The organism is Nonomuraea maritima (assembly GCF_900100395.1).
GTDB classification, from domain to species: Bacteria; Actinomycetota; Actinomycetes; order Streptosporangiales; family Streptosporangiaceae; genus Nonomuraea; species Nonomuraea maritima.
On the sequence record NZ_FNFB01000012.1, the window covers coordinates 1 to 196,266 of the forward strand.

At 70.8% G+C, this 196,266-nt stretch carries 168 protein-coding genes, 1 other RNA gene and 2 pseudogenes; 92 read left to right on the top strand and 79 right to left on the bottom strand.

The window, feature by feature from the left end:
- Positions 1 to 275: helix-turn-helix domain-containing protein (locus tag BLR04_RS42800; RefSeq protein ID WP_143022110.1), on the bottom strand; the 275-nt coding region annotated here is incomplete at its 3' end.
- 801 nt (positions 276 to 1,076) lie between these two features.
- Here BLR04_RS42800 and BLR04_RS20075 point away from each other — a divergent pair.
- Complete coding sequence (locus BLR04_RS20075) at positions 1,077 to 2,204, top strand: MFS transporter (protein WP_218129088.1); 1,128 nt, start codon at positions 1,077 to 1,079, stop codon at positions 2,202 to 2,204.
- 169 nt (positions 2,205 to 2,373) lie between these two features.
- On the opposite strand, the gene BLR04_RS20080 is transcribed toward BLR04_RS20075, so the two are convergent.
- Positions 2,374 to 3,009: a GNAT family N-acetyltransferase gene (locus BLR04_RS20080; protein ID WP_090767766.1), complete on the bottom strand. Its 636-nt coding sequence runs from the start codon at positions 3,007 to 3,009 to the stop codon at positions 2,374 to 2,376.
- Positions 3,010 to 3,468: 459 nt separating this feature from the next.
- Between BLR04_RS20080 and BLR04_RS39805 the strand changes: the two genes are divergently transcribed.
- A complete protein-coding gene (locus tag BLR04_RS39805) occupies positions 3,469 to 3,540 on the top strand; it encodes a hypothetical protein (protein ID WP_245740386.1) in 72 nt (23 codons plus the stop codon).
- Between the two features lie 104 nt (positions 3,541 to 3,644).
- On the opposite strand, the gene BLR04_RS20085 is transcribed toward BLR04_RS39805, so the two are convergent.
- Positions 3,645 to 4,295: a cysteine hydrolase family protein gene (locus tag BLR04_RS20085; RefSeq protein WP_090767365.1), complete on the bottom strand. Its 651-nt coding sequence runs from the start codon at positions 4,293 to 4,295 to the stop codon at positions 3,645 to 3,647.
- Between the two features lie 340 nt (positions 4,296 to 4,635).
- Positions 4,636 to 6,063 (bottom strand): FAD-dependent oxidoreductase, encoded by a 1,428-nt coding sequence (locus BLR04_RS20090; protein WP_245740357.1) that lies wholly within the window; start codon positions 6,061 to 6,063, stop codon positions 4,636 to 4,638.
- Positions 6,064 to 6,134: 71 nt separating this feature from the next.
- On the opposite strand from BLR04_RS20090, the gene BLR04_RS20095 reads away from it, so the two are divergent.
- The 3 genes from BLR04_RS20095 to BLR04_RS20105 all read left to right on the top strand — a co-directional run bounded on the left by BLR04_RS20095 (position 6,135) and on the right by BLR04_RS20105 (position 9,156).
- The gene (locus tag BLR04_RS20095) at positions 6,135 to 7,103 is read left to right on the top strand and encodes an AraC family transcriptional regulator (protein ID WP_090767372.1); all 969 of its coding nucleotides are present in this window, start codon (positions 6,135 to 6,137) and stop codon (positions 7,101 to 7,103) included.
- Between the two features lie 909 nt (positions 7,104 to 8,012).
- On the top strand, positions 8,013 to 8,213 hold the full coding sequence (locus tag BLR04_RS20100) for a hypothetical protein (protein ID WP_090767375.1): 201 nt from the start codon (positions 8,013 to 8,015) through the stop codon (positions 8,211 to 8,213).
- A gap of 481 nt (positions 8,214 to 8,694) precedes the next feature.
- Positions 8,695 to 9,156: an NUDIX domain-containing protein gene (locus BLR04_RS20105; RefSeq protein WP_090767379.1), complete on the top strand. Its 462-nt coding sequence runs from the start codon at positions 8,695 to 8,697 to the stop codon at positions 9,154 to 9,156.
- Positions 9,157 to 9,392: 236 nt separating this feature from the next.
- Here the strand turns inward: BLR04_RS20105 and BLR04_RS20110 are convergent, their stop codons facing one another.
- Complete coding sequence (locus BLR04_RS20110; protein ID WP_090767382.1) at positions 9,393 to 12,626, bottom strand: S8 family peptidase; 3,234 nt, start codon at positions 12,624 to 12,626, stop codon at positions 9,393 to 9,395.
- Between the two features lie 261 nt (positions 12,627 to 12,887).
- Positions 12,888 to 13,865: an aldo/keto reductase gene (locus BLR04_RS20115; protein ID WP_090767387.1), complete on the bottom strand. Its 978-nt coding sequence runs from the start codon at positions 13,863 to 13,865 to the stop codon at positions 12,888 to 12,890.
- 126 nt (positions 13,866 to 13,991) lie between these two features.
- Here BLR04_RS20115 and BLR04_RS20120 point away from each other — a divergent pair, with 126 nt between their 5' ends.
- Positions 13,992 to 14,468 carry a GNAT family N-acetyltransferase gene (locus tag BLR04_RS20120; RefSeq protein WP_090767390.1) on the top strand — a complete coding sequence of 159 codons (477 nt, stop codon included), beginning with the start codon at positions 13,992 to 13,994 and terminating at the stop codon, positions 14,466 to 14,468.
- Positions 14,469 to 14,542: 74 nt separating this feature from the next.
- Here BLR04_RS20120 and BLR04_RS20125 read toward each other — a convergent pair whose 3' ends face one another.
- Entirely contained in the window at positions 14,543 to 14,833 is a 291-nt protein-coding gene (locus tag BLR04_RS20125; protein WP_090767393.1) for a hypothetical protein, read from the bottom strand.
- Between the two features lie 202 nt (positions 14,834 to 15,035).
- Here BLR04_RS20125 and BLR04_RS20130 point away from each other — a divergent pair, with 202 nt between their 5' ends.
- The 5 genes from BLR04_RS20130 to nirD are packed head-to-tail and all read left to right on the top strand — an operon-like array spanning position 15,036 to position 22,554.
- Positions 15,036 to 16,340, top strand: coding sequence for an MFS transporter (locus BLR04_RS20130; protein WP_090767396.1), 1,305 nt, complete (start codon positions 15,036 to 15,038; stop codon positions 16,338 to 16,340).
- A 13-nt stretch (positions 16,341 to 16,353) separates the two neighbouring features.
- Positions 16,354 to 18,369, top strand: coding sequence for a molybdopterin oxidoreductase family protein (locus BLR04_RS20135; RefSeq protein WP_090767399.1), 2,016 nt, complete (start codon positions 16,354 to 16,356; stop codon positions 18,367 to 18,369).
- Positions 18,366 to 19,772 carry an FAD-dependent oxidoreductase gene (locus tag BLR04_RS20140; RefSeq protein ID WP_090767402.1) on the top strand — a complete coding sequence of 469 codons (1,407 nt, stop codon included), beginning with the start codon at positions 18,366 to 18,368 and terminating at the stop codon, positions 19,770 to 19,772. Before BLR04_RS20135 ends, BLR04_RS20140 begins: the two co-directional genes overlap by 4 nt.
- On the top strand, positions 19,769 to 22,198 hold the full coding sequence (gene nirB / locus BLR04_RS20145; RefSeq protein ID WP_090767405.1) for a nitrite reductase large subunit NirB: 2,430 nt from the start codon (positions 19,769 to 19,771) through the stop codon (positions 22,196 to 22,198). Before BLR04_RS20140 ends, nirB begins: the two co-directional genes overlap by 4 nt.
- Complete coding sequence (gene nirD, locus BLR04_RS20150; protein ID WP_090767408.1) at positions 22,195 to 22,554, top strand: nitrite reductase small subunit NirD; 360 nt, start codon at positions 22,195 to 22,197, stop codon at positions 22,552 to 22,554. The genes nirB and nirD overlap by 4 nt, the downstream gene beginning before the upstream one ends.
- Positions 22,555 to 22,578: 24 nt before the next feature.
- Here nirD and BLR04_RS40775 read toward each other — a convergent pair whose 3' ends face one another.
- On the bottom strand, positions 22,579 to 22,722 hold the full coding sequence (locus BLR04_RS40775; RefSeq protein ID WP_176903189.1) for a hypothetical protein: 144 nt from the start codon (positions 22,720 to 22,722) through the stop codon (positions 22,579 to 22,581).
- A 329-nt stretch (positions 22,723 to 23,051) separates the two neighbouring features.
- Between BLR04_RS40775 and BLR04_RS20155 the strand changes: the two genes are divergently transcribed.
- Positions 23,052 to 23,426, top strand: coding sequence for a YybH family protein (locus BLR04_RS20155; RefSeq protein WP_176903190.1), 375 nt, complete (start codon positions 23,052 to 23,054; stop codon positions 23,424 to 23,426).
- 155 nt (positions 23,427 to 23,581) lie between these two features.
- Positions 23,582 to 23,791: a TOBE domain-containing protein gene (locus tag BLR04_RS20160; protein ID WP_090767413.1), complete on the top strand. Its 210-nt coding sequence runs from the start codon at positions 23,582 to 23,584 to the stop codon at positions 23,789 to 23,791.
- Between the two features lie 117 nt (positions 23,792 to 23,908).
- Here the strand turns inward: BLR04_RS20160 and BLR04_RS20165 are convergent, their stop codons facing one another.
- Together BLR04_RS20165 and BLR04_RS20170 are read right to left on the bottom strand one after the other, a co-directional pair.
- A complete protein-coding gene (locus tag BLR04_RS20165) occupies positions 23,909 to 24,568 on the bottom strand; it encodes a FadR/GntR family transcriptional regulator (protein ID WP_090767416.1) in 660 nt (219 codons plus the stop codon).
- Positions 24,569 to 24,623: 55 nt separating this feature from the next.
- Complete coding sequence (locus tag BLR04_RS20170; RefSeq protein WP_090767419.1) at positions 24,624 to 25,715, bottom strand: ADP-ribosylglycohydrolase family protein; 1,092 nt, start codon at positions 25,713 to 25,715, stop codon at positions 24,624 to 24,626.
- A 74-nt stretch (positions 25,716 to 25,789) separates the two neighbouring features.
- On the opposite strand from BLR04_RS20170, the gene BLR04_RS20175 reads away from it, so the two are divergent.
- Positions 25,790 to 27,718: a Xaa-Pro dipeptidyl-peptidase gene (locus tag BLR04_RS20175; protein WP_245740358.1), complete on the top strand. Its 1,929-nt coding sequence runs from the start codon at positions 25,790 to 25,792 to the stop codon at positions 27,716 to 27,718.
- On the opposite strand, the gene BLR04_RS20180 is transcribed toward BLR04_RS20175, so the two are convergent.
- The 5 genes from BLR04_RS20180 to BLR04_RS20195 all read right to left on the bottom strand — a co-directional run bounded on the left by BLR04_RS20180 (position 27,715) and on the right by BLR04_RS20195 (position 33,061).
- The gene (locus BLR04_RS20180) at positions 27,715 to 29,040 is read right to left on the bottom strand and encodes an RNA polymerase sigma factor (RefSeq protein WP_090767426.1); all 1,326 of its coding nucleotides are present in this window, start codon (positions 29,038 to 29,040) and stop codon (positions 27,715 to 27,717) included. The two genes, BLR04_RS20175 and BLR04_RS20180, sit on opposite strands and share 4 nt — an antisense overlap.
- A gap of 63 nt (positions 29,041 to 29,103) precedes the next feature.
- Positions 29,104 to 30,315, bottom strand: a complete 1,212-nt coding sequence (locus tag BLR04_RS40780; protein WP_176903191.1) for an FAD-dependent oxidoreductase — start codon at positions 30,313 to 30,315, stop codon at positions 29,104 to 29,106.
- Positions 30,312 to 31,055 carry a maleate cis-trans isomerase family protein gene (locus tag BLR04_RS40785; protein WP_176903192.1) on the bottom strand — a complete coding sequence of 248 codons (744 nt, stop codon included), beginning with the start codon at positions 31,053 to 31,055 and terminating at the stop codon, positions 30,312 to 30,314. Before BLR04_RS40785 ends, BLR04_RS40780 begins: the two co-directional genes overlap by 4 nt.
- A 68-nt stretch (positions 31,056 to 31,123) precedes the next feature.
- Positions 31,124 to 31,603 (bottom strand): hypothetical protein, encoded by a 480-nt coding sequence (locus BLR04_RS39810; RefSeq protein ID WP_143022112.1) that lies wholly within the window; start codon positions 31,601 to 31,603, stop codon positions 31,124 to 31,126.
- Positions 31,604 to 32,227: 624 nt separating this feature from the next.
- Positions 32,228 to 33,061: a hypothetical protein gene (locus BLR04_RS20195; protein WP_090767432.1), complete on the bottom strand. Its 834-nt coding sequence runs from the start codon at positions 33,059 to 33,061 to the stop codon at positions 32,228 to 32,230.
- A 197-nt stretch (positions 33,062 to 33,258) separates the two neighbouring features.
- Here BLR04_RS20195 and BLR04_RS20200 point away from each other — a divergent pair, with 197 nt between their 5' ends.
- Both BLR04_RS20200 and BLR04_RS20205 read left to right on the top strand, forming a co-directional pair.
- On the top strand, positions 33,259 to 34,515 hold the full coding sequence (locus BLR04_RS20200) for a helix-turn-helix domain-containing protein (RefSeq protein WP_090767435.1): 1,257 nt from the start codon (positions 33,259 to 33,261) through the stop codon (positions 34,513 to 34,515).
- Between the two features lie 182 nt (positions 34,516 to 34,697).
- A complete protein-coding gene (locus BLR04_RS20205) occupies positions 34,698 to 35,528 on the top strand; it encodes an SAM-dependent methyltransferase (RefSeq protein WP_090767438.1) in 831 nt (276 codons plus the stop codon).
- A gap of 20 nt (positions 35,529 to 35,548) precedes the next feature.
- On the opposite strand, the gene BLR04_RS20210 is transcribed toward BLR04_RS20205, so the two are convergent.
- Positions 35,549 to 36,367 carry a DUF4253 domain-containing protein gene (locus BLR04_RS20210; RefSeq protein WP_090767442.1) on the bottom strand — a complete coding sequence of 273 codons (819 nt, stop codon included), beginning with the start codon at positions 36,365 to 36,367 and terminating at the stop codon, positions 35,549 to 35,551.
- Positions 36,368 to 36,621: 254 nt separating this feature from the next.
- Here BLR04_RS20210 and BLR04_RS20215 point away from each other — a divergent pair, with 254 nt between their 5' ends.
- Positions 36,622 to 37,209: an HAD family hydrolase gene (locus BLR04_RS20215; protein ID WP_090767445.1), complete on the top strand. Its 588-nt coding sequence runs from the start codon at positions 36,622 to 36,624 to the stop codon at positions 37,207 to 37,209.
- A 47-nt stretch (positions 37,210 to 37,256) separates the two neighbouring features.
- On the opposite strand, the gene BLR04_RS20220 is transcribed toward BLR04_RS20215, so the two are convergent.
- Together BLR04_RS20220 and BLR04_RS20225 are read right to left on the bottom strand one after the other, a co-directional pair.
- Positions 37,257 to 37,922, bottom strand: a complete 666-nt coding sequence (locus tag BLR04_RS20220) for a TenA family protein (RefSeq protein ID WP_090767447.1) — start codon at positions 37,920 to 37,922, stop codon at positions 37,257 to 37,259.
- Between the two features lie 168 nt (positions 37,923 to 38,090).
- Positions 38,091 to 39,203 (bottom strand): TIGR03118 family protein, encoded by a 1,113-nt coding sequence (locus tag BLR04_RS20225; RefSeq protein ID WP_090767450.1) that lies wholly within the window; start codon positions 39,201 to 39,203, stop codon positions 38,091 to 38,093.
- A 118-nt stretch (positions 39,204 to 39,321) separates the two neighbouring features.
- Here BLR04_RS20225 and ppgK point away from each other — a divergent pair, with 118 nt between their 5' ends.
- Complete coding sequence (ppgK, locus tag BLR04_RS20230) at positions 39,322 to 40,044, top strand: polyphosphate--glucose phosphotransferase (protein ID WP_090767452.1); 723 nt, start codon at positions 39,322 to 39,324, stop codon at positions 40,042 to 40,044.
- 82 nt (positions 40,045 to 40,126) lie between these two features.
- Positions 40,127 to 43,996, top strand: coding sequence for an ATP-dependent RNA helicase HrpA (gene hrpA, locus BLR04_RS20235; protein WP_090767455.1), 3,870 nt, complete (start codon positions 40,127 to 40,129; stop codon positions 43,994 to 43,996).
- On the opposite strand, the gene BLR04_RS20240 is transcribed toward hrpA, so the two are convergent.
- Complete coding sequence (locus BLR04_RS20240) at positions 43,986 to 44,585, bottom strand: Uma2 family endonuclease (RefSeq protein ID WP_090767458.1); 600 nt, start codon at positions 44,583 to 44,585, stop codon at positions 43,986 to 43,988. The genes hrpA and BLR04_RS20240 overlap by 11 nt on opposite strands.
- An 84-nt stretch (positions 44,586 to 44,669) precedes the next feature.
- Positions 44,670 to 45,212, bottom strand: a complete 543-nt coding sequence (locus BLR04_RS20245) for a CGNR zinc finger domain-containing protein (RefSeq protein WP_176903193.1) — start codon at positions 45,210 to 45,212, stop codon at positions 44,670 to 44,672.
- A 121-nt stretch (positions 45,213 to 45,333) separates the two neighbouring features.
- Between BLR04_RS20245 and BLR04_RS20250 the strand changes: the two genes are divergently transcribed.
- Both BLR04_RS20250 and BLR04_RS20255 read left to right on the top strand, forming a co-directional pair.
- Entirely contained in the window at positions 45,334 to 46,338 is a 1,005-nt protein-coding gene (locus BLR04_RS20250) for a zinc-dependent alcohol dehydrogenase family protein (RefSeq protein WP_090767463.1), read from the top strand.
- Positions 46,339 to 46,430: 92 nt separating this feature from the next.
- Entirely contained in the window at positions 46,431 to 47,084 is a 654-nt protein-coding gene (locus BLR04_RS20255; RefSeq protein WP_090767466.1) for an HAD family hydrolase, read from the top strand.
- On the opposite strand, the gene BLR04_RS20260 is transcribed toward BLR04_RS20255, so the two are convergent.
- From BLR04_RS20260 to BLR04_RS20275, 4 genes are all read right to left on the bottom strand, one after another.
- Positions 47,077 to 47,400: a DUF5709 domain-containing protein gene (locus BLR04_RS20260; RefSeq protein ID WP_245740359.1), complete on the bottom strand. Its 324-nt coding sequence runs from the start codon at positions 47,398 to 47,400 to the stop codon at positions 47,077 to 47,079. The two genes, BLR04_RS20255 and BLR04_RS20260, sit on opposite strands and share 8 nt — an antisense overlap.
- A gap of 60 nt (positions 47,401 to 47,460) precedes the next feature.
- Complete coding sequence (locus tag BLR04_RS20265; RefSeq protein ID WP_090767472.1) at positions 47,461 to 49,005, bottom strand: gamma-glutamyltransferase family protein; 1,545 nt, start codon at positions 49,003 to 49,005, stop codon at positions 47,461 to 47,463.
- Positions 49,006 to 49,100: 95 nt separating this feature from the next.
- Positions 49,101 to 50,369, bottom strand: a complete 1,269-nt coding sequence (locus BLR04_RS20270; RefSeq protein WP_090767475.1) for an MFS transporter — start codon at positions 50,367 to 50,369, stop codon at positions 49,101 to 49,103.
- A gap of 92 nt (positions 50,370 to 50,461) precedes the next feature.
- Positions 50,462 to 52,198 (bottom strand): ABC transporter ATP-binding protein, encoded by a 1,737-nt coding sequence (locus BLR04_RS20275; RefSeq protein WP_245740360.1) that lies wholly within the window; start codon positions 52,196 to 52,198, stop codon positions 50,462 to 50,464.
- Between the two features lie 70 nt (positions 52,199 to 52,268).
- Here BLR04_RS20275 and BLR04_RS20280 point away from each other — a divergent pair, with 70 nt between their 5' ends.
- On the top strand, positions 52,269 to 52,709 hold the full coding sequence (locus tag BLR04_RS20280; RefSeq protein WP_090767481.1) for a MarR family winged helix-turn-helix transcriptional regulator: 441 nt from the start codon (positions 52,269 to 52,271) through the stop codon (positions 52,707 to 52,709).
- On the opposite strand, the gene BLR04_RS20285 is transcribed toward BLR04_RS20280, so the two are convergent.
- Both BLR04_RS20285 and BLR04_RS20290 read right to left on the bottom strand, forming a co-directional pair.
- Positions 52,681 to 53,736 (bottom strand): amidohydrolase family protein, encoded by a 1,056-nt coding sequence (locus BLR04_RS20285; RefSeq protein WP_090767484.1) that lies wholly within the window; start codon positions 53,734 to 53,736, stop codon positions 52,681 to 52,683. The genes BLR04_RS20280 and BLR04_RS20285 overlap by 29 nt on opposite strands.
- A gap of 63 nt (positions 53,737 to 53,799) precedes the next feature.
- Positions 53,800 to 54,957 carry a PucR family transcriptional regulator gene (locus tag BLR04_RS20290; RefSeq protein WP_090767488.1) on the bottom strand — a complete coding sequence of 386 codons (1,158 nt, stop codon included), beginning with the start codon at positions 54,955 to 54,957 and terminating at the stop codon, positions 53,800 to 53,802.
- Between the two features lie 140 nt (positions 54,958 to 55,097).
- Here BLR04_RS20290 and BLR04_RS20295 point away from each other — a divergent pair, with 140 nt between their 5' ends.
- Both BLR04_RS20295 and BLR04_RS20300 read left to right on the top strand, forming a co-directional pair.
- On the top strand, positions 55,098 to 57,179 hold the full coding sequence (locus BLR04_RS20295) for a M6 family metalloprotease domain-containing protein (RefSeq protein WP_245740361.1): 2,082 nt from the start codon (positions 55,098 to 55,100) through the stop codon (positions 57,177 to 57,179).
- A gap of 69 nt (positions 57,180 to 57,248) precedes the next feature.
- Positions 57,249 to 59,762: an ATP-binding protein gene (locus tag BLR04_RS20300; RefSeq protein WP_090767490.1), complete on the top strand. Its 2,514-nt coding sequence runs from the start codon at positions 57,249 to 57,251 to the stop codon at positions 59,760 to 59,762.
- Positions 59,763 to 59,780: 18 nt separating this feature from the next.
- On the opposite strand, the gene BLR04_RS20305 is transcribed toward BLR04_RS20300, so the two are convergent.
- Positions 59,781 to 60,602, bottom strand: a complete 822-nt coding sequence (locus BLR04_RS20305; RefSeq protein WP_090767494.1) for a hypothetical protein — start codon at positions 60,600 to 60,602, stop codon at positions 59,781 to 59,783.
- Between the two features lie 283 nt (positions 60,603 to 60,885).
- On the opposite strand from BLR04_RS20305, the gene tnpA reads away from it, so the two are divergent.
- From tnpA to BLR04_RS20320, 4 genes are read left to right on the top strand one after another with little or no spacing between them, the layout of a single operon-like run.
- Positions 60,886 to 61,293, top strand: a complete 408-nt coding sequence (gene tnpA, locus BLR04_RS20310) for an IS200/IS605 family transposase (RefSeq protein WP_090767496.1) — start codon at positions 60,886 to 60,888, stop codon at positions 61,291 to 61,293.
- Positions 61,286 to 61,576 (top strand): helix-turn-helix domain-containing protein, encoded by a 291-nt coding sequence (locus tag BLR04_RS41860; protein ID WP_245740362.1) that lies wholly within the window; start codon positions 61,286 to 61,288, stop codon positions 61,574 to 61,576. Before tnpA ends, BLR04_RS41860 begins: the two co-directional genes overlap by 8 nt.
- Before the next feature lie 11 nt (positions 61,577 to 61,587).
- Positions 61,588 to 62,499: an RNA-guided endonuclease InsQ/TnpB family protein gene (locus BLR04_RS20315; protein WP_245740363.1), complete on the top strand. Its 912-nt coding sequence runs from the start codon at positions 61,588 to 61,590 to the stop codon at positions 62,497 to 62,499.
- 9 nt (positions 62,500 to 62,508) lie between these two features.
- Positions 62,509 to 63,309, top strand: coding sequence for a tyrosine-protein phosphatase (locus tag BLR04_RS20320; protein WP_090767499.1), 801 nt, complete (start codon positions 62,509 to 62,511; stop codon positions 63,307 to 63,309).
- Between the two features lie 22 nt (positions 63,310 to 63,331).
- On the opposite strand, the gene BLR04_RS20325 is transcribed toward BLR04_RS20320, so the two are convergent.
- Together BLR04_RS20325 and BLR04_RS20330 are read right to left on the bottom strand one after the other, a co-directional pair.
- On the bottom strand, positions 63,332 to 64,372 hold the full coding sequence (locus BLR04_RS20325) for a Gfo/Idh/MocA family oxidoreductase (protein ID WP_090767501.1): 1,041 nt from the start codon (positions 64,370 to 64,372) through the stop codon (positions 63,332 to 63,334).
- 60 nt (positions 64,373 to 64,432) lie between these two features.
- Positions 64,433 to 65,332, bottom strand: coding sequence for a proteasome assembly chaperone family protein (locus BLR04_RS20330; protein WP_176903195.1), 900 nt, complete (start codon positions 65,330 to 65,332; stop codon positions 64,433 to 64,435).
- A gap of 94 nt (positions 65,333 to 65,426) precedes the next feature.
- On the opposite strand from BLR04_RS20330, the gene BLR04_RS20335 reads away from it, so the two are divergent.
- The gene (locus BLR04_RS20335; protein ID WP_090767504.1) at positions 65,427 to 65,801 is read left to right on the top strand and encodes an ankyrin repeat domain-containing protein; all 375 of its coding nucleotides are present in this window, start codon (positions 65,427 to 65,429) and stop codon (positions 65,799 to 65,801) included.
- Positions 65,802 to 66,004: 203 nt separating this feature from the next.
- Positions 66,005 to 66,874, top strand: coding sequence for a terpene synthase family protein (locus BLR04_RS20340; protein WP_143022114.1), 870 nt, complete (start codon positions 66,005 to 66,007; stop codon positions 66,872 to 66,874).
- A gap of 19 nt (positions 66,875 to 66,893) precedes the next feature.
- Here BLR04_RS20340 and BLR04_RS20345 read toward each other — a convergent pair whose 3' ends face one another.
- Complete coding sequence (locus BLR04_RS20345) at positions 66,894 to 69,008, bottom strand: ATP-binding protein (RefSeq protein WP_245740364.1); 2,115 nt, start codon at positions 69,006 to 69,008, stop codon at positions 66,894 to 66,896.
- Between the two features lie 229 nt (positions 69,009 to 69,237).
- On the opposite strand from BLR04_RS20345, the gene BLR04_RS20350 reads away from it, so the two are divergent.
- The 5 genes from BLR04_RS20350 to BLR04_RS20370 all read left to right on the top strand — a co-directional run bounded on the left by BLR04_RS20350 (position 69,238) and on the right by BLR04_RS20370 (position 74,118).
- The gene (locus BLR04_RS20350) at positions 69,238 to 69,693 is read left to right on the top strand and encodes a GNAT family N-acetyltransferase (RefSeq protein WP_090767512.1); all 456 of its coding nucleotides are present in this window, start codon (positions 69,238 to 69,240) and stop codon (positions 69,691 to 69,693) included.
- Between the two features lie 112 nt (positions 69,694 to 69,805).
- Positions 69,806 to 70,618, top strand: a complete 813-nt coding sequence (locus BLR04_RS20355) for an MIP/aquaporin family protein (RefSeq protein WP_090767514.1) — start codon at positions 69,806 to 69,808, stop codon at positions 70,616 to 70,618.
- A 57-nt stretch (positions 70,619 to 70,675) separates the two neighbouring features.
- Complete coding sequence (glpK, locus tag BLR04_RS20360) at positions 70,676 to 72,187, top strand: glycerol kinase GlpK (protein ID WP_090767775.1); 1,512 nt, start codon at positions 70,676 to 70,678, stop codon at positions 72,185 to 72,187.
- 940 nt (positions 72,188 to 73,127) lie between these two features.
- A complete protein-coding gene (locus BLR04_RS20365; RefSeq protein WP_176903196.1) occupies positions 73,128 to 73,835 on the top strand; it encodes a DUF4241 domain-containing protein in 708 nt (235 codons plus the stop codon).
- Between the two features lie 58 nt (positions 73,836 to 73,893).
- Positions 73,894 to 74,118, top strand: a complete 225-nt coding sequence (locus BLR04_RS20370; RefSeq protein WP_218129089.1) for a hypothetical protein — start codon at positions 73,894 to 73,896, stop codon at positions 74,116 to 74,118.
- A 202-nt stretch (positions 74,119 to 74,320) separates the two neighbouring features.
- Here BLR04_RS20370 and BLR04_RS20375 read toward each other — a convergent pair whose 3' ends face one another.
- From BLR04_RS20375 to BLR04_RS20385, 3 genes are all read right to left on the bottom strand, one after another.
- Entirely contained in the window at positions 74,321 to 75,163 is an 843-nt protein-coding gene (locus BLR04_RS20375) for an ABC transporter permease (RefSeq protein WP_090767521.1), read from the bottom strand.
- On the bottom strand, positions 75,160 to 77,817 hold the full coding sequence (locus tag BLR04_RS20380; RefSeq protein ID WP_090767523.1) for an alpha/beta fold hydrolase: 2,658 nt from the start codon (positions 77,815 to 77,817) through the stop codon (positions 75,160 to 75,162). Before BLR04_RS20380 ends, BLR04_RS20375 begins: the two co-directional genes overlap by 4 nt.
- A 91-nt stretch (positions 77,818 to 77,908) precedes the next feature.
- Positions 77,909 to 78,346: a nuclear transport factor 2 family protein gene (locus tag BLR04_RS20385; protein ID WP_090767526.1), complete on the bottom strand. Its 438-nt coding sequence runs from the start codon at positions 78,344 to 78,346 to the stop codon at positions 77,909 to 77,911.
- Positions 78,347 to 78,570: 224 nt separating this feature from the next.
- Between BLR04_RS20385 and BLR04_RS20390 the strand changes: the two genes are divergently transcribed.
- Positions 78,571 to 79,917: a cytochrome P450 gene (locus BLR04_RS20390; RefSeq protein WP_090767530.1), complete on the top strand. Its 1,347-nt coding sequence runs from the start codon at positions 78,571 to 78,573 to the stop codon at positions 79,915 to 79,917.
- Here the strand turns inward: BLR04_RS20390 and BLR04_RS20395 are convergent.
- Positions 79,808 to 80,383, bottom strand: coding sequence for a GNAT family N-acetyltransferase (locus BLR04_RS20395; protein ID WP_143022115.1), 576 nt, complete (start codon positions 80,381 to 80,383; stop codon positions 79,808 to 79,810). The two genes, BLR04_RS20390 and BLR04_RS20395, sit on opposite strands and share 110 nt — an antisense overlap.
- 50 nt (positions 80,384 to 80,433) lie before the next feature.
- Here BLR04_RS20395 and BLR04_RS20400 point away from each other — a divergent pair, with 50 nt between their 5' ends.
- Complete coding sequence (locus BLR04_RS20400) at positions 80,434 to 81,627, top strand: hypothetical protein (protein WP_245740365.1); 1,194 nt, start codon at positions 80,434 to 80,436, stop codon at positions 81,625 to 81,627.
- 6 nt (positions 81,628 to 81,633) lie between these two features.
- On the opposite strand, the gene BLR04_RS20405 is transcribed toward BLR04_RS20400, so the two are convergent.
- Together BLR04_RS20405 and BLR04_RS20410 are read right to left on the bottom strand one after the other, a co-directional pair.
- Positions 81,634 to 82,665, bottom strand: a complete 1,032-nt coding sequence (locus BLR04_RS20405) for a copper resistance D family protein (RefSeq protein ID WP_090767536.1) — start codon at positions 82,663 to 82,665, stop codon at positions 81,634 to 81,636.
- Positions 82,662 to 83,252, bottom strand: a complete 591-nt coding sequence (locus BLR04_RS20410) for a copper resistance CopC family protein (RefSeq protein WP_176903197.1) — start codon at positions 83,250 to 83,252, stop codon at positions 82,662 to 82,664. The genes BLR04_RS20405 and BLR04_RS20410 overlap by 4 nt, the downstream gene beginning before the upstream one ends.
- 48 nt (positions 83,253 to 83,300) lie before the next feature.
- Between BLR04_RS20410 and BLR04_RS20415 the strand changes: the two genes are divergently transcribed.
- Positions 83,301 to 84,092: a class I SAM-dependent methyltransferase gene (locus BLR04_RS20415; protein WP_176903198.1), complete on the top strand. Its 792-nt coding sequence runs from the start codon at positions 83,301 to 83,303 to the stop codon at positions 84,090 to 84,092.
- Here the strand turns inward: BLR04_RS20415 and BLR04_RS20420 are convergent.
- Together BLR04_RS20420 and BLR04_RS20425 are read right to left on the bottom strand one after the other, a co-directional pair.
- On the bottom strand, positions 84,043 to 84,606 hold the full coding sequence (locus tag BLR04_RS20420; protein ID WP_245740366.1) for a TetR/AcrR family transcriptional regulator: 564 nt from the start codon (positions 84,604 to 84,606) through the stop codon (positions 84,043 to 84,045). The two genes, BLR04_RS20415 and BLR04_RS20420, sit on opposite strands and share 50 nt — an antisense overlap.
- Positions 84,607 to 84,787: 181 nt before the next feature.
- Positions 84,788 to 86,125, bottom strand: a complete 1,338-nt coding sequence (locus BLR04_RS20425; RefSeq protein ID WP_245740367.1) for a sensor histidine kinase — start codon at positions 86,123 to 86,125, stop codon at positions 84,788 to 84,790.
- A 148-nt stretch (positions 86,126 to 86,273) separates the two neighbouring features.
- Here BLR04_RS20425 and BLR04_RS20430 point away from each other — a divergent pair, with 148 nt between their 5' ends.
- Genes BLR04_RS20430 through BLR04_RS20440 form a run of 3 tightly spaced genes read left to right on the top strand, consistent with a single transcriptional unit; the run spans position 86,274 to position 89,955 of the window.
- The gene (locus tag BLR04_RS20430) at positions 86,274 to 87,440 is read left to right on the top strand and encodes an acyl-CoA dehydrogenase family protein (protein WP_245740368.1); all 1,167 of its coding nucleotides are present in this window, start codon (positions 86,274 to 86,276) and stop codon (positions 87,438 to 87,440) included.
- Positions 87,437 to 88,459, top strand: a complete 1,023-nt coding sequence (locus BLR04_RS20435; protein WP_090767549.1) for an acyl-CoA dehydrogenase family protein — start codon at positions 87,437 to 87,439, stop codon at positions 88,457 to 88,459. Before BLR04_RS20430 ends, BLR04_RS20435 begins: the two co-directional genes overlap by 4 nt.
- The gene (locus BLR04_RS20440) at positions 88,459 to 89,955 is read left to right on the top strand and encodes an AMP-binding protein (RefSeq protein WP_090767552.1); all 1,497 of its coding nucleotides are present in this window, start codon (positions 88,459 to 88,461) and stop codon (positions 89,953 to 89,955) included. Before BLR04_RS20435 ends, BLR04_RS20440 begins: the two co-directional genes overlap by 1 nt.
- Positions 89,956 to 89,958: 3 nt before the next feature.
- Here BLR04_RS20440 and BLR04_RS20445 read toward each other — a convergent pair whose 3' ends face one another.
- On the bottom strand, positions 89,959 to 90,915 hold the full coding sequence (locus BLR04_RS20445) for a helix-turn-helix transcriptional regulator (protein ID WP_090767555.1): 957 nt from the start codon (positions 90,913 to 90,915) through the stop codon (positions 89,959 to 89,961).
- Between the two features lie 82 nt (positions 90,916 to 90,997).
- Complete coding sequence (locus BLR04_RS20450; RefSeq protein WP_090767559.1) at positions 90,998 to 92,431, bottom strand: Nramp family divalent metal transporter; 1,434 nt, start codon at positions 92,429 to 92,431, stop codon at positions 90,998 to 91,000.
- A gap of 242 nt (positions 92,432 to 92,673) precedes the next feature.
- Here BLR04_RS20450 and BLR04_RS20455 point away from each other — a divergent pair, with 242 nt between their 5' ends.
- Positions 92,674 to 93,174, top strand: coding sequence for an SSI family serine proteinase inhibitor (locus BLR04_RS20455; RefSeq protein WP_090767562.1), 501 nt, complete (start codon positions 92,674 to 92,676; stop codon positions 93,172 to 93,174).
- Here the strand turns inward: BLR04_RS20455 and BLR04_RS20460 are convergent.
- Together BLR04_RS20460 and BLR04_RS20465 are read right to left on the bottom strand one after the other, a co-directional pair.
- Complete coding sequence (locus BLR04_RS20460) at positions 93,171 to 94,256, bottom strand: M20 family metallopeptidase (protein ID WP_245740369.1); 1,086 nt, start codon at positions 94,254 to 94,256, stop codon at positions 93,171 to 93,173. The two genes, BLR04_RS20455 and BLR04_RS20460, sit on opposite strands and share 4 nt — an antisense overlap.
- Entirely contained in the window at positions 94,253 to 95,281 is a 1,029-nt protein-coding gene (locus BLR04_RS20465) for a dipeptidase (RefSeq protein WP_090767565.1), read from the bottom strand. The genes BLR04_RS20460 and BLR04_RS20465 overlap by 4 nt, the downstream gene beginning before the upstream one ends.
- Before the next feature lie 62 nt (positions 95,282 to 95,343).
- Between BLR04_RS20465 and BLR04_RS40790 the strand changes: the two genes are divergently transcribed.
- From BLR04_RS40790 to rnpB, 5 genes are all read left to right on the top strand, one after another.
- Positions 95,344 to 95,493: a hypothetical protein gene (locus tag BLR04_RS40790; RefSeq protein ID WP_176903199.1), complete on the top strand. Its 150-nt coding sequence runs from the start codon at positions 95,344 to 95,346 to the stop codon at positions 95,491 to 95,493.
- Positions 95,490 to 96,290: a Nif3-like dinuclear metal center hexameric protein gene (locus tag BLR04_RS20470; protein WP_090767568.1), complete on the top strand. Its 801-nt coding sequence runs from the start codon at positions 95,490 to 95,492 to the stop codon at positions 96,288 to 96,290. The genes BLR04_RS40790 and BLR04_RS20470 overlap by 4 nt, the downstream gene beginning before the upstream one ends.
- A gap of 2 nt (positions 96,291 to 96,292) precedes the next feature.
- On the top strand, positions 96,293 to 97,033 hold the full coding sequence (locus BLR04_RS20475; RefSeq protein WP_090767570.1) for a zinc ribbon domain-containing protein: 741 nt from the start codon (positions 96,293 to 96,295) through the stop codon (positions 97,031 to 97,033).
- Complete coding sequence (locus BLR04_RS20480) at positions 97,030 to 98,331, top strand: bifunctional RNase H/acid phosphatase (RefSeq protein WP_090767573.1); 1,302 nt, start codon at positions 97,030 to 97,032, stop codon at positions 98,329 to 98,331. The genes BLR04_RS20475 and BLR04_RS20480 overlap by 4 nt, the downstream gene beginning before the upstream one ends.
- Positions 98,332 to 98,429: 98 nt before the next feature.
- Positions 98,430 to 98,817, top strand: an RNA gene (gene rnpB, locus BLR04_RS20485) — RNase P RNA component class A.
- Positions 98,818 to 98,851: 34 nt separating this feature from the next.
- On the opposite strand, the gene BLR04_RS20490 is transcribed toward rnpB, so the two are convergent.
- Positions 98,852 to 99,223 carry a tyrosine-type recombinase/integrase gene (locus BLR04_RS20490; protein ID WP_090767576.1) on the bottom strand — a complete coding sequence of 124 codons (372 nt, stop codon included), beginning with the start codon at positions 99,221 to 99,223 and terminating at the stop codon, positions 98,852 to 98,854.
- Positions 99,224 to 99,420: 197 nt separating this feature from the next.
- Between BLR04_RS20490 and BLR04_RS20495 the strand changes: the two genes are divergently transcribed.
- Both BLR04_RS20495 and BLR04_RS20500 read left to right on the top strand, forming a co-directional pair.
- Positions 99,421 to 100,869 carry an alkaline phosphatase PhoX gene (locus BLR04_RS20495; RefSeq protein WP_090767579.1) on the top strand — a complete coding sequence of 483 codons (1,449 nt, stop codon included), beginning with the start codon at positions 99,421 to 99,423 and terminating at the stop codon, positions 100,867 to 100,869.
- Between the two features lie 159 nt (positions 100,870 to 101,028).
- Entirely contained in the window at positions 101,029 to 101,757 is a 729-nt protein-coding gene (locus BLR04_RS20500) for a hypothetical protein (RefSeq protein ID WP_143022116.1), read from the top strand.
- Positions 101,758 to 102,503: 746 nt separating this feature from the next.
- On the opposite strand, the gene BLR04_RS20510 is transcribed toward BLR04_RS20500, so the two are convergent.
- The 3 genes and pseudogenes from BLR04_RS20510 to BLR04_RS20520 all read right to left on the bottom strand — a co-directional run.
- Entirely contained in the window at positions 102,504 to 103,160 is a 657-nt protein-coding gene (locus BLR04_RS20510; protein WP_090767589.1) for a YdcF family protein, read from the bottom strand.
- Between the two features lie 51 nt (positions 103,161 to 103,211).
- Complete coding sequence (locus BLR04_RS20515; protein ID WP_090767592.1) at positions 103,212 to 103,955, bottom strand: ABC transporter permease; 744 nt, start codon at positions 103,953 to 103,955, stop codon at positions 103,212 to 103,214.
- A 56-nt stretch (positions 103,956 to 104,011) separates the two neighbouring features.
- A pseudogene (locus tag BLR04_RS20520) lies at positions 104,012 to 104,656 on the bottom strand (ABC transporter ATP-binding protein); the annotation flags it as partial.
- 88 nt (positions 104,657 to 104,744) lie between these two features.
- Between BLR04_RS20520 and BLR04_RS20525 the strand changes: the two are divergent.
- Both BLR04_RS20525 and BLR04_RS20530 read left to right on the top strand, forming a co-directional pair.
- The gene (locus BLR04_RS20525; protein WP_143022117.1) at positions 104,745 to 105,848 is read left to right on the top strand and encodes a sensor histidine kinase; all 1,104 of its coding nucleotides are present in this window, start codon (positions 104,745 to 104,747) and stop codon (positions 105,846 to 105,848) included.
- Positions 105,845 to 106,468 (top strand): response regulator, encoded by a 624-nt coding sequence (locus BLR04_RS20530; protein WP_090767598.1) that lies wholly within the window; start codon positions 105,845 to 105,847, stop codon positions 106,466 to 106,468. The genes BLR04_RS20525 and BLR04_RS20530 overlap by 4 nt, the downstream gene beginning before the upstream one ends.
- Before the next feature lie 5 nt (positions 106,469 to 106,473).
- On the opposite strand, the gene BLR04_RS20535 is transcribed toward BLR04_RS20530, so the two are convergent.
- Positions 106,474 to 107,529, bottom strand: coding sequence for a DUF3533 domain-containing protein (locus tag BLR04_RS20535; RefSeq protein WP_090767790.1), 1,056 nt, complete (start codon positions 107,527 to 107,529; stop codon positions 106,474 to 106,476).
- Positions 107,530 to 107,636: 107 nt separating this feature from the next.
- The gene (locus tag BLR04_RS20540) at positions 107,637 to 108,434 is read right to left on the bottom strand and encodes an acetoacetate decarboxylase family protein (protein ID WP_090767793.1); all 798 of its coding nucleotides are present in this window, start codon (positions 108,432 to 108,434) and stop codon (positions 107,637 to 107,639) included.
- 109 nt (positions 108,435 to 108,543) lie between these two features.
- On the opposite strand from BLR04_RS20540, the gene BLR04_RS20545 reads away from it, so the two are divergent.
- Positions 108,544 to 109,140, top strand: coding sequence for a TetR/AcrR family transcriptional regulator (locus tag BLR04_RS20545; protein WP_090767601.1), 597 nt, complete (start codon positions 108,544 to 108,546; stop codon positions 109,138 to 109,140).
- Between the two features lie 548 nt (positions 109,141 to 109,688).
- Entirely contained in the window at positions 109,689 to 110,834 is a 1,146-nt protein-coding gene (locus tag BLR04_RS20550) for an aromatic ring-hydroxylating oxygenase subunit alpha (protein WP_218129091.1), read from the top strand.
- 155 nt (positions 110,835 to 110,989) lie between these two features.
- On the opposite strand, the gene BLR04_RS20555 is transcribed toward BLR04_RS20550, so the two are convergent.
- The 3 genes from BLR04_RS20555 to BLR04_RS20565 form a co-directional block, all read right to left on the bottom strand.
- On the bottom strand, positions 110,990 to 113,224 hold the full coding sequence (locus BLR04_RS20555) for a SulP family inorganic anion transporter (protein ID WP_090767607.1): 2,235 nt from the start codon (positions 113,222 to 113,224) through the stop codon (positions 110,990 to 110,992).
- Positions 113,225 to 113,301: 77 nt separating this feature from the next.
- Positions 113,302 to 114,840: a hypothetical protein gene (locus tag BLR04_RS20560; protein ID WP_090767610.1), complete on the bottom strand. Its 1,539-nt coding sequence runs from the start codon at positions 114,838 to 114,840 to the stop codon at positions 113,302 to 113,304.
- Positions 114,841 to 115,024: 184 nt separating this feature from the next.
- The gene (locus BLR04_RS20565; protein ID WP_245740370.1) at positions 115,025 to 115,543 is read right to left on the bottom strand and encodes a YbhB/YbcL family Raf kinase inhibitor-like protein; all 519 of its coding nucleotides are present in this window, start codon (positions 115,541 to 115,543) and stop codon (positions 115,025 to 115,027) included.
- Positions 115,544 to 115,934: 391 nt separating this feature from the next.
- Here BLR04_RS20565 and BLR04_RS20570 point away from each other — a divergent pair, with 391 nt between their 5' ends.
- On the top strand, positions 115,935 to 116,456 hold the full coding sequence (locus BLR04_RS20570; protein WP_245740371.1) for a PH domain-containing protein: 522 nt from the start codon (positions 115,935 to 115,937) through the stop codon (positions 116,454 to 116,456).
- Positions 116,457 to 116,635: 179 nt separating this feature from the next.
- A complete protein-coding gene (locus tag BLR04_RS20575; RefSeq protein WP_090767616.1) occupies positions 116,636 to 118,075 on the top strand; it encodes a PH domain-containing protein in 1,440 nt (479 codons plus the stop codon).
- A 132-nt stretch (positions 118,076 to 118,207) separates the two neighbouring features.
- Here BLR04_RS20575 and sepH read toward each other — a convergent pair whose 3' ends face one another.
- The 5 genes from sepH to BLR04_RS20600 form a co-directional block, all read right to left on the bottom strand.
- Positions 118,208 to 121,183 (bottom strand): septation protein SepH, encoded by a 2,976-nt coding sequence (gene sepH / locus BLR04_RS41865; RefSeq protein ID WP_245740372.1) that lies wholly within the window; start codon positions 121,181 to 121,183, stop codon positions 118,208 to 118,210.
- Between the two features lie 161 nt (positions 121,184 to 121,344).
- Complete coding sequence (locus BLR04_RS20585; RefSeq protein WP_143022119.1) at positions 121,345 to 122,292, bottom strand: protease inhibitor I9 family protein; 948 nt, start codon at positions 122,290 to 122,292, stop codon at positions 121,345 to 121,347.
- Positions 122,293 to 122,393: 101 nt separating this feature from the next.
- Complete coding sequence (locus tag BLR04_RS20590) at positions 122,394 to 123,674, bottom strand: D-arabinono-1,4-lactone oxidase (protein ID WP_090767799.1); 1,281 nt, start codon at positions 123,672 to 123,674, stop codon at positions 122,394 to 122,396.
- A 41-nt stretch (positions 123,675 to 123,715) separates the two neighbouring features.
- Complete coding sequence (locus tag BLR04_RS20595) at positions 123,716 to 124,420, bottom strand: polysaccharide deacetylase family protein (protein ID WP_245740373.1); 705 nt, start codon at positions 124,418 to 124,420, stop codon at positions 123,716 to 123,718.
- Positions 124,421 to 124,495: 75 nt separating this feature from the next.
- Positions 124,496 to 125,698 (bottom strand): MFS transporter, encoded by a 1,203-nt coding sequence (locus BLR04_RS20600; protein WP_090767625.1) that lies wholly within the window; start codon positions 125,696 to 125,698, stop codon positions 124,496 to 124,498.
- Between the two features lie 94 nt (positions 125,699 to 125,792).
- On the opposite strand from BLR04_RS20600, the gene BLR04_RS20605 reads away from it, so the two are divergent.
- Complete coding sequence (locus BLR04_RS20605; RefSeq protein WP_245740374.1) at positions 125,793 to 126,992, top strand: lytic transglycosylase domain-containing protein; 1,200 nt, start codon at positions 125,793 to 125,795, stop codon at positions 126,990 to 126,992.
- 19 nt (positions 126,993 to 127,011) lie between these two features.
- Here the strand turns inward: BLR04_RS20605 and BLR04_RS20610 are convergent, their stop codons facing one another.
- Positions 127,012 to 127,962 (bottom strand): ferrochelatase, encoded by a 951-nt coding sequence (locus BLR04_RS20610; RefSeq protein WP_090767628.1) that lies wholly within the window; start codon positions 127,960 to 127,962, stop codon positions 127,012 to 127,014.
- Positions 127,963 to 128,017: 55 nt separating this feature from the next.
- Between BLR04_RS20610 and BLR04_RS20615 the strand changes: the two genes are divergently transcribed.
- Both BLR04_RS20615 and BLR04_RS20620 read left to right on the top strand, forming a co-directional pair.
- A complete protein-coding gene (locus tag BLR04_RS20615; protein ID WP_245740375.1) occupies positions 128,018 to 129,991 on the top strand; it encodes a S9 family peptidase in 1,974 nt (657 codons plus the stop codon).
- A complete protein-coding gene (locus BLR04_RS20620; protein WP_090767634.1) occupies positions 129,991 to 130,779 on the top strand; it encodes an inositol monophosphatase family protein in 789 nt (262 codons plus the stop codon). Before BLR04_RS20615 ends, BLR04_RS20620 begins: the two co-directional genes overlap by 1 nt.
- Positions 130,780 to 130,825: 46 nt before the next feature.
- Here BLR04_RS20620 and BLR04_RS40795 read toward each other — a convergent pair whose 3' ends face one another.
- Positions 130,826 to 130,990, bottom strand: a complete 165-nt coding sequence (locus tag BLR04_RS40795; RefSeq protein ID WP_176903200.1) for a hypothetical protein — start codon at positions 130,988 to 130,990, stop codon at positions 130,826 to 130,828.
- A gap of 246 nt (positions 130,991 to 131,236) precedes the next feature.
- Here BLR04_RS40795 and BLR04_RS20625 point away from each other — a divergent pair, with 246 nt between their 5' ends.
- The 4 genes from BLR04_RS20625 to BLR04_RS20640 all read left to right on the top strand — a co-directional run bounded on the left by BLR04_RS20625 (position 131,237) and on the right by BLR04_RS20640 (position 134,783).
- Positions 131,237 to 131,890 carry a response regulator transcription factor gene (locus tag BLR04_RS20625; protein WP_090767637.1) on the top strand — a complete coding sequence of 218 codons (654 nt, stop codon included), beginning with the start codon at positions 131,237 to 131,239 and terminating at the stop codon, positions 131,888 to 131,890.
- 106 nt (positions 131,891 to 131,996) lie between these two features.
- On the top strand, positions 131,997 to 133,259 hold the full coding sequence (locus BLR04_RS20630) for a sensor histidine kinase (protein ID WP_090767804.1): 1,263 nt from the start codon (positions 131,997 to 131,999) through the stop codon (positions 133,257 to 133,259).
- A gap of 309 nt (positions 133,260 to 133,568) precedes the next feature.
- Positions 133,569 to 133,868: a DUF4193 domain-containing protein gene (locus tag BLR04_RS20635; RefSeq protein ID WP_049570503.1), complete on the top strand. Its 300-nt coding sequence runs from the start codon at positions 133,569 to 133,571 to the stop codon at positions 133,866 to 133,868.
- Between the two features lie 78 nt (positions 133,869 to 133,946).
- Positions 133,947 to 134,783, top strand: a complete 837-nt coding sequence (locus tag BLR04_RS20640; RefSeq protein ID WP_245740377.1) for a hypothetical protein — start codon at positions 133,947 to 133,949, stop codon at positions 134,781 to 134,783.
- Here BLR04_RS20640 and BLR04_RS20645 read toward each other — a convergent pair.
- Positions 134,780 to 135,382 (bottom strand): TetR/AcrR family transcriptional regulator, encoded by a 603-nt coding sequence (locus tag BLR04_RS20645; RefSeq protein WP_090767640.1) that lies wholly within the window; start codon positions 135,380 to 135,382, stop codon positions 134,780 to 134,782. The two genes, BLR04_RS20640 and BLR04_RS20645, sit on opposite strands and share 4 nt — an antisense overlap.
- 4 nt (positions 135,383 to 135,386) lie before the next feature.
- Positions 135,387 to 136,685: a phenylacetate--CoA ligase PaaK gene (gene paaK / locus BLR04_RS20650; RefSeq protein WP_090767643.1), complete on the bottom strand. Its 1,299-nt coding sequence runs from the start codon at positions 136,683 to 136,685 to the stop codon at positions 135,387 to 135,389.
- 135 nt (positions 136,686 to 136,820) lie between these two features.
- Here paaK and paaN point away from each other — a divergent pair, with 135 nt between their 5' ends.
- From paaN to BLR04_RS20665, 3 genes are read left to right on the top strand one after another with little or no spacing between them, the layout of a single operon-like run.
- The gene (gene paaN, locus BLR04_RS20655) at positions 136,821 to 138,467 is read left to right on the top strand and encodes a phenylacetic acid degradation protein PaaN (protein ID WP_090767807.1); all 1,647 of its coding nucleotides are present in this window, start codon (positions 136,821 to 136,823) and stop codon (positions 138,465 to 138,467) included.
- Between the two features lie 31 nt (positions 138,468 to 138,498).
- A complete protein-coding gene (locus tag BLR04_RS20660) occupies positions 138,499 to 140,046 on the top strand; it encodes an FAD-dependent oxidoreductase (protein ID WP_245740378.1) in 1,548 nt (515 codons plus the stop codon).
- A gap of 17 nt (positions 140,047 to 140,063) precedes the next feature.
- Positions 140,064 to 141,497 carry an alpha,alpha-trehalose-phosphate synthase (UDP-forming) gene (locus BLR04_RS20665; RefSeq protein ID WP_090767646.1) on the top strand — a complete coding sequence of 478 codons (1,434 nt, stop codon included), beginning with the start codon at positions 140,064 to 140,066 and terminating at the stop codon, positions 141,495 to 141,497.
- On the opposite strand, the gene BLR04_RS20670 is transcribed toward BLR04_RS20665, so the two are convergent.
- On the bottom strand, positions 141,430 to 141,714 hold the full coding sequence (locus BLR04_RS20670; protein ID WP_090767649.1) for a DUF4235 domain-containing protein: 285 nt from the start codon (positions 141,712 to 141,714) through the stop codon (positions 141,430 to 141,432). The genes BLR04_RS20665 and BLR04_RS20670 overlap by 68 nt on opposite strands.
- A 107-nt stretch (positions 141,715 to 141,821) precedes the next feature.
- Here BLR04_RS20670 and valS point away from each other — a divergent pair, with 107 nt between their 5' ends.
- On the top strand, positions 141,822 to 144,311 hold the full coding sequence (valS, locus tag BLR04_RS20675; RefSeq protein ID WP_090767652.1) for a valine--tRNA ligase: 2,490 nt from the start codon (positions 141,822 to 141,824) through the stop codon (positions 144,309 to 144,311).
- A 35-nt stretch (positions 144,312 to 144,346) separates the two neighbouring features.
- On the opposite strand, the gene BLR04_RS20680 is transcribed toward valS, so the two are convergent.
- Complete coding sequence (locus tag BLR04_RS20680; protein ID WP_090767655.1) at positions 144,347 to 144,856, bottom strand: ArsR/SmtB family transcription factor; 510 nt, start codon at positions 144,854 to 144,856, stop codon at positions 144,347 to 144,349.
- A gap of 57 nt (positions 144,857 to 144,913) precedes the next feature.
- Between BLR04_RS20680 and BLR04_RS20685 the strand changes: the two genes are divergently transcribed.
- Positions 144,914 to 146,146, top strand: a complete 1,233-nt coding sequence (locus BLR04_RS20685; protein ID WP_245740379.1) for an MFS transporter — start codon at positions 144,914 to 144,916, stop codon at positions 146,144 to 146,146.
- Here the strand turns inward: BLR04_RS20685 and BLR04_RS20690 are convergent.
- Entirely contained in the window at positions 146,140 to 148,296 is a 2,157-nt protein-coding gene (locus BLR04_RS20690) for a DUF6351 family protein (RefSeq protein WP_143022120.1), read from the bottom strand. The two genes, BLR04_RS20685 and BLR04_RS20690, sit on opposite strands and share 7 nt — an antisense overlap.
- A gap of 477 nt (positions 148,297 to 148,773) precedes the next feature.
- Here BLR04_RS20690 and BLR04_RS20695 point away from each other — a divergent pair, with 477 nt between their 5' ends.
- The 6 genes from BLR04_RS20695 to BLR04_RS20720 all read left to right on the top strand — a co-directional run bounded on the left by BLR04_RS20695 (position 148,774) and on the right by BLR04_RS20720 (position 153,249).
- Positions 148,774 to 150,222, top strand: a complete 1,449-nt coding sequence (locus tag BLR04_RS20695) for an AI-2E family transporter (RefSeq protein WP_245740380.1) — start codon at positions 148,774 to 148,776, stop codon at positions 150,220 to 150,222.
- A 216-nt stretch (positions 150,223 to 150,438) separates the two neighbouring features.
- Positions 150,439 to 151,029 carry a PaaI family thioesterase gene (locus BLR04_RS20700; protein ID WP_090767664.1) on the top strand — a complete coding sequence of 197 codons (591 nt, stop codon included), beginning with the start codon at positions 150,439 to 150,441 and terminating at the stop codon, positions 151,027 to 151,029.
- Positions 150,989 to 151,429, top strand: a complete 441-nt coding sequence (gene dut, locus BLR04_RS20705; protein ID WP_218129092.1) for a dUTP diphosphatase — start codon at positions 150,989 to 150,991, stop codon at positions 151,427 to 151,429. The genes BLR04_RS20700 and dut overlap by 41 nt, the downstream gene beginning before the upstream one ends.
- A 90-nt stretch (positions 151,430 to 151,519) precedes the next feature.
- Positions 151,520 to 152,158: a DUF3710 domain-containing protein gene (locus BLR04_RS20710; RefSeq protein WP_245740381.1), complete on the top strand. Its 639-nt coding sequence runs from the start codon at positions 151,520 to 151,522 to the stop codon at positions 152,156 to 152,158.
- Between the two features lie 28 nt (positions 152,159 to 152,186).
- Positions 152,187 to 152,573, top strand: a complete 387-nt coding sequence (locus tag BLR04_RS20715; RefSeq protein WP_090767672.1) for an OB-fold nucleic acid binding domain-containing protein — start codon at positions 152,187 to 152,189, stop codon at positions 152,571 to 152,573.
- Positions 152,574 to 152,577: 4 nt separating this feature from the next.
- Positions 152,578 to 153,249, top strand: coding sequence for a DUF3159 domain-containing protein (locus BLR04_RS20720; protein WP_245740382.1), 672 nt, complete (start codon positions 152,578 to 152,580; stop codon positions 153,247 to 153,249).
- Between the two features lie 117 nt (positions 153,250 to 153,366).
- Here BLR04_RS20720 and BLR04_RS20725 read toward each other — a convergent pair whose 3' ends face one another.
- Both BLR04_RS20725 and BLR04_RS20730 read right to left on the bottom strand, forming a co-directional pair.
- A complete protein-coding gene (locus BLR04_RS20725) occupies positions 153,367 to 153,948 on the bottom strand; it encodes a DUF1707 SHOCT-like domain-containing protein (RefSeq protein WP_090767675.1) in 582 nt (193 codons plus the stop codon).
- Positions 153,949 to 154,048: 100 nt separating this feature from the next.
- Positions 154,049 to 154,681, bottom strand: a complete 633-nt coding sequence (locus BLR04_RS20730; protein ID WP_245740383.1) for a TetR/AcrR family transcriptional regulator — start codon at positions 154,679 to 154,681, stop codon at positions 154,049 to 154,051.
- A 251-nt stretch (positions 154,682 to 154,932) separates the two neighbouring features.
- On the opposite strand from BLR04_RS20730, the gene BLR04_RS20735 reads away from it, so the two are divergent.
- Positions 154,933 to 155,118, top strand: coding sequence for a hypothetical protein (locus BLR04_RS20735; RefSeq protein ID WP_090767678.1), 186 nt, complete (start codon positions 154,933 to 154,935; stop codon positions 155,116 to 155,118).
- Positions 155,119 to 155,335: 217 nt separating this feature from the next.
- On the opposite strand, the gene BLR04_RS20740 is transcribed toward BLR04_RS20735, so the two are convergent.
- Complete coding sequence (locus BLR04_RS20740) at positions 155,336 to 155,995, bottom strand: potassium channel family protein (RefSeq protein ID WP_090767681.1); 660 nt, start codon at positions 155,993 to 155,995, stop codon at positions 155,336 to 155,338.
- Positions 155,995 to 156,660, bottom strand: a complete 666-nt coding sequence (locus tag BLR04_RS20745; protein ID WP_090767683.1) for a potassium channel family protein — start codon at positions 156,658 to 156,660, stop codon at positions 155,995 to 155,997. Before BLR04_RS20745 ends, BLR04_RS20740 begins: the two co-directional genes overlap by 1 nt.
- A gap of 103 nt (positions 156,661 to 156,763) precedes the next feature.
- Between BLR04_RS20745 and BLR04_RS20750 the strand changes: the two genes are divergently transcribed.
- Positions 156,764 to 158,809, top strand: a complete 2,046-nt coding sequence (locus BLR04_RS20750) for an APC family permease (RefSeq protein ID WP_090767686.1) — start codon at positions 156,764 to 156,766, stop codon at positions 158,807 to 158,809.
- Here BLR04_RS20750 and BLR04_RS20755 read toward each other — a convergent pair.
- Positions 158,796 to 160,433: an alpha/beta hydrolase gene (locus BLR04_RS20755; RefSeq protein ID WP_245740384.1), complete on the bottom strand. Its 1,638-nt coding sequence runs from the start codon at positions 160,431 to 160,433 to the stop codon at positions 158,796 to 158,798. The two genes, BLR04_RS20750 and BLR04_RS20755, sit on opposite strands and share 14 nt — an antisense overlap.
- A gap of 66 nt (positions 160,434 to 160,499) precedes the next feature.
- On the opposite strand from BLR04_RS20755, the gene BLR04_RS20760 reads away from it, so the two are divergent.
- Both BLR04_RS20760 and BLR04_RS20765 read left to right on the top strand, forming a co-directional pair.
- On the top strand, positions 160,500 to 161,750 hold the full coding sequence (locus BLR04_RS20760) for a class I SAM-dependent RNA methyltransferase (protein WP_090767692.1): 1,251 nt from the start codon (positions 160,500 to 160,502) through the stop codon (positions 161,748 to 161,750).
- 331 nt (positions 161,751 to 162,081) lie between these two features.
- Positions 162,082 to 163,020: a CAP domain-containing protein gene (locus BLR04_RS20765; protein WP_176903202.1), complete on the top strand. Its 939-nt coding sequence runs from the start codon at positions 162,082 to 162,084 to the stop codon at positions 163,018 to 163,020.
- On the opposite strand, the gene BLR04_RS20770 is transcribed toward BLR04_RS20765, so the two are convergent.
- The 4 genes from BLR04_RS20770 to BLR04_RS20785 form a co-directional block, all read right to left on the bottom strand.
- Positions 163,017 to 164,417 (bottom strand): sugar porter family MFS transporter, encoded by a 1,401-nt coding sequence (locus BLR04_RS20770; protein WP_090767697.1) that lies wholly within the window; start codon positions 164,415 to 164,417, stop codon positions 163,017 to 163,019. The genes BLR04_RS20765 and BLR04_RS20770 overlap by 4 nt on opposite strands.
- 42 nt (positions 164,418 to 164,459) lie before the next feature.
- Positions 164,460 to 166,919: a polynucleotide kinase-phosphatase gene (locus BLR04_RS20775; RefSeq protein ID WP_090767700.1), complete on the bottom strand. Its 2,460-nt coding sequence runs from the start codon at positions 166,917 to 166,919 to the stop codon at positions 164,460 to 164,462.
- Positions 166,903 to 168,498, bottom strand: coding sequence for a 3' terminal RNA ribose 2'-O-methyltransferase Hen1 (locus BLR04_RS20780; protein WP_090767819.1), 1,596 nt, complete (start codon positions 168,496 to 168,498; stop codon positions 166,903 to 166,905). The genes BLR04_RS20775 and BLR04_RS20780 overlap by 17 nt, the downstream gene beginning before the upstream one ends.
- Before the next feature lie 164 nt (positions 168,499 to 168,662).
- Positions 168,663 to 169,577 carry an LLM class F420-dependent oxidoreductase gene (locus tag BLR04_RS20785; protein ID WP_090767703.1) on the bottom strand — a complete coding sequence of 305 codons (915 nt, stop codon included), beginning with the start codon at positions 169,575 to 169,577 and terminating at the stop codon, positions 168,663 to 168,665.
- A gap of 146 nt (positions 169,578 to 169,723) precedes the next feature.
- Between BLR04_RS20785 and BLR04_RS20790 the strand changes: the two genes are divergently transcribed.
- The 10 genes from BLR04_RS20790 to BLR04_RS20835 all read left to right on the top strand — a co-directional run bounded on the left by BLR04_RS20790 (position 169,724) and on the right by BLR04_RS20835 (position 181,689).
- On the top strand, positions 169,724 to 170,680 hold the full coding sequence (locus BLR04_RS20790; RefSeq protein ID WP_090767705.1) for a glycoside hydrolase family 18 protein: 957 nt from the start codon (positions 169,724 to 169,726) through the stop codon (positions 170,678 to 170,680).
- A gap of 52 nt (positions 170,681 to 170,732) precedes the next feature.
- On the top strand, positions 170,733 to 171,851 hold the full coding sequence (locus BLR04_RS20795; RefSeq protein ID WP_090767708.1) for a sensor histidine kinase: 1,119 nt from the start codon (positions 170,733 to 170,735) through the stop codon (positions 171,849 to 171,851).
- Positions 171,848 to 172,939 (top strand): sensor histidine kinase, encoded by a 1,092-nt coding sequence (locus tag BLR04_RS20800; protein WP_090767711.1) that lies wholly within the window; start codon positions 171,848 to 171,850, stop codon positions 172,937 to 172,939. Before BLR04_RS20795 ends, BLR04_RS20800 begins: the two co-directional genes overlap by 4 nt.
- A complete protein-coding gene (locus BLR04_RS20805) occupies positions 172,936 to 173,535 on the top strand; it encodes a response regulator transcription factor (protein WP_090767714.1) in 600 nt (199 codons plus the stop codon). The genes BLR04_RS20800 and BLR04_RS20805 overlap by 4 nt, the downstream gene beginning before the upstream one ends.
- Before the next feature lie 260 nt (positions 173,536 to 173,795).
- Entirely contained in the window at positions 173,796 to 175,547 is a 1,752-nt protein-coding gene (locus tag BLR04_RS20810) for an ABC transporter substrate-binding protein (RefSeq protein ID WP_090767716.1), read from the top strand.
- Positions 175,548 to 175,617: 70 nt separating this feature from the next.
- On the top strand, positions 175,618 to 176,613 hold the full coding sequence (locus tag BLR04_RS20815; protein WP_090767719.1) for an ABC transporter permease: 996 nt from the start codon (positions 175,618 to 175,620) through the stop codon (positions 176,611 to 176,613).
- A complete protein-coding gene (locus BLR04_RS20820) occupies positions 176,610 to 177,494 on the top strand; it encodes an ABC transporter permease (protein ID WP_090767722.1) in 885 nt (294 codons plus the stop codon). Before BLR04_RS20815 ends, BLR04_RS20820 begins: the two co-directional genes overlap by 4 nt.
- Positions 177,491 to 178,432 carry an ABC transporter ATP-binding protein gene (locus BLR04_RS20825; RefSeq protein WP_090767726.1) on the top strand — a complete coding sequence of 314 codons (942 nt, stop codon included), beginning with the start codon at positions 177,491 to 177,493 and terminating at the stop codon, positions 178,430 to 178,432. The genes BLR04_RS20820 and BLR04_RS20825 overlap by 4 nt, the downstream gene beginning before the upstream one ends.
- Positions 178,432 to 179,310, top strand: a complete 879-nt coding sequence (locus BLR04_RS20830) for an ATP-binding cassette domain-containing protein (protein WP_090767729.1) — start codon at positions 178,432 to 178,434, stop codon at positions 179,308 to 179,310. The genes BLR04_RS20825 and BLR04_RS20830 overlap by 1 nt, the downstream gene beginning before the upstream one ends.
- Before the next feature lie 9 nt (positions 179,311 to 179,319).
- The gene (locus BLR04_RS20835) at positions 179,320 to 181,689 is read left to right on the top strand and encodes a glycoside hydrolase family 2 protein (RefSeq protein WP_090767733.1); all 2,370 of its coding nucleotides are present in this window, start codon (positions 179,320 to 179,322) and stop codon (positions 181,687 to 181,689) included.
- A 4-nt stretch (positions 181,690 to 181,693) separates the two neighbouring features.
- Here the strand turns inward: BLR04_RS20835 and BLR04_RS20840 are convergent, their stop codons facing one another.
- Entirely contained in the window at positions 181,694 to 182,602 is a 909-nt protein-coding gene (locus BLR04_RS20840) for an alpha/beta hydrolase family protein (RefSeq protein WP_090767736.1), read from the bottom strand.
- A gap of 132 nt (positions 182,603 to 182,734) precedes the next feature.
- Between BLR04_RS20840 and BLR04_RS20845 the strand changes: the two genes are divergently transcribed.
- Positions 182,735 to 183,388 (top strand): TetR/AcrR family transcriptional regulator, encoded by a 654-nt coding sequence (locus BLR04_RS20845; RefSeq protein ID WP_090767739.1) that lies wholly within the window; start codon positions 182,735 to 182,737, stop codon positions 183,386 to 183,388.
- A 58-nt stretch (positions 183,389 to 183,446) separates the two neighbouring features.
- On the opposite strand, the gene BLR04_RS42410 is transcribed toward BLR04_RS20845, so the two are convergent.
- The gene (locus BLR04_RS42410) at positions 183,447 to 184,010 is read right to left on the bottom strand and encodes a DUF1707 SHOCT-like domain-containing protein (protein WP_090767742.1); all 564 of its coding nucleotides are present in this window, start codon (positions 184,008 to 184,010) and stop codon (positions 183,447 to 183,449) included.
- Between the two features lie 149 nt (positions 184,011 to 184,159).
- Positions 184,160 to 184,918, bottom strand: coding sequence for a PadR family transcriptional regulator (locus BLR04_RS20855; RefSeq protein WP_090767745.1), 759 nt, complete (start codon positions 184,916 to 184,918; stop codon positions 184,160 to 184,162).
- Positions 184,919 to 185,356: 438 nt separating this feature from the next.
- Between BLR04_RS20855 and BLR04_RS20860 the strand changes: the two genes are divergently transcribed.
- Positions 185,357 to 186,088 carry a metal-dependent hydrolase gene (locus tag BLR04_RS20860; protein ID WP_090767747.1) on the top strand — a complete coding sequence of 244 codons (732 nt, stop codon included), beginning with the start codon at positions 185,357 to 185,359 and terminating at the stop codon, positions 186,086 to 186,088.
- 143 nt (positions 186,089 to 186,231) lie between these two features.
- A complete protein-coding gene (gene acnA, locus BLR04_RS20865; RefSeq protein ID WP_090767749.1) occupies positions 186,232 to 188,961 on the top strand; it encodes an aconitate hydratase AcnA in 2,730 nt (909 codons plus the stop codon).
- Positions 188,962 to 189,239: 278 nt separating this feature from the next.
- Here acnA and BLR04_RS20870 read toward each other — a convergent pair whose 3' ends face one another.
- Positions 189,240 to 189,572 (bottom strand): type II toxin-antitoxin system PemK/MazF family toxin, encoded by a 333-nt coding sequence (locus BLR04_RS20870; RefSeq protein WP_090767752.1) that lies wholly within the window; start codon positions 189,570 to 189,572, stop codon positions 189,240 to 189,242.
- Positions 189,553 to 189,873: a ribbon-helix-helix domain-containing protein gene (locus BLR04_RS20875; protein WP_090767755.1), complete on the bottom strand. Its 321-nt coding sequence runs from the start codon at positions 189,871 to 189,873 to the stop codon at positions 189,553 to 189,555. The genes BLR04_RS20870 and BLR04_RS20875 overlap by 20 nt, the downstream gene beginning before the upstream one ends.
- A 101-nt stretch (positions 189,874 to 189,974) precedes the next feature.
- Here BLR04_RS20875 and BLR04_RS20880 point away from each other — a divergent pair, with 101 nt between their 5' ends.
- Entirely contained in the window at positions 189,975 to 190,706 is a 732-nt protein-coding gene (locus tag BLR04_RS20880) for a sulfite exporter TauE/SafE family protein (protein ID WP_245740385.1), read from the top strand.
- Positions 190,707 to 190,721: 15 nt separating this feature from the next.
- Here BLR04_RS20880 and BLR04_RS20885 read toward each other — a convergent pair whose 3' ends face one another.
- Entirely contained in the window at positions 190,722 to 192,107 is a 1,386-nt protein-coding gene (locus tag BLR04_RS20885; protein WP_090767758.1) for a sensor histidine kinase, read from the bottom strand.
- Positions 192,108 to 192,282: 175 nt separating this feature from the next.
- The gene (aceE, locus tag BLR04_RS20890) at positions 192,283 to 194,736 is read right to left on the bottom strand and encodes a pyruvate dehydrogenase (acetyl-transferring), homodimeric type (RefSeq protein WP_090767762.1); all 2,454 of its coding nucleotides are present in this window, start codon (positions 194,734 to 194,736) and stop codon (positions 192,283 to 192,285) included.
- 363 nt (positions 194,737 to 195,099) lie between these two features.
- On the opposite strand from aceE, the pseudogene BLR04_RS20895 reads away from it, so the two are divergent.
- A pseudogene (locus tag BLR04_RS20895) lies at positions 195,100 to 196,266 on the top strand (DNA-directed RNA polymerase subunit beta); the annotation flags it as partial.

A 196,266-nucleotide genomic window follows, 5' to 3' on the forward strand; every position in this document is an offset into this window, starting at 1 on the left:
GCCAGCGGGCCCCGGTTGAGCTCGGTCTCCAGCCATGCCCACTGCGCCGGTGTCAGCTTTTCGCGTGAGACCGGCCCTTTCGAGCGCAGCGCCTCGGTGCCGCCCTCCCGCCAGGACTTGCGCCATCTGGCCACTGTCCGCTCATGGACTCGCAGCTCACGAGCGATCTGTCTGGTGCCGTGCCCGTCCTCGAACCAGTCGGCTGCCTGTAACCGCAGCCGTTCCCGTCGTTCCTGCTCTGCGGGGGTGTACCCGCCTCGTTGCCCGTAGCGCATACATCGGTCGTACACCTACAACGGCGGACCGTCACGACTCTCTGACTCTACGAATTCAGCCTGTGTAGCCTTGCTCGAACTCGATCGCCGAAGGGTTCGATGTGCGCACAGTTCTCGTGGCCATTGCCGCGATCTCGCTCTTGGGAGGTTGTGCGGCTTCGATCCGCGATCAGCCGGTTCCGGGTTCCGAGCTGGTGCCTCGCGGCTTGGTTGACCTGCCCGCAGTCAGCCGTCCCCTCGCAGACCTTGCGCAGGGGGTCGAAGAAAGGGTGCTCCTTCATCACGTCGATGGGGAGGGACGGAACACCACCTGGAGCACGAAGCTCAAGATGAGGACGTCATTTCGCCTCTACATGGACTGTGTGGAAGCAAGTGGCGTGATGACTGTCCTGGTTGATCAGTCTCGGTTGCCTTATCAATGCTCCAGCAGGCAGACCAACGTTCGGATCGGTACGATCCCGAACGGGCTGTTGGTCCGGAGCATCGAGGTTGAGGTGCCTAGGGGAGCCAAGTGGGCCATTCTCATCTCGGATTCACCTCCGAACTGACAGCAGGCTTTTGGACGCCTCCTGATCTATCTCGGTCGTGGATGGTACTTGCGGGCCAGGGCAAGAAACCAAGCCTTCCGGTTCATCGTCTGACGGTCACGAGATCGGACGGTCGCTTATTCGTTGGCGCTGGAGCGCGGTCGGTTCGTACGATCGAGCGGATGTCGCTGGACAAGAGCGGCGGGTCGGCCCGGTGAGGGACGTCCGCTCAGATCACGGGACCGTTTTCGTGCGGTGGGTCTGGTGCCGAGCGGTGCTGCATCGCGGTTGGTGGCTGGTGACCAGCGTCTACCTCGTCGTCGACGCGCGTCTGACGGCGTCGGAACTGGTGCTGATCGGCGTTGCGCAGGCCGTCGCGGCGCTGGTGTTCGAGGTTCCCGCCGGCGTCGTCGCCGACACCCTGAGCCGCAAGTGGTCACTGGTCGTCTCCCACGTGCTCATGGGCATCGCCATGGTCGCCACCGCCCTGGTCAGCGACTTCCCGGCGCTGATGGCCACCCAGATGCTTTGGGGAGTGTCGTGGACCTTCGCCAGCGGTGCGGATGTGGCGTGGATCAGCGACGAGCTCGACGATCCGGCGCGCGTCCCGGTGGTGCTGATCAGGGCGGAGCAGGCGCAGCTCATCGGGACCGTCGTCGGGCTGGCGGGTGTCGGCGGACTGGCCTGGCTGACCGAGCGCAGTACGGCGATGGTGCTTGCCGGAGCCGCCATGCTGCTCCTCGGCCTGTACGTCGTCGTCGGATTCCGCGAACAGCGCTTCGTTCCGGTATCCCGGAGACGGTGGTCGGCTGCCTGGGTGATCCTGGTACGCGGGTCACGCCTGGTACGCGACAGCCGTGTGCTCCTAGCGGTCTTCGCCGCGACGTTTCTGGTCACCGGCGTCGCCGACGCATTCGGCCGGCTGTATCCGCTGCGACTGGTCGTTCTCGCACCCGCCGTCGACCCGGTCGTCTGGTTCACCGGCCTGGGTGTGCTGATGTGCCTGGTGGGGGCAGTCGTCCTGCGTGTGGTGCAGCCTCGGATCAGCGGCCCGCACACCGCTCGGCGCGGTTATGCCGTCGCATGCGGCGTGGCCGCGGCCGGTTCCGGCTGCCTCGCCCTCGCGTACGAGGCGACCAGCGCGAGCCTCGCTGTGCTACTGGCCGCAGGAGCGTTGCCGCTGACCCGCAGCTTCGGCACCATCTGGGTCAACAGCCAGACGGTCGGTGCCGTCAGGGCGACCGTGCACTCGCTGCTCGCCCAGGCCGAGTACGCGGGGAAGATCGTCTGTGGACTGGCTGTGGCCGTGATCGCCGACCTCGCGGGGGCTGTCCCCGCGCTTATGGTGTGCGGCGCGCTCCTCGTGATCGCGATCATCATCGTCCAACGCTCCACTTGGTGATCGCGACGGGGTCGAAACGCATCGGGCACCGTGCTTCTCGTGATCGGCGACGGTGAGCAGTGCTGAGTGTTTTCATACTCGTTGCGTTCACGGGACTGGGTTCACGCATCGAAGCGGCCATCCGTGGCCGGTGAGCGTCGACTCAGCTTGGGCCTGCCATAAGCGTGTTTCATTCGAGGCGGAGGGCTGCGAAAGCGTCGAAACGGCGCGGGTGATCCGGTGCACAGCGACCGGCCTCGTCTCGCGGCCTCCGGGAAGACGAACGTCCCTGAGGGGAATCAAGCCTGCGCAGTGGGACCCAGTAACGACGCTTGTGTTCGGTGACGTCGAGCAACTGTCCACCGTTGGCTTCGATGACTTTTCGCGAGGCGGTATTGGTCTTGTCGCACATGACCAGGGCCTCGGAAATGCCCATGGACCTGGCGATCGGCAGCGCCGCCGCGAGCATGGCCGTCGCGTGACCCAGGCGGCGCGCGCTGGGGCGGACGTCGTAGCCGATGTGGCCGCCGCACTGTTCCAGTGCCGGAGTGAGACGGTGACGGATGGCCAGCCTTCCCAGGAACTGCTCGCCGTCGACCCACCACAGGGTGGTCATCGGCACGAGTCCGGGGCGCACACCTGATGCGGTCCGCTCGTTGACCACGCGCGCGGCGTAGGCCTCGAAGGCCGCCGGGTCCACAAGAGCCTGCGGATCGACGTCGTCAACGAACCAAGGCACCGGATAGTCATGGTCGGCGCGAAACTCGGCTACCGCGGCCAGAAAAGACGTCAGCAACCTGCCGACCGGGTCGATGAACTCCGGCATGGTGACCATGCTGCCTTCAGGGGCGAGTGGCGCCAAGCCGATTCGAGGGCGGGGCAGCGCTCGGGCGAGTCGGCGTCAGGGGCAACGGAGATCGCGAAGTCGTACCGGTTTCTGTCGGGCGGGCGTGGGCGAAGTCTGCGCACCTGCACTTCGCGGGTGCTGGGCGCCTCTGCCGGAGTTCCCTCAGCCGAGCGACTACGCGCAGCGCACCACCGATGAGGTGCTGCTCGTCGCATGACTACCGGTGCCTGCACTTCAGGGCAGGGTTCGAGCCTCATATGGTGGATTTCCAACGTCTTGTCGCAGATCAGAGCGGGATGGTCGTTCTGGCGGTCGGCCCCGTGACCGAGATCGACAGCGACGCGTTGGCATGCCGAGCCGGCGCTCAACCTCAGCAGCGTCCTCTACGCCCTCAAGCATCAGATTCCCGCGGAGATCGCCGCGTTCGCGGCGTTCCTGCTGAGTGACGGAGCCGGATTCAGCACGGGGGCCGCACTCGGGATCGATGGCGGGATGAGCGCGCGCCGGTAGACGGTGCACACGGACGGCTTCACCTGAGCGCTCACGACCCCACCCTCTCCGGCCACCGCCTCGCTCGTGCCGGCGTTCGGCCCACCCTGCCAGGACGTCTGGACTCAGTGGTGCATGCGATCGAGCACTTCCTCGGTCGAGGGCACCGCATGGGCGAGGAAGCGGTAGTTGACGATCGCCGCCTCGTAGCCGTCGCCCCACTCCGGATGCCGTGGGCCGGCGGTCGCATCCCTGACGACGGCCACTTCGAAGCCCTGCTCGAGAAACTCGCGCAGGTGGGATTCGACGCACATGTTCGCCAGCATGCCGCCGAGCACGATCCTGTCGACGCCCCGCTTGCGCAGTTGGAGGACCAGGTCGTTGGTCTGCGGCCCGAACACTTTGTGTGGGCTCGCGACGATCGTCCTGCCGTCCTCGATGTACGGCTTGAAGCGTTCCAGCCAGTCCGCTCCCGAGTCGCGGAAGCCGGTCAGATCCAGCGGGCCGCTTCGTGCGAACATGCCCGTTCGGGCTTCTTCGGTCTCCAGCGGCCCGTTGAACGTCCAACCGCTGTCGCTCGGATAGAAGTAGTGGGGGGATATGAAGACGTCATATCCCCGTTCCTTCGCGGCCTTGAAGATGCGCTCCATGTTCTCGACCGTGCCGTTCTCGGTGACACTCGCGCCGACTGCTGCCCAGCTCGATCCGTTCTCGCTCAGCACGTCGTTCTGCGGGTCGATGAACACCACCGCGGTGTCGGATCGCTGGAATTCCATTGCCCCGCCCCCTCTGCCGTCGCCTGATGGCCGGCTCACGTCCGACAGGACCGGCCCCTGGACGGCCAGACGAGGGCCATACCCCTTCTGAGCTGCGACAACCTTGGCCGGTACGGTTCTACGCGCGTTCGTTCACGCGCCGCGTCCCGGGTCATGCTCGGGCGGCTCTCGGGCGGTTCGGCCGCGGCCGAATCAGGGTTCCGCACGGTACGCGCGTCCAGTCGGAGCGTTCGTATCGCAACAGGTGCCACACGCTGTTTCGGTGCCAGGCGCCGTGCACGAGTACGAGGGTTACAGCATGTTCGTTCTCCAGGAGCACGGGGGTCGACTGTCTGGGCTGCTACGTGCTCATGAGTGCAGCGCCGGACGGAGACCGCACGTGCGCGACCGTGCCGAGAACTTCGTTGAGGACCTCGGTCGTGCTGGGGTGCGTGTAGATCGAGTTGCCGAGTTCACGGGCGGGAACGTCATGACGCATGGCCAGGGCGATCAGGTTGATGACTTCCTGGGAGTCGATGCTGACCAGTGCCGCGCCGAGGATGAGATCGGTGTCCGCGTCGATGACGAGCTTGATCAGGCCGCGGGTGTCGCCCATGATCCGCACACGCGGCGTGGCTGCGGTCTGAGCGACGAGCTTGCCGGCGATCCGCACGTTGTAGCCGCGTTCCCGGGCGGCGGTCTCGGTGAGGCCGACGGTGGAGAACGGCGGGGTGATGAACATCGTGTGCGGGACGGCCCGTCGGTCAGCCGTGGAACGGGTGCCGTCACCGAGAAGCCCGTCCGCGACGATGCGGTGGTCGTCGAGGGAGATGTAGGTGAACTGCGGTCCCCCGTTGACGTCCCCGATCGCGTAGATGTGCGGCCGGCTCGTACGCAGGTACTCGTCCACCTCGATGGCGCCACGTTCGGTGACGCGGATGCCCGCCCGGTCCAGGCCGAGTCCCTCGATGGCGGGGACGCGCCCGGTGGCGACGAGGATCTTGTCCGCTTCCAGGGTCCGCGGACGCCCGTCGATCTCGAAACGAATGACGGTGTCGGCGGAGCCGTCGCTGACCTCGGTGACCCTCGCGTCGGGTATGAGGGTGATTCCCTGGTCGCGGAGAATGTCGACGACGACTTCGGCGACGTCGTCGTCCTCGCGGCCCAGGAACTTGGGTGACGCCTCGAGAACCGACACCTCCGATCCGAACTGCCGGTACATGGCGGCGAACTCCAGGCCGAGATAACCGCCGCCGATCACCACGAGGTGTCGTGGCAGCTCCTTGGTGTGGAGCAGGTCGGTGCTCGTCGCCAGGTACGCGCTCGTACGCATTCCGCGGATGTCGGGGATCACGGGCACGGATCCGGTGTTGATCACGATGGTGTCGGCGTTGACAGTGAGGCGGTCGTCGCCCGCCGCTACCTCGACCGTCTTGGCGTCGAGGAACGAGGCCCTGCCGGTGACCACGGTGACGGTGTCGAGGGTGTCCAGCATCTGGAAGTTCCTGCCGCGCATCATCGTGGTCAGGTCGGTGACCGCGCCGATCGCGTCCTGGTACCAGCTCTGCGGGTCGTCGCCCGGGCGACGGACGTCGGCGTGGTGGACCAGCGCCTTGGTCGGTACGCAGCCGATGTTGATGCAGGTGCCTCCGTACATCTGATCGGACTGCTCCAGCATGACGACCTTCCGCCCCTCGCGGGCCATGGTCGCCGCGAGGGTCTTCCCGCCCTTGCCGAAACCGATGACCAGCACGTCGGCCGTGATGCCAATGCTCTCTGTTCCGCTCACACCTCCAACCATGTGACACTGGAAATGATCCGTATAGACGTTGGAGTCTCAATTTTTATCGCAGGAGGCTCATGGATACGCTCAGTCGGCTGGTCCGCCTCGCGCACCTGGAGGGCACCCTGGATACGAGGTGCCTGTTCACCGGGCGCACGGTCGTCGGACATCCGGATGCTCCCGCGCGTGAGGCGCCGTTCCACTTCGTGCTGGAAGGGGAATGCGCTCTCGAACTCGCGGACAGAACCGTCCGCCTCGTCGCGGGTGACATCGTGCTGCTCTCTCGCGGGCAAGCTCACACCGTCCACAGCGGGGCCGGCGCAGAGGCCGGCATCCTCCGGCAGAACGGCGCCGCATTCACGACCGCGCGGGCCACGGGTGACGGAGGACTGGTGGACCTGTTCTGCGGGCGCTACACGTTCCGCCCGGGGGCGGGCGACATCCTTTTCGCCACGCTGCCCGAGGTCGTACACGTCAACCTCGGCCCGCAGGCGAGCGAACACGCGCGGGCGTTGACCGCGCTGATGCGGGACGAGGCCGACAACGAAGGGCACGGGACCGCGGTCATCCTGTCCTCGCTCTGCGACGTCCTGCTCACCATGCTGCTCCGGCACACACCCCGCCGTCACCCCACGGACAGGACGCCGTGGACGGCGATCGAGGACGGGCGGATGCGGGCCGCGATCGACGCTGTGGTCCATGACCCCGGCCGCGAATGGACCATCGCCGAGCTGGCCGGGGTCGCCGCCATGTCTCGTGCGACCTTCATCCGTCATTTCACGCGCAGCACCGGCACGACCGTCGCCGTATTCCTGACCAAGATCAGGATGATGATCGCGGCTGAGCTTCTCAGCGACACCGACCAGTCGATCGGATCGGTCGCGGCCACGGTCGGCTTCAGTTCCGAGTCGTCATTCGGACGTGTCTTCCGCCTTACCACCGGCACGACTCCGGCCCGGTTCCGGCGCGGCACCACCCGGCGACATGAACCCCGAGGCGAGCGTCCTGACGACAGTGAAGCGCGCCTGGCGCCGGCAGGAGCCTGACACGCTCCGGCCAGGGTGGAGAGGCGATCTCCTCTCACCCGTTGGGACACCGGACGAAAGGTTGCAGGGCTTCCACCTCAAGGGGACCGGGGGTCGCCGCTGTTGCGGCGGGGCCTGCTCGGGGCGGTCATGTGTCCGCCCCGAGAGGCCTGATCCGGACGATGACCTGTACTTCCCCGGTCATCGACGCGGGTCAGATCGAAGGAACTATCTGCGCCGTTGTCAGTAGTCCCAGCGCCAACGACGACGACGGCGGCGGCGACGCCACCAGTACCGGTCGTCGCGGTGACGCCACCTGTCGCGGTCGCGAGGCCAGGGATCGCCGAACATAGTCGTCTCCTCTCTGGTACGCAGTCGTACGTGGCGGCTGCGCTTCTTCTCCATCGTCCACAGCGGTTGCGGAAGGTGTCGAGACAAGCGGCGCTTAAATGGGATGAATCGGGCATGTCTCGGCCTTGAAGGTGACGGGGCGCTTGCGGCCGCGTGAAGGGGGCGGCTCCCGGATTGCCGTCGGGAGGCGGGTGCACGACACGGGCTGGTGCTCGATTTGGGGAGATGATGGCCGGTGGTTCCGGCCGCCGAAGGACTAATCCGCTGCAGGTTCCTGCGGGGCGGATGGGGTCCTGTGGGCATTGTCCTGGCGGGGCGGGTGGTGGCTCTGACGCCGGTGTGTCGCGGTGGGGTCGTGTGTCTGTGGGGCGGCGTCCCGGTGCGGGGATGTGTCTGGTTCGGATGTTCTGGGGACGCTACTGGCTCTGCTCCCGTTATGGGGTCGGTTCGTTCTATGCCCGATTCTGATGTCAGAAAGTAGCATTTTGGTTACTTTAAGTGGTGAAACGCAAGGCAATGACCGCATGTGGATCTTTCGCCGTTCATCGCACTGGAGGCACGCCCATGTCCACTGTCCCGATGCGTCTCATCCTCGCTCCGGCCGCTGCCGCGCTGGCCACGGCCGCCATGCTGTCCGCCGGCGCGTCTCCGGCCGTCGCCGGCAGCCCTGACCTCGACCTGATCTACTCCAGCCCTTTCGCGACGAACACTTACTACGCAGGCGGTTTCATCTTCGACCGCCGCGTGCGCCTCATTGTCTGGGACGGCCACCACGGTTAGGCAGCAGCTCCTTGCAGCGGCCGAAGGAAGCCCCGTTCCGTCAAGCGCGGGGGAAGCGGGCGGAGCACGGGTCGACGCCGTAGACGCCCCCGCGTACGAAAGGGGCGCGCCGCCACCACGGCGCGCCCCTTTCGGGTCAGGTAAGGCCCTGCCCTCGCAGCCTACGAGCCCCCTCTTCCACGATCGGGAACGCGCGCCGAAAGCGGGGCGCGGGGCGTGACGTTGTGAGCGCCGCCATTTGCCACGGGACAGCTCCGGCTCGGCAGACAGGTCGACCGCGCGGCGCCGCCGGAAGGTGCTCGGTACGGGGGCGGTCAGCTCGACATGGGCTTGTCCCGTGCGGGGTCGGCTGGGTGACGTGGGCTCTGTCCCGGCCGGTGGGATGGCATGGCCTGTCCTCGTACGGGTGGGTCGGTAGGTCGATCCGGGTGGGGTTCGGGGTGGGTGGGCGCGTAGGGTCGGGGATGTGGGGGATCAGGGCATGCCGCCGTTCGCCCGGGCCGGGGCGGCCGCCGGGGCGTTGTTCTTCGACGCCGAGGGACGGGCGATGCTGGTGCAGCCGGTGTACAAGCGGGGGCTGGACATCCCGGGCGGAATCGTCGAGCCGGGGGAGACGCCGTACGAGGCGTGTGTGCGGGAAGTACGCGAGGAGCTCGACATCGAGCCGCCCATCGGACGTCTGCTCGTGGCCGACTGGGCGCCTCACCCCGAGCAGGGGGACAAGATCCTCTTCGTGTTCGACGGCGGTGAGCTGGATGAGGACACGCTGCGGCGGATCCGGTTCGCGGACAACGAGCTGAGCGCGTACCGCTTCTGTCCCGCCGACGAGCTGGAGGAGGTGCTGGCCGGACGGATGGCCCGCCGGATCAAGGCCGCCGTCGTCGCCAGGGAGCTCGGCGAGACGGTCTACCTGGAGCACGGACGCCCGATCGCCGCCGGGTGACGCCCTCGCCTCGACCGGCAGGAAGACCGCGGCGACGACGCCCGATCGGCAGGCCGCCGCCCCGACGAGGTCCCGATGGCGAAGGGTGCTTCACGGGTGGGCCGCCCCGCCCATGGAGGTCGCTCAGCGTGGAGGCGAGAACGAAGGCCGTGCCCGGGTGGTGGGCACGGCCTTCGTCGACTGTCACGTTGTGGCGGGCACGGTCTTCGGTGCCTGCCACAACGTGCTGGGCGTGGCTACTTGATCTCGTAGGCGCGGATCACCGTTGAGGTCACCGTGTTGCCGGACTGGTTCACCACGCGGCCGCGCAGCGACACGAAACCGCGCTCGCCCGGGTTCTTGACGCGGGCGCTCCACTCCGCGCCGTGCCGGGTGACCGGGGCGGTCTGCCAGGTGGCGCCGTCGTCGTAGGAGAAGTCGACCTCGAGCGTCTTTACGTCACTGGCCGGTCCCTGCTGGGTGAACGTCAGCGGGATGTGGATGGTCTGGTGCTTCTTGGCGGTGTTGTCGATGGTCAGGTTCGGCGCGAAGCCGACGGCGGTGAGCGACGGGCTCACGGAGTCGGCGGTGTGCTCCGAGGGGAACTCCAGCACGGTCGTACGCCGCGTCGACAGCCGCAGAGCGGGGCTCGTCACGTCGAGCTCCGCCCGGTACCGGCCAGGAGCGGGGTCGACGTAGATGCCCGCCAGCGCGTCGTCACGCTGCTCCACCAGCTTGCCGTCGCGGTACAGGGACAGGTGCTGGCCGCCGTAGTCGACGTCCGCGTTGCCGAAGTGGCCCGCGGCGTCGGCGAGCCCGCCGAGGCGGAGCACCAGCTCGTCGCTGCGCCGCTCCACCACCGGGTACAGCCCGAGCGACGGCTTCATCGTCAGGCCGAGCACGGCGCCGTTCCAGCGCTCGGTGGACGAGCTGCCCGGCTGGTAGGAGACCGCCTGCTTGGTGAACTGGGCGATCGGCACGGGCCAGCCGGGTCCCTCCGTGCCCTCGGTGAACACCGACTCCCAGGCGACGTCGCCCACGAAGTACTCGGTGCGCGTGGTCGGCAGGGGGACGGGCGGCAGCTCGTACCAGGTGGGGAAGGTGATGCCCGGGGTGGACGGTGTGTTGGTGCGCCAGCCCAGCGCGCCGGGGACGTTGACCGCGTACTCGGTGCTGACCTTCGCCACGTCCTTCTTGGTCACGTGGCGGGTGAACCCGGTGACGTACGAGCCGGGCACGCGCCAGCCGGCCTGGTAGACGTACGGGCTGCCGGTGAAGCCGCCGTCGCGGTTCGGCTTGGCGAACAGCGCGGTCACCTGCGTCGACAGCTTGGGCGTCGGCTGCGACGACTGGTCGGCGGTGTAGAGGGAGCCAGGGGAGTCACCGGCGAGGGCGGCGATCATTTCGCGGTACGTGCCGGGGTGCTCGGACTCGACCGTGACGGCCACGGGGGCGGCGGTCTTGTCCGGCATGGTGATGTCGAGAGGGCGGGCCTTGCGGCCGTCGAGGACAATGTCCTCCTGACCGTCGACGGTGTGGACCGCGTCGGTCACGACCGTGGTCGTGCCGTCCTCAGCGTCGATCACGGTGGCGACGAAGTACGTGCCGTGCGGCAGGCGGAGCGTCGCCTCGGGCTCCATGATGTAGTACGCCTGGAAGCTGGCGTGGTCGGCGATCATGGTGACCGACTGGGCGGCCGGCGCGCCGGTCCTGTCGAGCGCGCTCACCTTGATGTCCGCGCTCGGCTGCTCGCGGTGGACGCTGAACGGCGTCTGCACTTTGATCCCGTCGGCGCTCGCGACGACCCTGCCGGACAGGGAGCCGTACGCGCTGCCGGCCGCGGAGACCGCGGTGCGCAGCTCGACGGTGGACTCGCCGCGCGCCGGCACGGTCACCGAGTCGGTGCTCAGGTTGAACACCCCGGACGGCGCCGCGGTGTCCAGGGCCAGCCGCAGTGTGACCGGGGAGTCGGAGGTGTTGCGGTACGTCACGCCGCGCGTGATGGTCTCGTCGTTCTGCGGATATTTCAGGAAACCGACGTTGACCGTGGCCGGGGTGGCGCTGACCGCCTGGTCGAGCGCCCGCACGACGTCGAGCTCACCGGCGCCCTGGTCGAACACGCCGAAGTCGGGGTTCGGCCGGGCGGAGCCGACGAGGGCCGACTTGCGCTGCGCGGCCGTCCAGTCGGGGTGGGCCTGGGTGAGGATGGCCGCGGCGCCCGCCACGTGCGGGGTGGCCATCGACGTCCCGGTGAAGGAGACGTACGGCTCGGGGGCGCCTGCGCTGAACGAGCTGCGGGCGGCGACGATGTCGGTGCCGGGCGCGGTGATCTCCGGCTTGACGCCGTAGTCGTCGAGGCGCGGGCCGCGGCTGGAGTAGCTGTCGACCACGCCGGCCTTGGTGACGCCGCCGACCGCGAGGGCCGCGTCGGCGGAGGCCGGCGAGCCGATGGTCTGCTCGGCGCCGGAGTTGCCGGCGGCGATCACGAACAGGGTGCCGTACTCGCCGCTGAGGTCGTTGACGGCGGCCTCCAGCGGGTCGACGCCGGGGGTGTCGTCGGCGCCGAGGCTCAGGTTGACCACCTGGGCGCCCGACGTGGCGGCCCACTGCATGCCTTCGAGGATCGACGACTCGGGGCAGGCGCCGCGACCGTAGTAGTCGAAGCACACCTTGCCGTCGAGCAGCGTCGCGCCCGGGGCGACACCCTTGTGCGTCCCGCCGGAGGCGGCGCCGCTGCCGGCGACCGTGGAGGCGACGTGGGTGCCGTGGCCGTTGAGGTCGTTGTCGCCCTCGTAGTCGGTGACGAAGTTCTTGCGGGCGGAGACCTTGCCGGCGAGGTCGGGGTGGGTGTCGTCGACGCCGCTGTCCAGCACCGCGACGGTCACGCCGGTGCCGTCGAGCCCCCGGGACCAGGCGGTGGGGGCGCCCGTGCGCGGCACGCTGACGTCGAGGGAGAGCTCGCGCATGCCGTCCAGCCAGATCTTGCCGCTGGTGAGGGACGTCTTCAGGGTCTCCCAGCGCTGGGCGAGGTCGTCGGTCGCGACCTTGGCGGCGAACCCGTCGACGGCGGGAAGCTTCCGGCTCGCCGACAGGCCGCGCGCGGTGGAGTTGTCGGAGACGATCAGCGGCAGGCGGGGGAGCCGGTCGTAGTCGCTCGCCAGCAGCTCGGTCACGTCGAACAGGCGGCGGTCGAGCCGGTCGGCGCGGAGCAGGGGGATGGCGTCGGTGGGGAAGACGTACTGGTGCTTGCCGTCGGCGAAGCGGACGAACTGCACCCCCTTGCGAGGCCGTACGGTGATGCGGCCACCGGTGGAGGTGACCTGGTCGCCGGTGATGAGGGTGAGCGTCCTGGGTCGTGCGTCGGTGGCGCCGGTGGCCTGGTCCGCGGGGGTGGGCGGCGCGGGGTCTGCGGCGGCGACGCCGGGAGCGGCGGCCGCGAGTAACGCGGTGACGAGGACGAGCGCGCCGTGACGAGTACGGCGTAGTCGCATGAGGACTCCGGGGGGAACGGGACGGACGGCACGCCGTCCCGGATCCCCGGACGGCAGCCGACCGTCTGGTGGCTGCACAGAGGACCTCTTCGCTGCTGTTCGAGCGCTTTTGGGTCTTTCTGTCGCTATGGGAAGCAGCTGAAACCTATGGGCGGCCCACAACAGAACTAGTATCGGTTGGACCAAGATCGGATAACGGCCGTCCCAAACGACGAGGCCCCCGCGCCAGAGGGCGGCGGGGGCCTGCTGATCCAGCCGGGACTACCAGCGGTGGTGGACCTGCGGACGGATGAGCTCGTCGTAGACGGAGCGGACGGCGTCCTGGGTGGCCGCGTCGAGCGGCGGCAGCGCCGCGGCGGCGGCGTTGGCGGCGGCCTGGGCGGGGTTGCGGGCGCCGGGGATCACCACCGAGACGCCCTCCTGGTCGAGGATCCAGCGCAGTGCGAACTGGGCCGTCGTCGCGCCCTCCGGCACCAGCGGGACCAGGCGGCGGACCGCTTCAAGGCCGGTGGCGAAGTCGACGCCCGAGAACGTCTCGCCCACGTCGAACGCCTCGCCGTTGCGGTTGTAGGCCCGGTGGTCGTCGGCGGCGAACGTCGTGTGCTCGTCGTACTTGCCCGACAGCAAGCCGCTGGCCAGCGGGACGCGCGCGATGATGCCCACCCCGGCGGCGCGGGCGGCCGGGAGCACCTGCTCCAGCGGCTTGAGGCGGAACGCGTTGAGGATGATCTGCACGCTCGCCACGCCCGGGCGGGCGATCGCGGTGAGGGCCTCCTCGCAGGTCTCGACGCTGACGCCGTACGCGGCGATCTTCTTCTCCGACACCAGGGTGTCGAGGGCGTCGTAGACGGCGTCGGTCGAGTAGACCGGCGTGGGCGGGCAGTGCAGCTGGACGAGGTCGAGGGTGTCGACGTCGAGGTTGCGGCGGGAACGCTCGTTCCAGGCGCGGAAGTTGGACATCACGTAGTTGGACGGGATCTGCTCCAGCCTGCGTCCCATCTTGGTGGCCACGGTCAGCCCCGGGTGACGCTTGACGAAGCGGCCGACGATCTGCTCGCTGCGCCCGTCGCCGTAGACGTCGGCGGTGTCGATGAAGGTGACGCCCGCCTCCACCGCCGCCTCCAGTGTGGCGACGGCGTCGTCCTCCGTCACCTGGCCCCAGTCGGCGCCGAGCTGCCAGGCTCCGAGCCCGATCACGCTGACCTCGCGCCCGGTACGTCCCAACACGCGATGTTCCATGGTGTAAACCTTTCTGAAATGCGGGAACGCCAGAGCACCAGTGTCCAGGACGGAGGGACGTGCTCCGCGCCGGGGTGCCGGGTGCGGGACGAGATGGCACGGTAAGCGGCCAGTACGCTGAGGCTCATGATTCGTCCAGCCACGCCCGCCGACGTGCCCGAGATCCTGAACATGGTCCACGAGCTCGCCGCCTACGAGAAGGCCGCCCACGAGGTCCGGGTGACCGAGGAACAGCTCCGCGACACGCTCTTCCGCGACCACCCCGCCGCCTTCGCCCACGTCGCCGAGCAGGACGGCGAGACCGTCGGGTTCGCGCTGTGGTTCCTCACGTACTCGACCTGGCGCGGCGTGCACGGCGTCTACCTGGAGGACCTGTACGTACGCCCGCAGCACCGTGGCGGGGGTCACGGGTTCGCGCTGATGCGGCGGCTCGGGGAGATCTGCGCGGAACGCGGCTACCAGCGGCTGGAGTGGTCGGTGCTCGACTGGAACGAGCCGTCGATCCGCTTCTACGAGAAGCTGGGCGCGGTCAACCAGGACGACTGGCTGAGGTACCGGCTGACCGACGAGCCCCTGCGGCGCCTGGCCGGCCGCCGCGACTGAGGCATCAGAACACAGCGCAGAACACGGTCACGCGGGCCACGCACGAAGACGTGACCCGCGTGGCCGCGGACGGTTCAGATGCCGGCGGGCGTGGTGGCGCGCCTCGTCTGGGACTCGTCGAACATCCCCATCTCGCCCTCTTCGAGGTCGCGGTGGGTCTCCTCCATCCGCAGGGCGATCCCCATCGCCATGAAGGTGGGCGCCCACTCGCCGATGAAGATGCCCCAGCGGTCGGCCCGGTCGATGCCGGCCTGCTCGGCCTGCTTGGACATGACCCAGCTCGCGAACGACAGGCCGATCGAGGCGACGCTGGCCATGTACATATGGCTCGACCGGATGCCCATCTGATGAAGTTTCTTGATCATATTCCCCCCCTTGCTCTGTCCGTGTTACCCGAGAGCAGGTGGACTAACCGATCATTTCCAGCGTGTTTCCTGCGTGACGGTTGTGCGGCCATTGTTACCGCGGTGAATCACTCGTAACTCCCGCACGGACACGCACGGTCAGCGTGCGTAACGAGCGCTTCCTACTTTGGGTCCACCGGACAGCCGAGCTAGGGAGAGGTCGATGGCGCGCTGGACCACCGAATGGCACCCCGACGACCCGGTCTTCTGGGACAGCACAGGCAGGCGCGTCGCCCGCCGCAACCTCGTCGTCTCGATCGTGGCCGAGCACCTCGGCTTCACCGTGTGGACGCTGTGGAGCGTCGTGGCGACCAAGATGGGGTCGCACGAGTTCTCCACCGACCAGCTCTTCTGGCTAGTCGCGCTGCCGAACCTCGTCGGGTCGGTGCTGCGGGTGCCGTACACGTTCGGGCCTGCGCGGTTCGGCGGGCGCAACTTCACCGTGGTGAGCGCGCTGCTGCTGCTCGTGCCGGCCGTGCTGCTCGGGGTGGCCGTCGGCGACCCTGACACGCCGTACTGGATGTTCCTCGTGATCGCGGCGCTGGCCGGGGTCGGCGGCGGGAACTTCGCCTCCAGCATGGCGAACATCACCTACTTCTACCCCCGCCACAAGCAGGGCGTGGCGCTGGGGCTGAACGCGGCGGGCGGCAACATCGGCGTCAGCTCCGTCCAGCTCGTCATGCCGCTCGTGATCGGCTCCTTCGGGCTGGCCGCCGCCGGGTGGTTCTGGATCCCGTTCATCGTGGTGGCCGCCGCGTGCTCCTGGCTGTTCATGGACAACCTCACGAGCGCCAAGGCCGACCCCCGGCAGCAGCTCGCCGTGGCGGGCAAGGCCCAGACCTGGATCATGTCGTTGCTGTACATCGGCACGTTCGGCTCGTTCATCGGCTACTCGACGGCGTTCCCGCTGCTCAGCCAGAGCCTCTTCCCCGCGGCGCCGCACGCCGCCGTCGCCTTCGCAGGACCGCTGCTCGGGTCGCTGGTCCGGCCGGTCGGCGGCTGGCTGGCCGACAGGTTCGGCGGCGCGCCCGTCACGTTGTGGAACTTCGCCGTGATGGGCGGCGGTGTGCTGCTGGTCTGGCGGGCCGGCGCATCGGGCGACTTCTGGCTGTTCTTCCTCGCCTTCCAGGTGCTCTTCCTCGCCTCCGGCGTCGGCAACGGGTCGACGTACCGCATGATCCCCGCGATCTTCCAGGCCAGTGCGGTCGCCGAGCGCGGCGAGAGCGAGGAGGCGCTGCTGTACGGCAGGCAGCAGGCGTCGGCCGCCATCGGGATCGTCTCGGCCGTCGGAGCGGTCGGCGGGTTCCTCATCAACCGGGCGTTCGGCATGTCGTTCGCCGCCTCAGGCACCCCCGTACCGGCCTTCCTCGCCTTCGGCGTCTTCTACGCGGCCTGCTTCGCCGTCACCTGGTGGTGCTACGTCCGCAAGGTCAGCGTCGTGGCGGGCCTCGCCCATGCCCGGGTCTGAAGCGGAGGAGCCCATGGCGGTGAAGACGCACTGTCCGTACTGCGCTCTGCAGTGCGGCATGGAGATCGGCGCCGGCCTCGCGATCACGCCGAGGACCGACGTCCCGGCCAACGCCTCTGGCGCGCTGTGCCAGAAGGGGTGGACGGCAGGGGAGCTGCTCACCAACGGAACCCGGCTCACCACCCCGCTCCTGCACGGCGAGGCCGTCGCCTGGGACGTCGCACTCGACTACGTGGCCGACCGGCTGTCCGCCATCCGCGCGGAGCACGGCCCGGACGCCGTGGCGGTGTTCGGCGGCGGCGGCCTCACGAACGAGAAGGCGTACGCGCTCGGCAAGTTCGCCAGGGTCGCGCTCGGCACCAGCCAGATCGACTACAACGGCCGGTTCTGCATGTCCTCGGCCGCGGCCGCCTCGATCAGGGCGTTCGGGATGGACCGCGGCATGCCGTTCCCGGTCACCGACCTGGCGGAGGCCGACGTCGTGCTGCTGGCCGGCGGGAACGTCGCCGAGACCATGCCGCCGTTCGTCCGTCACCTGGAGGACGCGCGGCTCATCGTCATCGACCCCCGCCGCACCCAGACGGCCAGGCGGGCCTGGCTGCACCTGCAGCCCACCCCCGGCACCGACCTCGCCCTCGCGCTCGGCCTGCTGCACCTCGCCATCGCCGACGACCTGGTGGACGAGGAGTACGTCGCCGCCAGGACCACCGGCTTCGACGACGTCCGCACGTCGGCGAGCGCCTGGTGGCCAGAACGGGTCGAGCGGGTCACCGGGGTGCCCGTCCACCGGATGCGGCAGGCGGTCAGGGCGCTGGCCGCCGCGGGCAACGCCTACGTCCTCACCGGGCGCGGGGCCGAGCAGCACGCCAAGGGCACCGACACGGTCACCGCCTTCATCAACCTGGCCCTCGCGCTCGGCCTGCCCGGGACGCAGGGCTCCGGGTACGGCTGCCTCACCGGCCAGGGCAACGGGCAGGGCGGACGCGAGCACGGACAGAAGGCCGACCAGCTCCCCGGCTACCGCAAGATCGACGACCCGGCGGCGCGCGAGCACGTGGCGGGCGTCTGGGGGATCCCGGCCGACGACCTGCCGGGGCCCGGGCGGTCGGCGTACGAGCTGCTCGACGCCCTCGGCCGGCCGGACGGGCCGCGCGCGCTGCTGCTGTTCGGGTCGAACCCCATCGTCTCGGCCCCCGACTCGGAACGGGTGGCCGCCCGCATCGGCGACCTCGACCTGCTGGTCGCCTGCGACATCGTCATGTCGGAGACCGCCGTCCTGGCCGACGTGGTCCTCCCCGTCACCCAGTGGGCCGAGGAGACCGGCACGATGACGAACCTCGAGGGCCGCGTCCTGCTGCGCCGCCGGGCCGTCGCACCGCCGCCGCAGGTCCGCAGCGACCTGGACGTCATCGCCGGGCTGGCCGCTCGCCTCGGCCACCGCTTCGCCTCCGACCCGGCCGAGGTGTTCGACGAGCTGCGCCGCGCCAGCGCGGGCGGCCCGGCCGACTACTCCGGCATCACGTACGAGCGCATCGCGGCCGGGCCCGGCGTGTTCTGGCCGTGCCCGCAGGACGGACACCCCGGCACGCCGCGCCCGTTCCTCGACGCGTTCGCCACGCCCGACGGCCGTGCCAGGTTCGTTGCGGTGCAGCACCGGCCCCCGGCCGAGGAGCCCGACGACGACTACCCGGTCTACCTGAGCACCGGCCGGGTGCTCGCGCAGTACCAGAGCGGCGCGCAGACCCGCAGGATCGCGCCGCTCGTCGAGGCCGCCCCGGAGCCGTACGTGGAGCTCCACCCCGACCTGGCCGCACGGCTCGACATCGCCCCGGGCGACGTCGTGCGGGTCAGCAGCAGGAGGGGCGAGACCAAGGTCGTGGCCAGGATCAGCGACTCGATCAGGCGCGACACCGTGTTCATGCCCTTCCACTGGGAGGGCGCCAACCGGCTCACCAACCCGGCGCTCGACCCCACGTCGCGGATGCCGGAGTTCAAGGTCTGCGCGGTCAGGGTGGAGAGGATCTCATGAGACTCGTCGTCGTGGGCAACGGGATGGCCGGGTCGCGGCTGGTCAGCGAGGTGCGGGCGCGTGACCCGCAGATGCGGATCACCGTGTTCGGCGCCGAGACGCGCCGGCCGTACAACCGGGTGCTGCTGTCGAACGTGCTGGCCGGCAGTTCCCGCCCCGAGCAGGTACGCCTCCTCGACGCCGCCTGGTACGACGCGCACCGCGTCACCGCCGTCTTCGGCAGCACGGTCACCCACGTCGACCGCGAGACGCGGCACGTCGTCACCGCGGACGGGCGGCGCGAGCCGTACGACCTGCTGGTGCTGGCCACCGGCAGCGACGCGATCGTGCCGCCGATCCCCGGCGTCGAGCGGGCCATCCCGTTCCGCACGCTCGACGACTGCGAGCGCATCGTCCAGGCCGCCGCGAGCGCACGGCGGGCGGTGGTCGTCGGCGGCGGGCTGCTCGGCGTCGAGGCCGCCCGCGGCCTGGCCGGACGCGGCCTGCCCGTCACGCTGCTGCACCTGGCCGACCACCTGATGGAACGCCAGCTCGACGTCGAGGCGGGCGAGCTGCTCGGCGAGACGCTGGCCGGCCTGGGCGTCGAGACCCGCACCGGAGTGACCGCCTCCCGCGTGGACGACGACGGCGTCCGGCTCGCCGACGGCGAGCTGGTCGAGGCCGACCTCGTGGTGCTGGCCTGCGGCGTGCGGCCGGTCACCGGCCTCGCCGCCGAGGCGGGGCTGGAGGTGCGCCGCGGCGTCGTCGTGGACGACGAGCTGCGTACCGACGACCCGTCGATCTTCGCCGTCGGCGAGTGCGCCGAGCACGACGGCACCGTGTACGGCCTCGTCGCGCCCGCCTGGGAGCAGGCCGCCGTGGCGGCCGACGTCATCACCGGCGGCAAGGCGCTCTACCGCGGCTCCAGGACGGTCACCCGGCTCAAGGCGAGGAGCGTTGAGCTGGCCGCGATGGGCGAGACGCAGCTCGGCGAGGAGCACGCCGAGGTGGTGCGTTTCAGCCACCGCGCCCGCGGCACCTACCGCAAGCTCGTCATCCGCGACGGACGCCTGGTCGGCGTGATCCTGCTGGGCGAGAGCGACGCCGTGGGCACACTCACCCAGCTGTTCGACCGCGGGGCGCCCGTGCCGGGTGACCCGGCGGGCCTGCTGTTTCCCGGATCGGCGCAGGCACCCGCCGCAGGGAGCCCCACGCTGATGCCGGACGCGGCCACCGTCTGCCTGTGCAACAACGTCACCAAGGGCCAGATCAGGGCGTGCTGGGAGGCGGGCGCGAACGACGTCGCCGGGGTGGCCGCCGCCACGAGGGCGACGACCGGCTGCGGCACCTGCCGCGACGCGGTGGAGGGCATCGTCGGCTGGCTGTGCTCGCAGGAAGGGATCCAGGAAGGGGCTTCGGTATGAGCAGGATCGTCGTCGTGGGTCACGGGCCGGCGGCCCACCGGTTCGTCGAGCGGCTCACCGGCAACGGCTTCGCCGGGAGCGTCACCGTCATCGGGGAGGAGCCGCGCCCGGCCTACGACCGGGTGGCGCTGACGTCGTACCTGTCGGGGGTCAGCGCTGACGAGCTCACGTACGCGGTGCCGGAGGGCGTCGTGACGCGGACGGCCACCCGCGTCACGGCCGTCGACCGGCAGGCCAGGCACGTCGTCACCGCCGACGGCGGCCGCACGCCGTACGACGTGCTCGTGCTCGCCACCGGCTCGGCCCCGTTCGTGCCGCCGGTGCCCGGCGCCGAGCACGCCTTCGTCTACCGCACCATCGAGGACCTCGACGCGATCCGTACGGCGGCCAAGGACGCGGTGGCGGGCGTCGTGGTCGGCGGCGGGCTGCTCGGCCTTGAGGCCGCCGACGCGCTGCGGGCGCTCGGCCTGAAGACGCACATCGTCGAGATGAGCCCCTGGCTGATGCCCCGCCAGGTGGACGAGGGCGGCGGCTCGGTGTTGAAGGGGCACATCGAGCGCCTCGGGCTCGGCGTGCACGCCGGCTCGGGCGTCCAGGAGATCGTCACCGGCTCGGACGGCCGGGTCGCCGGGGTGCGCACGCCGGACGGCACGCTGCTGGAGGCCCAGGTCGTGGTGTTCTCGGCGGGCGTCAGGCCGCGGGACGAGCTGGCCAGGTCATGCGGCCTGGAGGTCGGCGCGCGGGGCGGCGTCGTGGTCGACTCCGCGATGCGCACCTCCGACCCGTCGATCTACGCCATCGGCGAGTGCGCGCTCGCCGGCGGCACGGTGTACGGGCTCGTCGGGCCGTGCAACACGATGGCCGAGGTGGCGGCCGACCGCGTCACGGGCGGCTCGGCGACGTTCGAGGGCGCCGACCTGTCCACGAAGCTCAAGCTGCTCGGCGTCGAGGTGGCGCAGTTCGGGGCCATGGACGGGGCGCTCGACGTCACCTACATGGACCCGGTGGCCGGCGTCTACAAGAAGCTGTTCGTCAGCGACGACGCCAGGACTCTGCTCGGCGGCATCTGCGTCGGCGACGCCTCGCCGTACGCGACGCTGCGGCCGTTCGTGGGCAAGGAGCTGCCGGCCGCCCCCGCCGACCTGCTGTTCAGCGGCGCGGGCGCCGCGCTCGACCTGCCCGACGAGGCGCAGGTCTGCTCGTGCAACAACGTGTGCGCGGGCGACATCCGCACCGCCATCGCCGAGCAGGGCGTCACCGACGTGCCCGGCGTCAAGGCGTGCACCCGCGCCGGCACCACCTGCGGCAGCTGTGTGCCGATGCTCAAGCAGCTGCTGGAGAAGTCGGGGGTCGAGCTCAGCAAGGCGCTGTGCGAGCACTTCGCGTACTCGCGCGCGGAGCTGTTCGACATCGTACGGGTGCGCGGCGTCACGACGTTCTCTGAGCTGGTGTCCGCCCACGGGCAGGGACGCGGGTGCGACATCTGCAAGCCGGCCGTGGCCTCGATCCTGGCCTCGCTGCACAACGGGCACGTGCTCGAGGGCGAACGCGCCGCCCTCCAGGACACCAACGACGCGTTCCTCGCCAACATCCAGAAGAACGGCACGTACTCGGTCGTCCCGCGGATCCCCGGCGGCGAGATCACGCCCGAGAAGCTCATCGTGATCGGTGAGGTGGCCCGCGACTTCGGCCTCTACACGAAGATCACCGGCGGGCAGCGCATCGACCTGTTCGGCGCCCGCGTCGAGCAGCTCCCTGAGATCTGGCGGCGGCTGGTCGACGCCGGGTTCGAGTCGGGCCACGCGTACGGCAAGGCGCTGCGCACCGTGAAGTCGTGCGTCGGCTCCACCTGGTGCCGCTACGGCGTGCAGGACTCCGTCGGCCTCGCCATCGCGCTGGAGCTGCGCTACCGCGGCCTGCGCTCGCCGCACAAGCTCAAGTCGGCGGTCTCCGGCTGCGCCCGCGAGTGCGCCGAGGCCCGCTCGAAGGACTTCGGCGTCATCGCCACCGAGCAGGGCTGGAACCTGTACGTCGGCGGCAACGGCGGCTTCACCCCGCGCCACGCCGACCTGCTCGCCACCGACCTGAGCACGGACGAGCTGCTGCGGACCATCGACCGCTTCCTGATGTTCTACATCCGCACCGCCGACCGGCTGCAACGGACGGCCGCCTGGCTGGAGTCGCTGGACGGCGGCCTCGACTACCTGCGAGAGGTGATCATGGAGGACTCGCTCGGCATCTGCGCCGACCTCGACGCGCAGATGGAGCAGCACGTCGCCACTTACGCGGACGAGTGGCGGGCCACGCTGGACGACCCGGGGAAGCTCAGCAGGTTCGTGAGCTTCGTCAACGCGCCGGGGATGCCCGACCCGTCGATCGTGTTCGCCAGCGAGCGCGGCCAGATCAGGCCGGTGATGGCCCGATGAGCTGGACCCCGATCTGCGCCTACGACGCGCTGCTGCCCGAGCGGGGTGTGTGCGCCCTCGTGGGCGGCGAGCAGGTCGCCGTCTTCCGCACCTACGACGGCGATCTGTACGCTCTGGACAACCTCGACCCCTTCAGCGGCGCGTACGTGCTCTCGCGCGGCATCGTCGGCACCAGGAAAGGGGAGCCGACGGTCGCCTCGCCGCTGCACAAGCAGGTGTTCTCGCTGGTCACCGGGCGTTGCCTGGACGAGGAGGGGGTGTCGGTGCCCGTCCACGCCGTCCGGGTGAACGGGGCGCGCGTGGAGGTGAGCCTGCGGCAGCGGGCCGGGGTAGGCGCCCTGGCGGGTCACGTCTAGCGGGTCACGTCTGGCGGATCACGTCTAGCGGGTCTCGTCGGGCGGGTAGACGTGCGGGCTGCGGTGGGTGACGGGTAGCACGCAACGCCGTCCCGATTCGACGCTCTCGCAGCGTTCGGCGTCCTCGCGGTTGGGGAGTGGTTCGGCATTCTGCTGGAGTCGCGGCACTGGATGGACGGTATAGGCACACCGGTGATCACCGGTCGCGATTCCGCAACGATCACAGCTCTTAACGGTCTCTCATGTATCAGCGAGCCGTGACGTTGAGTAGTGGGGAGTAAAGGCGTTGTGCGAAGTGCCTAAACCGGGCATTCGCCCCGGACGGGCGCGGGCATCAAGCGCGCATGAGCAAGCACTCTCAAGCCAGGACACTCCTGCTGGCCGCGATCTTTCCCGCCCTCCTCGTCACCGGTTGCTCCTCGGGGACCACTCAGGCGATGCAGGGTGCGGCGAGCCCGGCGCCGCCCATGGAATCGCCTGACATGTCCCCTTCGGACATGTCCCCCACCCAAGGCACCCCCACCGGCGGCGCCGAGGCCCGTTCGGTCGTCCAGAACTTCTTCGACGCCCTGAAGAGCGGCAACGTCGACAAGATCATCGAGAGCTTCAGCCGCGACGCGATCGTCGCCTGGGACGGCCAGGCCACGGCGGAGGGCACGGAAGCCATCCGCACGCTGTTCAAGGACCAGGTGAAGGACGCCGACAAGCAGGGCTCGCACGCCATCGACGAGGCGCGTGCGGCCGGCCCGGAGAACGCGATCGTCCGCGCGACCAGCAAGCAGGGCGAGGAGACCATGCGCGAGCTGTTCGTGCTGGCCCGCGAGGGCAACCAGTGGAAGATCTCGGAGTTGATGACCAACAAGACGTCCTGAGCTCGGGAGTCCGTCGCGGGACGTGCCCGCTTCGGACGGCCGGGGGCCGTCCCGTCCCGACGGGTGGAGGCGGAAGGCGAGCCGGCCTTCCGCCTCTTCGCCGGGCCGGTCGCGAGGAGAGTCGTCCCCCCATGGCGTGAATGAGAGGGACAGGCATGCGGTTGAGCGCGCGCAACAAGATTCCGGCTCGGGTGGTGGGCATCACCAAGGGCGAGGCGACGGCCAACGTCGAGCTGGACGCGGGCGGGGTGCGGCTGGTGGCGTCGATCACGGTGGAGGCGGCCGACGAACTCGCCCTGCGGGAGGGCAGCGAGGTGCTCGCCATGGTCAAGGCCTCCGACGTCATGCTGGGCCTCGAAACCTGACCGACGCCGCCACCCCGACGGAGAACACCGCCACCACCAGAGGCCGGCTGTCTCGGAGCAGGGGCGTTGCCGGTGACCCACCCCCCGAAAAAGGACGTAGGTGGGGTGTCGAGGGTGTCAGAGGTGGCGTTCTTGTTGGTCGAGGATGGCGATGGAGACGGCGACCGCGCGGGACGGGTCGCCGTCCTCGATCGCCTGGAGGAGCTCCTCGTGTGAGGTGTCGGGGTGGAGGGCCGCCTCCTCCTGGTCCCTGACGCTGTCGCGCAGGGCGTCGCTCATGCTGCGGTAGAGATCGCCGAGCAGGGCGTTGTGCGCGGCGCTCGCCACACTCAGGTGGAACGCCACGTCGGCGTCGGCGAACCCGTCGAGGTCGCCCGCCCGCCCGGCGGCGTCCCTGCGGGCGAGGTGGTCGCGGAGCGCGGTCAGGTCGTCGTCGGTGCGCCGGCTCGCCGCCAGCCGGGCCGCGACGAGGTCGAGGCCGCGGCGTACGTCGATGATGTCCATGGCGGCGGCCGTGTCGAGCCGGCGCCGCAGGGCCACCTGGGACTCGTCGGTCGCGGTCACGTAGGTGCCGTCGCCCTGCCGGGTGTGCAGCAGCCCCGCGTGGGCGAGGACGCGCACCGCCTCGCGTACGGACAGCCGGCTCATGCCGAGGCTCTCGGCCAGCTGGTTCTCGGACGGGATCTTCGTCCCGACCGGCCACGCCCCTTCGGCGATCTCTCGGCGGAGCTCCTGGATGGCGGAGTCCACGAGCGAGGTCCGGGCGACGTTCCGCATGCACTCACCCCTCATCGAGTAGTTCCACCCTACGAACCGCGGGCCTGCGGCGCGATCAGGAGCACAGCTCCGTGGCAAGACGCTCGATCGTCTCACGTCCTTCCAGCGGGCGCAGCCAGGGTGCGGGCAGGGCGGCGGCGCCGTGCCAGGCGCCCAGCAGGTTGCCGCAGACCGAGCCGGTCGAGTCGCTGTCGCCTGAGTGGTTGACCGACAGCAGCAGCGCCCGCTCCACGTCGGGCTCGGCCAGGGCGCAGTAGACCCCGATGGCCAGCGCCTCCTCGGCGATCCACGCGCCGCCCAGCGACTCCACCCGTTCCGCCGACGGCGTCCCGCTCGCGGCCAGCTCGAGGGCCGCGTCCAGCGCCGCCGTGGTCTCCTCGTGCGCGGGGCGGGCGGCGAGCAGGTCCATCGAGCGGCGGACGGACGGCTCCAGCGCCTCGCCGCTCATGAGGTACGCGACGATGGCCGCGAACGCTCCGGCGGCCAGGTAGCCGGTGGGGTGCCCGTGGGTGATCTGGGCGCACGCCGCCGACAGCTCGAACGCCTCCTCGGGGCCGGGCACCAGGGGCGAGTACGCGACGAGCCCGAACGGCGCCGAGCGCATCACCGTGCCGCAGCCCTTGGAGGCGGGGTTGACCGGGCCGGGCCGGCCCAGCGGCGAAGGGCCGGGGAAGGGGGTGCGCACGCCCGACAGGCAAGCGTTGCCGGGGGCGCGCCGGGAGTACAGCCAGCCCTCCTCACGCAGCCACCCGGTGCGGTGGGAGCGGTCCGGCGGCGGGGGAGCGCGGTGGTGCTGGGTGTCGTCCCACCGCAGGTAAGCCGCCCGCACGGCCCGCACCGCCGCCGCGTACCCCTCGAACCCACCGCCAGGTCCTTGTGGGACAGCACCTGGCTCTTGGGGTTCATGAAATCGGGGAGCGGGGGGCGTGGTGCGGAAGGCCGCGAGGGCTTCTGCGGTGAAGAGGGTCATCTGGGTGTCGTCCGTGACGAGGCCCTTTGCTCCGCGCCATGTCGCGACATATCCCTGAATACTGCCGCGATGTTCGCGAAGAATGTCCGCTAATGACTGGAATTCGATCGGAGCCCCGAGCGCGTCGCCGATCGCACCGCCCAGCAGGCAGCCGCGGACCCGTTCCTGAACGTCCATACTTCGATCTTGCCAGCTTCTGGTGCTTCTGGAAGATTTGCGTGTAATTTGATCAGAAGTCACGGAGGTCACGCGTGTCACATTTACGACCCGCCCTCTTCGCCGTAACCCTCACCGTCGCCATGGCCGTGGCCACCCCGGCCCAGGCCGCCCCCGCCCCCGCTCCCAAGATCACCGTCCAGGACGGGCACACCCAACCCGTCTTCTCCTACTCCGACGCCATTCGCGAGCACGTGTACGTCGAGTCGCCCGTCGACAGCGACTCCGACGGCAAGCTCGACAAGGTACGGGTGGACATCATCCGGCCGCGGGAGTCCGGCCCCGGGCTCAAGGTTCCCGTGATCATCGACGAGAGCCCGTACTACGACAACTCGGGCCGCGGCAACGAGGGCGAGCGCAAGGTCTACGACGCCGACGGCAACGTGACCAAGTTCCCGCTCTTCTACGACAACTACTTCGTGCCGCGCGGCTACGCCGTCCTCAACGTCGACATGATCGGCACCACCAAGTCCGACGGCTGCCCCGACATGGGCGGCGCCGCGGACGTGCTCGGCGGCAAGGCCGTCATCGACTGGCTGAACGGCCGCGCCAAGGCGTACAAGGCGGACGGCAGCCCGGCCGTCGCCGACTGGACGACCGGCAAGTCGGCGATGATCGGCAAGTCGTACGACGGCACGCTGGCCAACGCCGTCGCCGCCACCGGCGTCAAGGGCCTGGAGACGATCGTGCCGATCTCGGCGATCAGCTCCTGGTACAAGTACCAGCGCTCGAACGGCGTCATCTACAACTACGACTACATCTCGTACCTGACCAACGCCGTCGACACCGACCCCGACGAGAAGTGCCAGGCCGTCCGGGACGCGCTGAACGCCGCCGACGGCGACGAGACCGGCAACTACAACGCCCTGTGGGCCGAGCGCGACTACATCTCGGGCACGCTGGCCGACGTCCGCAAGGTCAAGGCGAGCGTCTTCGTCGTGCACACGGTCAACGACCTCAACGTCAAGCCGGACAACTTCTCCACCTGGTGGCAGGAGCTGGCCGAGCGGAACGTGCCGCGCAAGATCTGGGTCGGCCAGACCCAGCACGTGGACCCGTTCGACTTCGAGGGCCGGCGCGGGCTGTGGGTGGACACCCTGCACCGCTGGTTCGACTACTGGCTGCACGGCGTCCAGAACGGCATCATGAAGGAGCCGCGCGCCGACGTCGAGGTGGCCCCGGCGCAGTGGACCACCGAGCGCGACTGGCCGGCGCCGCACACGCGCAAGACCACGCTGCGCCCGTCCGCCGACGGCACCCTCGGCCTCGACCGTCCCGCCAAGGGCAGCACGGCCACGTTCACCGACACCCGGATGAACGAGAACGCCATGGTCGCCGACGTCGGCACGCCGAACCCGGGCCGGATCGCGTTCACCACGGAGGAACTGCCCGCCGACATGCGCCTGTCCGGCACGCCCACGGTCGATCTGCGGGTCAAGCTGGACCAGCCGACGTCCAACCTGACGGCGCTGCTCGTGGACTTCGGCGAGGACACCCGCGTCGACTGGCGGCGCGGGCAGGGCATCACCACCCTCACCGAGGAGGACTGCTACGGCGAGAGCACCGCGGACGACGACGCCTGCTACCGCAAGACCGTCACCAACGTCGCCACCCGGCCGCTGGAGGTCATCGCCCGCGGCTGGATCGACGTGCAGAACCGTGACTCGCTGAGCCAGTCGTCGCCGCTGCGCGTCGGCCAGTACGGCAAGGTCAAGTGGCAGACCCTGCCGCAGGACTACACCTTCAAGCAGGGCCACCGCATCGGCCTGGTGATCGCCGGCACCGACTCCAACTACGTCGGCGACCAGGCGACCGGGGCGAACGTCACCGTCGACCTCAGCAAGAGCAGCGTCGTCGTGCCGTTCGTGTCCGACATGCCGCACCTGCCGAAGGGCAAGGGCAAGTTCCACGGGCCCGAGCGGGTGCAGCTGCCGCAGCCCGACGCCGAGGCCAGCTTCTTCTAGCCTCCGGCGGCGAGCGTCCCGGGCTCCGCGGAGCCCGGGACCTCGTGCGCGGCAGCGGTGACCTCGGCCGCCCAGCGTGACGGGCCGTGCAGCAGCACGCTCGTCTGGGCGGCCGCTTTCGTGATCACGACCGGGTGCTCGCGCGCGTTCATGACGGCCCACACCAGGCCCGCCGCCAGCAGCACCACCCCCATGGCCAGGCCCAGCCTGGCCACCAGCCGCAGCGGCGCGCCGGTCTCGGCGTCGTCGTCCGGCGGCGGCTCCCGCCAGAAGTCCTCGTCCTCAGGACGGACGCCGCCCGCCGGCTCGATCCCGCCGTACCGGATGAGGGCGCGCGCCCCGTTGCTCTCGCCCACGGTGGTGACGGTGTAGACGAGCTTGTCGCCGTACGCCCCGCCACGGAAGGGCCTGGTACGGCTCGGCGGCGTGAACGGGTGTCGCCCGCGGACCGCGGGCGCGGCAGGAAGCTCCTGGTCGGCGGCGGCCGCGCCCGCCGCCGACCAGGGCTTTCCCGCGGTCGCCGTCGTGGGGTCGGCGACCGGGGCGGGCAGCATGGCATCGGCGCTCGGCGGGACCGGGGTTCCGGTATCCACCTGCAGGCGCGCCTGCACAGGGAAGCCGTCCGCCCGCCAGAGAGGCCCCTGTCCTGGCAGCGGCTGCGCCGACGCCAGCCGGTTGGGAAGCGTGCCGGGCGGTGCCGTGATCGGCAGGCGGCGCAGCAGCGCCCCGGCCGTCATCGTCCTGGGCGCGGCCCGGCAGGTCGCGCAGGACTGGATGTGCCGGCCGATCCGCGCCCTGGCCCGTCGCCCCGGCGCGGTGACCCATTCGGACACCCGCGCCGACAGGTCGGGGCAGCCGTCGCGGGAGCGCGCGGCCACGATCGCCGCGAACCACTCCTCCAGGCCGTTCGCGGCCCGGGTGACGACGGCGCGGACCTCGTCCTGGCGCAGGTCGAAGATGGCGGCGAGCTCCTGGTCGGCCAGGCCGTGCCGTACGGACAGGTCGAGCAGCTCGCGCTGCGGGCGGTCGAGGGACAGCAGCGCCTCGGGCAGCAGCTCGGACATCCGGCCGGGCCGTGACCACGAGCCGATGCTCGCGGGCCCGGCGACGACCGCGCGGTGCGCCCGTGCCACCGCGTACAGCCACGCCCGGCGCAGGGCCGGGTCCACGACGCGGTCCGCGTACAGGTGAGCTGTCAGCGCGGCTCCGGCGACCGCCTGCTCGGCGTCGGCCGTGGCGAGCTCGGTGCGGCAGTAGTCGTACAGGCGGGCGCCGTGCTTGTCGCACAGGTCGCGGACGGCCTGGCGCGCGTCGTCGGACATGGTCCGCCACATCGGCGTTCACCTCCTCTCTCTGTACGCGCTCTCTGTACGCGGTCGCGAGGTTCATGACCTCCCGACGGGGTTCGGCACGGCGCGGGACGCCGCCCATGACGCCGTGTGCGGCACGGTGTCCAGCAGCGATGCCTGCGCCAGGTACGCGCGGGTCGCGTCCGGATCGCCGGCGATGGCCCGCAACCCGGCCGTGGCCGCGTCGAGGCGCGCGCTGTCGTGCTCGCGCACCCCCATCCGCCGCGCCTCGCGGGGCGGCAGCACCCGTTGCAGCACCACCGAGCGCCGCCGCCAGGCCCAGGCCTCCAGCGCGGCCGCCGGTGCCTGCCCGCCGATCACGGCGGTGATCACGCCGGCCAGCTCGACGGCGTCGTGGATGCCGGCGTTCATGTTGAGCCCGCCGACCGTGGAGGTGAGGTGCGCGGCGTCGCCCACGAACAGCACCCGCCCGCACCGGTACGAGCTCAGCACCCCCCGCGACAGCCAGAACCGGTCGGCGCCGGTGATCCTGATCGGCCCGCCGAGGCCCGGGAGCGCCCGGCGGACCAGCAGCGACAGGTTCGAAGGCGACAGGGGTTCGTGCGCGTCGCACGGGATCTTGAAGATGATCCGCCAGTGGTCGGGCAGCCCGAACAGCGTGCACGACTGCTGCAGGTCGCGTACGTGGGTCAGCGGCGCGAGGCTCGGCAGCATCCGGTCCAGCGGCGAGTCGACGAACACCCGCAGCGCCTGCGCCTGGTGCGCCGAGCGCGGCAGGGGCAGCCCGAGCACGCCCCGCACGGTGCTCTGGGCGCCGTCGGCGGCGATCAGGTAGCGGCCCAGCGTCCAGGTGTGGCCGACGCGGACCCGGACGCCCGTGCCGCCCTCGGCGACGCCGTCGACGTGGGCGCCGAAGCGCACCTCCGCCTCCGGGCAGGCATTCAGGGCCTCCAGCAGCAGCGCCGTGAGCGACGCCTGGTCGAGGTGCATACGGAACGGATGCCGGGTCAGGCCGTCGAGCCGGTTCATCCCCATCTCGGCCAGCACCATCCCGGACCGGTCGCGCCACTGCACCCGGTCCACCACCCGCCCGGCGGCGACCAGCCGGGAGGCGACGCCGAGCTCGTCCAGCAGGTCGAGCGTGGCGGGGTGGAAGGTGCACGCGCGCGGCCGGCGGGGCAGCTCGTTCTCGCGCTCCAGGACGGTCACCCGGATCCCGGCCCTGGCCAGGACGAGCGCCGCGGCCAGCCCCGCGGGCCCGGCCCCGGCGACGACGACGCCGTTCATGCGGTGTGTCTCCTGGGCTCCTGTTCCTGCGTGTGACGGCGATGGGGCACCCGGCTGAGCGTGACGTGCCCGCCGGTGGCCCGGGACAGCGCCCACCAGGCCGTGCAGAGGTTGGACGTGAGCAGCGTCCGGTCGTTGCCGCGGGTGAGCCGAGCCAGTACGGGCAGCGTGGCCATGCCGGTGCCGGTGAACAGCAGCACCGCGTCGCCGGGCGGCTCGGCCAGTTCGACCTGGCTGATCAGTTCGGCGGGGGTGACCGCGTAGGAGGAGTAGCCGTGTTCTGCGCGTACCTGGACGACCTGGGTGACGTTGATGCCGGCCGACTTCCAGAACCGCTCGGCCAGCTCCGTCACCCACGGCTGGTACGGCGACACCAGCACGATGTCGCTCACCCTCGCGTGGTCGAGCGCCTCGCGGGTGGCCAGCGTGGAGGACGCGAACGGCACCCCGGTCGCCTCCGACAGGTCGGCGCACTGCTCGCGGTCCTCGTCGGGGCCGAGCAGGTAGCGGGGTTCGCTGCAGGCCATGACCATCGCGTTCAGGCGCAGGCCGCCGAACGCGTCCGTCATGGCGTACAGGGCCGCGTTGTAGCCTTCCAGCCGGTCGGCGTGCGACAGCCCGGGACGTACGGGGAAGCGGGCGACGTGCATGTCGGCGCGTGACCCGAGCAGCCGGGTCAGCTCCGGCTCGGCCGACGGGTTGGGAGGCGCCACGATCACGCCTACTCTGCCGCGGTTCACGGTGCATCCCGGCGTGCGGGGGCGGGGACGGTGCGCATGAGGGTTCTCCTGTGCGGGAAGGCGGGGGTTCAGGAGGCGCGGTGGCTCAGCGCCTGGTCGATCTCGGTGATGGCCTGGACGGACACCTGCCTGATGCGGCGCAGCCGGTGCACGGTGCGCGCCGGTCGCGCCCCTTCGTCGCGGTCCTCGCCGGGCCGTGCGCCCTTCGGGTGGACTTCGTGCGGCCGCGGCCTGCGCAGCTCCTCTGAGGTGGGCCCCGTGGTGAGCATGCTCGCTCCTGTCCTTAGCGGGTGGTCGATCCGATGGGGGATGGTTCGCGAGTTCCTGGCGGGCTCGGGCGCGCGTTCGAGCGCGCCGGCCGGTCGGTCGCCGAGCAGGCGGCGGCCGGCGAGGAGCCGGCACGGTGTTGCCGGCTCCTCTTCCGCCGCGCGATGGGGCCGGTGCCCGGCCCCACGTCCCGACGCCACGGCGACCCGCACCAGCGCTGTGGCGGCGAGCAGAACGGCGGCCGGCGGGGCCGCCACCGGGACGGAGGGCTTCCCGCACACGGCCCTCCATGGGAACCTCCCGCTGGGCGGCACCTGGGGTGGTCCGTGGACCGGCGTTCTGGCGCCCATCACGCCGATCGCCTCCCTGGCTCGGGTTCCCGTCCGGCGGCGCCGCCCTGGGGCGGGCCGCTGTGCATCCCGCCGGGCCCGGCGCGGGCGCGGCACGCCCCGCGCCCGGCCGGGCCGGCGGGAAGTGAACCGGACCCTGGTGCAACCCCTCCGCCTGGCCAGCACGCCAGCCGCTACCGCGCTGGTCAGCAACACCGCGCCGAATGGTTCGGGCACGTGCCGCACGGTGCTGGGGGGAAACGCCGGGTCCGGCGCCGATGACGCTGCCACCGATCTCATGCGAAGGGCAGCCGGAGCACACCGCGGACGCCCGACCAGGAGGGCGAACGGCACCCCGGCCGGTCGCTCGCCCGGTCGCGTGGCCCGCGATGTGGCCGCCGCCTGATGGCAACGCCGCAATGTGTGCGCGCTCGCGCGCGCTCGTCTTCCCGGCCGCCCTGACCGTGGGTGTGGTGGTTGTGGTGGTCGGGCGGCCGTGATCCTTGGGGGTGGTCAGGGGGCCGTGGTGGTGCCGGCCGTCCCTGGTGGTCGCGGCGGGTGCCGCGGTGCGGGGGTTCATGGTGTGATCACCGCGCTCACGTCGTCGGTGCCGCCGACGTCCACGTTGGGCACGCTGATGCACACCAGGCGTTCGGTCAGTCCGGCGCCGCGGCCGGAGACGTCCCTGGCCGTGCCGGAGGCCGGGTGGGCACGCCTGCGACCGGCGGGCATGGAGACGTCGCCGAGTCCGTCCGTCCAGAGGTCGCGTGCCGGGGCGTCCAGGAGGTACTGCGGCGCGCCTCCCGCCACCATCCGGGCGACCTTCCCGGCGAGCGCGAGATGCTCGCCGCAGCGCCGCGCGACCTTGGCCTCCAGCCCGGCCACCTGCGCGAGCCTGAGCCGCAGCGGCTCCAGCGAGGAGCGGCGTTCCAGCCCGCGGAGGTCGGACAGCCGCTCTGGCCAGCGCAGCTCGTCGCGGCAGCGCGCCTCGACCACGGCCGCCAGGTAGCCGGGCGGGCAGCCCTGGTGGCGCAGCCGGGTGGCGAGCATGACCGCCATGAACGCCGTACGGTCGAAGTGGGCGAGCCGCCCGCTCAGGGCGGCGCCCAGCATGCGGGCGCGGTGCCCGAGGAAGACGGCGCTCCAGCCGAGCAGCAACAGCCGGTCGGGTCCTGTCTCGGTATGCCATCCGGCCAGCCGCAGCTCGCGGGCCATCCGGTGGTGGACGTGCCAGCGCTGACGTGGAGCGTCGAGCCAGACCTGCACCCCGCCCAGCGGCAGGCTCGCGACCTGCACGTCGACGCCGGCCGCCGGTGCGGCCACCCGGGCGCAGATGCGCCGGACGGCCTGCTCCTGGCCGAGGGAGGTCGCCTCAAGGTGCGGCGAAGCGCCCGTGGAATCCATGGTCACCGTCGGCCACCTCCTCCGGCTGTTAAGCCTCAGTTACCAGACAGGCTGATAGTCTCCTTACGATCGCGGCTATGTCAACTGACAGTTTGCGCATAGGTTGATACCGGCCGGTGGGACAGAGCTGGCCCACATGGCAGGGGACACTGCGCCCGGCGTCCCTTACGCTTGAGACGTTCACGGGCGGTAGGAGGTGTGCAGTGGCCAACTTCGCCGAGCGGCTCGATCTCGCGCTGACCAAGCGCGGCTTCACGGGCGCGCAGGTGGCCTCCGCCCTGACGGAGGCCGGCATCCCGATCACGCGCGCCTACGTCAGCCAGCTGCGCACGGGCAAGCAGACCAACCCCACGTTGCAGGTGCTGCGCGCGCTCGCCTCCTGCCTGCAGGTGAGCGTCGGCTGGCTGGTCGGCGACGACTACCTCGAGTCGGGTTCCGTCGAGGACATCCAGATGCGCGCGGCCACCCTCGGTATCGCCGCCTCCGGCCTGTCGGAGAGTTCCCTCGTCGTCCTGCGCGGCGTGGTCGAGCTGGCCCGTAAGGCCGAAGGGCTGCCCGAGGAGCACGAGCCCGCCCCCGAGATCCCCGAGGCGGCGGCGCCGCTCGGCGACGCGCAGCGCCGGGCGCTCGGCAAGCGCCTGCACGGCCTGCGGGTGGCCGCGGGGCTGTCCGTCGAGCAGGTCGACACGGCCCTCGGCAGGGGCGCCGCCGCGATCCCCGCCGTCGAGGAAGGCCGCCTGGCCCCCGCGCCCATCACCGTCGAACGCCTGCTGACCGTCTACGGCGTCACCGCCCCGCCGATCCGCGAGTACGTGCTGATGCTCGCCAGGGGCGAACGCGAGCCCGCCTGGTACGACGCGCAGTCGGTGCCGGTCTGGCTCGCCGCCTCGTACGCGCTGGAGCAGCGCGCCACGGTGATCCGCACCTACCATCCGCAGTTCGTCCCGCCGCTGCTGCAGACCGACGACTACGCCAGGGCCGCGATCACCGTGGCCGGCCCGGCGACGCTCGGCCAGCAGACCGTCGACGAGGCGCTCGCCATCGTGCTGGCCCGCCAGGAGGCCATGGCCCGCGAGGGCGGCGCCGTGCTGTGGGCGGTCGTCGACGAGAGCGTGCTGACGCGCTCGATCGTCGGCCCGCACGGCCTGCTCCGCCAGCTCGACGCGCTGATCGAGCACGCCAAGCGGCCCAACGTCTCGCTGCACGTGGTGCCGATGGACGACCCGGCCTACCTGCCGCGTACGGGGCCGTTCACGCTCTGGCGCTTCGCCGAGCCCTTCGAGTCGGACGTCGCCTGCGCGCACGGCGTCGAGTCCGATGAGCTGATCACCGACACGACCGCGGTCGAGGCGTACCACCAGGCCTTCACGAAGCTGTCGGTGACCACGACGACGCGCGAGGAGACCGTGGAGCTGCTCAACGAGCATCGTGAAAGGCTTTCGCGTTCGCTCGGGAAATGACCTTTTTCCCGCATTCTTAGATCATTATGCGTGCCATAGGTTACGCACATATACCCGAAATCGATAGCTATTCCGGTTGTCTTCCGCTCCGAGGCGGGGATCATAAGTTCTGGGTCATCGAGTGGGGTCCGAAAGGACAACTTTTCCCGAGATTGTGGGCGAGGGGAAAGGGGCAACACTCAATGCATCAGCGTGCCATCCGAAATCTGGCGAAGCTGGAGCTGACCCGAGCGAGTACGACGCGCGTCCTCGACGCCGCCGCGGGTGGGAAGAACCATTTCACGGCGGACAGGGACGTCGTGCGCCGCTACGACGCGGCCGCCCCCGTCACGACGGCGGCGGCACGGGCGGTGCTGGCCTTCCTGTGCCGCGTGGTGCGGCACCTGGCGGCCGCCGGCGTCGACCAGTACGTGGTCGTCGGCAGCGGTGTGCCGAGCGGCTTGCCACCCGGCGGGCAGCTGCACGACGTCGCCCGCGACGCCCTGGGAGGCGCGGCCCCCCGCGTGGTGTACGTGGACGACGACCCCATGGTGCTCGCCGCCGCGAGGGCCACCATCGAGCCCGTCACCGACCTCGTACGCGTCGTCGAAGGCGGCGTCCGCGAGATCGACGACGTGCTCGACGACCGGGTGCTGCAGACGTTCCTCGACTGGGACCGTCCCATGGCGGTGCTCCTGGTGTCGACGCACCACATGAACGACGACGAGTACGTCCACTACGTGATCAAACGCCTGCGCCAGGTGGTGCCGGAGCGGAGCTACCTGTCGCTGCTGCAGACCACGTTCGACGCCGTGCCGGCCGAACTCCTGCCCGCCGTCCACGACCTCATGGCCATGACGCTGCCCGGCCACGCGATCCGTACGAGGGAGGAGGTGGCGGCGTTGCTCGACGGTCTGGTGCTGGAGGAGCCGGGGCTGGTGTGGGTGCCGGAATGGCGGCCGGGGCCCGGCGACGCCCGTCCGGAACACCCCGGCGCGTCCGGCACGTACGGCGCCGTGGCCCGCATCCCATGACGCCCGTCAGTCCCGCGCGCTCAGTCCCACCAGAACGACCAGGCGTGGCCACCGACGAGCTGCGCGGCGTACCCCTCCAGGTCGCCCGCGCCCTGCACCACGTTGTCCGGACAGAACGCCCAGTGCTCGGCGGCGACGTGCAGGGCGTGCTCCCGGTCGAGCGGCGGGGCCGCCACGCTGAGGTCGAGCGTGTTGAACCCGACGCTCACCACGCGCGCCCCGAACCGGTCCTCCCAGCTGCGCACCACGGCGGCCATCGGCACCATCCACTCGTTGTGGTGCAGCGCGCCCTGCCAGCCCATGACGGCGAGCGCGTCGGCGCCCCGGCTCGCGGCGACCAGGCCGAGCGGCATGCCCCTGGCCGCCAGCTCGCCCGCGAGCCAGTCGGCCACCGCCTCCGGCTCGGCCAGCGGCACGCCCCGCGGCGCAGGACCGGGGCAGATCGCCCCGTACGGCTCCAGCTCCTCCAGCGCGTCGGACGGCATCTGCGTCACCCACTCCTGCCACACCTCCGTCATGAAGCCCTCGGCGGTGAAGTGGTCGATATGGCGGTGGTCGTCCGGCACCACCTGGCCGATCGACCACGGCTGGGCCGACTCGTCGAGCAGCAGCGGCCACAGCCCGCTGTGCGGGTGGCACGCGCGCAGCCGCGCCCAGTCGGCCCCCGTCGCCGGCTCGTCGCTCATCCAGAACGCCGGACGTTCGGCGCGGCCCTGCCCGGTGTAGCCGGGGTCGGGCCAGACCACCTCGCCGGGCGGCAACGCCACGGGCAGCCGCCGGTCGCCACCGCCGTCGGCGAACAGCTCGCCCAGCTCACGTGGCAGCCGGTGATCGCTCATCGCTTCTCCTTGACGGCCGGAGACCACAGGATCGCACCTTTGAGCCGGAAATCAGCCGTTGCCGATAACGATGAGCCGCGGGTACCGCGCACCGCGTGAAGGCCCAAATCATCCGCGCTCTGGCGTGGGGGGGAAGTCAAGCCCTACCGTTCCGATCACCGCTGCCGAATCCTGTCTCGGAGATGGTAGTGCCGCCTGTGGCGCCGGCACCTTCGGCCGGGGCACCTGCCGGACTCACGGCAGAATAGGGAACCGTGCTTCCCTTCGACGCGGTTCTCACCGACTTCGACGGCGTGCTACGCCACTTCGACCACGCCGCGCAGGCGTCCATCGAGGCCCGCTACGGCCTTCCCCTCATGAAGACGGCCTTCGACCCCGCGTTCATCGGGCCCGCCACGATCGGCCGGGCCACCGAGGCGCAGTGGGCCGAGTCGGTCGCCGTGGCGCTCGGCGGCGACGAGCGTGCCCGGCAGGCGGTGGCCGAGTTCATGGACATCCGCTTCTGGGTCGACGACGAGGTCAGGGCGCTGCTGGCCAGGGCGCAGCAGTACGTGCCGGTGATCCTCGTGACCAACGCCATGGACACCCTGGAGGGTCACCTCGACCTGCTGGGGCTGACGTACTTCGCCGACGACGTGGTCAGCAGCCACCGGGTGGGCGTCGCCAAGCCCGACCCGCGCATCTACGCGATCGCCGCCGAGCGGGCCGGCGTGCCGCCGGAGCGGTGCCTGTTCGTGGACGACCGGCTCGCCAACGTGGAGGCCGCGCGGGAGCTCGGCATGACGGCCGTCCACTACTGCGCACTCGCCGACCTCGCCTCGGCACTCCACCTGCCCGACTAGCGAGCCTGCCTGGTTGGCGTGTCTGTCCGGCCGGCGCGCCTGCCCGGCTAGCGCGTCTGTCCGGCGGCCATGTCGAAGAACGCCCGCTCCAGCTCGACGGCCCGCCGGAACACGCCGAGCACCTGCTGCCGGCGTTCGTCGCCGCCCTCGGCGGGCAGGGCCGCGCCGAGGCGGTCGAGCTCGCCGCGCAGGAACGCCACCCAGGCGCGGAACTCGGCGCCCTCGTGCAGGTCGATCCACTCGCGGTGGACGAAGTTCTCAGGCAGCGGCTCGGTGGCCCGCGAGGCCCAGCCGAGGTAGCACCACTCGGCCACGCACAGCACGGCCGCGATCAGCAGGTAGTCCTGGCTTGCGCGGACGTCGTCCATCAGCTGCCGGAAGGCCGCCGTCACCGGCTCGGTCGGCGCGTCCGTACGCCCGCCCAGCTCGTCCAGCGCCCGGTGGAAGTACGTCTTCTCCTCGGTCGTCGCCACCTGCCCGAGGAACGTGCCGTACGGCACCCGCGCCTCGAACGTGTCGGCGGCGGCCACGGCGGCGCCCAGCAGCGCCGTGAACGAGTCGACGAACTGGAAGTCCTGCTCCAGGTAGCGCCGCATGTCCTCGTCGGCGACCGTGCCCGTGGTGATCGCCATGGCGAACGGGTGGGTGACCACGGCCGTCCAGTCAGGTTCGCACTCGCTTCGCAGCCACTCGCTGAAAGATCGTTCGCTCACGCCCCCGACTGTAACCGGTGGCGCTCGCGGCTGTTGCGCCCGGGAAGGGGTTTCCGGCGCGGCTCGCGCCGGCCGCGCCGGAAACGTCAGGTGACCGCCGCCCCCGGCCGTCGTAGCGGCGAGCTGCGCTCTCGCCTGGGCCGGGGACGACGGCGCAGGAGGTCCCGGTCAGTACCCGCCGTACGGGGCGCGGGAGGGACGAGCGGCAGGAAGGGTCGGCTGAGGAGCGGCAGCGCCGCTGGAACGGACCTTCGTGCCCTGCGGGGCGATGACGCCGATCAGGCCGTGCTTGGCGCCGTCGACGCCGGCGGAGAACCACAGCGCGCTCTCGCCGCCGACGGCCGCGGTGCCCGGCTGCAGGTCCCACAGGCCGCGCAGCACGATCGGCCGGCCGTTCGCCAGGCGCAGCGCGCCGAGGTGCCGTCCGCCCCGGTAGGCGTGCACGGTGCCGTCGCCGAAGTTGCCGACGAGCAGCGCCCCGGCGAACTGACGCCAGCCCTTCGGCGCGGGGCTCAGCCCCCACGGCGCGTTGAGCCCGGTCCTCGCGATGCGGCCGGTCAGCCGCCCGTCGGGGGTGAACCGGCTCACGAACCCCTTGCCCGCGCCGAGGACCGGCTTGCCGGTGGCCTTGTCGCGGACGGCGTAGGCGACCCAGACGTTGCCGTTCACGACGGCGACGTTGTACGCCTTGTAGGTCGAGGGGATCTTCGGGTCCCTGAACTGCCAGCGCCTCAGGGAGACGCGCCGGAAGTCCTCGTCGAAGGCGTGGACGCGTCCGCTCGCGAAGTCGGCGGCGAGCAGGAAGGCGCCGTCGCGGGTCCGTACGAGCTCCAGGCCCTTGTAGTCGGCGCCGCGGGTGAAGGCCGCGATGACCGCGTTGGCCGGGTCGACCTCGGCGTTCCAGCCGGTGATGGCGCCGCTCGGGCTGCTGAAGATGAACGTGGCGGGCTTGCCCTTGACGGTGAAGCCGTCGCCGGGGTTGAACACCTGGCCGGTCGGCGATCCGCCCGGGATCGCGACCTCCGTCTTCTCCTTCCTGCCGGTGCCGGAGTAGACGGTGGCGGTTCCGGTGCCGGTGTTCGAGACCCACAGCGTCCTGCCCATGGCCAGGCCCCACGGGTTGACGACCTTGGGGTCGGTGACAGGGGCTCTGCCCTTGACGTCCGACACAAGGTTGATGACGTCGAATCGAGTCCTGGTGGTAGCGGCGTGCGCGGGAGCGGTGAGCGTCGCCCCCAGCACGGCCGCGACAGCGCAGAGTGTGATGATGCGTGGCCGCATCCGGTGCCTCCTAATGAGCGCTTGTGACGCGAGATACGCGCTGCACGGGGAACGGGTTCAGCCGGGACCGGAAATATCGTGGGAGAGTGTTCCGCGTCGACCGGGGGAGAGGATCACCATGAACGTCCTGGGCATCGACATCGGCGGGTCCGGCATCAAGGGCGCGCCCGTCGACACGAAGACCGGCGAGCTGGTCGCCGACCGGCTGCGCATCGCGACACCTGAACCGTCCGAGCCCGACGCCGTGGCGGAGGTGGTGGCCGAGATCCTCCGCCACTTCTCGTGGGACGGCCCCGTGGGGATCACGTTCCCTGGCGTCGTGGTCGACGGCGTCGTCCGCTCGGCCGCGAACGTCGACCGCTCGTGGATCGGCACCGACGCGGCCCGGCTGTTCGACGGGGCGACCGTGCTCAACGACGCCGACGCGGCCGGCCTCGCCGAGATGCGCTTCGGCCGGGGCAAGGGGCAGCACGGGACGGTGCTGATGCTGACGTTCGGCACGGGCATCGGCAGCGCCCTGTTCACCGACGGGGTGCTCGTCCCCAACACCGAGCTCGGCCACCTGGAGCTCAACGGCAAGGACGCCGAGCACCGCGCCGCCGCCCGGGTCCGCGAGGAGCACGACCTGAGCTGGGAGAAGTGGTCGGAGCGGGTCGAGCGCTACCTGAAGCACGTCGAGATGCTGTTCTCGCCGTCGCTCATCGTGATCGGCGGCGGTGTGAGCAAGAAGGCCGACAAGTTCCTGCCCCGTATCCACCTCGACACCCCTGTGGTGCCGGCGGAGCTGCAGAACGAGGCGGGCATCATCGGCGCCGCCCACGCCGCGGAGGCCGCCCGATAATCGGATGCGGCTGACCGTCGCCATCGGGCACGATGGGCCGTTGGCTCCGAGGGATGCGGGCCTCAAATATCCTGAAAGCAGTATGGGAACGTCTTCCTTGTCCTCTCCACTCGCCGACCTCCAGTCCCGCCTGCCCGCCCTGATGCCGCGCGACGAGCGCCGGCTGCGGCGCAGGCTCGACGGCATGCGCCGGATCCGCTCCCGCGACGCCCGCGACAAGATCGTCACGGAGATCCTCGCCGACGTGGAACGCGCCGAGCAGCGCCTGTCGCGTCGCCGCGCCGCCGTGCCGGTGGTGACCTATCCAGAGAATCTGCCCGTCTCCCAGCGCAAGGACGACATCCTCGCCGCCATCCGCGACCACCAGGTCGTGATCATCGCGGGTGAGACGGGTTCCGGCAAGACCACGCAGATCCCCAAGATCTGCCTCGAACTGGGCCGTGGCGTCCGGGGCCTGATCGGCCACACCCAGCCGCGCCGGATCGCCGCCCGCACGGTCGCCGAGCGCATCGCCGAAGAGCTCGGCACCGGCCTCGGCGAGGCGGTCGGCTACAAGGTGCGCTTCACCGACCACGCGAGCGACCGCACCCTCGTCAAGCTGATGACCGACGGCATCCTGCTGGCCGAGCTGCAGCACGACCGCACGCTCGACCAGTACGACACCCTCATCATCGACGAGGCCCACGAGCGCAGCCTCAACATCGACTTCATCCTCGGCTACCTCAAGCAGCTCCTGCCGAAGCGGCCCGACCTCAAGGTCATCATCACCAGCGCCACGATCGATCCCGAGCGGTTCTCCCGCCACTTCGACGACGCCCCCATCATCGAGGTCTCCGGCCGTACCTACCCCGTCGAGGTCCGCTACCGGCCGCTCGACGAGGACGACGACCAGACGCAGGGCATCGTCGAGGCGTGCCGCGAGCTGGTCGGCGAGGGCCCGGGCGACGTCCTCGTGTTCCTGTCGGGCGAGCGCGAGATCCGCGACGCCGCCGACGCCCTGGCCAAGGCCGAGTTCCGCAACACCGAGATCCTGCCGCTGTACGCCCGGCTGAGCGCCGCCGAGCAGCACCGCGTCTTCCAGCGCCACACCGGCCGCCGCATCGTGCTGGCCACCAACGTCGCCGAGACGTCCCTCACCGTCCCCGGCATCAAGTACGTCGTCGACCCCGGCTACGCGCGCATCTCGCGCTACAGCCACCGCACCAAGGTGCAGCGCCTGCCGATCGAGGCGATCTCGCAGGCCAGCGCCAACCAGCGCAAGGGCCGCTCCGGCCGCACCTCCGACGGCGTCTGCATCCGCCTGTACGAGGAAGAGGACTTCCTCAACCGGCCCGAGTTCACCGACCCCGAGATCCTGCGCACCAACCTGGCGTCCGTCATCCTGCAGATGACCTCGATCGGGCTGGGCGACATCGAGGCGTTCCCGTTCGTCGAGCCGCCCGACCGCCGTCAGGTCAAGGACGGCGTCAACCTGCTGCACGAGCTGGGCGCGTTCGACGCCCACGGCCGGCTCACCCCGATCGGCCGCAAGCTCGCCACGCTGCCCGTCGACCCGCGTCTCGGCCGCATGGTGCTCGAGGCGGAGAAGAACGGCTGCCTGCGCGAGGTCATGGTGATCGCCGCCGCGCTGTCCATCCAGGACCCGCGCGAGCGTCCCGCCGACAAGCAGCAGCAGGCCGACGAGAAGCACCGGAGGTTCGCCGACCCCGAGTCCGACTTCATGGCGTACCTCAACCTGTGGAACTACCTGCGCGAGAAGCAGAAAGAGCTGTCCTCCAGCGCGTTCCGGCGGCTGTGCAAGGCCGAGTTCCTCAACTACCTGCGCGTACGCGAGTGGCAGGACATCTACAGCCAGCTGCGCCAGGCGCTCGGCGTCCAGCCGAACAGCAGCCCCGCGGGGCCCCAGCAGGTGCACGCGTCGCTGCTGGTCGGCCTGCTGTCGCACATCGGCGTCAAGGACGTCATGGAAAAGAGAGGCAACGACGGGCGGCGTCCGATCCAGGAGTACATCGGCGCCCGCAACGCCCGCTTCGCCATCTTCCCCGGTTCGGCGCTGGCCAAGAAGCAGCCGCAGTGGGTGATGTCGGCCGAGCTGGTCGAGACCTCCCGGCTGTGGGCCCGGGTGAACGCCAGGATCGAGCCCGACTGGGTCGAGCCGCTCGCCCAGCACCTCGTCAAGCGCACCTACTCCGAGCCCCACTGGGAGAAGAACCAGGGCGCCGTCATCGCCCTCGAGAAGGTCACGCTGTACGGCGTGCCGCTCGTGGTCGGCCGCAAGGTCAACTACGGCCGCATCGACCCCGACCTGTCGCGCGAGCTGTTCATCCGGCACGCGCTCGTCGAGGGCGACTGGGACACCCACCACCGCTTCCTGAAGGACAACCGCAAGCTGCTCGAAGAGGTCGAGGAGCTGGAGAACCGCGCCCGCCGCCGCGACATCATGGTCGACGACGAGGCCCTGTTCGACTTCTACGACCAGCGCGTCCCGGCCGACGTGGTCTCGGCCCGGCACTTCGACGCCTGGTGGAAGAAGGCCCGCCACGAGCAGCCCGACCTGCTCACGTTCTCGGCCGAGATGCTGGTCAACGAGGGCGCCGACGTCAGCACCCGCGACTACCCCGACACCTGGAAGCAGCTCGGTCAGCGGATGCGGCTGACCTACCAGTTCGAGCCGGGGGCCGACGCCGACGGCGTGACCGTCCACGTGCCGCTCCAGGTGCTCAACCAGGTCTCCTCCGACGGCTTCGACTGGCAGATCCCCGGCCTGCGCGAAGAGCTGATCACCGCGCTGATCCGGTCGTTGCCGAAGAACCTGCGGCGCAACTTCGTGCCCGCTCCCAACTACGCCAAGCAGGTGCTGGCCGGGGTGAAGCAGGGCGGTGAGCCGCTGCTCGCGGCGGTCGAGCGCGAGCTGCTGCGGCTGACCGGCGTACGCGTGCCGCGCGAGGCCTGGCAGCTCGACCAGGTGCCCGACCACCTGCGCATCACCTACCGGGTGATCGACGAACGCAAGCGCACGGTGGCCGAGGACAAAGACCTCGACGCGCTCAAACGCCGCCTCGCGCCGCGGCTGCGCCAGACGCTCTCCCAGGCGGGCGACGACCTCGAGCGGACGGGTCTGCGTACGTGGAGCTTCGGCACGCTGCCCGAGGTGTTCGAGCAAGGACGCATGAAGGGTTACCCGGCCCTGGTCGACGCGGGCTCGTCCGCGTCGATCAAGATTTTCGAGACCCAGGCCGAGCAGCGCCGCTCCCACTGGCCCGGGGTGCGCCGCCTGCTGCTGCTCAACGTCACCAACCCGGCCAAGTCGCTGCTCGGCGGCCTGTCCAACCAGTCGAAGCTGGCGCTGTCACGCAGCCCGCACGGCGGGGCGGTGGCCCTGTTCGACGACGTGGTCAGCGCCGCCGCCGACAAGCTCATGCTGGACGCCGGCGGCGCGGTGCGCGACCCCGCCGCCTTCGACCGCCTCCACCAGCACGTACGCGCCGAGCTGTACGACACGGCGGCCGACGTGCTCGCGAAGGTCGAGCAGATCCTCGCCGTCTGGCACGAGGCGGGGGCGCGCCTCGACGCGATGCGCGCGAGCGGCGCGACCGACGACATCCGCGACCAGCTGGGCAAGCTCGTCTACCCGGGCTTCGTGACGGCCACCGGCGACCGCCGCCTGTCCGACCTGCTGCGCTATCTGCGGGCGATCGACCGCCGCCTGGCCAAGCTGCCCGAGGACCCGTGGCGCGACGAAGAGTGGATGGCCCGCGTCCACAAGGTCGAGGACGACTACCACGACCTGCTCGACAAGCTGCACCCGGCGCGGCGCCGCGACCCCGACGTGGTGGAGATCCGCTGGATGATCGAGGAACTGCGGGTGAGCTTCTTCGCCCAGACCCTCGGCACGCCCACCCCGGTGTCGGAGAAGCGCATCACGAAGGCGATGGAGAAGCTCACGCCATGAAGATCGAGGTGTCGAGCTTGGTGTCGACGGGCGGCGGCAACGTGATCGGCGAACCCATGGCGACCCTGGTGGTCGTCTGGTAGGCGCCGTCCTTGATGTCGCTGAACACGGTGACGCCCGGCGTCTCTCCGATCGGGTCGACCAGCAGGTAGACGGGCACGCGGCCGACGGCGTACAGGCGCGGCTTGTCCTCCCGGTCGACCCGGACACTGCCAGGTGAGACGATCTCCGCGACCATGATCAGCCCGGACGACAGCAACTCACCCTCCCCCCAGCGGGGGCACGCGGGTGGCGTCAGCGTGTAGTCGGGCACCAGCGAGTCGCGGGGCCCGGCGATGCAGACATTCAGCAGGCCGGGAGCGCCGCGCCAGCCGCGTTCGTGGGCAAGCGGGCGGAGAGTGTCGTGCAGCGCCACGGCCATCCAGGCGTGCTCGGGGGAGCCCATGGGACTCACGATCAACTTCCCTTCGATGACCTCGGCCCGGAAACCGGGGAGGGGTGGCAGGGCATCGAACAGCTCGCGAGCGGTGCGTGGGGACTCCGGCGCGCTCGCGTCCATCTGAAGGTCTTCCTCGATCGTGGCGACCATGGAATCTTCCTTCCGTATCCGAACGGACACGAAGAGTATTCCAGAGCGCGAAGCCGCACGCCATGCCGACGGCCGGCTGACCCCTCAGCCTTGTCTGCGGGCTCGGTAGGCGGCGACGTTCAGGCGATTGCCGCACATCTCGTAGGAGTGCCAGCGCTGGGTGCGGCTGCGGGTGGTGTCGTAGAACACGTGCGCGCAGTCGTCGTTGGCGCAGGCGCGGATACGCGACCACGAGCCGGCGGCGATGAGGCTCGCCACCGCCAGGACGATCCCGCCCACCACCGGCTCGCCGGACACCTGCCGCAGCCGCACCTCGCCCGGCGCGGAGAAGGCGTGCCGGACGGTGACCGCCGACGTGTGCTCGCCGAGGTCGGCCCACGCCTGTGCGGCGCCGGGGTCGGCGACGACGGCCATGAGGTCGGTGCGCACGACGCGGACGTCGTCGAGCAGCTCGCGCGGCGGGGGTGAGCCTTCTGGCAGGCCGAACGGGCGCAGGATCGCCTGCGCCGTCTCGGGGTCGTCGAGGGTGTCGGGAAGCGCCGGGGTGGCGTGGGGCCGGGAGTTGAGCAGTTCGATGATCGCCGCCGCGGCCTCGGGGACCGCTCCTGATGCCTGCTTGCCTGCCACGCGCCCCAGCGTACTGCTCGACATGGTCTAACTGCAAAAGAGTTTTACGGACAGCCGGGGCGTGTGCTAAGACTGTAAGTGTCTTTTTGAAAAGCCCATTACATCCAGGAGTTGCATCACCATGAGCAAGTTGACGCTCACCGACATCGGCCCCGACCTCGACCGCACCGTCCGCCTCCACGACGGCACCGACGTGCGGCTCGGCGACCAGGACGTGCTCGTCGCGATCGAGGCCGCGCCGATCAACAACGCCGACGTGCTGTTCGCCGCCGGTTGGTTCGGGGTGCAGCCGCAGCTGCCGAACGAACTCGGCGCCGAGGGCGTGGGACGCGTGCTGCGCGCCGGTTCGCGGGTGGATCAATCGCTCGTCGGCCGGCGGGTCCTCGTGCTGCCCACGTTCCGGCACGGCACCTGGGCCGACGAGACCGTCGTGCCCGCCCGCCACGTCGTCCCCGTGACCGACCGGGCCGACGCGCTGCAGCTCGCCATGCTCCCCGTCAACCCGGCGACGGCCCGCGCCCTGCTGAACGACTACGTCGCCCTCGAGCCGGGCGACTGGGTCGGCCTGAACCTGGCGAACTCCGCCGTCGGCCAGTACGTCGTCGCCCTCGCCAAGAAGGCCGGCGTCAGGACGCTGGCCGTGGTGCGCAGCGAGGAGGCGGCCGAGCGCGTCAGGAAGCTCGGCGCCGACGTCGTCCTCGTCGACGGCGAGGGACTCGGCGAGCGGGCGGTCAAGGCCCTGGACGGCGCGCAGCTGCGCCTGCTCCTGGAGGGCACCGGCGACTCCGCCCAGGTCGCCGAGCTGGCGCCGGCCGTCGAGCCCGGCGGCAGCGTGGTCGTCTTCGCCGCGGCCACCGGCCGGTCGCCGGCCGTGCCGCTGCCGGACCTGATCTACCGCGGGATCTCGCTGCGCGCCTTCTTCATCCTCAACTGGCTGCGTGACACTCCGCGCGAGGAGCTGGAGCGGGTCTACGCCGAGCTCGCCGAGCTGGTCGCGCAGGGCGCGCTCAGGGCCGAGGTGGAGGCGACGTACGAGCTGGCGAGCTACCGGGAGGCCCTCGCCCACGCCCAGCGCACCGGACGCTCCGGCAAGATTCTCTTCGCGCCGGGCCGGAACGCCGCGTAACTTCAGTGGTGGGCCGTCTCGGCTTGGGTGGAGGCGGCCCGTCTGAAATGATCCCCCATAGCAAAATATGTCCGGTTGTGGTTGGGGGAGTGATGATCAAAGCTGTGGTGTTCGACGTCGGTGAGACGCTGATCAGCGAAGACCGCATCTGGACGGCCTGGGCCCGCAGGCTCGGAGTGAGCCCGTTCGTGCTGATGGGTCTCATCGGCGGCACGGCCGCGCTCGACCGCTCGCTCAACGACGCCTTCCTGCTCCTGCGTCCCGACCTCGACCGTGAGGCCGAGGAGCTGGCATGGGAACGCGACGACCCCGACGGGCTGCGCAACCATTTCGATGCCGACGACCTCTACCCGGACGTCCGCGAGGCCCTGGCCGCTCTGCGCGCCGCGGGCCTCCAGGTGATCATCGCCGGCAACCAGCCGGCGCGGGCGTACAACGCGCTCGTGGCCATGGACCTGCCGGTCGACTCCGTGCACACCTCCGACGGGTGGGGCGTGGCCAAGCCCGACCCCGGCTTCTTCGCGAAGGTGGCCGCGGTCTCGGGGCGCGAGCCCGGCGAGATCCTCTACGTCGGCGACCGGGTCGACAACGACGTGTTGCCGGCCGCCGCCGCGGGCATGCGCACCGCGCTGCTGCGCCGCGGCCCGTGGGGCTACCTGCACGCCGAACGTCAGGAGGCGGCGACCGCCGACATGATCGTCGACGATCTGCACGCCCTGCTGCCCGCCCTGCGGCAGATCACCTGAGGTCTTCCTCGGGGTCGATGCGCACCGCCCGCTCCTCGGCCGACAGGTCGTCGTCGTCCCTGCCCCAGTCGTTCGCCACTTCCTCGTCCTCGACGTCGGCGCCGGCCCCCGCGTCCGGCTGGGTCAGCCGGTGCTTGGGGCGGGGTTCGCGCAGGCGCTCGGGGGCCTCCCGCCGCAGGCGTTCGTCGAGGGTGTCGCGGTGCCGGGGGTCGTCCCCGACGATCTCGTGCCGCAGGCCGAGGTCGTCGGTCCACTCGTCGACCTCGATCTGCTGTTCGTCGCTCATGCCGTAGCGGTTCGGTGGTGTTTCGGTCATAGGCGCCCCCTACCCAGAAACGGCCCGCAAACCTGAGGGCCGTTTCTGGGGAGGCCGGCGTCAGCGTCCGATCGCGGACCCGACCTGGGAGCGCGGGTCGGCGGCGCCCGCCAGCAGGCCGTCGGCGCGCACGTCGATGAGGTGCGCGTGCCCGAACGAGCCCCCGTAGGGCAGGGCCGCCACCCGGTGGCCGAGCGCCGACAGGCCGTCGGCCCAGGTCGCGCCCTCCTCCAGGTCGACGACCGCGTCGTCGGGGGCCTCCCACGTGTCGAACCCGGTGCCGCCGCTGCCGAGCCTCCAGCGCGGCGCGGAGATCGCCTTGCCCGGCTCCTCGCCGTGCTTCAGCAGCCGGGTGATGACCTGGAGCAGGATCTGGGGCTGCGCGTCGCCGCCCATCGTGCCGACGACGGTCCGCAACGAGCCGTCGGGACGCGTGACGAGGGCGGGCGTGAGGGTGTGGGGCGGGCGCTTGCGAGGGCCGTACTCGGCGGGGTGGCCGGGCTTGAGCGAGAACCCGATGCCGCGGTTGTGGAGGTTGATCCCGGTACGGGGTTCGAACACCATGCTGCCGAACCCCGACGCGTTCGACTGGATGAGCGAGACGCCCATGCCGTCACCGTCGACCACACACAGGTACGTCGTGTCACCGTCGTGCTGGACCGGGCCGCGCAGCCGCACCCGCGCCAGCGGGTCGATCAGCGCCCGGCGGCGGGCGATCTCGGCGGGGTCGAGGAGATCCTTGGCGTCCTCGTGCAGCACGTCGAGCCGGTCGTACCCGGCCACCCTGGCGGCCTCGGCCAGCAGGTGGGCCCAGGCGGCGTGGTTCGGCGCCGGGGGCAGCTCGAGCCCGTCGGCGACGGCGAGCGACATGAGCAGCAGGTAGCCCTGGGAGTTGGGCGGGGCCGACCAGATGTCGTGGCCGAACGCGCGCACCTTGAGCGGCTCGACCCAGTCGGCGTTCGGCGCCGCGAGGTCGGCCTCGGCGTACTCGCCCGCGCCCAGCTCGACCAGCCCCTGCCCGAACTCGCCCAGGTAGAAGCCGTCGCGACCGTGCTCGGCCACCGCCTCCAGTGCGCGGGCCACGCCGGGCCTGGTCAGCCGGTCGCCCGCGGCGCGTACGGAGGCGAAGTCGGAGCCGCCCGGCCGCCGGGCCGCGTTCGCGGCGCCCGCCGTCATCAGCGGGGAGGCGGGGAACCCGCCGCGGGCCAGCCTGATCGCGGGCGAGAGCAGCTCAGCCATGGGCAGGCGGCCGTACCGGGCGTGCAGGGCGGACCAGCCGTCGACGCAGCCGGGCACCGGGACGGACCGGATGTCGTGAAGGTGGGGCATGCGGGTGTGGCCGTCGGCCCGCAGGCGGTCGGGGTCGGCGCCGGAACCGGCGCGTCCTGAGGCGTTCAGCGCGGTGACCTCGCCGTCGTGGACGAGGGCGAAGAGATCACCGCCCAGACCGCACAGATGGGGGGCGACGACGGAGAGCACGGCGTTCGCGGCGATGGCCGCGTCGGCGGCGGACCCGCCGCGCTCCAGCATGGTGAGCCCGGCGCCGGAGGCCAGGTGGTCGACGGTGCAGACCATGCCGGAGGGAGCGTATCTGGTGTTGTGCACGGGAAGAGCGTACGCCTCCCGCGGCGGCTCACTCCCGCTCGAGCAGCTCGCGGATGCGGGCCCTGGCCTGGCCGAGCTCCCAGTACGCCACCGCGTCAGGCGTTCTCCAGGGCCGGCTCCAGGCGACGTCCTGGTCGTACGGCCTGCGCCACCGTCCGTCCCGAGAGCCTGGCCAGCGTCACGGTCGCCAGCAGCGCGGCCGCCATGCACGCCACCCCGCCGATCTCCAGCGCCGCGCGCGGCCCCAGCGCGTCGCTGAACCCGCCGAGCAGCGGCCCGCCGAAGGCGCCCGCCCCCGAGCTGACGATGGACAGGGTCGCGATCACCCGGCCGCGCATCGGCTCGGGGCTGCCGAGCTGGGCCCGTGCGGAGACGGCGGTGTCGAGGACGACCGCGCCCGCGGCGATCGGCAGCATCGCGGCGCCGAACGTCCACAGCGACGGCATCAGCCCGCTCACGGCCTGCGTGAGCCCCGTCGCGAAGGTCACGGTCAACAGCAGCCGGAACGTGAGGTTCGGCCTGGAGGCCGCCAGGAATCCGCCCAACACCGTGCCGGCCGCGAAGACCGTGGACAGCAGGCCGTACCCGGCCGCCCCCGCGCCCAGCGGCCCGGCGCTCATGGCGGCCATGGTGACCTGGAAGTTGCGCCCGAGACTGCCCGAGACGAACCAGAGCCCGAGCAGCACGAGCAGCCAGGGCGTGCGCAGCACGTACCGCAGACCGTCGCGGACGGCGCCCGGCTGCCGCTCGGCGGCGGCCAGCACGTGGAACTCCCGGCGGCGCATGGCGGCCACGGCGGCGATCACCACGAAGAAGGTGACCGCGTTGATCGTGAACAGGCCGCCGTCGCCGATCACCGGCAGCAGCGCGCCCGCCAGGCTCATGCCGAGGATGCGGCCGGCGGAGTTGAGTACGGAACCGAGCGCCATCGCGTTCTGCAGGTCGCGGGGCGGTACCACCTCGGCGCCGAACCGGCCGAGCGCGGGCCCGCCGAGCGCGGTGACCACGCCGCCGGCCAGCGCCACACCGTAGATCGGCAGGACGGACCGCACGTCCGTGAACGCGATCACGGCCAGCGCGGCGGCGAGCGCCGCCTGCGCGAGCTGCGCGGCGATCACGACGGGACGGGTGGGCAGCCGGTCGGCCAGCGCGCCGCCCCACATGCCGAGCAGCAGCGTCGGCAGCGCCTGCATGACCAGGCTGAGCCCGACGCCGGCCGCCGACCCGGTCAGCGACAGGACGAGCCAGTTGACCCCGAGCACCTGCATCCACGTGCCGGTCACCGAGATGACGTCGGCGCCCGCCCAGAGCCGGTAGTTGTGATGACGCAGAGCCCTGAACGTAGGGGCTGACCTGGGGGACACGGATCTTCCTAGCCTTGACGACGCACCGGGAGGTGAACACGTCCGCTCCAATGCGCGATTTCCGTCACGACCGGAATGTGAGGCACTCCACGTCAGGCGGGGTCGAGCAGGGGATCGTCGCGGCTCACGAGCGCGGCGTAGTGGCCGCCGCCCGCCATCAGCTCGTCGTGGGTGCCGCGCTCGACGATCTTCCCGCGGTCGAGCACGACGATCTCGTCGGCGTCGCGGACGGTGGACAGGCGGTGCGCGATCGTGATCGTCGTACGCCCCCGCGCCAGCGCGTCGAGCGCCTCCTGCACGGCCCGCTCCGTCTGGGTGTCGAGGGCGCTCGTCGCCTCGTCGAGGATGAGCACCTTCGGGTCGCGCAGCAGCGTGCGCGCGATGGCCAGCCGCTGTTTCTCGCCGCCGGAGAAGCGGTAGCCGCGCTCGCCCACCAGGGTGTCGTAGCCGTCGGGCAGCGCGGCGATGTGGTCGTGGATGCGCGCCGCGCGCGCCGCCGCCACCAGCTCCTCGTCGGTGGCCGACGGCCGGGCGAAGCGCAGGTTGTCGGCGATCGAGGCGTGGAACAGGTACGTCTCCTGCGACACCACGCCGACCACCTCGCTCAGCGAATCGAACGTCAGCTCCCGCACGTCGACCCCGTCGATCGTGACCCGGCCGCCGGTGACGTCGTACAGGCGGGGCGGCAGGTAGCTGAGCGTGGTCTTGCCGGATCCGGTCTCGCCCACGACCGCCAGGTTGCCGCCGGCCGGCACGGTCAGGTCGATCCCGGAGAGCGTGGGGGCGTCGCCGTAGGCGAACTCGACGTTCTCGAACCGCACCTCGCCGCGTGCGTCCCGCAGCGAGCGGGTGCCGGGACGGATGTCGATCGGCAGGTCCAGGTACTCGAAGATGCGTCCGAACAGCGCCAGCGAGGTCTGCACCTCGACGCCGAGCCGCAGCAGCTGCACCAGCGGACGGAACATGCCGGTCTGCAGCGTCGTGAACGCCACGAGCGTGCCCACCGTGATCGCGCCGGTGTGGCCGACGGCCCAGTAGATCGCCGCCGGCATCGCCGCCATGACCAGCTGGACGGACGACTGCCGCCAGCGTCCGGCCATGCTGGTGCGCACGCCGAGGTCGGCCAGCTCGTCGGAGGCCCGGCTGAAGCGTTCGGTGAGCTCGGGGGAGCGGCCCATGGTGCGGCCCAGCAGGATGCCGCTGACCGACAGCGACTCCTGGACCATGGTGGCGATGACCGCGAGCTTGCGCTGGCGTTCCGAGGTGATGCGCTTGCGCTCGGAGCCGACCTTGCGGCTGATCCACACGAAGAACGGCATGAGCGCGAGGGAGATCGTCGTGAGCCGCCAGTCGAGGGCGACCATGGCGACGAACGTGGCGATCACGGTGGTGAGGGTGGAGACGAGAGAGGCGGTCGTCGAGGTGACGACCGCCTGCATGCCGCCGATGTCGTTGGCGATGCGCGACTGCACCTCGCCCGTCTTCGTACGGGTGAAGAACGCCAGCGACATGCGCTGCAGATGGTCGTAGACCGCGACGCGCAGGTCGTGCATGACGCGCTGGCCCACGGTCGTGGAGACCAGGGTCTGCAGCACGTCGAACACCGTCGTCGTGACGGCCACCGCGATCATCCCGAGCGCCAGCAGCGCGAGCAGCCCGGCGTCGTGCGACGGGATGGCCGTGTCGAGCACCTCGCGCAGCAGGAACGGGGACGCCAGCGACACCAGCGAGGACAGCAGGATGAAGGCGCCGACCACGGACAACCGGCCCCGGTAAGGGCCGAAGAGCCGGACGATGCGCCCGATCGGCGCGCGTGGTTCCTCCGTCAAGGCAAGCCTCCTTCCCGCTGCGCATTCAAACAGAGGTTAACTCATATTTAATCCCGCTAAACTTGCCGACATGGACGACAAGGAGCTCGCCGAGCTCTTGCATCTGGTCAGCAGACGGCTACGGCACCTCTACGTGCACCGGCTGGTGCCCCTCGGGCTCAACCCAGGCCAGGCGCGGGCGCTGCGCGCGCTCGACGGCGTGGAGCGTCCGCTGCGGATGGTGCAGCTCGCCGACCAGCTGCGCATCGTGCCGCGCTCACTGACCCCCGTGGTGGACGCGCTGGAGGAGGCCGGGCTGGTGAGCAGGGAGGTCGATCCGGCCGACCGCCGCTCGACCCTCGTGGTCATCACGCCGCGGGGCCACGCCATGGCCGAGGCCGCGCGTGGCGCGCGGCGGGAGGCGGGGGAGGAGCTGTTCGCGGTGCTGTCGGACGATCAGCGCGAGCACCTGCGCGAGCTGCTGACCGTGGTGGACGGCCAGTTCAGCGTGGGAACGCCGGATCGCGGATGACGCCGCCGACGACCGTGGCCAGGCAGGGCGGCTCCGCCAGCAGCAGGGCGTACGGGTAGCGGCCGCGGGCGTCGTAGACGGCGAAGTCGGCGCGCGCGCCGGGGCACAGCGCGCCGATCCGGCCGCGTCCGTCGTCCATGCCGAGGGCCGCGGCTCCGCCCAGGGTGGCCGCCTCGACCAGCCGGCGGTCCAGGTCGTGGGGGTGCGGGCCGTGCCCGCGGATCTCCCGCCGTACGGCCGCCGCCGGCGCGAGTGGCCCGCACCCACCCGTGTCCCGTGACGGGCGCCCGCCCGCCTCCAGCGCCGGGGGACAGCTGCCGAAGGCGACGGTGTTGCCCTCGTCCAGCAGGGCAAGCACGTCACCGGCGTGCAGCGCGGACGGGCAGATCGCCACCGCCGTCCGGCGCAGCCGCAGCAGCTTGCGCTCTCCCGGGTCCAAGGGTCGGGGGCACGTGACGTGGCACAGCGGCCCCAGCAGCCTGGCCTCGTCCAACGCGGCGGTCGGGTGCCGGCCCAGGTCGGCGAGCAGCCGCAGGCCGAACGTCCTGGCTTGCACGGCGAGGTCCTCCAGCACCAGGGGGTCGCCGGTGGCAGCCGCCAGCCCGACCACGCGCGGCCGCTCGACCTCGCGGACCGCCGTGATGACCCGGTCGCGCTCCCCGCCCTCCCACTCCTGCTCGTCGCCGGCCACCTCGACGTACGAGATGCCGGGCAACCCCAGGGACTCGGCCACGTCCGTGACCACGGTCGCCCGCGCGGTCACCCCCGGGGCGGGGGCCTGGACGGAGGAGCAGGCGTCCACGAGGCCGGCCACGATCATCCCCTGCCACCGGTGCTCCTCGGCCGCGGGGAAGGCCGAGCGGACGGCCGCCCGCGATCCGACGCGCAGCACGCGGTCGCCCCGGACGGCGAGCGCGCCGTCGCGGAGGGGACCGGCGCACATGGGCAGGACCAGCGCGGCAGAGTGGATCACCACAGGTACGGAGCCCTCGCCCTGGACCGGCCCGGCACGCGCCGCAGGCGGCATCTGGTCTCCCACAGGATCTCGGCCCTTATGTCAATTAAACGAGATATGCGAACAAAGGTGCAATCAAGCCGAATTATGGAGATCCCTGGGGGAGTAGCGTCCGGACAGTCGCGCCAGCTTGAGGCTGAGGTGCAGCGAGAGCCGCTCGCCGCCGTCCTTCAGGTCGGTGCGCGCGAGCTCCTCCACCCGCTGCAGCCGGTAGTACAGCGACGTACGGTGCAGCCGCAGCGCCCGCGACGTGGCGACCGCGCTGCCCGCCAGGTCCAGGTACGTCTCCAGCGTCTCCAGCAGCGGCAGGTGCTGGACGTCGGCCAGCAGTTCCTCAAGGCCCGGATGCAGCTCCTGGTCCGACAGCTGGGTGAGCATCCGGTAGACGCCGAGCCTCGCCCACTCGGCCGTCCGGCCGAGCGCCGGGACCCGCGCCGCGACCTCGGCCGCGTGCCGCGCCTCCCGGTAGGAGTCCGCCGCCTCCTCCAGCGCCGGACGGGTGCGCCCCAGCCCGACGACCACCGGCATCGGCATCGCCGCGTGCATCTCCTCGGCGGGCACCGGCGGGCCCGCCGTGATCAGGACCGCGTGGTCGTAGCGGACGAGGTGCAGCGCGTGGTGCCCGCTCAGCCGCCGGCGCAGCGCCAGCAGCCCCTGCTCCAGCGCCAGCCGCAGGGTGTCGTCCGGCTCGTCCTCGTACGGCCTCGCGACCGCGACGGTCACCGGCTGCGCCTGCGGGAACGAGCCCGCCTCGATGAGCTGCCTGGCCGCGTCCCGTTCGCCGAGCAGCAGGCCCGTGACCGCCTCCAGCTCACGGTGCGAGGCCAGGCCGGTGGCCAGGCTCTCGTGGAACAGCGCGAGGGCGATGGGCGGCGTGACGGCCACGGCCTCGTCCACCTGCTCATGCGACATGGGCGGGTCCGCGTCGATGAACCACAGGAAGCCGAGCAGGCTGTCGGCGTACCGTACGGGGACGCAGACCCGGGGTAACAGGCCGAGGTGCGGCGCGCCCGGGGTGCGCAGCGGTGAGGTGGCCCGGTGGATGCCGCTCGCGCGTAACCACTGCCTGACCTCCGGCACGGTGTGCCGGCGCAGGATCGAGTCGCGGCGCACGTCGTCCATGGTGCCGTTCTGCTCGCTGTACACCACCACGCGCTGCACCCGGTCCTCGAGCAGCAACGGTCGGCCGAGGCGTGCGGCGAGCTCGTCCACGGTCTTCTGCAGGTCCGCCACTGGCCCACCTGTTCACCTGGAGATTTCAACATATGTAGGAAATTTCGGTACAGCTCTTCCCTACATTCATCCGGTGATCTCCGTCAACAACATCGTTACCGTCATTCCGTGTGATAGCCCGAAAGAAGCTGTTAACCGGTGTGCTCACCGCCATCGCGCTCATCCCGATGAGCCTGGTCGCCACACCTGCTTCCGCCGCACCCTCCCCTGCCGACCCGGACACCCCCTGGCGGCAGGACCACTGGCCGCAGACCCAGCCCTGGCAGCTCGACAACCCCGCCGAGGCCCAGACCCTGCGGAAACGACCCGTCCCCGAGATCACGCCGCTCGATCCGCAGAACTGGAAGAACCCCGACCACATGACCTGGTCGGACTACAAGAAGCCCCCGGGCACCAAGTGGAACGACCCCGACCGCAAGGGCTCCACGCGCCAGTTCAAGGGCGCGCTCGTGCTGCTCGACTACCCGAACCAGCCGTTCGTGGTGACGCAGCCTGCGAACTCGACGGTCTTCGGCAACCCGAGCCCGTCGGCCGCCGACATCCCGCGTGACCAGGTCGCCACGTTCTACCAGGACTTCCTGAACACCCCGAACGACCTCAACCGGGGACACACCATCCACGAGTACTGGATGGAGGACTCCGGTGGCCGCATCGGCGTGGACCTGACCGGGTTCGGCCCGTACCAGATGCCGGGCAAGGACCACGAGTACGGCATGGAGTACCAGCGCAACCACTGCCCGGCCGGCGACAACTGCAACCGCAACCTGCGCACCGACGGCAACGCCGCCTGGCTCTCCGCCGTCGGCCAGGAGGTCGCCGACCAGTTCGACTTCGTCTTCTACCTGAGCGCCGGTCAGGACGAGTCGGGCACCTGGCAGGAATTCGGCATGATGAAGTTCCCCACCAAGGAGGACGTGCCGGACGAGTTCGGACCCGAGGGCGACGAGAACCTGCCCAACTGGTCCACCACCCGCTACGTCGACTGGACCTCGTGGCAGGCCGGCTCCAGCTTCTGGCCGAACGCCCGCTTCGGCGTCGACTCGGTGCAGACGGAGAGCTCCGGCATGGGCACCTACGCCCACGAGCTGAGCCACATCTTCGGCATCGGCGACAACTACAACAACCCGTACGGCGTTCCGCCGCGCCGGGCCTACACCGGTGTCTGGGAGATGCTCAGCCGCGGCAGCTTCAACGGCCCGGGCGGTCCGCACTCGCGCTGGATCATCCCGCCGGTCGCGGGCGCGTCCATGGGCGCCCAGCACATGCTCCGCAACAAGATCGACCTCGGCATGGTGGACGAGCAGAACGTCCTGCGCCTGTCGCGTGACGCGCTCGCCCAGTCGGGCGTGGTCACCGCCAAGGTGCTGGCCCGCGTCGCGCAGCCGAAGAAGGACCAGCTGTCGGGCATCAACATCTCGTTCGACACCGGCGATCACAACCCCGACTGCGACTGGCGTACCGACCCGCTCTGCGACGGCGGCAACTACGACAACTACACCGTCGAGGTCGTCGACCGCATGGGCGCCGACTCCTTCACTCCCGACTCCGGCGTCCTCCTGGCCAAGACCAAGAACCAGGACAGCGCCCCGTTCGAGTGGGTGGTCGACGCCAACCCGCAGGACATCAACATGACCGACTACGTCCTGCCCGACGGCACCCAGGTGCCGATCACGATCGGCGACTACCGGCAGCTGGCCGACGCCCTCTTCCACGCGGGCACCGACTCCGGCAGCCAGTACGAGTTCGTCGACGAGGACAACCGCCTGCACTTCTACGTCACCGACGTCGAGCGCGACCGTGAGGGCCTGCTGTCCTACACGGTGGCCATCCGTTCGCTCGACGGCTCGGGCCCGCAGAAGCGCGGCGTGAAGCTGCTGCACGGCTCCGGCGGCCACGGCGACAAGAACGTCTCCACCTGCCGCTTCCCGCTGTTCAACACCGGCAAGGCCGCCCCCGTCCAGGCCGGTCAGCACCCGGAGGACGTCAGCAAGTACCTCGACTCCGACGTCTACCGGCTCACGGCCACGGTCAAGGGTGACGGCTGGACCGCCCAGCTGCCCAACGCCCTGGCCAACGTCAAGTTCGGCGATCGGGAGACCGTGGAGGTCAACGCCGTCCACGCCGACAGCGCCGACCGCAAGGCGACGGTCCAGCTCACCGCCACCTCGGAGAGCGACCCGAGCAAGACGATGACCGCCACCTGCCAGGTGAACGGCCGCTAGGCAAAAGATGGGGTACGGCTGGCGCCGGCCGTACCCCATCGGCTTGAATCACCCCGAAGGGGGTGCTCGTTGTCGGGGAACTTACCGGAGCGGCGACGTCGGCGTCGCTGGACCGCGCGCGTCTCGACCGGCCTCGCGGCCGCCGCGGCGACCGCGCTCGCGGCCTCCGTCGAGTGGGAGATCCCACTGGAGGCCAAGATCGGCGTGACCATGGGCGCGGCCGTCCTCGTCGGTCTGACGACCTGGGCCACCACCGACACGCGGCCCAAGCCACAGCCCCCGCTGGGGCCCGGCCCGGTCGCCCCCGACCAGTGGCCGCCCGTGCCCGAGCACTTCACCGGGCGCGAGGAGCCGCTCGCCGAGCTGCGCGAGGTGCTCGGCCGCCGCAAGAAGGTCTCCGACCTCTCACCACCCCTCGTCATCTCCCTGTACGGCCGCGGCGGCGTCGGCAAGTCGGCGCTCATGACCAGGTTCGGGCAGGAGATCGCCGACCTGTACCCCGACGGACGCCTCTACGCCGACCTGCGCGGCGTGGACGCCCCCGTCGACCCGGAAGAGGTCCTGATCGGCTTCCTGCGCGCGCTCGGCGTCCGGCTCACCACCGATCCGGGCGGCCTGCAGGAGCTGCGCAGGCTCTGGCTGACCTGGACGAAGGGCCGCCGGATCCTCATCGGGCTGGACAACGCACACGACGCCGACCAGATCAAACCGCTGATCCCGGCCGAGACCGGGTGCGCGGTGCTCGTCACGTCCCGCGTGCCGCTGTTCCTCGGCGGCACCCACGACACCCAGCTCGGCGTCTTCACCGAGGCGCAGGGCATCCAGCTGCTGGCCCGGCTGGCCGGCGACGCCAGGGTCGCCTCCGACCTCGACGCCGCCAAGGAGATCGTCCGGCTCTGCGACCACCTGCCCCTCGCCATCAACCTCTGCGGTGGCCGGCTCGCCACCCGCGAGCAGTGGACGCTGCGCGAGATGGCAGGCCGGCTCGCCGACAAGCGCCGTCGCCTCGACCACCTCCAGGTCGCCCACACGGTGGACAAGAGCGTGCGCGCCTCCGTCCAGCTCAGCTACGACGCCTGCACCGGGATGCAGCGCCGCCTGCTGCGCCTGCTCGGCTCCCTGACCGCGCCCGACGTGCCCCAGTGGGTGGCCGGCGAGCTGCTCGACGTCTCCGTGCTCGACGGCGCCGACCAGCTCGAAGCGCTCATCGACGCGCAGCTCGCCGAGTGCTCCGGCACCGACCAGACCGGCGCCATGCGCTACCGGCTCCACGACCTCGTCCGCGTGTTCGCCGCCGAGCTGGGCGACGTCGACGGCGACCGGCGCCGTCCCGCCATCGAACGCGTCCTTTCCGGCTACCGCCGCCGCGCCGAGGAGGCCGCGCAGAACCGCTGGCCGCAGGACTGGAGCCGGGGCGGGCGGCGCTCCACCGACGACGGCGAGCTGCGGGCCGGTGACTGGCTCAACGCCGAGCGGCTCTCCCTGCTCGCCATGATCAGTCAGGCCCGCCAACTTCGGCACTGGGAGCTGACCGCGGGGCTGGCCAGGGCGTTCTGCTCGCTGTGTCATTCGCTGCGGGCGTACTGGTCCGACTGGGCGGCCGTGGCCGAGATCGGCCGCGAGGCGGCCGAGAAGTCCGGCGACGGGCGCGCGCTGGCCATCGCGCTGCTCGACGCCGCCGCCGTGCACGGCGGCCTCGGGCTGCGCCGGCAGGGGCAGGAGGAGGCCGAACGCGCGCTGGAGCTCTTCACCGACCTGGAGGAGCCGTGGTGGGCCGCGCGGGCGCAGCGCGCGATCGGGATGACGCTGTTCAGCGACGGTCACCTCGACCGGGCGCAGGGCTACCTCGTCAACGCGATCGACGGGTTCCGCGCCGAGGAGGACCTGTGGTGGATGGCCCGCACCCAGCGCAACCTCGCCGAACTGTGCCTGGCCGAGCAGCAGCCCGAGAAGGCGCGAGCCCTCCTCGAGGAGGCGCTCGAGACCTTCAAACGGGACGGCAACCGCTACTCGGAGGCCCAGACGCTGCGCGTGTACGGAGAGGTGCTGGCGGCCCAGGCGCGCGACGAGCACGACGCGGGCGAGCACCGGCGCGCCGCCAACCTGTTCGCCAGGGCCGGCGTCAGCCTCGACCGGGCGACGGAGATGTTCAGGAAGCGCGGCGAGCTGTGGGAGGAGGCCCGCTGCCTGCGCGCCGCCGGTGAGGTCGGCGACCCGGAGAACGGGCCGCGCGAACTCGACTACATCCGCCGGGCCGAGGACATCCTGGCCGCGCTCGGAGACGCGTGGGGCGTGGCCAGGACCGCCGTGTCGGCCGGGCGGACGCTGGCCGGCCTCGACCTCGTGGAAGAAGCCGAGCACGAGCTACGGCGCGCGGTCGCGGAGTTCGAGGAGCTCGGTGACCGGTGGTGGATGGCGCTGAGCCTGCGCTACCTGGGCGAGGCGCACCTGGACGCGCACGAGCCCGCGGCCGCCGTCGAACCGCTGGAGCAGGCCAGGGACATCTACCGCAGCCTCGGCGACGAGGCCGGCCTGCGCCGGACCATGAAGCTGCTGGAAGGCGCCCGTCCCGACGCGGGCTGACGGCCGCGGGCGTCGCGTTCAGGCGCCGTACCCGCTCGCCCGGCGGGTCGCGTCGCGCGGCCACTCGGGCGGGCGCGCGGGCGGGTCGGTGAACGGCGTGCTCAGCAGCTCACCGGCGGTCTGCCGGGCCTGCCCGATGCTCTCCTCGAACTGCCTGCGCACGTGCGCCGCCTGCTCCGACAGCTCCTTGATGTGCCGGCGCGCCAGGTCGTCGCGCACGGTGTCGGCGATGAGCTGCTGGTAGTCGGGCGTCCTCGCGGCCATCGCCTCCAGCCGGGCGTGCGTGTGGTAGACCGTGTCGGCCTTGATCACCTGTTTGGCGTACTTCTCCAGGTGACGTACGCGGCGGGTGAGCGACGTCCAGGCGGCGTCGAGCGCGGTCGTGTACGGCTTGAACGCCTCCTCCATGCCGGGCGGCAGATCCCGGGGGACGATCCTGCGGTGCTCGGCGTGCATGGCCGACAGCCGTCTCAGCCGATGGGCGATCTGCCAGATCTCCTCCGGCAGCGACACCTGGTTGTCGATGCTGTCGATCAGGCCCGCGCGGTGCACGTGGGAGCCGAGAATCGCCGCCACGGCGTTCTGCGCCCGGTGCAGCAGCATCTGGCACGGATGGTCGAGGTCCTCCGGCAGGACGTACCGGTCGGCGTGCGTCTGCGCCAGCTGCAGCCGGCGTCTGGTGGAGCGGTAGGTGTTGTCCGTCGCGATCCAGCGGAATAACACGATCACTCCCGCGCCGATCCCCGCCACGAACACCCACGGGCGGTCCGTGAGCACCGAGAGGCAGACGAGGGAGGCGGGCACGAGGAAGAGCAGCGCGGGGTGGGACGTGGTGCTCACGCGCTTTCCGGACCGTGTCTGGCGAAGTATGTGCGGACTCGACAGGAGTTCGGCCGAGGTCTCCGGGGGCAGCGAAGGATCGATCACCAGCCGTGGGGGCAGAGCTCGTGGATCCATCAGGTTCTCCCGAGGGGACCATCGCCTTCAGGCGACGGGGGAATCGGGAGCGGGAGGGCCGCCAAGGCCCGAGCGTGGAGTGACCTGCCTGGTCTGCGCATCAAAGATCTCCGTTCGTCGCGCATGAGATGGACAGCCCTGTTACAAGGATCGTGTGGCACGGCAAGTGCGCACTTCCCCCGGTGCGGCGTATGACCTCGGCTATCACGTGGTGTGGTGCCCGAAGTACCGCCCCCCGGGCCTGGGCGGCCGGGTGAAGGACCGCCTGGAGGAGATGATCCGTGCCAAGGCCGACGGGCACGGTTGGGAGATCGTGGCGGTTGAGGTGATGCCGGACCACGTGCACCTGTTCGTCAAGCCCCACCCGACGAACTCGCCCTCGTACGTGGCCAGCCAGTTCAAGGGCTTCACCTCCCACCACCTTCGCGCCGAGTTCGGCCACCTGCGTTCCCGACTGCCCACACTGTGGTCACGGTCCTTCTTCGTGGCCACGGTCGGCGCGGTGTCGGCCGAGGCGGTGCAGCGCTACATCGAGACTCGGTACGAGCGGCCCCAGGGCGGTGGCCGTGCGTAGATCGTTCAAGTTCCTGCTGCGCCCCACGAGCAAGCAGGCGGCGGCGCTGGCGGCGTGCCTGGAGGACCACCGTACGCTGTACAACGCCGCGCTGGAGCACCGCCGCACCGCCTACGCCACAGCGGGTGTGAGCGTCCGGTACGGCGAGCAGTCGGCCGAGTTGAAGCACATCCGTGCCGATGATGCCGGCGGGCAGGGCCGGTGGTCGTTCTCGTCCCAGCAGGCCACGCTGCGCCGCCTCGACAAGGCGTTTCGCGCGTTCTTCGACCGCGTCCGGACGTAGGACGCGGCGGGATGCTCGGGCTGGGAGTCCCACCGACAGCCGTCGCCGCGTCCTACGTCCGGTTGCAGGGCGTCGGGCACGTCCGCGTCCACCAGCACCGCCCGGTCAAAGGCCGGGTGAAGACGATCAGCGTGAAGCGGGAGGGCTCGCGCTGGTATGTGGTGCTGTCGTGTGATGACGTGCCGGCCGAGCCGCTGCCTGCCACGGGCGCGGTGGCCGGGGTCGATCTGGGCGTGGCCTCGCTGGTCACCACCTCCGACGGTGAGCGTCTGGCGAACCCTCGCCATCTGGCCGCGACTGCCGATCGTCTCGCCGCCGCGCAGCGCGACCTGGCCTGCAGGAAGCGCGGCTCCAAACGCCGCCGCAAGGCCGTGGCCCGTGTCGCTGCCCTGCATGCGAAGGTGCGGCGTCAGCGCCTCGACGGCGCTCACAAGGCTGCGCTCACTCTGGTCCGCGACTACGACGTGATCGTGCACGAGGAGCTGCGGATCGCGAACATGACCCGCTCGGCGTCCGGCACGATGGAAGCGCCCGGCCGCAACGTGGCGCAGAAGTCCGGGCTCAACCGTTCGATTCTGGATGCGGGTTGGGGGGTGTTCCTGACGGTCCTCGCGCACAAGGCTGAAAGCGCCGGTCGAGAGCTGATCGCGGTGAATCCCGCCGACACCTCCCGCACGTGCGCCCGGTGCGGGCACTGCGTGAAGGAGAACCGCGTCACCCAGGCCGAGTTCGCCTGTAGGGCGTGCGGGCATGCCGCGCACGCCGACGTGAACGCGGCGGTCAACATCCTCAGGGCAGGGCTTGCCCTTCGCCAGGCTGCGGGAGCGGCTTGGCGAGAAGCCGCTCCCTTCAGGGAGCGGAGGAGTCACAGGTTCATGCTGCTTCATACGGCAGGGATTTGCTCATGTTTGAGGGACATATAGGGTCTGACAATGAGGGAGATCACAAGGTGGATCGATCTTGAAGGCGCCGTCAACGCGCGCGACCTCGGCGGGCTGCCCACCCGCGACGGCGGACGGACCCGCTTCGGGCGCGTCTTCCGCGCCGACAACCTGCAAGGACTCACCCGCGCGGACGTACGGCTGCTCGTCGCCGACCTGAACCTGCGGCACGTCGTCGACCTGCGCTCGACGGCCGAGGTGCTGCTGGAAGGCCCGGGGCCGCTCGCCCGGGTGCCCGAGGTGCGTCACCACCACCTGACGCTGTTCCTCGAGGGCGGCCGGCGCACCGACGTCGACGCCGACGTCCCCGAGGGGGTCGACGGCGACCGGGTGCTGCCCGGGGTGGGGCGGGTCGCGGACGACGAGGTGCGGGTGAGCGGCTTCTACTACGGCTACCTGCGCGACCGGCCCGACGCCGTGGTGGGGGCGCTGCGCGCGATGGCGCTGGACGACGGGGCCGCGCTCGTGCACTGCGCGGCCGGCAAGGACCGTACGGGGGTGCTGTCGGCGCTGGCCCTGGAGATCACCGGGGTGACCCGGGAGGCGATCGTCGCGGACTACGTGGCGACCGGCGAACGCCTGGAGCAGATACTCAAGCGCCTCCGTCAGAGCGACGCATACCGCGACGACCTCGACTCCCGCCCCGCGGACTACCACGTCCCCCGGGCCGCCTACATGGAACGCTTCCTCACCATCCTCGACACCCGCTTCGGCGGCCCGATGGCCTGGCTCACCCACCATGGCTGGACCCCGGCCGACACCACCGCCATGAAGTCGCGCCTACGCGACTGAGCAAGGGTGGGTGCGGCCGTGGTCAGGTCAGCTGGACGACCGTTCGTTCGGCGGCCGAGCGGCGGGCCGCCTCCAGGACGGCCAGCACCTCGACCGCGCTCTCCGGGTCGACGGGCGGCGGGGCGCCCTCACGCAGCGCCGCCGCCACGCCCCGGTAGAAGTCGAGGTACGTGCCGGTGTCGGTGCGCACGAGCTGCTGGTCACCCGGCGTGCCGAGAAAGCCCCACCGGTCCTCCTCGTCGTCCCCGAACCCCGGCGAATCGGGCGTCATCCCGGCGCGCAGGCGCTCCTCCTGCACGTCCATGCCGTGCTTGACGAACGCCGCCGTCGAGCCGAGCACGCGGAAGCGGGGGCCGAGCCGGGCTGCGACCGAGCTGGCCCACAGGTGGGAACGCGCGCCGCTCTCGTGCGTGAGCGCGATGAACGTGTCGTCGTCCCCCGTCACCCCCGCCCGCCGTACGTCGCTCTCGCAGTAGACCTCGCGCACCGGCCCCAGCAACTGGACGGCCTGGTCGACGAGGTGGCTGCCCAGGTCGTAGAGCAAGCCGGGGACCTCCTCAGGTCCGCCGCGCTCGCGCCACCCGCCCTTGGGCACCGGCCGCCACCGCTCGAAGCGCGACTCCAGGCGGTGCACGTCGCCGAGCCGCCCCTCCGCCACCAGCCGTCGCAGCGTCCGGAAGTCCCCGTCCCAGCGGCGGTTGTGGAACACCGTCAGCATGAGCCCCCGCTCACGCGCCAGCCGGACGAGCTCGCGGCCCTCCGCGACGGTGCGGGCCAGCGGCTTGTCCACGACGACGGGAAGCCCGTGGGACAGCGCGGCGGTGGCCGTGCTCACGTGCGTGCGGTTCGGCGAGGCGACCACCACGAGGTCGCAACGCTCCCACAGGTCGCGGACGTCGGTCACGGCGGCGGCGCCGTACCTGCCGCCGACCTCGGCCTGGCGTTCGGGGTCGCGGGTCACCACGGCCGACAGCGTCAGGCCGGGGGTGGCCTGGATCAAAGGGGCGTGGAAGTACGCCCCGGCAACGCCGTAACCGACCAGACCGACGCGAATCTCCCTCATCGCGCCAGGCTATCCCGTCCCACCCGTTCACCCGCCCGCCTGACGAACCGGGCGCGGACCCTACTCCTCCTCGCGCTCGGCGAGGAACCGCTCGAACTGGGCGGCGAGCTCGTCGCCCGTGGGCATGGGCGTCGTCTCGGCCAGCAGGTTCTCCCGCTCCTCCCCGCCCGCGAAGGCGTCGTACTGCTGCTCCAGCCCCCGGATGGCGGTGGACAGCTCGCTGGAGGCGCTGATCTGCTCCTCGATCTCCGTCGTCGTACGGTCGGCCGCGTCGCGCAGCGCGTCCAGCGGGAAGACGAGCCCCGTCGACCTCGTCACGGCCTCCAGGGCGGTGACGGCCGCGGTCGGGTACTCGGCCTGCGACAGGTAGTGGGGGACGTGCACCGCGTACCCGACCACGTCGTGCCCCTTCGCGCCGAGCCGGAGCTCCACCAGCGCCGCCGCGCTGCCGGGCACCTGCACCCGTCCGAAGACGTTCGGCTGCGTGTTGATCAGCTCCGGCCGGGTGGCGTGCGCGGTGACGCCGAGCGGCCTCGTGTGGGGGACCGCCATGGGGATGCCGTGCAGCGTCACGAGCTTGCTCACCTTCAGCCTCTCGACCAGCTCGCCCACCGCCCGGGTGAACAGCTCCCACTCACGGTCCGGCTCGGGCCCGCTCAGCAGCAGGAACGGCGTGCCCGTCGCGTCTTTCGCGGCGTGGACGGACAGCTCGGGGGACTCGCACTCGACCCAGCGGTCGGTGTCGAACGTCATGACCGGCCGGCGGGACCGGTAGTCGAGCAGCCGGTCCACGTCGAACGTCGCCACAACTTGGTGCTCCAGCTCGGCCAGCAGGTGGCCCACCGCGAGACGTCCTGCGCCACCAGCGTCAACGAAACCCTCGAAGTGATACAGCAACACCGGATCAGTCAGCTCGGGCACCTCGTCGGCGAGCTCGTAGAGATCCATCGGGTCGAACACGTTGGACAGCCTTTCCGTAGGTACGCATCACCAGAACCCATGACGTACCGGAACGATTCCGTGCAGGGCACCCTATCGAGGCAGAATGTAAGACATGGACGAAGACCCGGAGGTCGTGGAGCTCGCCACCAGGGTGTTCAACCTGGCCCGGGAGGGCGAGACCGAGACGCTGCGCGCGTACGTGGAGGCGGGGGTGTCTGCCAACCTGGCCAACGACAAGGGCGACACCCTGCTGATGCTGGCGGCCTACCACGGCCACGCGGACACCGTACGCATGCTCACCGACCACGGCGCCGACCCCGACCGCCCGAACGACCGCGGCCAAACCCCGCTGGCCGGCGCAGTCTTCAAAAAGGAACCCACAGTCGTCCAAGCCCTACTGGCCGCCGGCGCCAACCCCCACGCAGGCCGGCCGTCCGCGATGGAAACCGCGAGGCTGTTCAATGTTCAGGAGTGGCTGGGCGCATAAGGACATGTCTTAAACGTAATAAAGAGGTTACATCACGCTATATAGCCAATATGGACTCAGGCGTCGACCATGCGTTTATGGGCATTACATCTGCGCGCCATCCCCTCCGTATTCCCGCATTACGCTGCCCCTTCGAAAGCCAAGTAAATCCGCATGTCACAGAGGCGAGCGAAGACAGTTTCCGATGGTTGCTGGAGTCCGGCATGCTGCAGGAGCCGGAGATACTCGACCGATACCGGAGCGCCCAGTTCGGCTGGCTCACCGCGCGAGCGTATCCGCTCGTGGACCGAGACATGCTCAAGCTCCTCATGGACTGGTGTATCTGGCTCTTCGCCTTCGACGACGGCTTCTGTGAGTCGGAGACGTTCAGCAAGCACACAGGCCTCATCGCCCGTGCCCTCCCGGAGATGTTCCGTGTCCTCCACGACATCGAGTCCGACGAGCCCGTCACGAACGTCTTCGCCAAGTCCCTCCAAGAGCTCAAGGGCCGCATCGAGGTACATGCCGAGCGCGATCAGCTCGACCGGTGGTGCACCGCGACGAAGGAGTACATCTTCGCCCAGGTGTGGGAGGCGGCGAACCGGGAGTCGGATGTGGTTCCCACTCCTGAGGACTACGTGTTCATGCGTCGGCGCACCGGCGCCATGTATCCGGTGTACGCCCTCATCGACATCGCGGGCCATCAGCGGCTAGGCCCCGAGGAATGGCACCACCCCGACATCCGGGCCCTCACCGAGCACGCCAACGACCTGGTCGTGTGGGACAACGACCTCTTTTCGTATGCCAAGGAACGGGAGCACGACAAAGCCCGCCACAACTTGGTGAACGTGCTGATGACCCATCGCGGCTACTCCCTGCAGGAGGCTCTCGACGAAGTGGCGCTGATGCACGACCACGCCGTCGCGGAGATGGTGAGGCTACGCGCCTCGGTCGAGACCTGGGGTTCACCTGCGGTGCTCGCCTACGTGCAAGGCCTCGAACACTGGGTGCGGGGCCACATCGAGTACTCGCTCGGCAGCGCGCGCTACATCAAGGCGTGGCCGACGAGCACCCAGTGGCTCCAAGCGTCCTGACCCTGCCCGCCCCTTGACCCTACGACGAGGCGTCCAGGTCGCCCAGTGCGAGCGTGGTCGCCTCGTCTAGGTCGAGTTCGGTGCCCAGCACGAAAGCCTGTTTGTAACCATCGACGCCCAGGCGCCGCTCACACTCCTTGACGCACTTCTCATGGTCGACCGTCAGGAACGGTGCCCCCAGCATCGGCAAGCCCGCCGAGCGCCAGTTCTGGTGCAGTGCGCCGAGCAGCATAGACGCGACATCCACTCGCTCCACCGCCGCGTAGATCCGCGCCACCGTCTCGAGCGTGATGAGGGTTCCGAGCGTGTCGTGGAAGTGCCGTTTGATTCGAAGGCTCTCTCGGGCGTTTCCCAGCGCCAGGTCTGTCCGCTTCGTGTGCAGCCTGGTCACGGACAGCGCCCAGTTCGCATAAGAACCGACCCACAGCTCGCCGCGTTCCACACAGACCTGTAGACAGTCCACCAGGAGGGACTCAGCCTCGTACAGCTCGCCCTGCGAGGTGAGCACGATCGCGAGCTCGACGACGGCGGGCAGCAGGCCGGGATTGAGCTCCTTGTTCTCGGTGTTGAATTCGATCGCCACGCCCAGCAGCGCGCTGGCCTTCTGGAGATCACCCTGGAGCAGCGCCGCCGTGCCCTGCATCTTGGAAGACAGGATCACCGCACGCGAGTCTCCGACCTTGACCGCTTCGGTGCTGCAATGCTCGGCCGCCGTGAGCGCTCCCACGCTGTCGCCTTGGCAGCTACGCACGTAGGAGAGCACCCAAAGGGCCTTGCACCGCTCCTTGCTCGCCTTGGGGTTGGCGACCAGCGCCCGCTCCAGATAGAGGCGGCCTTCGCGGGCGAATCCACAGCAAACCCACATGAACCAGAGCGACGACAGCAACGTCAACGCCAGTGGCTCCTTGCCAGGAGTCCGCAGTGCGTAATCGAGTGCGCTTCGGACATTGTCGTGCTCCTGGCGCATGCGAATGAACCAGTAGATCTGTCGCGGGCCTGACCAGGCCTCCTCGCCGCGCTGGGCGAGGCTCAGGTAGTACTCCAGGTGCCGCTGCTGCATCTGCTCGGACTGGCCGAGCTTCTCGAGCCACTCCTGGCCGTACTCGGCGAGGGTGTCGATCAGTTTGTAGCGCACGCCGGCGTGGTTGCTGCGGATCATCAGGATGGACTTCTCGACCAAGCCCCCGATGAGGTCGGTGATGCGCTCGGCGGACAGGCGGCTGTCGGAGCAGACGAAGCGGGCCGCGTCGAGTTCGAAGTCGCCGGCGAACACCGACAGCCGGGCCCACAGCAGCCGCTCCTCCGGCTCGCACAGCTCGTGGCTCCAGCCGATGGCCGCGCGCAGCGTCTGGTGGCGGGGCAGTGCCGTACGGCTCGCCCCGGCCAGCAGGCTGAAGCGGTCGGTCAGCAGCCCGAGTACCTGGTCGACCGACAGGGCGCGCAGACGTACGGCGGCCAGCTCGATCGCCAGCGGGATGCCGTCGAGGCGGCGGCACAGTTCGGCGATCGCGCCGATGTTGTCCTCGTCGAGCACGAATTCGGGCACGCTCGCCCCGGCCCGGTCGGCGAAGAGCTGGACGGACTCGTTGGTGAACAGGCTCTCGGTCGGGTCGTCGCCGGGCACCTGCAGCGGCGGCACCGGCACGACGTGCTCGTACGGCAGGTTGAGCGACTGGCGGCTGGTCGCCAGCACCTTCAGGTTGGGCGCGGCCTCGAGCAGCTCGTGCACCAGCTCGGCGCAGCCCTGGATGAGGTGTTCGCAGGTGTCGATGATGAGCAGCATGTCGCGCTCGCCGACCCACTCGGCGAGCGTCTCTGACTCGGCGCGCGAGGACTGGTCGGCGATGCCGAGCGCGGAGGCGATGGTGTGCTTGACCATGCCCGCGTCCTGCAGCCGGGCAAGGTCGGCGAACCAGACGCCGTCGGGGTAGCTCGCGCGCACCTGGTGGGCGAGGCGCAGCACCGTGCGGGACTTGCCCACGCCGCCGATGCCGGTCACGGTCACCAGACGTGACTCGCTGAGGTGCCGTTTGAGGTTGGCGAGGAGTCGGGTCCTGCCCACGAAGCTGGTGAGCTCCGCCGGTAGATTGCCTTCTCGCCGCCAGCCGGTCGGGGTGGCCATGCGCAGCCTCACGGGGGGTAGGCGACACCTGCCTTCGTATCGTACCGCCGTGATCCGGACCTGTCCCCGTAGCAAGGGAGACACCAGGTACCGGTTTGTACGCCCAGGTAGCATGTCATCCGTGGAAGATTTCCTACCCGAGCAGACGTCCGACGACCTCGACCTGGGGTGGGGTGACTGGTCGCGGGACGACCAGGACGCGTTCTACCTCGAGAACAGGCCGCCTCACTGGGGCTGAGCCTTGCCCGACCTCACCCGTTCCCTGCGCGCCGCCACTCCGGCCGACTACGACGCCATCACCGCCGTGGTCGACGAGTGGTGGGGGCGTCCGGTGTTGCCCGCTTTGCCGCGGCTCTTTCTTGACCATTTCCACCGGACCAGCCTGATCGCCGAACAGGGTGACGAGATGGTGGGGTTCCTCGTCGGGTTCATGTCGCCGTCCCTGCCGGGGGAGGCGTACATCCATTTCGTGGGCGTCGCGCCCGAGGTGCGCGCGAGCCACCTCGGCCGCGTCATGTACGAGCGCTTCTTCGACCTCGCCCGTGCCGATGGCAGGCACGTCGTACGGGCCATCACCTCGCCTGTCAACGCGGCCTCCGTCGCCTTCCATCGCCGCATGGGCTTCGCGGCCGGCGACCCCGTGGACGGTTATCACGGCCCAGGCCGCAGCATGGTCACCTTCGTCCGGGAGATCTGACCAAGCGATCTTTTCCACTTTCTGTGGAAATCTCTGACATGCCCGTATGCATTCGTCGAAATGCGGGAATGGATCAGGGCATTCGCGTTCGCCGGAGGAAGGGGAACGGGCGATGGCAGAACGCTTGAAACGCATGGGACTCGCGGGGGAATTGGTAGCCGAGTTCGCCGGCACGGCGGTGCTCATCCTGTTCGGTGTCGGAGTCGTCGCACAGGTCGTCGCCGGACAGCTCGGCGACCACGACAGCATCGCCTGGGCGTGGGGCATCGGTGTCGCGATGGGTGTGTACGTCGCCGGCCGCACGACCGGCGCGCACATCAACCCGGCCGTCACCCTGGCCTTCGCCCTCTTCCGTGGCTTCCCGTGGAAGAAGGTCGTGCCGTACGCGCTCGCGCAGACCGCAGGCGCGTTCGTCGCGGCGCTCATCGTGCGGTGGAACTACAACGAGGTCCTCACCATGGTGGACCCCGGGCACACGATCAAGACCCAGACGGTCTTCTCCACCCTTCCCGGCAACGGCACCCTCCCGGTGGGCATGTGGGGCGGCTTCCGCGACCAGATCATCGGCACCGCCATCCTGCTCTTCGTCATCTTCGCGCTGTCGGACCTCGACAACATGGCGCCGAGCGCGAACATGGGGCCGTTCGTCATCGGCCTGCTCATCGTCGGGATCGGCATGGCGTTCGGTACGAACGCCGGCTACGCGATCAACCCGGCGCGTGACTTCGGGCCGCGTCTGGCGAGCTTCCTCACCGGGTACGGCGGAGCCTGGCGAGATCAGTACGGCGACTTCTACTGGTGGGTGCCCATCGTGGCCCCCCTGATCGGCGCGGCCGTCGGCGCGGGCCTCTACCAGCTCGCGATCGCCCGGTTCCTGCCCATGGACGTGAACCGCGACGTGGTGAAGCCCTCCGACAACCCGTGAGCCGGCCACCCTGAGTGACGGGGGTCAAGCCTCGATCCAGCCCTTATGGAGGACGACATGCCCGAATTCGTGGGTGCCATCGATCAGGGCACCACGAGCACCCGCTTCATGATCTTCGATCACGAGGGTGCCGAGGTAGCCAAGTTCCAGCTCGAGCACGAGCAGATCCTGCCCAGGGCGGGCTGGGTCGAGCACAACCCCATAGAGATCTGGACCAGGGCCGCCGCCGTGATCCAGAGCACGCTCCAGCGCAGCAACCTGCAGGCGAGCGACCTCGCCGCGATGGGCATCACCAACCAGCGCGAGACCACGGTGGTGTGGAACCGGCGCACCGGCCGGCCGTACTACAACGCGATCGTCTGGCAGGACACCCGTACCGCGGGGATCGCCGCGGCGCTCGATCGCGACGACCGCGGCCAGATCATCCGCGACCGCACCGGACTGCGGCCCGAGGCGTACTTCTCCGGCGGCAAGATCCAGTGGATCCTGGAGAACGTCGAAGGCGTCCGCGAGGCCGCCGAGCGGGGCGAGGCCGTCTTCGGCAACACCGACACCTGGGTCGTGTGGAACCTCACCGGCGGCGTCGACGGCGGCGTCCACGTCACCGACGTGACCAACGCCAGCCGGACGATGCTCATGGACCTCGACACGCTCGACTGGGACGACGAACTGCTGTCGTTCTTCGGCATCCCGCGTCAGATGCTGCCCGAGATCCGCCCGTCGTCCGACCCCGCCGGGTACGGCGTCGCCTCCCAGGCCGTCAACGCCCCGGTGCCGATCACCGCCATCCTGGGCGACCAGCAGGCCGCCACCGTCGGACAGGTGTGCTTCGCGCCAGGCGAGGCCAAGAACACCTACGGCACCGGCAACTTCCTGCTGCTCAACACCGGCACGACGCCCGTACGCTCCAAGAGCGGCCTGCTCACCACCGTGGCGTACAAGTTCGGCGACCAGCCCGCGGTGTTCGCGCTGGAGGGCTCGATCGCGGTGACCGGCTCGGCCGTGCAGTGGCTGCGCGACCAGCTGCACGTCATCACCTCCGCCGAACAGGTCGAGACGCTGGCCCGGCAGGTCGAGGACAACGGCGGCATGTACTTCGTGCCGGCGTTCTCCGGGCTGTTCGCCCCGTACTGGCGGGCCGACGCGCGCGGCGCCATCGTGGGCCTGTCGCGCTACAACAACGACGCCCACCTGGCGCGCGCCACCCTCGAGTCGATCTGCTACCAGAGCCGCGACGTCGTCGAGGCCATGGAGCAGGACTCGGGCGTGGCGCTCGACGTGCTGAAGGTGGACGGCGGGGTCACCGCCAACGACCTGTGCATGCAACTCCAGTCGGACATCCTCGGCGTGCCGGTCAGCCGTCCGGTCGTCTCGGAGACGACGGCGCTCGGGGCCGCGTACGCCGCCGGCCTGGCCGTCGGCTTCTGGCGCGACACCGACGAACTACGCGCCCACTGGGCCGAGGACCGCCGCTGGGAACCCACCTGGACCGAGCAGGAACGCGAAAAGGGCTACACCGGCTGGAAAAAAGCCGTCACCAAGTCCTTCGACTGGACCGACCCCGACTGACGAACCTCACCTATCGCCCCGGGCCGGGACTACCAACCCCGGGCCTGGAGCATCGCCCTCTGCCCGGAACCATCGCCCCCAGGCGGCCCACGAGGCCGCCACCTCGTCGGGCCCGCCCGTCCGAGCCTGACAACGCCGCCACCTCGCTTCGACCCGTCCGGCCGTGCTCACAACGCCGCCACCCCGTTCGCCTGGCCACGCTGGGCGGCGGGGGTGGTTGGCGCGTGGGTGACGGCCGCGCGTGTGCACGGGCATCTCGCCGTCGCGCGGCCCGTCCTGGTTGGGTGCGCGGACGTTGCCGCCTCGTCATGACTGGCTGGGCTGCTGCCACGGTCGGCGCATGGGCGACGGCCACGGGAGTGCGCCGGCACCTCGCCGGCGCCGACACTCTGCTCCACCGGGCTGCGGCTCGAGGGCTCATCGCCCCGTCCAGGTCGGCCTGGACGGGGCGACGGCACTGTCAGCTCACCCCGCTCGCCTCGGGCGGGCTCGTGGACCCGGTCGGGTCATCGCGTTGGGGGCCGCAGACCCTCCCGACCCGCACCGCCCACGGCGCGTCCCAGCCGTGGGAGCCGCACCGACCCGACTTCGGTAAGGGGGCGTGGGACGGTGCTGCCGGCTGGGGGTCCTGTTCTTCTCGGGAGGGAGCGTAGGGGGGTCGAGCCGGCCGGACTTCACGCGGATCGATGCGTGGCTGATGGGCGCGCCCATCGACAGACGAGGACCTCGCACTTCGCGGCGCCGGCCGTGCAGGTACGAAATCCGAATTCTGATCTTGCACGGGAGTCGCTGTAGCGTTTGCCGGTCAGGTGGGCAGCACTTGAGGACTGATCGGGCCAGGCATGTCAGTGAGCAGTAGTCGCACGCAGAGGAACAAGCAACCATCCTTCGCGAGGTGGCCGGCCGGATGCCGGCGCATTCGGGGTGACAGGAGAACCTGGTGAGTCCGCAGCGCTCTGGCCCACTGTGCCCCGCATATCCCGATGCGTTCTTCGTGGGCGGCATCCGGTTCGTCGGCCCGACGGGCCAACTGGTCGTCACCGAGATCCACGACAAGGGGGAGTTGGTGCTGCCGACCGGCAGCCTCATCGCCGGCGATCCCACGGGACTGTTGTTTCCGCAGGACTTCACGGCCTTCACGCAGACGGTTCCCCCTGGGCGCTATCCGCTGCGGCTGTCGGTCGTACGGTTCTCCGACGACCCCGACCACGTTCGGGTCTGCGCGGCCGTGCTCGTCGTGCATGACGCGCCGACCGTCCACTGGGAGCAGGCGTTGCTTCCCGAACAGGACCTCAGCGAACTCGGCGACGAAGAGTTCTTCGGGTTCGGGGTCGACGGCGCAATGGGGTGCCTGTTCGACGCATCGCTGCTGAACCACTTCGCCACCGTGCTGGGCAGTGGCGAGGGCGGCACCGCCTGGATCGACCTGCTGTGCGGCAGCGGGCCCGAACCGCTCGTCGCGGGAACCCGGACCGTGACACTGACCGGGCCCGCCGGCGAGCCGGCCTTGACTGCCTGCGAGTCGGGTTTCGGCGACGGCGCCTACCCGGTGTGGTTCGGCCGCGACGACGACGGCCGGATCACCGCGGTGGTCGTCGACTTTCTCGTCCTGAACGAGTCCGAACCCCTCGACCCGCTCGGGCCGTGACTGCTCTCGACCGCGCGACCCAGTGCCACATCAGGCCCCGTCTCGTCATACTGCTCGGGTGATCGTCGGACTCGCGGCAGAGCACGACTTTCCCGGCTTTCTTGGCCTGGCAGCTCAAGTGGAGCACTGGTTCGGTCCGATGGTTGAGCAGCCGGGCCGCTGGCTTGTCGTCTCGGAGCAGGCGAGGGGGCAGGGGGTCGGCCGGGCACTGACAGCGGACGCCATGCGCCGCTTCGTGCGGGGTCCGGGCAGCATCGAGATGGTCACCTTCGGGGCGGTCTGAAAGGGGCCGCGCTGACCGAGCCTCGGGGCTGTTCGCCGGTGGACTGAGGTGGTGCTGGTCGGCTCAGGTCCGGTTCTTCTCGCAGGGGGCGTGGGAGTGCGCCGGCCGGGCTTCGGTGGTGTTCGCCTTGGTGGGGGAGTGGGGGCGGGTCGGTTGGACGCGGGCCCGCTCACACGTCGTGGAGGGAGCGGGCCCGGGTGGGTCAGCTGACGACGTCCTTGTGGCGGAAGCGGCGGAAGGCCACTGCGATGAGGATGGCGGCGTACGTGATGGACACTGATGCGCCCTTTGTCATACCGCTCCAGTCGAGCTCCGGTTGGAGGGCGTCCAGCCAGGCGTTGTTCCAGAACGTGGGCAGGAACTCGCGCAGTACGCCCAGCGCCTCCACGGCCTGCAGGATCGTGCACACGATCCACAGCCCGACGGCTCCGCCCACCGCGCCCAGCGGTGAGTCGGTCATGGTCGAGATGAGGAAGGCCAGTGCGGCGACCACGAGCTGGCTGACCAGGGCGTACCCGATCACGATGCCGAAGCGGGGAAGCACGTCGAGCGCCGGGATGACCTCGCCCGTGACGGGCACCTGGATGTCGTCCCAGCCGAACGCCAGAGTGCCCGCGAGCAGCGCCATCAGCGGCAGGCAGATCACGGCTGAGGCCGAGTAGGCGAGAGCCACGATCAACTTCTGCCGCAGCAGCCGATCACGCGGGACCGGAGCGGCCAGAAGGTAGCGCAACGACGACCAGTTGGCCTCGCTCGCCACGGTGTCGCCGCAGAACAGCGCGACCGCCACCACCAGCAGGAAGCTGGCCGACACCGACAGCGCGAACGCGGCGAAGTTGAGCCCGCTCTGGGTGGCCAGGTCGGAGATGCGCAGCGACTGCTCCTGGCCGCGCTGCGGCCCGATCTGGAACGCGATCACGAGCACCCAGGGCAGTGCCAGCAGCAGCCCGAACATCGCCAGCGTCCGCCGCCGCTTGAACTGCCGCACGAACTCCACCCGCAACGGCAGCGTGCGGTTGGGCGCGTAGCCCGTCGCGGTGGTCATCGCTTGTCTCCGATGAGGTCGAGGAACACGTCTTCGAGCCGAGGCCCGTGCCCGTTGGCGACGGCCGCCGAGCTGAGCAGCTGCGACACCGGACCGGTGGACACCAGCCGCCCGCGCTGCATGACCACGACGTGGCTGCAGGTCTGCTCGACCTCGGCCAGCATGTGGCTGGACACGATGACGGTACGGCCGTCGCGCGCGTAGCGCTTGAGTACCTCCCGCATCTCGCGGATCTGAGGTGGGTCGAGACCGTTGGTGGGTTCGTCGAGCACGAGCAGGTCGGGCAGCCCGAGCATCGCCTGGGCGATGGCCAGGCGCTGGCGCATGCCCTGGGAGTAGGTGCGTACGGCCCGGTCGAGCGCCTTGCCGAGACCGGCGATCTCGAGGGCCTCGTCGAAGTGGGCGTCGGCGGTCGGACGGCCGGTCGCCGCCCAGTAGAGGTCGATGTTGTCGCGCCCGGACAGGTGCGGCAGGAAGCCGGGCCCCTCGACGAACGAGCCGAGCCTGGACAGCACGGGAGCGCCGGGCGTCACGCGTTCGCCGAAGATGCGGATCTCGCCCTCGTCGGGCTGGATGAGGCCCATCATCATGCGCATCGTGGTCGTCTTGCCGGCGCCGTTCGGGCCGAGCAGCCCCAGGACCTGGCCCTGCTCGACGCGGAACGACAGCCCGTCGACGGCCCGCTCGCCGTTGCGGTAGGCCTTCGTCAGGCCCCTGATCTCCAACGGCACGTCGGGCCCGCCGTCCGCCGACGCGGAGGCCGCGGTCACCGTGGCCCCGTTCGGGCTGGTCGCCAGGTTGCCTTCGAGGGGCGACGCGCCGCGTGCCGGGCGGCGCCTGCGGCCGACGGCCAGCAGGACGGTCGCGACCACGACGGAGGCCAGCGGCATGGCCCAGACCCACCACGCGACGCCGGTCGGAGCCGCCGCCAGCGTGCGGACGGTCGGGACCGCGAGCACGGGGGAGGCCAGCGAGACCTGGTACGTGGCCGGCTGGGCGGGCGTCGCGAACCCCATGTCGGTCGTCGTCACCACCAGCCGCATCCGGTGGCCCACGGCGAAGCGGTGGTCGACGGCCGGGAGCTGGACCGTGGCCGTCACGCTGCCCGCGCCCTCGGGGATCGTGACCCGGAGGGGAGCGACCAGCCCGGCGGGCAGGACGGGCAGCTGGCTGCTGTCGGCGACGTCGTACAGCTTCGCGAACAGCGTCGCCGTGCCCTGGCCGCTCACCCTGATCGTGGCGGAGGGGCTGCCGGTGAGCTGGAGCGGGGTGGTGAGCGGCACGGACTCGAACGCGGCGCTCTGGCCGGGCATGTCGATCGAGACGCCGCCGGCCTGGCCGCCAAGCAGGCCGCCGATGCCGGGCACCGTCGAGATGGAGGCGGGCGAGCCGCCGGGCGGGTTGACGATGTTCTGCTCGGGGCCCTGCAGCTCGACGGTGGTGGTGTCGGTGCCGCCGAGCCCCGGGTAGGATCCGGTCTCCGGGTGCAGGAGGATGCGCTGGCGGGTGCCGGGGTCGCGCCCGCCGTCACGCGTCACCGTGAACGCGCTCACCGGCGGCGCCCCGGAGCCCTCGCCCTTGAGATAGCGGGCGAACCAGGCGCTGGACTGCTCGAACAGCCAGTCGGCCTCGCCGTTGCCGCCGTCGTGGCCGCCGTCGAACCAGCCCATGCTCACCGGCGTGCCGGCCGCGGCGATGGCGTTGGCGTTGGCGTCGGCGTGGCTCAGCGGGAACAGCGAGTCGCGCTGCCCCTGGAGGAGCAGGGTCGGCGCCTTGATGCGGTCGGCCACGGTGACGGGGCTGGACCTGCGCAGCAGCGCGACGGCCTCGGGCGTCGCGGTGCCGGTCTCGGCGACCTTCTGGTAGACGTCGCAGATCTCGGGCAGGAACCTGCCGCACCGCGCCTGCTCGGGGGTGAGCGGCCCGGCCGCGTCGCGCGGGCCCAGGAGCGACGTCGCGTCGAGCGAGACGCCCTGGCCGAAGAAGATGCCGGCCCACATGCGTTTGAAGACACCGCCGGCCTGCTCGGCCCCGCCACCGCTCGGGGCGGCGTCTCCCTCTTCGGCCGCCGAGCTCTGGCCGGCGGACGGGGCAGTCGCGGCGGCGTTGGGGAACAGCGCGTCGGCCAGGTCGGACCAGGTGATCTGGGGCACGATCGCGTCGACCCGCTGGTCGAAGGCCGCCGTCATCAGCGCTATCGCGCCGCCGTACGAGCCGCCCGCGATGCCGACCCGCGGGTCGCCCGCCGCGTCGAGCTGCACCTCGGGACGCTTGGCGAGCCAGTCGATCAGCTGCTGGACGTCCTTGACCTCGTAGTCGGGCGAGTTGAGCGCGATCTGACCGGTCGAGCGGCCGAAGCCGCGCGCCGACCAGGTGAGGACGGCGTAGCCCTCCTGGGCGAGGCGGACCGCCTGGTCACGCATGCTCTGCTTGCTGCCGCCGAACCCGTGGGCGAGCAGCACGACAGGCGCCTTCCCGCCGCCGGGCGGCGGGAAGAACGTGGTGTCGAGCTCCACCCGCTGGTCGCCGGCAGGTCCGTCGACGACGGTTATCTTCTGGTCCTGGCCCCGGACATCAGGAGCCGACGGCCACACGAGCCAGGTCGTCACCCCGATGAGGGCGAGTGCCACCACCAGTGCGGCCACACGCTTCATGCGGTGAGCCTACTTATCGCACCTGAGAGATCGCTGAGACGGCGCCCGCGCGCCGTGCCCGCGCGCGGCGCGGCGCCGCCGACCTGGGCGATCATGGAACCCGCCGGTCGGGACCGGTGTCGCCCGACAGCGCGCGGGCGACGGTGAGGCTGTCCTCGTAGATGTGGTAGCGCGTGATCAGGCCGCCCTCGACGGTGAGATGCAGGGCGAACGGGGACGTGTAGGACACATCGTTGATCTTGACGGTTTGCGCGATGGTGCCGAGCACGACCGCGTCGTCGCCGTCGACCAGGATGCGGGTGACCGTGGTGCGGTTCCGCTCGGGCGCGTGGTGCGCCCCCAGCGCGCCGAAGTGTTCGGCCACGTCGGCGCGGCTCGCCCGCGGCCGGATCCACGGCACCGACGGGTGCCCTTCGTCCGGCCAGCTGAACCGCCAGTCGCTCTGCTCGGCGAACAGCTCCGCGACGCCCTCGGGGTCGCTCTCGCCGATCCGGCGCAGCAGCTCATGAACGGTGTCGCGAGTGGTCATGATGAGTCCTTTCTGGCGTTTCGGGCGGGGGAAGTCTCCTGCGTGGTAGGTGGGCATGGCGATTACCCGCCAGGTAAGGCGGCCGCCTACGCCCTCGCCCGGCCCATGTTGCACGCCCGGCGCGGAGCCGAATCGCCGAGCGCGGCGAACTGTGGACAACGAGCCGTCGCCCGGGTTGCCTGTGGACAGCGGGCGTGTGGAAGCCCACGACGACAGGAGGCGGAATGCCGGCGAATCCCCCTGAAACCGGCGACGTGTTCCTGCCGTCCACGTACGCGACCGCCGTTCCCTACGGCCTGTTCGCCCGGCTACGGGAGGAGGACCCCGTCTGCTGGGTCCCCGAACCGGCCGTCGGGCCGTGGCGTGCGGGACCGGGCTACTGGGCGGTGTTCCGGCACGCCGACGTCAAGCACGTCCTGCGTACCCCGGAGGATTTCTCGTCCCACCTCGGCGCCACCCAGATCCGCGACCCCGACACCCCGGCTGACCTGCGCTTCGTCCAGGCCATGATGCTCAACATGGACCCGCCCGGCCACTCCAGGCTGCGCCGGATCGTGGCCGCGGCCTTCACCCCGCGCGCGGTCCGCGCGCTGGAGCGGGCGATCGCCGAGCGGGCCGCGGCGCTGTTCGCCGCGGGCGAGTGCGACTTCGTGGAGGTGGCCGCCGACCTGCCCGTGTGGACGCTGGCCCACGTCATGGGAGTGCCGCCGCGGGACAGCCGGCTGCTGTACGACTGGGCGTCCCGCGTCATCGGCTATCAGGACGACGACTACGCCGCCCTGTCGACGGCGGACGTCGCCTCCCTCAGCCCCATGGGCAGGCTCGCGGTGGCGGCCCGGCCGGAACCGCGCCCCGGCGTCAATCCCCGTTCGAGGGCCGCGCTCGCCGACATGTTCACCTACGCCCACGCCCTGGCGAAAACCCCTATAGACGATAAATCCGTCATGTCGGCCATGCGGAGAGGCGGTCTCACCGAGGAGGAGTTCGAGAACATGTTCTTCCTCTTCGCCGTCGCCGGGAACGAGACCCTGCGCAACGGCATCCCCGGCGGGCTGCTCACCCTCCTCGACCATCCCGGCGAGCTGGCCCGCCTGCGCGCCGACCCGTCGCTGCTCGGCTCCGCCGTCGAGGAGATGCTCCGCTTCTGGCCGCCCGTCGTGCACTTCCGGCGGACGGCCACCCGCGACCTCACGCTCGGCGGCCGGCGTATCAGGGCGGGCGACAAGGTCGTCGTCTATCACGCCTCCGCCAACCGCGATCCGGCCGTATTCCCCGACCCCGACCGCTTCGACGTCGCCCGCAGCCCGAACGACCACGTCAGCTTCGGCTTCGGCCCGCACGTCTGCCTCGGCGCCCACCTGGCCCGCGCCCAGTTCCGCGCGATATTCGGCGAGCTGCTGTCCTGGGACGTCGAGCCGGCCGGCGCTCCGATGCGCCTCACGTCCAACTTCCAGAACGGACTCAAGCACCTGCCCGTACGCCTGAAGAAGGGGGAAGCGCCATCCGGAGGTGGAGCTCCTCCAGCCGAACGCCGTCGTCCTCGTCCACCTTCGTACGGCCCGACGGCGTGAACCCGTACCGCTCGTAGAACCGCCGCCCGCGCGCGTTGTCCGTCAGCACCCACAGCCCGACCTCCGTGCCGCCCGCGGCAACCATGGCCGCGGTCGACGCATCCATCAGCGCACGTCCCATGCCGGTCGAGAAATCCTCGGGCAGGATGTAGATCGCGTACACCTCCATGCCGGGAATGTCGTCATCGCGGCTGTCGCCGTACAGGGTGAAGCCGCGGACCGCGCCGTCGCGCACGGCCACGTGGCCCTTCAGCCGTCCGTCCTTCATGGCGTTCGCGCGGGCCTCCACCAGCTGCGGACGCACCTCCATCCCGTCGAGCAACGCGTCCGGCAGCAGACCGCGGTAGGCGACGCGCCAGCCGGCGATACGGACTTCTTCAATCGATACTGAATCGTCCGGAAGTACAGAACGGATCGTTAACGACATGTCCGCATTATGGCGACGAGCAGAGAGCGGCCAGATCAACGACCCTGCCCCCTCTGTCGTCAACGCCGATCACCGTAAGATTCGGTCCTGTGAAGTCTCCAGCATCGTTCAAGAAAGCCGCCGCGTGGGCCCTGCCCTACTGGACCCGGGGGCCTGCAGGCCGTGAGACGCCGCACGACCTGTTCCGAGTGCTCTACTTCGGCTGGCTGGTGGCGTTCACCCTCAAAGTGCTGGGCTCGGCCTGGGACGTCTCGTGGCACTTCAAGTGGCTGCGCGACGACCTCGCCCCGCCTCACCTGCTCAATTCCGTCGGTACGGCCATCGTCGTCGCGCTGACCGTGATCCACGGTTACACCGGCTACGGCGTCGACAAGGCCGCGCTCCGGCTCATCCAGTGGGGCACGGGAGTCTTCCTCGTCGCGGTGCCGCTCGACCTGATCAACCACCGCATCAACGGCCTCGACATCACGTCGTGGAGCCCGTCGCACATGATGCTGTACGTCGGAACGTTCTTCATGATCGCGGGTGTGATCCGCGGCTGGTTCATGGGCGCGCCGCCCGGACGTGAGCGGACCGTCGTGCTGGGCGCGTTCTTCACGTTCTTCCTGGAGAACGTGCACTTCCCCGAACAGCATCAGGAGTACGGCATCCTGTCGCTCGGCGCGTGGGACAACAAGGTCGTCTACGCCGAGCAGATCCTGCTGCGGTTCGCCGCCGACCAGATGGGCCGCCCGGTCGACCGTACGATGATCACCGGCTTCACCCTTCCGGTGCCCGACGCCCTCTACCCGGTCTACGCCGTGATCGTCGGGCTGTCGGTGCTGGTCGTGGCGCGCGCGCTGATCGGCAGGTTCGGCTCCGCCACGCTGGTGGCCGCCACCTACGTCGGGTTCAGGACCGTGATCTGGCCGCTGCTCACCTTCACCGGCTTCCCGCCGTCGGCCGTGCCGTTCTTCCTGATCGCCGCCGGGCTGCTGGTGGATGTCGCGTTCCTGGTGCGGATACCCGCCGTACGGGCGGTGCTGGGTGCCGTCGTGGTGACGGCCGGCGCGTACGGCGCGCTCATGGCGCAGAGCGCCGCGATGGGCCCGGTGTACGGCTGGATCAAGGGTCAGGACGGCCTGCTCGGCGCGCCCCCGCTGGCCACGGCGACGGCCGTGTGGGCCGGGCTGGGCCTGCTCGTCTCGTGGCTGGCGATCGAGTGGATCGTGAGCCGGCGCAGGCCGCGGGAGGCCGGAGAACCGGCGCCCCGCGTGCCCGTCGCGGCCCCCGCGGCGACCTGAGCCCGATCAGACGATCGACGACCGCGTGATGGCCACGGCCACCCCGTAGGCCAGGCCCATCACGCTCACCTCGGCCACCGCCCAGCCCACCAGGGCGGTGGCCCGGTGCTCGCGGATGGCGGGCATCAGCCGGAAGCGGATGTGCGCCGCGAGCGGCACCAGCAGCGCCACCAGCACCGCCTTGACCACGACCAGCTGCCCGTAGTGGCTGGTGAGCAGGGCGTCGGGCAGCGTCACGCCCGGCGTGAGCGCCATCGTGCCGAGGCCCGTGACGAGCCCGGACAGGCCCACCAGCAGCAGGCACACCGTGGCGATCTTCGAGAACTTCGGCAGCGACACGGCCAGCAGTTCGCGGTGCGGAGCGACGAACGTCGCCATCGCCACCAGCCCCCCGGTCCAGACCGCGGCGCCCATGACGTGGAGCTCCATCGAGATCATGAGCGGGTCGTGCCAGACCGACGCGACGGCGTGGCCGGTGACGGGGATCGGCAGCAGCCCGAACAGCGCCACGATGATCCGCAGCTCGGCCGGGACCTTCTCGCCGAACCGCACGGCCATCAGGCCGATGCCGGCCGCCGCCAGCGCGCAGGCTGCGCTGAACAGCAGCCCCTGACCTGCGCCGACGTCGCCGACGTACGCGGCGATCATCCCGAACGTCGGCACGGCCCCCGGGTTGAGGTCGGCGGTCTGGAAGACGACGGTGATCAGCGCGCAGATCGCCCACGCCCACGCGGCCGTGACCACGAGCGGGCGGACCTTCAGCAGGACCGGTTCGGTGCGCTCGGGGTCGTCGAACCCGAGAACCTTCGGCAGCAGGCTCAGCCCGACCACGGCCACCGAGGCCACGTCGAGCAGCACACGCACGATCGGCAGCCCGACCGCCACCACGACGCCGGGCATCGGGACGCCGGGCACGGCCTCCTGCGCGGTGAACGTGCTCGCCGCGACGGCCGCGACCACGGCGGCCACGCCGAACGCGCCGGCGACGACGGACCCGCCGATCCGCTGCCGGGAGAGCGGGAGAGCGGTGATCGTCACGCGTCCGCCCCCTCGTTCTCGGCCTCGGGGGCCGCCGCGCCTGAGGTGGGGGAGGAGCGGCGGAGGGCGACGACCGTGCCCGCCGCGAGCAGCACCAGGGCGCCCGCGATCCACAGCACCGCCATGCCGGCGCCGCCGTTGGCGGCCGCCTCGGCGGCATCGGCGCCCGTGACACCCGAGACGTCGGCACTGTCGGTCTCCGGTACCGGGGCCCCGGCGGAGGCGCCCGCCGCCACCGAGAAGCTGATCTTGCCGGTGACCGGGTGGCCGTCGGCCGACAGGATGCGGTAGCCCACGACGTACGTGCCGCCGGGCGGCAAGGGTTTGAGCTTGACCGAGACCCGCTCCGCCGCGACGTCGGCCGCCCCGTCGGCGAACACCGCCCCGTCGGCTCCGGTCACCTCCATCTGCGCGTACCCCTTGCGCACCGCTTGGTCGAACACCAGCGTCACCTGCCGCGGCGCCGCCGTCAGCGTGGCCCCGTCCTTGGGGTCGCTGCCGATCAGCACGTTGTGCGCCTGGGCAGGTGCGTACGCCAGCCCCACGGCGGCGCAGGTGAGCAGCAGGACCGTGAGTAGCCGCCTCACAGACAAACCTTCCATCGGACACGTTGGAACCCGTATATGGTCCCATCCATGGGCGACCTGTTCGGCGGCGCGGCCCCTTACTACGCGCGATACCGTCCCCGCCACGCCGCGTCGGCCATCGAACACCTGGCCATGACGTTCGGCGCCGACAGCACGGTGCTCGACCTCGGCTGCGGGCCGGGGACGATCGCCATCCCCCTGGCCCGCCGCGTCCGCGAGGTGCTCGCGGTCGATCCCGACGCCGAGATGCTCGCCGAGGGCGAACGCCTGGCGGCGGGCGCGCCGAACATCCGCTGGATCCGCGGCGACTCCACCGGGCTGCGCGAGCTGCCGCCGTTCGACCATGTCGTCATGGGCCGGTCGTTCCACTGGATGGACCGCCGTGCGGTGCTGGCCGATCTCGACGAGCTGCTGCCGCCCGGCGGCGTCGTGGCGCTTCTCGGGCCGGCGCGCGACGGCGGCCCCGAGGAGCCGTGGGAGCCGGTGATGCGGCGGGTGCGCGACGCCTTCGCGGTCGACACGGCGACCGCGCCCAACTCCTACCAGACCTCCGGTGAGCACCACGACGACGTGCTGGCCGGCTCGCCGTTCAGCGCCCTCGACGTCGCCCACTACGAGGAGCGCCTGACCTACGGGCTGGAGGAGGTCGTCGGCCTGCAGCTGTCGTACTCCCACACCTCGCCCGCCCGTCTCGGCGCCCGCCTGGCGGACTTCACCGAGGCGGTCAGGCGGGAGCTGCTCGCGCTCAATCCCCGGGGCACGTGGGAGCTGACGGTGATCACCCAGGTCCTCACAGCCGCTCGGCCGCCACGCCCAGCTCGTACGACGCCGCCGTCCTGATGAGAGCGTTCACCCGGCGGCGGGAGAGCGCGTTGGGGTGCAGGTGGGTCTGGACGGCCAGCCCGTCGATGAGCGCGAACAGCCGCCACGTGGTCGCGTCGGGGTCGGGGCAGGCGAACTGCCCGCAGTCGACGCCGGCCTCGATGATGCCGCGCATGAGCGTACGGCCGCGGGCGTCGATGCGGCGTGAGGTCGCCTCGAGCTCGGGGCTGCGCATGCCCTCCGACCAGGCGTCGATCCAGAACCGCCAGCCCTTCGTGGGGATCGCGGGGGAGCAGAGCCGCAGCAGCGAGCGCAGGCGGTCGAGGGGCGCGCCGGCGGACTCCTCGAGGTCGGCGAGCGACTGCAGGTGGACGCGGGCGGCGTAGCCGAACGCCTGGGCGAACAGCCCTTCCTTGGTGTCGAAGTGGTAGAAGAGCAGCGCCTGGCTCACGCCCGCGGCCTTGGCGATGTCGATGGTCCTCGTGTGCCCGAAGCCCTGCTCGGCGATCACCTCGCAGGCCGTCCTCAGCAACTTCTCACGCCGTATTCGGCTGAATCCTGTCGCCGTCGCGGGAGCTTTGACTTCTGATAAATGGCATTTATCGGACAAAACGGTTACCTGCTTCGAAAAGGACAGTCTCCGGGATGTAACCGGAATCTCGCTCGGATTGATCATGGTAGCCCTAGGCACCCCTATGCCGAAATAGGTAGTACTAATCCGTTATGGGGATGCTCAGGACGAAACGGGCACCTTTGTCGGAATCCTCGATCGTCAGCGTGCCGCCGTGCGCCTGCGCGATCTCGCGCGCGATGGGGAGCCCGAGGCCGGTGCCGCCGGCGTCGCGGCTGCGGGAGGCGTCCAGCCGGGTGAAGCGCCGGAAGACGAGCTCGCGGTGCTCGGGCGCGATGCCGGCCCCGTCGTCAACCACCTCCAGCGCGGCCTGCTGCCTGATCCGCCGCACGGACACGATGACGCGGCTCTCGGCGTGCCGCTCGGCGTTGTCCAGCAGGTTCGTCAGCAGGCGGGCCAGCCGGATCCGGTCGGCGGTGACGACGACGCCGGGCTCCAGTGAGGTCACCACCTTCTTCGAGCGCGGTCGCGCGGTCTCCGCCCTGACCAGTTCGGCCAGGTCCACCGGCGCGAGCCGGCCCGGCTCCCCGGCGTCCAGCCTGGCCAGCGTGAGCAGGTCGGTGACGATGTTCTGCAGCCGGTCGAGGCTGTTCAGCAGCCGGTTCCCGGTCTCGTGCCAGTCGGTCTCGTCGGCGGCCAGCATGGCCTCCTCCAGCTCCGCGCGCATGGCGGTGACCGGGCTGCGCAGGTCGTGCGAGGCGTCGGAGACGAACCTGCGCTGCTGCTCGACCGCTTCCTGCAGCCGGGCGAGCGTCTGGTTGGCGGTCTCGGCGAGGGCCCTGATCTCGTCGGCGTTCTCCGGCACGGGCACCCGCATCCCGACGTTGCCGGCGGTGATCTCGGCCAGCCGGCCGGTGATGCTGTCGACCGGCGCGAGCGTCTTCGCGACCATCCGCGAGGCGCCGAACCAGGTCAGCACCACGAGCGCCGCCGACACACCGGTCAGCAGGACGACCGCGGCGAGGCTGACGTACCAGGGCGGTACGGGGCCGAAGGCGTGGACCATCCAGTCGCCCTGCTGGTCGTACACGCGGAAGGTGACCGTCACCTGGCACTTGTCGTGGAACCGCGGCACGCCGCACACCGTGTCGATGCGGCTGGTGCCGCCCGCCTCGGGGGCGAGTGCGGTCAGGCGCGCCGCCCCCCGCAGGTCAGGCGTCGCCGACACCACCCTGCCCTCGGGGTCGATCACCTGGATGCTGTACGGCTCGCTGTCGAGCGTCTGCGGCAGCTCGTGCTCCTTGATCAGGTGGACGGCGCGGAGCGCGCTGCCGATGATCTCGTTCGTCCGGATGTCGACGAGCGTGTTGTGCGTCGACCACAGCAGCAGCGTGCAGGCGACGAGGCAGAGCAGGGCCATGGCGACGCTGGCGAAGAGCGCCAGTCGCGCGCGGATGGAACGCCCCAGCCGTGTGATCACACCATCTCCTTGGGTGATCACATTAAGAGGATTTCCCTCAAAAAAGGGAAATTACATCACAAAACACCATAAAGAACACCAGAGCATTGCTCTGTACGGGTCTCGGTGGCTGACCTAGAGTAAGTGAGCACTGATGCGAGGAGTCGATGTGAACCTGGACGAGTATCGGCGTGCGGCCAGAGCCTGGCTGCAGGACAACGTTCCATCGGACGACTACCCGGAAGCCGACCCGGTCTCCCGCGCCAAGAGCTTCATGGCCGGGCTCTACGACGCCGGTTACTCCGGCATCACCTGGCCGCGGCAGTGGGGAGGCCAGGGGCTGACGCAGGCCGAGGAGCGCGCGTTCGCCGACGAGGCCCGCCACTACACCCTGCCCACCTACCTGTTCTCGATCGGCCTCGGCATGACCGGGCCCACGATCGTCGACCGCGGCACCGACGCCCAGCGCGAGCGGTTCGTCCGCCCGCTCCTGCGCGGCGAGGAGATCTGGTGCCAGCTGTTCTCCGAGCCCGGAGCGGGCAGCGACGTCGCCGCCACGCAGACCAGGGCCGTCCGCGACGGCGACCACTGGATCGTCAACGGCCAGAAGGTGTGGACCTCGGTCGCCCACCACGCCGACTGGGGGCTGCTGCTGGCCCGTACCGACGTCGAGGTGCCCAAGCACAAAGGTCTCACCATGTTCGTGGTGGACATGCACCACCCGGGCGTGACGGTCCGGCCGCTGAAGGACATGTCGGGACGCGCCAACTTCAACGAGGTCTTCTTCGACGACGTCACCATCCCCGACGAGCACCGCGTGGGCGACGTCGACGACGGCTGGAGCGTGGCCGTCACGACGCTGCTGCACGAGCGGCTGTCCATCTCGGCGGGCGTCGGCATGGGCGGCCAGAAGGACGACCCGGCGTCGCTGGAGGCGCTGCGCACCATGGTGGACACGGGCGACCCGTACGTCCGCGACCAGCTGGTCGAGCTGCACATCCGCACCCGCGCGCTCGCGCTGTTCAACCAGCGGCTGGCCCAGGAGACCAGGGCCGGCGTCTTCCCAGGCGCGCGCGGCAGTGCCGCCAAGCTGCTGCTCGCCGAGCTGACGCTGTTCCGGGCCGACCTCGCCACGCAGCTCGTCGGCCCCGAGGCGGTGGTGGGTGGCCATCCCCTCGCCGGCGTCATCGCATCCGCCCCCGGCCTGGCGCTCGGCGGCGGCACCAACGAGATCATGCGCAACATCGTCGGAGACCGCGTGCTCGGCCTGCCGCCGGAGCCGCGGATGGACAAGAACGTGCCGTTCAAGGACCTGAAGGTGGGGACCCAGGCGTGAAGCTCGTACTCAGTCCCGAGCAGCGGGAGCTGCGCGAGGCCGTGCGCGCCTTCCTGCGCGCCGCCGCGCCGCTGCCCAAGGTCCGCGAGGGCTACGACCCCGCGGTGTACGCCCGCCTCAACGGCGAGCTGGGCCTGTCCGGCCTGATCGTGCCCGAGGAGCACGGCGGCGCGGGCGCCGGCATGGCCGAGCTGGCCGTCGCGCTCGAGGAGACCGGCGCGGCCCTGCTGCCCGGCCCGTTCCTCTCGACCGTGTTCGCCACGATCGCGGCGGGTCCCGTGTCCGACAAGGAGCTGCTGACCGGCATCGCCGACGGCCGCGTCACCGCCACGCTCGACCGGACGGAGGTGCTGTTCGACGGCACGTCCGCGCGCGGCACCCTGCCGCAGGTGCTCAGCGGCATGGAGGCCGACGTGCTCGTCGCCCCCGCACGCACCGGCGACGGCCTCGTCCTGGTCGCCGTCGAGCTCGCCGGGCCCGGCGTGCGCAGGACCGCGCTCGACACCCTCGACCTGACGCGCGGCCAGGCCGCCGTCGTCCTCGACGGCGCTCCGGCCCGCCCGCTCGGCCGCGCGCCGGAGGCCGAACTGCACGACCGGCTGTGCGTGGCCCTCGCCGCCGAGCAGCTCGGCGTGATGCGCGCGGCGCTCGACGCCATCGTGGCCTACGCCAAGATCCGCGTCGCCTTCGGCCGCTACATCGGCTCGTACCAGGGCGTCAAGCACAAGCTCGCCGACATGCACGGCAAGCTCGAACAGGCCGAGTCGATCGTCCGGTACGCCGCCTGGGCGGCCGACGAGTCGCCCGGCGAGCTGCCGGGCGCCGCCGCACTCGCCCAGGCGTACGTCGGACGGGCCTGCTTCGAGGTGGCCCGCGACCACCTGCTGCTGTACGGCGGCGTCGGCTACACCTGGGAGCACGACGCCCACCTGTTCTACAAGCGGGCCAAGGCCGACGAGGTGCTGCTGGGCCCGCCGCGTCTGCACCGTGCCCGCCTCGCCGACCTGCTGGAGCTGTGATGGACGTCAGCGGGCTGCCCGGCTTCTACGCCATCGCCGCGGCCGACCCCGGCCGCCGCGCCGTGATCGACGCCGACGGCTCGGAGACCACGTACGGCGAGCTGCTCGCCCGCGTCAACCAGGTCTCCCACGGGCTGCGCGCCCGGGGGCTGACGACGGGGGACGTGGTGGCGGGAGTGCTGCCCAACGGGCTCGACGCCGTCGTCATGCTCATGGCGACCGGGCAGATCGGCCTGTACTACGTGCCGATCAACTGGCACCTGACCGCCTCGGAGATCGCGTACATCCTGTCCGACTGCGACGCCGCCGTCGTGGTCACCGGGCCCGAGTACGCCGTGCCGGGAGGCGAGGTCGGCACAGCCGGTCTGGCCGAAGGACAGCCGGCCGACGCGCCCGCCGACCGGGCGGCGGGGGCCGTCATGTGGTACACGTCCGGCACCACCGGCTTCCCCAAGGGGGTGCAGCGCAAGTTGCCCGGCGCGGAACCCGAGGCGATCGCGCCCCTGTACACCTGGTTCCTCGGCGAGGTCGTCGACCTGCGGCCGGGCGACGACGTGCACCTGGTCACCTCGCCGATGTACCACTCGGCGCCCTGCGCGCACACCCAGTTCGCGCTGCACCTCGGCCACAGCGTGGTCATCGCGCCCCGGTTCGACCCGGCCGGCGTCCTCGATCTGATCGACCGCCACCGCGTCTCCAACGCGATGATGGTGCCGACCATGTTCCACCGGATGCTGCAGCTGCCGGAGGAGACCAGGGCCGCGTACGACATGTCGAGCCTGCGCCAGGTCGTCCACACCGCCGCCGCCTGCCCGGTCGCGGTCAAGCAGAAGATCATGGACTGGTGGGGCCCGGTCCTGTACGAGTACTACGGCTCGACCGAGTCCACGATCGCGTTCTCCGTCAAGCCGCACGAGTGGCTCGCCAGACCGGGCACCGTGGGCCGGCCCGCGCCGGGGTTCGAGGCGAAGATCTGCGACGAGGCGGGCAAGGACCTGCCGCCCGGCGAGCCGGGCCTGATCTACGTCAAGTCGAGCCTCGGCTCGTTCGAGTACCGCAAGGACCCGGGCAGGACGGCCGCCAGCATGCTGGGGGAGTGGTACGCGCCCGGCGACATCGGCTACCTCGACGAGGACGGCTACCTGTTCCTGTGCGACCGGCGTACCGACCTGATCATCTCGGGCGGGGTGAACATCTACCCCGCGGAGATCGAGGCCGCGCTGCTCGACCACCCCGCGGTGGCCGACGTGGCGGTCATCGGGGTGCCCGACGAGGAGTGGGGCCACAACGTGGTCGCGCTCGTGCAGCCCGCCGCGGGCGTCGAGCCGGGCCCCGGCCTGACGGCCGAGCTGCTGGAGCACTGCGAGCCGCGCATCGCCCGGTTCAAGCACCCGAAGGTGATCGTGTACCGCGCCGAGCTGCCGCGCACCCCGACGGGCAAGCTGTCGCGCAGCCGGGTGCGCGAGGACTACCTGGCAGAGACGCAGAAGGAATGACCTTCACCGGGGCCCCGCCGCCCGCCGGTAGCGGTCGGCCAGCAGCAGCACCTGCTCGGCCAGCTCCGGCGGGTCGAGCACCTCGAAGTCCACGCCGAGGAACCCGATCCACACCGCCATCCTGAACAGGTCGTCGCCGCCCAGGTGGGCCAGGCAGGTGGCGTCGTCCACCGGCTCGAACTCCAGGAGGTGCTTCAGCGCCCGCATCTCCTCGACGGGGGCGTGCAGCAGCACCGTCGCGCGATGCCGCCACATCGCCGTGTTCACCCCCTTCTCGACGTACGCGGCCACGTCGCCGTCCTCGGGCAGCTCGCGCGGCGTGAACCGGGGCCCGGCCGGAGGGCGCGGCCGCACCCGGTCGACCCGGAAGGTGCGCCAGTCGGCCCGCGCGACGTCGTAGCAGACCAGGTACCAGCGTCCACGCCGGTGCGCCAGCCGGTACGGCTCCACGTCCCGCACGCTCTGCTCGCCGTCGTGCCCGGTGTAGTCGAAGCGGAGCCGCTCGCGGTCGCGGGCCGCGTTCGCGATCGTGGTCAGCACCTCAGGACGCACGGACGGCGCCGGGCCCGGCATCTGCACGGTGTAGGCGTTCAGGGCGCTCACCCGCCGGCGCAGCCGCGACGGCAGCACCTGCTCCAGCTTGGCGAGCGCCCGTACGGAGCTCTCCTCGATGCCCTCGACGCCACCGCCCGTGGCCCGCCCGAGCCCGACCGCGACCGCGACGGCCTCCTCGTCGTCGAGCAGCAGCGGGGGCAGCGCCGCCCCGGCGCCCAGCCGGTAGCCGCCCGCGACTCCCGGGGTCGCGTTCACGGGGTAGCCGAGCGAGCGCAGCCGCTCGACGTCGTTGCGGATGGTCCGGGTCGACACGCCGAGCCGGGCCGCCAGCTCAGGGCCCGACCAGTCGCGATGGGCCTGGAACAGCGAGAGGAGCTTGAGCAGACGGGCGGAGGTGTCCAGCATGTGCCCAGTGTGCCGGTGATCGCGGCAAGGTTCGTTCCGCGTTGGTGACCGGGCCGCGGCGCGCGGCCCGGTCACGTGGCGCTCAGCCGCCGAACAGCTGCCGTGCCTGCTGGATGACGACCAGGACGGTCAGCGTGCCGAAGAACGCCACCGACCAGATCAGCGCCCCGAGCCGGTAGGAGCGGACCTTGAGCGCCTGCGGCAGCGCCCGCCGGTTCAGGACGATCAGCAGGATCGAGTAGACGAACATCATCACGGCCGCGAAGCACGCCGAGAAGACCAGGAGGATGAGCGGCTGGTCGAAGCCCAGCAGCAGGATCGCGGTGCCGAGCAGCGCCATGCCCCAGACGATCGCGAAGTAGACGCGGTTGACGGAGACCGGCTTGTCGCGCAGGTAGACGGTCTTGATCGTGTCGGACGCCAGCCGCGAGGTGTAGTCGACGATGCCCATCGCCGAGGCGAACAGGGCGAGGGCTCCGATCAGCCAGAACAGCACCCCGAACCAGGGGCCCACGACGTCCATCAGCACCTGGCCCTCGACCTCGAGGAACGCGATGCTGTTCTCCAGGCCGGGCCGGCCGAACACCGTCGAGTAGGCCAGCATCGACATGAGCGCGATCGTCACGAACGCCACCACCGCGAACGTCCAGGCCTGCTCGATGTTCGCGAAGCGCCACCACCGCTTCCAGCGGGCCAGGTTCTCGGCGGTGGGCGGGAACTGGTAGCCGGTCGAGGACGCCGCCTCCTCGTGGCCGGTGACGGGGCTGACCAGGCGCGGCACGTACAGGCCCATGCCGAAGCCCTTGTCGCGGATCCAGTTGCTCTGGCACAGGTTCTGGCCGCCGCCCGCGCCCGCGTACGCGATGGCGCCCATCAGGACGGCGAAGTCGAGCGGCGGGATGGGGAAGCTCGCGTCGACGGTCAGCCCCCGGCCCAGCTGGACCCAGCTCTCCGCGTTGATCGCGATGAGGACGGCCACCACGGCCAGCGTGGCCACCAGCGCGATCTTCACGAAGATCACGCGTTCGAGGATGGTGTAGATGACGGGCGCCAGGGTGAGGCCGAGCGCGATCAGCAGGAGCATGCCGATCGCGATCCACCGCACGGCTCCCTGGCCCGACCCGGTCAGGTAGGTGACCATGGTCGCGGACGTGGTCACCCAGCCCGGCCAGAGGTTGGAGCAGAGGGTCATCAGCACGAAGACCAGGCCCCAGTGTTTCCACATTCTGCTGAAGCCGGTCAGCGCGGTCTCGCCGGTGGCGAGGGTGTAGCGCTCGATCTCCATGTTGAGGAACCACTGGGTGATGATGCCGATCGCCGCGCCCCAGATGAACACGAGACCGACTTGCGAGGCGATGTACGGCCAGAGGATGAACTCGCCGGACGCGAGCCCGACCCCGGCGCCGACCAGGCCGGGGCCGATGATGCGCCAGGTGGACGAGGGCGGTTCTGGAAGGTCGCGGACGTGGACAGGAGGTAGGACGCGCGCAGGAACGGTGGGGGTGAACTCCGCCATGCGGATCTCCTTGCTCTGCTTTCCTCCCGTCACATTACAGAGATCGTGGACCGCGGTGAACAGCCAGTTGACAACCGCGGTGAGAGAACCATCGAAACCTTCGTGACCAGGGAAAACGTCAGCTTGTAACCATCCGATCACGATGAGCGCGCCACGCGACGGATGGTGACGGGGAAAACGCGAAACGTCGTCATGATGAGTCCGCGGTCCCACCCGGGACAGCAGTCGACCAGGAGGTTCTCATGACGCAGTCCATCGGACGCAGGCTCACCGCACTCGGTCTCTGCGCGGCCGCGACTCTCGCGGTGCCCTTCTCGACGGGCACGGCGGAGGCCAAGAAGAAGAGGGCCCCGGCCGCCGTGCTGACCATCACCGTCACGCCCGGCAACGGCGGCACGCAGTGGACGCCCCCGCAGCGCTACCGCAGCACGCGCTGGACCCACTCGCGCCACCGCAGCACGCACTGGCCACGACACGACCACCGCCACGTCGGCGCGTACACCTACACGCTGACGTGCGGCCCCGACGGGGGCACGCACCCCCGCGCGCACGAGGCCTGCGACGCGCTGCGCCAGGTGCGCGGCAACGTGCGGGCGCTCAACGTCAACCCGGGCCCCTGCGTCTTCGTGTACAACCCGGTGACGGTCGACATCAGGGGCCAGTGGTACGGCCGTCCGACCGCGTACCGGCAGCAGTTCTCCAACCGGTGCGTGATGGACAGGAAGCTCGGCCCGGTCGTCTAGCGGACCGCTTCCACCAGGGCGCGCAGCAGGGCGGTGCGCCGGGGCATCTCGGCCACGAGCACGTGTTCGTGGTCGGCGTGCGCCCCACCGCCCACCGCGCCCAGCCCGTCCAGCGTCGGGCAGCCGACCCCGGCCGTGAAGTTCCCGTCGGAGGCGCCTCCGACCGCGGCCGACGGCAGCGTCCCGAGCCCCAGCTCCGCCGCCAGCCGGTTCGCCAGGGCGTACAGGGAGGCCGACATGGCGGCCTCCAGCGGCGGCCGGTTCGGGCCGCCGAGCACCTCCAGACGGGTGCCCGGCACGACCGGCCGCAGCGCGCGGATGGCCGCGTCCACGCGGTCCTGCTCGCGCACCTCCGCCGCCCGTACGTCCACCGCCACCGAGGCGGCGGCCGGCACCGTGTTCTGCGCAGAACCGCCCGACAGCACCGTCGGCGTCACCGTCGTCGCACCCGAGCCGAGCGCCGCGACGGCGAGGATCTGGTGGGCCAGCTCGACACCCGCGTTCGCGCCCTTCTCCGGTTCGAGACCGGCGTGCGCGGCCCGTCCATGGACGTCGAGCCTGTAGATCGAGGTGCCCTTGCGGGCCGTCTTCAGCGCGCCGCCGTCCGCGCTGGCCTCCGCGACGAACGCGGCGGCCATCCCGCGCGCGCTGTCCTCGATGAGCGGCGCGGAGGTGAGCGAGCCGACCTCCTCGTCGCCCGTGACCAGCAGCGTGACGCCGTCGAGCGTGCCGAGCCCGGCCAGCGCGTGGAACATCTGCACCAGCCCCGCCTTCATGTCGAAGACGCCCGGCCCGCGCGCGACGCCGTCGGTGACCGACCAGGGGTGGGTGGCGAGCGTGCCGATCGGCCAGACGGTGTCGTGGTGGCCGAGCAGCAGCACCTTCGGCGTGCCGAACGTCCAGCGCAGGTGCGTGACGCCGTCGATCACCAGGAACTCGGGGGCGGCGCCGAGGTGCCTGGCGCCCATCGCGGCCACGACCTTGGCACTGCGCGCCACGGCCTCCAGATCGCTGGAGAACGACTCGCAGACGACGAGCTCCTCCAGGTCCTCCAGCATGCGGGCGGTCTGCGCGTCGTTCACGCCAGCGTCTCCCCGAAGAACCGGTGCACGTTGCCGCCGATGATCTGCATGACGTCCTTCTCCGGCAGGCCCCGCGCGAGCAGGCCCTCGGTCACCATGGGCAGCCCGGCCGGACCCTCGAGCCCGGGTACGCACGCCCTGACGTCGACGCCCCGCAGCTGGAGGCCCTCGCAGCACGGCGGCGTCAGGTCGTCCATCACCTCGCGCATGAAGTCGGGGCCGAGCCCGACGTGGTCGATGCCGGCCACGTCCACGACATGCTCGATGTGGTCGAGCAGCCGGTCGAGCGTCATGTCCTCGGCGCGCTCGGCAAGGAACGGGGCGAAGAAGTTGACGCAGATGACGCCCCCGGTCGCGGCCACGGCCCGCAGCTGGTCGTCGGTGAGGTTGCGGTGGTGGTCGCGCAGCGCGCGGGCCGACGAGTGGGTGGCCATGAGGGGCCTCGTGGCGAGCTCCAGCACGTGGGCCACGCCGGAGGCGCCCAGGTGGGAGACGTCGAAGACGACGCCGAGCCGCTCCATCTCCCGCAGCGCCTCGATGCCGTGTGAGGTCAGCCCGCTGCCGGTGGCGTCCTCGCCGCTGCCGTCGGCGAGCGGCGTGCGGCCGAAGTGCGCGATCGACGCCACCCGTACGCCGAGGCGGTGCACGGTGGAGATGAGTTCGACGCTCGCGTCGAGGCCCGGCATGCTCTCCAGCGCCAGCACCAGCGCGATCTTGCCGTCGTCCAGCGCCTGGTCGATCGCCGCGGCGTCGAGGCACAGGCGGACGTGGTCGGGGTTGCCCTCGGCCAGCACGTGCGCGCATTCGATCATCCGCAGCGTCTGCCGCAGAGCGCCCTCGGGACGGTACTGGTCGTCGATGAAGACCGGCAGCACCTGGAGGTTCACCCCGCCGTCGAGCAGCTGTGGCAGCCACTGCTCGCGGAAGAACGTGGCCCACCGCTCCGGCGGGCGGGCGGAGACGGCCATGAGCAGGTCGTTGTGGGTGTCGGCGACGACTGCGCGTTGGTGCAGGGAGAGCGTCATGCTTGGACGGTACCGCGCGGCCCTCACCAGCTCCAATGACACTCTTTATCCGGATATGTCGTGTGAATGACACGTGGCGCGAGCTGCGCCGCCGACGAGCCGGCGCGGATCACCGTGACGCGCCGTCCGGTCAGATCGTGGTCGTGGTCGTCACGCGCCCCGCGCGGGACGTCGCGCGTGTGGCCGGTAGTCTGCGCACGTGGCTGCTGTGACGCTGACAGACGTGATCGAGATGCTCGAGGCGGCCTATCCGCCCGCCCGGGCCGAGTCGTGGGACGCCGTGGGGCTGGTCGCCGGTGATCCGGCCCAGCAGGTCCGCCGGGTGCTGTTCGCGGTCGACCCGGTCGCCACCGTGGCCGACGAGGCGCTCGCGTGGGGGGCCGACCTGATCGTCACCCACCACCCGCTCTACCTGCGCGGCACCACCAGCGTGGCCGCCACCACACCGAAGGGCCGCCTGGTCCACACCCTGATCAAGAACGACATCGCCCTCTACACCGCGCACACCAACGCCGATGTGGCCAACCCGGGCGTATCCGACGCCCTGGCCCGCGCCGTCGGCCTGGTGGGCGACCTGGTGCCGCTCCAGCCGTTCCCCGACGACCCGTGGCGCGGCCTCGGCCGCATCGGCGAGCTCCCGGAGCAGACGACGCTGGACGCGTTCGCGGCCCGCGCCGCCGAAGGGCTGCCGCACACACCCGGCGGGCTGCGCGTGGCGGGCGACCCGGCGCGGCCGGTCCGCCGTGTCGCGGTCAGCGGGGGAGCGGGCGACTCCCTGCTCGCCGCGGCCGCGACGGCGGGCGTCGACGTGTTCCTCACGGCCGACCTGCGCCACCATCCGGCGAGCGAGTTCGTGGAGTCGGGTGGCCCGGCCCTGATCGACGCGGCCCACTGGGCGACCGAGTGGCCCTGGCTCGACAGCGCGGCGTCCATCCTGCGCGAGAGTGGCGTTACCGTTGAAACGCGTGTCTCCGCCACGGTCACCGATGCTTGGACAAGAGGATATTGATCATGAAAGCAGCCCCTGAGGCGCAGAAGCGACTGCTTGACCTGGCGGAGCTCGACTCCGCCCTCGACAGGTTGGCCCACCGCCGCCGCAACCTGCCCGAGCTGGCCGAGATCGACGAGAAGTCGAAGCAGTACGCCAGGCTCGCCACCCAGGTGATCGAGGCCGAGACCGAGGCCGGCGACCTCGCCCGCGAGCAGACCAAGGCCGAGCACGACGTGGAAGCCGTCCGCACCCGCGCCGACCGCGACCAGAAGCGCCTCGACTCCGGAGCCGTGACCTCCCCGCGCGACCTCGCGAGCCTGCAGTCCGAGATCGCCTCGCTGCACCGGCGCCAGGGCGACCTGGAAGAGGTCGTCCTCGAGATCATGGAGCGCCGCGAGGCCGCCGACACCAAGGTCACCGACCTGGTGGCCCAGCGCGACGAGGTCCGCGCCGCGCTCACCGCCGCCGAGGACCGCCGCGACGCTTCCCTCCAGGAGATCGAGAAGGAGGCGGGAGAGGTCCGCGGCCGGCGCGCCGCCGTCGCCGGCGAGATCGCCGCCGACCTGCTCGGCCTCTACGACAAGCTCAAGGACCAGTACGGCATCGGTGCCGCCATGCTGCACGGCGGCCGCTGCCAGGGCTGCAAGGTGGCCCTGTCCATCGCCGAGATGAACCGCATCAAGGCCGCGCCCCACGACGAGGTGCTGCGCTGCGACGAATGCCGCCGCATCCTCGTACGCACCTCAGAGTCGGGCCTGTGACCTCGTACATCGTCGAAGCCGACGGCGGCTCGCGCGGCAACCCGGGCCCCGCGGGCTACGGCGCCGTCGTCCGTGACGCCTCCGGTCAGGTGGTGGCCGAGGCGGCCGAGGCGATCGGCGTCACGACGAACAACGTCGCCGAGTACCGCGGCCTGATCGCCGGGCTGAAGGCCGTGCTCGAGCTGGCCGGCGACGGGGCCTCGGTGGCCGTACGGATGGACTCCAAGCTCGTCGTCGAGCAGATGGCGGGCCGCTGGAAGGTCAAGCACGAGGGCCTGCGCCCGCTGGCGGCCGAGGCCGGCGCGCTGGTGCGGCGGCTGCGGGTGACCGAGTGGACGTGGATCCCCCGCGAACGCAACACCCATGCCGACCGCCTGGCCAACGAGGCCATGGACGCCGCCGCCCAGGGCCGCACCTGGAAACCCGCCAACACCGCCCCCGAGGCCACGAACGGCGCCACACCGGGCGGCACGTCCGGTGCCACCTCGGACGCCATGTCAGGTGGCACGTCCGGTGGCGCGGGCGGTGCGTTGCGCGGTGGGAAGCAGACCGACCTGCTCGACGCCGGCGCCATCGCCGAGCTGTCCGCGCCGACCGCCTCGGTGGCCGCCGCCCAGCAACGCGCGGGCACCGGGACGCGTACCGCCGCGGGGTCGGGCACCGGCTGGGCCCCGCCCACGCGGGTGGCCACGTCCCTGCTGCTCCTGCGGCACGGCGAGACCCCGCTGTCCGTCGAACGCCGCTTCTCCGGCCGCGGCGACGCCGAGCTCACCGCCAACGGCCTGGCCCAGGCAGCGGCGGCGGCCGAGCGGCTCGCGCGGGAGCCGTACCGGCTGGACGCGATCGTCACCTCCCCCCTCAAGCGCGCCCGGCAGACCGCCGAGGCGGTCGCCGCGCGTACCGGCCTCGACGTCGAGGTCGAGGACGACCTGCGGGAGGCCGACTTCGGCGCCTGGGAGGGCCACACGTTCACCGAGGTGCAACGCCAGTGGCCCGCCGAGCTGACCGCCTGGCTCGCCGACCCCGAGGTGGCCCCGCCCGGCGGCGAGAGCTTCGCCGAGGCCGCCCGTCGCGTGCGGGCGGCGGGCGAACGGCTGGTCGAGAGGTACGAGGGCAAGACGGTGCTGGCGGTGTCGCACGTGACGCCGATCAAGCTGCTGCTGCGTCACGCCCTGATGGCGCCGCTGGAGTCCCTGTACCGGATGCACCTCGACCTGGCGTGCCTGTCGCTGATCGAGTACTACGCCGACGGCCCGGCGGTGGTGAAGTCCTTCAACGACACCGCACACCTGCGCTGAAGCGAAGCCCGAGAGCCCGCACGGGGCGGGCATGGAGCGCGCACGGAGCCTGATGGCCGGATCGGCGGTGGGCGGGGATTTGGTACCCTGCATACCGACGAGTCGGCCGGGCGGCCGCGTCGGGCCTTCGGGCCCGCCGAGGAAGGTCCGGGCTCCACAGGGCAGGGTGGTCGGTAACGCCGACCCGGGGTGACCCGCGGGACAGTGCCACAGAGAGCAAACCGCCTCCCGGTTGGCGGGAGGTAAGGGTGAAAGGGTGGTGTAAGAGACCACCAGCGCCCACGGTGACGTGGGCGGCTAGGTAAACCCCACCCGGAGCAAGGTCAAGAAGGATCCCTCTCAGGAGGGTTCCGCGCGCGACGTTCGAGGGCTGCCCGCCCGAGCCGCGCGGGTAGACCGCTCGAGACCGCCGGCAACGGCGGTCCTAGATGGATGGTCGCCCCTTCGCAAGAAGGACAAAACCCGGCCTACAGGCCGACTCGTCACCTCATCCACCCGGCGACCTGCACCGTAACCACTCTCAAGATCCGCCAGGGTACTTTCCGGGCACATGTGGCGCTGGCTTGAACGCCTTGTCCAGAGCGTCACGGGCGCGGCCGGTCGCCTCCTGGACCAGGTGGCCATACAGGTCCACGGTGGTCGTGATGGACTTGTGCCCGCGCCAACGGGACAGCTCGGAGATCGGTACGCCTTCGGCCAGGGTTGTGCTCGCGAAAGTATGACGAAGATCGTGAAAGGTCACGTCTGCGGGAAGGCCGGCGACCGCCAGGGCAGGTTTCCAGATCTTCTTGTTGAAGTAGTCGCGCCGCAGCAGAGTGCCCCGGCCGGTCCATCGGGAGTGAGCCCGTACCTTGGCGTGCTGGGCGATCGCTGTCGCGACGAAGTCGGGCATGAGTAGGCGCCCACGTCCGTGCCCGAAATGTGGAGAAATGCACCTGAGGGAGAGCGGCTCACAGCGGCCGGCCGCAGGATTACCCTGATTCTTCGCCCCAATATCGCCGACCCATCACACAACAGACGCGTAGATGTCGATTTCCGGCAGTTGGTTGGCCATGTCGCCGTCATCGTATGGAACAGGAGCTAACCTACGTGTCTCCCTCTCGCCGTGCCCTCCTCGCAAGCGGCGCCGTCGGCGTGGGCCTTGCCATCACCGGCAGTATCCCGTCCCTGGCCGACTCCCACCCGGGCAGGCCGCGCCCGGGCAGGGCCGACCGCTTACCTTTCCCGCCCCTCGTGGACGACCCCGACGGCATCCTCGCCCTGCCCGAGGGCTTCCGCTACACCGTGGTCACCCGCACCGGCGTCACCCGGCTCGACCACGGCCAAGGACTCACCCCGGCCGACCACGACGGCATGGCCGTCTACAGCGCCGGCCGCGACCGTTACACCCTGATCCAGAATCACGAGATCGACCCAGGCGCCGAGTTCGGCGTACCGCACGTCAAGGGCACCGTCTACGATCCCGGCGCCATCGACGCGGGCGGTTGCACCGTGATCAGCACGGACCGCGCGGGCCGCAACCGCGGCGAGTACGTCGCCCTCTCCGGCACCGTCGCCAACTGCGCGGGCGGCCCCACCCCTTGGGGGACGTGGCTGACCTGCGAGGAGACCGAGGACCGCGCCGGGGACAGCTGGGAGGACAACGGCCGGTCCGGCGTCTTCCAGAAGGACCACGGCTACGTCTTCGAGGTCTGGTCCGACGGCAGCGCGGACCCGCGTCCCATCAAGTGCCTGGGCCGCTACTCCCACGAGGCGCTGGCCATCGACAAGGACCGCACCAAGATCTACCTCTCCGAGGACGCCGACGGACCCAACGGCCTCTTCTACCGCTGGACTGCCCCCCACGGCCTCAAGCTCGGTCCCGGCGTGCTCACCCGTCTCGCCCCGAACGCCGGCGTCCTCGCCGCAATGCAGATCATCATGGACGACGGCTCCGTACTGCCGGACGTCGCCTACCTGACCTCCGCCCAGCTGGGCCGCCCCTTCCCCGTACGGTGGATCGAGGTGCCCGAGCGTGACGCACGGACCACGCCCGTACGCGAGCAGTTCACCGACGGCCAGGTCACGCGCGGACGCAAGTTCGAGGGCGTGTGGGGCACCGACGAGGGCGTCTACGTGGTCAACTCGTACGCATGGGACGAGGGCGAGCTCCCCGTTGACGCGGTTCCCCACGACGGCATGGTGTGGTTCTACGACTACCGCGCCCAGACCATCCAGCTGGTGACGTACTTCCCGCACCAGACCGCGTCGGAGGACGGCACGCAGGTCAAGTACACCGACCTCACCTTCGACGGCCCGGACAACGTGACCGTCACCCCATGGGGCAGCCTCGTCCTCGCCGAGGACGGCTCAGGCGCCTCCCACGTCCTCAGCTCAACCCCAGGCGGCCCGACGTACGCCATCGCCCGCAACCAGCTCAACGACTCGGAATTCTGCGGCCCGACCTTCACCGCCGACGGCAAGGTCCTCTTCGTCAACATGCAGGACCCAGGGCTCACCCTGGCCATCACCGGCCCCTGGGAGAAATACCTCGCCTGACGCACAGAACCCGAAAGCCTTTCGACCAACTGAACGCCCACCTCACCACCAGCCGGACACCACGGGCAGGACCCTCCACACATACGAGGGCCCTGCCCGTTCCATGAGCAGCGCCGGCCCATGATCGCCCTCTCATCACCGGGGTTTACCATCCTGGCCATGACCTCATGGGCGTATCGCTACCGCTCCGGCGAGCACTTCGCCGTCTGGAACGAGATACGGGCCTTGGGTTCATCTGGGGTACCTCAGCCCCGGTTGCAGGATGCCGAGAACGTCGCTTACGAGACGATGAGCAGGGTTGCGGCCAACGTTGACATGATCGTCCAGCGACTCGGTGATGTTGGATACCGCTTCGCCTCGCCTGAGCACGTCCGGCGACAACCCGCAACCGAAGATGTGGCAGCGCTCGAACGTCTGGAGGCAGCGACAGGACCGCTGCCCCTCGCCCTCCGCAGTTGTCTCCTGATCGTGGGCCAGGTCAACCTCTGCGGCGACGGCGGCCCCTCGCTCCCGCACGTCAGCTACCACGGCAATCCCCACGAGGAATCCGACCTGCTTCCGGACCCCTTGGTGCTGCCATCGGCACGCTTCCTGCTCGACGCCTGGGAAGAGTGGCCCTCCGACCCGGGAACCGATCTCAGTTTCATCTTCGCCCCGGACGAACTCCACAAGGCCAACATCAGCGGAGCGACACACGACATCGAAGGCCCCGGCTCGTCCCCTGATCCACAGTTGCTCTTCGTAGAGCGACGCAAGGGCATCACGCTGGTGGACTATCTACGCGTTTCCATGGCCTGGGGCGGCTTTCCGGGCTACGACGCCCTTCCCGCAGACCTGCACATCCCCTCGCTGATCGAGGATCTCCGCCGCGACCTCCTACTGTTCTGACCCCTGATGACGCCGCCGCTTCCCACCTGCGATGATCAGCATGAATAACTTCCGGACACAGCCCCGGCATCACGGCGCGGCGCGTCGGACGGCTTACAGCCTTACCCCGTAGTGCGGGTGCGTTGACTTGCTCGTCGCCTGGTAAGGGCTCCTGCGGCGGTGTCGGCTGTCCACGCCAATGGCCAGGGCCACAGCACCGATCATGAAGCCGACTCCGACGATGGCGAGAGCGGCGGCCTTGCCGATACCCACTGGCGAGTTGACGGCGAGGGCAGCACATCCAGCAAGAAAGAGGATTGCCGCACCGATGCTGAAGCACACATTTCGCCCCGTCATGGAGATGATCGTAGGGGCGTTCTGGACCAGGGGCCAGATGTCAGTGCGGGAACCTCAAGATGAAGGCCGTGCCATGCTCATCCATGGTGGAGCCGCGCATCCTGTTGTGGGGCGGCGACGGTGCGAATGGCTGTGCGGACACCAGTCTGGGCCATGCGCAACGGAGCGGAAGCGTGTTTTGGTCCACGGCCCCGCCCGGGCTACTAGCCGATGCGCTCAGAGCTACGGAATTGGTGGGCCGGGTCCGCCAGCTCAAGGTACGAGGACATGAGGACCAGGCGATAGAGCTCGTCCTGGATGAGCTCGCGATGCCGGAGAAAGTAGCCCGTTCCTGAGTGAAATCCGTCTGACCCGCACGGCTCCGGGCGGGGCGTGTATCGGCAGAACGTTTCTTCGGCTGGCCTGCGCCCTCATTCTCCGGTGTCGGCTGAACGGCCACCGGCCACAGCTTCTGACACCGCCGCGGGCCAGAGCGAGACTTTCTTCTCGCCTTTCTTGATGTCGCGGAGTGTCCAGAGTCCGTACAGGGCCAGGAGTGGTTTGAGGAGCAGCCACTCGCCGGGACGGTAGTCGGCCGCCGGTACGAGTCTGTCGGCGAGGTCGGGACGTTGGCGGCGCAGGTATGCGCGGGCTTTGAGTGCGTGCGCCGGCTGAGAGACGATCTTGATGCGGTCGACGTCCTCGACGAGCGGGATGACGTTGGTGACGTTCTCCCAGGTGGTTCTGCTTTCCTGCTCGAGCACGATGGTGCCGTTGAACTGAAGCACCGACTTCGCATAGTCGGCCATCAATTGGGCCTCGGCAACGTCGGTGGTGGTCGCACCGCCGGTGAAAATCACGCGGGTGTGCCGCTCGTGCTCGGCTGCGATGGAGCGGAGGCCGGCGCGGACGCGCCGGCGGTTGACGATGTTCGCTCTCGCCTGAGGGTTCCGGTATCCCAGTACGACCACCGCCGCGGAAACGCCCCGACGGTTCCCCACGAGGGCTCGAGACCAGCGCCAGTTCATCCATTCTCCCCAGGCCAGCACGAGCGCCCCGGCCACCGCCAAACCCGTCCGTCGTCGCATGGCAGCGACCCTAGGGCACACCCCGGCGCGCGACCGGCCAGAGGCGCGACGCTAGGCCACCCGTTGGTCGGCGAGGATCGCGACCAGCAGCGGCACGACAGCCCAGAAGCCCAGTACGGCGAAGGCGGCCGCGTCCGGCATGATGTCCGGCATCTGCTCGACGAGCTGCAGCGCCGGATAACCCGGCAAGATCGAGTTAACCACCTCACCACCCGGCAACATCCGCCCGGCGAAGGGAACCAGCACCATCACCACCACGAGCACGGAGGTGGCCACGACGCCGTTGCGGAAGGTCGCGCCGAGTGCCAGCCCGAGCATCGTGGTCGTCACGATCCCGAGCATGCCGCCGCCGATCACCGTCCACGCTTCAACCGGTGGCAGCGTGGGGTCGAACGCCGACGCCACTGTGAGCCCGTACAGGTAGCCGGGGATCGCGATGAGAAGCGAGGCGGCGACGGCAAGCCCACCAAGTACGGACGCCTTGGCGAGCAGCACCCGTGAGCGCGAAGGCGTGGCGACGAAGGTGGTGTGGATCATGCCGGAGGTGTACTCGCCGCTGATCGACATGGTGCCGAGCATGCCGAGCGGCAGCTGAGCCAGCACGACTCCTACATGGACGGCCACGACGATCCCCATCGCGGCCTGCTCGCCCGTCCGGCCCGGGTCCCAGCGCGAGATCACGGTGGACGCGCCGAGCGCGGTGAGCCCGAGCGCCGTCAGCACCCCCACGCCCAGCACCCACCAGGTCGAACGCAACGTACGCAACTTGATCCACTCGGCGGCGACGGTGTTCACGGCGCGCTCTCTTCGATGACACGCATGAACGTGTCCTCCAGCGACATTCCGGGCCGTACGAACTGTGTGATCTCCGTGTCGGCCAGCAGCCGGCCCCGTCCGATGACGATCAGGTGGTCGGCGGTGACCGCCATCTCGTGCATGAGATGGCTGGAGACCAGCACGGTCCGCCCCTCGGCCGCCAGCGACTTCAGCAGTCCGCGCATCCAGCGGATGCCTTCGGGGTCGAGCCCGTTGAGCGGCTCGTCGAGCAGCAGCACCTCGGGATCGCCGAGCAGGGCGGCGGCCACCCCGAGCCGCTGCTTCATGCCGAGGGAGAGGCCGCCCACCCGCCGGCGCCCCGCATCACCGAGCCCGACGGTTTCCAACAACCCGTTGATACCCCTGAAGGAGATCCCGTTGGTTCTGGCCAGCCACTGCAGGTGCTGATCAGCACGACGTCCGCCCTGCACGGCGCTCGCGTCGAGCAGGGCGCCGACGTGGGTGAGGGGCCTGTCCAATGTCCGGTACGGCACGCCGTTCACGGTGGCCCGTCCGGTGGTCGGCCGGTCGAGTCCGAGGATGATCCGCAGGGTCGTGGTCTTGCCCGCGCCGTTCGGCCCGAGAAATCCGGTGATCTTTCCGGGGTTGACGGTGAAGGACAGGTCGTCGACGGCGGCACTTCGCCCGAAGCGCCTGGTCAGCCCAATGACTTCGATCATGTCCTTCACGATCCGCCTGGGCGGCCGGCACCCGCATCGGTCCTGAGACCGATGTGCACGGCCGGGCCCGGTGGTTAGGGTCGAGGACGTGGACGATCCGCCTCGTCTTCCCCTGCTGAGCCGGATACCGAACTGGGCATGGGTGTCCCTCGACACCGTGGTGGCCCTGCTGCTGGCAGCCGGCTTCCTCGGGCTCGTCACGTCGCGCAACCCCGCGCCGCCCGACGTCCTCGACTTCACGGTGGCCCTGGCCACCAGCCTCCCCCTCGCGGTCAGGCGTTTGTGGCCGCGGGCGGTGTTCGTGGTCGTGCTGATCGGCGGGCTGGGGATGCGGGAGTTCCTCGTCCCGCAGGCGGACCCGTTCGGCCTGCCGCTCGTGCTCTACACCCTGGCCACCCGGAGCAAGGCGGTGCCCGCGCTGCTCGCGGCGGTGGCGGTCACGATGCAGGGAGTGGTGGAGTTCCCGCTGCGGGGTCAGACCCTCGACCAGCTCGGGCTGGTGCCGGCGATCGTCGTGGCGGCCTGGACCACCGGCACAGCGGTACGCCAGCGCAGGCTCTACACCGAGCAACTGGCCGCGCAGGCCGAGGAACGGGCCCGTGCGGAGGCGGCGCAGGAACGTCTGCGCATCGCCCGCGAGCTGCACGACGTCATCGGCCACAGCCTCGGCACGATCGCCGTGCAGGCCGGCGTCGAACGGCAGGTCGGCGACGCCGAGGAGATGAGCCGGGCGCTCAGCTCCATCGAGGAGACCAGCAGGTCGGCGCTGCGCGAGACCAGGCGCCTGCTCGGCGTGCTTCGCGAGGACGGCCCGGCGAACCTGGCCCCCGCTCCGGGGCTCGGCGACCTCGACGATCTCCTGGCCACGACGAGAGCCGCTGGTCTGAAGGTGGAGTTACGGCTCGACGGCGAGGTGCGGGGAGAGATGGAGCTCACCGTCTACCGGATCGTCCAGGAAGCGCTGACCAACGTACTCAAGCACGCCGGCGCCGAGCGGGCCACGGTCTTGATCGAACGGCGGGAGGAGGAGCTGGTCGTGGAGATCACCGACGACGGCGGGACTGCGCGAGAGCGACCCTACGGTCACGGGCTGAACGGTCTGCGCGAGCGCGTACGCGTCTTCGGCGGCGAGTTCGAGGCGGGCGTCCGCCCAGAGCGTGGGTTCCGGGTGATGGCGAGGTTACCGCTGTGATCAAGGTGCTGGTGGCCGACGACCAGCCGCTCATCAGGGCGAGCTTCCGTCGGCTGATCGACAGCGTGCCAGGATTCCGGGTGTGCGGCGAGGCCGCGACGGGCGCGCGGGCGGTGGCCGTCGCCGCGAGTGAAACGCCCGAACTTGTGCTGATGGACGTACGGATGCCGGAGATGGATGGCATCGAGGCGACGCGCCGCATCTGCGCCGCGAATCCGTACACCCGCGTGCTCATCGTGACCACCTTCGACCTGGACGAGTACGTCTACGGGGCGCTCCGGGCCGGCGCCGCGGGCTTCCTGCTCAAGGACACCCCGCCGACCGAGCTGATCAGGAGCGTACGAGCCGTCGCGTCCGGCGACTCCCTGCTCGCGCCCAGCGCCACCCGGCGGCTGATCGAGCGTCACGTACGCCCGCCGACGCGTCGCCTGGACATCACCGAACGCGAACGGGAGGTGCTGGTCCTGGTGGCGCGCGGCCTGTCCAACGCGGAGATCGCCCAGACCCTGTACGTCACGCTGAGCACGGTCAAGACGCACGTCAGCAGCCTGCTGCTGAAGCTCGACGCCCGTACGAGGGTCCATCTGGTCATCGCCGCCTACGAGGCGAACCTCGTCTAGCCGGTTCAGGCGAGGGCCCGGCGGTGGTGGAGGGCGGAGGTGATGGTGGCGGCGACGGCGCCCAGGAGGGCGTAAGCCGCGAGGACCCACAGGGACTGCGTGACGGCGTGGCCCGCGAAGTAGACGGTGTTGCGGACGGCGGTGGTGCCGGCGCCCGGCGGGAGCCAGGGGCCGATGGCGCGCCAGAAGTCAGGCAGGAGGACGCCCGGGTATGCGCCGCCGGCGCTGGGGTTGCCGAGTACCACGAACAGGATGACGGTGACGCCGACGCCGAGCAGGCCCAGCAGGTTCTGGAGGGCGACGGTGGTGGCGGCCGCGGCGAACACGGTGAGTGCGCCCAGGGCCCACAGTTGCACGAGGTGGCCGGTGAGGACGCCCATGACGGGATCGACGATGACCGCTCCGCCCAGGCCGGAGGCGATCGCGTACAGTGCGAGGACCCCAAGGCGGATGACCGTACGGTGGAGGTTGGCCGGGCGGGCTCCGGCGGCCATGCCGAGGACGGCGGCGGCGAGGTAGCCGCCGACGATCCAGCCGAGGACGAGGTAGAAGGACGACATGCCGCGGCCGTCCGAGGCGGCGGGCGGGCGGATGTCGGTGACCTTCACCTGCCGGTGCTGCTGGTGCTCGATGGCCTCGGCGATCTGCTGGCCGGCGGTGGAGACCGCGGGGCCGCCGGCGGAGGCGACGAACAGGGTGTCGGTGGTGCCACGCGGGTCGACGAGGACGGCCGCGTCCACGGTCCGGTCGAGGACGAGGGCGCGGGCCTGCTGTTCGCTGCCGGCGGCACGGGCCAGGACGGGTTCGCCGGACAGCTCGTTGAGCCGGGTCACGATCTGGCCGGACACCTGGGCGGGGGCGACGACCGCGACGGGTATGCGGTGCGGCGCGGGCGCGTGGAAAGCCCCGATATAGGACAGGACGAACCCCATCTGCACGGCTAAGACCGCGACGACCAGCGAAGCGGCACGGAAACTGACGGCGTCTCGTAGCTCGGCGAGGAATCCAGGCCGCCGGGTGTCGGGAGCCGGTTCAAGGGCGGTGGCAGGCGGAGTGGTCACGTTGTCGTCCTTCGTCATTCGGAGCCCGATAAGGCTGTTGGGGGAGGAGAAGCAGCGCGGACAGCCCCGGGTGCGCGGGGTGGATCTGTCAGGCCCCTGGACGTGCGTCAGAGGGTGTAGTCGGTGAGGGTCTTGAGGTCGTCGACGGTGTAGGCGAGGTGGAAGCGGAACCCCTTGCCGACGCGCTGGACGGACAGGTCGGCCAGTTCCTCGCCGCGAGCGGGAAGGAACGACAGCTCGCCGGTGCCCACCCAGGCCTCGCCGACGGCCGGGTTGTCGAGGACGGCCATGACCAGCTCGTGGACGGCGGGCTGGTCGTGCTGCCCCTTGGCGAGGCGCGGGAAGTGGCGCAGGTTGACGACCGGGCGGTTCATGAGGGCGGCGGGGTTGTCGACCGGCTGCTCCAAGGTGACCAGGGCTTCGGCGATGCGCTGCCCGGCGGTGGAGGCGGTGGCGCCGAACCGGCCACCGGCGGCGACGGCCGGCGTGGCGGGTCCGCCGACGGGATAGGCCCGGGTCTGGTGGACGCTGCCGAGCTTCTTCGGGAACCCCTGCACCCAGCCGCGAGCCAGGGCCGCGTCGTTGTCGACGTAGATGTACGGGCACCACGCCACCGGGGTGCCGTTCCACCGGGCGTCCAAGGTGACCAGGAACTCCCGGTACTGGGAGCGGGCCGGGTCGAGGTACTCCTCGCCGCCGGCGGAGTACTGCCAGTCCACGAACATCGCCACGCCCCGCCCGGCGGAGTCCGGGTCCAGCGTCAGGCCCTGGGGAAGGGTCGCCTCCGCGGCCGCCGGATCGGCGAAGAACTCCACGGCGACCGCCGTGCCGGCGTAGTGCCACGGCGGGGTGGGCGCGAGGTTGGCCTGGCCACGCGGCGAAAGCGGAACGGTGTAACCCTGCATGACGATCACTCCTCTTCATCGGACGATACGAAACGTCGCGTTTCGTTCGATGGGCAGAACCGTAGCATGCCTTGACCGCACAACGAAACGCTACGTATCGTTCGACAGCATGGAATTGATGTTCACCTCGGACAAGGCGGTCGGCCCGCGCTCGGCCACGAAGATCCTCAGCGCGGCGCGGGACGTCCTGACCGCGCAGGGCTACTCGTCCCTCACCATCGAGGCGGTCGCCGCGGCGGCGGGCGTCGGCAAGTCGACCATCTACCGCTGGTGGCCGAGCAAGGAGGCGCTCCTCGCCGACGCCATCGCCGACGTCTTCCGCGCCGACGAGATCCCCGACCTCGGCGACACCCGCGCCGAACTGCGCCTCGCCGTCGACATGACGATCGACAACTACGCCAACGAGGACCTCGCCGCCGGGCTGCCCGCGCTCGCCACCGGTCTCCTGCCCCACCCCGAGCTGATGACCCGCTTCCGGGAGGCGTTCCTGCAGCGCAAACGCGAGAACATCGCAGTCGCCCTGCGCCGTGGCGTCGAGCGCGGCGACCTCCCGGAGGGGCTCGACACCGACCTGGTGCAGGACGTGTGGGCCGGCACCATCCTCTACCGCCGCCTCATGATGGGCTCGTCACTGGACGATGACGTCGCCGACCGTCTCGTACGGCTCGTGCTCGACTCTCCCGCGGCTCTCGTCGCCCGATCCTGACGGCGGGCGGCCGCCGGAATGGCCTTTTGCAATAAGAAATGGCAAAACGGTGTGGTGTCCTTGCTGACGCGACTTCCGAAACTATTCTGAAATACAAGATCGGCTGAGGCGTTCACCTCACTGCCTTGATCGGCGTACCACCGGTTGCGCCGGACCAGGGAGGGAGGTGTTCTATGAGCCAGAAGCGATGCCGGAAGGCCGGTCAGCGGGAGCCGTCCAAGCGGTGGGAGGTGATGACTCTCATCATCGGAGCTCAGGTAGCTCTGGTAGAACTGATCGCTGCGGTGCTGGGGGCCGTACGCCATTGCGGTTAGGCGCCTGTCCCTTGCTTTTTCACCATGGCACCAAGAAAGCCGATAAAACGGTGCTGATATATGAACAGCCGGCGGGCGCCGGCCCCGTGACGACGCGCGGGCCGTCCGATCGCCCCGGATTCGCGCGGCGGCGCGAAGATGCGAGCACCTTGCTGGCACCACCCCGCTCAAGAGCCTTGTGCCGCGGGCAGATCGATCATTACCGTGATCATCCACCAGGCATGTGGAGGTACGGTGACCCCCGACCCGATCGCCGAGTACGGCCGCATCTCAGCCGGATACGACCCGAACCCCGCCCTGTCGATGTCGTTGCACGCCGACGCCTACACCGACCCCCGCTGGTTCGCCGTCGACCAGAAGGCGATCTTCGCCCGTACGTGGCAGTGGCTCTGCCATGTCGAACAGCTGCGCCACCCGGGCAGCTACATGACCGGTACGGTGGCCGGCCTGCCGGTCGTCGCCGTCCGCGACGAGGACGGCACCCTGCGGGCCTTCTACAACGTGTGCAAGCACCGGGCGCATGAGCTGCTGTCGGGTTCCGGCGTCCGGCGCAGCATCGTGTGCCCGTACCACGCCTGGAACTTCGACCTGAGCGGCCGGTTGCGGCGGGCGCGCAACACCGGCGGCATGCCGGGCTTCGACCCGTCCGCGGTCCGTCTCGACCAGGTCCAGGTCACCGAGTTCGGCGGCATGGTGTACGTCAACCTCGATCCCGAGGCGGCCCCGCTGGCGGAGCAGGCCGGCGACCTCGAGGCGGAGATCCAGGCGAGGGCGCCCGACGTGGCCGGCCTGACCCTGGCCCGCCGCCTCACCTACGACATCGCGTCCAACTGGAAGAACGTCGTCGACAACTTCCTGGAGTGCTATCACTGCCACGTGGCCCACAAGGACTTCGTGTCCCTGGTCGACATGAGCACCTACGAGGTCACCACGTACGGGATCTACTCCAGCCACATGGCCAAGGCCGGCACGTCGGAGAACTCCGCGTACGACGTGTCGGGCGCGACCGTCACCGAGCACGCCGTCTGGTGGCTGTGGCCGAACACGTGCCTGCTGCGCTATCCCGGCCGCGGCAACTTCATGGTTCTGCAGATCATCCCGGACGGCCCCGACCGCACCCGCGAGACCTGGGACTTCTACCTGGAGACGGCTGAGCCCGACGAGGCCGAGCTGGACAGCATCCGCTACATCGACGAGGTGCTGCAGAAGGAGGACATCGCCCTGGTGGAGAGCGTGCAGCGCGGCATGAGCACCCCCGCGTTCACCCAGGGGAAGATCGTCTACGACCCCGGAGGCTCGGGGCTGTCGGAGCACGCGGTCCACCACTTCCACGGACTCGTCCTGGACGCCTACCGCCGCGAGCTCGGCACACCACGCTGACAGCGAGGAGGGGCGAAGGCTGCCGACGCCTTCGCCCCTCAGGTCCCTGGGAGAAGGACCGCTCCCGCGAGGAGCGCCACGGGCCAAGGAACGCCCCTCGCGGACGGCACCGACTCTAGATCGCCCTTCCTGCGACGTCTGTGCAGAAATACCGGCTAGTCGTCGGCAGTCATCAGTGGACGCGCCGCCACGGACGCGAACTCCGGCCGCAGCGGCGGCACCATGTGCACCCGGGCGGAGCCGATGTCGAAGAACAGCCCGACGAGCTCCAGCGTCCCGGCGTTGACCTGCTCCTCCACCTTCCGGTACGTCAGCAGGTTCTCCAGCTGCTGCTGGACGTTGACCCGGCACAGCACGTCGAGCGCCCCGCTGTGCAGGCGGTCGCCCTCGGTCTCGATGAACCTGGCCAGGCTGTGGTCGCCGTGCCGCAGCCACCTGCGCAGCCCCGGCAGGCTGCCGGCCTGCACACCGCCGCTCAGCACGCCCGCCATCGCCCCGCACCCCGAGTGCCCGCACACCGTGATCGTCCTGACGCTCAGCACCTGCGTCGCGTACTCGATCGCCGCCACGACGGAGTCGTCGTGCGGCTCAGTGCCCCGACGAGGGACGAGGTTGCCGATGTTGCGCACCGTGAACAGGTCGCCGGGGCCGCTCGACGTGATGAGGCTGGGCATGATCCGCGAGTCGGCGCACGTGATGAACAGGTGCGTCGGCTGCTGCTTCCTGGCCAGCTCCGTGAAGATCGGCCGCACCAGCGGCGCCGTACGGCTGTGGTACTCGCGGGCGCCGGCCGTGAGCAGGCACTCCGCCGTCTCGTCGTCGGACGGCAGCGGGCGCGGCGGCTCGGGCCTGCGCCGGTGCGCCCACGGCAGCCACCAGCGGTCGGGCGCCCTCGGCGGCGACTTGACGGGCGACGTACGCCCCCCGCTGGCCGCCAGCGCGTACCACTCGTCGTGCAGCTCGTCGATGTGCACGGTGCCGCCCATGCGCTCGTGGTCGAGCCGCCAGGAGTGGATGGCCTCGAAGGCGCCGTTGTCCATGAAGTCGATGTTCAGGTCGAGGTCGACGGTCGTGCCATCGGGGATCGCCCGCAGCTCGTGCGTCAGCCGGGGAACGCCCAGGAACGTCAGCGAGCCCGAGATCGTCACGTGCAGCCGGCCGTCGCGGTCGGCGTGCTTCAGCACCGTCACCCGGGTCAGGCGGCGCAGCGCCAGCAGCGCGGCCAGCGCCAGCCCCGCGAGGACGCCCTCGGCCAGCCCGAGCACGATCACGGCGGCCATGGTCGCCACGTACACCGGCACCTCGCCGTGGCCGTGCACCTTCTTGACGTGGCCCAGGTTGACCATCTGCACGCCGATGAACACCAGCAGCGCCGCGAGCGCCTCCAGCGGGATCAGCTTGATCGACCAGCCGAACCCGAGCGCGAACACCAGCACCCACACCCCGTGCAGGATGGACGACACGCGCGTACGCGCCCCCGCCTTGACGTTCGTCGTGCTGCGCACGATCACTCCGGCGACCGGCAGGCCGCCGAGCGCGCCGGTGACCATGTTGGCGACGCCCTGACCGGTCAGTTCCTGGTCGAGGTCGCAGCGGCGGCCGCCGTGCATGCCGTCGACCGCCACGCAGCACAGCAGCGACTCGCATCCGGCCAGCAGCGCCACCAGCAGCACCGAGGACACCACCATGTGCCAGTCGCCCTGCGGCAGCACAGGGAACGCCCACTCGGTGACGCTCTCGGACAGGTCGACGCGGGTGACGTCCCAGCCGAACGCCCACGCGACGATCGCCGCGACGAGCAGCGCCGCGAGCGGCGCGGGGACCGATCTGACCCGCTGCGGCAGCCGTGTCCACAGGGCGAGCACCGCGATCGTGAGCACGCCGACCGCGACCTTGTGGCCGTGCAGGTCGGCGATCTGCCCGGGCAGTTCGACCAGGTTGGCGATGGCGGAGTGCTGGGAGCTGCCGCCGAGCACGATGTGCAGCTGCGACAGCGCGATGATGATGCCGACCGCCGCCAGCATGCCGTGGATGACGGCGGGCGACACCGCGAGCGCCGCCCTCGCCGCCTTGAGCACTCCCAGGAGCAGCTGTACGACACCGGCCAGCAGGGTGATCATGCAGGTGGCCCGCCAGCCGTAGGTGTGGACGAGGTCCACCACGACCAGGGAGAGTCCGGCGGCGGGCCCGCTCACCTGCACCGCGGACCCGCCCAGTGCGCCTCCCACGATGCCGCCCACCACGGCGGCGATCAGTCCGGCCACCAGCGGGGCTCCGGATGCCATCGCGATGCCCAAGGAGAGGGGCACCGCGACGAGGAAGACCACGAGGGAGGCCGGCAAGTCGTGGCGGAGGGTGTTGAGTCGGCTACTCTTCGTGTCGCTGGACATGGAGCAAACCTATTGCTCCATCGCCTCTCGCTGAGGGGCGAGTAGCGCTGGTTTTACCGATTAATGGGCGCTAAAGATCATCTGTAATAGTCGTGCGGATAGTCCTGCTCCGGGGCGCGACGACGCCTGCTGCGCTCGTTGCCCGGGGTGTCCTGCTGAGGGTCGTACGCGGGCCAGTTGCCCGAGGTGTCGCTCGCGGGCGGGGCGGGCCAGGCGGCGCCGCCGCCCGGGGTCGTGGTCACATCACCGGTCTCGTACGCGCCCGCCGTGAACGGCGACTGCGGCGGCGTCGGGGCCGACAGCACGTCGTCGTAGGCGGACACCGCCCGGTTCGGCGCCGTCGGGGTGCCGGTGGCGGGCGAGGGGCCTGTGGTGGGTTCCGCGTCGTCGGCCACCGCCCATCCGGCGCTCACCTCGTACGAGGAGCGGGTGGTGGGCTGCTCGAACGCGGGCCACGAGCTGGGCTGGGTGTAGGCGGGGGCGGGGGCCGCGGGAGCCGCCGGGGCGTCGTCGAAGATGTCGGGCGAGGCGGGCCAGGAGCCCGACGTGGTCGCCGCCGGAGTCGGGGAGTAGGCCGCCGTCGTGTCGAGGGCGTCGGTGCCCCCGTAGGCGGGGAAGGGGTCGCTCGTCGGGGCGCCGTGGATGGGCGCGCCGGCCATCGGGAAGTTGCCGCTCGTGGTGGGGCCGGTCGCGGGGAAGGCGCCGGAGGTGGGCGTGGCCGGGAACGGTCCGCTGCCCGGCGCGGCGGGGGTTCCGGTGCCGGAGCCGTACGAGCCACTGCCCGCGGGGAAGGATCCGCTGGTCGTCGCGGCCGCGGGCCGCGGCGCGGGGGCGGGCTCGGGACGGGTGGGGGCGGGCACCGGATGGGCGCCGGCGCCGAGGATGGTCATCACGTCGGGGGTCGGCGCCGCGAACGTCACGGTGCGCTGCTCGGCGAGCTCGGCCTGCGAGGGAACAGGGCGGGGTGAGGGGTCGACCAGGTCGGCGAGGCCGGCCGGGGCGGGCGCGGGCTGACGCTGGGGGAGGGGCCCCTGCACGGTGGTGGCGTCGGGATCGACGGAGGCGGCCGCGGGTCGCGGCGCGGACCGGCGAGCGGACCTGCGGGCCGGGCGCTCGGGCAGCGGCTCGGCGGAGCGCGGGCGCTCCAGCGGCTCGGCGGCGGGGCGCTCGACGGGGGACGGGGTCGGAGCCGGAGATGGAGCCGGGGTGGGGGACGGGGACGGGGCGGCCTTCCTGGCCGCCACGGTGCCACCCGCGCCGAAACCGCCTTCCTCGGCGTCGCTACGGATGTTGGCCCAGAACTCCTCGTCGTCGGAGTCGGTGGTGGGGTTGCCCCACTCGTCGACGCCGCGCCTGCCGCGCTGGCCGGTGCGGACCGGCTTGGGCTTCGGCTCGTCGATCGGGCTGAAGTCAGGACTGAAATTGGCCATTCGCGGCTCGTGCGCCGCGAACTGGTCGGTTGAGCGCGTCTGGGTCATCTCCTCTTTCTCGGCCATCTCTTTCAGCCGTTCCGGAGGAAGTGAACTCTCCCTGCGACTCATCGAACGCATGCCCAGTGCCACGACGACGAGCACGAGGAGCACGACAGCGACCAAGCTCACTACGACCGCGATCATTGCACCACCCTCAAAGCCATGGCCTCCCTCTGGCACCGATGAGGTCGCGCGGCCATCGACGCGACCTTCCCCCTTTGATCACCAGTGCCTAACGATTGGATCTGATTGTGTCGGACCACTAAGAGAGTTGTCACACCCTAAGTGAAGAATTGGTAGAGCTGTACTACCTGTCGTATTCGTCCAGTCACTCGATGTTCACCGCCGTGAGCCGACCTCGGGCGATGGTCAGATGCGCGATCTCCTTGAGGATCTCGGAGAGCTCCGCGTCCGGGCCCAGATCGACCTTGCCGCTCAGCGTGTAGACGGAGAACCGATAGTTGCCCTGGTCCTCGCAGGGGGCGTCGTAGCCCGTCCTGCCACTGGTCACCTTGGCCTGGCGCGACCCCTCGGGAGGATCGGCGGCGGCGTCGGGGCCGAGCTCGGTCGTGGTGGCCGGGATGTCGTACAGCACCCAGTGCACCGCCGACTCGGACGTCGCGTGGCTGTCGACCACGATGGCGATCGACTTGGCCTGCGGCAGCGGACGGCTCGACCAGCGCAGCGGCGGGCTGCCCTGGTTGCCGTGACAGGAGTATTCGCGCGGCAGCGGCTTGCCGTCGCGCAGCTCCGGGCTCGAGACGTTGACCTGCGCGATGTCCTTGGCCTGCGACCTGCCGACGAAGCCGAGGCTGCCACAACCTGCCGACGCCAACACCGCGGTCACCGCCGTCACACTGACAGCGATCCGTCGCAGGCGTGATGCCGTGTTACACAGCCCCATGCCCGACGATGCTACGCGCGTCTCGGCGATGCGCAGACCGTTTCCCGATGGTCCGTGCTCGGTAAAGGATCCGAAACCAGGCATAATGAGGGCATCCGCGTAGTGACGTTGGCCACAGCGGAGCGACCCGAGTGCGCAGCGTATCCGGATCGCGGCGCAATGTGCCGCCGCACCCTCCTGACGTCCCGTCGTGGCTCGCGACGTGGCGCGACGCCGCCGAGAAACGGGCGCGGGTTTCGGACGCGGGCCGGTGACGGAAACCCCGGCAGCGCCGAACGGATCTTTTCTCCGTGGTGTCCGATAAACCGATGGTTCGCGGCCTAAGCTGGACATTGTGACGACAACAGGCCCGCTGCGTGATCCGGTGAACCGCGTCTCGCGCAAGGCCGTCGGTCTGTGGCTGCTGGAGTCCTTGGTCGCGTTCGTCCTGTTTCTCGTCGCCTCGCTCGTCGTGGCACGGTGGGTGGGGGGCAGCGGGTGGTCGTGGGTGCCCGGGTGGTTCGCGGACGCGCCCTGGTCGTTGCCGGTCGCCACCGTGGTGCTGACGCTCCCGTTCCTCCTGACCGAGCCGTTCGTCCGGTACGCCGTGCACCGCTGGGAGCTCTCAGGGGACGTCGTGTACGCCAGGTCGGGTTACCTGACCAGGGAATGGGTGTTCGTGCCCGTGAGCCGCATCCAGACGGTCGACAAGGGGCAGGGGTGGTTCGAGCGGCTGCTCGGACTGGCCACGCTGGAGATCCGCACCGCCTCGCACGCGGGGTCGTCCACGATCAAGGGCCTCGACTTCCGGGTCGCCGCCGGGCTGGCCGAGCAGCTGGCGCGCCGGGCGGAAGAACTCAGGGACGACGCGACATGACCGACCCCGGCCAGGGGCCCGCGGAGCCCACACCCCCCTCCTGGGTCCCGCCCGACGGCGACCCTCGACCCGGACCACCGCCCGTCCCAAGGCCCGGCGGTGACCCTCAACCTGTCCCAGGACCCCCGCCCCCTCCCGGTCAGCCGCCCTTTCGGGCGCCGCGGCGCTTCAGCCCGAAAGTGCTGCTCATCGACCCCGTACGGATGCTGCCCTCCCTGCTCGTCCCCCTGATCGGCGTCCTGTTCGTGGGCGGCTTCTCGCCCAGGTCGTACGCGTGGGCCGCCGCCGGCGTCGTCGGCACGGTGCTGGTCGCGGTGATCCGCTGGGCCACCTTCACGTACGAGATCGTCGGCGACCGCCTCGAAACGAAACGGTCGCTGATCAGCCGTTCCATCCGGACCATCCCCTTGGAGCGCATCCGCGGCGTCGACATCTCCACACCCCCGATGCACCGCCTGCTGGGCCTCGCCGTCATGAAGATCGACACGGGGGCGAGCGGCGGGAAGGAGGAGGCCAAGTTCGACGGCGTCACGCTCGCAGAGGCCGAACGGCTCAAGCCGATCCTCCTGCGCCGCGCGGGACGCCAGGAAGTCCCCGAGGCGGCGGCCGCACCGGCCGAAGCGCAGGAGCAGTCGATCATCGCCGTCCCCCGCAGGTGGCTGCTGTACGGGCCGCTGTCCGGCGCGTACCTGCTCACCCCGTTCGCCTTCGCGGGCGGCGCGGTGGGCCTGGCGTTCCAGTGGGGCGGCGATCTCGGCCTCGGCCAGGACGCCGCCCTGAGCGCGGGGGAGTGGCTCTGGGGTCACCCGTACCTGCTGCTGGCCGCCGCGCTGCTGCTCGTGCTCGCGATGCCGGTCACGGGCGGCCTCATGTACGCCGTCTTCAACTGGAACTTCCAGCTCAAGCGCCGCGACGGCTACCTCGTCGCGGAGCGCGGCCTGATCAACCGGCGCAGCGTCTCACTGGAGTCCCGGCGCGTACGCGGGTACGACATCGTGGACGGCCTCGCCGAACGCTGGGCCGGGGTCGTCCGCGTCTGGGCCATCGTCACCGGGCTCGGTGACTCGGAGACGCGCGGTCAGCTCCTGCCCGACGTGCCGCGCGCCGTGGCGTACCAGGTGACCGCCGACGCCATCGGACCCTTCCGCGCCGACCTGCGTCCCCACCCTCGGGTGGCGCGCAAGCGCCGCCTGTTCCGGGCGATCTTCCCGTGGCTGATGACGGCTCTCGTCGCTCTGGCGGGCGCGTGGGTGAGCGGCCTGACGCTGTGGTGGGTCCTGCTGGTGCTGGCGCTGGTGCTGGCCGCGCTGGGCATCCCTCTTGGTCTCGACCGGTACGCGTCCCTCGGACACGGCTACGACGGCGCCCGCCTGTCGATGCGCTCCGGTTCGCTGCGGCGCACCCAGGCCGTCTTCGAGCGCCGGGCCGTGGTGGGGTGGCGGATGCGGCAGACCTGGTTCCAGCGGCGGGCCGGGGTGCTGACGCTCATCGCCGGCGTCGGCGCGGGCACGGGCGGCTACGCGGCCGTCGACGTCTCGAAGGCCCAGGCCGCGGCCTTCCCGGCGGAGGTCACCCCGGAATGGCTGTCCCCCTTCGCGGACGAACCCCCCAAGTCGTGACCGCGTGCGGGCATGACCCCGTCACCTCGGAACCACGTCGTGGCAAGAACCCGAGCCGGCACGTCACGTGGGCGCGTGGAGGGGGGTTGCCCTCGCGTCATGCGGGCTCCGGTGGTGGAGGGGGCCTCCTGATCAGTCCTGGCGGCGGGCGCCGAACATGATCTCGTCCCACGTCGGGACGGAGGCGCGGCGGCCACGCGATCCCTTGCGCGGCTGGCGGGCGGCAGGAGCGGGCGGGGGCGAGGGCACCGGTACCGGCTTGTCGTCCTTGCCTTCGTCCTTGCTCGCGCGCGCCGCCGGAACCTGCGGGGCCGGCTTCGGCTTGGGCGCCGGAGGCTTGCTCGGCGGCACCTCCTGCTCGTCCTCGGCCGCCGCCTCGAGCTTCGCGCCCTTTCCGTCGGGTACGGCCTCAGCCGCCTCCTTGACCTCGGCCGGTACGGCCTCGGCGGCGGCGGCGTCCTTGGCGCTGTCCTTGGCGCTGTCCGGTACGGCGTCGGTCGCCGCTTCCTTCCCGGCGGGGACGTCGCCGGTGCCGCCGTCCCCAGCGGCTTGCGCGGTTGCCTGTACCGGGGCCTGCTCGGACTTGGTGGTCTCCGCCTTCGCGGCCGGGGTGCCTGCGGTGTCCGCCGCGTTCGAGGCGTCCGAGGCGGTGGCCTCGGCCGTGAGCGTCGCGGGCACGCCGGTTTCCGGTCTCGTACTGGTGTCCACCGTCGGTGTACCTTCCGCCGTGGCGGGCGTCGTGGCGGCGCCCGGCCGATCCGTGGAGCTGCCCTCCTGAGCAGCCGCTTCCGGGGCGGGGGGATTCGTGGTGGCTTCCGTGGCCGCCGTCTCGGCGGCCGAAGCCGTGGCACTCTCGGCCGACGGCCGCACACCGTCCGCGGCGGACGCCTCCGCAGCGGACGTTTCCGAGGTGGATGCCTCAGCGGACGCCTCCGTGGCGGCGGGGACCGCCTGAGCAGCGTCGCCGTCGGCGACGGCCTCGGGAGCAGAGGAGGCAGGCGCACTGACCGAAGCGCCGGCCTCCGGGGCGGCGGCTTCCGAGGTGCCAACCGAAGCCGCGGCTGGGGCGGCCGGCGCGTTGGCGAGCTCAGCCGCGGCCGGAGCGGCGGGCTCAGCGGCGGCCGCCGGGGTGGTGGGCTCAGTGGTGGTCGGGGTGGTGGGCTCGGCGGCGGCCGGGGTGGCAGACGGCGTGGCGGCCGAGGTGGCGGGCGCCGAAACCGCGTTCGCCGCCGGCACGCCCTCGGTGGCGGGGGCCGCGACTGCCGGGCTCTCCGGCTGCGCGTCGGTCGCCACTGCCGAACCGGCCGCAGCGGTGCCGGTCTCGGGGGACGCCTCCGACTGAGCCGCCTTCTCCCCGGTACCCGTGGGTGCGTCGGCCTGGGTTGCCGGGCTCTGCACAACCGGCTCGGCCTGAGCGGCAGGGGTCTGTGCGACCGCCTCGCTCCGAGCCGCCGGCTGCGCGGGCTCGGTAGTGGTCTGCGGGGTCGCTGACGTCTGGCCCTCCGCAGCGGCCGACGGCTGAGCCGTACTGGTCGCGGGCGCCTGACTCTCCGCAACGGCGGACGACTGCGTCTCCGCAGCGGGGGACTGGGCCACAGTGGCCGGGGCTGCAGCGGCCGGAGTTGCAGCGGCCGGGGCCTCGGGAGTCGTCGCGGCCGCAGCACTCAGGGGCTGGGCGGATGCTTCCACGGAAGCGGGCTGCGCCTGAGCGGGCTGCGCCTGAGCGGGCTGCGGCTGGGCCGACTGCGGCTGAGCAGCAGGCTGGGGCTGGGATGGGTCGTGGGTGGGCGGGTTCGCGGCGGGGGCGGACGGGCGTGTGGCCGGGGCGTAGATGGAGTCGTCCTCGCGGTCGGCGGAGCGTCCCGAGCCGAAGTCGGGCAGCCACGGCGAAGACCCGCCGCGGCGGGACGCGGAGTCGCCGGGGCGGGTGTAGCCGTTGTCGCGAGCCGGAGGTTCAGAGGTGAAGGGCTCCCGGTGACCGCCTTCGGCCCCGGCGCCCGACCGGAACGCCGACTCCCGGCCAGGCTCCTGCTGATCCGGCTGCTGGTCGTACGGCAAGGCGGGCTCGTGCCGGCGGTCGGCGTGCTGCCCGGTCTCTCGGCCGGGCTCGGACTGGAACGCCGTCTCCTGGCCGGAACCGGGCCGGAACGCCGTCTCACGACCAGGTTCAGGCCGGAACACCGGCTCGCGGCCGGGTTCGGGGCGGTACGTCGGCTCACGGCCGGATTCGGGCTGGAAGGTCGACTCGCGGCCGGGTTCGGGGCGGTACGCCGACTCTCGGCCGGGTTCCGGCCGGAACGCGGTCTCGCGGCTGGTCTCACGGTCGGGGTCGCGGCGGCGGTCGCGGTCGAACGGGGTGTCGCGGGGCGCGGGTGACGGGGTGTAGCCGACGGCCGGCTCCTCCGGCTCGCGACGTACCACCGAGGGGAACTGCACGGCCTCGGAGGCGAGCGGCGGCACCGGCTGCAGCTTGGCCACGCGCGGCGCGAAGGGCGTGACCGTGGTGTCCTCGACGGTGGTCGGCTCGGGGCTGAAGTCGGCGGACGACAGGCGCAGCGCCTCGTCGTCGTGCGGCGTCACGTGGCGCTTGCGCGGGTCGAACAGCCACTCGGCGTGACGGGTGTGCCCGTTCCAGACGTAGCCGAGCTTGACCCGCCACAGGCCGTCGTCGCGCTTGGCGGAGTCCCAGTCGATCTCGTCGGTGGGCACGCCGCGCCGGGTGAGCCGGTCGGCCACGAGCTCGCCGAGGGTCGGACCGGGCGCGGACTCGCCTGGCATCCGTACGGACACGCGTTGCGCCTGCTGGGCGACGTACTCGCGCTCTTGCAGCACGGGCCCCTCGAACCAGCGGACTCGCTCGACCGGGATCCCGGCGGTCGCGGCGATCTCCTCCGCCGTCTCACCGGCGCGGATGCGGGCCTGGATCTCCTTGGGGCGCAACGGACTCTCCACTTCGATCTCGTACTGGCCGAGACGGGAGAAGTTGCCGCGGACGGCAGCACGGAGCCGGTCGTCCACGGGAAGTGTGAAGCGCGTTCCGCGCCCGGCCGTAGCCAGGACGAGGTAGGTGCCGTCCTCACTCACCGCGACGAGTCGGAGCTCCTGCATGCGAGTCCCTTCGTCAGCGTCGCCATTCTTCCCCCGGACCTTTGAGTCTCTCGCGTGTGCCGGTTGCCTGCCAGCACCGTACCCGGCATGTCCGAACATCGCCTTCCTGGGATAGCCCCGGGGCGATGTGACGCCGGTCACATTTGTCGGATCCATCCCCTTCAGAACCCGCCGTCGCGCACGTGGAGGGTAGGCGCCCCTGTCGGATTCTGACGAATCACGCCGCCCGCCGCCGTGCACTTCAGAGAAGTGGCGAGCGCGGAAGACCCGGAAGCCGGATGGAGCTCCAGAAGTTGGGCGGCGGCTCCGGCGAGTTCGGGGGTGTACGGGGAGAATGTCCGCCCACCTGGGGTGATCCGGCAGCCTTCGGAGCGCGCGGACTCGGCGACGAACACTCCCGAGCGCGCCAGCCGGCGCGTGGCGGTGCGGAGCGCGGCGGAACGGTCGCCGTCGACGGACAGCGTGGCGACGGACGGGCCGCGGGAGTGGCGGTGGATCCAGTCGAGCCCGGCGAGCAGGTCCGACAGCGTGCCTGAGCCGTCGCAGCCGAGCACGCGCACGGACCCGATCCTGGCGGCAGGCGCCGCGTCGTGGACGCGTCCGGCCACCTGGGTGCCGTGGCCGTCGCAGTCGCGTCCGGTGCCGCCGGTGGCGTCGAACGCGTGCCAGGCCCGGTCGCCGAACTCGGCGCGGGCGGAGTCGAGGCCGCTGTCGACGACGTACACCGTGGTGCCCGTTCCCGGCGCCTGTGCGGCGGACGGGGTCTGCGGCCTGCCGGCCGGCGCGGCGCGGATCTCCCCGTCGGGCTCGACGGCGCGCACGCGGGGGTCGGCCCGCAGGTCGGCCAGCTCGCGGGGGGTGAGGAAGGTGGCGAAGCCCGGCAGCGCGGCCGTGTAGTAGCGCCGTACCCTCCAGCGGAGCTCGCCGACGAGGGCGCGGGCGGCGGGCCGGCCGCGGGCCAGGACCACGTACGGACGGGTGGGCTCGGACGGGGCGGGCCGAAGGGCGAGTCCGGAGGCGGGCGACATGGCGAGAGGGACGGCCGTCGTCGCGGCCGTGGCCATGGCCGCGGCGAAGTACAGGGAGGGTAGGCCGAGTCGTCGGGGCACGAGGTGCAAGGGTGCCGGTCGGGAGCGTCGCGCGAACCCGAGGACACGCCCTCGGGCCTATTCGCGAGGCCACTCTTTACCGAACGCAGGGTGTGAGGCGGTCATCGGCCCAGCACCGCGTCGAGGTAGGCGTTGCCGAACAGGCGGCCGGGGTCGAGACGGTCGCGCAGGGCGAGGAAGTCGGCGAAGCGGGGATAGACGCCGGCCAGGTACGCGGCGTCGCGCGTGTGCAGCTTGCCCCAGTGGGGGCGGCCGTCCAGCCGGGTCATGATCTCTTCGACGCCCGCGAAGTACGCGGGGTGCGGCGTCGGCCGGTAGACGTGACAGGCGATGTACGCCGATGGGCGTCCGTAGGCGGTGGACAGCCAGGCGTCGCTGGGTGGCGTCACCCGCACCTCCACCGGGAAGCTGATCTTCCAGTCCATCCGGTCGACCAGGTCGCGGGTCTCGCGCAGGGCCTGGGCCAGCCGCTCGCGCGGCACCGCGTACTCCATCTCCAGGAAGCGCACGTCGCGGCGGGAGGTGAAGACCTTGTGGGACGCGTCCACGCACGCGGAGTCGCTCAGCGTGGCGGCGGCGACGGCGTTGATGCGGGGGATCATGGCGGGCACGCGGGCGCCGAGCGCGCAGGTGGCGCCGAGGGCGATGTTCTCCAGCAGTACGGTGTCGCGCCAGCTCGCGAACGCCCCTGGCGGGCGCGCCGGGCCGGGGTGCCGGTCGTTGGTCTTGACCAGGCAGGCGTCGGTGTGCGGCAGCCAGAAGAAGTCGAGGTGCTCGTGGGTGGAGGTCAGCTCGTCGAGGGAGCCGAGGATCTCGCCGATCGCCATCGTGCGGCGCCGGTGGTGCAGCAGGAACGCGGGTTCCACGCGGAACGTCACGGCGGTCAGGACGCCCAGCGCGCCCAGGCCCACCCGGACGGCGTCGAACAGTTCGTCGCCAGGCGCGGCGGTGACCACCGAGCCGTCGGCGAGGACCAGCTCCACCTCGGTCACCTGGTCGGCGAGGCCGCCGCTGTCGCGTCCTGTGCCGTGGGTGCCGGTCTGGATCGCGCCGGCGACCGTCTGCTCGGTGATGTCGCCCATGTTGGTCAGGGCCTGGCCGCGCGCGGCGAGCAGGTCGTTCAGCACGCGTAAGCGGGTGCCGGCCAGGGCGGTGACGTGGTCGCCGCCGTGCGAGCGGACGCCCGTGAGCGCGTCGGGGCGGAGCATGATGCCGTCGGTGAGGGCCACCCCGGTGAAGGAGTGGCCCGCACCGACCATGCGGACCCGCCGCCCGGAGGCGGCGGCGTCGCGCACGGCGCGCACGACGTCGGCGACGGACGCCGGCGTGCGCACCTCGGAGGGAAGGCCCGACTGGTTGCGCGCCCAGTTGGTGAACGCCACGGGCACCTCCAGAAGATCGTTCGGTCAGAGCCGAACGATACTCACTGCTCCCAGCCCTGCGGGAGGGGGAAGGCGTCCCCGGGCTCCAGCTTCTCTTCCTTGATCACGTCGGAGACCGTCACGAGGTGGTAGCCCTTGTGCTGCAGTGTCTTGATGAGCGAGGGCATCCCGTCGACGGTCTGCTTGACCCAGTCGTGCATGAGGATGATGGCGTTCGGCTTGGCGACCGCCAGCGTCTGCTTCTGGATGGCCTCGACGTTCTTGGAGGCCCAGTCCTCGGAGCCGGCGGTCCAGAGGATCTGCGGCATGCCGAACTGCTCGGCGATCTCCGAGACCCGGACGTCGGTCATGCCGTACGGCGGGCGCAGCAGCTTCGGCTCGACGCCGGCCGCCTTCTTCACCGCGTCCTGGGTCTGCTGGATCTCGGCCTTGATCGTGGCTTCTGAGCTCTTGGTGAAGTCGGGGTGGCGGTAGCTGTGGTTACCGAGTTCGTGGCCCTCGGCGACCATGCGCTTGACGTACTGCGGGCGGCTCTTCGCGTACTGGCCCTCGAGGAAGAACGTCGCCTTGGCGTCGTACTTCTTGAGCGTGTCGAGCAGCGTGCCTGCGTACTGGCCGGGACCGTCGTCGAAGGTCAGGGCGATGCACTTGACCGCGCTGCAGTCGACCGGAGCCTTCTTGGGAGAGGTCTGCGCGAAGGCCGGCGCCGGTGCAATTGTTACGCAAACAGCCGCAATGGCGAGCAATGAACTGATTTGTCGGGACATAACTGTTGCTTCCGGTGTTGTGGGTGTTGCGTGGGATGTCCCGACGGTAGCGGATCAACCCTTCGCCGGCGTGGAAGCGTCAGGAAGTCTCAGCAAACTCGAACCTCCGACGCCCACGACCATCGCGAGGAGCGCCGCGCCCAGGGCGAAGCCGTACGCGTCCGACGCGCCGACCGTCTCCGTGAGCCGTCCGCCCGCCCACGCGCCGAGCGCCACGCCGAACCCGATCGCCGTCGAGATCCACGCCATGCCCTCGGTGAGCAGCGACGAGGGAACCAGTCGTTCGGTGATGGAGAAGCCGGTGATGAGCGTGGGGGAGATGGCGAAACCGGCGAGGAACAGCGCGACCGCCATGACCCGCAGGTCGCCGATGAAGGCGATCGGCGACAGCCCCACCGCGAACACGCCGAGCGCGCGGACGAACCGGCCGCGCAGCGACAGCCGCCAGTGCCGCGAGCCGAACCACAGCCCCGACACCATCGACCCACCCGCGAACGCCGCCAGCAGGAAGCCGGCGGCCGACTTCGCGCCCTCGTCCTCGGCGAAGGCCACGGTGATGAGGTCGACCGACCCGAACACCGCGCCGAGCGCCAGGTAGACGCCCGACAGCAGCGCGATGCCGGGGATGAGGATGGGGCTGCCGGAGTGCGTCCTGCTCTCCTGGACGGGCGGCTGCGTGCGCCGCTGCGCCGCGAGCGCCAGCGAGCCGATGAACATCGAGATCGTGGCCACGGCCAGCCCCGCGTACGGGTTGACGCCGGTGGCCAGCACCGTGACCAGCGCGGGGCCGGTGACGAAGATGACCTCGTCGATCACCGACTCGAACGCGAAGGCGGTGTGCAGCTTGGCCGAGCCGGCGTACAGGTGCGACCAGCGGGCGCGCACCATCGAGCCGATCGACAGCGAGGTGGCCCCGACCACGAGACCGGAGGCGTACAGCGTCCAGCCGGGCAGCCCGAGCCCGGCACAGAGCATGAGGGCGGCCATCGACAGCGCGTTGAGCACGGCGAACGGCGGGATCACGCGGCCCTGCCCGAAGCGGTCCACGAGCCTGCCGGAGAGCGGGGCGGCGATGGAGAAGGCGATGTTGGTGACGGCGGCGACCGCGCCCGCGGTGGCGTACGAACCGGTCAGCGTGGAGATGAGCAGGATGATCCCGATGCCCTGCATGGACATCGGCATCCGGCCGAAGAAACCGGCCAGGACGAATCCTTTGGTGCCGGGCCCGTCGAACAATCCCCGGTAAGGCCCGACCACCCAGGCTCCTCCTTACATCCGCGACCTAAACCATTGCGCACCGTATGTCCGTAAGGCAAGTGCTTTGATGGGGTCGTGCGTTAACGTGTCCCGAGTGTCCGGTCTTCCCGCGTTCCGTACGGTCATGCTGCTGGTCACCGCCGTACTCACGGTCACGACGGCGGCCGGAGGAGTGGTTCTGCTCCTGAGCGACGGCATGGTGAACACGGGCCGCGTCGACACGGCCCAGGAGAGCGTGCGCAGGCAGCCCCGCGCCCAGCAGACCGCCTCGTCCGGGCTGGACCGGATCACGCCCACCGCCCAGCCGGTGCAGGACTTCGGCCGGGGCGGCCCCGGCATCACCGTGACGCCGCCGCGCGTGCTCGCCGTCGCGCCGGGGACGCTGCCCAAGGAGACCAGGCTGCGGCTGGCGAAGCTGACCCACGTACAGAAGGTGATCGTGGTGGACGCGGGCGCGGTCAAGCTGTCGGGCACCGGGCTGAACCTGCTGGCCGTCGACCCGGCCGACTTCCGCTCGTGGACGCCGCAGCCGGTCGCCGACCAGCCCGCCGTGTGGAGCGCGCTGGCCAGGGGCGAGCTGGTCGCCGACTCGGCCTCGATGCGCAGGCTCGGGATGATGCTGGGCGCGATGTACCAGGTGGACAACGGCCCCAGGCTCCGCGTCGCGGCCTCCGCCCCGCTCGGGCTGCCCGGCGTGGACGGCCTGGTGAGCGCCGACTTCGGCAGGTCGCTCGGCTTCGCGCAGGGCGTGGCGGTGCTGCTGCACGGCAAACCAGGCACGATCAGCGAGGCCAGGGTGCGCAAGGCGCTCGGCGCGGGCGCCCAGGTCGTCACGGTGGGCGCCACGGGAGCCGCCGTCCCGAAACAGCAGCAGCCCCGGCAGGAGCGGCAGCCGCCTCAGGTCAACGTCGGCCGGCCCTCCAGCTACCTGGAGCTGTACAAGGCCAGCGCCACCCGCTGCCCCGGCCTGCCGTGGACGGTGCTCGCCGCGATCGGCCAGGTCGAGAGCTCGCACGGGCGCAACAACGGACCGTCGAGCGCTGGCGCGCTCGGGCCCATGCAGTTCATGCCCGCCACCTGGAAGCACTACGGCGTGGACGGCGACGGTGACGGCAAGAAGGACATCTGGAGCCCGTACGACGCCGTGCCCAGCGCCGCCAACTACCTGTGCGCCAACAAGGCGGGCGAGGGCGGGGAGCGGCTGCGGAAGGCGATCTGGTTCTACAACCACTCCTGGGACTACGTGAACAAGGTGCTCGCGATCGCCGACGCGTACGCGCGCGCCTACGCCTGACGCGCGCGCGTACGTGCGTTCATGACCGGGGACGGCGGCGCGGTGGCGGGCAGCACGTGAGCGCGCACGGCACCGGCTCCGGCTCGTCCATCAGCTCGCGCACCATCTGGACGAAGCGCGGGTGCGTGCCCGCGGTCGCCGCCCGCTCCAGCGGCAGGCCGAGCTCGGCGGCCACCGCCTTCGCCTCGGTGTCGAGGTCGTAGACGACCTCCATGTGATCGGAGACGAACCCGATCGGCACCAGCACGACGGCGGGCGCGTTGATCTTGCGGAGGTGGTCGCAGACGTCGGGCTCCAGCCACGGCACCTGCGGCGGGCCGCTGCGCGACTGCCACACGAGGTCCCACGGCTCGGTGCGGCCCAGCGCCTGGCTGACCAGCTCGGCGCTCCTGCGCAGCTGGGCCTCGTACAGGCCGCCGGACGGGCCCGCGGTCTCGGCCATGGAGACCGGGACGCTGTGCGCGGTGAACACCAGCCGGGCGTCGTCGCGGCCGAGCCGCTCCAGCGCCGCGCGGGTGTGGTCGGCCATCGCCGCGACGAACCCTGGGTGGTCGCCGTAGTGGCGCATCTTGACCAGCTCGGGACCGCCTTCGACGGAGATCCGCGCGATGTCCTCGTAGTACTGGCGGCAACTGGAGTAACCCGCGAACGCCGACGTGGCGAAGACCGCGGCCTTCTGGACGCCGTCGGCCCGCATCTGCCGCACGACGTCCTCGCCGAACGGGTGCCAGTTGCGGTTGCCCCAGTAGACGGGCACGCCGGCCACCGGGCGCAACGCCTCGACCAGGTCGCGGTTCTGCTGGTTGATCGGGCTGATCCCGCCGAAGCTCAGATAGTGCTCGGCCACTTCGAGCAGCCGTTCGCGCGGCACCCCCCGGCCGCGTACGACGTTCTCCAGGAACGGCATCACGTCGTCGGGGCCTTCTGGACCGCCGAACGAAAGGACCAGCAAGGCGTCGTAGTTTCCCACGCCACAACCCTAGGGGACGTGTCAGTGGTCACGGCCGCGCGGTAGGTTCGGTCGGGTGAGCGCATTCAACGACATACGTGACTATGTGGCCATTCCCAGGGTCCTCTCGCTGCGGCTCTCCCCGGACGGATCGCGGCTCGTCTCGACCGTCCAGTCCCTCAATCCCGACGGCAAGTCCTACGGCACCGCACTGTGGGCGATCCCCGTGGACGGCGAGCCGTACCGGCTGACGCGCTCGGCCAAGGGGGAGTCGTCGTCTGTGTTCACCGCTGCGGGTGACGTCCTGTTCACCTCCTCGCGTCCCGACCCCACGGTCAAGGACGGCGAGGAGGTGCCCTCCCTGTGGCTGCTGCCCCGCGCCGGCGGTGAGGCCCGCCAGGTGGCGACCAGGCCCGGCGGCATCGGCACGGTGCGCACCGCGGCCGACGTGGTCGTGTTCGTCTCCGACGTGTACGACGGCGAGGAGTCGGCCGAGGCCGACAAGCGCAAGGCCCGCAAGGACGCCGGGATCAGCGCCATCCTGCACGAGAGCTACCCGGTGCGGTACTGGGACCACGACCTCGGGCCCGGCAGGCCCCGGCTGTTCGCCGGCCGCCTCGGCGCCGACCGGCTGGAGGACGTGCGCGACCTGACGCCCGACGCGGGCGACGCGCTGCGCGAGGCCTCGTTCGAGCTGACGCCGGACGGCTCCACCGTGCTCGTCACGTGGCGCACCTTCCTGCCGAGGGGCGAGATGCGTACCGACCTGGTGGCCATCGACGTGGCCACCGGCGAGCGCCGCGTGCTGCTCGCCGAGGACCACTACGACTTCGGCGGCCCGCTCGCCGTCTCGCCCGACGGCACCAAGGTGGCCTGCGCCCGCGACCGCCACACCGGCTACGACGTGTCCGCGCGCAGCGAACTGTGGATCGCCGACCTCGACACCGGTGAGGGTTCCGAGTACGCGCACGACCTGTTCCCGTCGGAAGTCGCGTGGGCGCCCGACTCCGCGTCCCTCTACCTGGTCGCCGACCACCAGGGCCGCCGCCCCGTCTTCCACGTCCCGCTGGACGGCGAGGTGCGCAGGCTCACCGGCGACCACGCCGCCTACCAGGCCCTCGGCGTGTCGCCCGACGGCGGCTTCGTCTACGCCCTGCGCAGCGCCGTCGACCTCGCCCCCGGGCCGGCCCGCATCGCGGTCGCCGACGGCGAGATCGTCGACCTGCCCTCGCCCGCGCCGCGCCCCGAGGTGCCCGGCACGCTCACCGAGATCTCCGCCACCGCCGACGACGGAGCCACCGTCCGCGGCTGGCTGGTGCTGCCGGAAGGCGCCTCGGCGGCCGACCCGGCGCCGTTCCTGATGTTCATCCACGGCGGCCCGCTCGGCTCCTGGAACGACTGGACGTGGCGCTGGCAGGCCTGGATCATGGCCCAGCAGGGGTACGCCGTCCTGCTGCCCGACCCGTGCATGTCGACCGGCTACGGCCAGGAGATGATCGACCGCGGCTGGGGCAACTGGGGCCCGCGCACCCAGGCCGACCTCGACGCGCTCGTCGACGTGGCCCTGGCCCGCGACGACGTCGACAGCGAGCGCATCGCCGCCCTCGGCGGCTCGTACGGCGGCTACATGGCCAACTGGCTGGCCGGTCACACCGACCGCTACAAGTGCATCGTCACCCACGCGTCGCTGTGGCACCTCGACCAGTTCTCCGGCACCACCGACATGTCCATGTACTGGCAGCGCGAGTTCGGCGCTCCCGGCAACGAGCGGTACAAGGCGCTCTCGCCGCACGAGTCGCTGGAGGCGATCACCACCCCGCTGCTCGTCATCCACGGCGACAAGGACTACCGCGTGCCGATCGGCGAGGGCCTGCGCCTGTGGTGGGACCTGCAGCGCGTCGGGGCCGAGGCCAAGTTCCTCTACTTCCCCGACGAGAACCACTGGATCCTCAAGCCGGGCAACATCATCGCCTGGTACGAGACCGTCCTCGCCTTCCTCGCGCAGCACGTGCTCGGCCAGGAGTGGAAGCGTCCGGACTCGGTGGCGTGATGACCGACTACCTGAGCCTGGCCGAGGACATCGCCCGCGAGGCGGGGGAGATGCTGCTCGCCAAGCGGCCCACGATGTCCCGGCAGGTCGAGACCAAGTCCAGCCCCACCGACGTGGTGACCGCGCTCGACACGGCCTCGGAGCAGCTCATCCGCGAACGCGTGCGGGCCGCCCGTCCCGGCGACCGGTTCCTCGGCGAGGAAGGGGGTGAGGCGCCGGGCGAGTCGGAGGTCCGCTGGATCGTCGACCCGATCGACGGCACCGTCAACTTCCTGTACGGGCTGCCCGACTGGGCGGTGTCGATCGCCGTCGAGGTGAAGGGCGAGGTCGTCGCCGGAGTGGTCAACGTGCCGGCCCGCGGTGAGGTCTACACCGCGGCGCTCGGCCGGGGCGCCTGGCTCGGCGGCGGGCGGCTGCGCTGCAACACCGGGGTGCCGCTCGCCCAGGCGCTGGTCGCGACCGGGTTCGGGTATTTCGCGGGCAGGCGTGAGGTGCAGGGCGAGGTGGTGGCCAAGGTGCTGCCTCGCGTGCGCGACATCAGGCGCGGCGGCTCGTGCGCCGTCGACCTGTGCTCACTGGCCGCCGGACGGGTGGACGCGTACTACGAGCGCGGCATCAACCCGTGGGACTACGCCGCCGCCGGGCTGATCGCCGTCGAGGCGGGGGCCCGGCTCGGCGGGCTGCACGGCAGGCCGGTCGGCCCGTCGTACGCGCTGTGCGCGGCGCCCGGCCTGTTCGAGGAACTGCACGACCTGCTGGCTCCGCTCGACCCAGAGCGGGACGCCTGACAGCGGAACGGCCGGAGCCCTGGGGCTCCGGCCGTTTCTCGAGCGGCTAGCGGGGCAACGGGATGCCGTGGTCGTCGGCCAGCCGCCGGAGGTCCTCGATCTCGGCGGTGAGCGTGTCGGCGAGGTAGTCGTCGCCGGCGCTGCGGGCCTCGCGGAGGTCCCGGTAAGCCTGGTCGAGGCGATGTTCGATCGTGGTGGTGAACTCGCCCATCTCACCTACTCTCCTGGGGTCAGTACCGTGTGGGGGCGAAGTCGTCCCCTTGCCTGACGCTTTGCCGGACGCCGTCCGGTCATTGGGTGTCCCGCTGGCATACCCCGGGGCGTCGCCCCCCGAAACCTAGATTTTCGCGTGGTCTGCCTCACCGTCGCGTCGCTCTCCCGTGGGCATGCCTTACCGTGCGCTTATCAAGGCTGTGACCACAATGAGCCATCAGAATTGGAGAGAGGTGTTCCAGGCGTGCGCGTGCTGGTGGTAGAGGACGAGCGGGTGCTCGCCGACGCGATCGCGACGGGTCTGCGGCGCGAGGCCATGGCCGTCGACGTGGCGTACGACGGCGGTGGCGCCCTTGAGCGGACCTCGTACATCGACTACGACGTGATCGTGCTGGACCGCGACCTGCCCGTGGTGCACGGCGACGACGTGTGCCGGCAGCTGGTCGAGCAGCGGTCGGCGTCGCGCATCCTCATGCTGACGGCGTCCGGCGACGTGGACGACAAGGTGGAGGGGCTCGGCCTGGGGGCCGACGACTACCTCGCCAAGCCGTTCGTATTCATCGAGCTGGTCGCCCGGGTACGGGCGCTCGGCCGGCGGTCGGCGCCGGCGCTGCCGCCCGTACTGGAGCGGGCCGGCATCCGGCTCGACCCGGGCAAGCGGATCGTCGAGCGCGACGGCAAGGAGGTCGTGCTCACCAAGAAGGAGTTCGCCGTCCTGGAGGAGCTGATGCGGGCCGAGGGCGCCGTGGTCAGCCAGGAGGACCTCCTCGACAAGGCGTGGGACGAGAACATCGACCCGTTCACCAACGTGGTCCGGGTGACGATGATGACGCTGCGCAAGAAGCTGGGCGAGCCTCAGGTGATCGAGACCGTGCCCGGCGTGGGGTACAAGCTGTGAGCTCGTGTGGCGAGGCGGTCGCCGGGCGGTGTCACGCGTGGGCAGCGCCGGTTGAGGAGGCGTCGTGAGCGAGGGGCCGGACCGGCGGACCGAACCGACGCATCCGATGATCAGCCCGCACTCGGCACAGGCGACGACCCGCGTCCAGGGGGCGCCGCCGCCGAGCGGCCCGCCCGCCTGGGACGGCCCGCCACCGCCCACGCAGTCGCCGCAGCGTACGGCGCTGGAGCGGATGAAGGAGCTGCCGGGCAAGGTCAGCATCCGGTGGCGGCTGACGCTCACCTACAGCGCGCTGGTGTTCGCGGCCGCGGCGGTGCTGCTGTTCTCCGTCTACGCGATCATCGGCAGGGCGATCAGCGACGCGTGGCCGGCCCTCGACCTGGGGCTGCCGCCGCTGCAGGACGCCCAGCTGCAGTCCGAGTGGCGGAGCCTCGCGGGTGACGCGGTGCAGCAGGCCAGGGACGCCCTGTTCGGCAGCGCCTTCTACGCGCTGCTCGGCGTCGCGATCCTGGCGCTCATCATCGGCTATTTCGTGGCCGACCGGGCCATGCGGCCGGTGGCGCAGATGACGGCCACGGCCCGCAAGCTGTCGGAGAGCACGCTCGCCCACCAGCGCATCGCCCTCGAGGGGCCGAGCGACGAGCTGAAGGAGCTGGCCGACACGTTCGACGCGATGCTCACCCGGCTCAACGTCGCCTTCGACACCCAGCGCAGGTTCGTGGCCAATGCCTCCCATGAGCTGCGTACCCCGCTCACCATCAACCGGACGGTGCTGGAGATCGCGCTGTCCGACCCGGAGGCGTCGGAGGACCTCAAGGCGCTCGGACGGACGCTGCTCGAGGTCAACGCGCGCAACGAGAAGCTCATCGAGGGGCTGCTGCTGCTCGCCAGGAGCGAACGCGAGCTGGCCGTGCGCAAGCCGCTCGACGTCCGCGAGGTCGCCCAGACGGCCGTCGACCAGGTGACGCCGTTCGCCGAGGAACACGGGGTCACGCTGACCACCGAACTGGTAAGCGCGCCTACCGTGGGCGACCCCGTGCTGCTCGAGCGCTCGGTCAGCAATCTGCTCGAGAACGCCGTGAAGTACAACATCCCTGAAAACGGAAAAGTCTGGATCCGTACGGGAATGGTGGACGGCGCCTTGGTTGTTCAGGTGGCGAACACGGGACAGCACGTTCCGGCGTACGAGGTGAACAGCCTTTTCGAGCCGTTCAGGAGGCTCCACGCGGACCGCGTGGACTCGGCCAAGGGATCGGGTCTGGGGTTGTCCATCGTCCGTGCGGTGGTGCAGGCACACGGGGGAAACGTGACCGCCGTGCCGCGTGACGGCGGGGGACTGGTCGTCACCATGAGGCTGCCGAGCCGCTGACACGGATACCGCTGGTGTCTCGTCCGCGTGTTGATGTACGGGGGGCGTCTCGTTCTCGCCGCACATGTGGTTGGATGTGCCGTCGAACACGGTGGAGCATGACGCCAAGGCTGTGGGTTTCGCCATATTTGGCTAACCATTGCCGTCGGTGGCGCGCGCCGGCGTGTTGGGAGGTTCGTTGTCCGTTCCTGCGGGGTACCGATGGGAAATCTCCTGGGCGGAACGGGCACAAGATGGGCCTCTCGGACGTTGGAAGACGCGCGACGAGCGTGACGACATAGGGATGATGAGGGGGATGGAGTAAGCACAATGGCTACCGACTACGACAGCCCGCGCAAGACAGACGACGACCTGGGTGAGGACAGCCTCCAGGAACTCCAGGCGCGGCGCACCGACAAGTCGTCCGGCAGCATCGACATCGACGAGACCGACCTCGCCGAATCGCTGGAGCTGCCCGGTGCCGACCTGTCGAACGAAGAGCTCTCCCTGCGGGTGATCCCCCGCCAGGCTGACGAGTTCACGTGCGCGCGGTGCTTCCTGGTGCACCACCGCAGCCAGCTGGCCTCGGAGAAGAACGGCCAGCAGGTCTGCCGGGAGTGCGCCGCCTGACCATGGGGCGAAGGAGCTCGGGGTAGCAGGGCATGCCCGCCACCTTGAGCGGTCGCGACCACAGGATGGAGGCTTCGCGTGGCCAGATCAGAAAAAGATCGAAAGACGAGCAAAGAGATCGCCGACCCCGAACGCGAGGTCGGCGAGCTCGTTAGCAGGCTCACCGAGCCTGACCAGCTCGAACCGGCCGAGCGGCGCAGGCTGCTCGGCCGCCTAGCCCGGGCGCTGTCCGCGGGGGCCAAGAAGGCCAGGAAGTCCGGGGCAGGACGCGGTCGCTGGCTGGCCGACGTCTTCCTCAACATCGCACCTCGCATCCCGATCAGAGACCTCCAGACCCTGGCCGAGCACCATCACGGCCTCACCGGTGAAGAACTCGCCGACGACCTGGTGCGCACCGCCCAGAAGGGCACCATGACCGTCGGCGCCATCGGCGGAGCGCTGGCCGCGGCCGAGTTCGCGGCGCCACCCCTCCTGCTCTCCGCCCCCGCCCAGCTCGTCGCCGAGACGATCGTCGTCGCCGCCATCGAGGTCAAGCTGCTCGCCGAGCTGCACGAGGTCTACGGCGTCCGCGTCGAGGGCACCGGCACCCAGCGCGCCGTCGTCTTCGCCACCGCCTGGGCCAAGCAGCGCGGCATCGACCCGCTGGCCCCCGCCTCCGTCACGCTGGCCCTGGGCGCCGCCACCAAGACCGCCCTGCGCAACCGCCTCATGCGTACGCTGGGCCGCCACCTGACCACGTTCGGCCCGTTCCTCACCGGCGCCGTCGCGGGCGGCGCGCTCAACCGCATCGCCACCAAGAAGCTCGCCGAAGCGGTCCGCAACGACCTGCGCAAGGGCAAGCTCTCCGCCCCCGGCCGCCCCGCCGTCGAGGCCGAACCCCCCGACCGGCCCCGCGGCACCGAACGCCCCGACTAGACCCGCAGACCCCCGAAGGTCATCTTCAGCAGGGCGTCGGCCAGGTCGTCGGCCGAGGCGCCGCGCGCCGGCTGGTACCAGTCGCTGATCGAGGTGACGGCGCCGAACAGCAGCCGCGTCACCAGCGCAGGATCGACGTCGGGCCGGATGCTGCCCTCCACCGCCGCCTCGGTGACCAGACGGCCGATGAACCGGTCGAACTCCCGCCGCCGCTCCAGCGCCGCCAGCTCGGTGGGGCTGTTGCCGCGCACCCGCAGCAGCAGCGTGACGTACGGGAGCCGGTCGACGAGGATGCGCACGCTCTGCCGGACGACCCACTCGAGGCGTTCGATGCCCGTTCCCTTGGCCGCGCCGTCGTCGGCCATCAGCTCGAAGAGCCCGTCGAGTGCCCGGTCGAGCGCGCGGGCGAGGAGCTGCTCCTTGCCCGGCACGTGGTAGTAGATGGCCGACTTCGTCATGCCGAGCGCTCGGGCGAGGTCCTCCATGCTCGTCCCGTCGTAGCCGCGCTCGTTGAACACGCCCACGGCGGTGGCCAGCACCGACTCGGGGTCGTGTCCGCGCCTGCGCTGACGAGCGGGGGTCGGGGTCGGGGAGGCCATGTCATCAATTATCCCGCTTGTCGATGACTCGTTGGAGCTTGCCCATCGAGCGCTCCAGCGTCCCAGGATCGACGACCTCGACCTCGACGCTCACGCCCACCGCGTCCTTGACCGCCTGGCGCAGCGCCCAGCCCGCGGCGAGCCGGTCGCCGCCGAACCCGGGCCGAGCCTCGACCCGCACCGTCAGCACGTCGAGCCTGGCCGGACGCGTCAGGTGCAGCTGGAAGTGCGGCGACAGGCCCTCCGTGCGCAGCACCAGCTCCTCGAACTGGGTCGGGAACACGTTCACGCCGCGCAGGATGATCGTGTCGTCGGTACGTCCGGTCACCTTCGCCATGCGCCGGAACGCGGGCCGCGCGGTGCCGGGCAGCAGCCGGGTGAGGTCGCTCGTGCGGTAGCGGATGACCGGCATGGCCTCCTTGGTGAGACTGGTCAGCACGAGTTCGCCCGCCTCGGCGGGTTTGCCGGTGACCGGGTCGACGATCTCGGGATAGAAGTGGTCCTCCCAGATGTGCAGGCCGTCCTTCGTCTCGACGCACTCGTTGGCCACGCCGGGGCCCATGACCTCCGACAGGCCGTAGATGTCGACAGCGTGCAGGTCGAAGCGCTCCTCGATCTCGGCGCGCATCTCCTCCGTCCACGGCTCCGCGCCGAAGATGCCGACGCGCGGTGACGACGCGCGCGGGTCGAGCCCCTGCGCGGCGAACTCGTCCAGCAACGCCAGCAGGTAGGACGGCGTCATCATCACGATGTCGGGCCGCAGGTCGGCGATGAGCCGTACCTGCCGGGACGTCATGCCGCCCGAGACGGGGACCACCGTGCAGCCCAGCCTCTCGGCCCCGTAGTGCGCGCCGAGGCCTCCGGTGAACAGCCCGTAGCCGTAGGCCACGTGCACGACGTCGCCGGGCCGCCCGCCGGAGGCGCGGATCGAACGGGCCATGAGATCGGCCCAGACGTCGAGGTCACGCTTGGTGTAGCCGACCACGGTGGGCGCGCCGGTCGTGCCGCTGGAGGCGTGGATGCGGGCCACCCGCTCACGCGGCACGGCGAACATCGCGTACGGGTAGCAGTCGCGCAGGTCCTGCTTCGTGGTGAAGGGGAACGCGGCCAGGTCGTCGAACGACCGGCAGTCGGCGGGGTGGACACCGGCCGCGTCGAGCTTGCGACGGTAGAGCGGGACGTTGGCGTAGGCGTGCGCGAGCGTCCGCCGCAGGCGCTCGAGCTGCAGCGCCATGAGCTCGTCGCGGGACGCGCGTTCGATCGGGTCGAACTCGTGCGGCGCGGGGGGATCGCCGAATCTCATCGTCAGCCTCGTCTCGGTTCGGTGCGGCGAGACCCACGACGCGCGCTCCCCGAGGCAGGTCTGCCTTGTCTACTGACCGAATGTTCGGTAAACACAACATCGTCCGGGACGATCCCTGTCAAGAGGGTGAAGATGATGTTCGAGCAGCACCGCGAGACCCTGGAGAAGGCGCTGGCGGCCATCGCCGAGCGCGGCCACTGGAGCGCCTTCCCCGAGTCGCCGAGCCCGCGAGTCCACGGCGAGGAGGCCGCCGAGCGGGGCCGGGAGGCGTTCGAGTCGCTGCTCGGCAAGCGTTTCCCGCTCGACCAGCCGGGCACGGGCGCGTGGATCGGGGCCGAGCGCTCGCCGTACGGCATCGAGCTGGGGGTCACCTATCCCGAGCCCGTCGTCGACCGGATCGTGGCGGCGGCGCTCGCGGCGCTGCCGGCCTGGCGCGACGCGGGGCCGCTGACCCGCGCGCTGACCTGCGTCGAGATCATCCAGCGCATCCACCGGCGCAGCTTCGAGCTCGCCCATGCCGTGCAGCACACGACCGGCCAGGCGTTCGTCATGGCCTTCCAGGCGGGCGGGCCGCACGCGCAGGACCGCGCGCTGGAGGCCGTCGCCTACGGGTACGCGGCCATGACGTCCGCGGCGGCGACCGCCCGCTGGGAGAAGCCGGCCAAGGGCGAGCCGCTGGTCATGGACAAGCGCTTCACCGTCGTGCCGAGAGGCGTGGCGCTGGTGATCGGCTGCAACACGTTCCCCACCTGGAACGCCTATCCGGGGCTGTTCGCCTCGCTGGTCACCGGCAACCCGGTGATCGTCAAGCCGCACCCGCGGGCGGTGCTGCCGCTGGCCGTCACCGTCCAGGTGGCCCGCGAGACGCTGGCGGAGGCAGGGTTCGACCCGGCGCTGGTGTCGCTGGCCGTCGAGGAGGGCACGGGCCTGGCCACCGCGCTCGCCACCGACCGCGCCGTACGGGTGATCGACTTCACCGGCTCCACCGAGTACGGCGACTGGCTCGAGCGCAACGCCCGCCAGGCCCTCGTCCACACCGAGAAGGCCGGGGTCAACACGGTCGTCGTCGACTCCACCGACTCCTGGCGGGGCATGCTGGGCAACCTCGCGTTCTCGCTGTCGCTCTACAGCGGCCAGATGTGCACCGCGCCGCAGACCGTCCTCGTGCCCGCGGGCGGCGTCGAGACCGACGAGGGGCACAAGAGCTTCGACGAGGTCGCCGCGGGGCTCGCCGCCGCGGTCGGCGGGCTGCTCAGCGACGACGCCCGCGCGGTCGAGGTGACCGGCGCGCTGGTCAACCCCGACGTGCTCGCCCGGGTGGAGGCCGCGCCGTCGCTCGGCGAGGTGGTGCTGGAGTCGCGGGCGGTCAAGCACCCGGAGTTCCCCGACGCGGTGGTGCGGACGCCGGTGATCGTCAAGGTCGGCGCGGAACGGTCCGACGTCTACGGGCGCGAGCACTTCGGGCCGATCGCGTTCCTCGTCCCGACGGCCTCGACGCGCGAGAGCCTCGACGTGCTGCGCCGGACGGTCGGCGCCCGCGGCGCGCTCACCGCCTCGGTCTACTCGACCTCCGCCGACGTGCTCGACGAGGCGGAACGGGCCGCGCTCGACGCCGGCGTCAACCTGTCGTGCAACCTCACCGGCGGGGTGTTCGTCAACCAGTCCGCGGCGTTCAGCGACTACCACGGCACGGGCGCCAACCCGGCGGCCACCGCCTCGCTCACCGACCCCGGCTACGTGGCGGGCCGTTTCCACGTGGTGCAGTCGCGCCGGCCGGTCTGACGCCGTCCGTACGGGGAGAGGAGGGTGACCGGTGGTGAGGAAGGACCTCGACGCCCAGGTCATCGTGATCGGCGCGGGCCCCGTCGGGCTGAGCGCCGCGCTGCTGCTGGCCCGCTGGGGCATCCAGGTGCTGGTGCTCGACCAGCGGCCGTCCAGGGGGCCGGGCGGGTCGAAGTCGATCTGCCAGCAGCGCGACGTGCTCGACATCTGGGCCGCCGCCGGCGCGGGCCGGATCGCCGAGGAAGGGCTGGCCTGGACCACGGCCCGCACCTACTACCGGTCCCGCGAGCTGTTCACCTGGTCGTTCGAGCAGCAGGGGCCGCTGCCCGCGTGTGTGAACATCTCCCAGAGCCGTACCGAGCAGATCCTCGACGAGGTCGTGGCGGGGCAGCCGCTCGTCGAGGTCCGCTGGGACCACGAGGTCACCGGCCTGACCCAGGACCCCTCCGGCGTCAGCGTGCGCTGCGGGCAGCGGGTGCTGCGGGCGCCGTACGCGCTGGTCTGCGCCGGGGCGCGGGCGCAGGTCGTGCGGTCGGCGCTCGGGGTGTCCTTCACCGGGGAGTCGTACGACGACCAGTTCCTCATCTGCGACATCAAGGCCGAGCTGCCCGGGTGGGAGAACGAGCGGCGCTTCTACTTCGACCCGTACTGGAACCCCGGCCGGCAGGTGCTCATCCATCCGTGCCCGGGCGGCACGTACCGGATCGACTGGCAGATCGCGCCCGACTTCGTCCCGACGCGGGGCGACATCGCGCGCAAGGTGCGGCAGATCATCGGCGACCGGCCGCATGAGCTGCTGTGGCACAGCACCTACCGCTTCCACGCGCGGCTCGCCTCCCGGATGCGCGTCGGGCGGGTGCTGCTGGCGGGCGACTGCGCCCACCTGACGGCGCCGTTCGGGGCGCGCGGCCTCAACTCGGGCGTGGCGGACGCCGAGAACGCGGCCTGGAAGCTCGCGTTCGTGCTCGGCGGGTGGGCGGGGGAGGAGCTGCTGGAGTCGTACCACGTCGAGCGGCACGCGGCGGCGCGCGAGAACCTGGAGGTGACCGGCGCCACCATGCGCTTCCTCGCGCCGCGCACCGTCGAGGAGCGGATGCGCCGGCGGGCGGCGCTGGAGGGCGGCCGGATGGCGGAGGTCGACTCCGGCCGGTTCGCCGAGCCGTTCTGGTACGTGGACTCGCCGCTGACCACGCCCGAGCCGTCACGCCCGTTCCGCGGGCGGCCCGCCAGAGGGGCGCTGTGCGAGCCCGCGCCGGGCGTGATCCTGCCCGATGCGGCGATCCCCGGGGGCAGATTGCGCGAGCTGTGCCGGGACGGATTCCTCGTACTTCTGGGCGATATGTGCGATTCGAGTTTGTTTGCCCAGGTCTTGGGCAAGGTCATTACGGCGCCGCTCGCCGTTCGCGGGCTCGCGGAGATGCACGGGACCGGATCCCTGGCCGACACGCTCGGCGCCGGTCCGGACGAGGCTTGGCTCATAAGGCCCGACTCGCACATCGCCGCGATCCTCCCCCAGGCGGAGCCTGAGTCGGTGGCGGCCGCTGTGAGCCGCGCACTCGGCGGCTCTCCTGACACATGACCCCATAGGAGGACTGCGTGACTGGCCGTAGCTCGTTTCTGATCGTCGCCAACCGGTTGCCGGTGGACCGGACGATCGAGCCGGACGGAACGGCCTCATGGCGCAGGAGCCCGGGGGGGCTCGTCACGGCGATCGCCCCGGTGATGCAGCGCCGCCACGGCGCCTGGGCCGGTTGGCACGGGGCGCCCGATGAGAAGCTCGAGCCGTTCGAGCAGGACGGGATGAACCTCATCCCGATCCCGCTGTCGGCCCGCGAGGTCGAGCTCTACTACGAGGGTTTCTCGAACGCGACGCTGTGGCCGCTCTACCACGACGTGGTGGCGACGCCCGTGTTCGACAGGGCGATGTGGGAGACCTACCGCAGCGTCAACCAGCGCTTCGCCGAGGCCGCCGCGGACGCGGCCGAGAAGGGCGCCGTGGTGTGGGTGCAGGACTACCAGCTGCAGCTCGTGCCCGCCATGCTGCGCAGGCTGCGGCCCGACCTGCGCATCGGGTTCTTCCTGCACATCCCGTTCCCGCCGACCGAGCTGTTCTGGCGGCTGCCGTGGCGCAGGGAGCTGGTCGAGGGGCTGCTCGGCGCCGACCTGGTCGGATTCCAGCTGCCCGGCGGCGCGTCCAACTTCCGCCGGCTGTGCCGCCGCCTGCTCGGGCTGCCGTACAAGGGCAACGAGATCTTCCTGGACGACCGGATCGTCACCACGCAGGCGTTCCCCATCTCCGTCGACTTCGCGCAGCTCGACGGGCTCGTCAGGGAGTCGCACATCGTGAGCCGGGCCAAGGAGATCAGGATGGAGCTGGGCGACCCCGACCACGTGCTGCTCGGCGTCGACCGGCTCGACTACACCAAGGGCATCGGGCAGCGGCTTGAGGCGTTCGGCGAGCTGCTGAAGGACGGCAAGCTGCGCGCCAACGAGGCGGTGTTCGTGCAGATCGCTACCCCGAGCCGGGAGCGCGTGGACGAGTACCGCAGGCTGCGCGACGACATCGAACTGCAGGTCGGACGGATCAACGGCGAGCACGCCCAGCTCGGCTACCAGCCGATCCACTACTTCCACCAGTCGTACGGCCAGGAAGAGCTTGCGGCGCTCTACCTCGCCGCCGACGTGATGATCGTGACACCCCTGCGCGACGGGATGAACCTGGTGGCCAAGGAGTACATCTCCTGCCACCACGACCTGCAGGGCGCGCTGGTGCTCAGCGAGTTCGCCGGGGCCGCCGACGAGCTGCGGCAGGCCTACCTCGTCAACCCGTACGACGTGGAGGACGTCAAGCGGCAGATGCTGGCCGCGATGCGGGCCACGCCGCACGAGCTGGCCCGGCGGATGCGTACGATGCGCCGCCGGGTCGCCACCTACGACGTGGACCGCTGGGCGAACGAGTTCCTCACAGCTCTGGAGTCACCTGCTTCAGAGCCTTCCACGCGTCGTAGCGCTTCTTGGCGGTCCGGTTGACCACGATCTGCGCCACCGACATGCCGACCCCCATGACGACGGCGTAACCGATCGCCTCAGCCAGGCTGACCTCGGGTGATTCGGTGTCGACGGGCGGCTCCTTGCCCGTCGCCTTGACCCAGGCGTACCCGAGGACCTTCTTCGCCCCCCAGGCGGTCACCATGCCGACGAGCCCGCCGATGACCCGCCAAGCCACGTCGGGCTTCTCCTCCGCCATGACGATCTCCCTTCCCCTTCGTAACGAACACTAGTCTGTACCGCCGGGCAGTCGGCGAAGCCGTACCATAAGGAGGCATGACTCAACAGCGACTACGCCGCCCATCCATGCCCCAAAAGCCGACCCTCGACGGCTTGGAGCAGGTATGGGTACGTCGCTGGGAGGACGAAGGCGTCTACCGCTTCGACCGCTCCAAGCCCCGTGAGCAGGTCTTCGCCATCGACACGCCCCCGCCCACGGTGTCCGGCGCACTGCACATGGGTCACGTCTTCTCCTACACCCACACCGACATCATGGCCCGCTACCAGCGGATGATCGGCAAGTCGGTCTTCTACCCCATCGGCTGGGACGACAACGGCCTGCCCACGGAGCGGCGGGTGCAGAACGTCTACGGCGTGCGCTGCGACCCGTCGCTGCCCTACGACCCCGAGTTCGTTCCACCGGACAAGCCCGGCAAACGCGAGGTGCCGATCTCGCGGCGCAACTTCGTGGAGCTGTGCCACAAGCTGACCGCCGTCGACGAGCAGGCGTTCGAGGAGATGTGGCGGCGGGTCGGCCTGTCCATCGACTGGAAGCTGCTCTACACCACGATCAGCGACGAGTCGCGGGCCGTGTCGCAGCGCGCGTTCCTGCGCAACCTGCTGCGGGGCGAGGCCTACCTCGCCGAGGCGCCGACCCTGTGGGACGTCACCTACCGCACCGCCGTGGCCCAGGCCGAGCTGGAGGACCGCGAGTGGCCCGGTGCGTTCCACCGGGTCTCCTTCTACGGCGAGAAGGGTCCGGTCTGGATCGAGACCACCAGGCCCGAGCTGATCCCCGCCTGCGTGGCGCTGGTCGCCCATCCCGACGACGAGCGCTACCAGGAGCTGATCGGCACGTCGGTGCTGACGCCGCTGTTCGGCGTCGAGGTGCCGGTGCTCGCCCACCGCCTGGCCGAGCCCGACAAGGGCACCGGCATCGCGATGATCTGCACGTTCGGTGACGTCACCGACGTCACCTGGTGGCGCGAGCTGCAGCTGCCGACCCGGCCGGTCATCGGCTGGGACGGCCGCATGCTGCCGGAGCCGCCGGAGGGCGTGGAGGAGGAGCCGTACAAGGAGCTGGCCGGCAAGACCGTGCACAGCGCCCGCGAGCGCATCGTCGAGCTGCTGCGCGAGGCCGGCGACCTCGACGGTGAGCCGCGGCCGGTCTCGCGCGCGGTGAAGTTCTACGAGCGGGGCGACAAGCCGCTCGAGATCGTCACCACCCGCCAGTGGTACATCCGCAACGGCGGGCGCGACGAGGAGCTGCGGCAGCGGCTGCTGGAGCGCGGCGGTGAGCTCGGCTGGCACCCGCCGCACATGAAGGTGCGCTACGACAACTGGGTCGAGGGGCTGAACGGCGACTGGCTGATCTCCCGTCAGCGCTTCTTCGGCGTGCCGTTCCCGGTGTGGTACCCGGTCGACGACTCGGGGCAGCCCCGCCACGACGCGCCGATCCTGCCGACCGAGGACATGCTGCCGGTCGACCCGTCCTCCGACGTGCCGCCCGGCTACACCGAGGAGCAGCGCGGCGTGCCCGGCGGGTTCGCCGCCGACCCCGACGTCATGGACACCTGGGCCACCTCGTCGCTGACCCCGCAGATCGCCGGCCGCTGGGGCAGCGACGACGACCTGTTCCGGCGGGTGTTCCCGGCCGACCTGCGGCCGCAGAGCCACGAGATCATCCGCACCTGGCTGTTCTCGACCGTGGTCCGCTCCCATGCCGAGTTCGGCACGCTGCCGTGGAGCGACGTGGCGATCTCGGGCTGGGTCCTCGACCCCGACCGCAAGAAGATGTCGAAGTCGAAGGGCAACGTGGTCACCCCGCTCGCCCTGCTCGACCAGCACGGCTCCGACGCGGTGCGCTACTGGGCGGCGAGTGGGCGCTACGGCGTCGACACCGCCTTCGACGCGGGCCAGCTCAAGATCGGCCGGCGGCTGGCCATCAAGATCCTCAACGCGTCCAAGTTCGTGCTGAGCATGGCCGAGAGCGACGGCGAGGTCACCGAGCCGCTCGACCTCGCCATGCTGGCCGCGCTGTCCGACGTCGCGCGGGAGGCCGGCGAGGCGCTCGCGGGCTACGACCACACCCGGGCGCTGGAGGCCGTCGAACGCTTCTTCTGGGCGTTCTGCGACGACTACCTCGAGCTGGTCAAGGCTCGCGCGTACGAGACCGGCCCGGCCGCGGCGTCGGCGCACGCGGCGCTGCGGCAGGCGCTCGACGTGTTGCTGCGGCTGTTCGCGCCGTTCCTGCCGTTCGTGACCGAAGAGGTGTGGTCGTGGTGGCAGGAGGGTTCCGTGCACCGCGCGTCCTGGCCCGAGCTCGAGCGGGGCGCGGGCGACCCGGCGGTGCTGACCGTCGCCTCCGACGTGCTCCGGCAGGTGCGCAAGGCCAAGTCGGAGGCCAAGCTGTCGATGCGCGCCGAGGTCTCCCGGCTCACGGTCTGGGCGTCCGACGCCGAGCTCGTCCGGCTGGCGCAGGACGACCTGTGCGCGGCGGGCAACGTCGAGGAGTTCGTGCTCGACCGCGGGGAAGAGCTGGGTGAGGAGCTGAAGGTCGAGGTCGCCCTCGGCTGATCGGTCGCCGGGCGCCCGCGCGGGCGCCCGGCGGCTCACGCGTCGCGGGTGACGTCGGGGTGCAGGGCGACGAACAGGGAGTAGGCGTCGCCGTCGTCCTGGTGGGAGCGGAAGTCGTCGAGCACCTCACGCAGCCGCCGCAGCAGCTCGGCGTGGGTCTCGGGAGTGAGCCTGATCCCCAGCCTGACGAACCGGCTCTGCTCGAGGTCGGCGAGCCGGACCTCTTGCTGGAACGCCTCCAGCATGGCCGCACCGCCGCCCGGCACGCCGCTCTCGCGGACGTTGACCTCCCACGACTTCCCGGTCGCCCGGTAGGGGATCTCGGTCGAGCCGCGCGGCCCTGGACGGCTCGGCTCGGCGGCCAGGAACCCGGTCTCGACCAGCTTGCGCACGTGGTGCAGCGTGGTGGCAGGGTTGGCGTCGAGGCGGCCGGCGATCTCTTTGTTGGTGAGCGCCTGGTCGAGGCAGAGCCGCAGGATGCGCAGGCGTACGGACGAAGCGAGCGCGCGGGCCTCGGCCTCGGTCGCGGGGCGGCGGCGTTCCATGAAGGGCCACCCTATCTCCGGTTGAATGTTCCCAATCGGTGCTGGCATGGTGTGGGCGTGAACGTCTTACGTGACCACGACTTCCGGCGGCTCTTCCTCGCCGACACCGCCAGCCAGGTCGGCACCCAGGTGCTCGTCCTCGCCCTGCCCCTGGTCGCGGTGTCGGCCCTGCACGCCTCCGAGTTCGAGGTGGGCCTGCTCGCCGCCTGCCAGACGCTCGCGTTCGTGCTGATCGGCCTGCCCGCAGGAGCCGTCGTCGACCGGATGCGCAAGCGCGTCGTCATGGTCGTCGCCGACTGGGGGCGGGCCGCCGCGCTCGTGTCCGTGCCGGTCGCCTGGTGGCTGGACGTGCTGACGATCCCCCAGCTGTACGTCGTGGCACTGGCGCTCGGCGTCTTCACCGTGTTCTTCGACGTGGCGTACCAGAGCTACCTGCCGCACCTGGTCGGGCGGGACAAGCTCGTCGCGGGCAACTCCGCGCTGGAGGTCGTGCGTACGGTGGCCCAGCTCGGCGGGCCCGGCGCCGGCGGCTACCTGATCCAGTTCCTCACAGCGCCGTTCGCGCTGATCGCCACCGTGGTCGGCTTCGCCTGGTCGGCGCTGTGCCTCGGGACGATCAAGAAGCACGAGGTCCGCCAGGAGCCGCGCCGCGGCAACCTGGGCAAGGAGATCGCCGAAGGCGTCAGGTTCGTCTTCGGGCACACGCTGCTGCGCCGCATCGCGGCCTGCACCGCCACGGGCAACATGTTCGGCGCGATGGCCCACCCGATGATCCTGCTGCTGCTGGCCCGCGAACTCGAACTCGCCGCGGGCACCATCGGCCTGCTCATGGCCGCCGGCGGCATCGGCGGGCTGGCCGGCGCGCTGGTCAACGCCAGGGTCGCCAGGTGGCTCGGGCAGGGGCCCACGATGTGGCTGTTCGCGCTGATGCCCGCCCCTCTGTCGTTCGCGCTGCCCTGGATGGAGGCCGACTGGCGGCTGTCGCTGTACGTCCTGGGCGAGTTCGTCATGGGGGCGAGCATCGTCATCTACAACGTCACCCAGCTCAGCTTCCGCCAGGCCATCACGCCCGAGCCGCTGCTCGGGCGGATGAACGCCACGATGCGCTTCGTCGTCTGGGGCACCCTGCCGCTCGGCGGGGTGATCGGTGGCGTGCTGGGCGAGGTGATCGGCATCAGGAACACCCTGCTGGTCACCGCGTTCGGCGGCTGCCTGGGCTTCCTGTGGCTGGTCACCTCACCCATGCGGACGATGCGCGAGCTGCCGGTACCCCAGACCGCCGATCAGTAGTCGCAGACCCCGGTGGGGAAGATCTGCTTCAGCCGGGCGCGCTCGGCGGACGTGGGCTTCCAGGCGCCGTACAGGCCCTTGGTGATGGCCCGCTCGACCGGCTGCAGCTTGCACGCGTAGACGCCGCCCTCGATCGGGCCGCCCGCGACGATGCGGGAGGTCGAGTAGAGCGGGAAGTAACGCGTGCACGCGCCGGGGGCGCGGTCGTTGAGGACGCCGTCCCAGACGCGCGGGCCTGACGCGATGGGCGTGCCGTCGGTGGCGAAGCAGCGGTCGACCGCCTCGGGCGGCTTGTTGCCCGCCACGCCGCGCTCCGGGTGCTTCCTCAGGTTCGCCATCCAGGCGTCGATCACCTGCAGCGCCTGCGGCGTCTGGTCGAACTCCTCGCCGTTCGGGCGGGCGTCGGTGAACCAGATGACCTGGTTGCCGGCGTCGCCGTCATGGTCGAGCATCCGCTTGCGCGACGCGAACGACTGGTGGGCGTTGTGCATGTCGAGCTGCTCTTCCAGGTAGTGGCGCCAGTCGATGATCGGGATGTCGATGTCGCCGCGGAACACCAGGCCGCTGCGCTCCACGTTCCTGATCGCGATCGGGTCGGGCGCGCGCCTCGGTGCCGGGTCGCCCAGGTTCATGTTGCGGGTGCTCCACGGGTCGAGGTCCGCCGGGCACGCCGTCTGCACGAACGGGCAGCCCTCCTGGACCATCTCGGAGGCGTCCTTCCAGGAGCCGACCTTGGCGTTGACGTCGAGGAACTCCGCCGGGGTGAGCACGCCGTCCCGCAGCGCCTTCAGGCCGTACTGGACGCCCACGTTGCCCCATGTCGAGCGGGCGTAGCCGGCCTTGTCCTCGCCGTAGACGTTGCGCGCGTCGTCCCAGTGCGTCCACTCCACCGTGTCCTTGACGCCCGGCGGGTCCATGAGCGCCCACTCGGGGTCGTTGTTCGAGGTCCACAGCGGGTTCATGGTGAGCGGGGTCAGGCCGCGCCACCCGTTCACGCACTCGTCCGAGCCAGGCGTGCCGGTGTAGGGGTTGGGGACGGTCTCGCTCGCGTTCATGCCGATGAGGGCCGTACGGTCCTCCCAGCGCGCCCAGCGGGGATTTCCGTCCATGTACCGTTCGAGCAGCTCACAGTCGCCCACGTGAATGGTCTGGGTGACCATGTCCGGGTACGAGTACTGCGGGATGGCGGCGTCGATCACCCTGTCGCCGTAGTTCTGGCCGTAGACGTACTGCTGGATGGCTCCGCCAGAGCCGCCCACGCCCACCGTGTACAGCGGCACGCCGTACTGCTCGATGAAGCGTTCCTTCAGCATGAGCGCCGTCTCGCCGCCCAGGATCAGGTTGTAGTGGGTGGAGGTGCGGGTGCCCGAGGAGTGCAGGATCGCGTAGCCCTTGCCCAGCCCGTACGGGTCCAGCGCGCCGCCTCCGAGGGTGCCCTGGTTGTGGCCGATCGCCACACCGCCGTCGAACCGGTAGATCGCCCGGCCGTTCCAGCCGTCCTCGATCATGGCGATCGAGTAGAGGAAGCGGTTGATGACGCCGCGCTCGCGGCGTACCACGAAGTCGACGGTACGGCCGTTCAGCAGCGTGGTCGTCGACATGTCGGCCGGACGGTCGGCCGGCATGGGCTTGAACGTGCCGTCCGTGGAGCGGTAGAGGCGGTCGGTCACCGTGGGGGCGAAGCAGTCGCGGCTCCAGCCGCCCTCGACCCGCATGCCCTGGCCGTCCTGGTTGTCGGCGACGGGCGGGCCGAGGCCGCTGCGCTCGGTCTTGCACACGAACGGCTGCTGGTGCGGACCCGAGAAGATCGGCCCCTCGGTGGGGTGGTTGCGCACCTTCAGGTTCTGCCGGGACGGGCCCGCGACGGCGGTGATCGTGTTGTTCCCGACGGTGAGGCCGGTGACCAGGCCCTGCAGGGCGTCACCGGACTTCGTGAACGCGGAGGTGACGTCCTCGCCGTTGCGCAGGACCTTGATCTTCTGGTTCTTGTGGCCGCGGGTCTGCCGGACCCTGACCAGGGCGTCGCCGCCGCTGACCTGGTCGGGACGGCTGGAGAGCACCTCCACGGTCAGGGGGGCGCCGGAGGCGTGGGCAGGGGAGGGGGCGATGGTGAGGGATGTCAGCATGATGAGGACTGCCAGGGCCTTCATGACCTTGACGGTGACACGCGTTAACGATGTTGCACAGACCCGATCTTTCTGGGGTGAGGGGTCGGTAAGTGGTGCATATGTCTCTGCTTCGGTGTGCCGTGGGACGGCTCATGCGCAGAATAGGGTCGCCCGGTGTCCGACGGCGCTTCGCTTCGCGCACGGATGGCAGCCCTCGACCGGGCGCGGTCGCACGGAGGCCGCAGTGTGGTCGGCGGATGCTGTCCTCAAGGTCTGAGGGCGTGGTCGGCGGGGGCTGTCCTCAAGGGTCTCAAGGCGGATTCGGCGGGGGCAGACCTCAATGCCTCAGGACGTGTTCGGCGAGGGCAGACCTCAATCCCTCAGGACGGGGGACGTCCGGGGTGAAATGCCCGGATGCTGGGGCTCTTGGCTCAAGGCGGCGGTTCCAGATTGACGCTCTGAGCTGACCGGCTCGATATCCGCGCGCATCCTGGGCGCGGACATGCCAGTCTTGAACACGTGCTGTCCGACCGCCCCACCAAGCTCGTCCCGCCCGTGCTGGCCAAGATGGCCGCGTGGTGCGGGTGCCTGATCCTGCTCGGCGTGGTCGTCAACTACTCCGCCCAGGTCATCGCCCGGCTCTCGTTCGTGGCGCTGCCCGTGGCGATCGCGCTGCTGCTCACCGCCCTGCTGTACCCGTTGACCAGAAGCCTGCGCAACGCGGGCATGCGGCCCATCTACGCGACCTGGCTCACCATGTTGGTGGCACTCGCCGTGCTCGTCGGCACGGGGTGGCTGGTTGGCGCGCGGGCCAGCGAAGAGTTCCCCAACCTGGTCAACCAGGTGCAGGCGACGGCGAGGTCCGTCCAGGAGTGGCTGATCACCGGGCCGCTGCACCTCCAGCAGGCGCAGATCACCGGCTACGTCGACGAGGTCATCGCCCTGGTCAACGCCCAGCGTACGGCGATCACCGGCACCGTGCTGTCGGCCGGAGCGGTGGCCGTCGAGGTGCTCGCGTCCATCGTGCTGCTGCTTTTCGTCACCTTCTTCCTGCTCAAGGACGGCGAGCGCATCTGGTCGTGGTTCCTGAGGGCGTTCGGCAGGGTGGCCCCGCGGGTCGACCGTGCGGGGCGGGCCGCCTGGAGCACGCTCTCCCACTACGTCCAGGGCACCGTCGCGGTGGCCGCCGTGCACGGCCTGATCATGGGCATCGTGCTGGCCGGGATGGGGGTCCCGCTGTGGGCGCCGCTGGCCGTGCTCATCTTCCTGGCCAGCTTCATCCCCATCGTCGGCATCTTCTTCGCCGGCACGGTCGCGACCCTCGTCACACTGGGCGCCAAGGGCCTCGTCTACGCGCTGATCTTCCTCGGCATCCTCATCGTCGAGCAGCAGTTGGAGAACCACGTGCTCCAGCCGCTGATCGTGGGGCGCGCGCTCCACTTCCACCCGCTGGCGATCATCCTCGTGCTGGCCGTCGGCGGCATCCTCGCCGGCATCGCGGGCGCGGCGGTCGCCGTCCCGGTGGCGGCGGTGCTCTACCGGGCGCTCCCTGAGCTGCGTCACAAACCTCCGGAACTGCCACCGGGTCACGACGAACCTCCCGGCGCGGGCACCAACCACCCCAGCACCCCCTCCGGCGACGCCGGCCACCGCGACACCGCCCCCGACACTCCCACGGGCCCGTCCACGCCCGGCGGCGGCGAACGTCCGTCCGCGTCCGGCAGTGCGGACCGCGCGGACGCGTCCGGTAGTGGGGGACGCGCGGACGCGTCCGGTAGTGGGGGACGCGCGGACGCGTCCGGTGTTGAGAAGCATGCGGACGCGTTCGGCGCAGAGGCCGCACGCTCGACCGATCACGACCCGCACGGCGGACCCTTCACCCAGGCCGGGGAACCGGGAGCGGAGGGTCTGCCGCGATCGGCGCCGAGCGCGGCAGTGCCGTCCCCGCGCGACGAACCACCTGCCTGACCCGACGCGGCCGCGCCATCACGCGCGCGGCGGCGCGTCCGGCTCTGCGGCGCTGGGCGATGACGAAACCTTGTCGCTCCGAGTGGGGGCGTCAAGGGGAAACCTCGTCGCTTCGGGTGGGGGTGTCAGGGGGGAAACCTCGTCGCTTCGGGTGGGAGCGTCAGAGGGGAAACCTTGTCGCTTCGGGTGGGGCGGCAGCGAGTAACCTCGTCACCCGTGACGCGTTCCTCCCTCACCACGCCGCCGCCCGGCGCGGTCGTGCCCGCGGCGCATCCCGGCGCGCCGGCGCCTGGCGCCACCCTCGCCTCCCACTACAGCCGCTGCTTCGGATGCGGCTCCGACCACCCCACCGGCCTGCACCTCACGGCCAGGACCCCCGACGGCACCACGGTCGAGGCCGAGTTCACGGTGGGGGAGGCACACCAGGGCGCGCCACGGCTCGCGCACGGCGGGGTGCTGTCCGCCGCCATGGATGAGGTCATCGGAATGTCCGTCTACCTCTTCCGCAAGCCCTATGTCACGGGACGCCTGGAGACCGACTACCTTCTCCCTGTCCCCGTGGGCACGACACTCCACCTGCGTGCCTGGTGCAACGGCATCATGGGCAGGAAAGCGTACCTTGAGGCTGAGGGACGTGTCGGCGCGCCGGACGGTCCGGTCGCCGTCCGCGCGGCGGCGTTGTTCATCGAGGTGGACATGGCACACTTCGCCAAGCACGGCGATCTCGCCGTCATCACCGCCGAACACCACGACTACGAGGTGAATCTTGAGCGACGTAGAGGTGCTGATCCAGCGGCTCGATCCTGAGCTGCCGACCCCGTCGTACGCCCATCCGGGGGACGCGGGAGCCGACCTGTACGCCGCCGAGGACGTCGAGCTGATGCCGGGCGAACGCGCGGTCGTCGGCACCGGGCTGGCCATCGCGCTGCCCGAGGGCTACGCCGCGTTCGTGCACCCGCGTTCCGGGCTGGCGGCGCGCCACGGCGTCACGCTGGTCAACGCCCCCGGCACGGTCGACGCCGGCTACCGGGGCGAGATCAAGGTGACGCTGATCAACACCGACGCCAAGGAGCCGTTCCGGCTCCGGCGGGGCGACCGGGTGGCGCAGCTGGTCGTCCAGCGGGTCGAGCGCGTGAGCTTCGCGCAGGTCGTCGACCTGCCCGAGTCCGTACGCGGGGCCAACGGCTTCGGTTCCACAGGACGCTGACCGCCGGGCAACGGGGGCCGGAGCCGACCACTCGCGGCCCGACGAGACAACGAGGCCCCAGCGGCCACACGAACAGGGAGAGTGAGGAAAGTGTTCCGACGTCGTCGTCGCGAGCAGCCGGCGCAGGTGGCCGAGCAGCCGCAGGCCGCCCCCAGGCGCGAGTCCGGCCCGTGGGACGCCGACGAGCCCCACCCCGACACCGACAGGACCGACCTCGGCGGTCTGCGGCTGCCGCACAACCCCGACTTCGACGTACGCCTGGCCTCGGTCGGCGACCTGCATGTCGGCGTGGTCGTCCTGAACGGGGAGAGCACGATGCAACTGCAGGCCGTCGCCGCGCCGCGCAGCTCTGGGCTGTGGGACGAGATCACGACCAAGATCGTCGGTCAGGTCGGGCAGCTGCGGGAACAGGAGGGCCCGTTCGGCAGCGAGTTGGTCGGCGAGATGCCGGTCGAGGGCGGCACCCGTTCGGCTCGCTACATCGGCATCGACGGTCCGCGCTGGTGCCTGATCGCGGTGATGGCCGGCCCGGCCGCGCGGGACGAGGCGGTGGCGGCGCCGTTCATCGACATCATCAAGGACACCGTGGTCGTGCGCGGCGACGAGCCGATGGCCCGTGAGGAGCCCATCCCGCTGCGCCGTCCCAACGATCAGCAGGACGACCACGCCGACGACCAGTCGGGTCTCAACCCGTTCCGGCGGGGGCCCGAGATCAGCGAGATACGCTGAGCGCCGACTTCACATAGGCTGAGTCATCATGAGTACGGCAGAGCCCCACAAACGTGGGGGATTGCGTGGGTTCTTCAGTCGGCTGGCCTCCCCCCAGTCCGAGATCGAGGCCCAGGAGCTGCGTGAGGACGCCGACGAGGTCGGCGCCACCCCCATCGTCAGGTGCGGCGGGCGTCAGCGCTTCTGCGTGGCCGGTACGCTACGTACAGTGACCTTGCGTCCGCGTGGCGGAGCCCCCGCCCTGGAGGCCGAGCTCTACGACGGATCCGACGTGATCGATCTCGTCTGGCTCGGCCGCCGCAGGATCGCGGGCATCGAGCCCGGCCGTACGGTCAAGGCCGAGGGCCTGGTGAGCATGCAGGACGGCCGCAAGGTGATGTTCAATCCGCGTTACGAGCTACGACCCGGGAGTTGATCAGGTGAGCGCTGAGGCGGAAGAGGTCGCCCACGACACCGTCGAGGCCGCCGTGCGAGCCCAGCTCGCCAAGGCCTTCGGCGGCGTGCGGGGCATCATCGAGGCGGCGGTCCCGACGATCGCGTTCACGCTCTCGTGGGTCATCACCCAAGACCTGAAGACGTCGCTCGTCATCAGCATCTCGCTGTCGGTGCTCCTGCTGCTGGTACGGGTGCTGCAGCGGTCGACGCCGCAGTTCGTGATCAACAGCCTCATCGGCATCGCGATCGGCGCGTTCTTCGCAAGCCGTACGGGCGACGCGAAAGATTACTTCCTGCCCGGCATCCTCTACAACGCCGGTTACATGGTGGCGATGCTGCTGTCGGTCGTCGTCCGATGGCCGGTGGTGGGCTTCCTGATCGGCTCGGTCACGGGCGACCCGACGGGGTGGCGTAAAGACCCGGGCGTGGTGAAGCTGTGCGTGCGGCTGACCTGGCTGCTCATGCTGCCGTGCGCGGTGCGGGTGGCCGTCCAGGGGCCGGTGTACCTGTTCGGCGGCGGCGACCAGGCGGTGGCGGCGCTCGGGTTCGCCAAGATCGTCATGGGCTGGCCGCTGCAGGTGGCGGCGCTCGGGGCCATGCTGTGGGTGCTCGGCCGCGGCCGCACTCCGATGAAGCCTCCGGTCGCCCCGGCCTGACCTTCGGCCCTCGCCCTTTCGACCCCGGTCCGCGTTCGTCGCGGTCGGGGTCGAATGCTGGGGTGTGGCCTCACGTTCTGCCGTCGCCTCCGGGGCCCGGTGGCGATGCGGGAATGTTCACCGACGGGCTGCCCTGGCCTTCGTGCCGACGCCGCCGAACAGGGCGAGGCCGCTCACGATGATCCGCGGCGTCGCCCGCCCGCTGCGGACGGCGCTCCTGTCGAACACGCCGAACAGGCCGAATCCCCTGACCTCGACCTCCACGTCGTCGGGCACGACAACCGCCGTGTACCCCCACAGGGCGAAGGCGCGCACCCGGATCTCCTGACTGGCGAATCGGGCGTCGCGCAGGTCGACCTCGCCGCCGCCGAACACCGACAACGACGTGAACACGCGCGGGGCGACCCAGCGGCCCTTTCGGCTGAACCAGCCGAACACGCTGATGGCGAAGCGGGAGGTGGGCTCGTCCCGCACCACCAGCGAGTCCGTCCTGGCCGGTTCGGGAAGGCCGCGGACCGCGTGCGCGAGCTCGCCCTGGGTCCTGGCCTCGTAGATCTCGGTCAGCCGCTGGTCCAGCTCGGTCAGCTCGATCCGGCCCGCGGCGGTGGCCTCCTGGAGCCGCCGGGCCGCCCGGTCGCGGTCCTCGGCGGAGGGGCGCACCTGCTGCTGGGCCGGGGTGAGGTCGGGGTGCTCGGCCATGCTCTTGGTCCTGTCCGTTCGATCGGCGGGGCTTGACCATTATTCTCCACATGGAGAACAAGTGTGCCGGGCGGGCAGGATGCGGGTGAGCAGGGTGGACTCAGCCGGCCGGCTCCAGCCCGGACTCCTCCACCATGTGGGCGCCCATCATGCGCGCGAGCTGGGTACGGAACTCCGCCGCGTGCACCGGGTCGTCCGGATCGTGGTTCATGCCCGCCAGCCACGACCGGCCGCCGATGGCGAACCCGTACGCGGCCGACAACCCGATCAGCGCCACCGCCTCGATGCGCGACCTGCTGGGAACGGGCCGCCCCGCGAGCGCGTCACGGATCCCGGCCTCGATCGTGTCGATCAGCTCCATCAGCTCCGGCCGCGCAGCGCCCTGGTAGTCGGCGTGCATCTCGGCCCAGACGAACAGGCGCAGGTAACGCTCGTCCGCCAGGGTGTCGAACACCACGTCCAGGATCCCCGCTGCGGTGGGTACGCCGTCCTCGGCCCGGATGCGTTCGCGGACCCGCGCTTCGATACGGTCGTTCTCGACGCGCAACACCTCCCTGACCAGGGCTGCATAGGTGCCGAAGTAGTGGGACACGAGCCCATGGGCGACACCGGCGGCCTCGGCGATCTGCCTCAGGCTGACGTTGTCCGGACCCCGTTGCCCGATCAGCTCGGCGGCCGCCGCCAGCAGCTCGGCGCGTGATTCCGCGGGGTCGCGCCTGCGTCTGGGTGCCATGACGGGCATTTTATTGTCCACTGGACAACAGACGTGGAGCTCGTCTCGATGCCCTCCAAGGGCCGCCGCAGGTCAGGCCGTGGGGAATGTCGTCCTTGTATACCGCCGCGTAGCCGTGGCATCGGTGCTCAGCCAGGGACGTCCGACGGGCTTCGGGCCGGTGGGTAAAAAGGTTCGGGGGCAACCCTGGAGGAGTCGCGGTCCGTACACGGGTACAAGCCGGGAATCCATCGTTCACCTCGGGGACCGCTATGTACCGTTGCCTCGTCGCCGCCGTCACCATGACGGCCGCCGCCCTCCTGCTCGCCGCCGCTCCCGCGATCGCGAGCGACCGTCTCCCGTCGCGGGCCGCCGCGTGCGAGGGACGGCTGTTCACCCTGATGAAGCTGCCCGCCCCGCTGTTGAAGTCGGGCTGCGGCAGCGAGGAACCCGGCTGAAGCGTCACAGGGCCATCCCTGGCCCGCACGGTCGTGCGCCGGCCTGATCCCGGGCCCGCGCGAAAGCGCGCCGGCCTGATTTCCGGCCCGTACGAAAGCGGGCCGGTCTGATTACCAGGCCCCTGCGAAAGCGGCCGGTCTGATTCCCGGGCCCGTGCGAGAGCGGGCCGGCTCGCAATTGCGAGCCGGCGCGGTCGTGTCGCGGGCCCGGGGTGGGTCAGCTCTGGGACAGGAGGCTGGCGAGTTCCTGCTCGACCTCCTGGTTGGCGACGAACAGCAGCTCGTCGCCCGCCTCCAGCGGGTCGTCCGCCGTCGGCACCAGCACCCTGCCCTCGCGCAGGATCGCCACCAGTGCAGAGTCGACCGGCCACGGGACCGAGCCCGCCCGCTGACCCACCACCGGCGCGTCCTCGGCCAGCGTCAGCTCGACCAGGTTGGCCTGGCCCTGGCGGAACGTCATGAGCCGCACGAGGTCGCCGACGCTCACCGCCTCCTCCACCAGCGCGCTCAGCAGGCGCGGCGTCGAGACGGCCACGTCGACGCCCCACGACTCGTTGAACAGCCACTCGTTGTTGGGGTGGTTGATGCGGGCGACCACGCGCGGCACGCCGTACTCGGTCTTGGCGAGCAGCGACACCACGAGGTTGACCTTGTCGTCGCCTGAGGAGGCGACCACGACGTGGCAGTTGTTGAGCCCGGCCTCGTCGAGGGAGGCGATCTCGCAGGCGTCGGCGAGCAGCCACTCGGCGCGCGGGACGCTGTCGATCTTGATGGCGCGGGGGTCGACGTCGATGAGCAGGACCTGGTGGCCGTTCTCGAGGAGCTCCGCGGCGATGGAGCGGCCCACGGCGCCCGCTCCGGCGATGGCGACGCGCATCAGTCGTCCTCTTCCGGTGCGGCGGCGAGCACCTTGTTGACTCGGTCCATGTCGTTCTCGGCGGCGATGACGTGCAGGATGTCGCCTTCCTGCACCACGGTGTCGTCGGTGATGACCAGGGCGTCGCCCATGCGGTTGATGAACGCGGCCCGCGTCCCCGCGCGCAGTTCGAGGTCGGTCACGCGGGTGCCGATCCAGGAGGGGTTGACGGCCACCTCGGCCAGGACGACGGCGCCGGTCGGGTCGCGCCAGAGCGGCTCGGCACCCTCCGGGAGGATGCGCCTCATGATCTGGTCGGCGGTCCAGCGCACGGTCGCCACCGTCGGGATGCCCAGCCGCTGGTAGACCTCGGCGCGGCGGGGGTCGTAGATGCGGGCCACGACGTTGTCGACGCCGAACGTCTCGCGCGCCACGCGGGCGGAGATGATGTTGGAGTTGTCGCCGCTGGAGACCGCGACGAAAGCCGCCGCCGACTCGACTCCGGCTTCGGTGAGCACGCCGCGATCGAAGCCGACGCCGGTCACCCGCCGTCCGCGGAACCCGGCCCGGAGGCGGCGGAACGCCTGCGGGTCGCGGTCGATGATGGCGACGGAGTGGCCGCTGTCCTCGAGGATGTGCGCGAGGGTGGACCCCACGCGGCCGCATCCCATGATCACAATATGCATTTCCCCCCGCAACGTCGCGGATCGGCCGGTTGCTCGACACCAGTATGGCCCGACAGGACCGCGCCGGGATTGGGGCGCACGCATAGGGCTAGCATCTCGTTACGTGGCGAAGGTAACAGATCTTGTCAAACGCTTGCTCGTGGGGCGGGCCCTGCGTAGCGGGCAGCTCCACGAGCAGCTACTCCCGAAAAGGATCGCGCTGCCCGTTTTCGCGAGCGACGCGCTCTCCTCGGTCGCGTACGCGCCGCAGGAGATCCTCGTCATCCTGTCGCTCGCCGGGGTCTCGTTCTACTCCTTCAGCCCGTGGATCGCCATCGCCGTCATCGTCGTGATGCTCACGGTCGTCGCGTCGTACCGGCAGAACGTGCACGCCTACCCGAGCGGTGGCGGCGACTACGAGGTGGCCACCACCAACCTCGGCAAGAACGCCGGGCTCACCGTGGCGAGCGCGCTGCTCGTCGACTACGTGCTCACGGTCGCGGTCTCCGTCGCCAACGGCGTCGACTACGTCGGCGCCACCATCCCTTTCGTGGGGCAGCACAAGCCGGCCGTCGCCGTCGCCATCGTCGTCCTGCTCACCGTGGTCAACCTGCGCGGCATCCGCGAGTCCGGCACCGCCTTCGCCATTCCCACGTACGCGTTCATGTTCTGTGTCATCGGGCTCGTCGCCTGGGGCGGGTTCCGGCTGCTGGTGCTGAGGGAGGAGCTCCAGGCGCCGAGCGCCCACTTCACCATCGAGCCCGAGCAGACCAACCTGACCGCCTTCGCCGCTGCGTTCCTGGTGCTGCGCGCGTTCTCGACCGGTTGTGCCGCGTTGACCGGTGTCGAGGCGATCAGCAACGGCGTGCCCGCCTTCCGCAAGCCCAAGAGCAAGAACGCCGCCACGACGCTGCTCATGATGGGCCTGGTCGCGATCACCATGTTCGGTGGCATCATCGCGCTCGGCCTGGCCTCGGGCGTGAAGGTGGCCGAGCCCTCGGTGGTGGCGGAGGATTTGCTGCGGCCCGACGGCACGCCGGTCGGCCCCGGCTACTACCAGCAGCCGATCATCTCGCAGGTCACCGCCGCGGTGTTCGGCAGCGGGTCGCCGCCGTTCGTGGTGATCTCGGTGGTGACCGCGCTGATCCTCTTCCTCGCGGCGAACACCGCCTTCAACGGCTTCCCCGTGCTCGGCTCGATCCTGGCCCAGGACCGCTACCTGCCGCGCCAGCTGCACACCCGCGGCGACCGGCTGGCCTTCTCCAACGGCATCGTCATCCTGGCGGCCGGCGCCTGCCTGCTGCTGTGGGGGTTCCAGGCCGACGTGAGCCGCCTGCTCAACCTGTACATCGTCGGCGTGTTCGTCTCGTTCACCCTCAGCCAGACGGGCATGGTCATCCACTGGACCCGCCGCCTGAGGACCGAGACCGAGCTGCGGGTCCGCCACCAGATGCAGCGCTCGCGCGTGATCAACGCGTTCGGCGCCGTCATGACCGGGCTCGTGCTCATCGTGGTGCTGCTGACGAAGTTCCTCGTCGGCGCCTGGATCGTGGTGCTCGCGATGCCGGTGCTCTTCCTCATGATGAAGGGCATCAGGCGCCACTACGACAACGTCGCGACCGAGCTGGAACTGTCCGGCGAGTACGACCCGGCCATGCTGCCCGCGCGCAACCACGCGATCGTGCTGGTGTCGAAGCTGCACAAACCCACCATGCGCGCCATCGCGTACGCCCGCGCCACCCGTCCCTCGACGCTGGAGGCCATCACCGTCGGGGTGGAGGGTGAGGAGGCGGAGCGGCTGCAGGAGGAGTGGGAACGGCTCGGCATCCCGGTGCCGCTGAAGATGCTCGACTCGCCGTACCGTGAGATCACGCAGCCCATCCTCGACTACGTCAAGACCCTGCGCAGGCGCTCGCCGCGCGACGTCGTCACGGTGTTCATCCCCGAGTACGTGGTCGGCCGCTGGTGGGAGCACCTGCTGCACAACCAGAGCGCGCTGCGGCTGAAGGCCCGGCTGCTGTTCAAGCCGGGCGTCATGGTGACCAGCGTGCCCTGGCAGCTGCACTCCGCCGACCGCCTGCAGGGCCGGCCGGAGCCGTTCGCTCCAGGGGCCGTACGGCGGCCGTGGCACAGTACGGCCGGCGACGACCAGCAGATCACGAGGGGCTGATCAGAGCGCGCAGCCGTGCGGTGTCGTCGGCGCTCCAGCCGGGCGGTGCCGCCACGGCGGCCCAGCCGTCGACGATGTTGCCGCCGTAGCGGTGGCCGTGACCGGGGGAGACGTCGAGCGCGGTCGCCATGTCGGCCAGCACCTGCCAGAACGTCACCAGCGGAAACCAGTTCATCCCCGGGTTGACGCCGGGGCCGCGCTCGCCGTGCAGCCAGGCCGGCCGCTGGACGATCAGCCGGGGTGACCACCAGACGACCGGGTCGGAGGCGTTCTGCAGGTAGACCACGCGCGGGCGGGGCCACGGCCCGGGCGGCCGGGACAGGTCGGCGGGATACTGGGCGAACCTCGCGGTGCGGCCCGCGTCGTAGACCGGCCGCCACACCGGGCTGCCGCGCTCGCGTCCGGACGTGAGCTGCTGCCAGATGGGGTTGGCGTTCGGCGGGCCGATGAACAGCGCCCCGTCGGCTCGTGCGGCCAGGCCGGCCAGGTCGCCGAACGCCTCCTCCAGCTCGTACGAGCCCATGCTCTCGCCGGCGAGCACCAGGAGCGGCCGGTCGGCGGCGGGCAGCCGGGACCACCGCTCGTGCACCGCCTCGAACAGCGCCTTGCCGGTGGCCGCCGCCTTCTCCCTGTCGACCAGGAACGACACCCAGCTCGGCAGGTAGGAGTACTGCAGGGCGACCATGGCCGAGCGGCCGTTGTACAGGTATTCCAGCGTGTCGGCGATCTGCGGGTCGACCCAGCCGGTGCCGGTCGTGCCGAGGACGGCGAGCACCGGCCGCAGGAACGCGCCCGTGCGCTCCAGCTCGCGCACCGCGAGGGCCGCCTGCTCCCGCGGTGACGGGGTGCCCTGCAGGCCGACGTACACCCTGATGGGTTCGGTGGCCGGTCGCCCGGAGAAGGCGGACAGGCGGGCCGGGCGCGCGGCGGTGGCGGTGAAGCGCCGGCCCTCCCTGCCGAGGGACTCCCAGCTCACCAGTGACCCGGGCCCGCCCGACAGGCGCGTCGAGGTGGGCCTGACCACGCCGGGGTAGGTGCCCTGGTTGGCGACGGACGAGATGCCGCTCATCCGGTTCACGAACGCGCTGAACAGGACGTCGTTGGCGAACACCGCGACGAGCGCGGCCATGACGAGCACGCCGACGGCGTGACCGACGTACGCGGGGACGTACCGGTCGAGCCAGGTGATGAGCTTGCGGCCGCCCAGGCGGACGAGCCGGGCGAGGACCAGCAGGACGGCGAACAGGGCGGTGGCCATCGCCAGGATCAGCGGCGGGAACCACGTGATGCGGGTGTCCATGCCCATCAGCTCCCGCAGCTCGCGCTGCCAGTCGTAGCTGTAGGCGAGCGTCACCGTCACCAGGGTGGCGCAGCCGGCCAGCATGAGCTGCCAGGCGATGCGCCGCGCGGACTCGGAGGGCCGCCACGGGACGATGAGCCTGGCCACCGAGCCGATCGACGCCCCCACGGAGTAGCCGAGGATGCCGGTGATCGCGCCCATCACGCCCTGGTACGGCCACGAACGGGGCAGCAGCGACGGCGTGAGCGAGGCGCAGGCGAACAGCGTGGCGAGCAGCGCGCCGCCGAAACCGAGTCGCCGCCACACCACCCTTCCATCGTTCACGATCACCCAGGGTAGTGGATCAAGTGGGAGAAGTAGTTACCAAGGTCATGGCATTAGGGTGTCGGTGTGAAACAGGCATCTCTCGAGTTGACGGTTGGTCCGGTGGCCCATGGCGGCTGGTGCGTGGCGCGCCATGAGGGGCGGGTGGTGTTCGTCCGGCACGCCCTGCCCGGCGAGCGGGTGATCGCGTCCGTCACCGAGGAGACCAGCCGTTTCCTGCGGGCCGACGCGGTCGAGATCCTCGAACCGTCGCCCGACCGCGTCACGCCGCCGTGCCCCTACGCCGGGCCTGGTCGCTGCGGCGGCTGCGACTGGCAGCACGCCGGCCTGGAGGCGCAGCGGCGGCTCAAGGCGGAGGTCGTGGCCGAGCAGTTGCGGCGGCTCGCGGGCATCGAGCGCGAGGTCGTGGTGGAGGAGGTGCCGGGCGCCAAGGACGGGCTCGGCTGGCGTACGCGGGTGCAGTTCGCCGCGCTGCCCGGCGGTGAGCTGGGCTTCCGCCGTCACCGCTCGCACGACGTCGAGGTCGTCGACGCCTGCCTGATCGCCCACCCTGAGGTGGAGGCCGTCGGGGTCGAGGGCCACGTGTGGCCGGGGGCGCGGTCGGTCGAGGTCATCGCCTCCTCCGAGGGTGAGCGGGCCGTGGTCGTCGCGCCGCGGCCCCGGCGCAGCGTCACCGTGCCCGACCTGGAGGCCCCCGCCTCGATCCTGCTCGACCAGGGCAAGGGGCGTACGGTCGCGCGGCGCGGTTCAGGGCTGCTGCACGAGCAGGTCGGCGACCGGGAGTTCCGCGTCGCAGGCAGCGGGTTCTGGCAGGTGCACCCGGGGGCGGCCGTGACGCTGCTCGACGCGGTGCTGGAGTACGCGGCGCCGGAGCCGGGGGAGTGGGCGCTCGACCTCTACTGCGGGGTGGGCCTGTTCGCGGCGGGGCTGGCGGAGGCCGTGGGGCCCGAGGGGGCCGTGTTCGGGCTGGAGTCGGAGGAGGCGGCCGTCCGCGACGCCCGGGTCAACCTGCGTGACCTGCCGCAGGCGCGGGTGGAGCGCGGACGCGTGGAGGAGGCGCTCGACCGCTTCCAGATCGAGCGCGCCGACCTCGTGGTGGTCGACCCGCCGCGGGCCGGGCTGGGGCGCGAGGTGGTCGACCGGATCGCGGGGCTCGAGGCCCAGCGGATCGTGTACGTCTCCTGCGACCCGGCCACCCTCGCCCGCGACCTGGCCTGGCTGGACGAACGTGGCTACCGGCTGGCCGAACTGCGCGCCTTCGACGCCTTCCCGATGACGCACCACGTGGAGTGCGTGACCCTCCTCGTCAGGAAGTGACAACTCACCGCACCCGCTGACGCCATCCCTGGGTGGTGCCGCGCGCGGCCGTGGCGGACGGCTCGGCGGGCGCGTGGGTCGCCCACCACCTGGGCGTGGTTCCCCGCGCGTCAGTGCTTCTGCGGGTATGCGGTGGTGGGCGTCTCCTTGCGCGTGGTCATGGCGCCCTGAGCCCGTGGTGTCGCGGGGCTCAGGTGTGTGGCTGGGGTGATGGATGTCTCGTGGGTTGACATTAATCACAACGGAAATGTCCGTATTTCAGTGACAAATTTGTAACGGAACCGACAGAATGCGGGACGACGAGCGTCTCCCCGCCTCTGGAGGAACCCCCATGCGCACACCCCTTGGGGTACTCGCCGCCGTCCTCTGTCTCGCGGCCTGCGCCCCGTCCACCGGCGGCGAGGACGTCGGCGAGGTGGAACCCAAGCCGATCGCGGCGACGGAAGCGCCCACGCGGACCGACGAACCGACGCCGGCCGCCAAGTCGACGCCGGCCGAGTCGGACGACTGCCGCGTCAGCGTGACCCGGCCGGGCGTCTCCTCGCTGCGCATCGAGACCGCCGCCGTCCGCCGTGACTGCGTGCGCCCGGCCCTGCTGCGCGTCCGCGTGAAGCGCGCCGTCCCCGGCGACGACCCGGTGGTCAAGAGCGGCGCCACCCGGGAGGACCGCATCGCCCTGAAGCTGCGCTGCGAGCCGGGCACGTACTACGCCGTCGCCACCGACTACCGGGGGCGCACCGCGAGGTCGAAGGCCGTACGGCTGACCTGCGCCACCCCCGCCCCCACGCCCACTCCCACGTCCACCCCTACCCCCGCCCCGTCCGAGCCGCGTCCCGCGCGCACGACGAAGGCGCCCGAGAAGCGGGCGCCCGTCTCGTCCGTCGGCACGGCCGTGGAGAACGAGGTGGTCCGGCTGACCAACGCCGAACGCGCCAAGGGCGGCTGCGGCCCGCTCAAGCACGACGCGCGGCTGCGCGAGGCCGCCATCGGGCACTCCACCGACATGGCCGAGAACGACTACTTCGACCACACCTCCCAGGACGGCCGCGACATGACCGATCGCATCGACGCGACCGGCTTCAGCGGCTCGGCCTGGGCGGAGAACATCGCCATGGGCCAGCCCACGGCGGCGGCGGTGGTCAAGGCGTGGATGGACAGTGACGGCCACCGGGAGAACATCATGAACTGCGACCACACCCTCATCGGCGTGGGCGCGGCGAAGAACGCCGAGGGGCAGATCTACTGGACGCAGGACTTCGCCGCCCGCTAGCCCATCTCCTCCAGCGCGCGCCCCTTCGTCTCCTTGACGAACCTGGCCACGAAGACGAACGACAGCAGTGCGAACACCGCGTACGCCGCGTACGTGAGGCCGAGGTCCCAGTCGGACAGGGCCGGGAACGACACCGTGATCGCCCAGTTGGCGAACCACTGGGCGGACGCGGCGACGCCGAGCGCGGCGGCGCGGATGCGGTTGGGGAAGATCTCGCCCAGCAGCACCCAGACCACCACACCCCACGACAGCGCGAAGAACAGCACGAACAGGTTGGCCGCCACCAGCGCGATCGCGCCCTGCGGGTCCGGCAGCGAGACCTCGCCGTCGATGACCCGGGTGGCGCTGAACGCCCACGCGGCGGTGCCCAGCGAGATCGCCATCCCGGCCGAGCCGATCATGAGCAGCGGCCGGCGTCCGAGCTTGTCCACCAGCGCGATCGCGATGAACGTGCCGACGAGGTTGATGATCGAGCTGGAGAAGCTGATCAGGAGCGAGTCGCTCTGGTTGATGCCCACCGACTGCCACAGCACCGACGAGTAGTAGAAGATCACGTTGATGCCCACGAGCTGCTGGAACAGCGACAGCGCGATGCCGACCCACACGATCGGCAGCAGGCCCAGCGCCGGCCCGCGCAGGTCACGCAGCCCAGGCACCCGCTCGGTGTGCAGCACGCGCCCGATCTCGGCGACGCGCTCGTCGAGGTCCACGTAGCGGGGCTCGACCTCGGCCAGCACCTCGCGCGCCTGCTCCGGTCGTCCGGACATGACCAGGTAGCGGGGCGACTCGGGGATGGTCAGCGCGAACAGCAGGTAGACGGCGGCGGGCACGACGCAGGCGCCCAGCATCCACTGCCAGGCCTGCAGTGGCCCCAGCGCGTTGTTCACGTCGCCGCCGGCCAGCGTCGCGATCACATAGTCGACCAGCTGCGAGGCCGCGATCCCGAGGACGATGGCGAGCTGCTGGAACGAGCCCAGACGTCCCCGATAGGCGGGCGGCGCCACCTCGGCGATGTAGGCGGGCCCGAGCACGGACGCCATGCCGATCGCGAACCCCGCCAGCACCCGCCACAGCGCCAGGTCCCACAGCGCGAACGGCAGCATCTGCCCGATGGAGCTGACCGCGAACAGCAGCGCGGCCACCTGCATCGACCTGGTACGCCCCCACCGGTCGGCGAGGCCGCCCCCCGCCCACGCGCCCACGACGGAGCCGAGCAGCGCGATGGCCACCACGAACCCGATCTCCACCGACCCGGCCTGGAAGTGCCGCTGGATCCCCACCACCGCGCCGTTGATGACGGAACTGTCGTAACCGAACAGGAACCCGCCGACGGCGGCGGCCGCCGCGATGAAGACGACGTGACCGAGGTGCTCACGCCGGGTGTGCTGGGTAGCCACAAAAACGGCGACTACCCACAGGCCACATGCGTATGCGCTCGCCTACAGGCGCGGGTCGACCGGCTCCGACTCCAGCGCCAGCACCGCGAACACCGGTTCGTGCACCCGCCGCCCCGACTCGCCGTCGGCCAGCCGCGCCAGCGCCTCCAGCCCGAGCCGGTACTCGCGCAGCGCCAGAGAGCGCTTCTTGCCGAGGAAACGGCGCCGCAGCACGTCGAGGGCGTCGGTGTAGTCGGGGCCGTAGATGATGCGCAGGTACTCGCGTCCGCGGACCTTGACGCCCGGCTGCACCCGGCCGGGCACGTACGCGGCGGGCTTGACCACCATGCCCTCGCCGCCCTCGGCCGTCAGCGCCTCCCACCACACAATCGCCGCCTCGCGTGACGCGGCCGAGCCGAGCGTGACGGTGACGTGCCGGGTCCGCGTGATCAGCGGGGAGTCGAGCAGCGCCAGGGTGGACAGGTGCCAGGCGTGCGGCTCCAGCGCCGTGGCCCGCCCCTCGCAGGCGAGGATCTGGAACGGCGCCACCCGGACGCCGTCGAGACCGTCGACCGGCCAGCAGTAACGGGCGTAGGCGTCGCGGAAGAGCCCGGCGTTGTGCGACCGGTGATGGGTGCGGTCGAGCAGCGGGCCGACGTCGAGCCCACGTCCGGCCGCCGCCTCCAGCGCCGCGACCGCCTCAGGCAGGGCCGCCCGCGCCGCCGCGCCGACGGACGCGTACTGCGTACGGATCAGCTCGCCCGCTTTGGCCGACCAGGGCAGCAGCTCGCAGTCGAGCGCCACCCAGTCGGAGCCCAGCTCGGCCCACAGCGGCTCGCACGCCTCGCGCAGCCGGTCGACCAGCGGCGCCGTGTCGTCGAAGAACGGCCTGCCGGTACGGGTGTAGACGGCGCCCGACGAGCCGTCGCTCACGCCGAACCGCTCGCGCGCCACCTCCGGCGTCCTGGCCAGCACGGCGATCGCCCGCGAGCCCATGTGCTTCTCCTCGCACACGACCTCGTCCACCCCGGCCGCGGCGAACTCCTCGAACGCCTCGTGCGGGTGCTCCAGGTAACCGTCGAGCAGGGACGACTCCGGCGGCGCCATCGTCGGCGGCAGGTACAGCAGCCAGCGCGGGTCGACCGCGAACCGGCTCATGACCTCCAGCGCGGCGGCGGCGTTCTCCTCGTCGACCTTGACCGGGCCGCCGAACCTCGTCTCCACGTACCGGGTGCCGATGACGTCTGTCACGGTGAGCAGGGCGGGGTCGTGCCCGCCCGCGCCGAGCGGCCGGGACGGCTCGTACCAGACCTTCTCGGCCGGGACGTGGACGAGCTGCCGCTCCGGATAGCGCAACGCGGTCAGCCGGCCGCCGAACACCGCGCCGGTGTCGAGACAGATGGTGTTGTTGACCCATTCCGGGCGGATCGTCGGGGTGTGGCCGTAGACGACCATGGCCTTGCCGCGGTACTCCTCGGCCCACGGGTAGCGGACCGGCAGGCCGTACTCGTCGGTCTCGCCGGTGGTGTCGCCGTACAGGGCGAACGCTCGGGCGCGGCCCGAGGAGCGGCCGTGGTAGCTCTCCTTCAGCCCGGCGTGCGCGACGACCAGCCGGCCGCCGTCGAGGCGGTAGTGGCCGCGCAGGCCCGCGAGGAACGCCTGGACCCGCTCGGTGAACTCGGGCGGCTCGGCGGCGAGCTGGTCGAGCGACTCGCGCAGGCCGTGCGCGACCGTGACCTTGCGGCCCTTGAGGGCGCGCAGCAGCTTGTCCTCGTGGTTGCCGGACACGCAGATCGCGGTGCCGGCCTCGACCATGTCCATGACCAGGCGCAGCACGCCCGGCGTGTCGGGGCCGCGGTCGACCAGGTCGCCGACGAAGACCGCGGTGCGGCCCTCGGGGTGCCGCACCCCTTGCCAGCCCAGCTCGGCCAGCAGCGTCTCCAGCTCCGACCGGCAGCCGTGCACGTCGCCGACGATGTCGAACGGTCCGGTCAGGTGGGTCAGGTCGGACCACGCCTTCTCGTACGTGATCCGCGCGGCCTCGATCTCCTCGACCCCGCGCAGGACGTGCACCCGCCGGAACCCGTCGCCGGACAGGCGGGACAGGAACCGGCGCAGGTCTCTGTGCTGGCGGGCCACGACGCCCGCGCCGAAGTCGCGGTCGGGCCGGCCGGCGTTGCGCTCGACCGCGACCTCGCGCGGCACGTCCAGCACGATTGCCTCGGCAGGGACGTCGTGCCGTCTGGCCAGCTCGATCAGCCCGCGGCGGGCGGCGGACTGGACGTTGGTCGCGTCGACCACCGTGAACAGGCCCCTCGCCAGGCGCACGCCGACGATGTGGTGCAGCAGGTCGAACGCCGCAGGGGTGGCCGACTGGTCGTTCTCGTCGTCGGACACCAGACCGCGGCAGAAGTCGGACGAGATGACCTGCGTGGGCCGGAAGTGCCGGCCGGCGAACGTCGACTTGCCGCTGCCCGAGACGCCCACGAGGAGCACCAGCGAGAGCTCAGGAAGCGTGATCACGGGTGAACACTCCCATCTGGGTCGGCGGCCCCACCTCGGGGTCGTCGTCGCCGATCGGCTCGAAGGAGACCCGGTAGCCGAAGCGGTCGGCGACGGCGGTGGCCCAGGCGGCGAACTCCGCGCGGGTCCACTCGAAGCGGTGGTCGCGGTGGCGCATCCCGGTGAGGAACGGGTAGCGGACGTTGTACTCGGCGTTCGGGGTGGTCACCAGCACGTGGCGGGGAGCGGCGGCGCCGAACACGACGCGTTCGAGGGTGTCGAGGCGCGGCGGGTCGACGTGCTCGATCACCTCCATGAGCACGGCGGCGTCGTAGCCCGACAGCCGCCGGTCGGCGTAGGTGAGCGCGCCCTGGAACAGGGTGAGCCTGGCCCGCCGCGACTCGGACATGTGGTCGAGGCGCAGCTTGCGGGCGGCTGCGGCGAGGGCCATGGGGGAGACGTCCATGCCGGCGACGCGGGTGAGCCGCGGGCGGCCGAGCAGCTCGCCGAGCAGCTCGCCCCGCCCGCACCCGAGGTCGATCACGCTCGTCGCCCCGAGCGCCTCCAACCTGTCCAGCACCGCCACCCGCCGCCGCCCGCTCAACCCGCCGCCTCCACCGGGCACGGCCTCGTCGGTCGCGTGGGAAAGCGCGGGGTCGGGCGCGGCTACGTCGGCCGGGTGGGGGAGCGCGGTGTCGGGGACGGTGCCGTCCGTTGTGAGGGGACGCGCGGTGTTGGGTGCAGCCGCGTCGGTCGCAAAGGGCGGCGCGGTGTTGGGTGCGTCCTCGTCCGTTGTGCAGGGGAGCGCGGTGGCAGGGGTGTCTTCGGGGATCGCGGGGTGGAGGCGGTCCTCGAGTTCGTCGCCGAGCTCCGCCAGCCGGGCCAGGGCGGTGCGCTCCAGGGTGCGCCGTCGTCCCAGGTAGCGGCGGGTGATCAGGCCGCGGGCCGGGTGGTCGCGCAGCCAGCCGCCTCCCGCGCGTACGAGCTTGTCGACCTCGTCGGGCGCGATCCAGTAGTGCTTGGCGTCGTCGAGGACCGGCAGCAGCACGTACAGGTGGTTGAGCGCGTCGGCGACGCGCACGGAGCCGCGCAGGGTGAGCGTGACGTAGCGCGACTCGCCCCACTCGGGGAAGCGCTCGTCGAGCGGCACCGGGTGCGCGTCCACCGTCCAGCCGAGTGGCTCGAACAGCCGGTGCGCGAGCTCCGGGCCGCCCCTGCAGGGCAGCGCCGGCAGCCGCACCTCCAGCGGCAGCGGCGTGCGCGCCAGGTCGGGACGGGCATTGCAGCGGCCCGACCTGGCGGTGCGGAACACATCACCCAGCGCCACCGCCAGCAGGGAGGACGCCGCGTACGGGCGGTCGTTGACGTACTGCGACAGGCTGAAGTCGGGCGAACCCTTGCCGCGTGACCTGGCCAGCGTGATCGGGTCGACCTCCAGCAGGAGCGCCGCCGTGCAGCGCTCGGCGCCCGCCTCCGGGTAGAACACCGTCGCGGTGCCGAACGACCGGCTGAACTCCTGTACGCGCTCAGGGTGCTTGTGCAGGAGGAAGCCCAGGTCGGTGGCGGGCCCCGCACCGGTGGGCGCCGTCATGGAGATCATCAGCAGCACGCGGCCAGTCTGCCCTGGCGGCCCCAGCCATCGCCAATGATTTGTCGCCTTTGCACTGACATCCGGTCGAGCCCAGGCCCGGAAGCCGCCCGCCCGCAAACCTCGCGCCCAGGGCCCCGCGCCTGCGGATCGCGGGCGCGGGGTGGGCAGGTGGGTCAGACGTGCGGGAGGATCTCCGCGGCGATCAGTTCCAGGTGGTCGAGGTCGCTCAGGTCGAGCACCTGGAGGTAGGCGCGCTCGGCGCCGATCTCCCCGTACGCGCCGATCTTCTCGATCACCTCGGCCGGCGTGCCGCACAGGCCCCGCGCGCGCAGCTCGTCGGCGCTCTGGCCGATCGCGGCCGCGCGCCGCTGGAACTCGGCCTCGTCGGCCCCGACCACGGTCACCTGTGCGAAGGAGTACGTGAGGTCGCGCCCGGTCTCCTCGGACGCCCGGCGCACCCGGCCGAACGCCTCGGCGGTCTCGTCCGGCGAGTGGAACGGCACGTTGTACTCGTCCGCGTACGTGGCCGCCAGCCGGGGCGTGCGCTTCGCCCCGGCGCCGCCGATGATCACCGGCGGACGGGGACGCTGCACGGGCTTGGGCAGGGCCGGTGAATCGGCGAGGCGGTAGTAGCTGCCCTCGAAGGAGTAGTCCTTCTCGGCGGTCCACAGCCCGGTGATGATCTCCAGCTGCTCCTCGAACCGGCCGAACCGTTCGCCGAGCGGAGGGAACGGGATGCCGTACGAGGTGTGCTCCAGGTCGAACCAGCCGGTGCCGAGGCCCAGCTCGATCCGGCCGCCGCTCATCTGGTCGACCTGCGCGACGCTGATCGCCAGCGGCCCGGGGAGCCGGAACGTGGCGGCCGACACCAGCGTGCCGAGCCTGATGCCGGAGGTCTCCCTGGCGAGGCCGGCGAGGGTGATCCAGGCGTCGGTCGGGCCGGGGCCAGGGTCGCCGTCACCCATGCGCTGGTAATGGTCGGACCGGAAGAACGCGTCGAAACCCAGCCGCTCGGTGGCCTGGGCAAAGGTAAGCAGGTCGTCGTATGTGGCGCCCTGTTGGGGTTCGGTGAAGATCCGCAGCTTCATGCCCTAATTATCCGCCCCCGCCGAACGCGAACCGGAAAAGCCCCCCGCCGCGTCGCCGGGCTTGCTAACGTTCAGGCGCCGGTGCCTTACCGTAGCCGAACGACTACTTGGGGTGTCTCATGCCTCGGCACAAGAGGGAGCCCGGCATGCTCCCACGTCCGCTCGCCGTTCTCGCCGCGTTCTCGCTGGCTGTCGGCACCGCGGTGGCGGTGCGCCTGCTTCCCGCGGACGCGGCCAGGCCCGTCGCGGTGGCGACCCGTCCGGCCGTCTCGCCGTCCCCGCCCGTCGTGCCGCCGCCGGCGCCGCCGCCCGCGTTCGTGCGGTTCGTCGACCTCGCCCGCGACCCCGGTTTCGACCTGTCCGGCGACGCGCGCCGCACGGGCACGCGCCACTACGCGCTGGGCCACCTCGTCGCGGGCGGCGACGGCTGCGCGCCCAGGTGGGCCGGCGGCGACCGGGGCGCCGACCCGGTCAGCGGCCGGGTCGGGCGGCTGCGTGCGCTCGGCGGCGTCGCGGTGCCGGTCTTCGGCGGTCCCGACGGGCAGGAACTTGCCGCAGCCTGCGCGCGGCCGTCCGCTCTCGCCGCCGCCTACCTCCGGGCGATCGGCGCGCTCGAGGCAGGCGCCGTGGAGTTCGAGCTCCGCGACGGCGCCGATCGCGCCGTCGCGCTCCGGCGGGCGCGCGTCCTGCGCGCCCTGCAGCACGAGCGTCCGCTGCGGGTGGTGTTCACGCTGCCGCTGCGGACCGACGGTCTCGACCCGGCACACGTCTCGGCGCTGCGGCTCACCCGGCGCACGGGCGCCGAGGTCACCACCGTCAACCTCCTGGCGCCGGTCGAGCCGCGTACGGCGCGCGAGGGCCGCCTGCGCAGGATGGCCGTGGCCATCCGCGCCGCCCGCGACCAGATCGCCGAGGCCCAGGGCCTCGCCGACCCGGAGGACGCGTGGTCGCGCATCGCCCTGACGCCGGTGGTGGCCGCCGCGGGCGACCTGAGCCGGGCCGACGCCCGTACGCTGCGGTCGTACGCCGACCGTCACGGTCTGGCCTGGCTCTCACTGCGCGGCACCACCAGCGCGGCCGTCTTGTCCGATCTAAGGGATTAATCCCTGCTGAAGGTAGGATTCCGGCGGGAATCCGATCTGCGGGGAGTACGTGATGGCGGCGCGTCCGGACACGGCGCGAAAAGTCCTGCTCTACTGGATGGACGGACTGATCGCGTTCTTAGCGCTGCTGTACCTCACCCTCACCTATCTCTATTGGCGGCACGGCGTGATCCCGCTGCCGCAGTTCGCCGCCGCCGTCGCCTTCCAGCTCGGGTTCTACGCGCTCTTCCCCTTCCTCCTGCGCGAGACCTACGACCGCCCCCGCCCGCCCTCGCCGAAACTGCTGGCCGCCGGCGCCTGCGTGCTGGGCGCGCTCGCGCTGCTGCCGCACAGGGAGCTGGACGGCACGCCCACGTGGATGGAGGTCGGCGTACTGTGGCTGTCGGCCGCCGCCCTCTACCTTTCGGCCCGCGCGACCGCGGTGCTCGGTGTCGCGCTGATCGGCCTGGTCACCGGCTGGGTGTCGTTCCTCACGGGCCGCTTCTGGGCCGGTGTGCTGCTCACCGAGACCCTCAGCGCGGCCGGTCTGATCTTCGCCATGCTGTCGTGGCGCTGGCTCTACCGGACGATCAGGGACGCCCATGACGGCAAGGAGGCCAAGGCCCGGCTCGCCGTGGCAGAGGAACGGTTGCGTTTCGCCCGTGACCTGCACGACCTGCTCGGCCACAGCCTCTCGGTGATCAGTCTGAAGAGCGAGCTGGCCGCCAAACTGTCCACGAAGGACGCCGCGCGGGCGGAGGCGGAGATGGCCCAGGTGCGCCACCTGTCCGCGGCGGCGCTGAGCGAGGTGCAGGTCGCCGTCGACGGCTACCGGACGCTCGACCTGGACGACGAGCTGGCCGGGGTGCGGGCCGCGCTGGAGGCCGCGGGCACCCGCTGCGTCGTGGAGATCCGGGCCGACGAACTGTCACCGGCCGCGCGGACGCTGCTGGCGTGGGCCGTCCGCGAAGGGGCCACGAACGTGCTCAAGCACAGCACGGCCACGCGCTGCGCGATCACCATCGACGGCGGGGTGCTGGAGATGCGCAACGACGGCGTACGCGAGTCAGGCTCCGGCCCCGGCAACGGCCTGCGCGGCCTGTCGGAGCGGCTCGTCACGGCCGGCGGGTCGTTCTCCGCCGGCGCGACGAACACGGGTGAGTTCCTGTTGCGAGCGGCGGTGCCCGCGTGATCAGGAAGGCGTCGAAGCTCGACAAGGTCCGCTGGATGATCGTCTATTCGACGGACCTCATCGTCGTGCTGTCCGCCGTCGGCTACTACGACCTGTACATCCGTCTTGAGGCGGGGTTGCCGTGGCCGTTCGCCGCCGCCGGTGCCGTGCTCCTGCTGGTCGGGCAGGTGCTCATGACGCGGCCTTTCCGGGTGGCCATGCGGGAAGGGCCGCGGCCCACGGGCGTCCTCGTGGCGAGCGGGGTCATCGCCCTGCTCCTGACCGTCTTCCCGATGCTGTGGGTCTACCCCCCGTGGCTCGCCGCGCTGGCGCCGTTCGTTCGCAGGCGCACGCTCGTCGCGCTGTCGCTCGCGTCGATCGCGGTGGTCACCCTGTACATCGCGCTGGTGCAGGGGCTGGCCGTCGAGGTCCTCATGGTGCAGAGCCTGCTGACCGTGGTGAGCGTCGTCGGCGTGCTGGCGAACCTGTGGCTGTGGCGGGCGGCCAAGGCCGCGCACGAGGGCCAGGACGCCCTGGCCCGGCTGGCGGTCTCGGAGGAGCGGCTGCGCTTCGCCCGCGACCTGAACGACCTGCTCGGCCAGAGCCTCACCGACGTCGCCGCCCGTACGGCGAAGGCGCAGGAGGTGCTGCGCGCCGACCGGGAGGCCGCCGCCGCCGAGATGTTCGAGGTACGTGACCTGGCCAGGACGTCGCTGCGCGAGGTCCGCGCCACCGTGCAGAACTACCGGGCGATCGATCTGGACGAGGTGCTCGCCAGCGTGCGGGCCGTGCTGGAGGCGGCCGACGTCCGCTGCGAGGTGCGGGCGGAGACCGGCCCGCTGCTGCCGGAGGCCAGGACGCTGCTCGCCACCGTCGTCCGCGAGGGCGCGACCAACGTACTGAAGCACAGCAAGGCCGAACGCTGCACGATCTCGATCGAGAATGGGGTTCTGGAGATGTCCAACGACGGTGTGAGGGGGCCGGTGGGCGAGCACGCGGCGAACGGCCTGGCGGGCCTGACCCAGCGGCTGCACGCGGCGGGCGGCACCTTGGAGGCGGGTCCGGTCCCCGAGGGCCGGTACGTGCTGCGGGCGGCGGTGCCGGCATGACCACCCGCGTGCTGCTGGCCGACGACGAGCACCTGATCCGCGGCGCCATCGCGGCGCTGCTCGACCTGGAGGACGGCATCGAGGTCGTGGCCCAGGTGGGCAGGGGCGACGAGGTCGTGGCCGCCGTCGCCGAGCACCGTCCCGACGTGGCCGTGCTCGACATCGAGATGCCCGGCATGGACGGACTGAGCGCCGCCGAGCAGATCAGCGCCCAGTGCAAGATCGTCATCCTGACGAGCCTCGGCCGTCCCGGCTACCTGCGCCGCGCCATGGCGGCCGGGGTGAGCGGATTCCTCGGCAAGGACGCCTCGGCGGAGGAGCTCGCGATGGCGATCCGCAAGGTGATGGCCGGGGGCCGCTACCTCGACGCGGAGCTGGCCGCGGCGGCGATGGCGGCCGGCGACAGCCCGCTGACCGATCGCGAGCGCGACGCGCTGCGGCTGGCGGGCGAGGGCGCGACGATCGCTCGCATCGCCGGCGAGCTGCACCTGACCGAGGGCACCGTGCGCAACTACCTGTCGAGCGCGATGACGAAGCTGGGCGCGCAGAACCGGTTGGAGGCGATCAACACGGCCCAGCGCATGGGCTGGCTCTGACCCGTCCTGGGTGTCTCGAAAGCGTCACGACCTCTTGACCTTGAGTGTCAGGGATTTTACGTTCGCGGTACTTATCCGGTTAGACGCGGGCCCTTCGGGGCCCGGGCCAATTGAAAAGTGATCGCTTACCGGTCTCCGGGCGGCGGCGTGGTGTGCGCCATGGTTGGGAGCGCTCCCAACATCTCGGGAAACCGGCCCATCGGGGGTGTCTCGACAGACCGCGACCCTTCGCGCCGTCGCGCGGAGGAAGGAGAGAAGCGATGCGTAACCGGGCTCGTTTCATGATCCCGCTCGTGGCGGCGGGCCTGCTCGCCGCGGCGTGCACCGGCGGCGGGTCCACGCCGTCGCCCGCTGTCTCCCCACCGCAGGGTCAGGGCGCGGTGGCCGACCGCGGCGAGTTGCCGCGCAACGAAACCCTCTACACCACGGGCACCCAGTGGGGCCCGCCGGCCAACTACAACCCGATCAGGGAGTGGGACCACGCCGTCGGCACCAAGGGCCTGGTGTACGAGACGCTGTTCCACTACGACGCCACCGCCGCGCAGCTCAAGCCGTGGCTCGCCGCCGGCGGCAGCTGGATCGACGACACGACGTACGAGGTCAAGCTGCGCCCCGGCATCACCTGGTCGGACGGGCAGCCGTTCACCGCCGCCGACGTCAAGTTCTCCTACGAGCTCGGCAAGATGGAGACGATCCCCTACGCCGACCTGTGGACCTGGCTGGAGAGCATCGAGGCGGTCGACGACCAGACGGTGCGCTTCACCTTCTCCCAGGCCAACTACCAGCAGTGGGACTTCAACCTCTACGGCCGCGCGATCGTGCCGCAGCACATCTGGAAGGACCGCGGCGAGAAGGAGGTCCTGGACGGCGTCAACGAGAATCCCGTCGGCACCGGCGCGTACAAGGTCATGAGCAGCGGCCAGGACCGCGTGGTGCTGCAGCGCCGCGACGACTGGTGGGGCAAGACGGCGCTGAACATGGAGCCCAAGCCCCGCTACATCGTCGACATCGCCACGCCCAGCAACGAGGTCGCCATGGGCATGCTCCTGCAGAAGCAGCTCGACCTCAGCAACAACTTCCTGCCCGGCGTCGCGAACCTGGTCAACGGCAACTTCGGGCTGACGACGTACTACGCCGAGCCGCCGTACATGCTGTCGGCGAACACCGCCTGGCTGGTGCCCAACACCACGCGCAAGCCGATGGACGACGCCGCCTTCCGCAAGGCGCTGGCCCACTCGATCAACACCAAGCAGATCGTGGAGAGCGTGTACGGCAACCTGGTGCGCGCCTCCAGCCCCACCGGGCTGCTGCCGCAGTGGGAGAAGTTCGTCGACCAGGACGTCGTCTCGTCCTCCGGGTTCACCTTCGACACCGCCAAGGCCAAGCAGCTGCTCGCCGACGCCGGCTACCGCGACCGCGACGGTGACGGGCTCGTGGAGAACAAGGACGGCTCCAAGATCGACCTGACCCTCATCGTGCCGTCCGGCTGGACCGACTGGATGGAGTCGGCCCGCGCGATCGCGGCCGGCGCCAAGGAGGCGGGCATCGCGGTGACGCCGGAGTTCCCCGACTTCAACGCGCTGGTCGAGCAGCGCACCGAGGGGAACTTCGACCTGCTCGTCAACAACGACAGGCAGCTGTCGAACTCGCCGTACACCTACTACGAGTACATCTTCCAGCTGCCCGTACAGAAGCAGCAGAACACTGTCAACTACGCCCGCTACGAGAACGAGAAGGCGTGGGACCTCACCCGGCAGCTCGACCGGATCAAGACGGACGACGTCGCGGGCATGCAGGAGGTCATCTCGCAGCTCCAGAAGATCCACCTGGACGATCTTCCGGCGATCCCGCTCTGGTACAACGGCCTGTGGGCGCAGTCGAGCACCAGCGTGTGGAAGAACTGGTCGTCGGCGCAGGGCAACGCCCCCAAGACCGGCGCCACGATGTGGCGCAACTGGTTCGAGCTCGGCGGCTTCGAGACGCTCACCCAGCTCCAGCCCGCCGGCTCCTGACCGGGCAGACCGCTTCCCTCCGCCCCGCCCGCGAACCCGGGGGCGGAGGGCTCTCACGGAGAGTGCACACGTGCGCCGTTACTTCTTCCGCAAACTCCTCGTCTACGGGCTCACCTTCTTCGTCGCCGTCACCGTCAACTGGATGATCCCGCGCTTCATGCCGGGCGACCCGGTCGCCGGCATGGTCGCCCGGGCCAACGTCACCCAGCCGCAGGCCGTCGCGGCCATGCGGGCCTACTACACCGAGCTGTTCGGCTTCGACCGGCCGTTGTGGCAGCAGTACGTCAACTTCTGGGGGGCGATGCTGCGCGGCGACTTCGGACTCAGCATCTGGCTGTTCCCGACGCCGGTCAGCACCGTGATCGGGAACGCGGTGCCGTACACGCTGGCGCTCGTCGTGCCGTCCGTGCTGCTCAGCTGGGTGGTGGGCAACTGGTTCGGCGCGTACGCCGCCCGTCGCAGGGCGCTCGACAACACCGTCCTGCCGGTCGGCTACATCCTGACCGCCACGCCGTACATGTGGCTCGCGGTGCTGCTCGCGTGGGGGCTCGGTGTGGTCGCCGGGTGGTTCCCGGTGGCCGGCGGCTACAGCTTCGCCCTGCAGCCCACCTGGTCGGCGACGTTCCTGCTGAACCTGGTGCACCACTGGACGCTGCCGTTCCTGTCGCTCTTCCTCGTGGCGCTCGGCGGCTGGGCGATCGGCATGCGCAACATGATCATCTACGAGCTGGAGTCGGACTACGCCAACTACCTGTCCGCGCTCGGCGCCCCGGCCCGGCTGATCCGCAGGTACGCCTTCCGCAACGCCGTCCTGCCGCAGATCACCGGCCTCGCGCTGCAGCTCGGCGTGATCGTGGCGGGCGCTCTGGTGACGGAGATCGTCTTCGCCTATCCCGGGCTCGGCAGCCTGATCCTCAAGGCGATCCAGAACCAGGACTTCTTCCTGCTGCAGGGCACGTTCCTGTTCATCGTGCTGGGCGTCCTGATCGCCAACTTCATCATCGACATCGTCTACGTCGTGGTCGATCCGCGGACGCGGGCGGGAATGGCGGGTGCGAACGCATGACGGCACTGCAGGAAGCGGCCCCTCGGCCACGGGAGGGCGTGCGGCGCGAGGCGCTCTACTTCGCCGTCCGCAACGGCAAGCTGCTCACCGGGTTCGGCGTCGTCGCCGTGCTGCTCCTGGCCGGCCTGATGGGCCCGCTGCTCACGGACGTGCCGCCCAACCAGTACGGCCCCCGTCCCATGAGCCCGCCCTCGGCCGAGCACTGGTTCGGCACCACGACCTTCGGCCAGGACGTCTTCACCCAGTTCGTCCACGGCCTGCGCAGCACCTTCCTGGTGGGCGCGATCGGCGGCGGCGTCGCCGCGGTCATCGGCATGTTCGTCGGATTCGTGGCCGGCTACCGGGGCGGCCTGGTCGACGAGATCCTCAGCATGCTGACGAACATCGTCCTGGTCATCCCCGCCCTCGCCGTCCTACTGATCATCAACGCCTACCTCGGCCTGCGCAGCGTGGCCCTGCAGGGCCTGTTCATCGGGCTGACGCAGTGGCCGTGGGCGGCGCGGGCGATCCGGGCGCAGACGTTCTCGCTGCGCTCGCGCGAGTTCGTCGACCTGGCCAGGATGAGCGGCTCGGGCACCTTGCGGATCATCAGCAGGGAGGTCGCGCCGAACATGAGCTCGTACCTGTTCATGACGTTCATCCTGCTGTTCGGCGGCTCGATCCTCATCGCGTCGTCGCTCGACTTCATCGGCCTCGGCCCCACCGACGCGGTCTCCCTCGGCCTGATGCTGCAGAACGCCACCCAGTGGAGCGCGCTCCAGCTCGGCATGTGGTGGTGGTTCGTCCCGCCCGGCGCCGCCATCACCGCCGTGGTCGGCGCCCTGTACGTCGCCAACGTCGGCCTGGACGAGGTCTTCAACCCGAAGCTGAGGGAGCTATGAGCCTGCGGGTCAGCGAACTGAGGGTGGTGTACAGGACGCTGAAGGGCGACGTGCACGCGCTCGACGGCGTCACCTTCGGACTGGCCGACGGCGAGATCCTCGGCCTGGTCGGCGAGTCGGGCTGCGGCAAGAGCACGCTCGGCAAGTCACTCATCCGCATGGACGGCCGCATGCGCCACCTCGGCGGCACGGCCGTGCTCGACGACGAGGAACTGCCGATCGGCGACGACCGCCGGATGAACGAGTTCCGGTTCAAGCGCGTCTCCCTCATCCCGCAGTACGCCATGAGCGCGCTGAACCCAACCCGCAGGATCCGCAAGCTGGTCGCCGAACTGCTCAGGTCGCGCGGCGTCGCGCTGGACGCGGCCGAGCTGGAGAGCCGCATGGCCCAGGTCGGCCTGCCGCCCGACGTGCTCGGCCGCTACCCGATCGAGCTGTCGGGCGGCATGCGGCAGCGCGTGGTGATGGTCATCTCCACGCTGCTCGACCCGTCCCTGCTGATCGCCGACGAGGTGACGTCCGCGCTCGACGTCTCCACCCAGAAGGCGGTGGTCCGCGCGCTGCTCGGCTTCCGCGACCGCGGTTACGTCAAGAGCATGATCTTCATCACGCACGACCTCGCCCTCACCCACCACCTCGCCGACACGATCATGGTCATGTACGCCGGCCGCCTGGTCGAGAAGGCACCCGCCGACGTGATCGTCCAGGCGCCGCGGCACCCGTACACCCGGCTGCTGCTCGACGCGCTGCCCGAGGTGGGCGTCCGGCACGCCGACCGCAGGCTCACCGGCATCCCCGGCAGCCCGCCCCAGCTGCTCGACCCGCCCGCGGGCTGCCGCTTCCGCGCCAGGTGCCCGGTCGCGGACGACAGGTGCGCCGAGGACCCGCCGGTGACCGCCCTCGCCTCCGACCACCACGTAGCCTGCTGGAAGGCCTGATGCTCAGACTCGACGACGTCACCAAGCGGTTCAGGACCGGCATGCTCGGCGGCGGCAGTGTCACCGCCGTCAGCGACGTGAGCTTCGAGGTCGCCCCGGGCGAGGTCGTCTCGCTGATCGGCGAGAGCGGCAGCGGCAAGAGCACCATCGGCCGGATGATCCTCGGCCTGCAGCCGGTCACCAGCGGCACGATCACCTTCGACGGGAGTCACGTGCGGCCGGGCAAGGAGTTCTACCGCCACGTCCAGGGCATCTTCCAGGACCCCTTCAGCTCGTTCAACCCGGTGTTCAAGGCCGATCGCGTGTTTGCGATGATCAAGGACGTGTACCACCCGTCGACGCCAGGGCCCGAGTGGGCGCGACGGGTCGAGGCCGCGCTGCACGACGTGCGGCTCAACCCCGGCCAGGTGCTCGGCAAGTACCCCCACCAGCTCAGCGGCGGCCAGCTCCAGCGGCTGCTCATCGCCCGCGCGCTGCTGCTGGAGATCAGGCTGCTGGTGGCCGACGAGATCACCAGCATGCTCGACGCCTCCACCCGCATCGACGTGCTCAACCTGCTGGCCGAGCTCAAGGCCCGCGGCCTCGGCGTGCTCTACATCACCCACGACCTGTCCCTCGGGACGTACCTGGCCGAACGCACGGTGGTGCTGCGCCGGGGGAGTGTGGTGGAGATGGGCCCGACCGGGCAGGTCTTCGGGGGGCCGCTGCACCCGTACACGCGCGAACTGCTGGCCGCCGTGCCGCGCCTGCACCAGCCCTGGGACGACGCCGTGCCCGTGGACGCCTGCGCGTACCACGTGCACGGCGGCACCGGCGTGCTCGCCGAGGCAGGACCGGGGCACCACGTGGCGTGCGCCCGGCTCGGCACCTGCCCCTAGGAGACACCCGTGAGTTCGTACCGTCCGCTGCACGACGGCTGGTCACTGACCGGACGGGACGGCACAGCCGTGCCCGCCGGCGTGCCGGGCTGCGTGCACACCGACCTGCTGGCCGCCGGACTGATCCCCGACCCCTACCTGGACGACAACGAGCACCGCCTCGCCTGGATCGGCCGTTCTGAATGGACCTACCGCACCACGTTCACCTGGTCGCCGGACGGGCACGAGCGCACCGACCTCGTGTGCGAGGGCCTGGACACCGTCGCCACGCTCACCCTCAACGGCGTGCGCCTGGGCAGCACCGCCAACCAGCACCGCGGCTACCGCTTCCCGGTCCGCCACCTGCTGCGCGACGGCGACAACGAGCTCGTCGTGCGCTTCGGCTCCGCCTACGCCTACGCCGAGGAGCAGCGGGCGGCGCTGGGGGAGCGGCCGGCCGCCTACGACGAGCCGTACGCCTTCGTCCGCAAGAGCGCCTGCAACTTCGGCTGGGACTGGGGACCGAACGTCGTCACGGCCGGGATCTGGCGTCCGATCGGGCTGGAGAGCTGGAGCCGCGCCCGCCTGGCCGAGGTCCGTCCGCTGGCGCGCGCCGACGGCACGGTGGAGGTGCACGTCCGCGTCGAGCGCACCACCGAGCACACCACCGGGCACACCACCGGGCACCCGCTCACGCTGACCGCCGAGGTCGCCGGCGTCCGCGCCGAACAGCGGCTCGAAGGCCGCACGGCCACGCTCAGGCTGCGGGTGCCCGAGCCGGACCTGTGGTGGCCCCGCGGGTACGGCGCCCAGTCGCTGTACGACCTGTCCGTCCGCCTGTCAGGGGAGGACGGCGGCGACGCGTGGACGGGCCGCATCGGCTTCCGCGACGTCGAACTGCGGCCCGAGGCGTTCCGGCTGGCGGTCAACGGCGTGCCGGTGTTCGTCAAGGGGGTCAACTGGATCCCCGACGACTGCTTCCCCGCCCGCGTCACCCGCGACCGCCTGGCCGAACGGCTCGGGCAGGCCGTCGCCGCTGGCGTCAACCTGGTACGGGTCTGGGGCGGCGGCACGTACGAGAGCGACGACTTCTACGACCTCGCCGACGAGCTGGGCCTGCTGGTGTGGCAGGACTTCCCGTTCGCCTGCGCCGCCTACCCCGAGGAGGAGCCGTTCCGGTCGGAGGTCGAGGCCGAGGCGCGCCGGCACGTCGCGCGGCTCGCCCGCCACCCCAGCCTCGCGCTGTGGTGCGGCAACAACGAGAACCTCGAGGGGTACGCCGACTGGGGCTGGCGTGACCGGCTGGAGCACCGCAGCTGGGGCGCGGGCTTCTACCACGACCTGCTCCCGTCGATCGTCGCCGAGCTCGACCCGACGCGGCCGTACTGGCCGGGCAGCCCCTACTCGGGGGCGCCGCACCTGCCCCCGAACGACCCCGCCCGCGGCACGACGCACATCTGGGACGTCTGGAACCGCGAGGACTACACCCGCTACGCCGCCTACCGGCCCCGGTTCGTGGCCGAATTCGGGTTCCAGGGGCCGCCGGCGTACGCCACGCTGCGCCGCGCCTCCTCCGACGAGCCGCTCACCCCCGCCTCCTCCCACCAGAAGGCGATCGACGGCGAGGGCAAGCTGCTCCGCGGGCTCGGCACGCACCTGCCGCGGCCCGAGACGTTCGACGACTGGCACTACCTGACCCAGCTCAACCAGGCCAGGGCGGTGGCGTACGGGATCGAACGGTTCCGGTCGCTGATGCCGTACTGCATGGGGACGGTCGTCTGGCAGCTCAACGACTGCTGGCCGGTCACGTCGTGGTCGGCGGTCGACGGCGACGGCCGCCGCAAGCCGCTCTGGTACGCGCTGCGCCGGGCCTACGCCGACCGGCTGATCACCGTGCGGGACGGTGAGGTGGCCCTGGTCAACGACACGTCCGAGCCGTGGTCCGGCGAGCTGGACCTGGTCCGGCACGCCCTCACGGGGGAGCCGCTGGCCAAGGAGGTCGTCTCCGTGCGCGTGGCGCCCAGGGCGGTGACCCGGGTGGCGCTGCCGCCGCGGCTCGCGACGCCCGGCGACCCGGCGACCGAGCTGCTCGTGGCCCGCCTCGACGAGGCGCGCGCGGTGAGCTGCTACGCGAACGACACCGCCGTCGCGTACCCGCAGGCCGTCTGGGAGGCGTCGGTGGAACGGGTCGGCTCCGGGTACCGGGTGACCGTCACCGCCGTCACCGTGCTGCGCGAACTCGCTCTCTTCCCCGACCGGCTCGACCCGGACGCGGTCGTGGACGACCAGCTCGTCACGCTGCTGCCCGGCGAGAGCGCCGTCTTCCACGTCACCACCGCGAGCGACCTGGACGCCCGCGCCCTGACCGCCTTCCCGGTGCTGCGCTGCGTCAACTCCTGACCGGTCACCTGGAGTCGACGCGGCCCAGTGGATCGGCGTCGCGGGCCAGCTCGGCGGTCGCCGCCGACCAGCTCGGGTCGCCGGGCCGCAGCGCGCCGCGCAGGTAGGCCCACGTGAGCCGCCGGAGCAGGGCGACCCGTTCCTGGCTCTCGTCGGTCGTCTCCGTGGAGTGGTAGCCGGAGATGCCGCCGAGCGAGTGCTCCGCCCCGAACAGCGTGAGCAGGCTCTTGCTCCCTGGGCTCAGGGCGTACGCGTCGGTGAACCACTCAGGCCCCCTCACCGACAGGGCGGACTGGTCCCGGTCGCCGGCGACGACCAGGGCGGGCGTGGTCATCTCCGAGAAGCCGGGGTTCATGAAGGGGAAGTGCTCGGCGGCGAACGGCGTCAGGTCGGCGCCGCCGGTGCCGGGCACGGCGAGCAGCACGCCCGCCTTGATCCGCGGGTCGGACATGTCCTTGCCCGGGGCGCCGTCGGCGTCGAGGACCCGCGCGCCCAGCAGCATGCTCACCGTCTGGGCGCCCCAGGAGTGCCCGGCCGCGGCGACGCTGTCCCGGTCGACGCGCCCCGCGAGGCCGGGCACGGCGGCTTCGAGGACGTCCAGCCGGTCGAGGACACGGGTCAGGTCGTCCACGCGGTGGCGCCAGATCTCGGGATGGCGGGGGTCGTCGGGAGCGAGGTTCAGCGTCCGCGAGTCGAGGTGGGTGGGCTGGACGACGACGAAGCCGCGGGCGGCCCAGAAGTCGACGAGCGGGGCATAGCCGTCCAGCGACCCGCCGAAGCCGTGCGAGAAGACGATGACGGGCAGCTCGCCGCCGGTGACGGGGGCCGAGACGCGTACGCGCAGGTCCTCGCCGCGGGCAGGCGCGGGCAGCACCACGGGGCGGACGGAGATGACAGGGGTGGGGTCGTGCATGGGGTGTTCTCCTCGACAGGCAGGATGATCTGGCATCATGAGGAAAACGGATCCGTGTTCCGCTAAAGACGATACGGAACCGTGTTCCGATTAGCAAGTCGAGTGACGGAGGCGGCAGCGGCAGTGGCTGACATGAGCAGCGGATCGGCCCCCGGGGAGCAGGCCGACCTCGGCAGCGCGGCGACCCTCGGGAAGCGGGCCGACGTCGGCAGCGGGCCGGCCCCTCGGAAGCGGGCCGATGCCCGGCGCAACGAGAAGACGCTGCTGGAAGCGGCCGCCGCAGCGTTCGTCGCCTCGGGCGTCGACGTGCCCGTGCGCGACATCGCGGCCAGGGCGGGCGTCGGCGTCGGCACGATCTACCGGCACTTCCCGACGCGGGCCGATCTCGTCGCCGCCGTCTACCGGCACCAGGTCGAGGCCTGTGCCGCGGCGGGGCCGGAACTGCTGGCGAGCGCCGACTCGCCGTACACCGCCCTGACGCGGTGGATCGACCTCTTCGTCGACTTCCTGGTGACCAAACACGGCCTGGCCGAGGCCCTGCAGTCGGACGACGCCGCGTTCCAGACGCTGCACGCGTACTTCCTTGACCGTCTCGTGCCCGTCTGTGCCGACCTTCTCGCCGCCGCCACCCGGGCGGGTCAGGTCCGTACGGACATCGAGGCTCTCGAACTGCTGCGGGGAGTCGGCAACCTCTGCATCGGCGCCGGCAAAGACTCGCAGTACGACGCCCGCCGCATGGTCACCCTCCTCCTGACCGGCCTGCAACACCGACCATCCACCCCGTAGGCGAACCGGGTGTCACATGGCGCGCCTGAACCCGCGACGCCGGGTCGTCAGGCGGGCCTCAGCGGCGTAGGCGGCGGTTGACCGCGGTGAAGAGCAGTGCGCCGAGCCAGATCATGAGCACTACCTTGAACAGCCCGGACAGGCCGAAGACCAGCGACAGCACCACGAGCACGAGGAGCGCGGGAAGCAGGCCACCCGGGCCGTGATGATGCCGACGCCACTGGGAACGGGCGGCGCGGCGCGCCTCTCTGCTCGCGTGGCGCATGTCGTGCATCTGCTGCCGGTGCGCGTGCGCGGCCGCCCTCCAGCCCGCCGGATCGTGGAACGGACCTGGAAGGCCGGAGGGAGGCCCCGGCGCCCAGCCCGGCCCCATTCCCGGCCCCATTCCCGGCCCCATTCCCGGCCATGGCCGGGGCGGCTCCGCCGACGGCGCGGCGGGCCCGGAGCCCGGCAGGTCGGCCGTCACGCGCGCGAGGTCGCGGAACGTCTTGGCGGCCAGCGTCTGATCGAGCCGCTCGTCGAGTTCCTCATTGGTCAGGCGGCCCTGGGCGAAGTGCTCGCGCAGGGCCGCCATGGTCTGCTCCCGCTCGGCGTCGCCGACGCGGAGGTCGTCATGGTCCATGTCAGGCTCCTCGCTGTGCCATATCCGGGCGGCCGGTGGGGCTCCGGTCATGCCCGCGGTCGTGCCCGCTCGGCGCGACGGCCCGGATCGCTCCGGCGCCGTCGCCCCCGCCGACGCTTCCGTCGTGCTCACCATCTCACCGTTCGTCGTCACTCGTCGTCGGGCTCGTCCTCGGCCAGGATCTGGTAGAGCTTGCGACGGGACTCCACCAAAGTCTTACGCGCTTCGCGGATCTGTGCGTCGTTGCCCGTCTGAAGAATTTGCATCATCGCGAACGCGGACTGCCGGGCGATGTGCCACAGATCGGCGGTGTTGTCGTCGATGTCGGGACGCATCTCGTCCCACGGGGCGCGGACCTCGTCGGGGTGCCCCTCGATGTAGGCGCGGCCCTCGTCGGTGAGGCGGAACGTCTTGCGTCCCTCGCTCTCCGACGAGATGACCAGGCCCTCGTCACTCAGCTGCTGCAGCGCCGGGTAGACGGCTCCGGGGCTGGGCTTCCAGCCGCCTTCGCTGCGCTCGGCGATCTCCTGGATGATCTGGTAGCCGTTGCGGGGCTCCTCGGCGAGCAGGGCCAGGATGGCCGCCCGTACGTCGCCCCGCTTGGCCTTGCGGCCCCGTCCGCCCCAGCCGCGCTGGCCGCCGCCCCAGGGCGCGCCCGGGCCGCGCCCGAAGTCGAAGGGGAACGGACCGGGACCGCGTCTTCCCCGCCCTCGGTGTTCGTGGTGCGGGCCGTGATGACCGCCGTGGTGGCCGCCGGGGGAGCCGCTGTGCGGGCCGCCGCGCGGCCCGCCGTGGTGGTCGCCGAAGTGCTCGAAGGCCTCGGCGAGGCTGCGCAGCGCCTCTTTGGCGGCGCGCTTGTACTCGTGAGCGCCGGGCCAGGGCTGGCCCGCAGCGAGAGGGTTACTCACTGTTTCCTCCTATATCGTGATCTATTCTCGATGCGTCAAAGATATATCGAGAACCGCTCGCCAACAAGCCCCTACGCAAAGTGAGCCAGATCACGAAAAAGTTGCGGAATTGGGGAACAGGATCGGAAGGGGACGCGTTGTTCAGAGCAGACGAGGTCGTTCCGCGTCGGCAGGGCTGGGGGGTGCTGTCGCCGTGGAGAACGACCTCGTCTGCGTTTCCAGACTTTTTCCCCGGCGGGGCCCGAGGATTTCGTCATTCCGCGGTTCGCGCGGGATGGCCTTGTGGTCCAGGTGCGATGCGGGTTGTCGCGCGTGGGGGCTTTGCCGGGGGTTGGGGTGAGGCGCTGGTTGCTGTCAGGGGAGATGCCCGTGCCCCGGCCCTGCGGGGCTCGCCGGGGCGGGACGCGTAAAGGCGTTCTTTGCCGTACAGTCCCGATCATGATGGGGCACACGCATGCGATGACCGGGGCCATCGCCTGGCTGGGGCTCGCTCCGCCGTTGGCCGCACTCCCGATGCTGAACGACGCGCCTTCGCGCTTCATCGAGACGGGCATCATGGCCACCGCCCTCAGCCCCGCCGAGCTGATCGCCGGGGCGATCGTGTGCGCGGGCGCGGCGATGCTGCCCGACCTCGACCATCCGAGCGCGACGATCGCGCAGACGTTCGGGCCCGTCACATGGGCGCTCAGCAAGACGGTGAACTGGCTCGCCGGCGGCCACCGAGGCGCGACGCACTCGCTGATCTTCGCCGCCGCGACCGGGTTCGGCGTCCACTGGCTGGCGAACGCCTATCCCCTCGGACGCGACATCATGGTCGTCCTGCTCGTCGGCCTCGCCCTGCGGGCCATCGGCGTCGGCATCCCCGGCAACAAGCTCGGGTCCGCGATGGTCAACATCGGGCTCACCGCAGGGTTGTTCGCCGTCTTCCTCTCCCTCGACGTCGGCTACGCCTGGCTGGGGCTGGTCGTCGGGATCGGCTGTCTCGCGCACGTCGTCGGCGACTGCCTGACCGAACGCGGCTGTCCCGTGCTCTGGCCGCTGTCCGTCACGTTCGTGCTGCCGTGGAAGATCGGCATCAAGACCGGCAGGAAGTTCGAGCAGAAGATCCTCGCGCCGATCCTGTCCGTGGCGATCGTGGGCCTGCTCTTCTGGCGGCTCGCGCCCGTTTAACTTGATGTCGAGATACCCTGATAATATCTTGACGTCGAGAGATCCGCCGCGACCTGTCACTTAGGCACACCTAACGTGCTGTTCGATCCGGGCGTGCGGCAGGATTTGCACTGAACACCGGTCTAACGAGGAGGCGAATCACCGTGTCCGCGAACAGCTTCGGCAGCCGTGACACGCTACGCGTCGGAGACGCGTCATACGAGATCTTCCGGCTTGACGCCGTCGAGGGCTCCGGACGCCTCCCGTACAGCCTGAAGATCCTGCTGGAGAACCTCCTCCGCACCGAGGACGGCGCCAACATCACCGGCGACCACATCCGGGCGCTCGGCGAGTGGGACCCGAAGGCCGCCCCGAGCGTGGAGATCCAGTTCACGCCCGGCCGCGTCATCATGCAGGACTTCACCGGCGTGCCCTGCGTCGTCGACCTCGCCACCATGCGCGAGGCCGTGCGCGACCTCGGCGGCGACCCGGCGCGCATCAACCCGCTCGCGCCGGCCGAGATGGTCATCGACCACTCCGTCATCGTCGACTACTTCGGCCACCCCGACGCCTTCCAGCGCAACGTCGAGCGCGAGTACGAGCGCAACCGCGAGCGCTACCAGTTCCTGCGCTGGGGCCAGACCGCGTTCGACGAGTTCAAGGTCGTCCCGCCGGGCACCGGCATCGTCCACCAGGTCAACATCGAGCACCTGGCCCGGGTCGTCATGACCCGCGACGGCAAGGCCTACCCCGACACCTGTGTCGGCACCGACTCCCACACCACGATGGAGAACGGCATCGGCGTTCTCGGCTGGGGCGTCGGCGGCATCGAGGCCGAGGCCGCGATGCTCGGCCAGCCGATCTCCATGCTCATCCCGCGCGTGGTCGGCTTCAAGCTCAACGGCCGCCTGCCGGCCGGCGCCACCGCCACCGACCTGGTCCTGACCATCACCGAGATGCTGCGCAAGCACGGCGTGGTCGGCAAGTTCGTCGAGTTCTACGGCGAGGGCGTCGCGTCCGTCCCGGTGGCCGACCGGGCCACGATCGGCAACATGAGCCCCGAGTTCGGCTCCACCTGCGCGATCTTCCCGATCGACGGCCAGACCGTCGACTACCTGCGTCTGACCGGCCGCTCCGAGGAGCAGATCGCCCTCGTCGAGGCGTACGCCAAGACCCAGGGCCTGTGGCTCGACCCGTCCGCGCCCGAGCCGGTCTTCTCCGAGTACATCGAGCTCGACCTCGGCACGGTCGTCCCGTCGATCGCCGGCCCCAAGCGCCCGCAGGACCGCATCGCCCTGTCCGACGCCAAGGTCACCTGGCGCCACGACGTGCGCAACTACGTCACCGACGACGTCGACGAGGCGTCGAAGGAGTCGTTCCCGGCCTCCGACGCGCCGGCCTCGAACGCCACCGCCAACGGCGGCCGCCCGCACAAGCCGGTCCCGGTCACGCTGGCCGACGGCACCTCGTTCGAGATCGACCACGGCATCGTCTCGATCGCCGCGATCACCTCGTGCACCAACACGTCCAACCCGTACGTCATGCTCGGCGCGGCGCTGCTGGCCCGCAACGCGGTCGACAAGGGCCTCAACCGCAAGCCCTGGGTCAAGACGTCGCTGGCTCCCGGCTCGCAGGTCGTCACCGGCTACTTCGAGCGCTCGGGGCTGCAGCCGTACCTCGACAAGATCGGGTTCAACCTCGTCGGCTACGGCTGCACCACCTGCATCGGCAACTCGGGCCCGCTGCTGCCCGAGATCTCCGAGGCCATCCAGGCCAACGACCTCGCCGTCACCGCGGTCCTGTCCGGCAACCGCAACTTCGAGGGCCGGATCAACCCCGACGTCAAGATGAACTACCTGGCCTCGCCGCCGCTCGTGGTGGCGTACGCGCTGGCCGGGACGATGGACATCGACCTCGACAACGAGCCGCTCGGCCTGGGCTCCGACGGCGCGCCGGTCTACCTGCGCGACATCTGGCCGTCGCCGGAGGAGATCGCGCAGGTCGTCCACTCCTCGATCGGCCGCGACATGTTCGAGCGTGACTACGCCGACGTGTTCAAGGGCGACGACCACTGGCGTTCGCTGCCGATCCCGACCGGCGACACCTTCGAGTGGGACGTCGAGTCGACCTACGTGCGCAAGGCCCCCTACTTCGACGGCATGCCGGAGAAGCCGGAGCCCGTCACCGACATCGCGGGCGCCCGCGTGCTGGTCAAGGTCGGCGACTCGGTCACCACCGACCACATCTCGCCGGCCGGCTCCATCAAGGTCGGCACCCCGGCGGCCCAGTACCTGCAGGCCCACGGCGTCGAGGTGAGGGACTTCAACTCCTACGGCTCGCGGCGCGGCAACCACGAGGTGATGATCCGCGGCACGTTCGCCAACATCCGCCTGCGCAACCAGATCGCGCCGGGCACCGAGGGCGGCTACACCCGCGACTTCACCCAGCCCGACGGCCCGGTGTCGTTCATCTACGACGCCTCCGTCAACTACGCCGCCGCCGGCACCCCGCTGGTGGTGCTCGCGGGCAAGGAGTACGGCTCCGGCTCCTCGCGTGACTGGGCGGCCAAGGGCACCGCGCTGCTCGGCGTCCGCGCCGTCATCGCCGAGTCCTACGAGCGCATCCACCGCTCCAACCTGATCGGCATGGGCGTGCTGCCGCTGCAGTTCCCCGAGGGCGCCTCGGCGCAGTCGCTCGGCCTGACGGGTGAAGAGACCTTCGACATCACCGGTGTCGAGGAGCTCAACCGCGGCGGCATCCCGAGCACGGTGCACGTCAGGGCCGGCGACATCGAGTTCGACGCGGTGGTCCGCATCGACACGCCGGGCGAGGCCGACTACTACCGCCACGGCGGCATCATGCAGTACGTCCTGCGCTCGCTGCTCGCCAAATAGGGCGAGCCGGCGTCAGGTCTTCCCGCGCTCCCGCCCGGTCATGAGCCGGGCGGGGGTGACGGGGGCCCTTGGCTCACACTGCCGGGGGTTGGGCGTGATCCTCACGCGCCCGCATCGGGGGAACCACCCGAACCCATGAGAGCCGCCCAGCGGGCAACCCCCCGCCGGGCGGCTCTTGCGTTCCCCGGAATTTCCGTGTTCGGCCGCCACGAGCCGTACGACGTCTGGCACGATGGCCCGTGCCACCCGGCGAAATACGTGTTCGCCGGGTGGCGAACTCAGAGCATGCGCCTCAGCACGGTCACGGCCTCAGCGACGGTTTCCTGGGACGCGCGGCCCACGAAGAAGTCGAACCGGTCCGGTGAGATGGCCCGCACCTGTTCGACCATCGCCCAGCTCGGCTTGGCCAGGCCGGTGCCGTCGGTGCCGATGCGGACGTGGGTGAGATATCCGCGTTCGCGGGTGGTCAGTGGCACCGCGAAGACGAGCCCCAGCCTCGACTGGTTGAGACTGTCGTTGCTGATGATCAGCGCAGGCCGTCCGTAACCCTGCTCGCGGCCTGTCGGGTCGCCGAAATGGGTGAACCAGAGGTCACCTTGGGTCAGTGTCATTCCTCTCCTCAGGGAAAGTGATCAAGCCCTCCCACTCAGGGGCTGTGCGTCGGGCGCGTGACGGCCGGCCCAGCACGAGCCGGCGCTCTGCGAGGTAGTCCTCCCAGGCCTCGGGGTTCTCGCGCTGCGTCTGCTCGATCTGCTCGTTGACCGTCTGCCAGAACAGCTTCTGCTCGTAGTCTGCGATGGCTTCGTTGAGCACCTCGGTCATGGCTCGGCCCTCCTGTCGGGCGATGCGGGCTAGTCGGTCTCTCGTCGCGACGCTGACGCGAATCGTCGTGGCTTTGGGCTTCATGCTCATACTCCAGAGGCTACGTCGGCGTCATGCGACGACTGTAGCAACCCATCGTCACTCTTGTATGGTGAATGGAAACAGAGAGTAATGATGATGTACTGGGTCGCATGAGTGAGACGGCGTTGGTGCTCCTGGTCGGCGGTCTGGCGGTCTTCGTCGGGGCGGTGGTGCAGGGCAGCGTGGGGTTCGGGGCCGGGCTGGTCGCGGCGCCCGTGCTCACGATGCTCGAACCCGACGTCATGCCCGGTGCGATCCAGGTGGTGAACATGACGCTGCCGCTGTTCACGCTGGCGCGCGAGTGGCGGACCGTCGACTGGCGAGGCTTCGGTTTCGCCGCCCTCGGACGGTTACCCGGGAGCATCATCGGAGCAGCCGTCATTGTCTACGTTTCCGTCTACACCCGCGGTCTCCTCGTCGCCGCCATGGTGCTGCTCGCCGTGGTGCTCACGGCCCGGTCGCTGAGCGTCCCGCGCAACGGCCTCACGATCACCTCGGCCGGTTTCGTGTCCGGCATCACCGGCACCGCCACCGGCATCGGCGGTCCGCCCGTCGCGCTCGTCTACCAGAACGCCAAGGGCGCCCAGATCAGGGCCACGCTCGCGATGTTCTTCCTGCTGAGCGCCGCCCAGTCGCTCGTCATCCTCGCCGTCGTGGGGGAGCTGCCCGCCGGCGCGCTGGGCATCGGGGCGGCGCTGGTCGCGCCCATGGTGCTCGGGTTCCTGGCCTCGGCCCCGCTCCGGCGCTACCTCGACGGCGGGAGGGTGCGCGTGGCGGTACTCACCGTGGCGGCCGCCTCGGCCGTGGGGCTGATCGCACAGAACGTGCTCACCCGGCTCTGACCTGCCGACGAGCCACTACTGCACGAGCTGCCTCTGGAGGGCGAGCGGCAGGCGGGCGACGAAGTGCGCGCCGCTGGGGGTGTCCGCGATCCGCAGGGTGCCGCCGTGGGCGCAGGCGATCTGCCGCGCGATCGGCAGGCCCAGCCCGGTGCCTCCCCGGTTGCGGTCGCGGGCGGTGTCCAGGCGGGCGAAGCGCTGGAAGACCAGCTCCCGCTCCGACTCCGCGATGCCCGGCCCGTCGTCGATGACCTCCAGCACCGCGACGCCGTGCGGGAAGCGGTGCGCGTCCTGCCGGGTGGCGGGCAGCTGCCGCACCTGTACGGTCGTCTTGGACCTGGCGTGCCGTTCGGCGTTGTCGAGCAGGTTGGTCAGCAGGCGCGACAGCCAGGCGCGGTCGCCCGACACCATCACGCCCGGCTCGAGCAAGCAGTTCACGGTGGTGTCCCCTCGGTGCCGGCACTCGGCCCGTACGAGTGCGGCGAGGTCCACCGGTTCGTCATCGAGGGGGCGTCCCGACTCCAGCCGGGTGATGAGCAGCAGGTCGTCCACGATCGCCTGAAGGCGCTCGAGACTGCTGAGGATCTTCGTGCCGAGAGCGGTGACGGTGGTCTCGTCCGGCGCGTGCAGGGCGTCCTCGACCTCCGCCTGGATCGCCGCGATGGGTGTGCGCAGCTCATGGGAGGCGTTCGAGGTGAAGTGACGCTGCTGTGTCACCGCGGCGTGCAGCCGGGTGAGCGTCCGGTTGACGGTCTCGGCCAGGTCGTGGATCTCGTCCTGACTCCCCGGAACGGGCACCCTGTGGTCGGCACGGACGTCGGCCATCCGGTCGAGCTCCGTCTGGATCATGGCGACAGGACGGAGGGAGCCGACGACGATCCGGCGTGCCAGGAGCGTCACCGCCGCCGCGAGCGCCGCCGCGGCGCCCAGCACCGTCGCGGCGAGCCACGGCTCGACGTAGGCCGGGATGGTGGGGGATGCGACGTAGACGGTCCAGAAGTGGCCGTCGCGGAGAGCGGGCTGGGCCACCACGATGTCGCACTCGCCTGAGGGGAAGACGCCGCCGCAGACGACGGAGGACGAGCTCTGGTCGCGTCCCGGGGAGCCGGCCATGGCGGGTTTGCCGTCCAGCTGCGGGGTGGAGGCCACCACCGCGCCCAGGTAGTCGACGATCTGCACGTTGCGGTTCGTGCGGACGGTCAGGGGGGTGACCGGTTGCCGGAGCTCCACCTGCATGGCCAGCCGCCCACGGGCGGCGGCGAGCTCGCGGGTGAGCGTCTGGGTGGCGTATTCGTGGAAGGCGAGCAGGAGTGTCACGGCCAGCAGCGCCGACAGCAGCACCGCGAGCGTGCCGGCGAACAGAGTAATACGTTTAGTGACCGAAATACAGCGCCAGGTAACCATGTGTCATCCCCTAGCAAGTTGAGCACACGGAACGCAGCCGTGTGTTCACGCCCGGGGCTCGGCTCCGCAATGGCAGGGCAACAGACGGTCAAGTCTTGCCGCCGCCACCTGGGCGCCGAACGACAGCGGCCCCCTCCGCCATGGGGAGAGGGCCACCGCCGTACGGGTCACCGGGTCAGGCGCCGACCGCCTTGAGCACCGCGTGCGCGATCGACTGCGGGTCGACGCCGAAGTGCCGGCGCACGGCCTCGCGGGTGTCGGAGAGGCCGAACCCGTCGGTGCCGAGCGACGTCCACGGCCGGTCGATCCACGGCCGGATCTGGTCGGGCACGGCCCGCATCCAGTCGCTGACCGCGATCACCGGGCCCTCGGTGCCGGCCAGGGCCTGCTGCACGTACGGTACGCCGGTCGTGGTCATGGCGTCGCGGCGCAGCTCGCTCCACGAGGTCACCGACCAGACGTCCACGCCCACGCCGTACTCGTCCTTGAGATGCTGCTGCGCCGCGAGGGCCCAGTGCATCGCCGTGCCGCTGGCCAGCAGGTGCGCCTGGCCGCCGCCCTCGGAGAAGCGGTACATGCCCTTGACGATGCCCTCGCGCACGCCCTCGGGCATCGCGGGCTGGGGCATCGGCTCGTTGTAGACGGTCATGTAGTAGAACACGTCCTCGGCCGCCGGGCCGTACATCCGCTCGAGGCCGTCACGCACGATCTCGGCCACCTCGTACGCGAAGGCCGGGTCGTAGGCCAGGCAGGCCGGATTGGTGGAGGCGAGCAGCTGCGAGTGCCCGTCGGCGTGCTGGAGGCCCTCACCGGTCATGGTGGTGCGGCCCGCGGTCGCGCCGACGAGGAAGCCGCGGCCGAGCTGGTCGGCGACCGCCCACATCTGGTCGCCGGTCCGCTGGAAGCCGAACATCGAGTAGAAGATGTAGAACGGGATCATCGGCTCGCCGTGCGTGGCGTAGCTGGTCGCCGCCGCGGTGAACGACGCCATCGAGCCCGCCTCGGTGATGCCCTCGATGAGCAGCTGCCCGTCGGTCGCCTCCTTGTACGCCAGCAGGAGGTCGCGGTCGACCGGCTCGTACCGCTGGCCGAGCGGGGAGTAGATCTTCGCCGTGGGGAACAGCGACTCCATGCCGAACGTCCGGGCCTCGTCGGGCACGATCGGCACCCAGCGGCGGCCCGACTCCGGTTCGCGCATGAGGTCCTTGACCAGCCGGACGAACGCCATCGTGGTGGCGATCGGCTGCTCCGAGCCCTTCGCGATCCGGTCGAAGGGCCGCGTGGCGGGCAGCGCCAGCGCGTGGTGGGACACGGTCCGGCTGGGGATGGGGCCACCCAGCTCGCGGCGCCGCTCGGCCGCGTACCGCGCCTCGGGGGAGTCGGGTCCGGGGTGCGCGTACGGCGGCAGCTCACCGCTGAGCGCCTCGTCGGAGATCGGCAGGCCGAGACGGTCGCGCATGGCGCGGAACTCGTCGTTGGAGAGCTTCTTCATCTGGTGGTTGGCGTTGCGCGCCTCGACGCCCTCGCCGAGCGTCCACCCCTTGACCGTCTGGACCAGCACGACCGTGGGGGCGCCCCGGTGGTCGACGGCGTGGCGGTAGGCGGCGTGCACCTTGCGCGGCTCGTGACCGGCCCGCGAGCCCGCGACGATGCGCCGCAGGTCCTCGTCGGAGTACCCCTGGGCGACGTCCAGGCCCTCGAACAGGTGGGTCCTGATGTAGTCGCCGGACGACGCGGCGAACGTCTGGAACTGGCCGTCAGGCACCTGGCCGAGCCTGGAGACGAGCTCGTCGGAGCGCAGCAGATCGTCCCACTCCGAGCCCCACAGCGCCTTGACCACGTTCCAGCCGGAGCCCCTGAAGACCCCTTCCAGTTCGTTCACGATGCGGGTGTTGCCGCGTACGGGGCCGTCCAGCCGCTGCAGGTTGCAGTTGATGACGAAGGTGAGGTTGTCGAGCCCCTCACGGGCGGCCAGGGTGAGCGCGGCCGTCGACTCGGGCTCGTCCATCTCGCCGTCGCCGAGGAACGCCCATACGTGGCTGGCGGAGGTGTCCTTGATGCCGCGGTTGTGCAGGTAGCGGTTGAACCTCGCCTGGTAGACGGCGTTCAGCGGGCCGATGCCCATCGAGACCGTCGGGAACTGCCAGAAGTCCTGCATGTTCCTCGGGTGCGGGTACGACGGCAGGCCGCCCGCGGTCTCCCGCCGGAACAGGTCGAGCTGGGCCTCGGTGAGCCGTCCCTCGAGGAAGGCGCGGGCGTAGATGCCGGGGGAGGCGTGGCCCTGGAAGTAGACCTGGTCCTCGGCCCCGTTGAAGAAGTGGTTGAAGCCGACCTCGTACAACCACGCGGCGGACGCGTAGGTGGACAGGTGGCCGCCCAGACCCAGCTTGCTGGCCCGGCTGACCATGACCGCTGCGTTCCAGCGGTCGTAGGCCGCGATACGCTCCTCCAGTTGGAGGTCCCCCGGATAGGGGGGTTCCTGTGCCGTCGGGACGGTGTTGAGATAGCGCGTGCTTGTGGCCAGCTTTCTCAACAGGAACTCGGCCCGTTCGGGGCCGGCCGCCCGGCGAACCGCCTCGAGCGATTCGAGCCACTCGGCGGTCTCCTGGGGGTCCAGATCTTTCTCCATGAAGACATTAAACACCCTTTAATCCAGTCATCTTATGATGGGATCTTTGTCCGCCTGCGTCCGTGATCTGGTGACCGCGCGAGAGCCCCTGTTCCTGCGGCTTTTTCGCGCGTATGGACGTCCAGGACAGGTCATGGCGGACACTCCGACCCGGAAGACGCGCCGGCCGGCAAGTTGACGAGTTCGCTGCCGGTGTGGCAATCTGATGGCGGCACCGAGGTTGACGCTCACAATATTTGTGGACACTCGTTTCTCTATGGGTTATGCTGCCCTCCCGTGCCGTCTGTCGATGCCCTGGACTCTGTCCGGGGCGTTTGTCATGCGCGCAGTCGACACCATCCGTGACTTCCGGAAGGACATCTGTTGGCAGCCTCGCGCAACGCCTCCGCCGTACCCGCTGGCCCCCGTCGCGCCTCCTTCGCTCGCATCCAGGAACCGCTCGAGGTTCCCGACCTCCTCGCCCTCCAGACCGCGTCCTTCGACTGGCTGCTCGGGAACGAGAAGTGGAAGGCCAGGGTGGAGGCGGCTCAGCAGGCCGGGCGCAAGGACGTCCCGGCCCAGTCGGGTCTCGAAGAGATCTTCGAAGAGATCAGTCCGATCGAGGACTTCTCGGGGACCATGTCGCTGTCGTTCCGGGACCACCGGTTCGAACCCCCGAAGCACTCCGTGGACGAGTGCAAGGACAAGGACATGACCTACTCCGCGCCGATGTTCGTGACCGCGGAGTTCGTCAACAACACCACCGGTGAGATCAAGAGCCAGACGGTGTTCATGGGCGACTTCCCGCTCATGACGCCGAAGGGCACGTTCGTCGTCAACGGCACCGAGCGCGTCGTCACCTCCCAGCTCACCCGGTCGCCCGGCGTCTACTTCGAGCGCACCGTCGACAAGACCTCCGACAAGGACCTCTACGCCTGCAAGGTCATCCCGTCGCGGGGCGCCTGGCTCGAGTTCGAGATCGACAAGCGCGACAGCGTCGGCGTCCGCGTCGACCGCAAGCGCAAGCAGCACGTCACCGTCCTGCTCAAGGCGCTGGGATGGACGAACGAGCAGATCCTCGAGCGCTTCGGCCGGTACGAGTCGATGCGGGCGACCCTGGAGAAGGACCACACCGCCGGCCAGGACGACGCGCTGCTCGACATCTACCGCAAGCTGCGGCCGGGCGAGCCGCCGACCAAGGAGTCGGCGCAGACTCTGCTGGAGAACCTCTACTTCAACCCCAAGCGCTACGACCTGGCCAAGGTCGGCCGTTACAAGATCAACAAGAAGCTCGGCGTCGATTCGCCCATCGACCACGGGACGCTCGCCGAGACCGACATCGTCGCGACCATCGAGTACCTCGTCCGCCTGCACGCGGGTGAGTACGCGATGCCGGGCGCCGACGGCGAGGTCATCGTCGAGGTCGACGACATCGACCACTTCGGCAACCGGCGCGTGCGCAGCGTCGGCGAGCTCATCCAGAACCAGGTCCGCCTGGGCCTGGCCCGCATGGAGCGCGTCGTCCGCGAGCGGATGACCACGCAGGACGTC

Coding starts and splice junctions, on each gene's coding strand:
- BLR04_RS20740 (WP_090767681.1), bottom strand. CDS start 155,995: ATGCGCGTCGCCATCGCCGGAGCGGGCGCCGTGGGCCGCTCCATCGCC.
- BLR04_RS20380 (WP_090767523.1), bottom strand. CDS start 77,817: ATGAAGCGTGTGGCCGCACTGGTGGTGGCACTCGCCCTCATCGGGGTG.
- nirD (WP_090767408.1), top strand. CDS start 22,195: ATGAGCTGGACCCCGATCTGCGCCTACGACGCGCTGCTGCCCGAGCGG.
- BLR04_RS20335 (WP_090767504.1), top strand. CDS start 65,427: ATGGACGAAGACCCGGAGGTCGTGGAGCTCGCCACCAGGGTGTTCAAC.
- BLR04_RS20780 (WP_090767819.1), bottom strand. CDS start 168,498: ATGATCTCCATGACGGCGCCCACCGGTGCGGGGCCCGCCACCGACCTG.
- BLR04_RS20860 (WP_090767747.1), top strand. CDS start 185,357: ATGATGGGGCACACGCATGCGATGACCGGGGCCATCGCCTGGCTGGGG.
- valS (WP_090767652.1), top strand. CDS start 141,822: ATGCCCCAAAAGCCGACCCTCGACGGCTTGGAGCAGGTATGGGTACGT.
- BLR04_RS20810 (WP_090767716.1), top strand. CDS start 173,796: ATGCGTAACCGGGCTCGTTTCATGATCCCGCTCGTGGCGGCGGGCCTG.
- BLR04_RS20250 (WP_090767463.1), top strand. CDS start 45,334: ATGAGCAAGTTGACGCTCACCGACATCGGCCCCGACCTCGACCGCACC.
- BLR04_RS20735 (WP_090767678.1), top strand. CDS start 154,933: ATGTACCGTTGCCTCGTCGCCGCCGTCACCATGACGGCCGCCGCCCTC.
- BLR04_RS40795 (WP_176903200.1), bottom strand. CDS start 130,990: ATGGGCGAGTTCACCACCACGATCGAACATCGCCTCGACCAGGCTTAC.
- BLR04_RS20240 (WP_090767458.1), bottom strand. CDS start 44,585: ATGGTCGCCACGATCGAGGAAGACCTTCAGATGGACGCGAGCGCGCCG.
- BLR04_RS20095 (WP_090767372.1), top strand. CDS start 6,135: ATGGATACGCTCAGTCGGCTGGTCCGCCTCGCGCACCTGGAGGGCACC.
- BLR04_RS20080 (WP_090767766.1), bottom strand. CDS start 3,009: ATGCCGGAGTTCATCGACCCGGTCGGCAGGTTGCTGACGTCTTTTCTG.
- BLR04_RS20440 (WP_090767552.1), top strand. CDS start 88,459: ATGGACGTCAGCGGGCTGCCCGGCTTCTACGCCATCGCCGCGGCCGAC.
- BLR04_RS20635 (WP_049570503.1), top strand. CDS start 133,569: ATGGCTACCGACTACGACAGCCCGCGCAAGACAGACGACGACCTGGGT.
- BLR04_RS20475 (WP_090767570.1), top strand. CDS start 96,293: ATGAAAGCAGCCCCTGAGGCGCAGAAGCGACTGCTTGACCTGGCGGAG.
- BLR04_RS20645 (WP_090767640.1), bottom strand. CDS start 135,382: ATGGCCTCCCCGACCCCGACCCCCGCTCGTCAGCGCAGGCGCGGACAC.
- BLR04_RS20765 (WP_176903202.1), top strand. CDS start 162,082: ATGCGCACACCCCTTGGGGTACTCGCCGCCGTCCTCTGTCTCGCGGCC.
- paaN (WP_090767807.1), top strand. CDS start 136,821: ATGTTCGAGCAGCACCGCGAGACCCTGGAGAAGGCGCTGGCGGCCATC.
- BLR04_RS20225 (WP_090767450.1), bottom strand. CDS start 39,203: ATGCGGCCACGCATCATCACACTCTGCGCTGTCGCGGCCGTGCTGGGG.
- BLR04_RS20820 (WP_090767722.1), top strand. CDS start 176,610: ATGACGGCACTGCAGGAAGCGGCCCCTCGGCCACGGGAGGGCGTGCGG.
- BLR04_RS20670 (WP_090767649.1), bottom strand. CDS start 141,714: ATGGCGGAGGAGAAGCCCGACGTGGCTTGGCGGGTCATCGGCGGGCTC.
- BLR04_RS20155 (WP_176903190.1), top strand. CDS start 23,052: ATGTCCCCCACCCAAGGCACCCCCACCGGCGGCGCCGAGGCCCGTTCG.
- BLR04_RS20825 (WP_090767726.1), top strand. CDS start 177,491: ATGAGCCTGCGGGTCAGCGAACTGAGGGTGGTGTACAGGACGCTGAAG.
- BLR04_RS20385 (WP_090767526.1), bottom strand. CDS start 78,346: ATGACCACTCGCGACACCGTTCATGAGCTGCTGCGCCGGATCGGCGAG.
- BLR04_RS20715 (WP_090767672.1), top strand. CDS start 152,187: ATGAGTACGGCAGAGCCCCACAAACGTGGGGGATTGCGTGGGTTCTTC.
- BLR04_RS20545 (WP_090767601.1), top strand. CDS start 108,544: ATGGAATTGATGTTCACCTCGGACAAGGCGGTCGGCCCGCGCTCGGCC.
- BLR04_RS20210 (WP_090767442.1), bottom strand. CDS start 36,367: ATGAGCGATCACCGGCTGCCACGTGAGCTGGGCGAGCTGTTCGCCGAC.
- BLR04_RS20100 (WP_090767375.1), top strand. CDS start 8,013: ATGCGTCTCATCCTCGCTCCGGCCGCTGCCGCGCTGGCCACGGCCGCC.
- BLR04_RS20490 (WP_090767576.1), bottom strand. CDS start 99,223: ATGCCCGACTTCGTCGCGACAGCGATCGCCCAGCACGCCAAGGTACGG.
- BLR04_RS20325 (WP_090767501.1), bottom strand. CDS start 64,372: ATGAGGGAGATTCGCGTCGGTCTGGTCGGTTACGGCGTTGCCGGGGCG.
- BLR04_RS40780 (WP_176903191.1), bottom strand. CDS start 30,315: ATGAACGGCGTCGTCGTCGCCGGGGCCGGGCCCGCGGGGCTGGCCGCG.
- BLR04_RS20375 (WP_090767521.1), bottom strand. CDS start 75,163: ATGACCACCGCGACGGGCTACGCGCCCAACCGCACGCTGCCGTTGCGG.
- BLR04_RS20120 (WP_090767390.1), top strand. CDS start 13,992: ATGATTCGTCCAGCCACGCCCGCCGACGTGCCCGAGATCCTGAACATG.
- BLR04_RS20840 (WP_090767736.1), bottom strand. CDS start 182,602: ATGCACGACCCCACCCCTGTCATCTCCGTCCGCCCCGTGGTGCTGCCC.
- BLR04_RS20180 (WP_090767426.1), bottom strand. CDS start 29,040: ATGTCCGACGACGCGCGCCAGGCCGTCCGCGACCTGTGCGACAAGCAC.
- BLR04_RS20340 (WP_143022114.1), top strand. CDS start 66,005: ATGCTGCAGGAGCCGGAGATACTCGACCGATACCGGAGCGCCCAGTTC.
- BLR04_RS20110 (WP_090767382.1), bottom strand. CDS start 12,626: ATGCGACTACGCCGTACTCGTCACGGCGCGCTCGTCCTCGTCACCGCG.
- BLR04_RS20135 (WP_090767399.1), top strand. CDS start 16,354: ATGGCGGTGAAGACGCACTGTCCGTACTGCGCTCTGCAGTGCGGCATG.
- BLR04_RS20725 (WP_090767675.1), bottom strand. CDS start 153,948: ATGGCCGAGCACCCCGACCTCACCCCGGCCCAGCAGCAGGTGCGCCCC.
- BLR04_RS20165 (WP_090767416.1), bottom strand. CDS start 24,568: ATGCGGAACGTCGCCCGGACCTCGCTCGTGGACTCCGCCATCCAGGAG.
- BLR04_RS20880 (WP_245740385.1), top strand. CDS start 189,975: ATGAGTGAGACGGCGTTGGTGCTCCTGGTCGGCGGTCTGGCGGTCTTC.
- BLR04_RS20785 (WP_090767703.1), bottom strand. CDS start 169,577: ATGAAGCTGCGGATCTTCACCGAACCCCAACAGGGCGCCACATACGAC.
- BLR04_RS20730 (WP_245740383.1), bottom strand. CDS start 154,681: ATGGCACCCAGACGCAGGCGCGACCCCGCGGAATCACGCGCCGAGCTG.
- BLR04_RS20500 (WP_143022116.1), top strand. CDS start 101,029: ATGACCTCATGGGCGTATCGCTACCGCTCCGGCGAGCACTTCGCCGTC.
- BLR04_RS20830 (WP_090767729.1), top strand. CDS start 178,432: ATGCTCAGACTCGACGACGTCACCAAGCGGTTCAGGACCGGCATGCTC.
- BLR04_RS20130 (WP_090767396.1), top strand. CDS start 15,036: ATGGCGCGCTGGACCACCGAATGGCACCCCGACGACCCGGTCTTCTGG.
- BLR04_RS20555 (WP_090767607.1), bottom strand. CDS start 113,224: ATGTCCAGCGACACGAAGAGTAGCCGACTCAACACCCTCCGCCACGAC.
- hrpA (WP_090767455.1), top strand. CDS start 40,127: ATGGGAACGTCTTCCTTGTCCTCTCCACTCGCCGACCTCCAGTCCCGC.
- glpK (WP_090767775.1), top strand. CDS start 70,676: ATGCCCGAATTCGTGGGTGCCATCGATCAGGGCACCACGAGCACCCGC.
- BLR04_RS20795 (WP_090767708.1), top strand. CDS start 170,733: ATGGCGGCGCGTCCGGACACGGCGCGAAAAGTCCTGCTCTACTGGATG.
- BLR04_RS20260 (WP_245740359.1), bottom strand. CDS start 47,400: ATGACCGAAACACCACCGAACCGCTACGGCATGAGCGACGAACAGCAG.
- BLR04_RS20620 (WP_090767634.1), top strand. CDS start 129,991: ATGACCGACTACCTGAGCCTGGCCGAGGACATCGCCCGCGAGGCGGGG.
- BLR04_RS20540 (WP_090767793.1), bottom strand. CDS start 108,434: ATGCAGGGTTACACCGTTCCGCTTTCGCCGCGTGGCCAGGCCAACCTC.
- BLR04_RS20280 (WP_090767481.1), top strand. CDS start 52,269: ATGGACGACAAGGAGCTCGCCGAGCTCTTGCATCTGGTCAGCAGACGG.
- BLR04_RS42410 (WP_090767742.1), bottom strand. CDS start 184,010: ATGGACCATGACGACCTCCGCGTCGGCGACGCCGAGCGGGAGCAGACC.
- BLR04_RS20320 (WP_090767499.1), top strand. CDS start 62,509: ATGAGGGAGATCACAAGGTGGATCGATCTTGAAGGCGCCGTCAACGCG.
- BLR04_RS20415 (WP_176903198.1), top strand. CDS start 83,301: ATGGGCGACCTGTTCGGCGGCGCGGCCCCTTACTACGCGCGATACCGT.
- BLR04_RS20680 (WP_090767655.1), bottom strand. CDS start 144,856: ATGGAACGCCGCCGCCCCGCGACCGAGGCCGAGGCCCGCGCGCTCGCT.
- nirB (WP_090767405.1), top strand. CDS start 19,769: ATGAGCAGGATCGTCGTCGTGGGTCACGGGCCGGCGGCCCACCGGTTC.
- BLR04_RS20085 (WP_090767365.1), bottom strand. CDS start 4,295: ATGGAATTCCAGCGATCCGACACCGCGGTGGTGTTCATCGACCCGCAG.
- BLR04_RS20170 (WP_090767419.1), bottom strand. CDS start 25,715: ATGGACGTTCAGGAACGGGTCCGCGGCTGCCTGCTGGGCGGTGCGATC.
- BLR04_RS20510 (WP_090767589.1), bottom strand. CDS start 103,160: ATGCGACGACGGACGGGTTTGGCGGTGGCCGGGGCGCTCGTGCTGGCC.
- ppgK (WP_090767452.1), top strand. CDS start 39,322: ATGAACGTCCTGGGCATCGACATCGGCGGGTCCGGCATCAAGGGCGCG.
- BLR04_RS20885 (WP_090767758.1), bottom strand. CDS start 192,107: ATGGTTACCTGGCGCTGTATTTCGGTCACTAAACGTATTACTCTGTTC.
- BLR04_RS20560 (WP_090767610.1), bottom strand. CDS start 114,840: ATGATCGCGGTCGTAGTGAGCTTGGTCGCTGTCGTGCTCCTCGTGCTC.
- BLR04_RS20285 (WP_090767484.1), bottom strand. CDS start 53,736: ATGCCGCCTGCGGCGCGTGCCGGGCCGGTCCAGGGCGAGGGCTCCGTA.
- paaK (WP_090767643.1), bottom strand. CDS start 136,685: ATGAGATTCGGCGATCCCCCCGCGCCGCACGAGTTCGACCCGATCGAA.
- sepH (WP_245740372.1), bottom strand. CDS start 121,183: ATGCAGGAGCTCCGACTCGTCGCGGTGAGTGAGGACGGCACCTACCTC.
- BLR04_RS20465 (WP_090767565.1), bottom strand. CDS start 95,281: ATGACGCTCTCCCTGCACCAACGCGCAGTCGTCGCCGACACCCACAAC.
- BLR04_RS20160 (WP_090767413.1), top strand. CDS start 23,582: ATGCGGTTGAGCGCGCGCAACAAGATTCCGGCTCGGGTGGTGGGCATC.
- BLR04_RS20445 (WP_090767555.1), bottom strand. CDS start 90,915: ATGCTGGACACCTCCGCCCGTCTGCTCAAGCTCCTCTCGCTGTTCCAG.
- aceE (WP_090767762.1), bottom strand. CDS start 194,736: ATGGAGAAAGATCTGGACCCCCAGGAGACCGCCGAGTGGCTCGAATCG.
- BLR04_RS20140 (WP_090767402.1), top strand. CDS start 18,366: ATGAGACTCGTCGTCGTGGGCAACGGGATGGCCGGGTCGCGGCTGGTC.
- BLR04_RS20315 (WP_245740363.1), top strand. CDS start 61,588: ATGCTCGGGCTGGGAGTCCCACCGACAGCCGTCGCCGCGTCCTACGTC.
- BLR04_RS20125 (WP_090767393.1), bottom strand. CDS start 14,833: ATGATCAAGAAACTTCATCAGATGGGCATCCGGTCGAGCCATATGTAC.
- BLR04_RS20115 (WP_090767387.1), bottom strand. CDS start 13,865: ATGGAACATCGCGTGTTGGGACGTACCGGGCGCGAGGTCAGCGTGATC.
- BLR04_RS20205 (WP_090767438.1), top strand. CDS start 34,698: ATGCATCAGCGTGCCATCCGAAATCTGGCGAAGCTGGAGCTGACCCGA.
- BLR04_RS20845 (WP_090767739.1), top strand. CDS start 182,735: ATGAGCAGCGGATCGGCCCCCGGGGAGCAGGCCGACCTCGGCAGCGCG.
- BLR04_RS20875 (WP_090767755.1), bottom strand. CDS start 189,873: ATGAGCATGAAGCCCAAAGCCACGACGATTCGCGTCAGCGTCGCGACG.
- BLR04_RS20105 (WP_090767379.1), top strand. CDS start 8,695: ATGCCGCCGTTCGCCCGGGCCGGGGCGGCCGCCGGGGCGTTGTTCTTC.
- BLR04_RS20745 (WP_090767683.1), bottom strand. CDS start 156,660: ATGCATATTGTGATCATGGGATGCGGCCGCGTGGGGTCCACCCTCGCG.
- BLR04_RS20450 (WP_090767559.1), bottom strand. CDS start 92,431: ATGGCGGAGTTCACCCCCACCGTTCCTGCGCGCGTCCTACCTCCTGTC.
- BLR04_RS20630 (WP_090767804.1), top strand. CDS start 131,997: ATGATCAGCCCGCACTCGGCACAGGCGACGACCCGCGTCCAGGGGGCG.
- BLR04_RS20790 (WP_090767705.1), top strand. CDS start 169,724: ATGCTCCCACGTCCGCTCGCCGTTCTCGCCGCGTTCTCGCTGGCTGTC.
- BLR04_RS20870 (WP_090767752.1), bottom strand. CDS start 189,572: ATGACACTGACCCAAGGTGACCTCTGGTTCACCCATTTCGGCGACCCG.
- BLR04_RS20355 (WP_090767514.1), top strand. CDS start 69,806: ATGGCAGAACGCTTGAAACGCATGGGACTCGCGGGGGAATTGGTAGCC.
- BLR04_RS20690 (WP_143022120.1), bottom strand. CDS start 148,296: ATGAAGGCCCTGGCAGTCCTCATCATGCTGACATCCCTCACCATCGCC.
- BLR04_RS20255 (WP_090767466.1), top strand. CDS start 46,431: ATGATCAAAGCTGTGGTGTTCGACGTCGGTGAGACGCTGATCAGCGAA.
- BLR04_RS20390 (WP_090767530.1), top strand. CDS start 78,571: ATGCCGGCGAATCCCCCTGAAACCGGCGACGTGTTCCTGCCGTCCACG.
- BLR04_RS20455 (WP_090767562.1), top strand. CDS start 92,674: ATGACGCAGTCCATCGGACGCAGGCTCACCGCACTCGGTCTCTGCGCG.
- BLR04_RS20805 (WP_090767714.1), top strand. CDS start 172,936: ATGACCACCCGCGTGCTGCTGGCCGACGACGAGCACCTGATCCGCGGC.